Origin of the sequence: Pseudomonas sp. PDM22 (genome assembly GCF_014851965.1) — a bacterium.
In the GTDB taxonomy this organism is placed as follows: domain Bacteria; phylum Pseudomonadota; class Gammaproteobacteria; order Pseudomonadales; family Pseudomonadaceae; genus Pseudomonas.
The window spans coordinates 279,778-505,043 of the sequence record NZ_JACVAR010000001.1 but is presented as its reverse complement, the minus strand read 5'-3'; the positions used below and the strand labels follow the sequence as shown (position 1 = coordinate 505,043).

General features: G+C 66.2%; 201 protein-coding genes, 3 tRNA genes and 2 pseudogenes (2 of these 206 only partly in view). 117 read left to right on the top strand and 89 right to left on the bottom strand.

Annotated elements, in window-relative coordinates:
* The 4 genes from IB255_RS02380 to IB255_RS02365 form a co-directional block, all read right to left on the bottom strand.
* Positions 1–227 carry the start of a VacJ family lipoprotein gene (locus IB255_RS02380; RefSeq protein WP_192209764.1) on the bottom strand. Its footprint begins 586 nt before the window's first position, so 227 of the gene's 813 nt are visible here — the first part of the coding sequence; the start codon lies at positions 225–227; its stop codon lies beyond the left edge, outside the window.
* 4 nt (positions 228–231) lie between these two features.
* A complete protein-coding gene (locus IB255_RS02375; RefSeq protein WP_081520236.1) occupies positions 232–1,581 on the bottom strand; it encodes a serine/threonine protein kinase in 1,350 nt (449 codons plus the stop codon).
* Positions 1,582–1,666: 85 nt separating this feature from the next.
* Positions 1,667–2,149: a GNAT family N-acetyltransferase gene (locus IB255_RS02370; RefSeq protein WP_192209763.1), complete on the bottom strand. Its 483-nt coding sequence runs from the start codon at positions 2,147–2,149 to the stop codon at positions 1,667–1,669.
* Between the two features lie 69 nt (positions 2,150–2,218).
* Positions 2,219–2,785: a hypothetical protein gene (locus tag IB255_RS02365; protein ID WP_192209762.1), complete on the bottom strand. Its 567-nt coding sequence runs from the start codon at positions 2,783–2,785 to the stop codon at positions 2,219–2,221.
* 110 nt (positions 2,786–2,895) lie between these two features.
* On the opposite strand from IB255_RS02365, the gene IB255_RS02360 reads away from it, so the two are divergent.
* Complete coding sequence (locus IB255_RS02360; RefSeq protein WP_081520239.1) at positions 2,896–3,261, top strand: hypothetical protein; 366 nt, start codon at positions 2,896–2,898, stop codon at positions 3,259–3,261.
* Position 3,262: 1 nt separating this feature from the next.
* On the opposite strand, the gene IB255_RS02355 is transcribed toward IB255_RS02360, so the two are convergent.
* Both IB255_RS02355 and IB255_RS02350 read right to left on the bottom strand, forming a co-directional pair.
* On the bottom strand, positions 3,263–4,822 hold the full coding sequence (locus IB255_RS02355; RefSeq protein WP_081520240.1) for a beta (1-6) glucans synthase: 1,560 nt from the start codon (positions 4,820–4,822) through the stop codon (positions 3,263–3,265).
* A gap of 74 nt (positions 4,823–4,896) precedes the next feature.
* The gene (locus tag IB255_RS02350) at positions 4,897–5,118 is read right to left on the bottom strand and encodes a DUF2061 domain-containing protein (protein WP_081520241.1); all 222 of its coding nucleotides are present in this window, start codon (positions 5,116–5,118) and stop codon (positions 4,897–4,899) included.
* Positions 5,119–5,401: 283 nt separating this feature from the next.
* Between IB255_RS02350 and IB255_RS02345 the strand changes: the two genes are divergently transcribed.
* From IB255_RS02345 to IB255_RS02295, 11 genes are all read left to right on the top strand, one after another.
* Complete coding sequence (locus IB255_RS02345) at positions 5,402–6,256, top strand: glycine betaine ABC transporter substrate-binding protein (RefSeq protein WP_081520242.1); 855 nt, start codon at positions 5,402–5,404, stop codon at positions 6,254–6,256.
* Positions 6,257–6,536: 280 nt separating this feature from the next.
* Positions 6,537–7,478 carry a hypothetical protein gene (locus IB255_RS02340; RefSeq protein ID WP_192209761.1) on the top strand — a complete coding sequence of 314 codons (942 nt, stop codon included), beginning with the start codon at positions 6,537–6,539 and terminating at the stop codon, positions 7,476–7,478.
* Between the two features lie 213 nt (positions 7,479–7,691).
* Positions 7,692–8,003 carry a DUF485 domain-containing protein gene (locus tag IB255_RS02335; RefSeq protein WP_081520244.1) on the top strand — a complete coding sequence of 104 codons (312 nt, stop codon included), beginning with the start codon at positions 7,692–7,694 and terminating at the stop codon, positions 8,001–8,003.
* Positions 8,000–9,655, top strand: coding sequence for a cation acetate symporter (locus IB255_RS02330; RefSeq protein ID WP_081520245.1), 1,656 nt, complete (start codon positions 8,000–8,002; stop codon positions 9,653–9,655). Before IB255_RS02335 ends, IB255_RS02330 begins: the two co-directional genes overlap by 4 nt.
* 75 nt (positions 9,656–9,730) lie before the next feature.
* Positions 9,731–11,521 carry a DUF294 nucleotidyltransferase-like domain-containing protein gene (locus tag IB255_RS02325; RefSeq protein WP_192209760.1) on the top strand — a complete coding sequence of 597 codons (1,791 nt, stop codon included), beginning with the start codon at positions 9,731–9,733 and terminating at the stop codon, positions 11,519–11,521.
* Positions 11,518–12,144, top strand: a complete 627-nt coding sequence (locus IB255_RS02320; RefSeq protein WP_192209759.1) for a 3'-5' exonuclease — start codon at positions 11,518–11,520, stop codon at positions 12,142–12,144. The genes IB255_RS02325 and IB255_RS02320 overlap by 4 nt, the downstream gene beginning before the upstream one ends.
* Before the next feature lie 135 nt (positions 12,145–12,279).
* Positions 12,280–12,438 carry a DUF3309 family protein gene (locus tag IB255_RS02315; RefSeq protein ID WP_081520248.1) on the top strand — a complete coding sequence of 53 codons (159 nt, stop codon included), beginning with the start codon at positions 12,280–12,282 and terminating at the stop codon, positions 12,436–12,438.
* A 204-nt stretch (positions 12,439–12,642) separates the two neighbouring features.
* A complete protein-coding gene (locus IB255_RS02310; RefSeq protein ID WP_081520249.1) occupies positions 12,643–12,942 on the top strand; it encodes a hypothetical protein in 300 nt (99 codons plus the stop codon).
* 167 nt (positions 12,943–13,109) lie between these two features.
* Entirely contained in the window at positions 13,110–13,922 is an 813-nt protein-coding gene (locus IB255_RS02305) for an SDR family oxidoreductase (protein ID WP_045210280.1), read from the top strand.
* A 241-nt stretch (positions 13,923–14,163) separates the two neighbouring features.
* Entirely contained in the window at positions 14,164–14,589 is a 426-nt protein-coding gene (locus tag IB255_RS02300) for a hypothetical protein (protein WP_024766159.1), read from the top strand.
* 31 nt (positions 14,590–14,620) lie between these two features.
* Entirely contained in the window at positions 14,621–14,950 is a 330-nt protein-coding gene (locus IB255_RS02295) for a YnfA family protein (RefSeq protein ID WP_138215220.1), read from the top strand.
* A 185-nt stretch (positions 14,951–15,135) separates the two neighbouring features.
* On the opposite strand, the gene IB255_RS02290 is transcribed toward IB255_RS02295, so the two are convergent.
* The 4 genes from IB255_RS02290 to IB255_RS02275 all read right to left on the bottom strand — a co-directional run bounded on the left by IB255_RS02290 (position 15,136) and on the right by IB255_RS02275 (position 20,568).
* On the bottom strand, positions 15,136–15,366 hold the full coding sequence (locus IB255_RS02290; RefSeq protein ID WP_081520251.1) for a YheU family protein: 231 nt from the start codon (positions 15,364–15,366) through the stop codon (positions 15,136–15,138).
* A gap of 73 nt (positions 15,367–15,439) precedes the next feature.
* A complete protein-coding gene (locus IB255_RS02285; protein ID WP_081520252.1) occupies positions 15,440–16,663 on the bottom strand; it encodes an osmoprotectant NAGGN system M42 family peptidase in 1,224 nt (407 codons plus the stop codon).
* Positions 16,660–18,459 carry an N-acetylglutaminylglutamine synthetase gene (gene ngg / locus IB255_RS02280; RefSeq protein ID WP_081520253.1) on the bottom strand — a complete coding sequence of 600 codons (1,800 nt, stop codon included), beginning with the start codon at positions 18,457–18,459 and terminating at the stop codon, positions 16,660–16,662. The genes IB255_RS02285 and ngg overlap by 4 nt, the downstream gene beginning before the upstream one ends.
* A 339-nt stretch (positions 18,460–18,798) precedes the next feature.
* Positions 18,799–20,568, bottom strand: coding sequence for an N-acetylglutaminylglutamine amidotransferase (locus tag IB255_RS02275; RefSeq protein WP_081520254.1), 1,770 nt, complete (start codon positions 20,566–20,568; stop codon positions 18,799–18,801).
* 132 nt (positions 20,569–20,700) lie between these two features.
* Between IB255_RS02275 and IB255_RS02270 the strand changes: the two genes are divergently transcribed.
* Positions 20,701–21,180: a MarR family winged helix-turn-helix transcriptional regulator gene (locus IB255_RS02270; protein ID WP_081520255.1), complete on the top strand. Its 480-nt coding sequence runs from the start codon at positions 20,701–20,703 to the stop codon at positions 21,178–21,180.
* Between the two features lie 16 nt (positions 21,181–21,196).
* On the opposite strand, the gene IB255_RS02265 is transcribed toward IB255_RS02270, so the two are convergent.
* Positions 21,197–21,946, bottom strand: coding sequence for a sulfite exporter TauE/SafE family protein (locus IB255_RS02265; protein ID WP_081520256.1), 750 nt, complete (start codon positions 21,944–21,946; stop codon positions 21,197–21,199).
* A gap of 55 nt (positions 21,947–22,001) precedes the next feature.
* On the bottom strand, positions 22,002–23,969 hold the full coding sequence (gene mnmC / locus IB255_RS02260) for a bifunctional tRNA (5-methylaminomethyl-2-thiouridine)(34)-methyltransferase MnmD/FAD-dependent 5-carboxymethylaminomethyl-2-thiouridine(34) oxidoreductase MnmC (protein WP_192209758.1): 1,968 nt from the start codon (positions 23,967–23,969) through the stop codon (positions 22,002–22,004).
* Positions 23,970–24,076: 107 nt separating this feature from the next.
* Here mnmC and pap point away from each other — a divergent pair, with 107 nt between their 5' ends.
* Positions 24,077–25,582 carry a polyphosphate:AMP phosphotransferase gene (gene pap / locus IB255_RS02255; protein ID WP_192209757.1) on the top strand — a complete coding sequence of 502 codons (1,506 nt, stop codon included), beginning with the start codon at positions 24,077–24,079 and terminating at the stop codon, positions 25,580–25,582.
* 108 nt (positions 25,583–25,690) lie between these two features.
* Here the strand turns inward: pap and lapD are convergent, their stop codons facing one another.
* Both lapD and lapG read right to left on the bottom strand, forming a co-directional pair.
* Positions 25,691–27,646, bottom strand: a complete 1,956-nt coding sequence (gene lapD, locus IB255_RS02250) for a cyclic di-GMP receptor LapD (protein ID WP_192209756.1) — start codon at positions 27,644–27,646, stop codon at positions 25,691–25,693.
* Between the two features lie 12 nt (positions 27,647–27,658).
* A complete protein-coding gene (gene lapG, locus IB255_RS02245; RefSeq protein WP_081520260.1) occupies positions 27,659–28,360 on the bottom strand; it encodes a cysteine protease LapG in 702 nt (233 codons plus the stop codon).
* Positions 28,361–28,568: 208 nt separating this feature from the next.
* Here lapG and IB255_RS02240 point away from each other — a divergent pair, with 208 nt between their 5' ends.
* The 4 genes from IB255_RS02240 to IB255_RS02225 are packed head-to-tail and all read left to right on the top strand — an operon-like array spanning position 28,569 to position 34,996.
* On the top strand, positions 28,569–29,714 hold the full coding sequence (locus tag IB255_RS02240) for an efflux RND transporter periplasmic adaptor subunit (protein ID WP_218189956.1): 1,146 nt from the start codon (positions 28,569–28,571) through the stop codon (positions 29,712–29,714).
* Positions 29,711–32,821, top strand: coding sequence for a multidrug efflux RND transporter permease subunit (locus IB255_RS02235; protein WP_192209755.1), 3,111 nt, complete (start codon positions 29,711–29,713; stop codon positions 32,819–32,821). The genes IB255_RS02240 and IB255_RS02235 overlap by 4 nt, the downstream gene beginning before the upstream one ends.
* A 52-nt stretch (positions 32,822–32,873) precedes the next feature.
* Complete coding sequence (locus IB255_RS02230; RefSeq protein ID WP_151187940.1) at positions 32,874–33,566, top strand: heavy metal response regulator transcription factor; 693 nt, start codon at positions 32,874–32,876, stop codon at positions 33,564–33,566.
* Complete coding sequence (locus IB255_RS02225; protein WP_192209754.1) at positions 33,563–34,996, top strand: heavy metal sensor histidine kinase; 1,434 nt, start codon at positions 33,563–33,565, stop codon at positions 34,994–34,996. Before IB255_RS02230 ends, IB255_RS02225 begins: the two co-directional genes overlap by 4 nt.
* Here IB255_RS02225 and IB255_RS02220 read toward each other — a convergent pair.
* A complete protein-coding gene (locus tag IB255_RS02220; RefSeq protein WP_081520264.1) occupies positions 34,988–35,386 on the bottom strand; it encodes a YbaN family protein in 399 nt (132 codons plus the stop codon). The genes IB255_RS02225 and IB255_RS02220 overlap by 9 nt on opposite strands.
* A 51-nt stretch (positions 35,387–35,437) precedes the next feature.
* Complete coding sequence (locus tag IB255_RS02215; protein WP_192209753.1) at positions 35,438–36,025, bottom strand: YecA family protein; 588 nt, start codon at positions 36,023–36,025, stop codon at positions 35,438–35,440.
* 196 nt (positions 36,026–36,221) lie between these two features.
* On the opposite strand from IB255_RS02215, the gene recQ reads away from it, so the two are divergent.
* The 6 genes from recQ (at position 36,222) to IB255_RS02185 (ending at position 44,224) form a co-directional block, all read left to right on the top strand.
* Positions 36,222–38,366 (top strand): DNA helicase RecQ, encoded by a 2,145-nt coding sequence (gene recQ, locus IB255_RS02210; RefSeq protein WP_192209752.1) that lies wholly within the window; start codon positions 36,222–36,224, stop codon positions 38,364–38,366.
* Between the two features lie 103 nt (positions 38,367–38,469).
* A complete protein-coding gene (locus tag IB255_RS02205) occupies positions 38,470–38,742 on the top strand; it encodes a hypothetical protein (protein WP_081520266.1) in 273 nt (90 codons plus the stop codon).
* 67 nt (positions 38,743–38,809) lie between these two features.
* Positions 38,810–40,006: a sensor domain-containing diguanylate cyclase gene (locus IB255_RS02200; protein WP_081520267.1), complete on the top strand. Its 1,197-nt coding sequence runs from the start codon at positions 38,810–38,812 to the stop codon at positions 40,004–40,006.
* A 97-nt stretch (positions 40,007–40,103) separates the two neighbouring features.
* Positions 40,104–41,120 carry a DUF2804 domain-containing protein gene (locus IB255_RS02195; protein WP_192209751.1) on the top strand — a complete coding sequence of 339 codons (1,017 nt, stop codon included), beginning with the start codon at positions 40,104–40,106 and terminating at the stop codon, positions 41,118–41,120.
* 107 nt (positions 41,121–41,227) lie between these two features.
* A complete protein-coding gene (gene slyA / locus IB255_RS02190; RefSeq protein WP_081520269.1) occupies positions 41,228–41,662 on the top strand; it encodes a transcriptional regulator SlyA in 435 nt (144 codons plus the stop codon).
* Positions 41,663–41,956: 294 nt separating this feature from the next.
* Entirely contained in the window at positions 41,957–44,224 is a 2,268-nt protein-coding gene (locus IB255_RS02185; RefSeq protein ID WP_192209750.1) for a FimV/HubP family polar landmark protein, read from the top strand.
* Between the two features lie 145 nt (positions 44,225–44,369).
* On the opposite strand, the gene IB255_RS02180 is transcribed toward IB255_RS02185, so the two are convergent.
* Positions 44,370–46,574, bottom strand: a complete 2,205-nt coding sequence (locus IB255_RS02180; RefSeq protein WP_192209749.1) for a patatin-like phospholipase family protein — start codon at positions 46,572–46,574, stop codon at positions 44,370–44,372.
* Positions 46,575–46,644: 70 nt separating this feature from the next.
* Between IB255_RS02180 and IB255_RS02175 the strand changes: the two genes are divergently transcribed.
* From IB255_RS02175 to IB255_RS02165, 3 genes are all read left to right on the top strand, one after another.
* Positions 46,645–46,929, top strand: coding sequence for a SelT/SelW/SelH family protein (locus IB255_RS02175; protein ID WP_081520272.1), 285 nt, complete (start codon positions 46,645–46,647; stop codon positions 46,927–46,929).
* A gap of 124 nt (positions 46,930–47,053) precedes the next feature.
* Complete coding sequence (gene rfaD / locus IB255_RS02170) at positions 47,054–48,046, top strand: ADP-glyceromanno-heptose 6-epimerase (RefSeq protein WP_192209748.1); 993 nt, start codon at positions 47,054–47,056, stop codon at positions 48,044–48,046.
* A 121-nt stretch (positions 48,047–48,167) separates the two neighbouring features.
* On the top strand, positions 48,168–48,662 hold the full coding sequence (locus tag IB255_RS02165) for a hypothetical protein (RefSeq protein ID WP_192209747.1): 495 nt from the start codon (positions 48,168–48,170) through the stop codon (positions 48,660–48,662).
* A 219-nt stretch (positions 48,663–48,881) separates the two neighbouring features.
* Here IB255_RS02165 and IB255_RS02160 read toward each other — a convergent pair whose 3' ends face one another.
* The 3 genes from IB255_RS02160 to IB255_RS02150 form a co-directional block, all read right to left on the bottom strand.
* Entirely contained in the window at positions 48,882–49,748 is an 867-nt protein-coding gene (locus IB255_RS02160; RefSeq protein ID WP_192209746.1) for a DMT family transporter, read from the bottom strand.
* A gap of 89 nt (positions 49,749–49,837) precedes the next feature.
* Positions 49,838–50,179 (bottom strand): tRNA-binding protein, encoded by a 342-nt coding sequence (locus IB255_RS02155; protein ID WP_151187927.1) that lies wholly within the window; start codon positions 50,177–50,179, stop codon positions 49,838–49,840.
* A 69-nt stretch (positions 50,180–50,248) separates the two neighbouring features.
* Positions 50,249–51,013 (bottom strand): helix-turn-helix transcriptional regulator, encoded by a 765-nt coding sequence (locus IB255_RS02150; protein ID WP_151187926.1) that lies wholly within the window; start codon positions 51,011–51,013, stop codon positions 50,249–50,251.
* Positions 51,014–51,150: 137 nt separating this feature from the next.
* Between IB255_RS02150 and IB255_RS02145 the strand changes: the two genes are divergently transcribed.
* Entirely contained in the window at positions 51,151–51,960 is an 810-nt protein-coding gene (locus tag IB255_RS02145) for a UDP-2,3-diacylglucosamine diphosphatase (protein WP_081520278.1), read from the top strand.
* Positions 51,957–53,000, top strand: a pseudogene (locus IB255_RS02140) (glycosyltransferase family 4 protein); the annotation flags it as partial. The gene IB255_RS02145 and the pseudogene IB255_RS02140, both read left to right, overlap by 4 nt.
* Here the strand turns inward: IB255_RS02140 and IB255_RS30740 are convergent.
* Complete coding sequence (locus tag IB255_RS30740) at positions 52,989–53,237, bottom strand: hypothetical protein (RefSeq protein ID WP_081520280.1); 249 nt, start codon at positions 53,235–53,237, stop codon at positions 52,989–52,991. The pseudogene IB255_RS02140 and the gene IB255_RS30740 sit on opposite strands and share 12 nt — an antisense overlap.
* 214 nt (positions 53,238–53,451) lie before the next feature.
* Between IB255_RS30740 and IB255_RS02135 the strand changes: the two genes are divergently transcribed.
* The gene (locus tag IB255_RS02135; RefSeq protein WP_081520353.1) at positions 53,452–54,576 is read left to right on the top strand and encodes a GNAT family N-acetyltransferase; all 1,125 of its coding nucleotides are present in this window, start codon (positions 53,452–53,454) and stop codon (positions 54,574–54,576) included.
* A 106-nt stretch (positions 54,577–54,682) separates the two neighbouring features.
* Here the strand turns inward: IB255_RS02135 and IB255_RS02130 are convergent, their stop codons facing one another.
* The 6 genes from IB255_RS02130 to IB255_RS02105 form a co-directional block, all read right to left on the bottom strand.
* Complete coding sequence (locus IB255_RS02130) at positions 54,683–55,246, bottom strand: cytochrome b (protein WP_081520281.1); 564 nt, start codon at positions 55,244–55,246, stop codon at positions 54,683–54,685.
* A gap of 140 nt (positions 55,247–55,386) precedes the next feature.
* On the bottom strand, positions 55,387–56,661 hold the full coding sequence (locus IB255_RS02125) for a virulence factor family protein (RefSeq protein WP_192209745.1): 1,275 nt from the start codon (positions 56,659–56,661) through the stop codon (positions 55,387–55,389).
* A 1-nt stretch (position 56,662) separates the two neighbouring features.
* Positions 56,663–59,296 (bottom strand): bifunctional lysylphosphatidylglycerol flippase/synthetase MprF, encoded by a 2,634-nt coding sequence (gene mprF / locus IB255_RS02120; protein ID WP_081520283.1) that lies wholly within the window; start codon positions 59,294–59,296, stop codon positions 56,663–56,665.
* Positions 59,297–59,459: 163 nt separating this feature from the next.
* Positions 59,460–59,536 (bottom strand) — tRNA-Met (locus IB255_RS02115).
* 116 nt (positions 59,537–59,652) lie between these two features.
* Positions 59,653–59,729: transfer RNA gene (locus IB255_RS02110), tRNA-Met, on the bottom strand.
* Between the two features lie 117 nt (positions 59,730–59,846).
* Positions 59,847–59,923, bottom strand: a tRNA-Met gene (locus tag IB255_RS02105).
* A 279-nt stretch (positions 59,924–60,202) separates the two neighbouring features.
* Between IB255_RS02105 and dinB the strand changes: the two genes are divergently transcribed.
* Positions 60,203–61,201 carry a DNA polymerase IV gene (gene dinB / locus IB255_RS02100; protein WP_225610183.1) on the top strand — a complete coding sequence of 333 codons (999 nt, stop codon included), beginning with the start codon at positions 60,203–60,205 and terminating at the stop codon, positions 61,199–61,201.
* Positions 61,202–61,218: 17 nt separating this feature from the next.
* On the opposite strand, the gene IB255_RS02095 is transcribed toward dinB, so the two are convergent.
* The 4 genes from IB255_RS02095 to IB255_RS02080 form a co-directional block, all read right to left on the bottom strand.
* Positions 61,219–61,617 carry an META domain-containing protein gene (locus IB255_RS02095; protein ID WP_081520285.1) on the bottom strand — a complete coding sequence of 133 codons (399 nt, stop codon included), beginning with the start codon at positions 61,615–61,617 and terminating at the stop codon, positions 61,219–61,221.
* On the bottom strand, positions 61,614–62,054 hold the full coding sequence (locus IB255_RS02090; RefSeq protein ID WP_081520286.1) for a hypothetical protein: 441 nt from the start codon (positions 62,052–62,054) through the stop codon (positions 61,614–61,616). Before IB255_RS02090 ends, IB255_RS02095 begins: the two co-directional genes overlap by 4 nt.
* Before the next feature lie 62 nt (positions 62,055–62,116).
* A complete protein-coding gene (locus IB255_RS02085) occupies positions 62,117–63,106 on the bottom strand; it encodes a 2-hydroxyacid dehydrogenase (RefSeq protein ID WP_081520287.1) in 990 nt (329 codons plus the stop codon).
* 16 nt (positions 63,107–63,122) lie between these two features.
* Positions 63,123–65,894 carry an ATP-binding protein gene (locus tag IB255_RS02080; protein ID WP_081520288.1) on the bottom strand — a complete coding sequence of 924 codons (2,772 nt, stop codon included), beginning with the start codon at positions 65,892–65,894 and terminating at the stop codon, positions 63,123–63,125.
* Between the two features lie 127 nt (positions 65,895–66,021).
* On the opposite strand from IB255_RS02080, the gene IB255_RS02075 reads away from it, so the two are divergent.
* The 6 genes from IB255_RS02075 to mazG all read left to right on the top strand — a co-directional run bounded on the left by IB255_RS02075 (position 66,022) and on the right by mazG (position 73,637).
* Positions 66,022–66,738 (top strand): response regulator transcription factor, encoded by a 717-nt coding sequence (locus tag IB255_RS02075; RefSeq protein WP_081520289.1) that lies wholly within the window; start codon positions 66,022–66,024, stop codon positions 66,736–66,738.
* 1 nt (position 66,739) lies between these two features.
* Positions 66,740–68,086, top strand: a complete 1,347-nt coding sequence (locus IB255_RS02070) for a sensor histidine kinase (protein ID WP_081520290.1) — start codon at positions 66,740–66,742, stop codon at positions 68,084–68,086.
* Between the two features lie 102 nt (positions 68,087–68,188).
* A complete protein-coding gene (gene cysM / locus IB255_RS02065; RefSeq protein WP_081520291.1) occupies positions 68,189–69,088 on the top strand; it encodes a cysteine synthase CysM in 900 nt (299 codons plus the stop codon).
* Between the two features lies 1 nt (position 69,089).
* Positions 69,090–70,460, top strand: a complete 1,371-nt coding sequence (rlmD, locus tag IB255_RS02060) for a 23S rRNA (uracil(1939)-C(5))-methyltransferase RlmD (RefSeq protein WP_081520292.1) — start codon at positions 69,090–69,092, stop codon at positions 70,458–70,460.
* Between the two features lie 89 nt (positions 70,461–70,549).
* Positions 70,550–72,811, top strand: coding sequence for a GTP diphosphokinase (gene relA, locus IB255_RS02055; RefSeq protein WP_081520293.1), 2,262 nt, complete (start codon positions 70,550–70,552; stop codon positions 72,809–72,811).
* Complete coding sequence (gene mazG, locus IB255_RS02050; protein WP_081520294.1) at positions 72,804–73,637, top strand: nucleoside triphosphate pyrophosphohydrolase; 834 nt, start codon at positions 72,804–72,806, stop codon at positions 73,635–73,637. The genes relA and mazG overlap by 8 nt, the downstream gene beginning before the upstream one ends.
* Positions 73,638–73,810: 173 nt before the next feature.
* On the opposite strand, the gene IB255_RS02045 is transcribed toward mazG, so the two are convergent.
* Positions 73,811–74,743, bottom strand: coding sequence for an aspartyl/asparaginyl beta-hydroxylase domain-containing protein (locus IB255_RS02045; RefSeq protein ID WP_081520295.1), 933 nt, complete (start codon positions 74,741–74,743; stop codon positions 73,811–73,813).
* A 162-nt stretch (positions 74,744–74,905) separates the two neighbouring features.
* Between IB255_RS02045 and IB255_RS02040 the strand changes: the two genes are divergently transcribed.
* A complete protein-coding gene (locus IB255_RS02040) occupies positions 74,906–75,445 on the top strand; it encodes a DUF2058 domain-containing protein (RefSeq protein WP_081520296.1) in 540 nt (179 codons plus the stop codon).
* A gap of 15 nt (positions 75,446–75,460) precedes the next feature.
* Here IB255_RS02040 and IB255_RS02035 read toward each other — a convergent pair whose 3' ends face one another.
* Together IB255_RS02035 and IB255_RS02030 are read right to left on the bottom strand one after the other, a co-directional pair.
* On the bottom strand, positions 75,461–75,742 hold the full coding sequence (locus tag IB255_RS02035; RefSeq protein ID WP_081520297.1) for a Rho-binding antiterminator: 282 nt from the start codon (positions 75,740–75,742) through the stop codon (positions 75,461–75,463).
* Between the two features lie 11 nt (positions 75,743–75,753).
* Positions 75,754–75,978: a thioredoxin family protein gene (locus IB255_RS02030; RefSeq protein WP_081520298.1), complete on the bottom strand. Its 225-nt coding sequence runs from the start codon at positions 75,976–75,978 to the stop codon at positions 75,754–75,756.
* 114 nt (positions 75,979–76,092) lie between these two features.
* On the opposite strand from IB255_RS02030, the gene IB255_RS02025 reads away from it, so the two are divergent.
* The gene (locus IB255_RS02025) at positions 76,093–76,662 is read left to right on the top strand and encodes a MarR family winged helix-turn-helix transcriptional regulator (RefSeq protein WP_081520299.1); all 570 of its coding nucleotides are present in this window, start codon (positions 76,093–76,095) and stop codon (positions 76,660–76,662) included.
* 74 nt (positions 76,663–76,736) lie between these two features.
* Here IB255_RS02025 and IB255_RS02020 read toward each other — a convergent pair whose 3' ends face one another.
* The 4 genes from IB255_RS02020 to IB255_RS02005 all read right to left on the bottom strand — a co-directional run bounded on the left by IB255_RS02020 (position 76,737) and on the right by IB255_RS02005 (position 80,497).
* Positions 76,737–78,026 carry an outer membrane protein transport protein gene (locus tag IB255_RS02020; RefSeq protein ID WP_081520300.1) on the bottom strand — a complete coding sequence of 430 codons (1,290 nt, stop codon included), beginning with the start codon at positions 78,024–78,026 and terminating at the stop codon, positions 76,737–76,739.
* A 185-nt stretch (positions 78,027–78,211) separates the two neighbouring features.
* Positions 78,212–78,691 carry a hypothetical protein gene (locus tag IB255_RS02015; protein WP_045212402.1) on the bottom strand — a complete coding sequence of 160 codons (480 nt, stop codon included), beginning with the start codon at positions 78,689–78,691 and terminating at the stop codon, positions 78,212–78,214.
* A 182-nt stretch (positions 78,692–78,873) separates the two neighbouring features.
* Positions 78,874–79,527 (bottom strand): tetratricopeptide repeat protein, encoded by a 654-nt coding sequence (locus IB255_RS02010; protein WP_192209744.1) that lies wholly within the window; start codon positions 79,525–79,527, stop codon positions 78,874–78,876.
* Between the two features lie 115 nt (positions 79,528–79,642).
* Positions 79,643–80,497, bottom strand: coding sequence for a sulfurtransferase (locus IB255_RS02005; protein ID WP_192209743.1), 855 nt, complete (start codon positions 80,495–80,497; stop codon positions 79,643–79,645).
* Positions 80,498–80,576: 79 nt separating this feature from the next.
* On the opposite strand from IB255_RS02005, the gene IB255_RS02000 reads away from it, so the two are divergent.
* Positions 80,577–81,371, top strand: coding sequence for a lysophospholipid acyltransferase family protein (locus IB255_RS02000; protein WP_192209742.1), 795 nt, complete (start codon positions 80,577–80,579; stop codon positions 81,369–81,371).
* A 23-nt stretch (positions 81,372–81,394) separates the two neighbouring features.
* Here IB255_RS02000 and IB255_RS01995 read toward each other — a convergent pair whose 3' ends face one another.
* Positions 81,395–82,456, bottom strand: a complete 1,062-nt coding sequence (locus IB255_RS01995) for an SMP-30/gluconolactonase/LRE family protein (RefSeq protein ID WP_192209741.1) — start codon at positions 82,454–82,456, stop codon at positions 81,395–81,397.
* A gap of 134 nt (positions 82,457–82,590) precedes the next feature.
* On the opposite strand from IB255_RS01995, the gene rnd reads away from it, so the two are divergent.
* The 3 genes from rnd (at position 82,591) to IB255_RS01980 (ending at position 85,222) form a co-directional block, all read left to right on the top strand.
* The gene (gene rnd, locus IB255_RS01990) at positions 82,591–83,730 is read left to right on the top strand and encodes a ribonuclease D (RefSeq protein WP_081520305.1); all 1,140 of its coding nucleotides are present in this window, start codon (positions 82,591–82,593) and stop codon (positions 83,728–83,730) included.
* A gap of 16 nt (positions 83,731–83,746) precedes the next feature.
* Positions 83,747–84,040, top strand: coding sequence for a YcgL domain-containing protein (locus IB255_RS01985; protein WP_045212389.1), 294 nt, complete (start codon positions 83,747–83,749; stop codon positions 84,038–84,040).
* Between the two features lie 249 nt (positions 84,041–84,289).
* Positions 84,290–85,222: a D-2-hydroxyacid dehydrogenase gene (locus IB255_RS01980; RefSeq protein ID WP_081520306.1), complete on the top strand. Its 933-nt coding sequence runs from the start codon at positions 84,290–84,292 to the stop codon at positions 85,220–85,222.
* Positions 85,223–85,382: 160 nt separating this feature from the next.
* On the opposite strand, the gene IB255_RS01975 is transcribed toward IB255_RS01980, so the two are convergent.
* Positions 85,383–85,976 carry a nitroreductase family protein gene (locus tag IB255_RS01975; protein WP_081520307.1) on the bottom strand — a complete coding sequence of 198 codons (594 nt, stop codon included), beginning with the start codon at positions 85,974–85,976 and terminating at the stop codon, positions 85,383–85,385.
* 247 nt (positions 85,977–86,223) lie between these two features.
* Between IB255_RS01975 and IB255_RS01970 the strand changes: the two genes are divergently transcribed.
* The gene (locus IB255_RS01970; RefSeq protein ID WP_081520308.1) at positions 86,224–86,673 is read left to right on the top strand and encodes a YcgN family cysteine cluster protein; all 450 of its coding nucleotides are present in this window, start codon (positions 86,224–86,226) and stop codon (positions 86,671–86,673) included.
* 60 nt (positions 86,674–86,733) lie between these two features.
* The gene (locus IB255_RS01965) at positions 86,734–87,363 is read left to right on the top strand and encodes a LysE family translocator (protein WP_081520309.1); all 630 of its coding nucleotides are present in this window, start codon (positions 86,734–86,736) and stop codon (positions 87,361–87,363) included.
* 7 nt (positions 87,364–87,370) lie between these two features.
* On the opposite strand, the gene IB255_RS30900 is transcribed toward IB255_RS01965, so the two are convergent.
* Together IB255_RS30900 and IB255_RS01955 are read right to left on the bottom strand one after the other, a co-directional pair.
* Positions 87,371–87,712 (bottom strand): CPCC family cysteine-rich protein, encoded by a 342-nt coding sequence (locus tag IB255_RS30900; protein ID WP_081520310.1) that lies wholly within the window; start codon positions 87,710–87,712, stop codon positions 87,371–87,373.
* The gene (locus IB255_RS01955) at positions 87,712–89,772 is read right to left on the bottom strand and encodes a S9 family peptidase (RefSeq protein WP_081520311.1); all 2,061 of its coding nucleotides are present in this window, start codon (positions 89,770–89,772) and stop codon (positions 87,712–87,714) included. The genes IB255_RS30900 and IB255_RS01955 overlap by 1 nt, the downstream gene beginning before the upstream one ends.
* Before the next feature lie 103 nt (positions 89,773–89,875).
* On the opposite strand from IB255_RS01955, the gene IB255_RS01950 reads away from it, so the two are divergent.
* From IB255_RS01950 to IB255_RS01935, 4 genes are all read left to right on the top strand, one after another.
* The gene (locus IB255_RS01950; protein WP_081520312.1) at positions 89,876–90,346 is read left to right on the top strand and encodes an MFS transporter; all 471 of its coding nucleotides are present in this window, start codon (positions 89,876–89,878) and stop codon (positions 90,344–90,346) included.
* 64 nt (positions 90,347–90,410) lie between these two features.
* Positions 90,411–90,857, top strand: a complete 447-nt coding sequence (locus tag IB255_RS01945) for an HIT family protein (RefSeq protein ID WP_081520313.1) — start codon at positions 90,411–90,413, stop codon at positions 90,855–90,857.
* Positions 90,858–90,860: 3 nt separating this feature from the next.
* On the top strand, positions 90,861–91,634 hold the full coding sequence (locus IB255_RS01940; RefSeq protein WP_045212370.1) for a class II glutamine amidotransferase: 774 nt from the start codon (positions 90,861–90,863) through the stop codon (positions 91,632–91,634).
* 90 nt (positions 91,635–91,724) lie between these two features.
* Positions 91,725–92,249: a DUF2937 family protein gene (locus tag IB255_RS01935; protein WP_081520314.1), complete on the top strand. Its 525-nt coding sequence runs from the start codon at positions 91,725–91,727 to the stop codon at positions 92,247–92,249.
* A gap of 47 nt (positions 92,250–92,296) precedes the next feature.
* On the opposite strand, the gene aceK is transcribed toward IB255_RS01935, so the two are convergent.
* The gene (gene aceK / locus IB255_RS01930; protein ID WP_081520315.1) at positions 92,297–94,033 is read right to left on the bottom strand and encodes a bifunctional isocitrate dehydrogenase kinase/phosphatase; all 1,737 of its coding nucleotides are present in this window, start codon (positions 94,031–94,033) and stop codon (positions 92,297–92,299) included.
* Positions 94,034–94,197: 164 nt separating this feature from the next.
* Here aceK and IB255_RS01925 point away from each other — a divergent pair, with 164 nt between their 5' ends.
* Together IB255_RS01925 and IB255_RS01920 are read left to right on the top strand one after the other, a co-directional pair.
* Positions 94,198–94,695 (top strand): GNAT family N-acetyltransferase, encoded by a 498-nt coding sequence (locus IB255_RS01925; RefSeq protein WP_081520316.1) that lies wholly within the window; start codon positions 94,198–94,200, stop codon positions 94,693–94,695.
* 85 nt (positions 94,696–94,780) lie between these two features.
* Positions 94,781–95,686, top strand: a complete 906-nt coding sequence (locus IB255_RS01920) for a DMT family transporter (RefSeq protein WP_081520317.1) — start codon at positions 94,781–94,783, stop codon at positions 95,684–95,686.
* A 48-nt stretch (positions 95,687–95,734) separates the two neighbouring features.
* Here IB255_RS01920 and IB255_RS01915 read toward each other — a convergent pair whose 3' ends face one another.
* From IB255_RS01915 to IB255_RS01895, 5 genes are all read right to left on the bottom strand, one after another.
* Positions 95,735–96,640, bottom strand: coding sequence for a DMT family transporter (locus IB255_RS01915; protein WP_081520318.1), 906 nt, complete (start codon positions 96,638–96,640; stop codon positions 95,735–95,737).
* Positions 96,641–97,081: 441 nt separating this feature from the next.
* Positions 97,082–98,176, bottom strand: coding sequence for a polyamine ABC transporter substrate-binding protein (locus IB255_RS01910; protein ID WP_081520319.1), 1,095 nt, complete (start codon positions 98,174–98,176; stop codon positions 97,082–97,084).
* A gap of 211 nt (positions 98,177–98,387) precedes the next feature.
* Complete coding sequence (gene cysK, locus IB255_RS01905) at positions 98,388–99,362, bottom strand: cysteine synthase A (protein ID WP_081520320.1); 975 nt, start codon at positions 99,360–99,362, stop codon at positions 98,388–98,390.
* 81 nt (positions 99,363–99,443) lie between these two features.
* The gene (locus IB255_RS01900; RefSeq protein ID WP_081520321.1) at positions 99,444–99,644 is read right to left on the bottom strand and encodes a helix-turn-helix transcriptional regulator; all 201 of its coding nucleotides are present in this window, start codon (positions 99,642–99,644) and stop codon (positions 99,444–99,446) included.
* 22 nt (positions 99,645–99,666) lie between these two features.
* Positions 99,667–100,056: a hypothetical protein gene (locus tag IB255_RS01895; protein ID WP_081520322.1), complete on the bottom strand. Its 390-nt coding sequence runs from the start codon at positions 100,054–100,056 to the stop codon at positions 99,667–99,669.
* Positions 100,057–100,286: 230 nt separating this feature from the next.
* Between IB255_RS01895 and IB255_RS01890 the strand changes: the two genes are divergently transcribed.
* The 4 genes from IB255_RS01890 to IB255_RS01875 all read left to right on the top strand — a co-directional run bounded on the left by IB255_RS01890 (position 100,287) and on the right by IB255_RS01875 (position 103,994).
* Positions 100,287–101,132, top strand: coding sequence for an AAA family ATPase (locus tag IB255_RS01890; RefSeq protein WP_081520323.1), 846 nt, complete (start codon positions 100,287–100,289; stop codon positions 101,130–101,132).
* A 115-nt stretch (positions 101,133–101,247) separates the two neighbouring features.
* The gene (locus IB255_RS01885; protein WP_081520324.1) at positions 101,248–102,429 is read left to right on the top strand and encodes a vWA domain-containing protein; all 1,182 of its coding nucleotides are present in this window, start codon (positions 101,248–101,250) and stop codon (positions 102,427–102,429) included.
* Positions 102,430–102,653: 224 nt separating this feature from the next.
* Positions 102,654–103,673, top strand: a complete 1,020-nt coding sequence (locus tag IB255_RS01880; RefSeq protein ID WP_081520325.1) for an AraC family transcriptional regulator — start codon at positions 102,654–102,656, stop codon at positions 103,671–103,673.
* 105 nt (positions 103,674–103,778) lie between these two features.
* Complete coding sequence (locus IB255_RS01875) at positions 103,779–103,994, top strand: DUF3079 domain-containing protein (RefSeq protein WP_081520326.1); 216 nt, start codon at positions 103,779–103,781, stop codon at positions 103,992–103,994.
* Positions 103,995–104,069: 75 nt separating this feature from the next.
* Here the strand turns inward: IB255_RS01875 and IB255_RS01870 are convergent, their stop codons facing one another.
* The 3 genes from IB255_RS01870 to IB255_RS01860 all read right to left on the bottom strand — a co-directional run bounded on the left by IB255_RS01870 (position 104,070) and on the right by IB255_RS01860 (position 108,477).
* On the bottom strand, positions 104,070–104,639 hold the full coding sequence (locus IB255_RS01870; protein ID WP_081520327.1) for a hypothetical protein: 570 nt from the start codon (positions 104,637–104,639) through the stop codon (positions 104,070–104,072).
* A gap of 132 nt (positions 104,640–104,771) precedes the next feature.
* Positions 104,772–105,818 (bottom strand): class I SAM-dependent methyltransferase, encoded by a 1,047-nt coding sequence (locus IB255_RS01865; protein WP_081520328.1) that lies wholly within the window; start codon positions 105,816–105,818, stop codon positions 104,772–104,774.
* A gap of 199 nt (positions 105,819–106,017) precedes the next feature.
* A complete protein-coding gene (locus tag IB255_RS01860; protein WP_081520329.1) occupies positions 106,018–108,477 on the bottom strand; it encodes a DUF3772 domain-containing protein in 2,460 nt (819 codons plus the stop codon).
* 251 nt (positions 108,478–108,728) lie between these two features.
* On the opposite strand from IB255_RS01860, the gene IB255_RS01855 reads away from it, so the two are divergent.
* From IB255_RS01855 to IB255_RS30895, 4 genes are all read left to right on the top strand, one after another.
* Positions 108,729–109,769, top strand: coding sequence for a histone deacetylase family protein (locus IB255_RS01855; protein WP_081520330.1), 1,041 nt, complete (start codon positions 108,729–108,731; stop codon positions 109,767–109,769).
* 87 nt (positions 109,770–109,856) lie between these two features.
* Complete coding sequence (locus IB255_RS01850; RefSeq protein ID WP_081520354.1) at positions 109,857–110,954, top strand: extracellular solute-binding protein; 1,098 nt, start codon at positions 109,857–109,859, stop codon at positions 110,952–110,954.
* Between the two features lie 155 nt (positions 110,955–111,109).
* A complete protein-coding gene (locus tag IB255_RS01845) occupies positions 111,110–112,048 on the top strand; it encodes a DMT family transporter (RefSeq protein WP_081520331.1) in 939 nt (312 codons plus the stop codon).
* A 175-nt stretch (positions 112,049–112,223) separates the two neighbouring features.
* Positions 112,224–112,358 (top strand): PA1414 family protein, encoded by a 135-nt coding sequence (locus tag IB255_RS30895; RefSeq protein ID WP_263866012.1) that lies wholly within the window; start codon positions 112,224–112,226, stop codon positions 112,356–112,358.
* 75 nt (positions 112,359–112,433) lie between these two features.
* On the opposite strand, the gene IB255_RS01840 is transcribed toward IB255_RS30895, so the two are convergent.
* The 6 genes from IB255_RS01840 to speB all read right to left on the bottom strand — a co-directional run bounded on the left by IB255_RS01840 (position 112,434) and on the right by speB (position 119,524).
* Positions 112,434–113,159 carry an MBL fold metallo-hydrolase gene (locus IB255_RS01840; protein WP_081520332.1) on the bottom strand — a complete coding sequence of 242 codons (726 nt, stop codon included), beginning with the start codon at positions 113,157–113,159 and terminating at the stop codon, positions 112,434–112,436.
* Between the two features lie 234 nt (positions 113,160–113,393).
* Positions 113,394–114,995, bottom strand: a complete 1,602-nt coding sequence (locus IB255_RS01835) for a 5-guanidino-2-oxopentanoate decarboxylase (RefSeq protein WP_192209740.1) — start codon at positions 114,993–114,995, stop codon at positions 113,394–113,396.
* Positions 114,996–115,085: 90 nt separating this feature from the next.
* A complete protein-coding gene (locus IB255_RS01830) occupies positions 115,086–116,465 on the bottom strand; it encodes a sodium:solute symporter (protein WP_081520334.1) in 1,380 nt (459 codons plus the stop codon).
* A 132-nt stretch (positions 116,466–116,597) separates the two neighbouring features.
* A complete protein-coding gene (locus IB255_RS01825) occupies positions 116,598–118,112 on the bottom strand; it encodes a purine-cytosine permease family protein (protein WP_081520335.1) in 1,515 nt (504 codons plus the stop codon).
* Between the two features lie 25 nt (positions 118,113–118,137).
* Entirely contained in the window at positions 118,138–118,548 is a 411-nt protein-coding gene (locus IB255_RS01820; RefSeq protein ID WP_081520336.1) for a YybH family protein, read from the bottom strand.
* Between the two features lie 16 nt (positions 118,549–118,564).
* Positions 118,565–119,524, bottom strand: a complete 960-nt coding sequence (gene speB / locus IB255_RS01815; protein ID WP_081520337.1) for an agmatinase — start codon at positions 119,522–119,524, stop codon at positions 118,565–118,567.
* Between the two features lie 289 nt (positions 119,525–119,813).
* Here speB and IB255_RS01810 point away from each other — a divergent pair, with 289 nt between their 5' ends.
* Positions 119,814–120,710: a LysR family transcriptional regulator gene (locus IB255_RS01810; RefSeq protein ID WP_024765259.1), complete on the top strand. Its 897-nt coding sequence runs from the start codon at positions 119,814–119,816 to the stop codon at positions 120,708–120,710.
* Entirely contained in the window at positions 120,707–121,303 is a 597-nt protein-coding gene (locus IB255_RS01805; protein WP_081520338.1) for a tRNA-uridine aminocarboxypropyltransferase, read from the top strand. The genes IB255_RS01810 and IB255_RS01805 overlap by 4 nt, the downstream gene beginning before the upstream one ends.
* 103 nt (positions 121,304–121,406) lie before the next feature.
* On the opposite strand, the gene IB255_RS01800 is transcribed toward IB255_RS01805, so the two are convergent.
* A complete protein-coding gene (locus tag IB255_RS01800) occupies positions 121,407–121,730 on the bottom strand; it encodes a hypothetical protein (RefSeq protein WP_192209739.1) in 324 nt (107 codons plus the stop codon).
* 264 nt (positions 121,731–121,994) lie between these two features.
* On the opposite strand from IB255_RS01800, the gene IB255_RS01795 reads away from it, so the two are divergent.
* Positions 121,995–123,605 (top strand): ATP-binding cassette domain-containing protein, encoded by a 1,611-nt coding sequence (locus tag IB255_RS01795; RefSeq protein WP_192209738.1) that lies wholly within the window; start codon positions 121,995–121,997, stop codon positions 123,603–123,605.
* A 178-nt stretch (positions 123,606–123,783) separates the two neighbouring features.
* Entirely contained in the window at positions 123,784–124,227 is a 444-nt protein-coding gene (locus IB255_RS01790; RefSeq protein WP_081520341.1) for an acetyltransferase, read from the top strand.
* A 164-nt stretch (positions 124,228–124,391) separates the two neighbouring features.
* Here IB255_RS01790 and IB255_RS01785 read toward each other — a convergent pair whose 3' ends face one another.
* Positions 124,392–124,739: an antibiotic biosynthesis monooxygenase gene (locus tag IB255_RS01785; RefSeq protein ID WP_081520342.1), complete on the bottom strand. Its 348-nt coding sequence runs from the start codon at positions 124,737–124,739 to the stop codon at positions 124,392–124,394.
* A gap of 74 nt (positions 124,740–124,813) precedes the next feature.
* Between IB255_RS01785 and soxR the strand changes: the two genes are divergently transcribed.
* Positions 124,814–125,278, top strand: coding sequence for a redox-sensitive transcriptional activator SoxR (soxR, locus tag IB255_RS01780; RefSeq protein WP_192209737.1), 465 nt, complete (start codon positions 124,814–124,816; stop codon positions 125,276–125,278).
* Between the two features lie 63 nt (positions 125,279–125,341).
* On the opposite strand, the gene IB255_RS01775 is transcribed toward soxR, so the two are convergent.
* The 3 genes from IB255_RS01775 to IB255_RS01765 form a co-directional block, all read right to left on the bottom strand.
* Positions 125,342–126,694, bottom strand: a complete 1,353-nt coding sequence (locus IB255_RS01775; RefSeq protein ID WP_081519489.1) for an HlyD family type I secretion periplasmic adaptor subunit — start codon at positions 126,692–126,694, stop codon at positions 125,342–125,344.
* A gap of 5 nt (positions 126,695–126,699) precedes the next feature.
* Positions 126,700–128,862 carry a type I secretion system permease/ATPase gene (locus IB255_RS01770; protein WP_081519193.1) on the bottom strand — a complete coding sequence of 721 codons (2,163 nt, stop codon included), beginning with the start codon at positions 128,860–128,862 and terminating at the stop codon, positions 126,700–126,702.
* A gap of 178 nt (positions 128,863–129,040) precedes the next feature.
* Entirely contained in the window at positions 129,041–130,330 is a 1,290-nt protein-coding gene (locus IB255_RS01765; RefSeq protein ID WP_412548105.1) for a TolC family outer membrane protein, read from the bottom strand.
* Between the two features lie 550 nt (positions 130,331–130,880).
* On the opposite strand from IB255_RS01765, the gene IB255_RS01760 reads away from it, so the two are divergent.
* Together IB255_RS01760 and IB255_RS01755 are read left to right on the top strand one after the other, a co-directional pair.
* Positions 130,881–140,024, top strand: coding sequence for a retention module-containing protein (locus IB255_RS01760; RefSeq protein ID WP_139791613.1), 9,144 nt, complete (start codon positions 130,881–130,883; stop codon positions 140,022–140,024).
* Between the two features lie 179 nt (positions 140,025–140,203).
* Positions 140,204–141,388: a thiolase family protein gene (locus tag IB255_RS01755; protein WP_081519196.1), complete on the top strand. Its 1,185-nt coding sequence runs from the start codon at positions 140,204–140,206 to the stop codon at positions 141,386–141,388.
* A gap of 159 nt (positions 141,389–141,547) precedes the next feature.
* Here the strand turns inward: IB255_RS01755 and IB255_RS01750 are convergent, their stop codons facing one another.
* Entirely contained in the window at positions 141,548–141,757 is a 210-nt protein-coding gene (locus tag IB255_RS01750) for a DUF6316 family protein (RefSeq protein WP_081519197.1), read from the bottom strand.
* A 292-nt stretch (positions 141,758–142,049) separates the two neighbouring features.
* Between IB255_RS01750 and IB255_RS01745 the strand changes: the two genes are divergently transcribed.
* The 15 genes from IB255_RS01745 to IB255_RS01675 all read left to right on the top strand — a co-directional run bounded on the left by IB255_RS01745 (position 142,050) and on the right by IB255_RS01675 (position 157,359).
* Positions 142,050–142,688, top strand: a complete 639-nt coding sequence (locus IB255_RS01745; protein WP_045212297.1) for a peroxiredoxin — start codon at positions 142,050–142,052, stop codon at positions 142,686–142,688.
* A 297-nt stretch (positions 142,689–142,985) separates the two neighbouring features.
* Positions 142,986–143,999, top strand: a complete 1,014-nt coding sequence (locus IB255_RS01740; RefSeq protein ID WP_139791614.1) for an aliphatic sulfonate ABC transporter substrate-binding protein — start codon at positions 142,986–142,988, stop codon at positions 143,997–143,999.
* 3 nt (positions 144,000–144,002) lie between these two features.
* On the top strand, positions 144,003–144,827 hold the full coding sequence (locus tag IB255_RS01735; RefSeq protein ID WP_151187888.1) for an ABC transporter permease: 825 nt from the start codon (positions 144,003–144,005) through the stop codon (positions 144,825–144,827).
* Positions 144,824–145,576: an ABC transporter ATP-binding protein gene (locus IB255_RS01730; RefSeq protein WP_192209736.1), complete on the top strand. Its 753-nt coding sequence runs from the start codon at positions 144,824–144,826 to the stop codon at positions 145,574–145,576. Before IB255_RS01735 ends, IB255_RS01730 begins: the two co-directional genes overlap by 4 nt.
* A 332-nt stretch (positions 145,577–145,908) precedes the next feature.
* On the top strand, positions 145,909–146,502 hold the full coding sequence (gene ssuE, locus IB255_RS01725) for an NADPH-dependent FMN reductase (protein WP_081519200.1): 594 nt from the start codon (positions 145,909–145,911) through the stop codon (positions 146,500–146,502).
* 133 nt (positions 146,503–146,635) lie between these two features.
* Positions 146,636–147,601, top strand: coding sequence for a sulfonate ABC transporter substrate-binding protein (locus tag IB255_RS01720; RefSeq protein ID WP_081519201.1), 966 nt, complete (start codon positions 146,636–146,638; stop codon positions 147,599–147,601).
* Between the two features lie 157 nt (positions 147,602–147,758).
* On the top strand, positions 147,759–148,922 hold the full coding sequence (gene ssuD, locus IB255_RS01715) for an FMNH2-dependent alkanesulfonate monooxygenase (RefSeq protein ID WP_081519202.1): 1,164 nt from the start codon (positions 147,759–147,761) through the stop codon (positions 148,920–148,922).
* 107 nt (positions 148,923–149,029) lie between these two features.
* Positions 149,030–149,818: an aliphatic sulfonate ABC transporter permease SsuC gene (gene ssuC, locus IB255_RS01710; protein WP_081519203.1), complete on the top strand. Its 789-nt coding sequence runs from the start codon at positions 149,030–149,032 to the stop codon at positions 149,816–149,818.
* Entirely contained in the window at positions 149,815–150,642 is an 828-nt protein-coding gene (ssuB, locus tag IB255_RS01705; RefSeq protein WP_081519204.1) for an aliphatic sulfonates ABC transporter ATP-binding protein, read from the top strand. The genes ssuC and ssuB overlap by 4 nt, the downstream gene beginning before the upstream one ends.
* 39 nt (positions 150,643–150,681) lie before the next feature.
* On the top strand, positions 150,682–150,897 hold the full coding sequence (locus IB255_RS01700) for a TOBE domain-containing protein (RefSeq protein ID WP_017517652.1): 216 nt from the start codon (positions 150,682–150,684) through the stop codon (positions 150,895–150,897).
* A gap of 395 nt (positions 150,898–151,292) precedes the next feature.
* Positions 151,293–151,712, top strand: coding sequence for an MAPEG family protein (locus IB255_RS01695; protein WP_081519205.1), 420 nt, complete (start codon positions 151,293–151,295; stop codon positions 151,710–151,712).
* Between the two features lie 93 nt (positions 151,713–151,805).
* Positions 151,806–152,765: a DMT family transporter gene (locus IB255_RS01690; protein WP_081519206.1), complete on the top strand. Its 960-nt coding sequence runs from the start codon at positions 151,806–151,808 to the stop codon at positions 152,763–152,765.
* A gap of 204 nt (positions 152,766–152,969) precedes the next feature.
* The gene (locus IB255_RS01685; protein WP_081519207.1) at positions 152,970–153,491 is read left to right on the top strand and encodes a sigma-70 family RNA polymerase sigma factor; all 522 of its coding nucleotides are present in this window, start codon (positions 152,970–152,972) and stop codon (positions 153,489–153,491) included.
* Positions 153,488–154,438: a FecR family protein gene (locus tag IB255_RS01680; RefSeq protein ID WP_081519208.1), complete on the top strand. Its 951-nt coding sequence runs from the start codon at positions 153,488–153,490 to the stop codon at positions 154,436–154,438. The genes IB255_RS01685 and IB255_RS01680 overlap by 4 nt, the downstream gene beginning before the upstream one ends.
* A gap of 362 nt (positions 154,439–154,800) precedes the next feature.
* Complete coding sequence (locus IB255_RS01675; RefSeq protein ID WP_192209735.1) at positions 154,801–157,359, top strand: TonB-dependent receptor; 2,559 nt, start codon at positions 154,801–154,803, stop codon at positions 157,357–157,359.
* Positions 157,360–157,591: 232 nt separating this feature from the next.
* On the opposite strand, the gene aqpZ is transcribed toward IB255_RS01675, so the two are convergent.
* The 4 genes from aqpZ to IB255_RS01655 form a co-directional block, all read right to left on the bottom strand.
* On the bottom strand, positions 157,592–158,275 hold the full coding sequence (aqpZ, locus tag IB255_RS01670; protein WP_081519210.1) for an aquaporin Z: 684 nt from the start codon (positions 158,273–158,275) through the stop codon (positions 157,592–157,594).
* A 160-nt stretch (positions 158,276–158,435) separates the two neighbouring features.
* Positions 158,436–159,059, bottom strand: coding sequence for an NAD(P)H-dependent oxidoreductase (locus IB255_RS01665; protein ID WP_081519211.1), 624 nt, complete (start codon positions 159,057–159,059; stop codon positions 158,436–158,438).
* A complete protein-coding gene (locus IB255_RS01660) occupies positions 159,052–160,446 on the bottom strand; it encodes a class II fumarate hydratase (RefSeq protein WP_081519212.1) in 1,395 nt (464 codons plus the stop codon). The genes IB255_RS01665 and IB255_RS01660 overlap by 8 nt, the downstream gene beginning before the upstream one ends.
* Before the next feature lie 135 nt (positions 160,447–160,581).
* On the bottom strand, positions 160,582–161,595 hold the full coding sequence (locus IB255_RS01655) for a DUF2804 domain-containing protein (RefSeq protein ID WP_081519213.1): 1,014 nt from the start codon (positions 161,593–161,595) through the stop codon (positions 160,582–160,584).
* Positions 161,596–161,716: 121 nt separating this feature from the next.
* Here IB255_RS01655 and IB255_RS01650 point away from each other — a divergent pair.
* The 5 genes and pseudogenes from IB255_RS01650 to IB255_RS01630 all read left to right on the top strand — a co-directional run bounded on the left by IB255_RS01650 (position 161,717) and on the right by IB255_RS01630 (position 166,167).
* A pseudogene (locus IB255_RS01650) lies at positions 161,717–162,275 on the top strand (DUF2059 domain-containing protein).
* Between the two features lie 60 nt (positions 162,276–162,335).
* Positions 162,336–162,644, top strand: a complete 309-nt coding sequence (locus IB255_RS01645; protein WP_081519214.1) for a BolA family protein — start codon at positions 162,336–162,338, stop codon at positions 162,642–162,644.
* 162 nt (positions 162,645–162,806) lie between these two features.
* Entirely contained in the window at positions 162,807–163,742 is a 936-nt protein-coding gene (locus tag IB255_RS01640; protein WP_081519215.1) for a rhodanese-related sulfurtransferase, read from the top strand.
* Between the two features lie 36 nt (positions 163,743–163,778).
* On the top strand, positions 163,779–164,381 hold the full coding sequence (locus tag IB255_RS01635) for a DsbA family protein (RefSeq protein WP_174824625.1): 603 nt from the start codon (positions 163,779–163,781) through the stop codon (positions 164,379–164,381).
* Positions 164,374–166,167, top strand: coding sequence for an ABC transporter ATP-binding protein (locus tag IB255_RS01630; protein WP_081519217.1), 1,794 nt, complete (start codon positions 164,374–164,376; stop codon positions 166,165–166,167). Before IB255_RS01635 ends, IB255_RS01630 begins: the two co-directional genes overlap by 8 nt.
* Here the strand turns inward: IB255_RS01630 and IB255_RS01625 are convergent, their stop codons facing one another.
* Both IB255_RS01625 and IB255_RS01620 read right to left on the bottom strand, forming a co-directional pair.
* On the bottom strand, positions 166,168–167,055 hold the full coding sequence (locus IB255_RS01625; protein ID WP_081519218.1) for a class I SAM-dependent methyltransferase: 888 nt from the start codon (positions 167,053–167,055) through the stop codon (positions 166,168–166,170).
* A 124-nt stretch (positions 167,056–167,179) separates the two neighbouring features.
* Positions 167,180–168,283 (bottom strand): helix-turn-helix transcriptional regulator, encoded by a 1,104-nt coding sequence (locus IB255_RS01620; protein WP_225594637.1) that lies wholly within the window; start codon positions 168,281–168,283, stop codon positions 167,180–167,182.
* Positions 168,284–168,664: 381 nt separating this feature from the next.
* Here IB255_RS01620 and IB255_RS01615 point away from each other — a divergent pair, with 381 nt between their 5' ends.
* Together IB255_RS01615 and IB255_RS01610 are read left to right on the top strand one after the other, a co-directional pair.
* Positions 168,665–171,115, top strand: coding sequence for an EAL domain-containing protein (locus IB255_RS01615; protein WP_081519220.1), 2,451 nt, complete (start codon positions 168,665–168,667; stop codon positions 171,113–171,115).
* A 76-nt stretch (positions 171,116–171,191) separates the two neighbouring features.
* A complete protein-coding gene (locus IB255_RS01610; protein WP_081519221.1) occupies positions 171,192–171,980 on the top strand; it encodes a TenA family transcriptional regulator in 789 nt (262 codons plus the stop codon).
* A 28-nt stretch (positions 171,981–172,008) separates the two neighbouring features.
* Here the strand turns inward: IB255_RS01610 and IB255_RS01605 are convergent, their stop codons facing one another.
* The 3 genes from IB255_RS01605 to IB255_RS01595 all read right to left on the bottom strand — a co-directional run bounded on the left by IB255_RS01605 (position 172,009) and on the right by IB255_RS01595 (position 174,694).
* On the bottom strand, positions 172,009–172,965 hold the full coding sequence (locus tag IB255_RS01605) for a quinone oxidoreductase family protein (protein WP_081519222.1): 957 nt from the start codon (positions 172,963–172,965) through the stop codon (positions 172,009–172,011).
* Positions 172,966–172,998: 33 nt separating this feature from the next.
* Positions 172,999–173,160, bottom strand: a complete 162-nt coding sequence (locus IB255_RS01600; RefSeq protein ID WP_081519223.1) for a DUF1427 family protein — start codon at positions 173,158–173,160, stop codon at positions 172,999–173,001.
* Positions 173,161–173,926: 766 nt separating this feature from the next.
* The gene (locus tag IB255_RS01595; protein WP_081519225.1) at positions 173,927–174,694 is read right to left on the bottom strand and encodes an AraC family transcriptional regulator; all 768 of its coding nucleotides are present in this window, start codon (positions 174,692–174,694) and stop codon (positions 173,927–173,929) included.
* A gap of 314 nt (positions 174,695–175,008) precedes the next feature.
* On the opposite strand from IB255_RS01595, the gene hppD reads away from it, so the two are divergent.
* The 3 genes from hppD to IB255_RS01580 all read left to right on the top strand — a co-directional run bounded on the left by hppD (position 175,009) and on the right by IB255_RS01580 (position 177,280).
* Entirely contained in the window at positions 175,009–176,091 is a 1,083-nt protein-coding gene (hppD, locus tag IB255_RS01590) for a 4-hydroxyphenylpyruvate dioxygenase (protein WP_081519226.1), read from the top strand.
* Positions 176,092–176,143: 52 nt separating this feature from the next.
* The gene (gene maiA, locus IB255_RS01585) at positions 176,144–176,785 is read left to right on the top strand and encodes a maleylacetoacetate isomerase (protein ID WP_081519227.1); all 642 of its coding nucleotides are present in this window, start codon (positions 176,144–176,146) and stop codon (positions 176,783–176,785) included.
* A gap of 117 nt (positions 176,786–176,902) precedes the next feature.
* Positions 176,903–177,280 carry an MliC family protein gene (locus IB255_RS01580; protein ID WP_015476418.1) on the top strand — a complete coding sequence of 126 codons (378 nt, stop codon included), beginning with the start codon at positions 176,903–176,905 and terminating at the stop codon, positions 177,278–177,280.
* Between the two features lie 210 nt (positions 177,281–177,490).
* Here the strand turns inward: IB255_RS01580 and IB255_RS01575 are convergent, their stop codons facing one another.
* Positions 177,491–178,288 carry a nucleoside-binding protein gene (locus IB255_RS01575; RefSeq protein ID WP_225594677.1) on the bottom strand — a complete coding sequence of 266 codons (798 nt, stop codon included), beginning with the start codon at positions 178,286–178,288 and terminating at the stop codon, positions 177,491–177,493.
* A gap of 369 nt (positions 178,289–178,657) precedes the next feature.
* Between IB255_RS01575 and arfB the strand changes: the two genes are divergently transcribed.
* Positions 178,658–179,071 carry an alternative ribosome rescue aminoacyl-tRNA hydrolase ArfB gene (gene arfB, locus IB255_RS01570; protein WP_081519491.1) on the top strand — a complete coding sequence of 138 codons (414 nt, stop codon included), beginning with the start codon at positions 178,658–178,660 and terminating at the stop codon, positions 179,069–179,071.
* Positions 179,072–179,352: 281 nt separating this feature from the next.
* On the opposite strand, the gene IB255_RS01565 is transcribed toward arfB, so the two are convergent.
* From IB255_RS01565 to glcD, 5 genes are all read right to left on the bottom strand, one after another.
* Entirely contained in the window at positions 179,353–181,047 is a 1,695-nt protein-coding gene (locus IB255_RS01565) for a lactate permease LctP family transporter (RefSeq protein WP_192209734.1), read from the bottom strand.
* A gap of 244 nt (positions 181,048–181,291) precedes the next feature.
* Entirely contained in the window at positions 181,292–181,690 is a 399-nt protein-coding gene (locus tag IB255_RS01560; protein WP_081519230.1) for a heme-binding protein, read from the bottom strand.
* Positions 181,669–182,943 carry a glycolate oxidase subunit GlcF gene (glcF, locus tag IB255_RS01555; RefSeq protein WP_192209733.1) on the bottom strand — a complete coding sequence of 425 codons (1,275 nt, stop codon included), beginning with the start codon at positions 182,941–182,943 and terminating at the stop codon, positions 181,669–181,671. The genes IB255_RS01560 and glcF overlap by 22 nt, the downstream gene beginning before the upstream one ends.
* Positions 182,943–183,983: a glycolate oxidase subunit GlcE gene (gene glcE / locus IB255_RS01550; RefSeq protein WP_192209732.1), complete on the bottom strand. Its 1,041-nt coding sequence runs from the start codon at positions 183,981–183,983 to the stop codon at positions 182,943–182,945. Before glcE ends, glcF begins: the two co-directional genes overlap by 1 nt.
* Positions 183,983–185,482, bottom strand: a complete 1,500-nt coding sequence (gene glcD, locus IB255_RS01545) for a glycolate oxidase subunit GlcD (RefSeq protein WP_192209731.1) — start codon at positions 185,480–185,482, stop codon at positions 183,983–183,985. The genes glcE and glcD overlap by 1 nt, the downstream gene beginning before the upstream one ends.
* Before the next feature lie 231 nt (positions 185,483–185,713).
* On the opposite strand from glcD, the gene glcC reads away from it, so the two are divergent.
* The gene (gene glcC, locus IB255_RS01540; protein WP_192209730.1) at positions 185,714–186,484 is read left to right on the top strand and encodes a transcriptional regulator GlcC; all 771 of its coding nucleotides are present in this window, start codon (positions 185,714–185,716) and stop codon (positions 186,482–186,484) included.
* A 188-nt stretch (positions 186,485–186,672) separates the two neighbouring features.
* Here the strand turns inward: glcC and IB255_RS01535 are convergent, their stop codons facing one another.
* Positions 186,673–187,182: a MerR family transcriptional regulator gene (locus IB255_RS01535; protein ID WP_151187866.1), complete on the bottom strand. Its 510-nt coding sequence runs from the start codon at positions 187,180–187,182 to the stop codon at positions 186,673–186,675.
* A gap of 79 nt (positions 187,183–187,261) precedes the next feature.
* Between IB255_RS01535 and IB255_RS01530 the strand changes: the two genes are divergently transcribed.
* The gene (locus IB255_RS01530; RefSeq protein ID WP_192209729.1) at positions 187,262–188,494 is read left to right on the top strand and encodes an NADH:flavin oxidoreductase/NADH oxidase family protein; all 1,233 of its coding nucleotides are present in this window, start codon (positions 187,262–187,264) and stop codon (positions 188,492–188,494) included.
* Between the two features lie 164 nt (positions 188,495–188,658).
* Here the strand turns inward: IB255_RS01530 and IB255_RS01525 are convergent, their stop codons facing one another.
* Positions 188,659–189,384: an SDR family oxidoreductase gene (locus tag IB255_RS01525; RefSeq protein ID WP_081519237.1), complete on the bottom strand. Its 726-nt coding sequence runs from the start codon at positions 189,382–189,384 to the stop codon at positions 188,659–188,661.
* Between the two features lie 112 nt (positions 189,385–189,496).
* Between IB255_RS01525 and IB255_RS01520 the strand changes: the two genes are divergently transcribed.
* Positions 189,497–190,282 (top strand): LysR family transcriptional regulator, encoded by a 786-nt coding sequence (locus tag IB255_RS01520; RefSeq protein WP_081519238.1) that lies wholly within the window; start codon positions 189,497–189,499, stop codon positions 190,280–190,282.
* Position 190,283: 1 nt separating this feature from the next.
* On the opposite strand, the gene IB255_RS01515 is transcribed toward IB255_RS01520, so the two are convergent.
* Positions 190,284–191,489: an MFS transporter gene (locus IB255_RS01515; RefSeq protein WP_318652744.1), complete on the bottom strand. Its 1,206-nt coding sequence runs from the start codon at positions 191,487–191,489 to the stop codon at positions 190,284–190,286.
* Positions 191,490–191,577: 88 nt separating this feature from the next.
* Here IB255_RS01515 and IB255_RS01510 point away from each other — a divergent pair, with 88 nt between their 5' ends.
* Positions 191,578–192,132 carry a TetR/AcrR family transcriptional regulator gene (locus tag IB255_RS01510; RefSeq protein WP_081519239.1) on the top strand — a complete coding sequence of 185 codons (555 nt, stop codon included), beginning with the start codon at positions 191,578–191,580 and terminating at the stop codon, positions 192,130–192,132.
* A 193-nt stretch (positions 192,133–192,325) separates the two neighbouring features.
* On the opposite strand, the gene IB255_RS01505 is transcribed toward IB255_RS01510, so the two are convergent.
* Together IB255_RS01505 and IB255_RS01500 are read right to left on the bottom strand one after the other, a co-directional pair.
* Complete coding sequence (locus IB255_RS01505; protein WP_081519240.1) at positions 192,326–193,564, bottom strand: flavin monoamine oxidase family protein; 1,239 nt, start codon at positions 193,562–193,564, stop codon at positions 192,326–192,328.
* 262 nt (positions 193,565–193,826) lie between these two features.
* Entirely contained in the window at positions 193,827–194,897 is a 1,071-nt protein-coding gene (locus IB255_RS01500; RefSeq protein WP_081519241.1) for an AbrB family transcriptional regulator, read from the bottom strand.
* A gap of 106 nt (positions 194,898–195,003) precedes the next feature.
* Here IB255_RS01500 and IB255_RS01495 point away from each other — a divergent pair, with 106 nt between their 5' ends.
* The gene (locus IB255_RS01495; RefSeq protein ID WP_081519242.1) at positions 195,004–195,906 is read left to right on the top strand and encodes a LysR family transcriptional regulator; all 903 of its coding nucleotides are present in this window, start codon (positions 195,004–195,006) and stop codon (positions 195,904–195,906) included.
* Positions 195,907–196,029: 123 nt separating this feature from the next.
* Here IB255_RS01495 and IB255_RS01490 read toward each other — a convergent pair whose 3' ends face one another.
* A complete protein-coding gene (locus tag IB255_RS01490) occupies positions 196,030–196,923 on the bottom strand; it encodes a TauD/TfdA dioxygenase family protein (RefSeq protein WP_081519243.1) in 894 nt (297 codons plus the stop codon).
* A gap of 128 nt (positions 196,924–197,051) precedes the next feature.
* Here IB255_RS01490 and IB255_RS01485 point away from each other — a divergent pair, with 128 nt between their 5' ends.
* The 6 genes from IB255_RS01485 (at position 197,052) to IB255_RS01460 (ending at position 207,003) form a co-directional block, all read left to right on the top strand.
* Positions 197,052–198,083, top strand: a complete 1,032-nt coding sequence (locus IB255_RS01485; RefSeq protein ID WP_081519244.1) for an AraC family transcriptional regulator — start codon at positions 197,052–197,054, stop codon at positions 198,081–198,083.
* A 345-nt stretch (positions 198,084–198,428) separates the two neighbouring features.
* Positions 198,429–200,708 (top strand): acylase, encoded by a 2,280-nt coding sequence (locus tag IB255_RS01480; protein ID WP_192209728.1) that lies wholly within the window; start codon positions 198,429–198,431, stop codon positions 200,706–200,708.
* Positions 200,709–200,883: 175 nt separating this feature from the next.
* The gene (gene ppk2, locus IB255_RS01475; RefSeq protein ID WP_081519246.1) at positions 200,884–201,801 is read left to right on the top strand and encodes a polyphosphate kinase 2; all 918 of its coding nucleotides are present in this window, start codon (positions 200,884–200,886) and stop codon (positions 201,799–201,801) included.
* Between the two features lie 319 nt (positions 201,802–202,120).
* Complete coding sequence (locus IB255_RS01470; RefSeq protein WP_192209727.1) at positions 202,121–203,725, top strand: inorganic phosphate transporter; 1,605 nt, start codon at positions 202,121–202,123, stop codon at positions 203,723–203,725.
* Positions 203,726–204,141: 416 nt separating this feature from the next.
* Entirely contained in the window at positions 204,142–205,380 is a 1,239-nt protein-coding gene (locus tag IB255_RS01465; protein ID WP_192209865.1) for a glutamine synthetase family protein, read from the top strand.
* Between the two features lie 270 nt (positions 205,381–205,650).
* Entirely contained in the window at positions 205,651–207,003 is a 1,353-nt protein-coding gene (locus tag IB255_RS01460; protein ID WP_081519249.1) for an MFS transporter, read from the top strand.
* Positions 207,004–207,045: 42 nt separating this feature from the next.
* On the opposite strand, the gene IB255_RS01455 is transcribed toward IB255_RS01460, so the two are convergent.
* From IB255_RS01455 to flgA, 4 genes are all read right to left on the bottom strand, one after another.
* Positions 207,046–207,795 (bottom strand): flagellar brake protein, encoded by a 750-nt coding sequence (locus tag IB255_RS01455; RefSeq protein ID WP_081519250.1) that lies wholly within the window; start codon positions 207,793–207,795, stop codon positions 207,046–207,048.
* Positions 207,796–207,892: 97 nt separating this feature from the next.
* Entirely contained in the window at positions 207,893–208,354 is a 462-nt protein-coding gene (locus tag IB255_RS01450) for a flagella synthesis protein FlgN (RefSeq protein ID WP_081519251.1), read from the bottom strand.
* A 43-nt stretch (positions 208,355–208,397) separates the two neighbouring features.
* Positions 208,398–208,712, bottom strand: a complete 315-nt coding sequence (gene flgM / locus IB255_RS01445; RefSeq protein WP_045212162.1) for a flagellar biosynthesis anti-sigma factor FlgM — start codon at positions 208,710–208,712, stop codon at positions 208,398–208,400.
* A gap of 141 nt (positions 208,713–208,853) precedes the next feature.
* The gene (gene flgA, locus IB255_RS01440; RefSeq protein WP_139791622.1) at positions 208,854–209,543 is read right to left on the bottom strand and encodes a flagellar basal body P-ring formation chaperone FlgA; all 690 of its coding nucleotides are present in this window, start codon (positions 209,541–209,543) and stop codon (positions 208,854–208,856) included.
* A gap of 136 nt (positions 209,544–209,679) precedes the next feature.
* On the opposite strand from flgA, the gene IB255_RS01435 reads away from it, so the two are divergent.
* The 14 genes from IB255_RS01435 to IB255_RS01370 all read left to right on the top strand — a co-directional run bounded on the left by IB255_RS01435 (position 209,680) and on the right by IB255_RS01370 (position 224,272).
* Positions 209,680–210,618 carry a chemotaxis protein CheV gene (locus tag IB255_RS01435; RefSeq protein ID WP_151187854.1) on the top strand — a complete coding sequence of 313 codons (939 nt, stop codon included), beginning with the start codon at positions 209,680–209,682 and terminating at the stop codon, positions 210,616–210,618.
* Positions 210,619–210,740: 122 nt separating this feature from the next.
* Entirely contained in the window at positions 210,741–211,562 is an 822-nt protein-coding gene (gene cheR, locus IB255_RS01430) for a protein-glutamate O-methyltransferase CheR (RefSeq protein ID WP_138212790.1), read from the top strand.
* 544 nt (positions 211,563–212,106) lie between these two features.
* On the top strand, positions 212,107–212,514 hold the full coding sequence (gene flgB / locus IB255_RS01425) for a flagellar basal body rod protein FlgB (protein WP_081519255.1): 408 nt from the start codon (positions 212,107–212,109) through the stop codon (positions 212,512–212,514).
* Positions 212,515–212,519: 5 nt separating this feature from the next.
* Positions 212,520–212,963 carry a flagellar basal body rod protein FlgC gene (flgC, locus tag IB255_RS01420; protein ID WP_045212156.1) on the top strand — a complete coding sequence of 148 codons (444 nt, stop codon included), beginning with the start codon at positions 212,520–212,522 and terminating at the stop codon, positions 212,961–212,963.
* A 22-nt stretch (positions 212,964–212,985) separates the two neighbouring features.
* Positions 212,986–213,681 (top strand): flagellar hook assembly protein FlgD, encoded by a 696-nt coding sequence (gene flgD / locus IB255_RS01415; protein ID WP_412548079.1) that lies wholly within the window; start codon positions 212,986–212,988, stop codon positions 213,679–213,681.
* A gap of 27 nt (positions 213,682–213,708) precedes the next feature.
* Positions 213,709–215,016 (top strand): flagellar hook protein FlgE, encoded by a 1,308-nt coding sequence (gene flgE, locus IB255_RS01410; protein WP_081519257.1) that lies wholly within the window; start codon positions 213,709–213,711, stop codon positions 215,014–215,016.
* A gap of 188 nt (positions 215,017–215,204) precedes the next feature.
* A complete protein-coding gene (gene flgF, locus IB255_RS01405; RefSeq protein WP_045212145.1) occupies positions 215,205–215,948 on the top strand; it encodes a flagellar basal-body rod protein FlgF in 744 nt (247 codons plus the stop codon).
* A 56-nt stretch (positions 215,949–216,004) separates the two neighbouring features.
* Complete coding sequence (gene flgG, locus IB255_RS01400) at positions 216,005–216,790, top strand: flagellar basal-body rod protein FlgG (protein WP_081519258.1); 786 nt, start codon at positions 216,005–216,007, stop codon at positions 216,788–216,790.
* Between the two features lie 41 nt (positions 216,791–216,831).
* Positions 216,832–217,524 carry a flagellar basal body L-ring protein FlgH gene (gene flgH / locus IB255_RS01395; protein ID WP_081519259.1) on the top strand — a complete coding sequence of 231 codons (693 nt, stop codon included), beginning with the start codon at positions 216,832–216,834 and terminating at the stop codon, positions 217,522–217,524.
* 11 nt (positions 217,525–217,535) lie between these two features.
* Positions 217,536–218,681: a flagellar basal body P-ring protein FlgI gene (locus IB255_RS01390; protein WP_081519260.1), complete on the top strand. Its 1,146-nt coding sequence runs from the start codon at positions 217,536–217,538 to the stop codon at positions 218,679–218,681.
* A 10-nt stretch (positions 218,682–218,691) separates the two neighbouring features.
* Positions 218,692–219,933: a flagellar assembly peptidoglycan hydrolase FlgJ gene (gene flgJ, locus IB255_RS01385; RefSeq protein WP_192209726.1), complete on the top strand. Its 1,242-nt coding sequence runs from the start codon at positions 218,692–218,694 to the stop codon at positions 219,931–219,933.
* 34 nt (positions 219,934–219,967) lie between these two features.
* Positions 219,968–221,965, top strand: a complete 1,998-nt coding sequence (flgK, locus tag IB255_RS01380; RefSeq protein WP_081519262.1) for a flagellar hook-associated protein FlgK — start codon at positions 219,968–219,970, stop codon at positions 221,963–221,965.
* Between the two features lie 10 nt (positions 221,966–221,975).
* Positions 221,976–223,571 carry a flagellar hook-associated protein 3 gene (locus IB255_RS01375; RefSeq protein WP_225594636.1) on the top strand — a complete coding sequence of 532 codons (1,596 nt, stop codon included), beginning with the start codon at positions 221,976–221,978 and terminating at the stop codon, positions 223,569–223,571.
* Between the two features lie 50 nt (positions 223,572–223,621).
* Positions 223,622–224,272: a hypothetical protein gene (locus IB255_RS01370; protein WP_081519263.1), complete on the top strand. Its 651-nt coding sequence runs from the start codon at positions 223,622–223,624 to the stop codon at positions 224,270–224,272.
* A gap of 295 nt (positions 224,273–224,567) precedes the next feature.
* Here IB255_RS01370 and IB255_RS01365 read toward each other — a convergent pair whose 3' ends face one another.
* Positions 224,568–225,266, bottom strand: the end of a protein-coding gene (locus IB255_RS01365) for a methyltransferase domain-containing protein (protein ID WP_081519264.1). Its footprint extends 888 nt past the window's final position; the window shows 699 of its 1,587 coding nt (coding positions 889–1,587); its start codon lies beyond the right edge, outside the window — the gene reads right to left on this strand; the stop codon is at positions 224,568–224,570.

The window sequence follows — 225,266 nt, the reverse complement described above, 5'->3', positions numbered from 1 at the left end:
TCCCAGGGGTCGTAGACGTTGAGGGCGTCGAAGGTGGCGCGCTCGAACTCGCGCTGGTCGAGGCCGGGGTTGAACTTCAGCGCGTCCAGCGGGTGCTTGAAGCCGTCCTCGTCCGGCACCATGTCGAAGGCGGTGGACGTCGGGGTCTTTATGGGTTGCGGCGTCTCGGCCTGGGCGAGGCCGCAGGCCAGCAGCAGGGCGAGAGTCCAGGAATGGCGAAGTGGCATGGAGTCAGTTCCCTGTCTGCGCGGTGGCGATGCCGGTGGCCGTGGCATCCTGTCCCTTGAAGAAGTCGAGCATGTCCTGGGCGTTCACGCGGTAGTTGAGGTTGCCGCAATGGCCGCCGCGCGGATAGAGCGTCAGGCGGTCGCCGAAGGTGCGACGCAGGAAGCCGATGTCGCCCGGACCGAGGATGACGTCGTCGGCGTTGTGCATGACGGCGATCTTCGGGCTCTCCTTCAGGTAATCCTGAACGCCGTACAGGCTGACCTGGTCAACCAGCTGCGGCAGGCTGCCGCCGTCGTACTTGGCGCGCCACAGCGGCATCAGCTGGTCGGTCATGTAGCACTCGAAGTCGCACTGCATGGCGCGCTTGAAGAAGGGCGTCAGGCTGGTGCCTTCGGTGATCGGGTACTTGGGCGGGGTGATCAGGCCGCGGCGGTTGATCAGGTCCGAGGTGAAGGCGATGTCGGCGGAGGAGAAGCGGAACACCGCGCCGATCAGCATGGCCATCTCTTCGTTGGAGAGGTGCTGCTTGGACTGTTGCAGGTCGAAGAGGAAGGCGTCGTTGAGGTCGACATAGCCCTTCTGCTCGAAGTAGCGCGTCAGCTTGGCCAGCACCACCTGGTAGAAGGTGTTGGTGTCGTTGATGCCCTTGACGTGAGTCTGCACCAGCTTGTCGAGGTTGCTCACCGAGGTGTAGAGGTTCACCGGCGGGTTGAGCAGCAGCACGCGCTTGAAGTTGAAGCTGCGGCGGGTTTCGTCGAGCTTGCTGACGAAGGCCGCGTGCAGCGCGCCGAGGCTGTAGCCGGTCAGGTAGTAGTCGCTGACGGGCAGGTCCGGATGCTGCGCGCGCACGGCCTGCATGACCCGGTACAGGTCATCGGCGTCGTCGGGCGTGTAGCCGGGCGTGGCGACGCGGGAGGCGCCGACCATGAAGTCCCAGCTGGTCGGCGAGGACAGTTGCACCACGTGGTAGCCGGCGTTGTAGAACAGGCGCTTGAGGTACTCCGGCGTGGTGCTGGAGTAGTGGGCGCCAGTGCCGGCGATGATGAACACCAGCGGTGCTTCGTGGTTCTGCCAGGCCAGGCGGTAGTGCAGCTTCTTCACCGGCCAGAAGTTGCTCGGCAGCTCATGCTCGCGCTCCGGGCGCAGCTTGAGCGCGTAGTCCGACTGGCGGATGTCGTCGTCCGTTGGCAACTGCGGGCGCAGCTCCGGCGGGGTAGTGGCGATGGTCGCCTCGAACGGGTTGAGCAACGGATAGCCGTAGCTGGCCTGATCCACATCGCGGGCGAAAGCGGGCCCGGCGAGCCCCAGTGCGAGGCCGCCGATCAGGGCGGCCACGCGGCGAAGAAATGTCATGGTTCGGAGTCCTTTCAAGAGGAGGCCAACTCTAGGGTGACCGGGCATTAAGACCAGCACATTTCCTACAAGTGCGATATGCGTTTCAGCCCTTGCGCGCCAGGTCACGCAAGGCGTCGCCGGTTAGACGATAGACGGTCCATTCGTCCTGTGGGCGCGCGCCCAGGCTGCGGTAGAAACCGATGGCGGGTTCGTTCCAGTCCAGTACCGACCATTCCAGGCGTCCGCAATCGCGCTCCACCGCCAGCCGCGCCAACTCGGTCAGCAATGCCTTGCCCAGGCCGGCACCACGGGCGGCGGGGCGCACGTAGAGGTCTTCGAGGTAGATCCCCGGCTGGCTCAGCCAGGTGGAATAGTGGAAGAACAGCGCGAAGCCCTGGGGCTCGCCGTCCACTTCACCGATCAGCACTTCGGCATAGGGGCGCGGGCCGAACAGGTGGTCGTGCATGCGCTGGGCGTCGGCCTTCACTTCGTGGACCAGCTTTTCGTAGTCGGCCAGTTCGCGGATCAGCTCGAGGATCAGTGGAATGTCGCCGGGGGCGGCAGGACGCAGGGTGGCGCGAGGCATGAAGGTGTCCTTGTGCTGCGAATGCTCCGGAGCATGCCCAAAGCCCCGCGCCGCTGGCAACAGGACGCTTCAGAAACGCTCCAGGCTTTCCAGCCAGATCAGCTCGCAGGCGCCAGCGCCGGTGTCCTCGCGGGTCAGCGAGCTGACCCAGCGCCAGCCGTCGTCGCCTTCCACGCGCACCAGCTTGCCGGACAGGCGCACATGCTCCCCGGCGCTGACCTGGGCCAGGGCGCGCGCCACGTCGTCATTGGCCGGGATCATGTGCATGTTGGCGGCGTGGGTTTCCAGTTCGCGGCGAGGGATCGGCAGCTTGTCGGCGTGCCAGTAGAACCAGCGGTTGCCCTGGCTGATGCGGATATCGGCCAGCACCTTCGGATCATCCATCGGTCCCCAGCCCAGCGCCAGGTCGGTGGGCGAGAGTTCAGCCTCGCGGCCCAGGCGGTAATCCTCGCGGCCGAGCACGCGGGCCTCGATGCTGAAGTCCTGTAGCGGATAGATGGAATAGCGCTCGACGCGGAAGCCGCCAGCGGACAGGGCCTGGCTGTGCTGCTGCGGTGCGTGGGGGCGTTCGGTCGGCCACAGCCACCAGAAGCTGGAAGCCGCGCAGACCAGCAGGAACAGGGTCGATCGCTTCATCGAAGGCTCCGTGGGTGAAGGAAGTTTAAGCAGGCTTTGGCCCCACTTGCATCGGCCCCGGCGCTGGTTATGCTGGGCGCCGATTTCCCGCCTCCCGGAGTAGTGGCGCCATGTCCCGTCGTTTGCCCCTGATCCTCCTGCTGCTCGCCCTGGCGCTCTGGCTGGCCGCCAGCTATGGCTTGCGTTTCGGCCTGATGGAGGACAGTCGCTGGGTGGGCATCTGCGCCGATGAAGCCATGCGCTGGGAGTGCAGCACGCGCTCGCAACTGGGCTGGGCGATTCATTTCGGCGTGTTCGGCAAGCTGGCGCTGGGGCTTTCGCTGCTGGCCTTCTTCGTGCCGCGCCAGGCGGGCTGGTGGCTGGCGGTGCTGGCCATGCTGGTCACGCTGCCGGCGCTGGTGCTTTACAACGCCGGGCTTGCCGTCTTCGCCGTGGTGCTGGCCGGGCTGCGCCTGGTGCGCGCACCGGCCCGCTGACTCAGGCCTTTCGTTCCGCCGGGCGTAGCCCGCGCCACAGCGCGCCCAGCAGGATCAGGCTTACCGCCGCCCAGCCCAGTGCCTGAAGATTGCCCAGGCCTTCCATGGCCAGCTGTGCAGGAATCCCGACGGCGATGATCAGTGCCAGCAGCAGCGCTTCGCGGCGCGGGGCGGCAACCGGCCGGCACAGGTAGACCAGCGCCGGGAACAGCAGGGCCGCGCTGGGGAAGCTGCGGTAGCGCGCATCGAAGACCATCCCGAGCATCAGCACCGCGCCGGCGAAACCGGCGGTCGCCAGCCACAGTCCGGCGCGGCGCTGCAGGACGTCGAACGCCTGCGAGCGCCAACCCGCGCGGGCCGACAGCGCCAGGCTGATGTGCAGCAGTACCAGCAGGTTGAGGCCGGCCAGCGCCGCCGCCCAGAGCCATTCGCCCCAGAAGCGGCTGGTGATCACCGACAGCTCCAGCCACAGGCCGACGCAGCCGGCACCCAGCGCGCCGGCCAGCGGCAGCAGGAAAGCACTGCGGGCAGAGGCCGGGCGGCCGCCCACCAGCAGGGCGCCGAGCAGGATCACGGCGGAAAGCCCCAGCCATTGCGGCCAGCCCGGTAGGTTGCTGACCGGCCCGGCGAGCACGCCTTTTTCCTCGCGGTCGGCGCTGAACAGCCCCCAGTAGCCGCCCACCGCGCCTTCGCTCTGGCGCTTCCAGGGTTGGTCGAAGGCTTCGATCAGGTTGTAGTGCCAGCCTTTCTCTTCGGCCATGTGCACGAAGCCACGGATGAACCGTGCCTCGTTGACCCGGCTGGGCAGGGCGGTCTCGCGCTGGCGGCCTTCGCTGGGCCAGCCGGTCTCGCCGATGAGGATGTCCTTGGGAGCGAACTCGCGGCCGAAGTCCTCGCGGATCTTCGCCACATGGGCGAGGGCATCGTCAATGCCGCTGGGGTTGTCTTCCCAGTAGGGCAGCAGGTGGATGGTGACGAAGTCCACCGCCGGGGCGATTTCCGGGTGCTGGTGCCAGAATTCCCAGACATCGGCGTAGGTCACCGGCTGGCGCACCTGGGCCTTCACCTTGTGGATAAGTCCGGCCAGGTAGCGCCCGGTGACTTCCTTGCGCAGCAGGGTCTCGTTGCCGACGATCACCGCCTGAACCACGTCCGGGTACTGGTTGGCGGCCTTGATCAGCGCCTCGACTTCACGCTCGGTGTCCACCGGGTTGGCGTTGACCCAGGCGCCGAGCATCAGCTTCAGGCCGTGCTTGCGGGCCAGCGCCGGGATGCCTTCCAGGCCGGTCATGGAATAGGTGCGCACGCAGTCGAAGCGCGTCGCCAGCAGGGCCAGGTCGGCGTCCATCTGCTCCGGGCGCAGCACGAAAGGCTGGTCGAAGGGCGACTGGTCCTTGGCGAACGGACTGTAGGACGCGCACTGCAGCTTGTGCGTGGGCGTGGCCGCGTCGGGCAGGACCACCGGTTTGCCCAGGCCGTACCAGAGCCCGCAGAGGGCGATCAGGGCAAGCAGCAGGGCGAGGCAATAGGGGAGGAGCGGAAAGCGCGAGGACTGTGGCATGGGAGCACGCGAACCGTGGCGAGGCGCGCATCTTAGCAACGCCGTCGGCCGCCGTCAGTGCCTGCGCGGGGCACTCACGCGTGGCGGTGAATCCAGTGGTGCGTCGGTGCCGAATCGCCTGCGGCGCTGCCCTCGATGCGCTTCCAGAACTTCTCGTGGAAGTGGAAGCCCACCGCGTTGCACAGCGGCTCGACCACCGCGACCAGCCCGCCCACGGTGATGCTGCCGGTCAGCGCGTAGGCGACGCTGAAGGCGATCATGAAGTGCATCAGGGTGAAGGTGACGGTCTTGAGCATGGTGGCGATCCTCCAGTCGAGAATGATTCTCCGTTGCTGAAAGACTACTGCGGGGGAACCCCGCCGGGTAATCGAGCCTCTGTATGGAGGCGATAGGCCGGCAGCGGGGTCGTGGTTGGAATGGCGCGGTCGTGGATGGACGGGTTCTGTCGCGGATCGGACCGTTTGGCGTCGCTCTCAGAGCAGTTCGCCATCAGGGTGCGCCGATCATGAAGGGGCGGCCAAGACCGCGAAATGCGCCGGGTTCGCCCAGGCGCGCCGATAAAATCACGGGGAGAAAACCATGCGAATGATGCGACGCCTGTTGGGCCTGGGCGCAGGGCTGGTGCTGTCGGCGGCTGCCGGGCTGGCCGGTGCGGCGGCCAAGCCGGAAATCACCATCGGTTACGTGGACGGCTGGTCGGACAGCGTGGCGACCACGCACGTCGCCGCCGAGATCATGCGCGAGAAGCTCGGCTATCAGGTCAAGCTGATGCCGGTCGCCGCCGGGATCATGTGGCAGGGCGTGGCGCGCGGCAAGCTCGACGCCATGCTCTCGGCCTGGCTGCCGGTCACCCACGGCGCCTACTACGAGAAGATGAAGGACAAGGTGGTCAACCTGGGTGTGAACTACCCGGGCGCGAAGATCGGCCTGATCGTGCCGGAGTACGTGAAAGCCAACAGCATCGAAGACCTCAATGCACAGAAGGAAGATTTCGGCGGCCGCATCGTCGGCATCGACGCCGGCGCCGGGGTGATGCTCAAGACCGACCAGGCGATCAAGGACTACGGCCTGGACTACAAGCTGGTGGCCAGTTCCGGCAGCGGCATGATCTCCGAGCTGACCCGCGCGGAGAACGACAAGAAGGCCGTTGCGGTGACCGGCTGGATTCCGCACTGGATGTTCGCCAAGTGGAAACTGAAGTTCCTCGAAGACCCGAAGAAGGTCTATGGCGACGAGGAGCACGTGGATAGCGTGGCGAACCCGGCACTGGAGAAGAAGGCACCGGAAGTCTGGGCCTTCCTGAAGAAGTTCCAGTGGAAGGACGGCCAGGAGATCGGCGAAGTCATGCTGGCCGTGCAGAACGGCGAGAAGCCGGACGTGGCCGCCAAGAAATGGGTCGAGGCGCACCCGGATCGCGTGAAGGAATGGCTGTGATCGCCTAGGTCGCACCCTCGCGCTATACAGGACAATCCCCCGCAGCCATTGCGACTGCGGGGGATTTTCTTTGTGCGCGTCCTTCGCGGTGGCCATGCAGGGGCGGGCGACGCCCGGTTTCCACGGCTGTGGTTCCTGGGGGATAATCGACCTCTTCCATTGACTGGCTCGCGTCGAGCCTCGATCGCTGGTGCAAGTGGTCGGCATCCCGTTGGGCTGTCGGTTCGATGTTGCCCTGCGTCGCTTTCCACGGGTATTGCAGTGCGTGTGTTCTGATCGAGTGAAAATCTTCTTCCTGGGCTGGAAGGCCGAGTACGAGCGGGCGATGATCGAGTCGCTGAAGGACAACTTCGACGTCCGTATCGTCCAGGTGCCCGGCTACGTTCGGCGCATCTATCGGTTGTTCCGATCACTGGGCAAGCGCCTACCGGTGCCGATGCCGCTGGAATGGCTGGGCCGGAGAGTCAACGCGCGCCATGGTGAACGCCCCGGAGACATCCTCGTCTGCAACGAGGGAGAGCTGCTGCACGGTATCAACGCCGGCATCGCAAGTACCTTCAATGGCCACAAGGTGTTGCTGGTTCGCGACCTGGTGGACCGCAAGTTCATCGATTCGGTGCGCGGCCTCTTCGACCGCGTCTACAGCTTCGATCCCGAGCAGTGTTCTCTGCTGGACGTCGAACGGCTTGACCAGTTCTTCCCCTTCAGTGAGGCGGCGGCGAGGCAGCTGGCAAGCAGTTCGAGCAGCACTGGCACCGGCCGTACCTGCACGTTCCTCGGCCGCGACAAGGGGCGTTCGGCCACCGTGCTGGCCATCGCCGAGGCTCTGCGCAAGCAGGGCTGCGAGCTTGATTTCCACATCGTGCGCGACAAGTCCACCCAGGTTGCTTCGCCGTATCACGTCAGCGCCATCTACCCCTACCGCGAAAGCCTGCGGATGACCCTGGGCGCCGACGTGCTGGTGGAGGTCAACCAGACCGGCCAGGCTGGCTACACCCTGCGGGTGCTGGAGACCCTGTTCTTCGGCAAGAAGCTGTTGACCACCAACGCGCGGGTGAAGCAGGAGTCGTTCTACGACCCGGGCCGTTTCTTCATCTGGGGCGTCGATTCGCCGGACGACCTGCCGCGCTTCCTTGAGGCCCGTCCCACACCGGTGAGCGCCGAAACCCTGTACCGCTACACCCCTGCCGCGATGATGGAGCGTCTGGTGGCCGAGCGCTGACGCCAGCCCCGAATCGCCTGTTCCGATGTAGAAAAATCCCCCGCGAACCTCCGGGTTCGCGAGGGATTTTTTTATTTCACAGCGTCTATTCCGGGCTTGTCCGCGAAGTCTGGCTAAACGCTACGACTAAAGTCGTCTGGAGCCCTTGCAGCGCTCAAATAAATTAGGGATCGACGACATCCGCGTCATCCCCGCTGTGAGGACAAGAACAAAATGAACGACAGCATCTACCAGCGGATTGATACCAATCCGCGCTTCAAAGAGCTGGTGGCCAAGCGCGAGCGCTTCGCCTGGCTGCTCTCCCTGATCATGTTGAGCCTGTACGTGCTCTTCATCCTGCTCATCGCCTTCCAGCCGCAGCTGCTCGGCGCGAAGATCAGTGCCGATTCGTCCGTCACCTGGGGCATCCCCATGGGCGTCGGGCTGATCCTCTCGGCCTTCGTGCTCACCGGCATCTACGTGCGCCGCGCGAACGGCGAATTCGACCGCATGAATCAGGAAATCCTCAAGGAGGCCCAGCAATGAAAGGCCGAATTTCTGCGGCCCTCGCTCTGGCCGCGTTCGCACCTGCACTCTGGGCTGACGCCCTCACCGGCGAGGTACAGCGCCAGCCGCTGAACGTCTCCGCCATCGTCATGTTCGTCGCCTTCGTTGGCCTGACCCTGTGCATCACCTACTGGGCCTCCAAGCGCAGCAAATCCGCCGCCGACTTCTACACCGCCGGCGGCAGCATCACCGGCTTCCAGAACGGTTTGGCAATCGCCGGCGACTACATGTCCGCCGCGTCCTTCCTCGGCATTTCCGCGCTGGTGTTCACCTCCGGCTACGACGGCCTGATCTACTCCATCGGATTCCTCGTCGGCTGGCCGATCATCCTCTTCCTGATCGCCGAGCGCCTGCGCAACCTGGGCAAGTACACCTTCGCCGACGTGGCGTCCTACCGCCTCAAGCAGAAGGACATCCGCACCCTGTCCGCCTGCGGTTCGCTGGTGGTCGTGGCCTTCTACCTGATCGCGCAGATGGTCGGCGCCGGCAAGCTGATCGAACTGCTGTTCGGCCTGAACTACCACGTCGCGGTGGTGCTGGTCGGTATCCTGATGGTGCTCTACGTGCTGTTCGGCGGCATGCTCGCCACCACCTGGGTACAGATCATCAAGGCCGTGCTGCTGCTTTCGGGCGCCACCTTCATGGCGATCATGGTGCTCAAGCACGTCAACTTCGACATCAGCACCCTGTTCTCCGAAGCCATCAAGGTCCATCCCAAAGGCGAGTCCATCATGAGTCCCGGCGGCCTGGTGAAGGACCCGATCTCCGCGTTCTCCCTGGGCTTCGCGCTGATGTTCGGCACCGCTGGCCTGCCGCACATCCTGATGCGCTTCTTCACCGTCAGTGACGCCAAGGAAGCCCGCAAGTCGGTGTTCTTCGCCACTGGCTTCATCGGCTACTTCTACATCCTGACCTTCATCATCGGCTTCGGCGCGATCCTGCTGGTCAGCACCAACCCGGACTTCAAGGACGCCACCGGTGCCCTGCTGGGTGGCAACAACATGGCGGCCGTGCACCTGGCCGATGCCGTCGGCGGCAGCCTGTTCCTGGGCTTCATCTCCGCCGTGGCCTTCGCCACCATCCTCGCGGTGGTTGCCGGCCTGACCCTGGCCGGCGCTTCGGCCGTGTCCCACGACCTGTACGCCAGCGTGCTGAAGGGCGGCAAGGCCAACGAGAAGGATGAACTGCGCGTCTCGAAGATCACCACCGTGTGCCTGGGTGTCGTCGCGATCGTGCTCGGCATCCTGTTCGAGAAGCAGAACATTGCCTTCATGGTCGGCCTGGCCTTCTCCATCGCCGCCAGCTGCAACTTCCCGGTGCTGCTGCTCTCCATGTACTGGAAGAAGCTGACCACCCGCGGCGCGAAGATCGGCGGCTGGATGGGCCTGATCACCGCGGTGGTACTGATGATCCTCGGCCCGACCATCTGGGTGCAGATCCTCGGCCACGAGAAACCCATCTACCCGTTCGAGTACCCGGCGCTGTTCTCCATGGCCGTGGCCTTCATCGGTATCTGGTTCTTCTCCATCACCGACAAGTCGACCGCTGCCGACGAAGAGCGCGCGCGCTTCTTCCCGCAGTTCATCCGTTCGCAGACCGGTCTGGGTGCCAGTGGCGCAGCCGCCCACTGATAGCCTGAGCTAACCTGCCGGGGCCGGGGGTGGAAACACCCCCGGCCCCGCTTTTTTGACAGGGATGGATGACGGATGTCCGACGATTTCAACTTCGCCTCGCCACCCTTCGACCAGCTTCGCCCGCTGGAGCGCGAGCAACTGCGCGACGCGCTGAGCGTGGGCTACTACACGGTCGACGAAGTGCTGCTCGAAGCCGGTGCGCCGGTGCCTTGCCTGTTCGTGCTGATGAAGGGCGTGATCGAGGAGCGCGGCGAAGACGGCAAGCTGTTCGCCCAGTATGGCGCCGAGGACCTGTTCGACGTGCGCGGGCTGTTCTCCGGCAGCAGCAAGCACCGCTACCAGGCGGTGGAAGAGAGCATCGTCTACGAACTGCCGGCGGCGGTGTTCCACCAGTTGTGCACGGACAACCCGCAGTTCGCCCGCTTCTTCCGTGCGGACCTGGCCAGCAAGCGCCAGCTGGAGCGCCGTGATGGGCAGAACCTGGCCGAATTCATCCTCACCCGCATCGCCCCAGAACACCTGTTGCCCGCCATCGAAGTCGAGCCCGGCCTGCCGCTGGGCGATGCAGCGCGCCTGCAACTCAGCCGTGGCGCGGACGCGCTGCTGGTGCGCGAGGATGGCGCGCTGGGCATCGTCACCCGCACCGACCTGATGACCGCGCACTTTCGCGACGGCTTCAGCGAGGCACAACCCATCGGCCCGCTGGCGCACCGTCCGCTGAGCCATGTCGAGCTGGGCGATTTCCTCTTCGACGCGATGATCCTCATGACTCGCCAGCGCATCGAACGCGTGGCGGTGTGCGAGGAGGGCAGGGTGGTCGGTTTGCTGCACCTGACCCAGGTGCTCAGCCTGTTCTCCACCCATTCCCACGTGCTGGCGCTGCGCATCGCCCGCGCTGAAAGCGAGGCCGAGCTGCGCGCCGCCGCCGAGACCCTGCACACCCTGATTGCGACCCTGGCGGGCAATGGCATCCGCCTGCGCTTCATCATGCAACTGGTCAGCGCGCTCAACGAACAACTGCTTGAGCGCCTGTTCGAACTGCAGGTGCCGCCGGTGCTGCGCGGCCGTTGCTGCCTGCTGGTGATGGGCAGCGAAGGACGCGCGGAACAGCTGCTGAAGACCGACCAGGACAACGCGCTGATTCTCGATGACGGCCTGCCGGTGGAGCAGGGCCTGCTGCTGATGCAGCGCTTCTCCGCCGCGTTGCTGGAGTTCGGTTATCCACCGTGCCCCGGTGGTGTGATGGCCAGTCGGCCGGAGTGGTGCAAGCCGCTATCGGAGTGGCAACGCGAGTTGCGCGAGCTGCCGTTGCAAGGTCGCCCCGAACAACTGATGCGCCTGTCGATCCTCGCCGATGCCTGGCCGGTGGCAGGCAACCGGAGGCTGTTCGACAGCCTGCGCGACTGCCTGTACGAGATGGCCGGCGACAGCAGCCGCTGGATGAGCGACCTGGCCCTCCCCGCGCTGCAATTCGATACGCCGCTGACTTTCCTCGGCCAGCTCAAGACCCAGGACGCGCAGCTGGACGTCAAGCGTGGCGGCATCTTCCCCATCGTCCACGGCGCACGCGTGTTGGCCGTACGCGAAGGGCTGGACGAGCGCGGCACCCTCGGCCGCCTCGCCGCGCTGAAGGCGCTCGGCGTGCTGGATGAGTCGCTGGTCGACAACCTGAGCGAAGCCTTCGAGCTGTTCCTCCAGTTGCGCCTGCGCCAGCAACTGGACGGTCAGCGCGACGGCCGCGAACAGGAGCTCGATGTTTCCCGTCTCAGCCGCCACGAGCGCGACCTGCTGCGTTTCGGGCTGCACACGGTGAAGAAGTTCAAGCAGAGCCTGACCCGCCAATTCCACCTGGAGACCCGATGAACGTCTGCGTCGCTGCCCCCGATCCGCACTGGTCCGCCTGGCGCCGCCGCCTCTACTGGTGGCGGCACGATCCGGCGGAGGCGGAAGAGCTGGTATCGCTGGATCTGGAGACCACCAGTCTCGACCCGCGCAAGGCCGACATCCTCAGCATCGGCGCGGTGGTGATCCGGCGTGGCAAGCTGATCCTCGGCGAGCGCCTGGAGTTGCTGGTGGAGCCGCCGCCGTCGCTGGACGGCGAGTCGATTCGCATCCACAAACTGCGTCGTGCCGACCTCGAAGGCCAGTTGCCGCTGGTGGAGGCGTTGCGCCGGGTGCAGGCCTTCATCGGCGAACGGCCGCTGCTGGGCTACTACCTGTCGTTCGACGTCGCGGTGCTGCGCCGGCACCTGCATGAACAGTTCGGCGCGCGGCTGGACAACCCCCGCGTGGAGGTCTCGGAGATCTACCACCGCAAGATGAGCCGGCGCTTTCCCGACCTGCACCTGGACCTGCGCTTCGATACCCTGGCGCGCAATCTGGATATCCCCATCGAAGGACGCCATACCGCCATCGGCGATGCGCGCACCGCCGCGCTGATGTTCCTGCGCCTGCGCAAGGGCTCGCTGCCCCGCGACTTGAGCTGAGCTGACCTGAGCTGAGCCTGGCGCACGCAGATTCTTTGAATCTTCCGCGCACCCTCCCGGTCGGACATTACAAGCGCTGGCCAATCGCAACACCGCGAGCCATCGCCCCTCGTCGACTGAAAGAGGAGAGACGATATGGGACTCGGGACCATCCTGTTGATCATCCTGATCTTGATGCTGATCGGCGGCCTGCCGGTCTTCCCCCACTCGCGCAACTGGGGCTACGGCCCGTCCGGTGTGATCGGCGTGGTGCTGATCGTGCTGCTGGTGTTGTTGTTGCTCGGGCGGATCTGAGCCAGTTGCAACCCCTCACCCTGACCCTCTCCGCAAGGGAGAGGGCTGGGGCGAGGTGGGAAACCCTGGCGCCGAGGCGTGGAGAAAAACTGATTCCCTCGGCTTTCGTCACAGCGCCGATACGCCACAGGGTGATTCGTCGCACAGCCCTCGGGGGGCACCTGTACTAACATACTGGGCCTTTGCCATCAGGGAGTCGTAGGGATGCTGGGCGTTGTACTGGTTGTGCTCGGCGTGGTGTGGTTGCTCGTTCAGTGCGGACTGGGCCTGCCGCCGCTGGCCGAAGCCATGACCCTGGACCCGGTGGTCAATCCGGATCGTTATTGGCAGTTCGCCTTCCTCGGCCCGGCCCTTCCCGTGGCGCTGGGTGTCTTCATGTTGCGCTACCGCATCAGCGGCTTCGCCCAGTTCAAGCGCGAGCGCATCAACTGCGCCGCCCACCTTCTTGTCTCCGCCGGCATCGCCCTGGTGCTGGGCAAGCTCTGCGTGCTCCTCCAGGCCTGATCGCGCAACCCGCGAAGCGCTAGTGCGCCGGCGGTTTGCCAGGGGCATTCAGCGCCCTGATTTCGCCGCTGATAGCGGAAAGCCTTGGTTACACTTCGGGCCACAGTCGTCGACAGACCCTGTCGATCACCCGTCCCGAACAAGACAAGAAAAGGCAGACCTCCCCTATGCAAAATCGCATCATGATCACCGGCGCCGGTTCCGGCCTCGGACGCGAAATCGCCCTGCGCTGGGCCCGCGAGGGCTGGAAGCTGGCGCTGGCCGACGTCAACGAAGCAGGCCTGCAGGAAACCCTGAAGCTGGTGCGCGAGGCCGGCGGTGACGGCTTCACCCAGCGCTGCGACGTGCGTGACTACAGCCAGCTGACCCAGTTGGCGCAGTCCTGCGAAGAGAAATTCGGCGGCATCGATATCATCGTCAACAACGCCGGCGTCGCTTCCGGCGGCTTCTTCAGCGAACTCTCGCTGGAAGACTGGGACTGGCAGATCTCGATCAACCTGATGGGCGTGGTCAAGGGCTGCAAGGCCTTCCTGCCGCTGCTGGAGAAGAGCAAGGGGCGCATCGTCAACATCGCCTCCATGGCCGCCCTGATGCAGGGCCCGGCGATGAGCAACTACAACGTGGCCAAGGCCGGTGTGGTGGCGCTCTCGGAAAGCCTGCTGGCCGACCTCAGCCTGGTGGACGTGAAGGTCCACGTGGTCTGCCCGTCGTTCTTCCAGACCAACCTGCTGGACTCCTTCCGCGGCCCGAGCCCGGAGATGAAGACCCAGGTCGGCAAGCTGCTGGAAAGCTCGCCCATCAGCGCCGCCGACATCGCCGACTACATCCACCAGGAAGTGGCCCGCGACGTCTTCATGATCCTGCCCCACGAGCAGGGCCGCATGGCCTGGCAGATCAAGCAGCAGAACCCCCAGGCGATCTACGACGAGATGGCGAAAATGGCCGAGAAGATGCAGGCCAAGCGTCGCAGCCTGTCCTGATTTTCATCCCCGAATTGCCCCCTTTCGGTGCAATGAAAGAGAGGGCTTGCCCAGGCCGGTGCAAAGGGTTAGTTTTAGTCACCGGCCTGCCTGGCTGATGTACGTTGGACCCCGGTGAAAGCCCCGCTCATTTCGCGGGGCTTTTGCTTTTTCGGGCTACTGCGCAGCTGCGGGGATTCGCGCTTTGCGCGATGCCAGGCCTGTGTTAGAAGGCTTGCGTGTCATTGAAGGAAGAACCCGCTTGCACTGTGAATCCATCGTCTATGGCTGCATCCGCGACTGGCCCGGCGACTCGATGGAGCGCCGCCTGCGCCGCGCCGCCAACCGCAAGGTGCTCGACAGCCTGCCCATGGGCGAGGCCTGGCCGTTCCTTGGCCGCGAGATGTTCAGCCGCTGCGAGACCGAAGGCGCGGGCCTGTACCAGTCCCAGGTGATCCATTTCGGCGCCAGCTACCAGACCATCGAGTACGAGTGGAAACTCTGGGTCGAACAGTTCGAAGCCCTGCTGCGCCGCCTCTACTGGGCCAGCGCGGTGGTGCACCTGGAAACCGAAGTCAACGGCAGCCACACCTTCCGCTGGGAATCCGAGAACGGCTTCCACAGCCCGCGCGAAGGCGAGTTGAAAGTGCGCTGCGCCTGGGAACGCGAGGGCGGCCTGCGCGGCTGACCGGCGCACTTCCCGTCACGGAAAGAACCCCATGATCAACTACCTCTGGTTCGTCCTCGCCGCGTTCTGCGAGATCGCCGGCTGCTACGCCTTCTACCTCTGGCTGCGCCTGGACAAGAGCGCCCTGTGGATAATTCCCGGCCTGCTCAGCCTGACGGTCTTCGCCCTGCTGCTCACCCGCGTCGAGGCGAACTACGCCGGGCGCGCCTATGCCGCGTACGGCGGCATCTATGTCGCCGCGTCGCTGTTCTGGCTGGCCTTCGTCGAGAAGAGTCGCCCGCTGTGGAGCGACTGGGTGGGCGTGGCGCTGTGCGTGATCGGCGCCAGCGTGGTGCTCCTCGGGCCGCGTCTGGCCCCCTGAGCCGTTAAGCATCCGGCGGATAACGCCCTTGGCGTTATGCGCCCTACGTCGTGCTCCCATCTTGCCGCTGAGCTTCATCGTAGGATGGGTGGAGCTTGCGATACCCATGCTGTGGGTGCGCGCAATCGATGGGTATCGCTGCGCTCCACGCCATCCTGCGTGTGAGGTGTTCCTGGGCGCGTGCTTCAGTCCTCCAGCCACTCCTTTGGCACTTCGCTTTTCAGCATCAGCTGGCACTGCTGGCTTTCCGGATCGAAGACGATCACCGCCTCGCCGCGCTTGAGTGCATGGCGCGCGCGTTCGACGCGTACGTCCAGCGGCGTGTCGTCGCCGTTGTCGGTGCCTTCGCGGGTGACGAAGTCTTCCAGCAGGTTGTTCAGGGTGTCGGCTTCGATCAGCTCGAAGGGAATCAGCATGGCGGGCTACTCGTGAATCGTGCTCGTGAATCGCAGCGCGGGATTGTAGTCCCGCGCTGCGCTCAGCGCAGCTTCACTTCCTGCTCTTGTCCGAGTCCTTGCCCTTGTCGGACGACCCATCGCCGCTGTCGATCAGGTCGTCCACCGGCGGCACGTGGGTGGTGCTTTCCATGTGCACCGGATGCTCCAGCTGCTTGCTGAAACGCTCCAGCGTGCCTTCGCTGGGTTCCGCATCGCTGTCGAACACCGGTGGGCTGAGCATGTACGCCGTCAGCAGTTTCGCCAGGGCGGCAAGGCTGTCGATGTGGGTGCGCTCGTAGCCGTGGGTGGCGTCGCAACCGAAGGCCAGCAGGGCGGTGCGGATGTCATGGCCGGCGGTGATCGCCGACTGCGCATCGCTGTGGTAGTAGCGGAACAGGTCCCGCCGTACGGCGACCTCATGGCGTTCGCCGAGGCGCAGCAGGTGACGGGAAAGATGGAAGTCGTAGGGCCCGCCGGAGTCCTGCAGGGCCACGCTCACCGCGTGCTCGCTGGAGTTCTGTCCCTCGGCCACCGGGGCGATGTCGATGCCGACGAACTCGCTCACGTCCCAGGGTAGCGCGCCGGCCGCGCCGGAGCCGATTTCCTCGGTGATGGTGAACAGCGGGTGGCAGTCGATGGGCGGCACCTGGCCGCTTTCCACGATGGCCTTGAGCGAAGCCAGCAGCGCGGCGACGCCGGCCTTGTCGTCGAGGTGGCGGGCGCTGATGTGGCCGCTTTCGGTGAATTCCGGCAACGGGTCGAAGGCGACGAAATCACCGATGGCCACGCCCAGCGATTCGCTGTCGGCACGGCTGGCGGTGTAGGTATCCAGGCGCAGCTCGACGTGGTCCCAGCTGATCGGCAGGGTGTCCACGGCGGTATTGAAGGCGTGCCCGGAGGCCATCAGCGGCAGCACGCTGCCACGGAATACGCCGTTCTCGCAGAACACCGTGACGCGGCTGCCCTCGGCGAAGCGGCTCGACCAGCAACCCACCGGCGCCAGTGCCAGGCGGCCGTTGGGCTTGATCTCGCGGACGATCGCGCCAATGGTGTCCAGGTGTGCCGAGACCGCGCGGTCCGGGCTCTTGCGCCGCCCCAGCAGGGTGGCGCGGATGGTCCCACGGCGGGTCATCTCGAAGGGTACGCCGATCTCCTCCAGCCGCTCGGCGACGTAGCGCACGATGGTGTCGGTGAAACCGGTAGGGCTGGGGATGGCGAGCATTTCCAGCAGCACGCGCTGCAGGTAGTTCAGGTCCGGTTGTGGCAGTTGGGTCATGCCGGGGCCTCCACGTTGGGGTGTGGCTGGTCACGGTTGTCGCGGTGCAGCAGTTCGCGGCTCAGCGGGAAGAGCAGGTCGACGAAGCGCTCGGCGACGGGTTGTGGCTCATGGTTGGCCAGGCCGGGGCGTTCGTTGGCTTCGATGATCACGTACTCCGCCTGGTCGGCCTCGGTGACCAGCAGGTCGAGGCCGGTGACCGGAATCTCCAGCGCCCGCGCCGCGCGGATGGCGGCGTCGGCGAGCGCCGGGTGCAGGCGCTCGGTGACGTCTTCCAGGGTGCCGCCGGTGTGCAGGTTGGCGGTGCGCCGCACAGCCAGGCGCTGGCCGCTGGGCAGCACGTCGTCGTAGGTGAAGCCGGCCGCGCCCAGCGTGCGCTCGGTTTCGCCGTCCAGCGGGATGCGGCTTTCGCCACCGGTGGCGGCCTGGCGACGGCGGCTCTGCGCCTCGATCAGCTTGCGGATGCTGTGCCGGCCATCGCCGATCACCTCGGCGGGACGGCGGATGGCGGCGGCCACCACTTCGTAGCCGATCACCACGATGCGCAGGTCCTGTCCGGGGTGGTAGCTCTCGAGGATGACGCGGGTGTCGAACTGCTTGGCATGGGCGATGGCTTCCTCGACCTCTTCCGGCGAGCGCAGGTCCACGGCGACGCCCTGGCCCTGTTCGCCGTCCACCGGCTTGACCACCAGCGCGCCGTGCTCCTCGAGGAAGGCGGCATTCTCCTGCACGCTGCTCGCCAGCCGCTGCTGCGGCTGGCGCAGGCCGGCGCGGTCGAGGGCGCGGTGGGTGAGGGTCTTGTCCTGGCACAGGCTCATGCTCACGGCGCTGGTGAGGTCGCACAGCGACTCGCGGCAGCGAATGCGCCGGCCGCCCTGGGTGAGGGTGAAGAGGCCGGCGTCGGCGTCCTGCACCTGTACTTCGATGCCGCGCCGATGGGACTCGTCGACGATGATCCTGGCGTAGGGGTTGAGCCCTTCCTCCGGGCCGGGGCCGAGGAACAGCGACTGGTTGATGCCGTTCTTGCACTTCACCGCGAAGGTCGGCAGCTCGCGGAAGCGCAGCTTGCGGTACAGCGACTTGGCCTGTTGGTTGCCGTGCAGCACCGACAGGTCCAGGTACGCAAGACCCCGGCTCATGAAGTGCTCGATCAGGTGGCGCACCAGCGCTTCGCCGACGCCAGGCCGGCTGGACTGTGGGTCCACTGCCAGGCACCAGAGGCTGGAGCCGCCTTCCGGATCGCGGAAGGCCTTGGCGTGGTTGATGCCCATGACCGTGCCGATCACCGTGCCGGTCTCGGCGTCCTCCGCCAGCCAGTAGGCCGGGCCACCCTGGTGGCGCGGGGTGACGTTGGACGGATCGACCGGCAGCATGCCGCGCGACAGGTACAGGCGGTTGATCGCCGCCCAGTCGTCATCGCTGTGTACGCGGCGGATGCGGAAGCCGCGGAAGGGGCGGCGCGCCGGGCGGTAGTCGGTGAACCACAGGCGCAGCGCATCGGAAGGGTCGAGGAAGAGTTGCTGCGGGGCATGGGCCAGCACCTGCTGCGGCGCGGCCACGTAAAGGGCGATGTCGCGTTCGCCGGGTTGTTCGTTGAGCAGCTCGGCGGCGAGCTTGTCGGGGCTGGAGAAGGTGTGGCCGATCAGCAGGCGACCCCAGCCGCACTGCAGGATCAGCGGGCCGTGGCTTTCCGCGTGATCACCGGCGAAACGCGCCTGCAGCCGCTCGTAGGTCGGTGTCTGGCCGCGCAGCAACCTCTGGTTGTGAGGATGGGGCAGATTGGAATGGGGTTTCATCTTGCGCTCCCTGATAAGGCTTCTGTCCTGGGCTGAAAGAAAAGGCAACGCCGCATGAGGCGGCATTGCCGAGCCGAGGGACTGTTGTTGCTTTGCTGCGAGCCGCGTTGCTGCGCCAAATCGCGCCAGGCTAGACGCGGGACGCCGGCAATGGTCATTCCCTTGCCTAGTCCCGCAACGACGCATGGCGCGATTTGCCGCGCAACCCGAAGGGCCAGCCCGTCTATTGCGCAGCAAGACGTGATGCGTTGGCTGCTGGAACCACCGCACTTCCGCTTCGTGCCGGGCGCTGCGTAATGGGCGGCGCTGGCGTGGCCGCAGCGAAGCATCAACAGTCCCTCATAGGCCTTGTTCCGTCAGCCAGAGGTTGAGGGCCGCCAACTGCCACAACTTGGAACCACGCAGCGGGGTGAGGTCGCTTGCCGGGTCGCTGAGCAGGCGGTCGAACATCGCCGTCTCGAACAGCCCACGGTCCTGGCTCGGGTCCAGCAGCAACTCGCTGACCCAGGCGCGGGTATTGCCTTGCAGGTGCTTGAGGCCCGGCACCGGGAAGTACCCCTTGGGCCGGTCGATCACTTCGCTGGGGATGACCTTGCGTGCGGCCGCCTTGAGCACCTGCTTGCCGCCGTCGCCGAGCTTGAAGCGGGACGGGATGCGCGCCGACAGCTCGGCCACGCGGTAGTCGAGGAACGGCACGCGTGCCTCCAGGCCCCAGGCCATGGTCATGTTGTCCACGCGCTTGACCGGGTCGTCGACCAGCATGATGGTGCTGTCCAGGCGCAGGGCCTTGTCCACCGGGTCATCCGCGCCGGCCTGGGCGAAGTGCTCGCGGACGAACTCGCTGGCCACGTCCTCCACCCGCAGGGCTTCGCGCACGGTGTCCAGGTACTCGCCGTGAGTGCGGTCGAAGAAGGCCGCGCGGTAGGCCTGCAGCGGGTCCTTGGCGCCGGCCACCTTCGGGTACCAGTGGTAGCCGGCGAACAGCTCGTCGGCGCCCTGGCCGCTCTGAACCACCTTGCAGTGCCTGGAAACTTCCCGCGAGAGCAGGTAGAAGGCGATGCAGTCGTGGCTGACCATCGGCTCGCTCATGGCGCGGAAGGCTGCCGGCAATTGCGAAATCACTTCGTTCTCGTCGATGCGCAACTGGTGGTGGCGCGTGCCGTAGCGCTTGGCGATCAAGTCGGAGTACTGGAATTCGTCGCCGCGCTCGCCGCCGGCATCCTCGAAACCGATGGAGAAGGTCAGCAGGTCCTCGACGCCGGCCTCGTGCAGCAGGCCGACCAGCAGGCTGGAATCCACCCCGCCGGAGAGCAGCACGCCGACTTCGCGGGCGGCACGCTGACGCACGCTCACGGCATCGCGCAGGCTGCTCAGCAGGCGGTCTTCCCAGTCGTCAAGGGTCAGCTCGCGCTCGTCCGGCAGCGGGCCGTAGTCCAGGGTCCACCAGCGCTGGCGCTCGGTGTGGCCTTCGGCGTCGATGGTCATCCAGGTGGCCGGCGGCAGTTTCTGCACCTCGGCCAGCAGGGTACGCGGCGCGGGGACCACGGCGTGGAAGTTGAGGTAGTGGTTGAGCGCCACCGGGTCCAGCGCCGGGTCGATGTCGCCGCCCTTGAGCAGCGCCGGCAGGCTGGAGGCGAAGCGCAGGCGCTTGCCAGTCTGCGACAGGTACAGCGGCTTGATGCCGAGGCGGTCGCGGGCGATGAACAGGCGCCGTTTGTCGCGTTCCCAGATGGCGAAGGCGAACATGCCATTGAGGCGTGGCAATAGTTGTTCACCCCAGGCGTGGTATCCCTTGAGGAGTACTTCGGTGTCGCCTCCGGAAAAGAAGCGGTACCCAAGGGCTTCCAGCTCGCCGCGCAGTTCGGGGTAGTTGTAGATTGCCCCGTTGAACACCAGCGACAGGCCCAGCGAGGTGTCGATCATCGGCTGACCGGATGCTTCGGCCAGGTCCATGATCTTCAGCCGCCGGTGCCCCAGGGCCACCGGCCCTTCGCTGTGGAAGCCCCAGGCATCGGGGCCTCGCGGGGCGAGGTGATGGGTGATGCGTTCGACCGCGGCAAGGTCCGCAGCCTGTTTGTCGAAACGTAACTCTCCTGCTAGTCCGCACATTTCCTTACCGGTTCTCCGTTGGGGATCAAGTGGGTGGCGCCTCATGGACGCCTTAGGGGATGACCCGTCGATCTGGCGAGAGTTCTATCTGATTTCATTGAGAAAAAATGACGGAGCAGCAGGTGGACTGAGATGGCCGAGAGCAAGACTGCGATGCGTAACGCCCACGCACTCTCCATGTTGCAGGCCCTGAGACGGCTGCAGCAGGCGGCGGAAGTGCACTCCAAGAGCCTGGGCCGCGACGGTGAACTGACGCCGCTGCAGCTGCTGATCCTGCAGGTGGTCGAACTGGAGGGGGAGATAACCGCTGGTCAGTTGGCGCGGCAGGTGGCGCTGTCGCAGTCGTCCATTTCCAGCGCGCTGACCCGCCTGGAAAGCAAGGGCCTGCTGACCCGCCGGCGCGACGACGATGACCGCCGCAAGCAGTGGCTGAGCCTGGAAGCGGTCGGGCGCCGAGCGCTCAGGAATGGGCCGACGCTGTTGCCCGAGCACGCACTGGAGCGTTTCGCCGGGCTGCCGGAATGGGAGCAGCACGCGATCCTCGCCGGGCTGCTGCGGGCGGCCGAGCTGTTCGAGACGCCGGGGGCCGGCGCCGAGGAAGAAGAGTTCTAATCGCTCTTGAAGGCTGTCAGCTCATCAGTTTCTGCGCGGCCAGCGACAGGCTGACGGCCACTAGCATCAGCGCGAACAGGCGCTGCAGCGTCGCGCCACCCAGGCGCACCGCCAGGCGGTTGCCGAACAGCACGCCGAGCGCACCGCCGGCCGCCAGGCACGCCAGCAAGGGCAGCGGCGGCTGGGCGTGGGTGAGGTAGAGCAGGAAACCGCCACCGGATACCAGCGCGATCACCGCCATGGAGGTGGCTGTCGCCGCCATCATCGACAGCGGTGTGAACCAAAGCAGCCCCGGCACGATCAGGAAGCCGCCGCCCACGCCCATCAGGCCGGACAACAAGCCCACCGCCAGGCCGACGCCCAGCAGCGGCCCGTTGCGCATGGGTTTGTCGCAGTTGCGTGGCTGGCTGGAGCCCTGCCACATGCGCCAGGCCGACCACAGCACCAGCAGGCAGAAGCCGACGATCAGCCAGGCGTCGGGCACGTACTTGCCCAGCCACTGGCCGACGGCGTTGCCCGGCCAGCCGGTGATCACCAGCCAGAACAGCGGCTTCCATGCCACCTGGCCCTGCCGTGCGCGCGGCACCGCACCGATGGCGGCAGACAGTGCGACAGCACCGAGGCTGACGCCGATGGCATCGTGCAGTGGCAGGTGCAGGCTGAGCAGCAGGGGCAGCGCCACCAGCGAACCGCCGGCGCCGGTCAGGCCCAGCAGCAGCCCGAGGATCAGGCCGATGGCGGAAGATTCAAGCAGCAGTGCATCCATGTCGGTGGTCCGCTCTGGAAGCTGGTCGCGGCCCTGTCGATGGACCGCGAGGTGTTCAGGAGTTCTTCTGGCCGCGCACGACGTCGCGCAGGAAGAATCGGTTCGGGTGGCAGGCCTCGGCCACGGCGCGCGGCAGGGGCAGCGGTTCGCCGTCGATCCAGGCCGCCAGCAGTTCGCCGGCCAGCGGCGCGGTAACCAGTCCGCGCGAGCCGTGGGCGCTGTTCAGGTACAGGCCGTCGAGCCAGGGGCACGGCGTCTCCGGTACCTGGCGTGCATCCTTGCCGAGCACCGCGTAAGACTGGGCGAAGGCTTCGCGATCCGCCAGCGGGCCCACCAGCGGCAGGTAGTCCGGGGTGGTGCAGCGGAAGGCGGCGCGGCCCTGCAGCGTGGTTGGGTCGAGCTGGGCAATGTGCATCCGAGCGCTCAGGTCTGTGGATATCTCCGCCAGCAGGTCGAGGTTGCCCAGGTGTTCTTCCAATGATGGCTCAGTGTCGTCTCGCTTGAATTCGAAACTGGCGCCCAGGGTGTGCTCGCCGTGACGCGGCGGGGCAACGTAGCCTTCGGCGCAGACCACGGTACTCAGCGCGGCGCTCTCGGCGGTGGCCGGCACGCGGGTGATCTGCCCGCGAATGCGCTTCATCGGCAGCGATTCGGCGCCCGCGAAACGGCGCACTTCGGCGGCGGTGGCGAGGATGGCGATGGGCGCGCTGGCGAGTTCTTCCTCGCCGCTCCAGGCACTCCAGCCTTCGGCTTCGCGTTGCAGGCGGACTTCCTCACCGGTCAGCACGCGGATGTTCGGATGCTGCGCAAGGTGCCGGCACAGCGCAGGTGGGTGCACCCAGCCGCCTTCGGGGTAGAACAGCCCGCCGGCCGGCAGGCCGATGCCGGCGATGGATTCCGCCTCGGCCTTGTCCAGCAGGTGCAGCAGGGTCGCCGGGAAGGCCTCGGTCAGCTTGGCCTGGCGCTGTGTCTCGGCGTCATCGAAGCCCAGTTGCAGCACACCGCAATCGGACCATTCCTCGCCTTTCTGCAGACGCTGGATCAGCCGTCGCGTGTGGCCGAAGCCGCTGACGATCAACCGCGACAGCGCAGTCCCGTGGGCGGACAGCTTGAGGTAGAGCACGCCTTGCGGGTTGCCCGAGGCTTCTTCGGCGAGGCCCGCGTGACGCTCGATCAGCGTCACCTTCCAGCCCCGCGCGGCCAGGCTGGCGGCGCTGGCGCAACCGGCCATGCCGCCGCCGATCACCAGTGCTTCCCGAGGGCCTTTGGGGTGAACGGGTCGGCTGTACCAGGGCTTGCCGGCCGGCTGTTCGACACCGAGGAATTCGCCCTGGGACATCTCCCATTTCTTGCCGAAGCCCAGGGTGCGGCGGATCTTGAAGCCGGCCGCGCCCAGCCCGCGGCGGACGAAGCCGGCGCTGGTGAAGGTGGCGATGGTGGTGCCCGGCCCCGAGAGGCGGGCGAGCTGGGCGTAGAGCGCGTCGTTCCACATCTCCGGGTTCTTCGCCGGGGAGAAGCCGTCGAGGAACCAGGCGTCGATGCGTGCGTCCAGTTCGGGCAGGGTGTCCAGCACATCGCCCACCAGCAGGGTCAGCACCACGCGGCCCCCGGCGAAGACCAGGCGCTGGAAACCGGGGTTGATCGCCACGTACTGTTCCAGCAACTGCCCCGACAGGTGCGCCAGCTCCGGCCAGAGGGCGAAGGCGCGGCGCAGGTCGTCCAGCGCCACCGGGTACTTCTCGGTGCTGACGAAGTGCAGCCGCGCATCGCTCGGCGCCTGCTCTTCGAACAGCTGCCAGGCGCAGAGGAAGTTCAGCCCGGTGCCGAAGCCGGTTTCGCCGATGCACAGGCGCCCGCCAGCAGGCAGTGCGGCGAAGCGCTCGGGCAGGCGGTTGCCGTCGATGAACACGTGGTGCGTTTCGGCGATCCCGGAGACGGGAGAGAAATACACGTCGCCGTAGACGCGGGAGGTCGGCTGGCCGTTCTCGTTCCAGTCGATCTGGGCGCTGCTGATGTCTGGCATGTGGGGGCAGGGTTGTGAAACGAAGCCGGCAGTTTAGCCGATCCGCCGCGCAGACAGCCTGCGTCACTTCCGCTACCTTTTACTCACTTCGAGACAAGGAGAGGTGCATGTTCGAATCCGCCGAGATCGGTCATTCCATCGACAAGGAAACCTACGAGAAGGAAGTCGCGGTGCTGCGCGAAGCCCTGCTCGAGGCGCAGTACGAGCTCAAGCAGCAGGCGCGCTTCCCGGTGATCATCCTGATCAACGGCATCGAGGGCGCCGGCAAGGGCGAGACGGTGAAGCTGCTCAACGAGTGGATGGACCCGCGCCTGATCCGGGTGGAAAGCTTCCTCCTGCCCACCGACGAGGAACTCTCGCGGCCGCCGCAGTGGCGCTTCTGGCGCCGCCTGCCGCCCAAGGGCACGACCGGCATCTTCTTCGGCAACTGGTACAGCCAGATGCTTTATGCGCGGGTCACCGGCGAGATCAAGGACAGCCAGCTCGATGGCCTGATCAGCGATGCCGAACGCTTCGAGCGGATGTATTCCGACGAAGGCGCGCTGATCTTCAAGTTCTGGTTCCACCTTTCCAAGAAGCAGCTCAAGGAACGCCTCAAGGCGCTGGAGAACGACCCGACCCGCAGCTGGCAATTGAGCGAGATCGACTGGAAGCAGAACGAGGTCTACGACAAGTTCGTGCGCTACGGCGAGCGCGTGCTGCGCCGCACCAGCCGCGACTATGCGCCCTGGTACGTGGTGGAGGGCTCCGATGAGCGCTACCGCAGCCTGACGGTCGGCCGCACCATCCTCGAAAGCCTGCAGGCCGCGCTCAAGCGCAAGGACCGCCCGACCCCGCAGCCCCATGCCGCGCCGCTGGTTTCCAGCCTGGACAACAAGGGGCTGCTGGATGCACTGGACCTGAGCCTTTCGCTGGACAAGGACCAGTACAAGGAGCAACTGGCCAAGGAACAGGCGCGCCTGGCCACGCTGATGCGCGACAAGCGTTTCCGCAGCCACTCGCTGATCGCCGTGTTCGAAGGCAACGACGCCGCCGGCAAGGGCGGCGCGATCCGCCGCGTGACCGATGCGCTGGACCCACGCCAGTACCGCATCGTGCCCATCGCCGCGCCGACCGAGGAGGAGCGCGCGCAGCCGTATCTGTGGCGCTTCTGGCGGCATATCCCGGCACGCCGGCAGTTCACCATCTTCGATCGTTCCTGGTATGGCCGCGTGCTGGTGGAGCGGGTCGAGGGCTTCGCCTCCGATGCTGACTGGCTGCGTGCCTATGCGGAGATCAACGACTTCGAGGAGCAACTGGCGAACTACAACATCGTGCTGGTGAAGTTCTGGCTGTCCATCGACCAGGAAACCCAGCTGGAGCGCTTCAAGGAGCGCGAGTCGATCCCCTTCAAGCGTTTCAAGATCACCGAGGAAGACTGGCGCAACCGCGACAAGTGGGACCTCTACGTGGATGCGGTGGGCGACATGGTCGACCGCACCAGCACCGAGATCGCGCCCTGGACGCTGGTGGAGGCCAATGACAAGCGCTATGCGCGGGTGAAGGTGCTCAAGACCATCAACGACGCGCTGGAGGCGGCTTACGCCAGTGCGAAGAAGGGCAAGAAGGACTGACGTTTCAGGAGCTTTTTTGTAGAAGCGAGCTTGCTCGCGAACCAGCCCCGCTCAGTGCTTCCCTGCAGGAGCGGGCCCTACCCGTGAGCCGCCGGCTGGGCCGGCGGTCTACCCGCCGTTCTTCTGCGAAGGCTTCGGCGCCCCGACCAGTCGCCCCATCGCGCCGGCAATCCCCATCTCCCGCAGCACCTGCAGCTCGCCCTCGGTCTCGACCATCTCCGCGATCAGCGGCAGGTCGATGCTGTTGGAGGCGCGGTACATGGCTTCGATGAACAGGCGCTTGTCGTTGTCCTGGTCGATGGCGCGGATGTAGCTGCCGTCGATCTTCAGGTACGCAAGGCCCAGGCGGGTCAGGTTGCCGATCAGGCTGAAGCGTCCGCCGAAGTGCTGCAGGCCCAGCTTGGCGCCGACGTCCTGCACCGACTGGGCGAGCTTCTCGAGCTCGGCCGGCGGCGGCAGGTAGCGTTCGTCCACTTCCAAGGTCATCAGTTGCGCTTCCTGCGGGTGGGCGCGGAGGATTTCGAACAGCTGGCGCAGGGGCTCGGCGCTGCGCACGGTTTCTGCCGACAGTGACAAGGCCAGTGGCGCCGGTTGCTGGGCGAGGTGGGCGAGGGCGTGTTCGAGCATGGCCAGGTCGAACCGCGCGGACCAGCCGAAGCGTTCGATCCACGGCAGGAACTGCCCGGCGGCGACGGCCTCGCCCTTGGGATCGAGCAGCCGCGCGAGGACTTTCTGGTGCAGCAGTTCGCCTTTCTCGGCGCAGGCGCGCACAGGCTGGAACCACAGCTGCAACTTGCCTTTCTGCAGGGCGTCGTCGAGCCACTCGCGCCAGGCGCGGGAGTCCTGCGCGGGCTGGCCGCCGGAGCTGTCCAGGCGCTGCCAGGGATGGTCCGGGGTGGCCTGTGACTGCGCCAGGGCCTGGTCCGCGCGGGACATTACGCTTGCCGCGGATTCGCCGGGGCGGAAGGCCGCGAGCCCAAGGTGCGCCACCGGCTTGCAGTCGCTGGCGCCGGTGCCGCGCAGGTTCTCCAGGGCGGCGCTGAGCTGGTCGGCCAGCAGTTCGGCGCTGGCGCTGTCGACGCCGGGGGCGAGCAGGGTGAACTCGCCGCCACGGCTGCGCGCGGCGAGCCAGTCCGGGGTGCCGTGGGTCTCGCGCTCACGCTCCAGCAACTCGGCGACGTCGCGGATCAGCGCGTCGGTGCGTTGCCCGCCCAGGCGCTGGTTGAGCCCGGCCAGGTCGTTCAGGCGCAGCAGCAGCAGATAGCCGGCGGCGTTCTGTTCGCTGGGGGACAATTGCGCATCCAGCCGCGCGTCGAACAGGCGGCGGTTGGCCAGGCCAGAGAGGCTGTCCTGGTAGGCCTCTTCGCGCAGTTTCTCGCTGCGGGTGGCTTCCTCGGCGAACAGCGCCTTGAGCTTGTCGACCATCTGGTTCATCGCCTGCACCACACGCTTGAGCTCGGGAGTGCGCGGCTCCTTGGGCAGGGTGAGGAATTCGCGGCGGGTGATGGCGTGGGCCTGCTGCACCATCTGGTCCAGCGGCTTGAGCTGGGTGCGCAGCAGCCAGCCGCCAAGGATGGCGCTGACCAGCCCGCAGGCCAGCAGCCAGGCGAGGCTGCCCAGCGCGCCGTCCCACAGCTTGGCCAGGGCGAACTGCGGATGGCTGACCACCTCGACCCGCGCGGCCTGTTCCCAGCCGCGCATGATCAGCGCATCGCCGCCCTGGGCCTTGAGGTTGACCAGCTTGGCGAACCAGCCCGGCACCTGCTGGTTCTGCGTGTCGCTGTCGCGCTCGACTATCACCTTGCCCTCGGGAATGCTCACCACGCGGATGGTGGCGAAGTAGCCGGAATCGAAGATCGAGCTGACCATCAGCTCGATCATCGCCGGGTCGTCCACATGTGGGGTGAGCGACAGCCCCAGTGCGGTGGCGGCATCTTGGGCGTGGGAGCGCAACTGGCTGATCATCTGCTCGCGAGAGCTTTCCAGGCTGGCGGCGAAGCTGCCGGCGAAGGCCACCACGAGGAACAGGCAGATCGCCAGGAACAGTTGCTTGAGCAATGACATGCCGGGTTTCTCCTATCGCGTCTCGTCGAGGTCCAGGCCCTCGGCGCGCATCTTGGTCAACAGGTCCTGCCAGCGCGACAGTTTCTTGCTGTCGCCGGTGCGCTTGCCGCCGCCGGGGCCGGGCAGCCACAGCCCCTCGGCGTTGAAGGCGTAGACGGGCAGGAGGTCCTTGCGCTGGGAGGCGGGCTTGATCTGCGGGATCAGGTTGTCCAGCACCAGCGGTTCGGCAGTGGGGGAGGCGTAGTAGGTGAGCACCATGTGCGCCTGGTTCTGCTGCAGCGCCTTGACGTAGGTGATGCGCAGCTTGTCGCTGGCGACCCCGAGGCGGCGCAGGGTGACGAACTTGGCGATAGAGTAGTCCTCGCAGTCGCCGGCGCCCTTGTAGAGGGATTCCACCGGCGTCGCCCAGTAGTCCTCCTGGCGCCAGACGGTGCGGTCGTCGGTGAATACCAGGGCGCCGTTGAAGAAGGCGTTGACGGCCTTGAGCTTGGCGCTCTCGTCGAGGTTCTCGCTGTCCTGGATCAGCCGTCCCCAGGATTCGATGCGGGTCTTGGCGGTGCCGAGGTTGCCGTAGCGCTGCTCGGCGTTCTTCAGGATGGTGTCGAAGTTCCAGGCGGCGCCGGCGGTCAGCGCGAGGAGCGCGAGCAGCAGCACGCCGGCCCGCAGACGCAGCGGGCTGGCGAACAGCCAGAGGGCTCCTCGGGGTGGCTGCATCGCCAGCGCTCCATGTGGGATGTGTGGAGTCTAGGCGCTCTTCGAAAACTTGCGCTGGCGCATCGCCATTGGGCGAAAAGCCCCGTCGTACGGGCCTTGCCGGCGAATCTGACAGGATTGTCATTTAAGGGTCAGCGTGCGGTCCCGGGTTCTGGCTTATAACCCCAGGATGCGGCCGCTGTGGCCGAACCAGACGCAGGAGAGCGGGATGCAGGGGCAACGGCGGGTTTGGCTGGCGGCAGGGTTGCTGGGGGTGACGGCGCTGGGAGCGGGCATCTGGGGCTTTGCCGGCCGGCACGAGGCGCCGCAGGCGGCGGCCCAGCCAGCCGGCGTGCCGGTGACCCTGGCGCGCGTGGCCCGCGAGGACCTGACGCAGAACCTCGATGGCGTCGGTACAGTCACCTCGCTGCACAGCGTGCTGGTGCGCCCGCAGGTCGAAGGCCAGCTCACCGCGTTGCTGGTGGAAGAGGGGCAGATGGTCAAGGAAGGCGAACTGCTGGCGACCATCGACGACCGCGCCATCAACGCCGCGCTGGAGCAGGCCGAGGCGACCAGGCAAAGCAATCAGGCGCAGCTGCGCATCGTCGAGCAGGACCTGGCGCGCTACCAGACGCTGAGCCAGCGCGGCTCGATTTCCCGCCAGACCTTGGAGCAGACCGAAGCCGAGGCAGCGCGCCTGCGTGCGACCCTGCGCGGCAACCAGGCCACCATCGACGCCGAGCGCGTGCGCCTGTCCTACACCCGCATCACCTCGCCGGTCGCCGGCCGCGTCGGCATCCGCAACGTCGACGTCGGCAACCTGCTGCGCACCAATGACAGCAGCGGCCTGTTCACCGTCACCCAGATGTCGCCGATCTCGGTGGTCTTCGCCCTGCCGCAGGAAAGCCTGCCGCAGCTGCAACCGCTGATGAAGGGTGACTCCCCGGTGGTCGCGCGCAGCCGCGACGGCGGCCAGCTGCTCGGCGAGGGCCACCTGCGCAGCATCGACAACCAGGTCGCCAGCAGCACCGGGACCATCCGCGTGCGCGCGGTCTTCGACAACAAGGACGGCCAGCTCTGGCCGGGGCAGTTCGTCGCCATCGACCTGCAGTCCGGCGTGCTGCGCAACGGCCTGGTGCTGGACAGCCGTGCCGTGCGCCGTGGTCTGGACGGTGCCTTCGTGTTCCGCATCGAGGACGGCAAGGCGCAGAAGGTGCCGGTGCGCATCGTCCAGGAAGTGGATGGCCGCACGCTGGTCGAAGGCCTCGCGGCGGACGATGAAGTGGTGCTCGACGGCCACTCGCGCCTGACCCCCGGCGCCCGCGTGGACGTGCAGGGCGACGTGCAGACCCTGGCCCGCCGGAGCGAGCCATGAGCGTGCGCGCCGGCATGTCCGGCTGGTGCGTGCGCCACCCCATTGCCACCTGCCTGCTGACCATCGCCTCGCTGCTGCTCGGCCTGCTGGCGTTCTTCCGCCTCGGCGTGGCGCCACTGCCGCAGGTGGATTTCCCCACCATCCAGGTGCAGGCGCTGCTGCCCGGCGGCAGCCCGGAGACCATGGCGTCCTCGGTGGCGACCCCGCTGGAGGTGCAGTTCAGCGCCATCCCCGGCATCACCCAGATGCTCTCCACCAGCGCCCTGGGCTCGACCACCCTGACGCTGCAGTTCGACCTGGAAAAGAACATCGACGTCGCCGCCCAGGAGGTCACCGCCGCGATCAACGCCGCCGCCGGGCGTCTGCCGGCGGACATGCCGAACCTGCCGACCTGGCGCAAGATCAACCCGGCGGACAGCCCGATCATGATCGTCCGGGTGAATTCCGAGCTGATGCCGCTGATCGAGCTCAGTGACCTTGCCGAAGTGCTGCTGTCACGCCAGCTCAGCCAGATCAGCGGGGTCGGGCAGATCTTCGTGGTCGGCCAGCAGCGTCCGGCGATCCGCATCCAGGCGCAGCCGGAGAAGCTCGCCGCCTACCGCCTGACCCTGGCCGACCTGCGCCAGTCGCTGCAGTCGGCGAGCATCAACCAGGCCAAGGGTGCGCTGTTCGGCGACGGCCGCGTGTCCACCCTGGCGGCCAATGACCAGCTGTTCAGCCCCGGCGAGTACGGCGACCTCGTGGTTGCCTACCGCGCCGGCGCACCGGTGTTCCTGCGCGATCTGGCGAAGGTGGTGAAGGCGCCGGAAGACGATTACGTGCAGGCCTGGCCGGATGGCCGCCCCGGCGTGGCGCTGGTGATCCTGCGCCAGCCCGGCGCGAACATCGTCGAGACCTCCGATGCCATCCAGGCCGAGCTGCCACGCCTGCGCGAAATGCTGCCGGCGGGCGTCGAAGTGGAAGTGCTCAACGACCGCACCCGCACCATCCGCGCCTCGCTGCATGAAGTGGAGTTGACCCTGCTGCTGACCATGGGGTTGGTGGTGCTGGTGATGGGGCTGTTCCTGCGCCAGCTGTCGGCCACCCTGATCGTCGCCACCGTGCTGGCGGTGTCGCTCAGCGCCAGCTTCGCGGCCATGTACCTGCTGGGCTTCACCCTGAACAACCTGACATTGGTGGCGCTGATCATCGCCGTGGGCTTCATCGTCGACGACGCCATCGTGGTGGTGGAGAACATCCACCGCCACCTGGAGCAGGGCAAGGACCGGGTGCAGGCGGCACTGGCCGGCGCCTCGGAGATCAGCTTCACGGTGGTCTCCATCAGCTTCTCGCTGATCGCCGCGTTCATCCCGCTGCTGTTCATGGGCGGCATCGTCGGGCGGCTGTTCCGCGAGTTCGCTGTCAGCGTCACGGCGGCCATCCTGATTTCGGTGCTGGCCTCGCTGACCATCGCGCCGATGCTCGCCTCGCGCTTCATGGGGGCGCCCCATCACCATAAAAGCGGGCACGGGCACGACGACGGAGGCATCGCCGGTTGGTTGCTGGCACGCTACGCCAAGGGGCTGGACTGGTCGCTGCATCACCAGCGCACGGTGCTGGCCGGCTTCGTGGTCTGCGTGGCCATCGCGGTGGGCGGCTACGTCGGCATTCCCAAGGGCTTCTTCCCGTCCCAGGACACCGCCTTCGTCTTCGGCACCACCCAGGCCGCCGAAGACATCTCCTATGCCGACATGGCCGAGAAGCACAAGCAGCTCGCCGAGATCGTTGCCGCCGACCCGGCGGTACAGAGCTATAACCACGCCATCGGCATCACCGGCGGCAGCCAGAGCCTGGCAAACGGGCGTTTCTGGATCGTGCTCAAGGACCGTGGCGACCGCGACGTCTCGGTGGACGAGTTCATCAACCGCATCCGGCCCAAGCTGGCCAAGGTGCCGGGTATCGTCCTCTACCTGCGTTCGGCGCAGGACATCAACCTCGCCACCGGGCCGGTGCGCACCCAGTACCAGTACGCCCTGCGCAGCAATGACAGCGCGGCGCTGGCGCAGTGGGCGGATCGCCTGACCCAGCGGTTGAAGGAGGAGGGCGGCCTGCAGGATGTGTCCAACGACCTGCAGATGGGCGCCAGCGTCACCTCGCTTGCGATCGACCGGGTGGCGGCGGCGCGCTTCGGGCTGTCCGCCGAGGACGTCAGCCAGACCCTCTATGACGCCTTCGGTCAGCGCCAGGTCGGCGAATTCCAGACCGAGGTCAACCAGTACAAGGTGATCCTCGAACTGGATTCGCGCCAGCGCGGCCGCGCGGAAAGCCTGGCCTGGTTCCACCTGCGTTCGCCGCTGACCGGCGAGATGGTGCCGCTGGCAGCCCTGGCGCGGGTCACACCGGCCAAGTCCGGGCCGCTGCAGATCAACCACAACGGCATGTTCCCGGCCGTCACGCTGTCCTTCAACCTGTCACCGGGCGTGGCCCTGGGCGACGCCGTGAACCTGGTGCAGCGGGCGCAGGCGGAGATCGGCATGCCGTCGAGCATCAGCGGCGAGTTCCAGGGCGCCGCAGCAGCCTTCCAGAGTTCACTGGCGAGCCAGCCGCTGCTGATCCTTGCGGCGCTGTTTGCGGTCTACGTGATCCTGGGCGTGCTCTACGAGAGCTTCGTGCACCCGCTGACCATTCTTTCCACCTTGCCCTCGGCCGGCATCGGCGCGGTGTTCCTGCTCTGGGGCTGGGGCCTGGAGTTCTCGGTGATGGCGCTGATCGGCCTGGTGCTGCTGATCGGCATCGTCAAGAAGAACGGCATCCTGATGGTCGACTTCGCCCTGGCCGCGCAACGCCAGCGTGGGCTGTCGCCCTACGACGCGATCCGCGAGGCGTGCCTGGCGCGCTTCCGGCCGATCATGATGACCACGCTGGCCGCGCTGCTGGGGGCGATCCCCCTGATGATCGGCTTCGGCACCGGCTCGGAACTGCGTCAGCCGCTGGGCGTGGCGGTGGTCGGCGGGCTGGTCTTCAGCCAGGCGCTGACCCTGTTCAGCACACCGGTGGTGTACCTGGCGCTGGACCGGCTGTTCCATCGCCAGCAACCGACATCAGCCGCGCTGGGAGGTGCGGTATGAGGAGCGGCTGGGTAGCATGCCGGACTGCGGGCGTCACGAACGGAGGGCTGGCATGCGCGTACTGATTGTCGAAGACGAGAGCAAGACCGCCGACTACCTGCAACGCGGGCTGAGCGAGCAGGGCTTCACCGTGGACGTCGCCAGCAACGGCATCGACGGCCGGCACCTGGCGCTCAATGGCGAATACGACGTCATCGTCCTCGACGTGATGCTCCCCGGCATCGACGGCTACGGCGTGCTGCGCGCCCTGCGCGAGCAGCGGCAGACGCCGGTGATCATGCTCACCGCCCGCGAGCGGGTGGAAGACCGCGTGCGCGGCCTGCGCGAGGGCGCCGACGATTACCTGATCAAGCCGTTCTCCTTCCTTGAACTGGTGGCGCGCCTGCAGGCCCTGACCCGCCGTGGCGCACACCTGGAAAGCGCGACGCAGATGCGCATTGCCGACCTCGCCATCGACCTCGTCAGCCGCCGTGTGCAGCGCGGCGGCACGCGCCTGGAGCTGACCGCCAAGGAGTATTCGCTGCTCTGCGTGCTGGCCCAGCGCAGTGGTGAAATCCTTTCCAAGACGGCCATCGCCGAGCTGGTCTGGGACATCAATTTCGACACCGACACCAACGTCGTCGAGGTCGCCATCAAGCGCCTGCGCGCCAAGCTCGACGGCCCCTTCGACACCAAGCTGCTGCATACCATCCGGGGCATGGGCTACGTGCTGGAAAGCCGCACCACCCAGGAGCGCGAGGCATGAGGGGGCTGTCGCTGTCCACGCGCCTGGCCGGCATGTTCGCCGGCGCCGCGCTGGGCATCTTCCTGCTGATCGGCTCGGCCCTCTACTGCGTGCTGGACGGGCAGATCGAGCGTCTGCAGCGCTCGGAGCTGGATACCCGCTTCAACATGGTCGCGCGCATGCTCGACAAGCCCGACCTGGCCGAACGCTGGCCGCACATGCAGCTCAAGCTCAATACCCTGAGCCAGGAGTACCAGCTGATCCGCTTCTGGATCGACAGCGACGATTCGCGCTTCCGCTACGGCCAGCCCAACGACGCGGTACGGCGGATGCTCGGGAGCGGCAACGGCTACGCCGAACTGGAACTGCCCGGCCACGATTCGCCGCTCAGCGCCCGCGTCGGCGTGCTGCCGGCCAGCGGCTCGCGCCCGGCGCTGGTGCTGCTCGCGGCGATCGACAGCGTGGCCTTCCAGCACGCCCGCCACGCCACGCTAATCACCCTGTTCGTGCTGTCCGCCCTGGGCATCGCCCTGGCGACGCTGTGCGGGCACTGGATTGCCCGGGTCGGCCTGCGGCCGGTGCGCGAACTCTCCGCCGAGGCGCGGCAGATCAGCCCGAAGCAATTGTCCCAGCGCCTGCGCCTGGAGGGCCTGCCGACGGAGTTGTCAGCGCTGGCGGGCGCCTTCAACGAGGCGCTGGATCGGCTGGAGCAGGCCTACCTGCGCCTGGAGTCGTTCAACGCCGACGTTGCCCACGAACTGCGCACGCCGCTGGCCAACCTGATCGGCCAGAGCCAGGTGGCGTTGTCTCGCGAGCGCAGCGCGCAGGATTACGAAGAGGTGCTGCAGTCCAACCTGGAGGAACTGGAGCGCCTGCGCGCCATCGTCAACGACATGCTGTTCCTCGCTCGCGTCGATCAGGGTGGGCTGGCGGCCGAGCGGGTAGAAACCTCGCTGGCGGCTGAGGTGGCGACGACCGTGGATTTCCTCGAGGTGATCTTCGACGAGCAGGGCGTGCAGGTGAACCTTCGTGGCGATGCCCGTGCCTGTGTCGAGCGGGCGCTGTTCCAGCGTGCGGTGACCAACCTGCTGTACAACGCAGCCCAGCACACCGCACCGGGCGGTCGTATCGAGGTGCGCCTGAGTGGCGAGCGCGGCGCCGCGCTGGTGGAAGTCAGCAACCCCGGCGAGCCGATCAACGCCGAACAGCGCGCGCGCCTGTTCGAGCGCTTCTACCGCGCCGACCTGGCCCGCGCCAACAGCCAGAGCAGCCACGGGCTGGGGCTGTCCATCGTCAAGGCGGTGGCGAGCATGCATGGTGGTTCGGTGTTCGTGCGCAGCGAGGGGGGCATCAACACCTTTGGCTTTACCGTGGATGCGGTGGGGCCGGTGGTGGCGCCCGTGCAGGAAGAGGGCGGCCAGGTGCTGCAGCTGACTCCGCGATCAGTCTAGGCGCCGGGTCTTGGTGCGGATCAGGTAGATGCTCACCAGCGTCGCACTGGTCAGCATGAACGCCCAGGCCCAGGGGCGTTGCACCACGAAGCCGGAGATCAGGATGCTGCACCACATCAGGCCGATGGCGTAGACCTTGCCCTTGAGCGGGATGCCTTCACCGTCCAGGTAGTCGCGAATCCACGGGCCGAGCTTGGGGTGGTTCACCAGCCAGTCGTAGAAGCGCTGGGAGCTGCGCATGAAGCAGGCGGCGGCGAGCAGGAGGAAGGGTGTGGTGGGCAGGACCGGCAGGAAGATGCCGATCACGCCCAGGGCCACGCTGAGCCAGCCGACGCCGAGCAGGCAGTAGCGAACCCAGGCGTGGCGGCTCTGGCGGATTTCTCGAGGCATCGACTGGCGCGAAACGAGTCCGGAGCCGCGCGGCGCAGCTCCGGTGGCGGATCAGTGAGTGCGCGGCTTCAGCAGCGCCGGCTTCTCTTCCGGCGCCTGGCACAGCAGGAACAGGTTGGTCAGCAGCTCGGGGATCTGCGCGACCATGTCGTCCACCAGCCCGCGATCACTGGCGATCTCGTCGAACTCGGCCTGTTCGTCGAACAGGCCGGAACCGACCATGATCGGCAGCAGCAGCTCGCTGACTTCTTCCTCGGCCTGTTCGAACCAGATGGCCTCGCGCAGGAACACACCTTCCATGAAGCCGATGCACCAGCCGCGGATGTCGGAGTCGTCCGGCTCGTCGCCCAGGTAGGGCTCGCACGGCAGCTCCAGCTCCTCGTCACCGGCCATCTGGCGGATGATGTGCGCCTTCAGCTGGACCAGGGTGGATTCGATCTCGCTGCGCTCTTCCTCGCTGCGGTAGTGCGGCGGCTCGGCGAACAGGGCGTCGATCCACTCGCGCTCCGGCACTTCCTCCGGGCAGATCGCCAGGGCGGTCAGGTAGCCGTGTGCCGCCACGTAGTCCAAGGCTTCCTCGTGCAGGTCATCGGCATCGAGAAAGGCTTGCAGGCGGGACAATTGGTCGGCGAAGGACATCGGGTACTACCTCGGAGGTGATCGGTCCCGAATTGTAGTCTTTCCGCAGGCCCGCGGCAAAAGCCAAATGCCCGTGCAGCCCGCGCCGACGCAGGGCTCGGACGCATGTGACGGATTTTTCCGCAGTTTCCCGGACAAGGTGCCGGCCGCAGCGGGATCGCTTGCGTATAATGCGCGGCTTCATTCGGAGTCCCCCATGCTCGATCAGGCCCTGCGCATCCTCAAAGACGTTTTCGGTTACGACGCCTTCCGCGGCAATCAGGCGCGGATCATCGAGCGCGTGGCCGGCGGCGGCGATGCCCTGGTGCTGATGCCCACCGGCGGCGGCAAGTCGCTGTGCTTCCAGGTTCCGGCGCTGCTGCGCGAGGGCCTGACGGTGGTGGTTTCGCCGCTGATCGCGCTGATGGAGGACCAGGTCGCCACGCTGGACGAACTGGGTGTGCCGGTGGCGGCGCTGAACTCCTCGCTGAGCCCCGAGGCCCAGCGCGAGATCGCCGACCGCCTGCAGCGCGGCGAGATCAAGCTGCTCTACCTCGCCCCGGAACGCCTGGTGCAGTCGCGCATGCTGGCCTTCCTGCAGCGCCTGGAAATCGGCCTGTTCGCCATCGACGAGGCCCACTGCGTGTCGCAGTGGGGCCACGACTTCCGTCCCGAATACCTGCAACTGGGCCAGCTCGCCGAGCTGTTCCCGCACGTGCCGCGCATCGCCCTGACCGCCACGGCGGACATGCGTACCCGCGAGGAGATGATCCAGCGCCTGCACCTGCAGGACGCCGAGCAGTTCCTCTCCAGCTTCGACCGGCCGAACATCTTCTACCGCATCGTGCCCAAGGAGCAGCCGCGCAAGCAGCTGCTGGGTTTCCTCAGCGAGCGGCGCGGCGACGCGGGCATCGTCTACTGCATGTCGCGCAAGAAGGTCGAGGAGGTCGCCGAGTTCCTCTCCAACCAGGGCTTCCCGGCGCTGCCTTACCACGCCGGCCTGTCCAACGACCTGCGCGCATATCACCAGAAGCGCTTCCTCAACGAGGAAGGGCTGATCATGGTCGCCACCGTCGCCTTCGGCATGGGCATCGACAAGCCCAACGTGCGCTTCGTCGCGCACCTGGACCTGCCCAAGAGCCTGGAGGCGTACTACCAGGAAACCGGCCGCGCCGGCCGCGACAGCCTGCCCGCCGACGCCTGGATGGCCTACGGCCTGCAGGACGTGTTGCTGCTGCGGCAGATGATGCAGAACTCCGAGGGCGACGAGCGCCACAAGCGAGTCGAACGGCACAAGCTCGAAGCCATGCTGGCGCTGTGCGAGGAAACCCGCTGCCGCCGCCAGGCGCTGCTGGCCTACTTCGACGAAGTGATGCCCAACCCCTGCGGCCACTGCGACATCTGCGTCGATGGCGTGGAAACCTGGGACGCCACCGAGCCCGCGCGCCAGGCCCTGTCGGCCATCTACCGCAGCGGCCAGCGCTACGGCGTCGGCCACCTGGTGGACGTGCTGCTGGGCAAGGACACCGAAAAAGTGCGCAGCGTCGGGCACCAGCACCTGGCGGTGTTCGGTATCGGTAAATCCCGTGGCGAGGACGAGTGGCGCACGCTGTTCCGCCAACTGGTCGCCCGTGGTTTCGCCGACGTGGATGTCGACGGCTTCAACGGCCTGCGCCTGACCGAGGCCTGCCGTCCGCTGCTGCGCGGCGAGGAGACGTTGGCCCTGCGCCGCGATCCGAAGCCGCAGCGCAGCAAGTCCTCCTCCTCCGGTGGCGCCAGCCCGGCCAGCCAGCTGGTGCGCCAGGAGGAGCGCGAGATGTGGGAAGCCTTGCGCACCCTGCGGCGCAAGCTGGCGGAGGAGCACTCGGTGCCGCCCTACGTCATCTTCCCCGACGCCACCCTGCTGGAAATGCTCCGCAGCCAGCCCACCACGCTGTCCGCCATGGCCCAGGTCAGCGGCGTCGGCGCGCGCAAGCTGGAGCGCTACGGCCAGGCCTTCCTCGATGTCCTCACCGAGTCGGACAAGGCGCCGGATACCCCCGCACCGGTCACCGACCTGCGCCACGAACTGGTGACCCTGGCCCGCGCCGGCATGACCCCCGCGCAGATCGCCCGCCAGCTCGATTGCAGCGAGAAGAACGTCTACAGCCTGCTGGCCGAGGCCATCGGCCGCCAGCAGTTGACCCTGGAACAGGCACTGGACCTGCCCGAGGAACTGCTCGGCGAAGTCCAGGATGCCTTCCTCGACGAGGACGGCGAACTGCCGCCGGTGAGCGCCATCGCCGAGCTGTTCGAAGGCCGCGTGCCTCTGGGTGTCCTGCACTGCGTGCGTGCCGCCCTGCAGGCCGAGCTGGAAGTCTGATCGCGCCGACACACGGCGTTACAGATGAAATATCAATGTGCCAGCAACGGCGCCTTTTTCCACCAGTCCAACCGGTCAGTACGGATCACTGTCGGAGTGACAGATGGCGAGCTGGGTGCGGGTAGTGGCGGGGCTGCTGGTCGTTGGGCAACTCAGTGGATGCGCCAGTGGCGGCGGGCTGACCGAGGGCGGGAAGAACGCCTTGATCGGCGTTGCGGCAGTCGCCCTGGTGGCGGGTCTGGTCATCATGTCCAAGGACGATGACGACGACGACCGTGATTGCCGCAAGCGCCATGGGCATTCTGATCGCCGTTACTGCAACGACTCCTACTACGGCCACGACCGTTACCGGAACTCCCGGGACGATCGCTGGTGAGTGGGCTGCCCCGTCAGTTTCGTGACGGGGCAAAACGACAAACTTGTGACGCACGTCCCGAACGGCTATGGTGGCACTTAGACCTCCACCAGAAGAGGTGAGCGTGCCACAACAACAAAGCTGGCTGGACGACGTCCGCTCCAATGCCTATGCCGAACAGCTCTCCCGGGGCTTTCGCCGCCTGCGTTTCGAACCCGACCTCGAGACCCAGTACCGCCATTACCTGCTCGAAGACAGCTTCGATCTCAAGCGCACCGCGCTGACCATCGGTGTGCTGATCTGGCTGGCGCTGGCGGCCATCGACTTTCTCCTGATCCGGACTGCAGAACACTGGGACATGCTCGCCGTGCGCATCGGCGTGCTGGTGCTGCTGAGCGTCTGCGGCGGGCTGATCCTGCAGCGCCGGCACACCCAGCTGCTGGTGCCGCTGAGCCTGGCCTGCATCCTCAGTGTCGGCATCGGCGCGGCGGCCGTGGCCGGCATCGCTCACACCGTGGACCAGAGCTATCCCTACGAGGGCCTATTGCTGGTCAGCATGGCGGCCTACTTCCTGATCGGCCTGCGCTTCGCCGAGGCGGTGGGCAGCGCTTCGGTGATCCTGCTGGCCTACGTGGGCTTCGAGCTCTATGCGGGGTTGCCGCTGCCCAAGCTGATCAGCAACGTGGTGTTCCTGCTGCTGGCCAACCTGGTCGGCGCAGTGGGCTGCTACCTGCTGGACTACAAGTCCCGCCAGCACTTCCTCATCAGCCGCCTGCTGAAGGTCATGGCCGAGCACGACGCCCTGACCGGCCTGCACAACCGCCGCAGTTTCAATCGCCAGCTGGAGCGCCTGTGGCGCCAGGCTCAGCGCGAGAGCGTGGGGCTGGCGCTGCTGCTCTGCGATGTCGATCATTTCAAGGCCTACAACGACCGCTATGGTCACCAGGCCGGCGACGGCGTGCTGCAGCGCATCGGCGAGGTGCTGACGGCCAGCGCACGGCGGCCGCTGGACATGGCTGTGCGCCTGGGGGGCGAGGAATTCGCCGTGCTGCTCTACGGCGCCAGTGAGCGCGAGGCCAGGGAGCGCGCCGAAGTCGTGCGGGAGTCGGTGCAGGCGCTGGGCATCGCTCACGAAGGGTCGCTGACGGCGGACGAGGTGACGCTGTCCATCGGCGTGTCCTGCCTGTGGCCGGAGACCGGCCACCCGCTGCGCAGCATCTACGAGCATGCCGACCGTGCCCTGTACGAAGCCAAGGCGTTCGGACGCAACCAGGTCGTCGCCTGATGGCCCATTCGGTCCCCCGAGCTGGCGCCGTGCGTGACTGCGGCGCGTGCAGGCGCGGTGCTAGCATGCGCCGCACCCCGTCACCGAGCCCGCGCCCATGCAGCAGCTGATCCAGCCCAACGGCCAACCGCACTACGGCATCTTTCCCGGCACCCCGGCGACCATCAATTACCGCGATTTCGACTTCCGCTCGCCGATGGGCCGCCGCCTTGGTGCATTGAGCAAGTGGCGCAGCTTCCACCAGTTCCAGTACTTCGGCCTGATCAGCCCGACGCTGATCGGCGGTTGCGCGCTGGCGGATGTCAGCCTGCTCACCATCGGTTTCGTCTACCTCTACCACCCCGAGAGCGGGCGGATGATCGAGCGCCAGTTCAAGTGCCCGCTGGGCATGGGGACGAACTTCTCGCAGGCGCCCAACGACGGCGTCTGTGAACTGCGCCAGGGGCGCAACCTGCTGCGCCTGGAGAACAGCTCCGCGCCTTTCGAGAAGCGCCTGCTGGTCGAGTTGGACGACGGCACCCGCATCGACGCGCGCTTCAGCGAGGAGCAGCCGGCGTTCCAGCCCATGAGCCTCTGCACGCCAACGGCGGTGAACGGCTGGGTCTACGCGCGCAAGGTGGCCGGCGTGCAGTGCCACGGCGAGGTGCGCAGCGCGCTGGGCGACTATGACCTGCGCGAGCTGGATGCCTACGCGCACCACGACTGGTCCGCCGGTTACATGCGCCGCGAGACGTTCTGGAACTGGGCCTGTCTGTCCGGTGAGACGCAAGGGCGGCGCGTCGGGCTGAACCTGTCGTGCGGGGTCAACGAGACCAGCTTCACCGAGAACTGCTACTGGCTCGACGGCCAGTTGGTGAAGGTCGACACCGTGCGCTTCGAATTCGACCGCGACCATCCGCTGCAACCCTGGGCCATCCGTTCCTACGATGGCCAGGTCGAACTGCGTTTCGAGGCCCATGGGCTGCACCAGGAACGCCTCAATCTCGGCGTGCTGGCCAGCAACTTCAAGCAGATCTTCGGGCGCTTCAGCGGCGTACTGCGACCGGCGGGACAGGCCGAGGTGCGCATCGACGACCTGTGGGGGTTCGTCGAAGACCAGTACGCGAAATGGTGAGAGAGCGATTTACACCCTGCGACAATCTGTCATTGTACGGGCTTGATTAGCTGGCTAATAATTAGTCAAATCAATTAGCCGTCCAACCTCCTACCGTACGCAGCACAATGTCAGACAACGATAAGCACTATTTCGGTACCCAACTGGCCCAGGCTTCGCGTGCATGGCGAGCCGAACTCGACCGCCGTCTCAGCCACCTCGGCCTGTCCCAGGCTCGCTGGCTGGTGTTGCTGCACCTGGCCCGTCACGCCGCCGCCCCCACCCAGCGCGAGCTGGCCCAGTCGGTCGGTGTCGAAGGTCCGACCCTGGCGCGCCTGCTCGATGGTCTCGAAGCCCAGGGGCTGGTCCGTCGCCAGGCCGTCGCCGAAGACCGCCGCGCCAAACGCATCGCCCTCACCCCCAAGGCAGACGTTCTGATCACCGATATCGAGAACATCGCCGCCGCCGTCCGCAACGAAGTGCTGGCGGGGATTTCGGAAGAAGAAATCGCGCTGTGTCAGAAAACGCTCAGTCGAATTCTCGGCAACCTCGAGCGAAACTGAGCAATTCATCACGTTATTCGGGTAAAGTAGCCATTTTTCTGGCGGTCCTTTGCAGGGCCGCTGGCCATTCGCTATCCACCCCTTAACCATTCGCCGGTTTTTCGACGATTTATCTTGACCAAACCCTGAGCACCACCTAATCCGTGATATCAGACGGCCTGTACCCTGCAAGGTACAGAGGAGTGGTGCGTTGCGGTCTGCAGTCCGGCATGGTTCCAGTGTGTGGACAGGTTCAACCTGCCGCTTTAGAGCGGTCAGGGAATGGCGTGCAGACCCGGACAATGGGATGGGGTTATGGCTCGAATAAATAGAATTCCGCTGACGCTTGCCGCACTTTCGGTTTTTGTCTCCGCTCACGCGAATGCCCTCGGGCTCGGCGATATCACGCTGCACTCCGGGCTGAACCAGCCGCTGGATGCCGAGATCGCCCTGCTCGAAACCGGCGACATGACCTCCGACGAACTCATAGCGAAGCTCGCGAGTCCCGCCGACTACGAGAACGCTGGCGTCGACCGCTTCGTGTTCCTGCAGAACCTGCGCTTCACCCCGGTGATCCGCAATGGTCGTGGCTACATCAAGGTGGTGTCCACGCAGCCGGTGCACGAGCCTTACCTGAATTTCCTGATTGCCGTGGAGCGCCCCAACGGTCGCATGCTGCGCGAGTACACCGTGTTGATCGATCCGCCGGAGTACAGCGCCAACCGCAGCGTGGCCGCCAATGTCGCGGCGCGCGACGTCGCGCCTTCGCGCTCTTCCGGTTACCGCCCGGACGCCTACCGCCCGGAGCCCGTGCGCCACGCGCCGGCACAACCGCCGCTGCCGGCGGGTGATGGCCGCTACACCACGGTGCGCAATGACACCCTGTGGAAGATCAGTTCGCGCCTGACGGGCAGCGGCGCTTCCCGCGCGCAACTGATGGACAGCATCGTCGCGCTGAACCCGCAGGCCTTCGTCAATGGTGACCCGCACCGCCTGAAGGTCGGCCAGACGCTGATCCTGCCGCAGGGCCAGGAGCACGCCGGCAGCGCCAGCACGGCCTCGGCGCCGCAGCCCGCTTCCGCCGCTCCAGCGCCGGCCGCCGAGCAGCCCGGCGGCGCAGCCACTGCTGTGGCCAGCGCTCCGGCTCAGGCCCAGGGCAATGCTGCCGCACCGGCAGTGCCGGCCGCTGATGCCAGCGTCGCCAAGGTGGAAGCTGACCTGCTGCTGGCCAACGCCCAGCGCGACCAGATGAACCAGCGCATGGACGACCTGCAGAAGCAGCTGGTATCCCTCCAGCAGGCCCTGCAGAGCCGCGACCAGCAGGTGCAGTCGCTGCAGGCCGAACTGGATCGCCGCCAGGGCGCGGAAGCCTCCGGCAATGCCCCGGCAGCCAATGCTCCTGCAGCAGATGCACCGACCAGCAATGCCCCGACCAATGCCGTGCCCGCCGCTCCCAATGCCGTGGCGCCGGCGCAGCAGAACACCCCCGCTCCGGGCGGCGCACAGCCGGCAACCCCGGCGCAGGATGCCCAGGGCTCCGGCTTCAACTACTGGCCCTGGCTGGGCGCCGGCGCCCTTGGCGCGCTGCTGGTCGGGCTGCTGTTCGCCCGTCGCAGGCGCGAGGAAAAGCCGGTCGAGATGCCGCCCCTGCGCTCGGCTGCGCCCGAGCCGGTGAAGTCACTTCCGCAGGCCAAGCCACTGGCAGCTGCCGCGGTGGCGGCGGCTCCTGTGCCGGTGTCGCATCCGGTGGTGGTCGCCACGCCGGAACCGGGCGTCGCCCGTCTGCCTGCCGCCAGCTCGGACAGCCTGGAAGGTGCGGATATCTACATCGCCTACGGCCGCTTCACCCAGGCCCGCGACATGCTGCGCAAGGCCGTCAACGCCGAGCCGAACCGCCGCGAACTGCGCATGAAGCTGCTGCTGGTACTGGCCGAGCTGGGTGACGTGGCCGGCTTCCATGAGGAAGAGCACGCCCTGGTGGCTGCCGGTGGTGACCAGAAGCAGATCGACCAGCTCAAGTCGCGCTACCCGGCAATGCTGATTCGCCCGGAAGACACCCTGCAACCGCCCACCGGCGAGACGCTCACTGACTGGGACGACCTCGAACTGGGCGAGCCCGCAGCCACTCCCGTGGAGCAATCCAGGGCTGCGCAGGACCAACCGGACTTCGCGATGAACCTCAGCGATCTGTCGCTGGACCTGGATTGGGACAAGCTCGACAACCCCTTCGACTCCACCAAACAAGGCAAGGCTGCTGCACCCAAGGTCGCACAGGAAGTGCCGTCGGATTTCCGCAGCAATCTGCACGAGCTGCCGGAAATCACCGAGCTGGACCTGGGCGAGCACGGCGAGATGTTCGGCCATGGCAGCAAGACCATGGGCGTGGAGGAGGAGCTGACCTTCGACCTGCCGGACGATATCGGCCACGAGCACGACGAGCTGCTGGCCAGCCTAGATCGCGCCCGCCAGTGCATCGACCAGGGCAACCTGGAAGAGGCCTACGGCATCCTCAAGCAGGTGATCGCCAGCGGTGACTCCAAGGCCAAGGCCGAAGCGCGCGAGCTGCTGGCGCTGATTGCCTGAGCTTCATCGCGTATGAAAAAGCCCGGCACTTGCCGGGCTTTTTCATACCTGCAGGATATCGCTCCCGCCATACCCTGTAGGGGCGCGTCAGCATCAGGGCATAACACTGCAAACGGTTGTGCGCCGTTCCCGGCGCGGCGCCGCCTCAGAAATTACGCCCCAGGTTGATGTACACCGCGTGCTCGCTCGCATCGTTCAGGCCGTAGCTGAAGGACAGCGGCCCCAGCGGCGTCTCGAAGCCCATCAGGATGCTGCCGGCGTTGACGTAACCGGTGTCGTAGCTGTTGTCGTTGTTCCAGACTCGTCCGCGCTCCAGGCTGCCGCCCAGGTAGAAGGGGAAGTCCAGCGGCAGGAAGGAGCGTTCGGTCATGCGCCGGTAGTAGATGACCCGGCCGAGGCTGTAGTTCTGCCCGGCCAGCGCGTCCTGGCGATAGCCGGAGAGCTGCCGCGCGCCGCCGAGCAGGAAGCTAGACACCACCACGTCAGCGTCGTCGATGGTGCGCCCGTAGCCGCCGCCCAGCACCCAGGTGTTCGGGCCGCTGCTCAGCGCCTTGTCCAGGTGGAATTCCCACTGCCGGTAGCGGTCGTCGTCACCCAGGGATGGCGTGTGCTCGCGGAAGGAGGTCTGGATGTTCTCGCCCTCGCGGGGGAAGTCCACGTTGTCCATGGTGTCGAAGGAGTATTGCAGCTGGGCGTACCCCTCGGTGAAGTGGAAGTCCGGCAGGTCCTGCTCGCCCACCCGCACATCGGCCTTGCCGAAGGCCTGGGCCACGCCGAGGCGGAATTCACCGTTGTTGGCGATCTGCCGGCCCAGGTTGAGGCCGTAGCCGTAGCGCTCGAGCCGGTACTCGGCAATCGGGTCGTCGTTGTCCGTGGCCTCGACGTTCTGGGCCTCATTGAACACGTACGGAGCCACGAAGTAGCGCGAGCCCACGTCCAGCGGCTGGTAGAACTCGCTGTAGAGCTCCTGGCGGTCGCCGATCTGCAGGCGCGTCAGCCATTCCGCGCCGAGGCGGTTGATGCCGTTCATGCGGTAGCTGCCGCCGACGTTGAAGGTGCTGTCGCCGCGCAGGTCGTCGGAGAGGTTCAGGCCCAGGCGCAGGTAGTCGGTGCCGCTGCGCTTTCCGTACGCGTGGATCACCAGCACATTGTCGGACTTGCCGTCCGCGCCCGGCTTGTTGTGCACCACGCGGTACTGCACCTGGTCGAAGTAGTCCAGGCCGTAGAGGGTGCTCATGTCACGCTGCAGGCGCTCCAGGTCCAGGTGCTCGCCCAGCGGCTGGCGGATGTAATGGAGGATGACGTCGTTGCTGACCTTGGAGTTGTTCTCCACCTCGATCCGGTCGATCACCGGTTGCCGCTCGCCCGGCGCGCGCGCTTCGCTGAGCGCAACCGCCTCGGCATCGGCGGGCTTGCGCAGTGTTGCCAGGCGCGGGGCGAGGATGCTGGTGGCGCGGTAGCCGGCGTCGATCAGTTGCGGCACGCGCCCGAAGTCGGTGGAGCTGTAGCCGCTCAGGGGCGGCTGCACGAGGATGTCGCTGGACTTCAGGGTGGCCAGCTGCGCCTCGGAGTTCTTGCGGGTCATCAGGGTGACGGACTGGTTGAGCATGTCCACCACGGTGGTCAGTTGCTTGCGGTCCAGCAGCGGGTTGCCGATGTCGACCACGATGACCACGTCGACGCCCATCTGCCGCGCCACGTCCACCGGGATGTTGTCGACCATGCCGCCGTCCACCAGCAGCTTGCCGTTGACGTCCACCGGGGCGAACACCGCCGGGATCGACATGCTGGCGCGGATCGCCTGGGGCAGGTGGCCCTTGCTGAACACCACTTTCTCGCCGGTGGAGATATCGGTGGCCACCGCGCGGAAAGGGATCGCCAGTTGGTCGAAGTTGCGCGTATCGCTGGTGTGGACCAGCAGGCTCTCCAGCAGCATCGACAGGTTCTGCCCCTGGATCGCGCCCAGCGGCAGGCCGAGGGTGCCGTCGTCGCGGAAGCTGAGCTTCTGCTTCACCAGGAAGTCGCGGTCGTCCTGCTTGCGGCGGAAGGGCACGTCGACCCGTGGCGGCGAGTCGGACAGCGCCTGCTTCCAGTCCAGCCCCAGAGCCAGCTGTTCCAGCTCCCTGGGTGTATAGCCCGCGGCGTACAGGCCGCCGATGACCGCGCCCATGCTGGTGCCGGCGATGGCGTCGACGTGGATGCCCTGTTCATCCAACGCCTTGAGCACGCCGATGTGGGCCAGACCGCGCGCGGCGCCGCCGGAGAGAACCAGGCCGATCTTCGGTGGGGTATTCGCCGCCAGGGCGCCGAGGGGAAGGAGCAGGAGGAGGGCGAACAGCAGTCGGCGCATGAAGAGAAGAGTCCGGTAGGGCGTTTCAGACCGGTATTATAGGTTCGCGTCCTACAGCAGAGTCTGATTCATGTCCGAAGCCAAAGCCGAAATCGTCATCACCTATTGCACCCAGTGCCAGTGGCTGCTGCGCGCCGCCTGGCTGGCCCAGGAACTGCTGAGCACCTTCGGCGACGACCTGGGCAAGGTCAGCCTGGTACCGGGCACCGGCGGGGTTTTCCAGATTACCTGCGACGGCGAGCAGATCTGGGAGCGCAAGGCCGACGGCGGCTTCCCCGAGGCCAAGGTGCTCAAGCAGCGGGTGCGCGACCGCATCGATCCGCAGCGCGATCTGGGCCACAACGACCGCTCCTGAATCCGAGCTGTACCGCCCGGCAGATTAATTCGATAGCTGGCTAACTTCTTTGCTTCACATCAAAAGGAGACTTGCGTCTCGCTTTTAGGCTGGTGGCATCCATTCTCCGCAAAGGATGCCCGCCATGAGCATCATCGTCACAGGCGCTGCCGGGTTCATCGGCAGCAACCTCGTCAAGGCGCTGAACCAGCGCGGCGAGACCGACATCATCGCGGTCGACGACCTGACCGAAGGCGACAAGTTCGCCAACCTCGCCGATTGCGACATCAGCGATTACCTCGACAAGCGCGACTTCATCGAGCGCTACGCGCGCGGTGACTTCGGCGTGGTGCGCGCGCTGCTGCACCAGGGCGCCTGCTCCAGCACCATGGAGCGCGACGGGCGCTACATGATGGACAACAACTACCGCTACAGCTGCGAGTTGCTGGACGCCAGCCTGTCGCTGGGCGTGCCGTTCCTCTATGCCTCGTCGGCAGCGGTATACGGCGGTGGCCATGAGTTCCGCGAGATGCGCTCCTGCGAGAAGCCGCTGAACGTCTACGGCTATTCGAAGTTCCTCTTCGACCAGCGTGTGCGCAAGGTACTGCCCACTGCTCGCACCCAGGTTGCCGGCTTCCGCTACTTCAACGTCTATGGCCCGCGCGAGCAGCACAAGGGCCGCATGGCCTCGGTGGCCTTCCACTGCTTCAACCAGTTCCGCGAGACCGGCAAGGTCAGGCTGTTCGGCGAATACGGTGACTATCCGGCCGGTGGCCACCTGCGCGACTTCGTTTCGGTGGAGGACGTGGCGAAGGTCAACCTGCACTTCCTCGACAACCCCGAGCGCAGCGGCATCTTCAACCTCGGCAGCGGCCGTGCCCAGCCGTTCAACGACGTGGCCCTGGCGGTGATCAACACCCTGCGTGAACAGCAGGACCTGCAGCCGCTGACCCTGGACGCGGCGATCCGCGCCGGATTGCTGGAGTACACCGAGTTCCCGGACGAGCTGCGTGGCAAGTACCAGTGCTACACCTGCGCCGATATCGCCTTCCTCCGCGAGGCGGGCTACCGCGCGCCGATGATGGGCGTGGAAGAGGGCGTGCAGCGCTATTGCCGGTGGTTGCTGCAACAGGACTGATACCGCGTGTATCGGGCTTTTTACCCAGTCTTTACCGACTGCTGACACTGCGCAGGGGGCGGGCGCGAGACAATTCTCACCACGAACGGCGGGCGGTGGATCGCCCGTGACTGGAGGTGAAATGAAGCTGTCCTCGCGCATCGCGCTCAAATCCGTCGCCACCTTGCTGGCCCTGAGCCTCTCGGCTGCGGCCGTGGCAGGGCCCCATGGTGGGCCGGGCGGCCCGGGACCGGGTCCGTACCATGGCTGGGGCCCGGGGCATGGCTATGGCCTGCCGGATTACGCGCGGGAAGTCTGGATCGGCAGCATGCTCTACTTCGTCGCCGCCGGGACCTACTACCTGTGGAACGCCGACCGCCGCCAGTACGTCGCGGTGGAGACGCCGCCAGCCGTGCAGGCTGCCCCGACCACCAGCTACGAAGTGATCGCCTATCCCGCCAGCGGCCAGTCACCGGAGCAGCAGAGCCGTGACCGCTACGAGTGCCACAGCTGGGCCGTCGGCCAGAGCGGTTTCGATCCCGCCGCCGCCACCCAGGCGCCGCCGGCGGGCCAATCCGACACCTACCGTCGCGCGCTGGGCGCCTGCCTGAGCGGGCGCGGCTACAGCATCAACTGATTTCCCGGCGCCTTGTCCACAGGCGCCACACCAAACAGGCCGCCGTGCAGGCTGTCGTGCGATGAATCCTTGGCATTCCCTCCCCGGGGCAAGGTTCGAGTTTCGCATGCTGCGCGGCGGCCTTCTTTTTGCCCAGGACTTCCTGGGAACCATGCATCAACCTGCAGGAGCGCGCCATGCGCGCGAATCGCGGGCATGGCCCGCTCTTACAAGTGAAACCTAGTGCGATCCGCGTGCGCTGAGGAAGGTCGCGAAGATGATCAGCACGCCGCCCGCCAGCATGCGCAGGCTCGGTTCTTCGCCGAACAGTACGGTGGCGAAGGCGATGCCGTAGACCGGCTCCAGGGCGAAGATCACCGCCGCCGTACGCGCCTTGATCAGCCGCAGGCTGGCGACGAAAAGGCTGTGGGCGACGCCGGTGCAGAGTAAGCCCAGGGCGACCAGCCAGAGCCAGTCCATGCCGCGCACCGAGGGCAGGTCGAGCAGTACCAGCGGCAGCAGGCAGGCGATGATCGTCAGGTTCTGGCACAGCGCCGCCTGGATCGGGTCGATGCCGCGCACGCTCACCCGGTTGGCCAGCGACAGCAGGGCGAACAGCAGGCCGGAGAGGGTGCCCCAGAGCAGGCCGGCGGTAGCGCCGTCGCGCAGGTCCAGGGTCGGCGTGACCATCACCAGGCCAATGCACACCAATGCCACTACCAGGTACTCGCCCCTGCGGATGCGCTCGCGGAACAGCAGGCCCTCCAGCAGCACGGTGAAGGCCGGGAAGCTGGCGAAGCCGAGGGTGGCCACCGCCACGTTGCCCACCTTCACCGCGAGGAAGAAGGTCAGCCAGTGCGTACACAGCAACACGCCGCCGCCCAGCAGCATGGCGGCCTGTTTCAGCGTGGGGCGCTTCTGTTCACGCAGATGTCCGGCGAATACCGCCGCCAGTGACAGCGAGCCGAACAGCGCGCGGCCGAAGACGATGACCAGGGGGCCGGCGAGGATGAGTTTGCCGAAGATGCCGGACAGCCCGAACATCAGGGCGCCGATGTGCAGGCCGATCAGGGCGCCGCGGGGAGTGAGTTCAGTAACGCGCTTCATGCCTGAGCTCCCGCCGACTGTCGTGGCGGGGCCTTGTCTGGAAAAAGAGGAAGGCGCGCCAGGCCAGCCGGCGCGCGGTGAAACGAGGCTCAGGCGAGCCGCGCACCATTGGGCAGCGGCTTGTCGAAACCGGCCAGTACCACTTTCTCGTCGCTGTCGTAGGCGCCGGTGACCAGCACTTCCGAGCGCACGCCGGCGATGGATTTTGGCTCGAAATTGCACACGCACAGCACCTGGCGGCCAATCAGCTCGTTGGCGTCATAGTGTGCGGTGATCTGCGCGCTGGAGGTCTTGATCCCCAGCGGGCCGAGGTCAACCTGGAGGATGTAGGCGGGCTTGCGCGCCTTCACGTTGGGTTCGGCCTGGATGATGGTGCCCACGCGCAGTTCGACGCGCTCGAAATCCCGCCACTCGATGGTGTCTGCCGACATCGCAGCTCCTGCTGGTTTGCTTGATTGCCGGCAGTCTAGGTTGCTGGCGCGCGGTTGTCTGTCGCGCGGCTAGCGGGAATTGTCGCGCGACTGCTGACGCAGTTGGCGCGGGGTGGTGCCGAACTGGCGGACGAGGGCGGCGGTGAAGGCGCTCTGCGAGGCGTAGCCGACCTGCGCAGCGATCTCGCCGACCGACTGGTGTGAGCCGCGTAGCAGGTCGCGGCCCAGGTGCAGGCGGCGCTGGCGCACGTAGTCCATGGGCGTCTGCCCGGTTTCGGCGAGGAAGCGCGCATGGAAGCGCGCCGCGGACAATCCGGCGAGCCGCGCCAGGTCCGCCACCTGCAGCGGGTGCGCGGCATGCCGGTCGATGTAGCTGTCGAGGCTGGCCAGCGGCAGTTGCGCCGGTTCGTCGAGGCGCTGCTGGCCGGCGGCGAGGCTGGCGAGCAGCAGGATGGCGCCCTGGCGCGCTAGCACCGGATCATGCAGCGAGCTGCCGGCGAGCCAGTGCACCAGCTGCGCCTGGTCGTTGCTGAGCAGGCGCTGGCCGGGGGTTTCCAGCAGGCGGCGGCCGGCATCGCTGTGCAGGCCGAGGCCGCCGAGCAGGTCTTCCTCGTCCTCCAGGTCCACCACCAGGCAGCGGCTGCCATCGGGGCTGGCGCAGGCATGGTGCTCGTCACGCGGCACCACGGCGAAGGTCTGCCGGGTCACCAGGCTGCCGCGACCGCCCACTTCGAAATCCAGGCTGCCGGACAGCCCCAGCACCAGCTGCGCATGGCTGTGGCTGTGGGCGAGGTGGTCATGGCTGTAGTGGCGCAGGGAGAGAATCTGGCTCATGCAAGGCTGCTTTCATGCTGGCGGGCAGGCTGACAGTCTAGCGCGCCGAGGGCTGTAACGGGACTGTCGCGAGTCGGTCACCTTCGCTTCACCGCGCGGGTCGACACTCGGAGAAACCCCACCGGAGGTCGCCGACGATGAGCAGCGCGCAACGCATGACGCCGACGAAGAAACAACGGGTACGCACCCTGTGGATATCCGATGTCCACCTGGGCACCCGCGATTGCCAGGCCGAGCACCTGGCCGGCTTCCTCAAGCGCTACCACGCCGACCGCATCTACCTGGTGGGCGACATCATCGATGGCTGGAAGCTGCGCGGCGGCATCTACTGGCCGCAGGCGCACACCAACGTGATCCGCCGCCTGCTGACCATGAGCAAGCGCGGCACCGAGGTGATCTACGTCACCGGCAACCACGACGAATTCCTGCGCCGCTATTCCTCGCTGCTGCTGGGCAACATCCGCCTGGTCGACGAGATCGTCCACACCACCGCTGACGGTCGTCAGTTGCTGGTGATCCACGGCGACCAGTTCGACGTGATCACCCGCTACCACAAGTGGCTGGCCTTCCTCGGCGACTCCGCCTATGAGTTCACCCTGACCCTCAACCGCTGGCTCAACCATTGGCGCAGCCGCTATGGCTACGGCTATTGGTCGCTGTCGGCGTACCTCAAGCACAAGGTGAAGACGGCGGTGAACTTCATCAGCGACTTCGAGGAAGCCATCGCCCACGAGGTGCACAGGCGCGGCCTCAACGGCGTGGTCTGCGGGCACATCCACCATGCGGAAATCCGCCAGATTGGCGAGGTGGAGTACCTCAACTGCGGCGACTGGGTGGAGTCCTGCTCGGCGCTGATCGAGCACTGGGATGGTAGCATCCAGCTCTACCGACTGGCCGAGGAGCAGGCGCGCGCCGAGGAGCCCGTGGTGGTCGAGTCGGCAGCATGAGGCTGCTGATCGTCACCGATGCCTGGCTACCGCAGGTCAACGGCGTGGTCACCAGCCTGAAGGCGCTGGTGGCCGAGCTGGAAGGGCAGGGCCACGTGGTCGGCCTGCTCTCCCCGCAGGACTTTCGCCACCGTCCGTGCCCGAGCTACCCGGAGATCCCGCTGGCGTGGGACCTGTGGAAGGTAGGCGAGAAGATCAGCGGCTTCGCTCCCGATTGCGTCCACCTCGCCACCGAGGGCCCGCTGGGTTGGGCCGCGCGGCGATGGCTGGTACGCCGGGGCCTGAGATTCAGCAGCGCCATCCACACGCGCTTTCCCGAATACGTGAACACCCGTTGGCCCTGGCTGCCGCTGGGCTGGGGCTATGCCTTCCTGCGCCGCTTCCATGCACCCAGCGCAGCCGTGCTGGTCAGCAGCGAGCGCATGCGTAGCACGTTCGCCGATCACGCCTTCGACAACCTCGCGCTCTGGCGCAAGGGTGTGGATATCCTGCGTTTCCAGCCGGGGGCGGGCGCACCGCTGGACGAGCCGGTGTTCCTCTATGTCGGCCGGCTGGCGCAGGAAAAGAACCTCGAAGCCTTTCTCGCCCTCGACCTGCCGGGGCGCAAGCGCGTGGTAGGCGACGGCCCGCAGCGGGCCGCGCTGGAAGCGGTTTATCCACAGGTGGAATTCCTTGGCTATCGCCACGGCGACGAACTCGCCGAGGCCTACCGCAGCGCCAGCGTGCTGGTCTTCCCCTCGCTGACCGACACCCTCGGGCTGGTGATGTATGAGGCGCTGGCGTGCGGCACGCCAGTGGCGGCGTTCCCGGTGGCAGGGCCGCTGGATGTGCTGGAGCAGGGTGTCACCGGAGTGATGGACACCGACCTGCGCAGCGCCTGCCTGCGGGCACTGGAACTGGATCGCCAGGTCTGCGCGCAGTGGGCACGGGGGCAGACCTGGCAGGCATCGGCGCAGGAGTTCCTGGCGCTTCAGGTACGCCTGTCGGAGATGCCGGTCAGTGATGAACCGGGCTATGCAGGCAGCTGGTCAGAACAGCTGGCGGTCGTGGTCCAGGCTCTGGTCCACCAGCCACTTTCCGTGGGCGATGGACGCGTGCTGGGCCTTTTCCAGGTCCGACATGAAGGCGTATTCAACCGGCAGGGTCTTGCGCCTGGTGGTCTGCCCGTCCGGGGCGGTGATGTGGCAGCCGGCGGCCCAGGGAGTTGGCAGGCCGGGGTGTTCGACGACATCGGCGGTGATGGTGTACTTGCGGTACTCGCATTGCATCAGGCTCATGGGGCGTCCTCCTGGCTATTCACCAACGGCCCACGCAGGGCGGCTGGCGAGCGGAACGGTGCCGGCGTCATGCGCGGGCAAGCCTCGTTAACCCCCAACATAGACCACCAGGACAAGCCTTTCGCCGGATACCGACGAACGCGAATGTCATCTTCGCCGGAGATTTTCCGCCCGAATCTTCCCAATGCCGATGCACCGCGCCAGACTGTCGGCCATGCCAATCCAGACCCTTTCCCGTCTCGCCGAAGTCGATGCCCGCCAGTGGGACGCCCTGTTGCCGGACGACCAGCCGTTCTTGCGCTACGCCTTTCTCTCCGCGCTGGAGGAAAGCGGCAGCGTCGGCGGCCGTACCGGTTGGAAGCCGTCCCATCGCGTGCTGCTGGGTGACGATGGCCGCTTGCTGGCCGCTGCGCCGGCCTATCTGAAAAGCCATTCCTACGGCGAGTACGTGTTCGACTGGAGCTGGGCGGATGCCTGCCTGCGCGCCGGCATCCCCTACTACCCCAAGCTGCTGGTGGGCATTCCCTTCACGCCGGTCGGCGGCGCCCGCCTGCTGGGCGCGCCCGAGGCGGCGCTGAGCCTTGTTGGCGCGCTGGCGGGCGAAGTGGACGAGGGGCATTGCTCCGGCGTGCACGTGAACTTCACCGATACCGCCGCCGATGCATTGCTGCGCGATGCCGATGGCTGGCTGGAGCGCCTGGGCTGCCAGTACCACTGGAGCAACCGCGGCTACCGCGATTTCCAGGACTTCCTCGACGCGCTCAGCTCGCGCAAGCGCAAGCAGTTGCGCAAGGAGCGCGAGCAGGTCGCCGGGCTCGGGCTGGACTTCGTCTGGATGGAGGGGCGCGAGCTGTCCGAGGCGCACTGGGACTTCGTCTACGCCTGCTACAGCAGTACCTATGAGGTACGCGGGCAGGCGCCTTACCTGAGCCGCGCGTTCTTCAGCCTGATCGGCGAGCGCATGCCCGAGGCGATCCGCGTGGTCTTCGCCCACCAGAATGGCCGGCCCGTGGCCATGGCCTTCAGCCTGCTGGGCGGCGACACGCTGTACGGCCGCTACTGGGGCTGCCTGGCGGAGTTCGACCGGCTGCACTTCGAAACCTGCTTCTACCAGGGGCTGGACTTCGCCATCGGCCATGGCCTGAAGCGCTTCGACGCCGGAGCGCAGGGCGAGCACAAGCTGATCCGTGGCTTCGAGCCGGTGATCACGCGCTCCTGGCATCGACTGGGGCATCCGGGGCTGCGTGACGCGGTGGAGGAGTTCCTGGTGGGGGAGAGGGCGGGCATCCTGGCTTACGCCGAAGAGGCCCGCGCGGCGCTGCCGTATCGGCAGGATTGACGCCTGTAATTCCCTGTAGGGGCGGGCCATGCCCGCGACCGCGCGCATGGCCCGCCCCTACAGGTCAGTTGCGTAGCTTGCCGGCAACTGTGGATAAGGTTCGCGGTTATTCCGGCTTCGCCTCACCCTTGCCCGGCAGCATGCGCACCAGGGTGTTGTCGCGGCTGATGTAGTGGTGGAACAGCGCGGCCAGCGCGTGAATGCCGATCAGCCAGTAGCCGAGCACGGCGATGGTCTCGTGCCAGTACTTCACCTGCTTGGCCAGGTCCGGGTTCTTGGCCACCAGGTGCGGCAGCTCCAGGCCCCAGAACGGCACCGGCTTGTCGGCGGCGCTGAGGATGATCCAGCCGGCCAGCGGCAGGCCGATCATCAGGCCGTAGAGCGCCAGGTGCGCGAGCTTCGCCAGCACCATCTGCCAGGCCGGCGGCGCCGGGACGATCGGCGGGGTGGGGTAGATGAAGCGGCCGATGATACGCAGCCAGACCAGCACGAAGACGCTCAGGCCGAACATGAAGTGAAACTGGGAAAACAGCGCACGGGTGTCGCTGCCTTTGGGGAAGTTGGTGCGGTACTCCATGCAGAAGTACGTGGCGGCGATCAGCACCAGCATGATCCAGTGCAGGGCAATGGACAGGCTGCCGTAGCGTGACGGGGACTTGGAAAGGCTCATGACGGTTCCTTGTGTGGCTCTTTTTCGTGCGCCGCGTTCTGACGACGGGGCTGTCAGTCTGAGCATAGAGCCTTAAGCGTGCCTGAAAAACCGTGAAGCCAAAGTGAAAGGGCCGCAATGTGCGGCCCTTTTGATGTCGGTCAGCCTTCGTCGTCGGCTGACTGGCGGGAGCGGATGGCGTTCACCAGCCGCTTGGCCAGGGCTGGATAGTCTTCGTCGAAGTGGTGGCCGCCGGGCAGTTGCAGGTTCTCACCCACCGACTGCGGCTGAGTACAGCCGCTTTCGTCCTTCTCTTCGATGCCGTACACGCAGAGCACTTTCGGCCCCGGCAGACGAGCCATTTCCGGGCCGGTGGAGGCTTCCTGGCCGGCCTTGCCGAGCCAGCCCTGCACCTCGATCTCGAAGCTGCCGCTGCGGGCGAAGGCCAGCAGGATCACCGAGCTGACGTCCTTCTTGGCGTCCGCCGGCAGGCGGTTGTAGATCGCCGGCAGCACGTCGGCGCCGAACGAGTAACCGGCCAGCACGAAGTGCTTGGCGCCCCATTTCTCGCGGTAGTGCTGCATCAGCAGGGCGAGGTCGGCGGCGCTCTGTTCCGGGGTCTTGTGCTCCCAGAAGTAGCGCAGGGCATCGACGCCCACCACCGGATAGCCCAGCTCGGCCATCTGCGCCGCGACGTCGCGGTCCAGGTCGCGCCAGCCGCCGTCGCCCGAGTAGAACAGGGTGACGGTCTCCGAGGGCTTGGCGGCCGGGACTTCCACCACCGGCACGTTGTCGCCACCGCCTTGTAGCTGCTGTCGCAACTGGTCGGCGAGGACCTTGGGCAGCGGGGTGTCGTAGTCGGTGATCACCGTCTCGGCATTCTTCAGGCCGCGGGCGAAGCGCGCGCTGGCGTCGTCCGGGTTGTCGTTCCAGGCGGCCAGCCAGTGGCCGTGGGCGGCAGTCGTCGGCAGCGGGGTGGCGGCGCAGTCGGGCTTCTCCAGGGAGAAACCGACCGACAGGGCCTTGGCCTTGTCGTCAGTCTGCCCGGCGAGCCAGCGGAAGGCCCAGGCGCTGCCCGGACCGATGCCGGCGACCAGGGTCGGCTGGCCGTCGAGCAGCTCGCCGGCAGCCTTGATGCGGGCCTGCTGGGTGGCGCAGTCCTTTTCCGGGAAGACGAACTGCACCACGCGGGCGCCGCTGTCGTGGGCCAGGGCCAGCAATTGGCCGTCGTCGAGTTTCTGGTCGGCCTGCACGGCCAGCAGTACACGGGCGTTCGGTTGCTTGCCGGGGATGGCCAGGGCGACGGCACTGCCGTCGGCGAGCTGGCGGTGTTCGAGGGAAGCCTGGGAAGCCGGCCGGCTCCACAGCAGCAGACCCACGGCGATGATGACCAGCAGGAGGAGGGCGAGCAGGTGTCGCCAGCGTCGTTTCAACATATCAGCGTTTTACCAATCCACTCAGGCCGCCTGCGATGAGGGCGGCCGTATCGGCCAGGGCCACCAGCGGATCCAGTCCGGCGGGCACGGCCAGGTAACGGGGTTCCCAGTCGGGCTGGAACTTGTCCTTGAAGCGCCGCAGCCCCTGGAAATTGTAGAACTGCTCACCCCGGCGGAAAACCAGCGCGCCGAGACGTTGGGTCAGCGGGGCGCCACGGCGCGGCTGCAAGCCGGCCAGGGGCACCATGCCGAGGCTGAAGCGGGTGTGCCCGCTCTCCTTGTAATGCAGGATCAGGCCGAGCATGAGGAATTCCATGGTCAGCTTGGGTGCGTCGGGGGCCACGCGCATCAGGTCGATGCTCGCCAGCTCCTTGCCGGAGGTTTCCAGCAGGTTGGCGAAGGCCACGGCGCGGCCCTGGAAGCGGACCACGACGACGCGGAAATAACGCAGGTATTCAGGGGTGAAGCGGCCGAGGGAGAAGCCCTTCTCGCGGACGTTCTTGCCACCCAGCCAGGCATCGGAGATGGCGCGCAGCTCGTCCATCGGCGCGTTGCCGGCGTCATGGAATTCCAGGCTCAGGCCGTCGCGCTGGCCACGGTTCCAGGTGTAGCGCAGGTCCTTCATCTCCTTGCCCTTGCTCTCCAGGTCGAAGCGGCGCAGATCGACCCGCGCCTCCTCGCCGAGCTTGAGCGCGGTGAGACCGATGTCCATGTACAGCGGCAGGTTCTCCGCGCGCACCTGGTAGAACACCGGGCGCGCGTGGTGCAGGTCGCAGAGGTCGCGGAACTGCCAGATCAGTTCGGCGCGGGCCTGGGCCGGGCCGACCGGATCGAACAGCGCCACCAGGCTGCGGCCACGGCGGGCGTACATCAGGAAGGCGTCGTTGCCCTCGTGGAACAGCAGCGCCTTGTCGCCGGACAGGGCCAGGCCGCCGTCGGGCTGCGCGGAGCTGGCCAGGATGCCGGCGGCGGTGTCCAGGTCCTCGCGGGTCGGCGCGTGGATGGCCGGCGGCGCGGTGCGCAGCAGCCAGTACAGCGCCAGCGCGGCCAGCAGCAGGCAACTGCCCAGCGCGGCACGCAGGCCACGCGGGGCGTCGGCATCCAGGGCGAACTGCCACCAGAGTTCGTGGCTGTAGGGCACATCCTGGTAGGCGAACAGCAGCAGCCAGATAGACGCGGCGATAACGCAGGCAGCGGCGCCCAGATACAGCGGCGAGAAGGGCAGGTCCATCAGGCGGCTGCGGCGGTAGAATGCGCTGCGGAAGATCACCAGCAGGGCGGCGGTGAAGCTGAGGATCAGCGCTTCTTCCCAGTCGAAGCCCTTGAGCAGCGACAGTGCGGCGCCGGCGATCAGCAGGCCGATGGTCAGTGCCCAGGCGGCGGAGAGGCGGCGGCGCAGGCCGTAGGCGAGCAGCAGGCAAAGTACGCCGATCAGGCTGGCGGCCAGGTGCGAGGCATCGATCAGGCGGTGCGGCACGAGGAAGCCGACTTCGTCCAGGCGGGTGTCGATGGATGGCGTGGCGCCGGAGAACAGCAGCACGATGCCGGAGATGAACACCAGCAGGGAGAGAATCTGCGCGGCGAAGCCGGAGGTGATGCGCACCGCCTGTTTGGCCACCAGCACGCGGCGGGCCTCGAGGAACAGCAGCAGCAGACAGGCGACGATCAGCGGCAGGACCACGTAGATCAGGCGATACAGCAGCAGTGCGGCAGCCAGCGGCGCGGCGCCCAGCTGGTTGGCGAAGGCCGCCAGCAGCACGGCTTCGAACACGCCGACGCCGCCCGGCACGTGGCTGAGCACGCCAGCGGCCAGGGCAATCAGGTAGACCAGCAGGAAAGCGCCGAAGGGCGGGGCTTCGGGCAGCAGCAGATAGAGCACGGTGGCGGCAGCGGCCACGTCCAGCGCGGTGATCAGCAGTTGCAGCAGCGACAGGCGCAGGCCCGGCAGGCGCAGGGTGCGGCGGCCGAAGCGGACCAGGTGGCTGTCGGGCGAAGGCTGTTCCGGCAGGCGACGGCGTTCGACGGCAACCACCAGCAACAGGCAGAGGGCGATGATGCCCAGCGCCAGCACTGCCACCAGCCATTCCGGCAGATGCAGGGCCAAGGAGGCGTCGGAGAGGTCGCTCAGCGCGGCGAGCGCGGCCAGCACCGGCAGCGCGCAACCCAGCGACAGGCTGGCGAACAGCGTCATCAAGGCGACGTCGCCAGCCCCCAGTCCCTGGCGGGCATAGAGGCGATAGCGCACCGAGCCGCCGGAGAGCATCGAAAGGCCCACGGCGTTGCCGATGGCGAAGGCGGAGAAACCGCCGGTCAGCAGCGCCGGGACGGGCAGCTTCACGCCGGCGAAGCGGCTGGCCGACCATTCATAGCCGAGCAGGAAGATGAAACCGACCACGGTGGCGGCGAAGGCGCCGAGCAGCGAGGTAGTGGGTACGTCGAGCAGGGCGTCGTGCAGGGAGTAGGCGTCGATGTCGCGCAGCAGGTGATAGCAGGCGATCAGTGCGAGGCTGAACAGCACCAGGGTCACGCCCAGGCCGAGTGCCTGGCGGTTGGCGTTCACCCAGTTGAGCCAGGTCGCTCGGGCAGGAGCTTCCTCGGCGGCAGGGGTATCGGGTGTGGTGGGGTTGGCGCTCATCGGGCACCTCAATCGATTTAGCGCGACAGAGTAGGGGCACTGACGCGAATTCCCAAGTCCCCGGAAGAGTATTTTCCTGATCCGTGAGACGCCACCCGTGGGCGATCCTTTTTTGCGCACAACGAAAAAAGCCACTCCTAAGAGTGGCTTTCTTCTTGATGTCTGGTTGCGGGAGCAGGATTTGAACCTACGACCTTCGGGTTATGAGCCCGACGAGCTACCAGACTGCTCCATCCCGCGGCGGCAATTCTACGGATATGAAGCCTTGTGTCAAACGATATTTCGTTTTCGATCAATAATTTAAACGCGCACAAACGAAAAAGGGCCACTCCGAAGAGTGACCCTTTTTCTGTGTCTGGTTGCGGGAGCAGGATTTGAACCTACGACCTTCGGGTTATGAGCCCGACGAGCTACCAGACTGCTCCATCCCGCGGCGGCCATTCTACGGATGTGAAAGGTCTTGTCAATCGATATTTCGCTTTCGATCAATAATTTAAATCGCGCGCAAACGAAAAAGGGTCACTCCGAAGAGTGACCCTTTTTCTGTGTCTGGTTGCGGGAGCAGGATTTGAACCTACGACCTTCGGGTTATGAGCCCGACGAGCTACCAGACTGCTCCATCCCGCGTCAGCCATTCTACGCCGATGGGCCTGTGTGTCAACGAAAAATAGGGAAAAGTGATTTTCTATCAGATATTTAGCTGCGGCGAACGGCAGCGGGGAAGTTGTCCGCCGGCGGAGTTTTCCTGGCTGTGGATAACCGAAGCGGCGACGTTTTGCATTACCATGGCCGGGTTTTCCGCTGCCTTTTGGGGCGGCTTCCGATGGTGATGCAGGCGTCTTCTTCGTGACTCGGCAACGAAAGATCATCCACATCGATTGCGACTGCTTCTATGCCGCCATCGAGATGCGCGACGACCCCAGCCTGGCGGGCAAGCCGCTGGCGGTGGGTGGGTCGCCGGACAAGCGTGGCGTGGTCGCGACCTGCAACTACGAGGCGCGCGCCTATGGGCTGCATTCGGCCATGGCCATGCGCACGGCGGTGAAGCTGTGCCCGGACCTCACCATCGTGCGGCCGCGCATGGATGTCTATCGCGAGACTTCGCGGGAAATCCACGCGATCTTCCGCGACTACACCGACCAGATCGAACCGCTCTCCCTGGACGAGGCCTATCTCGACGTCAGCGACAGCGAGCGCTGCGGCGGCAGCGCCACGCGCATTGCCCGGGAGATTCGCCAGCGAGTCTGGGAAACCCTGCACATCACGGTGTCCGCCGGGGTGGCGCCGAACAAGTTCATCGCCAAGATCGCCAGTGACTGGCGCAAGCCCAACGGGCTGTTCGTGGTCACGCCCGATGAGGTGGACGGTTTCGTCGCCGAACTGCCGGTAAAAAAGCTGCATGGCGTAGGCAAGGTCACCGCCGAGAAGCTGGCGCGTCTGGGTATCCGTACCTGCGCGGACCTGCGCGACTGGTCGCGTATCCAGCTGGCCAAGGAATTCGGCAGTTTCGGTGAACGGCTCTGGGGCTTGTCGCGGGGCGTCGATGACCGTCCGGTGCAGGTGGACAGCCGCCGCCAGTCGATCAGCGTGGAGAACACCTTCGACCAGGACCTGCCGGACCTGGCGGCCTGCCAGGAGGAATTGCCGTCGCTGCTGGGTGAGCTGGAGCGGCGCATGACGCGCCTGGACACCAGCTACCGGCCGGGCAAGCCGTTCATCAAGCTGAAGTTCCACGACTTCACCCAGACCACCCTGGAACAGGCAGGCGCCGCGCGGGACCTGGAAAGCTATCGGCTATTGCTGGGGCAGGCGTTCCAACGCGGCAACAAGGCGGTGCGGCTGATCGGCGTGGGCGTGCGCCTGGTCGATCTGCGCGGCGCCCACGAGCAGCTCACGCTCTTCTAGCTCGGGCGAAAAACGCCTCAGCCTTCGGGCCACATGCGCATGGCGCGGCCGGAGACCGGCCACAGGCGCAGCTCGCCTTCTTCGGTGATATCCCAGCGCTGCACTTCGCCAAGCATCTTGAGGAACTGCTGTTCCTGCTCCATCACCAGGTCGGCGCACAGCTTGCGAGTGGCGCCGGGCTGGCCGAAGGTCAGCTGGTCGCCCTCGAGCTTGTAGCTGGCGAACCAGTGGTTGCAGCCGGCGCTGCCGTAGGCGCGGCCATTGCCGTCCAGGGTCAGGCTGATGTGCGTGTAGTCGATCAGCGGGTGCTCACCGACCCACTCCACGCGGTAGGTCTGCTCTGCTTCGGGAACCGGCTTGCTGGCGCAACCGGCCAGGGCCAGCGCGGTGCAGGCGCTGGCGATCAGGGCTTTCATGCAGTCTCCTTGCTCTGGCAATCCGGGCAGAGGTGGCGGTTGTCGACCTTGGCCCATCCCAGTTCGGCGATGCGCTGCTCGGCGGCGGGCTGCTGGGCAGCCTTGCCGAGGGTGGCATCGACGGCGAATTCGAAGTCCAGTGTAGCCTCGCAGCCGTCGCAGTTGACCTTCCACTCGTGGATACCCAGTTCACGGAACACCGGCCCCTTGGCCACGGCCATCCACTGCCCCGGCGGGTTGATCAGGTGGCGGACCTTTTCCACTTCCAGCGTCATGCTCAGGCTTTTGCTGCCCTTGAGGCTGACCAGCATGGTGTCGCCGGCCTTGATCGAGCCACCGATGCCGGTGACCTGGTAGCGGCCCGGAGTCAGCGCGCGGCACTCGTTGAGGGTGAATTGCGGGTTGAGCAGGGTGTAGCGGAAATCGTGCTGGGCCATGGGTCCTCCGGGAAAGCGCGGCATTCTAGGGCGCGTGGCGTGCGGATGCGAGCGCCTTCTGCTCAGTTTTTCACCAGGTTGACCGGATTGCCGGCCCGCCAGGCGGCGATGTTGGCCAGCGTGGTCTGGGCGATCCCGGCCAGCGCCTCGCGGGTCAGGAAGGCCTGGTGCGCGGTGATGATCACATTGGGGAAGGTCAGCAGGCGCGCCAGTACGTCGTCCTGCAGCGGCTGGTCGGAGCGGTCGGCGAAGAAGATGTCGGCTTCCTCTTCATAGACGTCCAGGCCCAGGTAGCCGAGCTGGCCGCTTTTCAGCGCCTCGATCAGCGCCGGTGTATCGACCAGCGCGCCGCGGCCGGTGTTGATCAGCATGGCGCCGCGCTTCATGCGTTCCAGGCTGTCGGCGTTGATCAGGTGCCGGGTGGCCTCGTTGAGCGGGCAGTGCAGGCTGATGATGTCGGACTGCGCGAGCAGCTCATCCAGCTCGACGAAGCGGCCGCCCAGGGCCTCGATGGCGCGATTGGGATAAGGGTCGTAGGCCAGGATGTGGCAGCCGAAACCGCTCATGATGCGGGCGAAGACTTCGCCGATCTGCCCGCTGCCGATGATCCCGACAGTGCGCCCGTACAGGTCGAAGCCGGTCAGGCCGTGCAGGGAAAAATCACCTTCGCGGGTGCGGTTGTAGGCGCGGTGCAGGTGCCGGCACAGCGCCAGGACCAGCCCTGCGCCATGTTCGGCCACCGCGTGGGGCGAATAGGCCGGTACGCGGACCACGGCCAGCCCCAGCGCCTGGGCGGCAGCCAGGTCGACGTGGTTGTAGCCGGCCGAGCGCAGGGCGATCAGTTTCGTGCCGCCAGCTGCCAGGTGCTCCAGCACCGGGCGCGACAGGTCGTCGTTGACGAAGGGGCAGACCACTTCGAAGCCCATGGCCAGGGCGACCGTGTCCTCGCGCAGCTGCGCCTGCTGGAAATGCAGCTCGAAGCCGAGGCCATGGTTGGCGGCGAGGAAGCTGTCGCGGTCGTAGGTCTGGTTGCTGAACAGGATGATGCGCATCGATTGAATTCCGTCTTCAGTGCGTCTGGCCGGCTTCGATTTCCAGCCGGCCCTCGGTCGCCTGTGCCAGCTCGGCCATGGCCTTGTCCAGTTCGTCCAGCGCGGCGGGGCCGTCCGGATCGTTCTGCTTGAGCAGCGTCTCGGCGCGCTGGCAGGCCGCGCGCAGCATCGGTACGCCGCAGTAGCGGGTGGCACCGTGCAGGCGGTGGATACGTTCGAGCAGGGTGTTGCGATCGTTGCGCTCGCGGGCCTGGCGGATCACCTGGCGGTCGGCGGACAGCGAGGCGAGCAGCATGCCGAGCATGTCGGCAGCCAGCTCCGGTTTGCCGGCGGCCAGCCGCAAGCCTTCCTCTGGGTCCAGCACGCTGAGGCCTTCCAGGGATGATTGGGCCTGGCGCGGACGCTCGTCGCGCGGCTCGCCCAGCGCCAGGCCGGTCCACTTGAGGATCACCTGGACCAGTTGGCGCTCGTCGATCGGCTTGGTCAGGTAGTCGTCCATGCCGCCCTGCAGCAGGGCGCGCTTCTCGTTGGCCAGGGCATGGGCGGTGAGGGCAATGATCGGCACCGGGCTTACCTCGCGGTCGCCTTCCCAGAGGCGGATCGCCTCGGTGGCCTGGCGGCCGTCCATGATCGGCATCTGCACGTCCATGAAGACCAGGTCGAAGCGCTCGCGCTGCACCGCTTCGACGGCGGCGAGGCCGCTGTCGACGGCTGTCACCTCGGCGCCCATGTCGGTCAGCAGGGTCTTCACCAGCAACAGGTTGGCCGGGTTGTCGTCGACGCAGAGCAGGCGTGGAATGCGCTCGAGCTTGCCGTTGACGTTCTTGTCCTTGCGGGTCGGCCGCAGGTGCAGCAGTTCATTCAGTGCCTGCTGCAGCTTGCGCGTGCAGGCGGGTTTGCTCTGCACCTGGGCGTCTGGCAGTACGTCGTTGTAGTGCGCCTGTTCGATGGTCGGGCACAGCACCAGGCTCTTGCAGCCGTGCTGTTCGAGTTCGCGGATGGACTGGCGCAGCGCCTCGGGCGGGTGGTCGGCGGCGGTCACGCCGAGCAGCGCCAGGGTGATCGGCGCCTTGTCCGACGGCCCGGCCAGCAGGGTCTTCTCCAGCGTGACGAGGTCAGGGAACTCGGTGACTTCCAGGCCGCAGTCCTCCAGCTGGTGGTGCAGCGCGGTGCGCGTCAGTTCGTGGGGCTCGTACAGCGCCACGCGCAGGCCGCCGGCCAGGGCGTGCGGCAGGTCGTCGCCGTCGTCGCGGGCCTTGGGCAGGTTGAGGCTGATCCAGAACTCCGAGCCATCGCCGGCGCTGCTTTCCACGCCGATCTCGCCGCCCATCTGCTCGATCAGGCGCTTGGAAATGACCAGCCCCAGGCCGGTGCCGCCGGCCTGGCGTGAGAGGGAGTTGTCCGCCTGGCTGAAGGCCTGGAACAGCGCGCGCAGGTCGGCGTCGGTCAGGCCCACGCCGGTGTCCTGCACGCTGATGCGCAGCTGCGCGCGGTCGTCGCTCTCGTCTTCGAGCATGGCGCGTACGGCGATGCTGCCGTCGTGGGTGAACTTGATGGCGTTGCTCACCAGGTTGGTCAGCACCTGCTTCAGCCGCTGCGGGTCGCCCACCAGCTGCAGCGGAGTGTCGCGGTAGATCAGGCTGACCAGTTCCAGGTGCTTCTCGTGGGCGGCGGGGGCGAGGATGGTCAGGGTGTCCTGGATCAGCTCGCGCAGGTTGAACGGGATGTTCTCCAGTACCAGCTTGCCGGCTTCGATCTTCGAGAAGTCGAGGATCTCGTTGATGATCCCCAGCAGGCTCTCGGCGGACTTGTGGATGGTGCCCAGGTAGTCCTGCTGGCGGCTGGTCATCTCGCTCTTCTGCAGCAGGTTGGTGAAGCCGAGGATGCCGTTGAGCGGGGTGCGGATCTCGTGGCTCATGTTGGCGAGGAACTCGGATTTGATCCGGCTCGCCTCCAGGGCCTCCTTGCGTGCAAGGTCCAGTTCGATGTTCTGGATCTCGATGGTCTCCAGGTTCTGCCGCACGTCCTCGGTGGCCTGGTCGATGTTGTGCTGCATCTCTTCCTGGGCGCTCTGCAACGCCTCGGCCATGCGGTTGATGCCGCCGGCCAGCTCGTCCAGCTCGTGGCTGCCCAGCGCCGGCAGGCGGGTTTCAAGGCGGCCTTCCTTGAGCTGGGCGACGCCCTGGGCGATCTGCCCCAGCGGCGCGTTGATCGCGCGGCTCATGCGCAGGGCGAGGAGGGCGGTGACAGCGAGGCCCGCGCCGATCAGCAGCAGGCTGGTGAACAGGCTGCGGTAGCCGCGCAGCAGGGTGCCGTGGTGCGACAGTTCCAGTTCGACCCAGCCCAGCAGCTTCTCGGCGTCGTCGTCGGGGTCGCCGGACAGGCTGCGGTGCTTGCCCAGCACCGGCAGGAGGAAATGGGTGGTGTCCAGGTTGCTCGCCATGCTCAGGTGCGAGCCGTCTCCACTGGGCATTGGCGTCAGTATGCTGGGGCCGGCGTGGACGAGTTTTTCCCGGTCCGGGTCGAGGAAGGTCACGGCGCGCACGTCGGGTTGGTCCAGCGCTTCGTTGGCGATGCGCTCGAGCAGCTCGTTGTTGTGGTTGGCCATGGCCGGGGCGGACAGCGGCGCCAGTTGCTCGGCGATCAGTTGCCCGCGCTCGATCAACTGGGCGTGCATGTCCGATAGCTGCACCCAGGTGAAATAGCCGCCCAGCACCAGCGCCAGCAGGCTGGTGGGCAGCAGGGTGAGCAGCAGTACCCGTCCCTTGATGCCGAGATCCTTGAACACTCGCTTCCTCCGATGCGTTTATCCCCGGCAGTGTAGCGGTTCAGACCTTCGTCGGAAGCCCTTTGCCTTGCCGGGAGCGCGTGGAATCGTGAATACTTCACGCAATTGCTAATCACTCTTATTTGATATGAATGCCATAGCTTCGTCCGGCCTGCGCCTGCTGACCATCGAGGACGACCCGACCCTGGGCGCCCACCTGTCTTCCCATTTGAGCGAACGCGGCTTCGCGGTCACCTGGTGCCAGGACGGCGACGAAGGCCTGGCCCAGGCGCGCGGCGGCGATTACGACCTGGTGCTGATGGATATCATGCTGCCCGGCACCGGCGGACTGGACATCCTCCGCACCCTGCGCCGTGAGCGCGCGGTGCCGGTCATCCTGATGTCCGCCCTGGGCGCCGAGCAGGACCGTATCGCCGGCTTCTCCCAGGGCGCCGACGATTACCTGCCCAAGCCTTTCAGCCTTGCCGAACTCAGCGTGCGCGTGGACGCCGTGCTGCGCCGGGTGGCGCTGGAGCGCGGCAGCCAGTCGCTGAACAGCACGCCTGCGCCGACCGGGCTGCAGATGGACCCGCAGAAGGACGACGTCGGCCTCGATGGCCAATGGGCCGGCCTGACCGGCACCGAGTACCGCCTGCTGGAAACCTTCCTCGGCAGCCAGGGCGAGACCCTGAGCAAGCCCTTCCTTTACCAGCACGTGCTGCATCGCGCCTTCACCGCCCACGACCGCAGCCTGGACATGCACGTCAGCCACCTGCGCCGCAAGCTGCAGGCCATCGGCTATATCCGTCACACGCTGCATACCGTGTGGGGCAAGGGCTACGTCTTCGCCGAGGCCGAGGACTGACATGCCCGGCCGCCACTCGCTGTTCTGGAAGCTCGCCGTCGCCCTCGTGGTGCTGTGCCTGTCGGTGATCTGGCTGTCCTGGAACTGGGGCAAGCAGATGGAGCGCGACAGCTACTTCCTGTCCGAGGCGGCTCGGCAGGTGCTCGCCGGCTACGCCGACGAGGCCCAGCAAGCCTGGCGTTCCGGCGGGGCGGCGGGCGTCGATGCGTGGCTGGCGCAGATGAAACAGCGCGAGCCGGTATGGATGGTCGTGGTCGATGCTCGTCTGCAGTCGCTGGGCACGCAGCCGCTGCCCATGGAGGACGTGGCGCACCTGACATTCCAGCGCGGGCTGGACTGGCCGGTAAGCTCGCGCTCGGTGAACCTGCCGTATATCGGTATTCCCTTCCCGGACGAACCGGGCGCTGGCCGGCTGGTGGTGCAACTGCCGCAGCGCTACCTGCCGGGCGGCCTGAGCTTCCTGCGCCAATCCATCAGTCATGCGCTGGTGCCGACGATCCTTGCCCTGATGCTCTGCGGGCTGATCTATCGCCGGCTGGTACGCCCGCTCGGGCGGCTGCGCGAACACGCCAACGCCTTGCAGGCGGATGACCTCGGTTCGGTCGCCGGCCCGGAACTGATCGCCCGCCGCGACGAACTCGGCGAACTCGGCCGCGCGCTGGATCACATGGCCGAGCGCCTGCGCGGCCACGTCGGCCTGCAGCGCCAGTTATTGCGCGACCTGTCCCACGAACTGCGCACGCCGCTCAGCCGCCTGCGGGTGGCCGGCGACAGCCCGATCAGCGAAGCTGCGCTGCGCCAGCGGGTCGAGCGGGAAGTGGAGGTGATGCAGCGCCTGGTCGCCGACACCCTGGAACTGGCCTGGCTGGACACCGAGCGCCCGCGCGTGGAACTGGAAGAAATCGACCTGCGCTCGCTGTGGGACCTGCTGGTGGACGACGCGCGCTTCGAGGCAGGCTGGAGTACCGAGCGCTTCCTTTATCAGGTACCGGCGGACTGCCGCGTGCGCGGCCATCTCAACGGCCTGGCCCAGGCGCTGGAAAACCCGCTGCGCAACGCCATCCGTCATTCGCCGGAAAACGGTCGCATTCGCCTGAGCGGCCGGCGCGAGTCCGGTGGCTGGCACCTGTGGCTGGAAGACGATGGTCCCGGCGTGGCGGAAAGTGACCTGGAGCGCATCTTCCTGCCTTTCACCCGGCTCTCCGATGCGCGTACCGGCGAAGGCTTCGGCCTGGGCCTGAGTATCGCCCGCAGCTCGCTGCGCATGCAGGGCGGTGAACTCTGGGCGGACTGCGCCGAGGCGGGGCTGCGCGTGCACCTGCGCTTGCCCGACGCGGCGGCGGCCTGAGGCCGACGCCGGCCCCTGTACACGGCTTGTTAGGAAGTTTCGTATGGCGGGGCGGCTTTTGCCGGTATCATAGAGCGCCCTGTTCCAGATCCGAGTGCTTCCATGACCGTGCAGTACCCGACTATCGCCGATTGCGTCGGCCATACCCCGCTGGTGCGCCTGCAGCGCCTGGCCGGGGAAACTTCCAACACCCTGCTGGTGAAACTCGAGGGTAACAACCCCGCGGGTTCGGTGAAGGATCGCCCGGCGCTGTCGATGATCACCCGTGCCGAACTGCGCGGCGACATCAAGCCCGGCGACACGCTGATCGAAGCCACTTCCGGCAACACTGGCATCGCCCTGGCGATGGCGGCGGCGATCAAGGGTTACCGCATGATCCTGATCATGCCCGACAACTCCACCGCCGAGCGCAAGGCCGCCATGACCGCCTACGGCGCCGAGCTGATCCTGGTGACCAAGGAGCAGGGCATGGAAGGTGCCCGTGACCTCGCCGACCAGATGGCGCGCGAAGGCCAGGGCAAGGTGCTCGACCAGTTCGCCAATGGCGACAACCCGATCGCCCACTACCATTCCACCGGCCCGGAAATCTGGCAGCAGACCGGCGGTGAGATCACCCATTTCGTCAGCTCCATGGGCACCACCGGCACCATCATGGGCGTGTCGCGCTACCTCAAGGAGCAAAATCCCAACGTGCAGATCGTCGGCCTGCAGCCGATGGAAGGCTCGGCCATCCCCGGCATCCGCCGCTGGCCGCAGGAATACCTGCCGAAGATCTTCGATGCCACCCGCGTCGACCGCGTCGTCGACATGCAGCAGAACGAAGCCGAGGACGTGATGCGCCGCCTGGCCCGCGAAGAGGGCATCTTCTGCGGCGTGTCTTCCGGTGGTGCGGTGGCGGCCATGCTGCGTCTGTCGCGCGAACTGGAAAACGCGACCCTGGTGGCGATCATCTGCGACCGTGGCGACCGTTACCTGTCCTCGGGCGTGTTCGACTCCAACTGACATGGCCAAGCAGAGATCCGGCCTGCGCTTCCAGCCCAGCGGCGGAGCGCGCAGCCCTGCGGTACCGGTGGGCAAGAAACAGCGCCTGAACATCGAGCGCCTGGCCCACGACGGTCGCGGCATCGCCCACATCGACGGGCGCACCTGGTTCGTCGACAACGCCCTGCCGGGCGAGTCGGTGGAAGCCCGCGTGCTGTCCGCCCGCGCTCAAATCGTCGACGCCCGTAGCGAACGTATCTTCACCGCTGCCGCCAACCGCCGCGCCGAGCCTTGCCCGGTGGCCGGCACCTGTGGCGGCTGCAGCCTGCAGCACCTGTCCCATGCCGATCAGCTGGCGCTCAAGCAGCGCACCCTGGCGGAGCAGCTGGAGCGCTTCTCCGGCCTGGTCCCGCAAGAGTGGGCCGCACCGCTGATCGGGCCGGAGTTCGGCTACCGCCGCCGCGCACGCCTCGCCGTGCGCTGGGACGTCAAGGCCAAGCGCCTGGAGGTCGGCTTCCGCGCTGCTGCCAGCCAGGCCATCGTCGCCTTCGACGACTGCCTGGTGCTGGTGCCCGAACTGCAAGGTCTCGCCCGCGAGCTGCCGGAGCTGCTGCGCGGCTTCGCCAAGCCACAGTCTCTTGGCCATGTCGAACTGTTCCACGGTACTTCCAGCGCGCTGCTGCTGCGGCATATCGAACCTTTGTCCGATAGCGACCGCGCGCGACTGCTGGAATTCTGTTCGGCACGGGATGTGCAGCTGTGGTTGCAGGGTGACGGCGAACCGACGCTTTGCTCCGATGCTGCAGAAAACAGTGGGAACCGCGACCTCGGCTTCCGGCTCGAAGCCTGGAATCTGACCCTGGCCTACCGCCCCGGCGACTTCGTTCAGGTGAACGAGCCGGTGAACGAGGCGATGGTCGCCCAGGCGCTGGACTGGCTGAAGCCGGGCAGCGACGAGCGTGTTCTGGACTTGTTCTGTGGCCTGGGAAACTTCGCCCTGCCGCTGGCGCGCCAGGTGCGCGAGGTGGTGGGCGTGGAAGGTGTGCAGACCATGGTCGAGCGCGCCGCCGCCAACGCCCGGGCCAACGGCCTGGTCAATACCCGGTTCCATCAGGCGGACCTGACGAAACCGCTTGCCGACGCCCCCTGGGCGGCGGAGGATTTCACCGCCGTGCTGCTCGACCCTCCGCGTGACGGAGCCTTCGAGCCGGCACGGCAGATGCGTTCACTGGGCGCGGAGCGGGTACTCTATGTGTCCTGCAACCCGGCGACCCTGGCGCGTGACGCTGGCGAGCTGGCCCGACAGGGCTATCGTCTGAAGCGCGCCGGCATTCTCGACATGTTCCCGCAGACGGCCCATGTCGAGGCCATGGCTTTGTTCGAGGCGAGCTAGGAAGGCTCGCGCAATCCGACCGGCTCAAGCAAGAAAGGCCGGCGCAGTGAGCGGTGTGTTGTGGCGCACCGTGGGGAAGGGTAGACACGATGGTACAGGTGAGAGCGCACCAGCCGGTCAACACCGACGGCAGCATCAATCTCGAGGCCTGGCTGGACCATGTCCAGACCCTGGTCCCGGGCCTGGATCGCAAGGTCCTGCTGGAAGCCTGCGAGTTCGCTCGCGAGGTGGAAGACAGGGCTGTCAGCACGGCTGACAACTCCTGGGCGGACGGCACCTCCAGCTTCCAGACGGGCCTGGAGATCGCCGAGATCCTGGCGGACCTCAAGCTCGACCAGGAATCGCTGGTCGCCGCGGTGATCTACCGTGGCGTGCGCGAGGGCAAGGTCAAGCTCGAGGACGTGGCGCAGCGCTTCGGCCCTGTCGTCGCCAAGCTGATCGAAGGCGTGCTGCGCATGGCGGCGATCAGCACCAGCCTCAGCCCGCGGCAGTCCCTGGTGCTCGGCACCCAGGCGCAGATCGAGAACCTGCGCAAGATGCTGGTGGCCATGGTCGACGACGTGCGCGTCGCGCTGATCAAGCTGGCTGAGCGCACCTGCGCGATCCGCGCGGTGAAGAACGCCGACGAAGAAAAGCGCATGCGTGTCGCCCGCGAGGTGTTCGACATCTACGCACCGCTCGCCCACCGTCTGGGGATCGGCCACATCAAGTGGGAGCTGGAGGACCTGTCCTTCCGCTACCTCGAACCCGACCAGTACAAGCAGATCGCCAAGCTGCTGCACGAGCGCCGGCTGGACCGCGAGCAGTACATCGCCACCGTGATGCAGCAGCTCAAGGACGCCCTGGCCGCCACCGGCATCAAGGCCGACCTCTCCGGCCGCGCGAAACACATCTATTCCATCTGGCGGAAGATGCAGCGCAAGGGCCTGGACTTCAGCCAGATCTACGACGTGCGCGCCGTGCGCGTGCTGGTGCCGGAAATGCGCGACTGCTACACCGCGCTGGGCATCGTGCACACGCTGTGGCGGCACATCCCCAAGGAATTCGACGACTACATCGCCAACCCCAAGGAAAACGGCTACCGCTCGCTGCACACCGCAGTGATCGGCCCCGAGGGCAAGGTGCTGGAAGTGCAGATCCGCACCCACGCCATGCACGAGGAAGCCGAGCTGGGCGTCTGCGCGCACTGGCGCTACAAGGGCACCGACGTCAAGGCCAGCTCCAATCACTACGAAGAGAAGATTTCCTGGCTGCGCCAGGTGCTCGAGTGGCACGAGGAGCTGGGCGACATCGGCGGCCTGGCCGAACAATTGCGGGTGGATATCGAGCCCGACCGGGTCTACGTCTTCACCCCCGACGGCCATGCCATCGACCTGCCCAAGGGCTCCACGCCGCTGGACTTCGCCTATCGCGTGCATACCGAGGTCGGGCACAACTGCCGGGGCGCCAAGATCAACGGCCGCATCGTGCCGCTGAACTACAGCCTGCAGACCGGCGAGCAGGTGGAAATCATCACCGGCAAGCAAAGCGGGCCGAGCCGTGACTGGCTGAACCAGAACCTGGGCTACGTCTCCACCTCGCGAGCGCGGGCGAAGATCGTCCACTGGTTCAAGCTGCAGGCGCGCGACCAGAACGTCGCCGCCGGCAAGGCCATGCTCGAACGCGAGCTGGGCCGCCTGGCGCTGCCGCCGGTGGACTTCGAGAAGCTCGCCGAGAAGGCCAACTACAAGACCGGCGAAGACCTGTTCGCCGCCCTGGGCGCCGGCGACCTGCGCCTGGCCCACGTGGTCAATTACGCGCAGCAGCTGGTCGAGCCCGAGCGCGGCACCGAGCAGCTTGAACTCATCCCGCGCAAGCCGAGCAAGATCGGCCACGGCAAGCGCGGCGACATCCAGATCCAGGGCGTCGGCAACCTGCTCACGCAGATGGCCGGCTGCTGCCAGCCGCTGCCGGGCGATCCGATTGTCGGCTACATCACCCTCGGCCGCGGCGTCACCATCCACCGTCAGGACTGCGCCACCGCGCTGCAACTGGCCGGGCGCGAGCCGGAGCGGATCATCCAGGTCAGCTGGGGGCCGGTGCCGGTCAGCACCTACCCGGTGGATATCGTCATCCGTGCCTACGACCGCTCCGGCCTGCTGCGCGACGTCTCGCAGATGCTGCTCAACGAGCGCATCAACGTGCTGGCGGTGAACACCCGTTCGGACAAGGAAGACAACACCGCGATCATGCGTCTGACCATCGAGATCCCCGGTCTCGATTCGCTGGGACGCCTGCTGGCGCGCATCTCGCAGCTGCCCAACATCATCGAGGCGCGGCGCGACCGCGGCGCGGGTGCCAAGGATGCATAAGCTCGACGACCTGCTGTACCTGATGGCCCGGCTGCGTGACCCGCAGCATGGCTGCCCCTGGGACCTGAAGCAGAGCTACGCGACGATCGTTCCGTACACCCTCGAGGAAGCCTACGAGGTGGCCGATGCCATCGAGCGCGGCGACTTCGACCACCTGCGCGAGGAGCTGGGCGACCTGCTCTTCCAGGTCGTCTACTACGCACAGCTGGCGCGGGAAGAGGGGCGCTTCGAGTTCGACGCGGTGGTGGATGGCATCACCACCAAGCTGATCCGCCGCCACCCCCATGTGTTCCCCGACGGCGACCTGTATGGCGAGTCCGACCCGGCGAAGCTGGCGGAAGCGGCGGTCAAGCAGCGTTGGGAGGAGCTCAAGGCCGAGGAGCGCGCCGCCAAGGCCGCCGAGCCGGTGCAACTGTCCCTGCTGGACGACGTACCCAACGCCCTGCCGGCGCTGAGTCGCGCCGCCAAGCTGCAGAAGCGCGCTTCCCAGGTCGGTTTCGACTGGGTCGACGCCTTGCCGGTGGTGGATAAGGTCCGCGAGGAACTGGACGAGGTGCTCGAGGCCATGGCCGGCGGCGATACCGAGGGCCAGGCCGAGGAAGTGGGCGACCTGCTGTTCGTGGTGGTCAACCTGGCGCGCAAGCTCAAGATCGACCCGGAAACCGCCCTGCGCGCCGCCAACGCCAAGTTCGAGCGCCGCTTCCGCTATATCGAGACAGCCCTGCGCGACCAGGGCCGCACCCTGGAAGACAGCAACCTGGAAGAGATGGACGAGCTGTGGGGCGCTGCCAAACGTGACGAGAAGAACCCGCTCAGCTGTGGATAAGTGCTGCCACCGTTGAATTGGCGCCCATGAAAAAGCCCCGCGATTGCGGGGCTTTTTCATGGTTTCTTGTAAATGCGCGAACTTCGGCGCCGAAGTTCAATTGCAGGAGCGGGCCATGCCCGCGATCGCGCGCATGGGCTGGGCGCCCCCGCGCGTCCTACAGTGGCTGGTGATCAACCGAACAGCCAACGCAGGATCAGCACCAGCAGAACGACCGCGAGTACAGGACGGCCGATGCGGTAGGCCTTGGGATAGGCACGTTTGAACACCTTCACCTTGCTGCCCACGGCATCGCCCAGGCGAATCAGCACCGAGTAGGCCTGGTTGATCCCGCCGACGCGCTCGCCCTCGACGTTCTGCGGCGCCGTGGCGCGCCCGAGGAAAGCGCTGACGCGGCGGTTGATGCGGGTCAGCAGCGGCGACTTGAGCGGCCGTTCGATATCGCAGAAGAGGATCAGGCGCGATTCGTCCGTCTCGTTCTTCACCCAGTGGACGAAGGTCTCGTCGAACATCACATCCTGGCCGTCGCGCCAGGCATAGGGCTGGCCATCGACGAAGATGCGGCACTCGTCGGAGTTCGGCGTGGCCAGGCCGAGGTGATAGCGCAGCGAGCCGCCGTAGGGGTCGCGGTGCTTGTTCAGGTGGCTGCGCGGCGGCAGGCGGGTGAACATCGCGCCCTTGACGTTGGGGATGCTGCTCACCAGTTCCACGGTCTTGGGGCACAACTGCTGCGCCGAGGGCAGGGGGCCGTCGTACCAGGTCAGGTAGAAGCGGGTCCAGCCCTTCTTGAAGAAGGAGCCGAAGCCGGCCTCGTTGTTGTTCAGGGCGTCGCGGATGTAGCCCTCGTCGAACAGCTGCTCGGCTTCCTCGCGGATCATCTGCCAGTTGTCGCGCAGCTTGTCGAGTTCGGGGAAGCGCTCGCGGTCCAGGTAGGGCTTGGACGGCACGCTGGAGTTCAGGTACATCAGCGAGTTGTAGGGCGCGAACCAGGCGGAGTGGTTCACGACCTGGCGCAGGAAGGGCAGCCGCACCTTGCCGCGCAGGTGCACGTAGAGAATGGCGACGAGGAAGATGGCCAGTACCGCGAGAACGATGAGCTTCAGCATGGAGGTTACGAGTCCGCTCCAGATGAGTGATTTCGAGCCAGGCACTTGCGCTGCGCTGGCACAGGCCCGAGGATTATACCCCCTGAGGACGATCCCGCCGCACCTATGCGTTGGTCTGGGATTTGTCCTGCATCACTATGGGCTGTTGGAGAGCCTTGATTCATGAGCATGTCATTGCGTGATCAGTTGCTGAAAGCCGGGCTGGTCAACGAGAAGCAGGCCAAGCAGGCCGGCAAGCAGAAACAGAAGCAGCAGCGCCTGGAGCACAAGAACCAGGTTGCCAAGGACGACAGCCAGCGTCAGGCGGCCCTGCAGGCCCAGGCCGAGAAGCAGGCCCGCGACGCCGAGCTGAACCGTCAGCAGCAGGAAAAGGCCGACAAGAAGGCCAAGACCGCACAGATCAAGCAACTGATCGAAGGCACGCGCCTGCCGAAACTGGAGTCGGACGACTACTACAACTTCGTCGACAACAAGAAGGTCAAGCGCATCGCGGTCAACGACATGGTCCGCGACAAGCTCAGCCGCGGCAGGCTGGCCATCGTCAGCTACGACGGCCGCTACGAGATCGTGCCGCGCGATGCCGCGCTGCGCATCCAGGAGCGCGACGAGCGTCGCATCATCGTCCTCAGCGAACCCAGCGGCGAGCCGGACGAGGACGATCCGTACAAGGATTACGTGGTGCCCGACGACCTCATGTGGTGAGGGCGTGGCGGCTGCTCAGCCGGCCGCCTGCAGCTCCACCCTTCCGAACAGCGCCTGCGCCGACAAAGGCGTAATGGCGTGCAGACGGTCCAGCCGGAACTCCCGGCTGGCATCGTCCACCCGCACCTCGAGAAACTCCTCCAGCACTCCGCCCGCGGTCCTTCGCGTGTGCGTGGTGAAGGCCTGGGCGTCGAACGCCAGGCCGTCACGCAGCTCGATACGCAGCCAGTAGCGGTAGAGGCAGGCGATCTCCAGATAGTCATGGAGATCGCAGTGCAACGGCTGGTAGTCGCTCATACCGCCCGGCCTTATTTCAGGTCGGCCAGGGAGGCGCCGAAGTTCAGGTGCAGCACCTGCCCATCGACCACCAGCGCCGGTACGGATTTCACCCCGGCAGCCTCGGCTTCGGCCACGCGCGGCGACTGCTCGCCCAGGTGCACCACTTCGACCTCGCGGTTCAGCAACGGCAGCAGTGCGCGCTCGGCTTCGACGCAGACGGGGCAACCGGCATGGTAGTAAACAGCTTTGCTCATGATCCTTCTCCTGATTGATTATGTATCGATTCGATACCAGTTCAGTCTGCGTGCGAAAAGAACCTTCTGTCAAACTGGTTTTTGATCGATACTATCTATCGGAGGGATCAGCCCATGACCGATACGACCCTGTACGACTACCTCGAACGCATCGCCAGCCTGATGCGTGCCTGGGCCCGCGAGCAGCCGCTGATGGCTGATCTGCAGCCGATCCAGCTGAGCGCACTGAACTACCTGGCGCGCTGTAACCGCTATTCGAATACGCCGCTGGGGGTGACGGACTTCCTTGGGCTGACCAAGGGCACGGTGTCCCAGTCGTTGAAGGCACTGGAGGCCAAGGGGCTGATCGCGAAGCGTCCGGATGCGCAGGACCGTCGCAGTGTGCACCTGGAGCTGACGCCGGAGGGCAGGGGGCTGATCGATGCGCTGGTGCCGCCTGCTTTCCTGCGCCGCGCCGAAGAGTCGCTGGGGGAGCGCAGTGAGTTGCTGGTCGAGTTGCTGCGCGAACTGCTGGCGACCGTGCAGCGCCAGGAGAACGTGCCGGGGTTCGGTCTGTGCCGTACCTGTCGCTTCCACCAGAAGCTGGATGACGGCGCGCTTTGCGGGCTGACGGGGGAAAGACTGGAAGCGCGTGAGGGCGAACTGATCTGCCGCGAGCACGCAGCGCCTGACGAGGCGGCCTGAGCGGCCTTCTCCGGAAAATTCACGGGCATGAAAAAGCCGGGCATCTGCCCGGCTTTTTCATGGCACAGAAGTTATCAGAAGCGATAGGTCATCTGCGCGGTCAGGCCGTGGGCGCTGTTGTCGTACTTGGCGCTGTAGGCCGGCTGCAGTTGCATACCTGCCAGTTCCTGACCGTCCGGCTGGTTTACGCCGGCGGTGGATTCCCACAGGTAGGCGTAGGCCACGTCGAAGGTCATGTCGGCGTTAGGCGAGTAGCCGGCGCCCAGGGTGAAGATCTTGCGATCGCCCACCGGGATACGCACGGTACGGTGCTCGTTGGTGGTCGGCGACGGATCGTAGGCGAAGCCGGTACGCAGGACCCACTGGTCGTTGAACTGATAGGAGGTACCGATCGCGGCGGACCAGGTGTCGTGCCAGCTCAGGTCTTCGCCGATGGTGTCGAACGCGGCCAGCGGGGCGCCGGTGTTCTGTACCTCGATGGACTTCAGACGGCTCCAGCGCGTCCAGGTGGTGCCACCGTAGACGGTCCAGCGGTCATCCAGCTTCTGGGTGATGGACAGGTCCAGGGACTCGGGCAGGGTGATGTCCAGGCTGGCGTCCATGCGCGAGTCGAACAGGCCGGCAGGCGAGTTGGACACGGTGGTGTGGCCTTCGAGCTCGTACTTCACCTTGGAGTGGTAGGTGGCGCCGATGGAGGTGCTGTCGGTCGGGGTGATCAGCAGGCCGACGTTGAAACCGGTGGCAGTGTCGTCGCCCTTGATGCTGATCTTGGTGTCGCCGCCGTTGCCACCCAGGGCGCCGTTCAGCGCGCCGGTGTTCAGGTAGTTCTCCAGCTTGCCGTCGATGCGGTTGATGGTCGGACCGAAGCCGACCGCCACCACGTCGTTGAACTTGTAGCTGATGGTCGGCTGGACGGTGATCACCTGGACCTTGCTGTAGGAACCGTGGGAACGGCCCTGGAAGCCACTTTCGTAGTCGTTGATGATGCCGTAGGGCACATAGACGCCCAGGCCGATGCTGACCTTGTCGTCCAGCGGGGTGGAGAAGTAGCCGAAGGGAACGGCAGCAACCGGGACGGAGTCACCCTTGTTGGAGCCCGAGGCAGAGCTGTGGGCGTCGCTGATGTCGTCCTTGGCGGACACCACGGCCAGACCGCCGCTGACTTCAGTTCGCTTGAGCTTGGAAATGCCGGCAGGGTTGCCGTAGATGGTGCTGGCGTCCAATGCCGAGGAAGCGCGGCCCGCGTAGGCGGTACCGGCGCCGCTGGCGCTCTGCTCGTTGATGGCGATGCCGTTGGCAAGCACCTGAGCGGAGGCAGCGCTAATGGTCAGTGCGAGGGTGGTCTTGAGCCATGTTGTTTTCATTGTAAGAGCAACTCCTGTGTTTATCGGCGCGCAAGCTACCAAGATTCCCGGGTCTTGGGTAGTGGTCGGCAGGCGCTCTACCTTGGGCTTCGGGGCTCAAACGAGCGTTCCATCTGAATGATGTCCGTTCGTCGCTGTATGTAAATAATTTCTGACCGATCGGTCACCATCTGGATGAGGGATGTTCAGGCGACCCGACTGAAATTTCCGACGTAGCTGTGCCAGGCGTCGACGAAGTCGTGGAGGCGTCCGTGAGGGTGGAAAACCTGGCGCCACACGCGTGCCAGCTCCATGGGGTCGTCCGTCAGCGGCAGGGGCAGGTGCTCCGCCTCAACCAGCATCCAGGCGATGGCGGTGCTGTAGCGCAGGTTGACCGTGAGTTCGAGGTGCGGTGCGTCGAGGAAGGCATGCTGGCTGGCCAGCCCTCGCACGCGGCTGGCCAGCTCGGGGTCCAGCGCCAGGAATCCATCCCAGAGCGTCTGGTGCCGTTGTTCACCAATGCGATACAGCCCGTGGCCATGGCTGTCATCGAGGGCGCTCCCCAGCGCCGACTGACAGGCCGCTGCCCCCAGCAGCAGCGATTCGGCCGCGACACTGTGACGCCCCAGATAATGCAGGGTGGGGCGAATCACATACTGGCAAAGATCGTTCGCGGCGATTCCCATGACATCCTCGTCATCAATGACCGGCGGGGCTGGGCGTCTTGGCAGCTTCTGATGATTATCCTCGGCCCCGCCGGAAGCGGACTTAGCCGCTCGAATTGAAGTGTAGTGCGATGAAGATGATGTAAAGGCCTGTTTTTAAACTGTTTGGTCGGCGCAGCTTTCCTTCATATTCCTTCTGGCGATTAGATGCTCGGTGGTAACTCCGGCATCGCAGAGAGCTTTTCCTCGGCCTCTTCGTGGCCCTGGTCCGCCGCCTTCTGGTACCAGGCGCGGGCCTGTGCGGGGTTCTTCGCCACGCCGCGACCCTTGGCGTAGCTTTCGCCCACCTCGTACTCGGCGTCCACGTCGCCCTGTTCGGCGGACAGCAGATAGAGGGCGAAGGCCTTCTTGTAGCTGCGGGTCACGCCGGTGCCGTTCTCGTACATGATCGCGAGGTTGTACTGGGCATCCTTGTCGCCCTGGTCGACGGCCTTCTGGTACCAGTACACCGCCTTGGTCGAGTCCTGCTCCACGCCATCGCCATTGTCGTAGGCGTTGCCGAGGTTGTACTGGGCGCAGGCGTGGCCCTGCCTGGCGGCTTTTTCGTACCAGTAGGCGGCTTTCTCGTAGTCCTGGTCGTACTCGTCACTGCCGGAGTCGTACTCCAGACCCAGGGTGTACTGGGCGCTGGCGTGGCCGGCCTTGGCCGCTTTCACCAGGTCCTCGCCGTAGAGGTCGGACCACTGGTCCTGGATGGCGCAGGGCGTTGCTTCCAGCGCGACGGCATAGAGCGGGGCGGTGCTGCACAGGCCCAGCAGCAGGCTGGCGAGCAGGGTTTGGCGGATGCGCGAAGGCATGGGATCACTCCTTTGAAGAATGGGCACGAGTCTGACCGATGCCCTGACACCTATCCATAGGAACGGGAGGCGCCGGTGTGAAGCGCCTTCCGTTTTTTCCGCCAGAGCGGGGAGGTCAGTCGCCTTTTGCCACCGGGTGGCGGGCATCGGTGATCCATTCGCTCCAGGAACCGGCATACAGGCGACCCAGCGGGTAGCCTGCCAGGCTCAGGGCGAACAGGTTGTGGCAGGCGGTGACGCCGGAGCCGCAGTAGGCCACCAGGTCTTCGGCCGGGCGTCCGCGCAGCAGGCCGGCGAAGCGCTGGTGCAGGTGTTCCGGGCGCAGGAAGCGGCCGTCGTTGCCGAGGTTGTCGGTGAAGGCGGCGCACTGGGCGCCGGGAATGTGCCCGGCGACCGGGTCGATGGGTTCGACCTCGCCACGGAAACGCGGCAGGCCGCGGGCATCGATCAGCGGCAGTTCGGCCCCGCCGAGTTTCGCGGCCAGTTCGCCGGCGCTGATCAGCAGGCTGTTGTCCGGCTCACCCTTGAAGTCGCCGGGGCGCAGCGGTGTTTCGGCGGTCGTCAGGCGCAGGCCGGCGTTGCGCCAGGCGGTCAGGCCGCCGTCGAGCAGGTACACGCCCTCGCTCTTGCCCAGCCACAGCAGCAGCCACCAGGCGCGGGCGGCGAAGGCGCCGGGGCCGTCGTCATACAGCACCACTTCACTGTCGGCGTTCAGGCCCCAGGCACGCAGGTGTTCCTGCAGATGCTGCGGATCGGGCAGCGGATGGCGCCCCGTGACGCCCGGAATCACCGGGGAGGAAAGGTCCCGGTTGAGGTCGGCGAAGTGCGCGCCGGGGATGTGGTTCTCCAGGTAGCTGCGAGCGCCGTAGGCCGGGTCTTCGAGGGCGAAACGGCAGTCGAGCAGGACGAGATTCGGGTCATCGAGGCGGGCGGCCAGTTGCTCGGGCGTGAGCAGGCGGGCTTGGGTCATGGGCGCGTTCCTGTGTCGTGACGGGGCTTGGGCGCATCATAAGGCTTGTACGATGAAAAGTTGGTGGGAGTTGGCGAACATGCACGACCAGCAATCGGCACCGCGCAAGGCGGGCCCGCTGCGCGTCGCCCTGGTGGGACTGGCGACCGTTCTGATTACCCTGGGCTACAGCGTCCGGGTCCTGACACTGGGAGCCATCGGCCGGTTGCGCCGCGCCAAGGTCGACGGTTTTACCCGCGACTGGTCCGGTAGCCTGCTGCGCCTGACCGGCGCGCGCATGAGTCGCCATGGGGAGGTGCCGGACTTCGGCGACGGCCGTCGCTACATGATCCTCTGCACCCATTCCAGCTTCTACGACATCCCGGCGATCTTCGTGACCATGCCCGGATCGATCCGCATGCTCGCCAAGCGCGAGCTGTTCGCCGTGCCGGTCTGGGGCGCGGCGATGCGCGCGGCGGAGTTCCCGTCCATCGACCGGCACAACCGCCACCAGGCCATGGCTGACCTGGCGAAGGCGCGGGAAATGATGGAGAGCGGCATCGTCCTCTGGGCCGCGCCCGAGGGCACGCGCTCCAAGGATGGCAAGCTGCAGCCGTTCAAGAAGGGCTGCTTCCGCCTGGCTCAGCAGACCGACGCGATCATCGTCCCGGTGGCTATTCGTGGCATCCAGCAACTGCTGCCGGCGGGCGGCCTCAAGCTGAACCTCGGCATGCCGGTAGAGGTGCATGTCGGTGCGCCGATCGATTCCACCCAGTTCACCGAGCGCGGCGTCGATGCGCTGATGGGCGAGGTGCGCGAGCGCATGCTGGAGCTGCTGGAACCCGCCGCCGTGCCCGCACCGGCGCCTGCCCTGAAGGAGCAGACGCCGGCCTGAAGCGTCCTGGGAGCCGGCGCCTTTCAGTGGATCGGCAGCCGGCCGATGCGGTCGTTCTCCAGGCTGCCCAGGTAGAGCACGCCGTTCACCGGCTTGGCCGAAGTCACCATGCGCAGGTGCTGGCCGCTGGTGTCATGCAGGCTGCGCACGATCTCGCCTTTCTCGTTCACCTGGATCACCAGGCCGTAGGGCACCGGCTTGGGTAGCACGGCGCGCGGCAGCTTGGTGAGCTGGCGTTTCAGCCAGGGCATCTGCTGGATCATGTCGGCGTCGGCCTTGCGCGGCGAGGGCAGGGCAACCCAGAAGGTGCCGCTGCGGTCGCTGGCAAGGTTGTCCGGCAGGCCGGGCAGGTTGTCGATGAAGACATCGTGCTGCCCGGCCTTCTCGCCCTTGAGCCAGTAACGGGTGATGCGGTAGCGGTAGGTCTCGTTGACCAGCACGAAGTCCTCGTTCTGCGACAGCGCCACGCCATTGGCGAAGTACAGGTCCTTGAGCAGCGTTTCGGTCTTGCCGGTGGCCGGGTCGTAACGCAGCAGGCGACCGTGAGGGCGGGCTTCGAGCAGGTCGAGGATGTAGTCGGGCTGGTGGAAGCGGCTGGACGCGTCGCTGAAATAGATGCGGCCATCGCTGGCGATGTCCAGGTCGTCGGTGAAGGCGAAGGGAACGCCGTCGGCCGAATCGGTCAGCACGCGGATCTTGCCCTGCGGGTCGATCTCCAGCAGGCCCTTCCAGGCGTCGGCGACGATCAGCTTGCCGCTCTTGTCGAACGCCAGGCCCAGGGGGCGGCCGCCGGTCTCGACGAAGGTCTCGGCCTTGCCGTCGGCGCCGATGCGCACGATGCGCCCGTCATCCAGCCCGGCGAAAACCCGGCCCTGGCTATCCACGGCGGTGTCCTCCGGGCCGACGATCTGGCCCTGGGCGAGCAGTTCGGCTTTCATCAGGGTGTCGTTGGGTTCCATCACGCCGGTCATCGGTGGCGCCTTGGGCGGCGTCCAGGCCAGCGGGTCGATGGGGCTGGGCGTGAGCGCCAGGTAGACCGCGACGGCTACGGCCAGCAGGACGACCAGTCCGAGAAGCTTTTTCATGCGCAAGCTGCCTTCTTGTTGTTGTGGGCGGGGCAAAGCGTAGAGATTGCCATGCAGTTGTCACAGACCGATGGCCGAGTGGAATGCTCGCACATCATGCATCTCTATATACTGCGCGCACCGAAACGAAGGAGATGTTCGTGACTGTCCTCGACATTCAGTGGATTCGCGACGATGCCACCCTGGAGCGCAAGTGCCAGGACTGGAAAGAACTGCCTTACCTCGCGCTCGATACCGAGTTCATGCGTGTCGATACCTTCTACCCGGCTGCCGGGCTGGTGCAGGTGGGCGACGGCAGCGGCGTGTGGCTGATCGACCCGCTGCTGATCCGCGACTGGTCGCCGTTCGCTGCCGTGCTGGAGTCGCCGGTGGTGGTCAAGGTGTTCCATGCCTGCGGCGAGGACCTGGAAGTCTTCCAGCGCCTGACCGGCAGCCTGCCGCAGCCGCTGTTCGACACCCAGCTGGCCGCCGCCTACCTGGGCATGCCGCATTCCATGGGGTATTCCAAGCTGGTGCTGGAAATCCTCGGCCTCGACCTGCCCAAGGACGAAACCCGCTCCGACTGGCTGCAGCGTCCGCTGACCGACATGCAGGTGCGCTATGCGGCCGAGGACGTGCAGCACCTGGCCGAGGTCTACGTGAAGCTCGCCCCGCGCCTGAGCGACGAGAAGCTGCAGTGGCTGCTGGCCGACGGCACCGACCTGACCAGCAACCAGAGCCGCGTCAGTGACCCGCAGGAGGCCTACCTCGACGTCAAGCTGGCGTGGAAGCTGGGTCGCCAGCAACTGGCCGTCCTGCGCGAGCTGTGCGTCTGGCGCGAGGAGCAGGCGCGGTTGCGCAACAAGCCGCGCAACCACATTCTGCGCGAGCACACGCTGTGGCCATTGGCGCGCTTCCAGCCGGCCGACAAGGTCGCCCTGGCGCGTATCGACGACATGCACCCGCGCACTGTGCGCCAGGACGGCGACACCCTGATCGCACTGATGGCCCACGCGGCGAAGCTGCCCGAAGCCGTCTGGCCGCAGACCCTGCCCGAGCCGCTGCCGCGGGAGATCACCCCGGTGCTGAAGAAGCTGCGCGAAGTCGGCCAGAAGGAAGCCGAGCGCCTGGAGATGGCGCCCGAGCTGATGCTGCGCAAGAAAATTCTCGAAGCCCTGCTCAAGACCGGTTGGCCCAACGGCCCCTACCAACTGCCCGATTCGCTGCAAGGCTGGCGCCGCGAGCTGATGGGGCAGGCCCTACTGGACAGCCTGGCTGCCCCTACTGCCGAATAACGCGGAAAGCACCGATATGAAACGCATCTGCTCCATCTACAAGAGTCCGCGCAAGAACGAGATGTACCTGTACGTCGACAAGCGCGAAGCCCTCAGCCGCGTGCCCGAGGCGCTGCTGGTCGCCTTCGGCGCGCCGCAGCACGCCTTCGATCTGGTGCTGAGCCCCGAGCGCCAGCTGGCCCGGGAAGACATCAACGTGGTGCTGGAAAACATCGAGAAACAAGGTTTCCACCTGCAGATGCCGCCGGCGGAGGAGGAGTACATCCAGCACCTCCCTGAGGAATTGCTGCGCCGGAACGACCCGGTCTGATCCGGACCGCATCGTCACTCCCTTCAGGCCGCGTATTCGCCCAGTGCTGGCACTGTGCAAATATGCGGCCTGAGCGCATTATGCAGGGGTAAAAAGGGTTCAACGGAGCGGAACGCTTGGTCTCTGGCTGTGTCTATAGCCGCCTGACTTCCCTAGAACTGACGACGATTTCCCCAGGGAAGCTCCCTTGAAGCGAGTCCAGATGCGCCAGCCGGAAATACTCCACCGTTCGAAGCGAAAGGCCTGACCATGCGCCTGCTCGTACTCGATCGCGAACACGCCCTCTACGCCGCCCTGCTGATGGCGGCCGAGCCCCGGTTGACGGTGATCTCCGGCAACAACCCCGACACCCTGGTGGAAGCGGCGGCCGAATGCCCCGTGTGGCTCGGCGAGCCCACCCTGGCGGCGCAACTGTTGCGCCAGGGCGTGCACCCGGTCTGGATCCAGTCCAGCTGGGCCGGTATCACCCCGCTGCTGGCCGACGACCTCCCCAAGGATTACGCCCTGACCCGCGCCGTCGGCATCTTCGGCCAGGTCATGACCGAATACCTGCTCACCTACATGCTCGCCCACGAACGCCAGTTCCTCGGCCGCCTGGCCAGCCAGGTCGGCGTGCAGTGGGACGACCGCGCGCCCGGCAGCCTGAGTGGCCGGCAGATCCTCATCGTCGGCACCGGCGAGATCGGCCAGGCCGTGGCGCACATGCTGGCGCCCTTCGGCGTGGAACTGGTTGGCGTGGCGAAGAACCCGCGTTCGCTGGTGCCGTTCGGGCGCATGGGCGGGCTGGATGACCTGCCGCGCCTGGCCGAGACCGCCGACTACGTGATCAACCTGCTGCCCGACACGCCGGAAACCGCGGATATCTTCAACCTCGCGCTGTTCCAGCGGATGAAGCCCACCGCGCTGTTCCTCAACGCCGGGCGTGGCACTTCGGTGGTGGATGAGGACCTGGTAGCAGCGCTGGAAGCCAACCAGCTGGCCGGTGCGGTGATCGATGTCTGCCGCCAGGAGCCGCTGCCGACTTCGCACCCGTTCTGGCACACGCCGCGCCTGCTGCTGACCGGCCATACCGCCGCGCCGACGCTGCCGAGCCTGCTGATCGACCTGTTCCGCGACAACCTCACGCGCTTCTGGGCGGGGCAGGCCATGCGCGGCGAGGTGGATTTCTCCCGCGGTTACTGACCGCTGCGGACATGAAAAAGGCCCCATTCGGGGCCTTTTTCTTTTGGCTTTTCTGTTGGAGCGAGGGGGACGCCTAGTTACTGCTCGCGAACCGGGGCACTCCGCAGTCAACCTGTAGGAGCGGGCCATGCCCGCGATCGCGCGCATGGCGTATTGCCCGTCAGAGCGAGAAATCACCCTCGGCCACGATTTCCGCCAGCGGGCGGCGGGCATTGGGCACTTCGCGGGCCTGCAGGCTCTCGGCGAGGATCGACTTGTCGCCCAGCTTGCCGATGGCGATCACCGCGTGGATTTCATGGTCCGCCGGGACCTTCAGCTCGGTGCGCGCCAGTTCGCGGTCGAAGCCGGCCATGCCGTGGGTGTGCCAGCCCGCCAGGCTCGCCTGCAGGGCGAGGAAGCCCCAGGCCGAGCCCGTGTCGAAGCTGTGCCACAGGGCGGGCTTCTCCTCGCTGGAGCCGGGCGGGGCGAAGGTGGTCTTGGACAGCACCACCACCAGCGCCGAGGCGTGCTGCGCCCAGCCGCGATTGAACTCGCCCAGCAGGTTCAGGTAACGCTGCCAGTTCGGCGTGTCACGCAGGGCGAAGAGAAAGCGCCAGGGCTGCGAGTTGAAGGAGGACGGCGCCCAGCGCGCGGCCTCGATGAAGCTCAGCAGGGTCGCTTCGGGAATGGCTTCGCCGCTGAAGGCGCGGGGCGACCAGCGATTGATGAACTGCGGGTCGATCGGGTGCTCGGAAACGCGAGGGTTGGCGCTCATGGTGGCTCCTTGAAGGGCGTGGAATCTGCCGATGGTGCCGTGGTCGGCCGGGCATCGCGGTGGGATCGGGCGGTTAGCGGGTCTCGCGGCGCTGGCAGAAGGCAGTCGGAGCGGGCCCGTGGGGCGATCAAACTAACCAGCGCGGCCCGCTCTGGCAAGCGCTGCGCGGTCAATGGTCGCCTGCGCTTGGCCTGCGCGCACGACGGGCTTAGACTTTGCGCCCCGTGAAATTGCCCCTGACTAAAAAATGGCCGCCAAAGTCGAACCCTTCTGGAAACGCAAGACCCTCGACCAGCTCGATCAGGAAGAGTGGGAGTCGCTGTGCGACGGCTGCGGCCTGTGCTGTCTGCAGAAGCTGGAAGACGAGGACGATGGCACCGTCTACTACACGCGCATCGCCTGCAAGCTGCTGGACCTGAAGACCTGCCGCTGCACCGACTACGCCAACCGCCGCGCCAGCGTCCCGGACTGCATCCAGCTCACCCCGGCCCAGGCCGACGAGTTCCAGTGGCTGCCGCCGACCTGCGGCTACCGCCTGGTGTCCGAGGGCAAGGACCTGCCGCTGTGGCACCACCTCGTCTGCGGCGATCCGGACGCGGTGCATCACGAGCGCATTTCCCAATCCGGGCGCATGCTCGCCGAAGGTTCGGTGCCCGAGGACGACTGGGAAGAGCACCTGATCTTCCGCGCTGGCTGATCCTTCCGTCAGCAGCGGCCCCCGTGGCATGCTGCGCGTCTGCCGTCCCGGAGCCGCGCCATGCCCAGCCTCGAAAGCCTCAGCCTGTTCTTCATCGCCACCCTCGCGCTCAACCTCACGCCCGGGCCGGACATGCTCTATGTCGCCTCGCGTTCGGCTGCACAAGGCACGGCGGCGGGCCTGATGTCGACCCTCGGGATCGGTGCCGGCTGCGTGGTGCACATGCTGGCCGCGGCGTTCGGCCTTTCGGCGCTGCTGATGATGTCCAGCGTGGCTTTCGGTGTGCTCAAGTGGCTGGGCGCGCTCTACCTGGTCTGGCTCGGCGTGCAGCTGGTCCGTGGCGCCTGGCGCGAGCAGAAACGCACCGAGCTCGAGCCCGCGCGCCTGAGCCGGGTGTTCCTGCAGGGCATGCTGGTCAACGTGTTCAACCCCAAGGTGGCGCTGTTCTTCCTCGCCTTCCTGCCGCAGTTCGTGCCCGCAGGCAGCCCGAACTTCGTGCTGCAGATTCTCTGCCTCGGTCTGCTGTTCAACCTCGGTGGTTGCCTGGTGAACGCCGTGGTCTCGGTGGTCGCCGGACGGGTCGGTCATCGCGTGGGCAGCAACCCGACCTGGCGGCGCTGGCAGCAGACGGCCTCGGGCGGGCTGATCGTCGCCATGGGCGTCGGCCTGGCTGTCAGTAGCCGACGCTGAGGGGTATTCAGGCCGGCGTGCGTAGCCAGTAGCAGGCTTCCTCGCCGGTCAGCGGAGCTTCTTCGTCCGGTAGCTCCACGCGTTTTTCCCACAGCGGGAACCAGCGGTCGTCCTTCACGTCATCGATAGTGGCCGGGCGCACCTTGGCGCGGAAGCGCCTTTCGCAGGCGCCCCACTGCACGTAGTTGACCTGCGCCTCGATCAGGCTCACGGCGTTGGCGCCACCGCGCGCGTCGGGGAAGCAGAGCTGCAGGTGGTCGTCTTCCCAGAAGCAGATCTCGCAGATTTCGTACGACCCCGGAGGGTCGCCGAAACTGAAGTAGCCGCAGCAGGGGCAGGTGTAGAGCATCAGGCGTTGCCTTCGATGCCCAGCACCTTGAACAGGAAGGCGTATTCCAGCGCCACGTCCTTCAGGCCCTGGTAGCGGCCACTCATGCCGCCGTGGCCGGCGCCCAGGTCGGTCTTGAGCAGCAGCAGGTGCTCGTCGGTCTTGCTGACGCGCAACTTGGCAACCCACTTGGCGGCTTCCCAGTACTGCACGCGGCTGTCGTTGTAGCCGGCGACCACCAGCAGGGCGGGGTAGTCCTGCGCGCTGACGTTCTCGTAGGGTGCATAGGCGCGGATGCGGGCGTAGACCTCCGGCTCCTGCGGGTTGCCCCACTCGTCGTACTCGGTGACGGTCAGCGGCAGGTCGGGGTTGAGCATGCTGTTGAGTACATCGACGAAGGGCACTTCGGCGATGGCCGCGGCGAACAGCTGCGGGCGCTGGTTGAGCACCGCGCCGATCAGTAGGCCGCCGGCGCTGCCGCCGCTGATCGCCAGCTGCGCCGGGGTACTGTAGCCGTGGTGGAGCAGGTGTTCGGCACAGGCGATGAAGTCGCTGAAGGTGTTCTGCTTGTGCTCCAGCTTGCCGGCGCGGTACCAGGCTTCGCCCAGTTCGCCGCCGCCACGCACGTGGGCGATGGCGAAGACGAAGCCGCGCTCCAGCAGGCTCAGGCGGGCGTGGGAGAACCAGGGGTCGAGGCTCTCGCCATAGGCGCCGTAGCCATAGAGGTAGAGCGGCGCCGGCTTGCCGCGGGCGATGTCTTCCAGCACCTCGCGGCGGCCGACCAGGCTGATCGGCACCTGCACGCCGTCGGCGGTGTCGGCCCAGAGGCGGCGGCTTTCGTAGGCGTCGGCGTCGAACGGACCTTCCACCGGGGTCTGCTTGAGGACTTTCTGTTCGCCGCTGGCGAGGTCCAGCTGGCGGATCTGCGCCGGGCGGTTGAGCGCCTCGTAGCGCAGGCGGATCACCGCGCTGTCGAACTCCAGGCTGTCCTGCACGTAGAGGTTGTAGGCGGCGTCCGGCAAATCGACGCGGTGCGCTGGCCGGCCGTGTGGGTGGACTTCGACGATCGGCAGGCCGCCTTCGCGCAGGCTCAGGGTGAGCGCGCTGGCGCTCAGGGTCAGGCCTTCGAGCATCACGTCGTCGCGGTGCGCCACCAGCTCGATCCAGTGCGCGCGGGTCGGCTGCGCTTCGCTGGCGTGGTAAAGGGCGAAGTTGATGCCGGTCTGGTTGCTGCGGATCAGCCAGGCCCAGTCATCCTCAAGACGGCCGTGGTCCGGGTAGTACTCGTGGCCTTCCTCGCGCGGCGCCAGGCAGACGAACTCGCCCTCGGGCGTACTGGCGTCCAGCACCCAGGCTTCGCTAGTGGTCTTGCTGTTCAGCAGCAGAATCAGCTGGCGCTCGGAGCTGGCGCGGTAGCAGTTGAGGAAGAAGCGCCCGTCGGGCTCCTCGAAGATCAGCTGTGCGCCGCTCTCGCCCAGGCAGTGGCGATAGAGCTTGTGCGGGCGGTGGGTATCGTCCAGCTCGCCGAAGAACAGGGTGCGGTTGTCGTTGGCCCAGGTGAGGCTGCCATCGCAGTCGTCGAAGGGCAGGGTGGTGACGCTGCCGTCAGCCAGATCCTTCACATAGAGGGTGTATATCTCGTCGCCGCTGGTATCCAGGCTGTAGGCCAGCTTCGAATGATCGGGGCTGATGCTGAAAGCGCCGACCGACAGGAAGCCGTCGCCGGCCAGCTCGTTCGGGTCGAGCAGCAACTGCTCGGCGCTCTCCTCGACGGTCAGCGAACCATCGGCCGGGCGCGGGCTGCGGTAGTGGCGCGGGTACTCGTCGCCGGCGGTGGTGCGCTGGTAGTAGAGCCAGGGGCCCCAGGGCGTGGGCAGCGACAGGTCGGTCTCGCGGATGCGGCCCTTGATCTCCTGGAACAGGGTTTCGCGCAATTTCGTCTGAGGAAGAAGTCGATCTTCCAGGTAGGCATTTTCTGCTTTCAGGTAGTCGAGGACGTCCTCGGCATCGCGGTTTTCCAGCCAGGCATAGGGATCGGCGGCGGCTTCGCGGCGGGCGATGGGGGGCTGACGGTCGGTCATGGCGGCTCCTCGGGGACGGCATGGATGACGCCCGGCTGCGCACCCATGGGGAAAAGCAGCTATCATACGCACCCCTCTGTCGACACCGCACGTACGCACGCGCATGAACGAACACGATTACACGCTTGCCTGGGGCGCTTATATTGCCGCCGGCCTTGGCCTGACCCTGGTCTGGTTCCTGATGACCGGCTGGATGTGGCGCTGGCTGCGCGAACCCCTGCGGGTGATCGTCATCGTCCTGCTGTTCACCCCGACCCCGGTGGACCCGGCGAACAACCTGTACGCCCCGGCGATCGCCATTACCGCGCTGGACGTGGTGTTCAAGGTTGGCAACAACGCTTGGCGCGCCGTCTCCGACCTCGCCCTGGTGCTGCTCGCCGCGTTCGGCCTGTACCTGCTGTTCGTGCTGATCCGCTGGCCACTGGAGCGTTCGCTGAAGAAGCGCCGCCAGGACAAGGAAGCGGAAGACGAGCCGACCCTGCGCCAGCTGATGCAGCCTGAACTGGTGGAAGGCGTGAACTCCCACCCCAGTGAGCGGCACGACAATCGTGCGCGGATCGAACCGCGCCTGTAGACCGACCTTGCGTCCTGCCCCGCACGCGTCCAGCATGAACTGAACGGCCTTTCGAGGAGTTCCCATGGACTGCGTGTTCTGCGCCATCGCGGCCGGTCGCGTGCCGGCCCGTATCCTCTACGAAGACGACCATTTCATCGTGCTGCTGGACATCTACCCGCTGCGCCCCGCGCACCTGCTGCTGGTGGCCCGCGAGCACGCGACCTTCCTGCACCAGCTATCCGAAGCGGCGCAGCAGGACCTGATCCCGCTGGCCGAGCGCATGGAGCGCGTGCTGCGTCGTGCCGGCTACGGGCGGGTCGGCATCAATCTGCTGGTGAACGATGGCCCCGCGGCCAACCAGCACGTCGAACATTTTCATCTGCACCTTATCCCGCGTGAGCTGAACGACCTGCCGGCCCTGCTGCTGCGCGTGCTCACGCGGTTCCTGCCGCTGGGGCGGAAAAGGATGCAGAATCGCCTGGAACGCGAGCTGCATCAGCTGCGCGAGGCACTGATGGAGGAGAACTGATTCATGTGCGAGTTGCTCGGCATGAGCGCCAACGTCCCGACGGACATCGTCTTCAGCTTCACCGGGCTGATGCAGCGCGGCGGCGGCACCGGCCCGCACCGCGACGGCTGGGGCATCGCCTTCTATGAAGGGCGCGGTGTGCGGCTGTTCCAGGACCCGTCCGCCAGCGTCGATTCGGAAGTCGCGCGGCTGGTGCAGCGCTACCCGATCAAGAGCGAGGCGGTGATCGGCCATATCCGCCAGGCCAACGTCGGCAAGGTCTGCCTGTCCAACACCCACCCGTTCGTGCGCGAAATGGGCGGGCGCTACTGGACCTTCGCCCACAACGGCCAGCTCGCCGACTTCCATCCCGAGCCCGGTCTCTACCGCGCGGTGGGCGACACCGACAGCGAAGCAGCCTTCTGCGATCTGCTCAACCGCGTGCGCCGTGCCTTCCCCGAGCCAGTGCCGGTGGAGGTGTTGCTGCCCACCCTGGTCACCGCCTGCGCCTCCTACCGCGAGAAGGGCGTGTTCAACTGCCTGCTCAGTGACGGCGACTGGCTGTTTACCTTCTGCAGCACCAAGCTGGCCTGGATCACCCGCCGCGCGCCATTCGGGCCGGCACGCCTGCGCGATGCCGACGTCACGGTGGACTTCCAGTCGGAAACCACACCCAACGATGTGGTCACGGTGATCGCCACCGAACCGTTGACTGACAACGAAAACTGGACCCTGATGCAGGGCGGCGAATGGATGCTCTGGTGGCGTGGCGAGATCGTCACCCAGGGCCGCATCTGATCGGGACGTGAAGCATTCCCGGAATGCCGGTGCGGCAAGCGGGAGAATCCGGCGTCGCCTTGCACATCCATAAGAACGAAGGGGGAAAGAATGCTGCGCAGCTACGTACGCATGGTGCTGTTTGCACTGGGGCTGATGGTCGCGGTCCAGGTGCCGGGCTTCATCAAGGATTACGCGCAACGCGTCGACGCCCATCGCATCGAGGCGACTCAGGCGCTGCAGGGCTTCAAGGACACATCGGGGCAGTTCTTCAAGGGTGACCTGAGTGCCCTGGTGGCGCATTACCGCGGGAGTGCCGACCCGGTCTTCCAGCGTGACGCCGACAACATCGAGCGCCTGATGCGCCGTGCCCAGCTGTTCGAGAATGAATGGCAGGCCCTGCAGGGCCCCTGGTACCAGCGCGCCCTGCACATGGTGACGGCGCCAAACCATGAATTGCTGCAGGAAACCTACGAGAACTACCGCTACCAGGTGGTGCTGGAGCCCGAGGCCATTGGCTGGGCGCTGGCCGGCGGGCTGCTGCTGGCGTGGATCGCCGAGGTGCTGATGGCTTCTCTGGCAGCCCTGGTTGGTCTGGGGGATAACCGTCGCGCCTCGCGGCGGCACTGGAACTGACGGTTATTCATAAGGGCGCGCTCCAGCAGGAGCGCGCCTGACTTGGCCTAGCGCGCCAGCGCTTCCTCCGGCGATTCGTGGCGGCGGTAGGGGAACACGTCGATCACTTTCCCCGCGCGAATCTGCTCCTGCAGTCCCTTCCAGTAATCCGCGTCGAACAGGTTGCCGTGCAGCTTGGCGAATTGCCGGCGCAGCTTCAGGTCGACGAACAGGAAGCGCGGGAACTCTTCCGGGAACACATCCATCGGCCCCACCGAGTACCAGGGCTCGGAGGACATCTCGTCTTCCTCGTAGCGCGCTGGCGGGATGTGGCGGAAATGGACTTCGGTGAGGTAGCAGATTTCGTCGTAGTCGTAGAACACCACGCGGCCATGGCGGGTGACGCCGAAGTTCTTCAGCAGCATGTCGCCGGGGAAGATGTTCGCCGCCGCCAGTTGCTTGATCGCCAGGCCGTAGTCTTTCAGCGCTTCTTCCACCTGCGCCGGCGTGGCGTGCTCCAGGTAGATGTTCAGCGGGGTCATGCGGCGCTCGGTCCAGCAGTGACGGATCAGCACCACGTCGCCTTCGAGCATCACGGTGGAGGGCGCGACGTCCAGCAGTTCGGCGAGGCAGTCGGGGTCGAACTTGCGTACCGGGAAGCGGAAGTCGGCGAACTGCTGGGTATCGGCCAGGCGCCCGACGCGGTCATGGTTCTTCACCAGCTGGTACTTCTGGATCACTGTGGCGTGGTCCACGGTCTTGGCCGGGTTGAAGTTGTCCTTGATGATCTTGAACACGGTGTTGAAGCCCGGCAGGGTGAACACGCTCATCACCATGCCGCGCACGCCGGGGGCCATGACGAAGCGGTCGTCGGTGGTCGCCAGGTGGTTGATCAGTGCGCGGTAGAACTCGCTCTTGCCCTGCTTGTAGAAGCCGATGGAGGTGTACAGCTCGGCGATGTGCTTGCCCGGCAGCAGGCGCTTGAGGAAGGCGACCATCTCGGCCGGCACCGGCGCGTCGACCATGAAGTAGGAGCGGGTGAAGGAGAAGATGATCGAGACTTCCGCCTCGTCGGTGATCACCGTGTCGAACTGGATGCCGCGCCCTTCGTGGTGCACCAGCGGGAACACCAGCGGCCACTGCTCTTCCGGGGTGAACAGGCGGCCGACGAGGTAGGCACCCTTGTTGCGGTAGAACACCGAGCCGATCAGTTCGATGGTCAGAGTCGGGTCCTTGCACACCCAGTCCGGCAGGTTGGCGTGCAGCAGGCTGTCCAGGCGCTGCAGGTCGCGTTCGCGGTCATCGTAGTCCACGGCGAAACGGTAGTCGTCGAAGATGCTTTCCAGCGCCTGGCGCAGCTGGCCGCCGGGGCGGTAGATACGGGTGTGCGGATCACGCGAATGGGCGCGCAGCGAGGGTCGGGTCGTGTGCACGAACATCGTGCCGTCGCTGATGTTGTCGTGGCTGAACAGGCCGCAGAAGATCGAGTTGAACCAGGTTTCCGCCAACTCATCGTCCAGCCGCGGGTCGATCAGGGTGATGTAGGCACTCTTGGCGATGGGCCAGCGCTCCACGTCCACCAGGTCGATGCCGGCCATGGCGCGGGTCAGTCTGCCCACGGTCTCGGCGACCATTTCCTCGTACAGTTCGATGCGTTCGGCGGAGGCGCGCTGGGCTTCCTGCCACTGTGCCTGCTCGAAACGCGCGGGCGCCCCGGCGGTGATCTGGTGGAACTTCGCGCGGTAGTCGTCGAAGCCTTCGAGGATCAGGGTCGCGATCTCGGTCGCCGGCCAGTGCTGAGCCATGGGAGCGCCTCTGCTGGGTTCTGGTGCAGCGAGCTTAGCCATGAGGAATCGGTTGGGAAAGGGCGGATTCGTCGGCATTTGACGCCGCTTTCCTGCAGATTTCGCGCGTATGCTGGTCAGCCCGTTCCCTCGAGCAATCGTTTTCGGCAAGGAGCTGATACCCGATGAGTGAGATTCACATCGAGCGCTGTACCGAACAGCACATCGACGCGTTGACTGCCCTTTACAACGACCCCGCCGTGGCTCGCCAGGTGCTGCAGATGCCGTATCAGGCTCCCGCCCTGTGGCGCAAGCGCATGTGCCTGGATGACGAGAGTCTGGTGACACTGGCGGCTGTGCATCAGGGTGAATTGGTAGGAACTGCCACCTTGGACAAGTGTTCGCGCGTGCGTCGTGGCCATTGCGGCAGCATCGGCATGGGCGTCGCGGTGGCTTGGCAGGGACGCGGCATTGGCACGCGGCTGCTGGCTGAACTGATGGACGTCGCCGACAACTGGATGGGCCTGCGTCGCGTCGAGCTGACCGTCTACACCGACAATGCGCCGGCCATCGCGCTGTACCGCAAGTTCGGTTTCGAGGTGGAAGGAACGCTGCGCGAATTCGCCCTGCGCGACGGCGTTTACGCCGACGTGCTGAGCATGGCTCGCCTGCGTCGTATCTGACAGTGGACTTTGAAAGTCAGCTATGGATGGATGGTGTCTGCCGCCGGCGTAGGCTGGTGGCTTACCTGCCCTGGAGCTTTTCGCGATGAATCCCGCTGCTCTGCTGAATATGTTCGGGCTGGCCGCCATCTGGGGCGCCAGCTTCCTGTTCATGCGCCAACTGGTGCCTGCCATCGGCGTGATGCCGACGGCGTTCTTCCGTGTGCTGCTGTCGGCCATCGGGCTGGTGGTGATCATGCTGGCCCTGCGCACGCGCTGGGATTTCCGCGGCAAGCTGGTGCGTCTTCTGCTGATCGGCGTGATCGCCTCTGGCATCCCGGTGCTGATGTACAGCCTGGCGGCGCAGTTCCTGCCGGCGGGGTATTCGGCGATCTTCAACGCCACCACGCCGCTGATGGGCGTGCTGATCGGTTCGCTGTTCTTCGGTGAGGCGCTCACCGGCGGCAAGGCGCTCGGCGTGCTGCTGGGGTTGGCGGGCGTAGCGGTGCTGACCCGCGCCGGCCCGGTCCCCTTCGATGCCCAGGTGCTCTGGGGCGCCGCCGCCTGCCTGGTGGCGACGACCTGCTACGGCTTCGCCGGGTATTTCACCAAGCGCTGGATCAACGACCAGGGCGGACTGGACTTCGCCGTCTCTGCCCTGGGCAGCCAGACGGGCGCAACCCTGTGCCTGCTGCCGTTCTTCCTCGGTACCAGCCTCGACATGCCGCTGGCGCCGTTGGCCGACCCGAAGATCCTGCTGGCGCTGGCCGGGCTGGGCTTCCTCTGCACGTCCTTCGCCTACGTCCTGTACTTCCGCCTGCTGGCCAGCATCGGCCCGCTGAAGACCATGACGGTGACCTTCCTGATTCCGCCGTTCGGTGTGTTCTGGGGCGTGCTGCTGCTGGATGAGTCGCTTTCCTGGGCGCACCTGCAGGGTGGTGTGCTGATTGCCCTGGCGCTGTGGCTGGTACTGCGCCCGGCGCCGCAGCCGAAGGCCGAGGCAGCCAACTGAGCGAAGCGCAGGCGAGGAACGATCCTCGCCTGCGTCCATCGGGGTTGGCTAGCGGTTATCCACAGCCTGTGTCGACTTGGATTCACGTGCCGGGGCTGCCGGGCGGAAGACCAGCATCAGGCCCAGCACGATCAGTCCCATACCTAGCAGGCCAAGCGCAGACAGGCGATTGCCGAACACCGCATAGTCCATCAGTGCCGTGACCGCCGGCACCAGGTAGAACAGGCTGGTGACGTTGACCAGGTTGCCCGCTGCGATCATCCGGTAGAGCAGCACGGTGGCCAGTACCGAGACCATCAGGCCCATCCACAGCGCACTGAGGATGAACGCGGCGTTCCACTCCACGTGCAGCGGCTGGAAGGGCGCGATGCCAATGCACAGCGCGAGCCCGGCCATGTACTGCAGGGGCAGTGTGCCCAGCGGGTTCTCGCGGATGTTCTTCTGCAGGATCGAGCCGCCGGTGATCGACAGTAGCGCCAGCAGGCAGCAGGCCAGGCCGGCGAAGGTCAGGCCTGACAGTCCGATGCTCTGGTAGACCACCATCACCAGCCCGATCAGACCCAGCGCGAGGCCGCCCAGTCGCGGGGCCGAATGCCGGCGTTCGAGCAGAAAGCTGGTCAGCATCGGCTGCACGCCCAGAACGGTGGCGATGACGCCGGGGGTGACGTGCAGGTCCAGCGCCATCAGGTAGAAGATCGGGTAGATGCCCAGCATCACCAGGCCGGTGAGCACGGCGTGGCGCACCTGCTTGCGCTCGCGCGGCCAGCGCAGGCCGATCAGCGGCGAGAGGATCAGCAGCGCCACCAGCGCGGTGCCGAAGCGGGCGATGAGGAAGACCATCGGCGAAGCATGGGCCAGGCCCCACTTGCTGATGATGGCGGCGCTGCTCCACAGCAGCACGAACAGGGAGGTGCTGGCCAGGGCGGCCAGGGAGGAACGGTTGAGCGAAATCATGCAATGCACCTGTCGTCAGGCAGATCACGACCGGCCATCAATAGGCCGGACACAGACCGGGCGCCGCGTCAGTTGAGCGCGGAAAACCAGGCGATGGAAAACGCGTGTGGCGTCAGAAGCTCACGCCGGGTGGCGGGTAGGCCGCACCGGGAGGCGGAGGCGACGCAACAGCGACGACAGGGGGCGGGGGAGGGCAGGCCGCGCCCGCACCCGCGCCGCAGGCCGGGGAGGCTGCAACGGTGATTGCCGGATCGGGCAATGGGTATCGGGACATGGAAGGCGAACCTGTTCAGTGGGGCAGCATCTGTGCTGCGTGGGCTGACTATAGCGGCCCGGATCGCCGCTGGCGAGCCCTGTGCGAGTTGCGCGGCAAAGCGCGACTTGCGCGACGAAAACGACAACGCGCGGCCGGGGCCGCGCGTTGTCAGGCAAGGGTGACGCTTACTTGCCGGTCTTGATGGTGTTCCAGGTGCGGGTACGCACGCGGTCGATCTTCATTGGCATGGATTCGAGGGCGAACAGCTTGGCCATCTTGTCCTGCGGCGGGTAGATCGCAGGGTCTGCCTTGATCGCCTTGTCCACCAGCGGGTCGGCAGCCAGGTTGCCGTTGGCGTAGTGCACGTAGTTGCTCACGCCAGCCATTACTTCGGGGCGCAGCAGGTAGTTCATGAAGGCGTAGGCAGCCTTCTCATCCGGTGCGTCGTTGGGCATGGCGACCATGTCGAACCACAGCGGCGAGCCTTCCTTCGGCGTGGAGTACTGGATTTCCACGCCGTTCTTGGCTTCCTTGGCGCGGGTGGCGGCCTGCAGGATGTCGCCGGAGAAGCCGACGGCTACGCAGATCTCGCCGTTGGCCAGGTCGCTGACGTACTTGGAGGAGTGGAAGTAGCGGATGTACGGACGCACCTTGAGCAGCGCTTCCTCGGCCTTCTTGTAGTCATCCAGTTTCTGGCTGTGATGCGGCAGGCCCAGGTAGTTCAGCGTGATCGGCAGCAGCTCCGGGCCGTTGTCCAGCACCGCTACGCCGCACTTGGCCAGCTTCTCCATGTACTCGGGCTTGAAGAAGATGTCCCAGGAGTCGATCGGCGCGTTGTCGCCCAGCACTTCCTTGATCTTGGCCGGGTTGTAGCCGATGCCGGTGGTGCCCCACAGGTAGGGGAAGCCGTGCTCGTTGCCCGGATCGTTCACTTCCAGTGCCTTCATCAGCACCGGGTTGAGGTTCTTCCAGTTCGGCAGCTGGCTCTTGTCCAGCTTCTTCAGCGCGCCGGCCTGGATCTGCTTGGCCATGAAGTGGTTCGACGGCACCACGATGTCGTAACCGGATTTGCCGGTCATCAGCTTGCCATCGAGGGTCTCGTTGCTGTCGTAGACGTCGTAGGTCGCCTGGATGCCGGTTTCCTTGGTGAAGGTCGGCACGGTGTCCGGGGCGATGTAGTCGGACCAGTTGTAGATCTTCACGTTATCGGCCTGGGCGGCGCCGGCGGCAACGGAGAGGGAGAGTGCAAGGGTGGAGAGCAACGGGGCGGAAATTTTCATTCTTGTGTTCCTGACAACGGTGCGGAAAGCCCGGGCCATCCGCGAAAGATGGGCGACGCTTCGTCGCGGGCTGCGCAAGAATTAACCATTTTGCCGGAACATGGCGAGGGGCCATGGCTGCCTGCGGGTCCGCAGACAGCGCATGTGACCCGAGCCGCACCGATTCGGAACGGCAGGTAGGAATCCGCCCCGCAGAGGGGCGGAATAGAGCTTACTGGACCAGTTCCTGGTCCTCGAACAGGCCGTCGAAGAGCATGGTGGAGAGGTAGCGCTCGCCCGAGTCCGGCAGCACCACGACAATGGTCTTGCCCTGCATGTTCGGCTCTTCGGCGAGCTTCACCGCGGCGGCCATGGCGGCGCCACTGGAGATGCCGCAGAGGATGCCTTCTTCCTGCATCAGGCGCAGGGCCATGTTCTTGGCGTCTTCGTCGGCGATGGTGGCGACGCGGTCGACCAGCGACAGGTCGAGGTTCTTCGGCACGAAGCCGGCGCCGATGCCCTGGATCTTGTGCGGGCTGGGCTTGATCTCTTCGCCGGCCAGGGCCTGGCTGATCACCGGCGAGGTGACCGGCTCGACAGCCACCGAGAGGATCGGCTTGCCCTTGGTGTTCTTGATGAAGCGCGACACACCGGTGAGGGTGCCGCCGGTGCCGACGCCGGCCACCAGCACGTCGACCGCGCCATCGGTGTCGTTCCAGATTTCCGGGCCGGTGGTCTTTTCGTGGATCGCCGGGTTGGCCGGGTTGTCGAACTGCGCCGGCATGAAGTACTTCGCCGGGTCGCTGGCGAGGATTTCCTCGGCCTTGGCGATCGCGCCCTTCATGCCCTTGGCCGGCTCGGTCAGGACGATCTCGGCGCCCAGGGCCTTGAGCACCTTGCGGCGTTCCAAGCTCATGGAGGAGGGCATGGTGAGGATCAGCTTGTAGCCACGGGCGGCGGCGACGAAGGCGAGGCCGATGCCGGTGTTGCCGGAGGTCGGCTCGACGATGGTCATGCCCGACTTCAGGCGGCCGCCGGACTCGGCATCCCAGATCATGTTGGCGCCGATCCGGCACTTCACCGAGTAGCCCGGGTTGCGCCCTTCGATCTTGGCCAGGATGGTGACGCCGCGCGGGGCGATGCGGTTGATCTGGACCAGCGGCGTGTTGCCGATGGACTGCGCGTTGTCGGCGAAAATGCGGCTCATGATGCGTTCCTTAGGTTCGGAGCTGTGCAGACCCAGCAGCCTATGCCCGGCGGGCTTCGTAGTCCAGTCGGCGGACCCGCCTCACTCGGGCTGCGCGTCGCTGAAGATGGCCTCGATGGGCAGGCCGAAGACCCGGGCTATACGAAAGGCCAGCGGCAGGCTGGGGTCGAACTTGCCACTCTCGATGGCGATCACGCTCTGCCGCGAAACCTGCAGTTGCAGGGCCAGGTCCTGCTGGCTCCAGCCGCGTTCGGCGCGCAGTGCCTTGAGGCGATTGTGCATGGTTGCTCCTTTCTCGGATCGGTCAGGCGAAGCGCCGGCGCAGCAGCACCACGGCCACGCCGTAGGCGGCCCAGAACAACGGGAAGGCGAGGATCACCGGGAAACGCGGCCAGGCGGCGTACTGCTCCAGGAAGCCCCAGGCGCTGAACAGCCCGACCACCACGCCGCCGGCCAGCATGGCGGCGCGGGACAGCAGGAAACGCAGGAATTCGTCCGGCTCGCTGCGCAGGTAGCGGTCGAATACATAGAGCATCGCCAGCAGTGGCAGCGCCGGAGAAGCGGCGGCCAGGACGCGCAGGGCATAAGGCAGCTTCTGCAGGTCCAGCCCCCAGCTGATCAGTGCGACCAGGGCGGAGTAAATGAACATGAGGGCGGCGCAGGACAGGGTGTAGCGGCGCAGGGCGGGATTCATCGCGGTCTCCTTGTGATGTAAAGCGAACTTAACATCGGGGTTTCTTCGATGTAAAGTAAACTTGTCATCGACAGGCCATTTGCGATCAGTCATCCCCTGACCCGCCATTCAATGACTGAATGCCGCGTCTGCGTTCACACTCGCCTTGGCTGCGCGGTATAGTCGCAGCTTGTCCGACCATTCGCCCGGCCCGGCAGAGCGCCCGGCCCGCATCGTTCGAGGATTCACCGATGAAGTTCGAAGGCACCCAGTCCTACGTCGCCACCGACGACCTCAAGCTGGCGGTCAACGCCGCCATCACCCTGCAGCGCCCGCTGCTGGTGAAAGGCGAGCCGGGCACCGGCAAGACCATGCTCGCCGAACAGCTGGCGGAGTCCTTCGGCGCCAAGCTGATCACCTGGCACGTCAAGTCCACCACCAAGGCCCACCAGGGGCTCTACGAGTACGACGCGGTCAGCCGCCTGCGCGACTCGCAGTTGGGCGTGGACAAGGTCCACGACGTGCGCAACTACATCAAGAAGGGCAAGCTCTGGGAGGCCTTCGAGGCCGAAGAGCGCGTGATCCTGCTGATCGACGAGATCGACAAGGCCGACATCGAGTTCCCCAACGACCTGTTGCAGGAACTCGACAAGATGGAGTTCTACGTTTACGAGACCAACGAGACGATCAAGGCGAAACAGCGCCCGATCATCATCATCACCTCGAACAACGAGAAGGAACTGCCGGACGCCTTCCTGCGCCGCTGCTTCTTCCACTACATCGCCTTCCCCGACCGCGAGACCCTGCAGAAGATCGTCGATGTGCACTACCCGAAGATCAGCGGCACGCTGGTCAGCGAGGCACTGGACATCTTCTTCGACGTGCGCAAGGTGCCAGGCCTGAAGAAGAAGCCCTCCACCTCCGAACTGGTGGACTGGCTGAAGCTGCTGATGGCCGACAACATCGGCGAAGCCGTGCTGCGCGAGCGCGATCCCACCAAGGCCATCCCGCCGCTGGCTGGCGCCCTGGTGAAGAACGAGCAGGACGTGCAGCTGCTGGAACGCCTTGCCTTCATGAGCCGTCGCGCTTCGCGCTGATCAACGGATTTGCTCTTCGTAGGAGCGAGCTTGCTCGCGAAGCTCTTTCCGGCTTCGCCGGGTTCGCGAGCAAGCTCGCTCCTACAGGGCATGTGCTCCACGAGAGGACGCAGCCATGCTGCTCAACCTGTTCAACGAAATGCGCGCGGCCAAGGTGCCGGTGTCGGTACGCGAGCTGCTCGACCTGATCAATGCGCTCAAGCACCGCGTCGTGTTCGCCGACATGGACGAGTTCTACTACCTCGCCCGCACCATCATGGTGAAGGACGAGCGCCATTTCGATAAGTTCGACCGAGCCTTCGGCGCCTACTTCAAGGGCCTGGAAAAGCTCGACGACCACCTCAAGGCGCTGATCCCCGAAGAGTGGCTGCGCAAGGAGTTCGAGCGCCTGCTCACCGACGAGGAGCGCGCGCAGATCCAGTCCCTGGGTGGCCTGGACAAGCTCATCGAGGAGTTCAAGAAGCGCCTGGAAGAGCAGAAGGAACGCCACGCCGGCGGCAACAAGTGGATCGGCACCGGCGGCACCAGCCCGTTCGGTTCCGGCGGCTTCAACCCCGAGGGCATCCGCGTCGGCGACGCCGGCAAGCGCCAGGGCAAGGCCGCCAAGGTGTGGGACCAGCGCGAGTACAAGAACCTCGACGACCAGGTCGAGCTGGGTACGCGCAACATCAAGATCGCCCTGCGCCGCCTGCGCAAGTTCGCCCGCGAGGGCGCGGCGGAAGAGCTGGATATCGACGGCACCATCGACCACACCGCCAAGGATGCCGGGCTGCTCAACATCCAGATGCGTCCCGAGCGCCGCAATACCGTGAAGCTCCTGCTGCTGCTGGATATCGGCGGCTCCATGGATGCCCACGTGAAGGTCTGCGAGGAGCTGTTCTCGGCCTGCAAGACCGAGTTCAAGCACCTGGAGTACTTCTACTTCCACAACTTCATCTACGAATCGGTGTGGAAGAACAACCTGCGCCGCTCCAGCGAACGCACCGCCACCTTCGACCTGCTGCATAAATACGGGCCGGACTACAAGGTGGTGTTCGTCGGCGACGCCGCCATGGCGCCCTATGAGATCACCCAGGCCGGCGGCAGCGTCGAGCACTGGAACGAGGAAGCCGGCTACGTGTGGATGCAGCGCTTCATGGAGAAATACAAGAAGCTCATCTGGATCAACCCGTACCCGAAGGACACCTGGAACTACACCGCCTCCACCGGTCTGGTGCGCGAGCTGGTGAAGGAACAGATGTTCCCGCTGACCCTGAGCGGTCTGGAAGAGGGCATGCGCTTCCTCTCGCGCGGTTGAGTTCCTCCACGTTTGAGCGCCAGGGCGGTGCACCCGCACCGTCCCGGTGTCCGCAAAGGTAACCCTGCAGTCGGGCGGGAATTGTCCCGCCCGGCGTCGAAACCCCGCCCCGTGGGGATCGATACGGCCACGCTGGGTGGCCGGCACGCAACTTGCCTCACCCTGACCTGCGCCGGCCACGGTAACATCCGCTGGCGCGCCGTAGCGCCTACGATGGGCATCGAATGAATCCTCTGACCTTCTCCCGCTCCACCTGGCTCAACTCCCTGCACATGACCTCGCTGACCGTCGCGCTGATGGAGTCCGAGGGGCACAGCCGCGAGTCCATCCTCGAGGGCAGCGGCATCACCGGCGACGACCTGCTCGACCTGCGCCGGCTGGTCAGCCCCTGGCAGGAGCAGCAGGTCTTTGGCAATGTGCAGAGCCTCGCTGGCGAGCCGGCCCTTGGCCTGCGCCTGGGCGTGCGCACGCGGATCACCGCCTACGGGCTGCTGGGGTATGCGCTGATCTCCGCGCCGACCCTGGGCGAAGCATTGCGCATCGGCCTGAGCTACCCGGTGCTGCTGGGCACCTACTTCCACCTCGCGCTGGAAGTGGACGGCGACATGGCCTGGTTGGTCGCCACCGGCTACGGCGAAGAAGAAGAGCTGCGCCCGTTCAACACCGAGCTGTGCCTGGGCTCGCTGAAGGTGGCCTGCGCCGACCTGCTCGGCCAGCCGTTGCCGCTGGTGCGCGCTGAATTCGATTACGCCGGCCCGGCCGATCGCCGCGCGGCCTACGCCACGCTGTTCGGCTGCCAGCTGGAATTCGATTGCGCGCGCAGCGCCATCGGCTTCCCGGCAAGCTGGCTGGACATGCGCCTGCCGCTGGCCGACGCAGTGACCCACCGCGAGATGCTCGAACAGTGCCGCCGGCAGAACATCGACCTGGCGGCGCGCCGCGCCTGGCTCGACAAGGTCCGCGCGATCCTCGGCGAACGCCTGCAGGAACCGCCGGGCCTGGAAGAACTGGCGCGCCGCCTGAACTGCTCCTCGCGCAGCCTGCGTCGCCACCTGCAACAGCAGCAGACCAGCTACCAGCAATTGCTCGACGAACTGCGTTTCGCCCGCGCCAAGGAACTGCTGCAGGACGGCGACATGCCGATCTACCGCATCGCCGAGGAGCTGGGCTTCAGCGAGACCGCCAGCCTGCGCCACGCCTTCCAGCGCTGGAGCGGCCAGCCGCCTAGCCACTTCCGTGCGTAAAGATGCGCATGAATTCCGCGCGAAATTGTCGCAGATCAAGGATCAGGTCGGTCTGACAGGCATAGCCTTCAGGGATCCCACAAGGAAACCCTCGAGGGCCTGATCATGGCCAAGAAATTCCCGCTCAATCCTCCACATCCCGAGCGCATCTGCTGGGGCTGCGACCGCTATTGCCCGGCGACCAACCTGGCCTGCGGCAACGGCGCGGATCGCACCATGCACCCGGCCGAGATGCTCGGCGATGACTGGTACCAGTTCGGTGACTGGGGCATAGAAGCGCCCAACACGATTCCCACTGTGCAGCTGGAGCCCGCCAGCTAGCACGCTCCCGCGCCGTTGCGGCGCCGGAATGAAGTAAGCGCGCACTCCCTCCCCGGAGCACGCGCTTTCGCGTCATCAGCCCTTGGCGGGAGTGATGCCGTAGATCTTCTGGAAGCGGGCGATCAGGCCGACCGGCTTCTTCTCTTCCTTCTGCATCAGGTAGACCACACGCTCGCCGTTGGGGCCGCTGGCGATTTCGGTGTGGCGGAAGATCGGTTCACCCAGGCCGTTCATGTCGACCATGTCGCCGTAGCGCTGGGCCACGTAGATCACGCCTTCCTGGCGAATTTCGCCGTAGAAGCCGGCCGACGGCGGCAGGCTCTGCTTGTAGAACTGGTAGGAGGCGATCTTCTTCGCGTCCTTGTCCTTGTCTTCGGCACGCACGACCAGCACGACGTTCTGGCCGAACTTGTCCTTCTCGCCGACTTCCTTGGTGTAGGTGGTCTTGCCGGTCACGATGTAGTCCCGGTAGACGGTGGCGTCATCGAACAGGTAGAGGGTCTCGTCGGTGCGGACCAGGTACCAGTCGTCGTTGTTGGGGGTGGCTTCCTTGCTGGCGACCGGAGCCTGAGCGGCGCAGCCGGCGAGGGCGGCGACGAGCAGGGCTAGAGATGCAGCTTTGTTGGCAGTCTTTTTATTGAACATCTTGGGGGCTTCCCTGGGTTGAAAGCCTGCGAGTTTCAACGGGCCACATAACGGATTGATGACGGCAAAATGACGAATTGTTTCCGTGCTACAGCGCCCGTATTCCGGGCGCTGTAGCTGATCGGGGAGGTGTTACGGGCGGGCTTCGAGGATCAGGTTGAACGGCGTTTGCGCCGCGCGGCGGAAGCGGCTGAAACCGGCTTCCTCGAACACCTTGCGCAGGCGTGCTTCGCCGGCCTGAGCACCCAGCCCCAGCCCGACTTCCTGGGACAGCGAATTGGGTGTGCAGATGAAGGTCGAGGCGGCATAGAACAGCCGGCCGACCGGGTTCTGGTTGTCATCCAGGTGGTCATTGGCGAAGGGTTCCACCAGCAGCACCGTGCCGTCCGCCTTCAGCGCCTGGCGTGCGTGCTGCGCGGCGCCCACCGGGTCACCCATGTCGTGCAGGCAGTCGAAGAAGCAGATCAGGTCGTAGTCGTTGCCGGGGTAATCCTTGGCGCTGGCGCGCTGGAAACTGGTGCGTTCGGCGACTTCGGCCTGCCCGGCGCGCTGGTTGGCCACGTCGATGGAAGGCTGGTGGTAGTCGAAGCCGACGAAAGTCGACGCCGGGAAGGACTGCGCCATGACGATGGTGGAGGCGCCGTGGCCGCAACCGACGTCGGCCACCCGCGCGCCGCCTTCGAGCTTGCCGACCACTTCGTCCAGGGCCGGCAGCCACTCTGCAACAAGGTGCGCGCGATAGCCGGGACGGAAGAACTTCTCGGTGCCGGAGAACATGCAGGGGTGGTGATCGCCCCAGGCCAGGCCGCCGTCCCCGCGCATGGCGGCGACCAGCTTGTCCTTGTCGTGGTAGAGCGCCGCAACCACGGAGGCACCACCGGCGACGTACACCGGCGAGTCCTCGATGGCCAGCGCCATGGCCTGTTCCTCGGGCAGGCGGAAGTTGCCGTCCTGGTGCTCCATGTAGCCGGAGGCGGCATGGGCGCTGAGCCATTCGCGCAGCAGGCGGGCATTGCAGCCGCTGCGTTCGGCCAGTTGTGCCGGGCTCAGCCACTGGCCGTCGGCCATGGCTTTGTAGAGGCCCAGTTCCTCGCCCAGGATGATGTTGGCGAGCATCGCCGCGCCACCCATGTCGGTGACCAGCTTGCCCATGAATTCGTTGAGTCTGGCTTCGTCCATCGCGCGATCTCCCGTGCGTAGCCGCGGGGAGGCCCGGCGGCAACCGAGGAAGGAAGGCGGCAGGCGGCGGTGCCGGATGCCGCGACGGGCGCCGGCCAACGGCGGGCACGGGACGCTGCAGGCGCAACGACGGCTCCCGCGCGGGACTGTTGCGCAAAGACCGGCGAGGTGGCCGCCCCGCCGGCGTAACCCCTTCATTCTACGGCGGCGGATTCGGCCCGGTATCGTCGCCGACTTGCGGTGTTGCCGCTTCGTCGGCAGGCTCCGGGCGCGCCAGTTGCGGCCGCTGCAGAATCAGGTTCTGCGGTGTGCTCAGGCTGATGCCGGCCTCGCGCAGGCCGCTGAAAATGGTGAACAGCAGGTCGCTCTTGGTCGAGTACACCGCTCGCGGGCTGCTGACGTTGCCCGAGGCAGCCAGGGTCAGGCCGGTGGCGCTCAGGTCCTTGAAAGTCACCGAAGGGGCCGGCGTCTCGACGATGTTCTCGTGTTCGCTGTAGGCCTTGAGCATCAATTCGCGGACCTTCTGCACGTCGGTATCCAGCGGCAGGGTGAGGTTGATGCCGACCACGCCCAGCGCGCTGCCCATGGTCACGTTGCGCACGTTCTGCGAGATGAACTGGGAATTCGGCACGATCACCGTGGACTGGTCGGACATCTGGATTTCCGTGGCGCGCACGTTGATCCGCCGGATGTCGCCCTCCACGCCACCGGTCAGGCTGACCCAGTCGCCGACCTTCACCGGGCGCTCGGTGAGCAGGATCAGGCCGGAGATGAAGTTCTGCACGATGGCCTGCAGGCCGAAACCGATACCCACCGACAGGGCGCTGACCACCCAGGTCAGGCTGGTGAGGTTGATGCGCAGCGCCGAGAGCACCAGCAACACCAGGATGACCATGCCGATATAGCCCACCAGTGTCACCAGCGAGGCGCGCATGCCTGCGTCCATGCGCGTTTCCGGCAGCAGCTCGTCGGCCAGCCAGCGCTTGAGCAGGCGCAGGCCGAACAGGCCGGCGGCCAGAGTGCCGAGGGCCAGCAGGATGTCCTGCGGGACGATGTTCAGGCGCCCCAGCGACTGGCCGCTTTCCACCAGTTGCACCAGGCCCTGGAGCAGTTCGCCGGGGCTGGTGCCGGAGGTAGAGAAGGCGATCAGCAGAGTGGACAGCACCAGCAACGTGCGCCCCGCGCCGGTCAGCAGGGTGGCGAATTGCGCCTGGTGGCGCGGATCGACGCCGAGGTTTTCCGCCAGCCGCTCGCCGATCGGCTGGCGCGGCGACAGCAGTACTTCGCAAAGGTCGACGAACAGGCTCGTCAGCAGGTAGCCGGTGGCGCACACCACGCTGGCCCAGAGCAGCTTGCCGGCAAAAAAGTACGCCAGTGACAGATAGCCGGTGGCCAGTGCCAGCACGATCAGCAGCACCGTGACCAGCATTGCGAACACCAGGATGCCGGCCAGCGGCGAGGTTTCGTGGCCTTCGGCTTCGCGGCGCGCAACGCGATAGCGATACAGCGCAATGCCGTAGAGCAAGGCCGTCGCCAGGGCGGTGAGGCCGTTGACCGCCACGGTCAACGCGAGGCTGGCGCCGCTGGAGCTGTTGATGCGATCCAGCGTGCCCAGCACCAGCAGCATCCAGGCCATCAGCCAGGGGAAGGGCGAAAGGGCGGTGGCCACTGGGTCGGGCAGGTCGGGCAGTCGCCAGGACGGCCTCTGCACGGCCAGCAGCGCGCGGCCCAGGCCGGCGGTGAAGGTGCAGAAGATCACCAGCGAGAGCATCTGGTTGCCGAGGTTGTCCATGTTGCCGCTGAGCTGGCCGTGCCAGTTCATGCCTTCGTGGATCACCGTGGCGCCGCCACCGAGGGTGAGGATGGTGGCCAGGCCGACCGCCACCGCCAGGGCGCTGCGGCGCAGGCGGCCCACCGGAATCCAGCGGATCATCGCCTTGGTCAGCAACTGCTCCAGCAGGCGCCGGCCGGGAATCCACAACAGCAGGGCGACGAGCAGGCTGGCGATGAAGGGCGAGCGGTGCTCGGGCCGCCAGACCGTGGCGAAGGCGTCGCCGATCTGCGCGCGCATGGATTGCAGGCGCGTCAGGTCGTCGTCGGTGGGGCGGATCAGGTTCGACCAGAAGCTGGGGCTCAGCGGCGGCGGGTAGCGCGTGGCGATCTGCGAGTTGAACTGGCTGCGGCGCAGGTTGACGATCTGCGCGGCGAGGTCCTGGGCGTTCTTGTCCAGCTGGTTGGCGCGCTCCAGCTGTTTCTGCAGGTCCTTCTGGGCATCCGTCAGGTCGTTACGCTGCCGGGTCAGGCTTTCGGCCTCGTTGGGCGTGACCGGGCCGAGCACCTTGAGCTGGTCTTCGGTGCGCGACAGCGCGGTGCCGATATCGGTGGCGTTCTGCTCCGCGCGGGCCTGAACGGCCAGAGCGGACTGCCGCAGGTTCGACAGCAGGCCATCGTCGCTGTCGGCGGAGACGCGCTGGCGGATCAGTTCGAGGCGAGCGCCCAACTGCTCGACGCCAGCATCCTCGGGCAGCTCCGGCAGCTGGATGGAATCGCCGGCCTGGACATCGGTCGGCTCGTCTGCCAGCACGGCGCCAACGCCCGCCAGCAACAAGGTCAGCATCAGCAGCGCACGGCTGCAGGCGCGTACGAAGGTTTCCCGCATCTTCCCCCATCCTGTGGTCAAAACGCTTGATGATGTTCGACCGGTTCAGCCCCCGGACAATTCCCTGAGCATAGCGCCGCTGCGGTGGGTCTTTGCCGGGCCAAAGCGGATAATCACTGCATGCAGATGGTTAAGGGTCATAAATTCTGGCCACATCGATCCCCTTTTGGCCGCTTCCGCTGTTCTGCGCGAGACGGTCGCTGGGCAGAATTCCGTCACCGGACAACAAGAATCCTTCAGAGGGTACTCCCATGCTTACCGTGTACAGCGATGATCACCGCCTGCATTTCGGCCAGTCCGAACTGGTCGACGGCAAACTCCAGCCCTGCTTCGAGATGCCCAGCCGCGCGGACACCGTGCTGGCCCGCGTGAAGTCGCAGAACCTGGGCGAAATCATCGAGCCCAAGGACTTCGGCATGGAGCCGATCCTGCGCGCGCACAACACCCGCTACGTCGAATTCCTCAAGGGCGCCTGGGCCCGCTGGGCGGCCGAAGGCCACACTGGCGACCTGGTCTCCACCACCTTCCCGGGGCGCCGCCTGCTGCGCGACGGTCCGATCCCGACTGCGCTGATGGGCGAAGTGGGCCACTACAGCTTCGACACCGAGGCACCGATCACCGCCGGCACCTGGCAGGCCGTGTACAGCTCGGCCCAGGTCGCGCTGACCGCCCAGGACCACATGCGCCAGGGCGCCAGCACCGCCTTCGCCCTGTGCCGTCCGCCGGGCCACCACGCCGGCAGCGACTTCATGGGCGGCTACTGCTTCCTGAACAACGCCGCCATCGTCAGCCAGGCGTTCCTCGACCAGGGCGCCAAGCGCGTGGCCATCCTCGACGTGGATTACCACCACGGCAACGGCACCCAGGACATCTTCTACCGCCGCAACGACGTGCTGTTCGCCTCGATCCACGGCGACCCGCTGGTGGAGTATCCGTACTTCCTCGGTCACGCCAACGAGCACGGCGAAGGCGCCGGAGAGGGCTACAACCACAACTACCCGCTGCCCCATGGCACCGGCTGGGACGGCTGGTTCGCCGCGCTGGAAGACGCTTGCCGGAAGATCGCGGACTACGCGCCTGACGCGGTGGTTGTATCGCTGGGCGTGGATACGTATAAGGACGACCCGATTTCCGAGTTCAAGCTGGACAGCCCGGACTACCTGAAGATGGGCGAGCGCATCGCCGCACTGGGTATTCCGACCCTGTTCATCATGGAAGGCGGTTACGCGGTGGAGGCCATCGGCGTCAACGCGGTGAACGTGCTGCAGGGCTACGAAGGCGCTGCACGCTGATAAGACGAATCGGGCGGATGAGAATCCGCCCGTTTGCTTTTCATTGCTCGCAACCTTTTGCGCGAGCGCATCCTGCTGGGGAAGGACATGAACAAGAATACCGCGCTGCGCGGCCTGCTCGCCGCCGCCACCCTCGTCACGGCCAGCGCCGCCAGCGCTGCACCGGAAGTGCGCATCTACAACTGGTTCGACTACATCGGCCCGGACACCCTCAAGGGTTTCCAGGGCGAGACCGGCATCAAGCCGCAATACGACGTCTACGACAGCAACGAAGTGCTGGAAGCCAAGCTGCTTTCCGGGCATTCGGGCTATGACGTGGTCGTGCCCAGCGACAGCTTCCTCCCCAACTACCTCAAGGCCGGCGTGTTCCAGCCACTGGACAAGAGCAAGCTGCCGAACTGGAAGAATCTCAATCCCGCACTGCTCAAGGTGCTGGAGAGCAAGGACCCGGGCAACCAGTACGTGATGCCCTACATGTGGGGCACCAACGGCATCGCCTACAACGTCGACAAGGTCAAGGCCGTGCTCGGCGACAACGCGCCGCTGGACTCCTGGGACCTGGTGTTCAAACCGGAAAACCTCGCCAAGCTGAAATCCTGTGGCGTGGCCTTCCTCGACTCGCCCACCGAGGTGATCCCGCAGGTCCTGCATTACCTGGGCCTGTCGCCCAACAGCCACAACCCGGACGACTACAAGAAGGCCGAGGCACTGCTGGCGAAGCTGCGCCCGAACATCACCTACTTCAGTTCCTCGAAGTTCGTCACTGACCTCGCCAACGGCGACGTCTGCGTGGCCCTGGCCTGGTCCGGCGGCGCGATGCAGGCGGCCAATCGCGCCAAGGAAGCCGGCAACGGCATCCACATCGAGTACCGCATTCCCAAGGAAGGCGCCGCCGCCTGGTTCGACGTGCTGGCGATTCCGAAGGATTCGAAGAACGTCGAGCAGGCCCACGCCTTCCTCAACTACCTGCTGCGCCCGGAAGTGGTCGCGCCGATCTCCGACTACGTGGCCTACGCCAACCCCAACCAGGCGGCGGACGGACTGATCTCCAGGGAGCTGCACGACAACCCCAACGTCTACCCGCCGGCGGACGTGCAGGCCAAGCTGTTCTCGGTGGAAATGCTGCCGCCGAAACTGGAGCGCATCCGCACCCGTACCTGGACCCAGGTGAAATCCGGGAAATAATGTCGTCTGCAGCTTCCTGAACAGCGGATTTCCGTTGGCGGCCGGCTGGCGCGAACTGGCATGATCGGCGGACTTTCTTCGAGGAAGTCCGCCGATCGTCCTTTTGGCTTCCCGCTTTTCTTCAATTGCCGTGCCTCTTGCTGCCGAGCCTTGCCATGAACTCCCAAGCCAATATCGTCGAACGCAAGGGCGCCGACGCCTTCGCCATCCAGGTCATGACTGGCCTGTGCGTGATCTGGGGTATCCAGGCAGTGATGGTGAAACTGGCCGCGCCGGACATCGCGCCGATCATGCAGGCCTTCGGGCGCAACCTGGTGGCTGCCGTGGCGGTGGGCCTGATCATGTGCTGGCGCGGCGGCTGGGACGGCTTCCTGCGCCAGGGCACGCTCAAGGGCGGGCTGCTGGCCGGGGTGCTGTTCGCCGCCGAGTTCTTCTTCATCGCCCAGGGGCTGGTCTATACGTCGGCCTCGCACATGGCGGTGTTCATCTACACGGCGCCGATCTTCTCGGCGCTGGCGCTGCATTTCCTGCTGCCCAGCGAGCGTCTGCGGCCGCTGCAATGGCTGGGGATCGGCGTGTGCTTCGGCGGCATCGCGATGTGCTTCGGCGGTGGCTTCGACTTCGCCAACCTGGACAGCCGCATGCTGCTGGGCGATGCCTTCGGCGTACTTGCCGGGTTCGCCTGGGGCATGACCACGGTGGCGGTGCGCACCACGCGGCTGTCCGAGGCCAAACCGATCCTGACGCTGTTCTACCAGTTGCTGATAGCCGCACTGCTGCTGCCTTTCGCCGCACTGGCGCTGGGCAAGACCCATGACGTCAGCTTCACCGCCATCGGCGTGGGTAGTGTGCTGTTCCAAGGGCTGGTGGTGTCGTTCTTCAGCTACTTCACCTGGTTCTGGCTGCTGCGCCGCTACCTGGCGTCGAACCTGGCGGTGTTTTCCTTCATGACGCCGATGTTCGGCATCGCTTTCGGCGTGCTGATTCTTGGCGAGCCGCTGACCCTGAATTTCATCGCGGGCGCCGTGCTGGTACTGGCGGGAATCACGCTGGTAAGCAGCGAGCAGTGGATTCGCCGGATGCTTCGCCGCTGAGTTGGGAAATGTCGTGCTCTTGATTCAGGTCAGGCGCTGCGGCGGGGGAAGACGATAGTCTTTGTTGCAAGGAGTGAGTGGCACGGGCGGAGAGTGGGACGCCGGGCTATTCTTCCTAGGGCGGCCCATGGTGGTAACGGGCCGCCCGACCTGAATTCGTACAAGGAGGCATTCCATGAAAGTCTGGCTGCAAAGCATTGCGTGGAAACTCGGTGTCGCGCTCGGCCTGATCGAGCCTCCACGTCTGCAACCCATCCCTGTCCGCCGCGACGAGCAACGTCGCCTGATGGAGCAGCGCCGGCGCTACTGATCGCGCCCCGCCCATCGCAAAAGGAAAACCCGCCAGCTGGCGGGTTTTTTGTTTTGGCTCTTCTCGGATGGCCCGTTATTCGTGGGCGTTGAACCAGTCGTCGATCATCACCTTCAGCCGCTCCCCGGAGAAGCTGTCGAAGTGCCCGCCATGCACGGTACGCACCGGCAGCTCGCGCAGGCGCGCCAGGCTCGCGGCGTAGTCGTCGAGGTTGGAGTGGTAGGCGTCCTCGATGAGCGGGCCGTCGTAGATGATGTCGCCGGAGAACAGCGTCTGCGTCTTCTCCTCCCATAGGCTGATGCCGCCCGGCGAGTGCCCGGGGGTGTGCAGCACCTGCAGTGTGCGGTCACCAAGGTCGAGCACGTCGCCTTCCTCGATGGTGCGGGTCGCCGGTGCGGCCTTGACGCGGTATTCGGCGTAGCACAGCGGGCAGTCCGGGTGCGCGTCGAACATCTCGTCGTCGACGAAGGCGGTGGCCAGGGTGCGTTCGCCGTCGGGGCTGGCCAGGATGTCCGCTTCGGCCGGGTGCACCAGGCGCTCGTCGAACTCGTGGTGGCCGGCGATGTGGTCGAAGTGGGTGTGGCTGGCCACGGCCAGCAGCGGGCGGTCGGTGAGCCAGGGCAGTTGTTCGCGCAGGCTGACCAGGCCGGAGCCACTGTCCACCAGCACGTCGCGCTCGCGTCCCTGGATGTGCCACATGTTGCAGCGATAGAAGGGGCGGACGTAAGGCTCGTGGATCAGGCTGACGCCGTCGTAGCAGTGACGGACCTCGAACCAGCGGTCACGGGTGACGATCTTCATGAGTCGGATTCCGGGTGGGATGCGCGACGCGTCCAGCGCGCGGATCGCGGGTGACTGTGCATTCACCCTAACCTCTCCCAGAGGGAGAGGGAACCGTTCGGAACCTGGGGGGGAGTGGCCGGCGCCGGTAGCTGCGCCAGACACCCGGCTCCGCGCGTTTCCCGCTCCCTCTGGGAGAGGGCAGGGCGGCGGGGCGGGTTGTGGATAACCCGCCCCGCCTGCGTGGACTTACGCTCAGGGCGCGAAGGGCGCCGCTTCCATCACTTCCACGATCAGCGGGCGATCGCTCGGCGCGGTGCGCAGCAGCTCCTGCAGGTGGTCGTGGTCGCGGGCGCGCTCGGCGGCGCAGCCGAAGCCCCTGGCGATGGCGAGGAAGTCCGGGGTGTAGATGTCCACGCCCAGCGGGGTGATGTCGCGGCGTTCCATGTAGCGCTTGATCTCGCCGTAGCCGTGGTTGTTCCACAGCAGCACAACGATGCCCACCTTCGCTTCCACGGCGCTGGCCAGTTCGGTCATGGTGAACTGCAGGCCACCGTCGCCCATCAGGCTGATCACCGGGCGGCCCGGCTCGCCGAGCTTGGCGCCGATGGCGGCCGGCAGGCCGTAGCCCAGGGTGCCGTAGCCGGTGGAGGCGTTGAACCAGCGGCGGCCGCCGTCCAGTTCCACCAGGTGGTTGCCGCTGTAGACGGTCTGGGTCGAGTCGCCGACGAAGCGCGCGTCGGGCAGCACTTCGAGGATCTTGTCGAACAGGGTGCGGTAGTGCGCCCAGCCGCTGAAGTCCTCGGCCAGTTGCGCGCGCACCTTGGCCGCGCGCTGGGCGCCGGGGCTGGCGGTGTCGGCCTCGCGGGCCGGCAGCAGTTCCAGCAGGGCGCGCATGGCGGTGCGGGCGTCGGCCTGGATGGCGATCTGCGGCGCGAAGTTGCGCATCAGCTGCTGCGGGTCGATGTCGATGCGGATCAGCTCGCCGCCGATCTTGAAGTTGCCGTCGAACACCACGTCGTAGTCGGTCTCGCCCAGCTCGGTGCCGATAGCCAGCACCACGTCGGCCTCCAGCGCCAGTTCACGGACCGGAATCAGCGACTGGTTGCTGCCGATCAGCAGCGGGTGGTCCGGCTGCAGCAGGCCCTTGGCGTTGATGGTCTGCGCGGTCGGCGCGTCCAGGGCTATAGCCAGTGCGCGGGCTTCGGCCTGGGCGGCGACGCAGCCGCCACCGAGCAGCAGCAGCGGCTTCTGTGCCTTGGCCAGCTTGGCGGCGGCCTCGTGCAGCGGCGAGCGTGCCGGAGCCGGGCGCGCCAGTTGCACACGCGGCAGCACCTGCATGTGGTCGGCCGGGGCGGTGATGATGTCCTGCGGCAGCTCGATGTGTACCGGGCGCGGGCGCTCGCTGTCGAATACGGCGAAGGCGCGGGCCAGCACGGCGGGCAGCTCGTCGACGCTCATCAGGGTGTGGCTGAAGGCGCTGACGCCGGCAACCATGGCGCGCTGGTTCGGCAGCTCGTGCAGGTAGCCGTTGCCGTGGGCCAGGCGCGCGCGCTCGTTGACGCTCGAGATCACCAGCATGGGGATAGAGTCGGCGTAGGCCTGGCCCATGGCGGTGAGGATGTTGGTCATGCCCGGGCCGGTGATGATGAAGCAGGTGCCCGGCTTGCCGGTGACGCGCGCGTAGCCGTCGGCCATGAAGCCGGCGCCCTGTTCGTGGCGCGGGGTGATGTGGCGGATGCCGCTATGGGGCAGGCCGCGGTACAGCTCGACGGTGTGAACGCCGGGGATACCGAAGACGGTATCGACGCCCCAGGCTTCGAGTTGCTTGACGAGGAATTCGCCGCAGGTGGTCATGGCAGTTCCTTACTATTCGTGGGTGAGGTCATCATGCAAAAGGGCGCGGAGATCAGCTCGCCGCGCCCTCTTGCCTAGCGCAAGTGCTTATCAGGCCGCGTCGGCTACCGGCGCCGGGCGGGGCGATAGCAGGCTGACGACGATGAAGCTGACCAGGCCGATGGCCAGGCTGTAGTAGATCGGGGTGTTGGCGTCGAGGCCATCCTTGAACATGAACACCAGGGCGGTGATGAAGCCCAGGGCCATGCTGGTGATGGCGCCGGCGGTGGTGGCGCGCTTCCAGTAGATCGCACCGATCAGCGGGATCAGCATGCCGCCCACCAGCAGGTTGTACGCCAGGGTCAGGGCGTTGAGCACGTCGTTCACCACCAGGGCGATGCCCAGTACCACGATACCGGTGAGCAGGGTGCAGATGCGGTTCAGGCTCAGGCGGGTGGAACGCTGGCCGGTGAAGATCGGCAGCAGGTCTTCGGTGATGGTGGTGGAAGCGGCGAGCAGGCCGGCGCTGGCGGTGGACATCATCGCGGCCAGGGCTGCGGCGATCACCAGGCCACGGATACCGTCCGGCAGGGCGGCGCTGACGATGGCGGCGAAGGCGTTGTTGACGTTGTCCAGGTCAGGCAGCAGGACCTTGGCGCACATGCCGATCAGCGCGCCGACCAGGCCGTAGATCACGCAGTACACGCCAGCGGCGGTGCCGGCGTACTTGGTGACCTTGTCGTCGCGGGCGGTGAACACGCGCTGCCAGATGTCCTGGCCGATCAGGATGCCGAAGAAGTAGATCAGGAAGTAGGTGATGATCGTGTCGTAGCCGATGGTGTGGAAGCTGAAGGCAGTCGCCGGCAGCTTGGCCACCAGCTCGTCCCAACCGCCCACGCGGTACAGGCAGATCGGCAGCAGGATGAACATCAGGCCGACGGTCTTGATGATGAACTGCACGATGTCGGTGAGGGTCAGCGACCACATGCCGCCGATGGTGGAGTAGATCACCACGACGCCGCCGCCGAGCAGCACGGACACCCAGAACGGCAGGCCGAACAGGACCTGCATCACGGTGCCGATGGCCAGGGTGGAGACCACGCCGATCATCAGTGCGTAGGCGAACATGATCACCGCCGACGCCTGGCGAGCCATCGGGTTGTAGCGACGCTCCAGGACCTGGGTGACGGTGAAGATGCGCAGCTTGAGCAGCGGTTTGGCGAGGAACAGGTTCAGCGCGATGATGCCGGCGCCCAGGGCGGCGCACAGCCAGAAGCCGGAGATGCCATGGACGTAGCCCAGGCGCACGGTGCCCACGGTGGAGGCGCCGCCCAGTACGGTAGCGGCCATGGTGCCCATGTAGAACGCCGGGCCGAGGTTGCGGCCGGCCACGAGGTAGTCTTCGTGGGTCTTGGCGCGGCGCATGCCGTACCAGCCCAGCCACAACATGCCAGCGGCATATATCAGTACGACGATCAGATCTAACGCCATGGTCGGCTCCTCACACTTGCATTGTCATTGTTGCCGCGCGCTTGTGGCGTGCGGTAGGGCATCGGACCGGCGGCAACCGGTCCGATGGGGGCTTTCAGGTAGAGCGTTTCGCGTCAGGCCACGAAGCCTGGATCAGGCCGTCGGCTCGCTGATGCTGCGCACCGGGCGGTCATGGCTGCCGACCCAGCGCGGGCCCTTTGGGCCATAGACGCCAGCGGGTTCGGGGAAGGTGCGCAGCAGGGCGACGTAGAGCAGGGCGGCCATGCCGAGGGTCACCGGCAGGCTGATGTCGATACCGCCGGCCAGGTTGCCCAGCGGGCCGACGAACTGGCCCGGCAGGTTGACGAAGCACAGGCCCATGACCGCGCTCGGGATCCACGCACCCATGCCACGCCAGTTCCAGCCGTTGTGGAACCAGTAGGCGCCGCCTTCCTGGCCACGGGTGAACACCTGCAGGTCATCGGCGTGGTAGAAGCCACGGCGGATCACCAGGCCGAGGATCATGATCACCATCCAGGGGCTGGTACAGGTGATGATCAGCACGGCGAAGGTGGACACGCTCTGCACCAGGTTCGCGGCGAAGCGACCGATGAAGATGAAGGCGATGGACAGCAGGCCGATCAGCAGAGTGGCCTGCACGCGGTTGAGCAGGCGCGGGAACACGCTGGACATGTCCAGGCCGGTGCCATACAGCGAGGTGGTGCCGGTGGACATGCCGCCGATCACCGCGATCAGGCACACCGGCAGGAAGAACCAGCTCGGCGAAACGGCCAGCAGGCCGCCGACGTAGTTGTTCTGCGCGATGTAGTCCGGCGCGTTGACCGCAACGATGGTGGCGGTGGCCAGGCCGAACAGGAACGGGATCAGGGTCGCCAGCTGGGCGCAGATCACCGCCAGCATGATGCGCTTCTGCGAGGTCTGGCGCGGGATGTAACGGGCCCAGTCACCGAGGAACGCGCCGAAGGATACCGGGTTGCTCATGGCCAGCAGGGCGGCGCCGATGAAGGCGGCCCAGAAACCTTCGCTGCCCATCTGCACGGTGCCGGCGTAGCCAGCGTCGAAGGGACCTGCGAAGGCGAACAGGCCGAGCAGGAACAGCAGGCTCGCGGCCCACACGGCGATCTTGTTGACCATCAGCATGAAGCGGAAGCCGTAGATGCAGACGATCAGCACCAGCACGGCGAACAGGCCGTAGGCCAGGCCCAGGGTCAGGTCGGTTTCCGGCAGGTCGAACAGGCGCTTGGCGCCGCCGATCAGCGCATCGCCCGAGCTCCATACGGAGAGGGAGAAGAAGGCCACGGCGGTGAGCAGCGACAGGAACGAGCCGACGATCCGCCCGTGCACGCCGAAGTGGGCGCCCGAGGAGACCGCGTTGTTGGTGCCGTTGAGCGGGCCGAACAGGCCCATGGGCGCGAGGATGATCGAACCGACCAGCACGCCGAGGACGATGGCCCAGACGCCGGCCTGGAACGACAGCCCGAAGAGCACCGGGAAGCTGCCGAGCACGGCGGTGGCGAAGGTGTTGGCGCCACCGAAGATCATGCGGAACAGGTCGGTGGGCGTGGCGTTGCGTTCGCTATCCGGGATCTGTTCGACCCCGAATGTCTCGATCGTTGTGATTGCGTGTGCTTTGTTCTTGTTATCCATGACTTCCTCCCGGGGAGCCCTGTCTTTATGGCGTCGGAGACGGTGACAGGTGCTCGTGTGTGGCCAGCCAGCGGCCCTGTTTCGGATCACGGCGGAAGATGATGGTCTCCCGTTCGTGGTTCAGGCTTTCCTCTCCCTGGATGCGCAGCCGCGTGGCGACGTCGTGGCAGAACACGGCCACGTCTTCGCCCTGCAGGCTCACAAAGGTGTTGCTCGAAAGGCAGTCAAGGACCTCGAAACCATCGTCACGCAGCCAGCTTTCCCACACCTCGCGGTAAGCCGCGCGCGAGAGCAGCGGCTGCGGCCAGGTGTGGAAGATGAAACTGGCGTCTTCGCTGAAGGCGGCGAAGTAGGCTTCGGTGTCGGTGCGCGCGAAGGCTGCCACGAGAACGCGGGCAGCCTCCAGCACCTGTGCTACGCAGGCGTCGTTATTCATGTGTGTGCTCGTGCGCTCAGCGGCGCTCTACGCCCGGGAGGATGCAGAGCATTTCGTACAGCAGGTTGGCGCCGAGCAACGAGGTGTTGCCGGTGGTGTCGTAGGGCGGGGAGACCTCGACCAGGTCGCAGCCGATGATGTCCAGGCCCTGGCAGCCACGGACGATCTCGATCGCCTGGATGGTGGTCAGGCCGCCGATTTCCGGGGTGCCGGTACCGGGCGCCCAGGCCGGGTCGATGCCGTCGATATCGAAGGACAGGTAGACCGGGCCGCCGCCGACTTTCTCGCGGACTTCGGCCATCAGCGGTTCCAGCGACTTGTGCCAGCACTCTTCGGCCTGCACCACGCGGAAGCCCTGCTTGCGGCTCCAGTTGAAGTCTTCGGCGGTGTAGCCCTGCGCACGCAGGCCGATCTGCACCACGCGGTCGCAGTCCAGCAGGCCTTCTTCCACCGCGCGGCGGAAGGTGGTGCCGTGGGCGATCTTCTCGCCGAACATGTGGTCGTTCACATCGGCGTGGGCGTCGATGTGAACCAGGCCGACCTTGCCGTGCTTCTTGTGGATGGCACGCAGGATCGGCAGGGTGATGGTGTGGTCGCCGCCCAGGGTCAGGGGCAGGATGCCGTGGTCGAGGATCTTGTCGTAGGACTCCTCGATGATGCGCACCGCTTCCATCAGGTTGAAGGTGTTGATCGCCACGTCACCGATGTCGGCGATGTTCAGCGAGTCGAACGGCGCGGCGCCGGTGGCCATGTTGTACGGACGGATCATCACCGACTCGGCGCGGATTTCGCGCGGCCCGAAACGAGTACCGGAGCGCAGGGAGGTGCCGATGTCCAGGGGTACGCCGACGAAGGCGGCGTCCAGCTCGTTGAGCTCTTCGGGGGACTGGATATGCGGCAGGCGCATCATGGTGGCGATGCCGCCGAAACGCGGCATTTCGTTACCGCCCAGGGGCTGGTGAAGTTTCTTGTCCATGGGGAGGGCCTCAGGCTGATCGCTGTCTTCTTGGAAACAGGCTTGTTGAATACGTCAGGGCCGATTCTGGTCACGGGCGGTAGTGAAAAAAATCGCTGGCTACAAATAATCACTTCAGAGTTTTCTAAACTAATGGCGGTCGCTAGACTGCGCCACCTTGCCGCAGTAGACGGCCCCCCGGGCTTGTGGCCTGCGGTTCCTGAATAGATAGCTGGCTTGCTATCATCTGTTTTTCAGGTACAGAAAGTACTGAACTAGAGCGGCCCGGCCGCGGTTTTGCGGAGTCTTCATGAGCGCGAGCGCACTGCCCGACGTCAAACTGCTGCGGATTTTCGCCTGCGTGGTGCGCAGCCAGGGCTTCGCCGCCGCCCAGCAGGAGCTGAACCTGTCGACCTCGGCAATCAGCACCTACATGAGCCAGCTGGAGAACCAGCTGGGCATCGTGCTCTGCCACCGTGGCCGGGGCGGCTTCGGGCTGACCAGCAAGGGCGAGCTGTTCCACCAGGAAACCCTGCGCATCCTCGGCGAGCTGGAAGGCTTCGAGCGCTACGCGGCGACGCTCAAGGGCGAGCTGCGCGGCACCCTGAACCTCGGCGTGCTGGATTCCACCGTGAGCGACCCGGCGCTGCCGCTGGCCGATGTGATCGGCTCCTTCAGCAGCCTGCACCCGGCGGTGCACCTGCATCTGCAGGTACAGAGCCCGTACGAGCTGCAACTGGCGGTACTGGACAACCGTCTCGACCTGGCCATCGGCTCGTTCTTCAGCCGGATGAACGGCCTGGTCTACCAGCCTTTATATAGAGAGCAGCACTGGCTGTACTGCAGCGACCGCCACCCGCTGTTCGACGGTCGGCGCATCCCCGCCGAGCTGATCACCCAGCAGCGCATGGTCGGCCGTGGCTACTGGAGCCAGGCGGAGCTGGCGCGGCATGGCTTCAAGCACAGCGCCGGCACTGTGGAGAGTATGGAGGCGCAGCTGATCCTGATCCTCTCCGGCGGCTACATCGGCTACCTGCCCGAGCACTACGCACACCCCTGGGTGGAGCAGGGGCGCCTGCGCGCGCTGCTGCCGGCGACCTTTGGCTACCAGGCTCCGTTCTCGCTGATCCTGCGCCGTGGCCGCTCCCGCGAGCCACTGATCCAGAACTTCCGCGACCTGCTGCGCACCCAGCCGAGCCAGTCATGAGCCGCGCCCGCTGCCCGCGCTGCGAGCGCCCACTGAACCACTGCCTGTGCGCGCTGATCCCGCACCTGGACAACCGCACCCGCGTGCTGCTGCTGCAGCACCCGAGCGAGGTTGGGCATGCGTTGAACACCGCGCGCCTGGCAGCGCTGGGCCTGGCCAATGCAGAGCTGCGGGTCGGCGAGGATTTCAGTGGCCTCGATCTGTCCGCCTGGGATGCCTGGCTGCTGTTCCCCGGTGAATCCGCCGTGGCGCTGGCCGAGCTGGCCGCGCAGCCTGTGGATAAACCACGCCTGCTGGTGGTGCCCGACGGCACCTGGCGCAAGGCGCGCAAGCTGCTGCACCTCAACCCGAATCTCGCGGCGCTGCCGAGAGTCGTGCTGCCGGAAGGGCTGACCTCGCGTTACCGCCTGCGCAAGGCGCCGGCCGAGGGTGCGCTGTCAACCATCGAGGCGGTAGTCCATGCACTTGATGCGCTGGATGCGCCGCAGTCCCACGCGGACCTGCTGCGTCCGTTCGATGCACTGATCGAAGGGCAGATCGCGGCGATGGGGGAGGAAACCTTCTTGCGCAACCACGGGCCGCGTAGCTCATAGCGATCCGCTGGACGGGCCGGTGGATGCCCTGCGGTCCGCGCGCGGAATCGATGGGTATCGCTGCGCTCCACACCATCCTGCGTCGTGATTGTCCTGTGGATACCTACGCTTGCGGGGACAAGGTGCGGTAGCGCTCCACCAGCAGGGGAATGGCTCGCTCGCGCCAGAAAGTGCTGCTGACCATCCCGCTGGACATGCCGCCGTGGGCATGTCGCGGCAGGTGCACGTGGCTGGGATGATCCAGGCCGATGCCGGCCAGTTGCTCGAAAAGCCGCGTGAGCAGCTGCGTCAGCTCCGTCTCGCTGGCCGGCCAGGGCGTGGCGGCGAGGTGCTCGGCCATTTCCCGCCACAGGTACGGGTCGCCGCGCAGGCCCCACTGGATGGGTTCTTCGTGGAAGAGGTCGGCCACTGAGGTGAGACGGGACATGGGGGACTTCCTTGTGGAGTGTTGCTGGGGCCGCGTTGGCGGGGAGTGCAGTGTCACCGCTCTCGAGGGAGTCTGGAAAGGTCGTCCGCGCATCGATTTCTGCCCGACGGGCATCCCCGTGCCAGCACCGCCGTTATACTGCGCCCCTCATTCCCCTTCGCGAGGTGTTCGTCCGATGCGCAATTGATGCCGCCGTGGTTTCACGGCCCGTTTCCTTCCCTGGCCCGTTCCCGGGGGATTTCCGGCATCAATCTGGTATTGCGCATGACGAGCCCGTTCACCCTGGCGCTGCAAGGCGTCTCTTTCCAATTGCCCAGCGGCGAGCCGCTGCTGAGCGACCTCAATGAAACCTTCGACGAGCGCCGCACCGCGCTGGTCGGGCGCAATGGCGTGGGCAAGTCCGTGCTGGCGCGGATCATGGCCGGCGAGCTGCCTGCCAGCGCTGGCCGCTGCCAGGCGTCCGGGCCGGTGCATTACCTGCCGCAGCGTATCGAGCCGCAGGCGTTCCGCAGCGTTGCCGAGCTGGCCGGTGTGCAACCCCTGCTGGATGCGCTGACGCGAGTCGAGGCCGGTGGAGTCGATCCCGCTGACTTCGAACGTCTCGACGGCCACTGGGATGTCCGCGCGCGCCTGGAGGCCGAGCTGGCTGCTGCCGGGCTCGCCCATCTGCTGCCGGACACGCCCGCCTCGCGTCTCAGCGGCGGCGAATGCACGCGGGTGGCGCTGCTTGGCGCGTGGCTCAGCGGGGCGGACTGGCTGCTCCTCGACGAGCCGAGCAATCACCTCGACCGCGCCGGCCGCGAGGCCCTGCGTGAGCAACTGCAACGCTGGCGCGGCGGCCTGATCCTGATCAGCCATGATCCTCTGCTGCTGGACGACATGCAGCGCATCGTCGAGTTGTCGCCCTCGGGCCTGCGCAGTTATTCCGGCGGCCATGCCTTCTACCGCGAGGTACGCCAGCAGGAGCAGGACAGCGCCCAGCGCGAGTTGCAGCGGCGCAAGCTGGAGCGCGATCGCCAGCACCACGCCATGCAGGAACAGCGCGAGCGCCAGGAACACCGGCAGGCGAAGGGGCGCAAGGAGGCGAAGCAAGCCAACCAGGCGAAGATCCTCGTCGACCGGCAGAAGGAGCGCAGCCAGACCAGCATTGCGCGTCTGGCCACACAACAGGAAGAGCGTCGGGAGCGGCTGGCGCGGGACGTTCACGAGGCTTTCGGGCAGTTGCGCGAAGACGCCATGGTGGTCCTGAACGCACCGGACTGCGAGCTGCCCGAGTCCCGTGGCGTGTTGCTGCTGGAGGCACTGCGCCTGCCGTTCGGCAATGCCGCGCCACTGGACTTGCAGTTGAGCGGCCCGCGCCGCGTAGCGGTCAGCGGGCGCAACGGCAGCGGCAAGTCGACCCTGCTCAAGGTGCTCGCGGGCGTGCTCGACCCTGCGGCGGGCTCGTGCGAAGTGAGGGTGCGCAGTGCCTATCTGGATCAGCATCTGGCCGCGCTCTCGCCCGAGCGCTCGGTACTGGACCTGCTGCAGGAGCGCAATCGCGTGGCGGACCCTTCGGTGTTGCGCACCCGGCTGGCGCAACTGGGATTGCCGGCGGCACGGGTCGAGCTGCCCAGTGGCCTGCTCAGCGGCGGTGAGCGGCTGAAGGCGGCGCTGGCCTGCGAGCTCTATGCCGAGCATCCGGCGCAGCTGCTGCTCCTGGATGAGCCGGACAACCACCTCGACCTGCCATCGCGCGAAGCGCTGGAAAACCTGCTGCGGCAATACCGCGGCGCGCTGCTGGTGGTGTCGCACGACGAGGCATTGCTTGCCCGGCTGGAGCTGGAGGCGCGGCTGGAATGTGCGGAGGACGGTTGGCGCTGGCTGGTCGGCTGAGGCTTTACCGGCCGGGAAGAGCTGGGTAGGATCGACCTCCCTCTCTTTCCGGCTGCCTCTGCCGTGTTCCGCCCAGGCGTTGATTCGCGAAGCGGGCATTCATGCTGCCGACGCTCCAACGGCCGTTACCTTGCGTGGCGCGCTATCCCTTTGTGATCTGCTGAATCAGGATGCATTCATGCTCATTCGCCAACGCATCGCTGCGGATAATCCGCGGCTGCTCGATATCTGGCTGGGCGCCGTGCGCGCGACCCACCACTTCCTCCAGGCGTCGGACATCGACGCACTGCTGCCCCAGGTCCGTGACCTCTACCTGCCCGCCGTCGAGGTCTGGGTGGCGGTGGACGACGATGACCGTCCGCTGGGTTTCATCGGGCTCAACGACAGCCATGTGGAAATGCTCTTCATCGACCCGGAACGACGTGGCCAGGGCATCGGCCGCGCACTGCTCGATTTCACCCGCGAGTTGCGCGGCACGCTGAGTGTCGATGTCAATGAACAGAATCCTCAGGCAGTCGGGTTCTACCTGCACTATGGCTTCGTCCAGACCGGGCGCTCGCCCCTTGATGGCGAAGGCCGGCCCTTCCCGTTGCTGCACATGAGCCTGCCGGCCGGGGCGTAAACGACCCGCTTTTGTAGGATGGCGTGGAGCGAAGCGATACCCATCACAAGGCTGTCAAGCAAAGCTGATGGGTATCGCAAGCTCCACCCATCCTACTGCCTGCTTACTGGCTGCCTGGAAAGAGCCTCGCAATGTCGCCGTACAGCCTCAGACGGTTGCGCGGCTTACGCCGTCTCGCCGCTGCCGAAGCGAATGCTCCGCGCGCCGAGCTTGAGCAGGCTGTCGGCGAACAGGTCGCTGGCGGTCTGGCGGCAATCCCAGGCGGCTTCCCAGTCTTCCTGGCGGCGCCAGTGCAGGCGGCCGACCAGGCGCTGCGGTTCGCCTTCGGCGTGCAGTTCGCTGGCGAGATAGCCGGGGCGCAGGTAGAACAGCTCCTGCAGGTGCGACAGGTAATCGCACAGGCGCGCGGCGATGTGCGGGCGTTGCTGGGGTGTTACGTCGATCTCGATCTGCAGGATGAAATGCGGATTGTCCACGCAGGCATGGGCGGTGATCGGGGCGGGTTGCGTCATGTTCCTGGGCTCCCTGGCTTGAACCGAATGCCTGGCGAGGGTAAAACCTCAACTTAAGTTGAGGTCAATAGCCCATGAAAAATACTTCTTCCTGCTCCAAGCAACGCGAGCTGAGTGTCGGCGAGCTGGCCAAACGCGCTGGCGTGGCCGTTTCCGCACTGCACTTCTACGAGGCCCGGGGCCTGATCAGCAGTTCGCGCAATGCCGGCAACCAGCGCCGCTATTCACGCGACACGCTGCGCCGGGTGGCGGTGATCAAGGTCGCGCAACGGGTGGGCATTCCCCTGGGGGAGATCGCCGAGGCGCTGGGTTCGCTACCGAGCGGGCACAACCCGACGGCGGCGGACTGGGCGCGATTGTCGGCACGCTGGCGGGATGACCTGAACGAGCGGATCGAGAAGTTGCTGCTGCTGCGCGATCAGCTCGATGGCTGCATCGGTTGCGGCTGCCTGTCGATGGAGGCCTGTCCGCTGCGCAATCCGGGGGACCGGTTGGCGGAGGAGGGGCCGGGGGCGCATTGGCGGGGGGAGCTGGAGTGAATGAGGGGGGCTGAGAGCTGGGGAGAGGGTGGTAATCCTCAGCTCCGAAGCCCGCCGAAAAACTCACCGCTCCCGCAAAGCCTCCCACCGCGCCTTGAGCACTGGCTTCAAGATGTAGTCCAGCACGCTCTTCTCGCCGGTGATGATATCCACCGTCGCCACCATGCCGGGGATGATCAGCAGGGGCTTGGCATCGGTGCCCAGGTGGTTCTTGTCGGTGCGCACCTGGATCATGTAGAAGCTGTTGCCCTTGTCGTCGGTGATGGTGTCGGCGCTGATCACTTCCAGCTTGGCCTTGAGTCCGCCGTAGATGGTGTAGTCGTAGGCGGTGAACTTCACCGTGGCCGGCTGGCCGGGATGGAGGAAGGCGATGTCCTGCGGGCGCACCCTCGCTTCCACCAGCAGGTTGTCCTCCAGCGGGACGATTTCCACCATGTCGTTGCCCGGCTGTACCACACCGCCGATGGTGTTGACCTTGAGCTGCTTGACGATGCCGCGCAGGGGGGCGACCACCAGGGTGCGGTTGACCTTGTCGTCGATGGCGCGGCTGGTAGCGGTCAGCTTGTTGAGGTCGGTGCGGACGTCGTTGAGCTCCTTCAGCGCGTCGCTGCGAAAGCCCAGTTTCGACTCTTCCACCTTGCGCTGGATCTCGTTCACCGCCGCCTCGGCGCGGGGGATGGCGAGGTTGGTAGCGTTCAGGTCGCCGCTGATTTCCACCGCACTGCGACGCAGGCGCAGCAGTTCCACCGGGGACACCGCGCCGGCCTTCACCAGCGGCTCGGACATGTTGATCTCCTGCTGCACCAGCCCGAGGCTCGAGCGGTACTGCTGGGTCTTGGCGCGGAATTCCTGAAGTTCCTGAGCCTTTTGCCGCAGCTGTTCCTGGAGGATGTTCAGCTCGCTGTTCTGCCGCTGCATGCGCGTCTGATAAAGCGCCAGCTGGTCTTCCACCACTTGCGGCGCATCTTTCTTTAGGGCGTCGGTGAAGGCCGGTTCGCGCCCTTCGGCTTCCGCGCTCAGGCGTTCGACGCGGGCTTCGAGGGAGTTGCGGTCGGCCTCAGTCTCGCCCTTGTTGGAGGAGAAACGGGTGTCGTCCAGGCGCAGCAGCGGCTGGCCCTTGTTCACCACCTGCCCCTCGCGGACGAAGATTTCCGAGACGATGCCGCCCTCCAGGTTCTGGATGGTCTGCACCTTGGAGGAGGGGATGGCCTTGCCTTCGCCCTTGGTCACTTCCTCGATATCGGCGAAGTAGGCCCAGGTGATGGCTGCCACCAGCAGCCCGAGCGCCGCCCAGAGGGTGATGCGGGTGGCGTTGGGCGAGTCTTCCAGCAGGGTGCCCTGCACCTCGGGCATGAATTCGGTGTCGCGGGCGCCATTGCCGCCCAGGTAACCGCGGATCGATTGCGAAAAGTGCATGGCCATTACCCCGCTGCCGGGCCGACGTGGCCCTTGCGCAATGCTTCGATGACCGCGTCTTTCGGGCCGTCGGCGACGATGCGGCCGCTGTCGAGCACCAGCAGGCGGTCGACCAGGCTGAGCATCGAGGTGCGGTGGGTGACCAGCAGCAGGGTCTTGTCGCGGCAGGCCTCGTGCAGGCGCTTGCGCAGGATTTCCTCGCTGCTGTTGTCCATGGCGCTGGTGGGTTCGTCGAGCAGCAGGATCGGCGGGTCGAGCAGCATCGCGCGGGCCATCAGCACGGCCTGGCGCTGGCCGCCGGAGAGCAGCTGGCCGCGTTCGCCCACCGGGCGGTCGAAGCCGGCCGGGTGTTGCCGGGCCAGTTCGCTGACGCCGGTCAGTTCGGCCACTTCGAGCATCCGCGCATCGCTGACGTAGCGCGCGCCGAGGGTCAGGTTGTCGCGCAGGCTGCCGGCCAGCAGCGGCAGGTCGTGGGCCACGTAGCCGATCTGCTGGCGCAGGTCGGAGACATCGAGCTGGCGCAGGTCCAGGCCGTCGAGCAGGATCTGCCCTTCGTCCGGGTGATAGAAGCCCATCAGCAGACGGCCGAAGGTGCTCTTGCCCGAACCGCTCTTGCCGATGATGCCGATCTTCTCGCCGGGGGCCATGCGCAGGCTGACGTGGTTCAGCGCCGGGGTGGTCTGCTCCGGGTAGCTGAAGCTCAGCTGGCGGACTTCCAGCGCTCCGTGCAGCTGGGTGCGCTCCAGCGGACGCTGGCGGGCCTGACGCTCCTGCGGCAGCTCCATCAGCGCGTCGGTGCTCTTCATGGTCAGGCGCGCCTGCTGGTAGCGGGTGATCAGCCCGGCGATCTGTCCCAGCGGGGCGAGTACGCGGCTGTTGAGCATGTAGCTGGCGACCAGTGCGCCGACGCTGAGGTTGCCGTCGAGAATGCTGTAGACCCCGGCGCAGATCATCGCAAGGCCGGCGAACTGCTGGAGGAACAGGGTGCCGTTGGTGGCCAGCGCACTGAGGAAGCGCGCGTGGTTGTCCAGCCGCGCCAGGGCGCCGTGGGTGGACTCCCAGCGGTACTGCCGCTCGCTTTCGGCGCCGCAGGCCTTGAGGGTTTCCAGGCCGCCGAGGGTCTCGATCAGCAGGGCCTGGCGTTCGGCGCCCAGGGTCAGGCTCTTCTGCACGGTATCGCGCAGGCGGCTCTGGATGATCAGGGCGAACACGATGGTGATCGGGAAGGCCAGCAGCGGCACGGCCACCAGCCAGCCGCCGAGCAGGCCGATGACCAGGATCATCAGGAGTGAGAAGGGCAGGTCGATCAGGCTGGTCAGGGTCAGCGCGGTGAGGAATTCGCGCAGGCCCTGGAAGTCATGGATGCTCTGCGCGAAGCCGCCGACGGTCTCGGGCTTGGCCTTGAGCGACATGCCGGTGATGCGTTCGAACAGGGTGGCGGAGAGGACCACGTCGGTCTTCTTGCCGGCCATGTCCAGCAGGTTGGAGCGCAGCACCCGCAGCAACAGTTCGAACAGCGTGCCGATCAGCAGGCCGGCGGCGAGCACCCAGAGGGTCGACAGCGCCTGGTTGGGCACCACGCGGTCGTAGGTCTGCATGACGAACAACGGCACCAGCATGCCCAGCAGGTTGATCAGCAGGCTGGCGACCAGCGCGTCCGTATAGAGCCAGCGCGACAGCCGCAGGGTGTCGCGGAACCAGGCTTCGACGCGCGGTACCAGCGGTTTGCGCGCCGCTTCCAGTTCGTGACGCGGGCGGGCGAAGAGGGCCTGGCCGCTGTACTGGGCGGCCAGCTCGTCGGCGCCGACGGCCTGTTCGCCGCCTTCGGTCTCGCAAGGCAGGATCAGCGCCTGGCCGTCTTCGCGCCACTGGCGCAGCACGGCGCTGCGGCCGTCGTTGAGCAGCAGCAGGACCGGCAGGTTCAGGTTGGAGATGCTGCGCAGTTCGCGGCGCAGCAAGCGGCCCTGCAGGCCGGCACGGGCTGCGGCCCGCGGCAGCAGGGCGGCGGAGAGCCGCTGGTCGCGCAGCGGCAGGCCGGCGGACAGGCTGTTGCGGCTCACTGCGCAGCCATGCAGGCGGCAGAGGATCAGCAGTCCGTCGAGCAGGGGATCGTCATGGCTCAGGCGCGGATCGCCCGGTGCGGGTGTGCCGCGCTCCTGGATGATCATGGTCACGCTACTTCCTCCCGGGCCGGGACGACCCGCGCCAGCGGCACCCGGCGAACACTTGCAGGTGTTCGCCGGGTGTGGCCGGTCGCCGGGTTTTCCGTGCCCCTTCGTATCGCTTCACGGCCGTCGCCCCGACGCCGGGCGGCGCGGGGCAGAGTGACGAGCGCGTGCGATTTTCTTATTTCAGATCAGGCAGGCGTGCCTCGTTCTTCACATCCGACAGGGCCACGGCCTCGTGCGGCGCGACGACATGCTGCGAGCGCAGCAGGGCGCCCATGCTGCCGAGCACGCGGTACATCGAGTATTCCTCGGTGTAGCGCACGTCGACGTAACGGCGATTGGCGGTGAACAGTTCGTTCTCGCTGTCCAGCAGGTCGAGCAGGGTGCGCTGGCCAAGGGTGAACTGCTGCTGGTATGCCTCGCGCACCTTGCGGGTGTAGTCGGCGTATTCGCGGGCGGGCTGGGTCTGCTTCTTGGAGTTCTCCATCGCGTCCCAGGCCAGCGAGAGGTTTTCGTTGAGCAGCCGCAGCGCGTTGTTGCGGATGTCCTGGGCCTCGTTGATCTGGTGCGAGGTGGCGTTCAGGTGGGCCTTGTCGCGCATCCCGTTGAACAGGTTGTAGCGCATCACCACCTGGGCTTCCCAGCTGTTGTAGTGGCCTTCGTCGCCGTCGACGTTGTTGTTGGCGGCCTTGGCCAGCTCGGCGTCGAAGCGCGGGTAGAAGGGCGCCTTGGCGGCCTCGTACTGGGCTTCGGCGGCGTTGACGTCGGCCTGGGCCGATTTCAGCAGCGGGTTTTCATTGAGCATGCCCTGACGCGCGGCGAGCAGGTCCGCCGGGACTTCCGCCTTCACGGTGGAGGGGGCTTCGAGCTGGTCCGGCATGCGGCCGGTGGCGCTATAGAAGCTGGCCTCGGCATCGGCCAGGTTCACCTCTTCGGTGTAGAGGTTGTTCTGCGCCAGGGCCAGACGGGCGATGGCCTGGTCGTTGTCGGCGGTACTGCCGACACCACGCTCGCTGCGCAGGCGGATCTGGTCGCCGATGCGTTCGTGGGCCTGCAGGTTGTTCTTGGCCAGCGTCACCATCTCGCGGCGCTTGAGCACATCGAGGTAGACCTCGACGGTGCGCAGGGCGGCGGTTTCCGAGGTGCCGAGGATGCGGAAGGCCTTGGCGTTGACGTTGGACTCGTTGCGCTTGACCTCGTTGGGGGTGCCGAAGCCGTCGAACAGCATCTGCCGCAGACGGATTTCCGCATCGCCGCGGGTCAGGGTCTCGTCGTTGTGGTTACCCGCTGCGCGGGTGCTGGGGCTGTCGGTGTTCTCGCGGCCATAGCCCGCGACAAGATCGACGGTTGGCAGGTAGCCGCCCCTGGCGAATTTGAGCTCTTCATCCGCGGTGAGGCGGCTGTTTACGCTCTGGCTGATTTCCGGGTGGTATTGCAGCGTGCTTTGTATAGCTTCGGTCAGCGTCATGGCTTGCCCATGAGTCCCCGACACCGCCAAAAATACACCGCTCCATAGTGCCGCGTTACGACTGCGCATGGCTTTGCTCCTGGTGTTCTTGTACTTCGATGCTCTTTGGTCGCCAATTTATTGGCTTTTTTCTCTTATCAAGCGTTTCACGCCTGTAACATCAGAGCTAAGAACAACTTTTCGAAAACCTCAGAAGAATTTTTCACAAGGGTTATTCGGAAAAAATCTTATGAGTCATGTGAAAAACCGCACATTGTTTGAACGTGCAAGCCCTCGTGTTTCCTGGGTATGGGCTGGAGCAGGCGCTTGCAAAAGAAGCCAGGTACGGTTTGTAGCAGTTAGGGCGGGGACCACCGCAGAAGGACAAGAAAACGCGTGGCCAGCATGACAAAAAATTGTCGCTGGCTTTTTGATGCAAAAGCGCTAGCAGTCCTTTTCGCACCCTTCGCAACTTTCTTCGCAGCATCCGGATACAAGCGTGCCATGGCCTGTTTCGGTCAATCGTGCGTCGGTGGAACCGGCCACGGGATGTGCAGCGGAGGAAGGACTCATGGCTACTTTGATGGGTGTCGTCAGCAAGGTAATCGGCGAAGTGTTTGCGGTAGCCGCCGATGGATCGCGTCGTCCTTTGGAACAGGGAGACAAGGTTTTTGTCGGTGAGCAGCTGGTCACCGGCGCCAATGGCGCAGTCGCGCTGAAGGTCGCCGGCGGCGGCGAGATCACGTTGGGCCGCGACAGCGCCCTGCCGCTGACCTCGCAGATGCTCTCCGCCGCGCACCAGTCGGAGCAGGGTGACCAGGCGGTTGCCCAGCAGCAGCCGGCGACGCCGACCCAGCAGGACGTCACCGACGTCAAGGCCCTGCAGGCCGCAATCGCCGCAGGCGTGGACCCGACCCAGGCTGCCGAAGCCACCGCCGCCGGCCCGAGCGCCGCGGGCGCCGCCAACGGCAAACCCGGCGGCGGGCACTCCTTCGTGCTGCTGACCGAAGTGGGCGGGCATATCGACCCGACCATCGGCTTCCCGACCGGGCCCATCGGCTCCGGGCCCCTGCCCCTACGTGAGTTCGACGGCACCCCGGATGTACGCCTCGAGGCCGAACCGCCTGTGGTCCCGCCGGATGGCGTGCCGAGCGCCGGCCCCAGTGGCCCTGGTGGCGCCAATGTGTTCGAGGCCGGCCTGCCCGGCGGTATTCCCGATGGTGTGGGGGAGGGGGCGACCCACTCCGGCACCCTGGGCTACAGCTTCGGGCCAGATGGCGTTGGCAGCTTCTCCTGGGGCACCGCAGGGCTGCCCAGCCTGACCTCCGGTGGCGTCGCCATCACCTATAGCGTCAGCCCCGATGGTCATGTGCTTACCGGCAGCGCCAATGGCACGCCGGTCTTCACCGTGACCCTCACCGATATCAACACCGGTGCCTTCGAGGTCACCCTGCTGCAGCCGGTGGATCACCCGGTCAAGGGTTCCGAAGACACCCTGAACTTCGATATCCCCTACACCATCACCGACGGCAACGGCACCCCGGCCAACGGCACGCTGACCGTGGGCATCGTCGACGATGCGCCGCAGGCCAGCCTGTCCGCCGACATTGGCGTGGACGTCCTGCTGCAGACCCATGACGCCAACACCGCAGGCGCTGCCTTCGACACCTCCAGCGCTGATTACAGCTCGGCCTTCCAGGTGACCGCCAACTACGGCGGCGACGGCGCCGGCACCACCCAGCTCAGCTACAACCTGAACCTGGTGAGCGGCAACGGCAGCGACTCGGGCCTGACCAGCGGCGGCGCGACCATCTACCTGTACAGCGTGGGCGGCGCCATCGTCGCTTCCACCTCCGCCAGCGCTGCTGGCATCACCGGCGAGAACACCATCTTCAGCCTGTCGGTGAACGGCGATACCGGTGTGGTCACCCTGACCCAGTTCAGCGCCGTGGACCACGGGCTGCCGGGCAGCGACGGCAACTACGCCAGCCAGAATGCCGTGCTCGATTCCGGCCTGGTGCAACTGCAGGGCAACCTGACGGTAACCGACCGTGATGGCGACAGCGTTTCCTCCAGCAGCTCGCTGGACCTCGGCGGTCGTGTCAGCTTCACCGACGACGGCCCGAGCATTGCCGTGGGCAACACCGAAGGCCTGCACCTGACGGTGGACGAGTCCGCCCTGGGGACCGACGCCACCAGCAGCGTGGCGGCAGGCGACCTGTTCAATGCGCAGTTCGGCGCGGACGGCGCCGGCTCGATCACCTACAAGGTCGAGACCCAGGACAACACTGACAGCGGCCTGAAAGACACCGCCACCGGCAGCCAGATCTTCCTGTTCAACACCGCCAGCGGCGTGGAAGGCCGCGTGGGCGGCGTGAACGGTGAAGTTGCGTTCCGCGTGACCCTCGGGCAGGACGGCAAGATCACCCTCGACCAGGTCCGTGCCCTGGTGCACCCGGACAACACCGACTCCAACGACCCGCTCAGCATCGGTGCCGGCAAGATCAGCCTGACCGCCACCGTGACCGACGCCGATGGCGACCATCAGAGCGCCGGGCTCGACCTGGGCAGCAAGCTGACCTTCCTCGACGACGGCCCGAGCATTTCCGTGGGTAGCACCGAAGGCCTGCACCTGACGGTGGACGAGTCCGACCTCGGTCAGAACGCCACCAGCACCGGTTCGGTGGCCGATCTGTTCAACGCCCAGTTCGGCGCGGACGGCGCCGGCTCGGTCACCTACAAGGTCGAGACCCAGGACAACACCGACAGCGGCCTGAAAGACACCGCCACTGGCAGCCAGATCTTCCTGTTCAACACCGCCACCGGTGTCGAAGGCCGCGTGGGTGGCGTGAATGGCGAAGTCGCCTTCCGCGTGACCCTCGGGCAGGACGGCAAGATCACCCTGGACCAGGTCCGTGCGCTGGTGCACCCGGACAACACCGACTCCAACGACCCGCTCAGCATCGGTGCCGGCAAGATCAGCCTGACCGCCACCGTGACCGACGCCGATGGTGACCATCAGAGCGCCGGGCTCGACCTGGGCAGCAAGCTGACCTTCCTCGACGACGGCCCGCGCATCGCGCCCATCGAAGGCGGCGACCTGCACCTGAGCGTGGACGAAACCACCCTGGGCCAACCGGCGACCAGCACTGGCTCGGTGGCCGAGCTGTTCAACGGCCAGTTCGGCGCCGATGGCGAAGGGTCGATCACCTACAAGATCGAAGCCGCCAACAACACTGACAGCGGCCTGACCGATACCGCCAGTGGCCAGCGGGTAATCCTCTTCAACACCGCCAATGGAGTGGAAGGGCGCCTGGAAACCAGCGGCGAAACCGCCTTCCGCGTGACCCTCGGCCCGGACGGCAAGGTCACACTGGAGCAACTGCGCGCGCTGGTGCATTCCGACACCAGTGATCCCAATGATTCGCTGAACCTGGCCGGCAAGATCGCCCTCAGCGCGATCATCACCGACAAGGACGGCGACAGCGCGACCACCTCGATCGACCTGGGCGGCAAGCTGACCTTCCTCGACGATGGTCCGAGCATCACGCCGAACACTGCTCATGACCTCCAGCTGAGCGTGGATGAATCCACCCTGAACCTGGATGCCACCAGCACCGCCAGTGTTTCCGACCTGTTCACCGCGCACTTCGGTGCCGATGGTCCGGGGCAGATCACCTACAAGATCGAGACCGAGGACAACACCGATAGCGGCCTGAAGGACACGGCCAGCGGTGACCAGATCTTCCTGTTCAACACCGCCAGCGGTGTAGAAGGCCGGGTCGGCGGCGAGAACGGCGCGGTCGCCTTCCGCGTGACCCTGGGCCAGGACGGCAAGATCACCCTCGACCAGGTGCGCGCCGTCGTGCATCCGACTCCGGGTGACAACAACGAAGGGGTCAGCCTCGATGCGAACACCCTGACCCTGACCGCCACCATCACCGACAAGGACGGCGACAGCTCCTCGGCGAAAATCGACCTGGGCAGCAAGCTGACCTTCCTCGACGACGGTCCGAGCATCGCGCCGTGCGAGGACGTGGATATCAAGCTGACGGTGGATGAGACCCACCTGAACGTCGATGCCACCAGTTCGGCCACGGTGTCCGACCTGTTCACCGCGCACTTCGGCAACGATGGCGCGGGCGCGATCAGCTACAAGGTCGCGACCAACGACAACACCGACAGCGGCCTGAAGGACACGGCGACCGGCAGCAAGATATTCCTGTTCAACACCGCCAACGGTGTGGAAGGTCGCGTGGGTGGGGAAGACGGCACCGTCGCCTTCCGCGTGACCCTGGGGCAGGACGGCAAGATCACCCTCGATCAGGTGCGCGCTATCGTGCACCCGACTCCTGGCGACAATAACGAAGGCGTCAGCCTCGCCACTGGCAGCGTGACCCTCACCGCGACCATCACCGACAAGGACGGCGACAGCGCCCAGGCTCACATCGACCTGAGCGGCAAACTGACCTTCCTTGATGACGGCCCGAGCATCGAGCCCTGCAACGATGCAGACATCAAGCTGACCGTGGACGAGACCCACCTCGGCGTGCCCGACACCAGCAGCGCTTCGGTGGCCGATCTGTTCACCACCCACTTCGGTGCCGATGGCGCCGGTACCATCACCTACAAGCTGGCCGGGGCCGACAATAGCGACAGCGGGTTCAAGGACACCGAGACCGGGCAGAAGATCTATCTGTACAACACCGCCAACGGCATCGAAGGCCGCCTGCAGGGCACCGATACCGTGGCCTTCCGCGTATCCGTGGATGGCGACGGCAAGGTCACCCTGGAACAGCTGCGCGCGATGGTGCATCCGGATACCAGCGATGCCGATGATGCACTGAGCCTGAGCGGCCAGGTCACCCTCACCGCCACCATTACCGACAAGGATGGCGATAGCGCCAGCGCCCATATCGATCTGGGCAGCAGCCTGACCTTCCTCGACGACGGCCCCAGCATCGCCCCGTCGAGCATCTACGACATCAGCCTGGAAGTGGACGAGTCCAACCTCGACAACGACGCACGCGTCGAGTCCAGCCTGGTTTCGCTGCTGTTCGAGTCGCACTTCGGCGCCGACGGCGCTGGTGGCATCACCTACAAGATCAGCACTGTGGATGGAACTGACAGTGGCCTGAAGACCACTCAGGGCGATGCCATTCTGCTTTACAACGTCAACGGCACCGTGGAAGGCCGCGTACAGGGCAGTGGTGCGGTCGCCTTCGTGGTCAGCGAGGACAACGGCGCGCTCATGCTCGACCAGCGCCTGGCGCTCAAGCACCCCGACACCAGCGACTCCGATGATCCGTTGCGCCTGGATAGCGGCAAGATCACCCTCACCGCCACGATCGTCGATGGCGACGGCGACAAGGCCTCGGCCCAGGTCGACCTGGGTAGCAAGATGGTGTTCTACGACGATGGCCCGCACATCGAACCGTGCACCGACGCGGATATCCGCCTGACGGTGGATGAGACGAAACTGGCGGTCGACGACAAGGCTTCGGCGAACGACGTCGCGGCGCTGTTCACCAGCCACTTCGGCAATGACGGTGCCGGCGCGATCACCTACAAGATCACCACCACCGACGGCACCGACAGCGGCCTGAAGGACACTGCTACCGGTAACAAGATCTTCCTCTTCAACACCGCCAACGGCGTCGAAGGCCGCGTGGACGGCAGCGGTCAGGTGGCGTTCAGCGTGACCGTCAACAACGGCGCAATCACCCTCGATCAGCAACGCGCGCTGGTGCATCCGGTGACCAGCGATGCCAATGATCCGCTGGGTATCGGTACCGGCAAGATCGCCCTCACCGCGACCATCACCGATGGCGACGGCGACCACGAGTCGGCCAGCGTGGACCTGGGCAGCAAGCTGACCTTCCTCGACGACGGCCCGCACATCGAGCCGTGCACCGACGCCGATATCCGCCTGGAAGTGGACGAGTCCAATCTCGCCAGCGACGCGCGCGTCGAAGCGCCCCTGGTGGCCAACCTGTTCACCGCGGACTTCGGCGCTGACGGGGCCGGCTCGATCACCTATAAGGTCACCACCGTGGACGGTACCGACAGCGGTCTGCGCGAAACCGCCAGCGGCGCGCGCATCCTGCTGTTCAATGACGGCAATGGCGTGGTCGGCAAGGTCGAAGGCAGCGGCGCCATCGCCTTCGTGGTTCGTCCCGATGGGGGGGCGCTGACCCTCGATCAGCGCATGGCGTTCGTCCATCCTGACAGCAGCAACGACGATGAAACGCTGAGCATCGCCAGCGGCAAGATCAGCCTGACCGGCACCATCACCGACAAGGACGGTGACAGCCAGAGCGCCTCCATCGACCTGGGCAGCAAACTGGTATTCCACGACGATGCCCCGAGCATCAGCGCCAATGTCGGCAAAGCGCCGACGCTGACGGTGGATGAAACGGCGCTGGCCACCGACGTCACCGGCAACTTCAGCGGTGCCTTCACCTCCAGTACAGGCGCCGACGGCGGCAGCGTCAGCTACAAGCTCTCCGCCACCACCGGTACTGTCAGTGGGCTGCAGACCACCGGCGGGCAGAGCATCGTGCTGGTCAAGGTCAGCGACACCGTGGTCGAGGGGCGCGTGGGCAACAGTGGCGGCGCGGTCGCCTTCAGCCTGACCCTCGACAGCGCTACCGGCGAACTCAAGCTCGACCAGCAAATGGCGCTCAAGCATGCCGACACCACCAACCCCGATGACCCGGTGAGCCTGTCGGGCAACAAGATATCCCTGGTGGCGACCATCACCGATGGCGACGGCGACCATAAGTCCGCCAGCATCGACCTGGGCGGCAAGCTGGTGTTCAAGGACGACGGCCCCGCGCTCATCGCCGGTGGCAACGTGACCGGCCAGGTCATGGAGGATGCGCTGCCCGGCGGCAACCCCGATGGCGCCAGCGACACCACGACTGCCAAGGGCTCGCTGACCAGCCTGGTGAACTTCGGTGCGGACGGCCCCGGCGCCTTCTCGCTGACCGGCGACTACTCCTCGCTGACCTCGCAGCACCTGACCTCCGGCGGCGTGGCACTGGTCTACAGCGTGGTCGGCAACCTGCTGACCGCCATGGCCGGCGCCAAGACCATCTTCACCCTGTCGGTGGATACGGCGGGCAACTACGAGTTCAAGCTCGTCGGGCCGCTGGATCATCCGCTGCACAATGGCAGTGATGCGGAGCAGCTGGCGCTCAACCTCGGCGGCCTGATCAAGGCCACCGACGGTGACGGCGATCCGGTCAGCCTGGGCAGCGGTTCGCTGGTGATCAACGTGCAGGACGACCTGCCGGTGGTGCACAGCGAACCGCCGTGCCAGGACGTTTCCGAAACCCCCGGCTTCGTGCTCAACGGCACGCTCGATGTGAGCTTCGGCGGCGACGGCCGGGGTGCCTTCGACCTCAGCGGCAATACCGCGCCGGATGGGCTGACCTACGTGGTCACCCAGCTGCCGGGCGGCGGCTCGCAACTGACAGCCTATGACGGCTCCAACGAGGCGTTCTTCGTCCTCAAGGTCAATGCCGACGGCACCTACAGCTTCGAAGTGCTCAACTCGCGGCCGATCTCGACCGTGGAATATGACCTGACCCAGGTCTCCGCTGGTGGCCCGCGGCCTTCCGTCACCCTGTCCGCCGATGGCCTTTCGGTGGTCTTCACCAGCCCCAACGGCAACGTGAACCCCTCCGACAACGGCATGGGTGTGGGCGGCAACAACCTCATCACCCCGGGCGAGAACCTCAACATCGCCTTCAGCGAGAAGATCTACGACGTCAGCTTCGACGTGCAGAAACTCTCCACCAGCGATGTGCTCAGCTGGAAGGTGCTCGGCGAAGGTGGTGTGGTGCTGGCGACCGGCACCTACTCGCCGCCGGCCGGCAATGGTGAGAACAGCTCGGTCTCCTTCAACCTGCTGACCGATGGCCACTTCACCAGCGGTTCGGCCTTCCAGCTGTCCGAAGGCGGCTTCAACTCGGTGGTGCTGAGCAGCAGCAGCGGCGACTATCGTCTGGTCACCGTGTCTGCCGGGCAGTCGGTCCTGCCGGAGAACCTGGACCTCAACTTCCACGTCGGCCTTACCGATGGCGACGGCGACAGCGCCGGGCTGAACCTGTGCCTGGACCTCAGCTCCCCGCAGTCGGTCCTGGTGGTGGGCAGCAACAGCAGCGACCTCGACGGGTCCAGCACCCAGCACACCCTGCCCAACCCGCAGGATGTGGATAAGTCCGGGACCATCAGTGGCGGTGCTGGCAACGATGTGCTGGTGGGCGATCCGGGTGGGGTGTCGGTCTATACCCAGCCGGGCAAGAACTACAACATCTCGCTGATCGTCGACACCTCCGGCAGCATGAAGGACCCCTCCGGTACCGGCAGCCTGTCGCGCATGGACCTGGCGAAGAACGCGCTGGTGAACCTGGTCAACGCCATCAAGGGCCACGACGGGGTCATCAACGTCAGCCTGGTGTCGTTCGGTGACAGCGCCACCCGCGTCAGCTACAACGGCCTGACGGCAGCCAACGTGGCCTTGCTGATCTCCGCGATCAACGCGCTCAGCGCCAACGGTGCGACCAACTATGACGATGCCATGCAGAAGGCTTCGGCATGGTTCAACACTCAGGTCGGCACCAACCACGCCGATGCGGCCCACGGCTACGTCAACCTGGCGTTCTTCCTCACCGACGGCAACCCGACCGTCTACAACGGCAACTCCGGCAGTGGGAACAGCACCAGCTACAACGACATGAACGTCGCGATCACCTCGGGCAACGACATGCTGCACCATGCCGGCACCCTCGTCGGCGACAACTCGGTGGCGGTCAATGCCATCGGTATCGGCAACGGCATCAACAGCGACTACCTGCGCTACTTCGACAACACCAACACCACCGGCACCGTGGTGACCAATGTCGACGGCACCAATCTCTCCAACACGGTCGGCCAGCCGCAGATCATCAACACCGCCGAGCAGTTGCAGGCGGCGCTGCAGGAAGGCTTCAGCACTAGCACACCGGTGAGCGTGGGCAACGACCACCTGGTCGGCGGCGCGGGTAATGACATCCTGTTCGGCGATGTCATCAACACCGACCAGCTGGCCTGGGCCGGGCATGCCGCCGGCACGCACAACGGCCAGGGCTTCCAGGGACTGGTGGACTACCTGACCGCCACCAATGGCACCGCGCCGACGGCGGCCACGATCAGCAACTACATCATCCAGCACGCGGATCAGCTCAACGTCGCCGGTGACATGCGCGGTGGCGACGACACCCTCGAAGGCGGCGCCGGCAATGACCTGATGTTCGGCCAGGGCGGCAACGACAAGCTGATCGGTGGGCCCGGCGACGACATCATGTACGGCGGCACCGGCGCGGATGAGTTCATCTGGAAGTCCGGCGATACCGGCCACGATGTGATCAAGGACTTCAACATCGCCGAGCACGACGTGCTGAACTTCGCCGACCTGCTGCAAGGGGAGGCCGCCACGGCTTCGTCGCTGGCGCATTACCTGACCTTCTCGGTCAACGCCGGCACCACCACCATTGGCGTCAGCCCGATCAGCAATGGCACCGTCACCCAGACCGTCGACCTGGCCAACGTCGACCTCGCCGCCAAGTACGCGGGCCATGCCGGCAACGGCGTGCTCTCGGCGGGGGATACCCAGACCGTGCTCAACGGCCTGCTGGGCGATCACGCGATCAAGACCGACACCGTCTGACCCGTGTGGAACCCCTCGAAACCGCCGCCTCCGGGCGGCGGTTTGTTTTCCACCCCGCTCAACGAGGGTGGGGGCAGGCTTATACGGCTGGTGAATGATCGTCGCCCTGTGTCCTCACTGGCGCCTATGCTCGGGGCCACACCATCCTCCCCAACGAACAACAAGCAACGAGGTTTCCCATGCGCGAAGTGGTGATCGTCGACAGCGTCCGTACCGGCCTGGCCAAGTCCTTCCGTGGCAAATTCAACATGACCCGTCCGGACGACATGGTCGCCCATTGCATCGACGCGCTGCTGGCGCGCAACAACCTCGACCCGCTGCTGGTGGACGACTGCGTGGTCGGCGCGGGCTCCAACGAAGGCGCCCAGGGCCACAACATCGGCCGCAACGCCGCCGTACTGTCGCGCCTGGGCACCCATGTCGCCGGCATGACCCTGAACCGCTACTGCTCCTCGGGTCTGCAGGCCATCGCCATTGCTGCCAACCAGGTAGCCTCGGGCTGCAGCGACATCCTCGTGGCCGGCGGCGTCGAGTCCATCACCCTGACCATGGGCAAGCAGAACCTCGACAACTTCGTGAACCCGCGCCTGAAGGACGAGTTCCCCGGCATCTACTACCCCATGGGGCAGACCGCCGAGATCGTCGCTCGCCGCTACAACGTCACCCGCGAGCAGCAGGACCTGTACTCCCTGCAGAGCCAGCAGCGCACCGCCCGCGCGCAGGCCGAAGGCCTGTTCGACGATGAAATCGTACCGATGAGCGTGAAGTACCTGGTGGAAGACAAGGCCACCGGCGAGAAGAAAGTGCTCGACGGCGTGGTCGACCGTGACGACTGCAACCGCCCGGAAACCACCCTCGAAGGCCTGAACTCCCTCAAGCCGGTGTTCGCCGAGGACGGCTCGGTCACCGCCGGCAACGCCTCGCAGCTCTCCGACGGCGCCTCGATGACCCTGATCATGAGCCTGGAGAAAGCCCTGGAACTGGGTCTCAAGCCCAAGGCCTTCTTCCGCGGCTTCACCGTCGCCGGCTGTGAGCCGGACGAGATGGGCATCGGCCCGGTGTTCTCGGTGCCCAAGCTGCTCAAGGCCAAGGGCCTGCAGATCGCCGACATCGACCTCTGGGAGCTCAACGAAGCCTTCGCCTCGCAATGCCTGTACGCCCGCGATCACCTGGGCATCGACAACGAGAAGTACAACGTCAACGGCGGCTCCATCTCCATCGGTCACCCCTTCGGCATGACCGGCTCGCGCCAGGTCGGCCACCTGGTGCGCGAACTGCAGCGCCGCAACCTGCGCTACGGCATCGTCACCATGTGCGTAGGCGGCGGCATGGGCGCCACCGGCCTGTTCGAGGCTGTTCGCTGAGGCACCCGGCTCTTCCCACGCAGGAGAGCCGAACGCAAAAAGCCCCGGCAGCGATGCCGGGGCTTTTTCTTTGCCCAGTGTTGGAGCCGGGGGTATCTGCAGGCAAAAGAAAACCCCGGCTGGCATGCCGGGGTTCGTGTGGCCAGGAGCTGAAGGAGATCAGCGTCCGACGCGGGCGAACAGGTCGGAGGCCTGCTGCATGCGGGTGATGTACAGCATCACCTCGCGCTCAGCATCGAAGCGCGTGAAGTAAGGGCCTTCCAGCGTTCCCTCGCGGGTGGAGAAAAAGTACTGACCGTTGACCGCGCTGATGCGGTCGCTGCGGTAATGGGTGGCCGCCTGGCCGTCGCCGACGCGTTGTCCCAACATGGGCTGACCTCCCGAACTAAAGGATTAATTGAATCGAGTGTATGTCGCAAAGCCCCGCCGTGCCTGGGCTACGCAGGAATGGCGACGAACGGCAGGCAATCGTTTCAGCGATGAAACACTCACCGGCATGGGCTTCACGTTCCCTTGACTATGCTCAGTGTCCGGCGACGGTCGTCGTCGGGCAGGGTCGAGAAAAGTAGATTGTTTTGGTTATAAGAAAATCAAAATATATTCTTTTTAATGCGAAAAGACCTTGTGCATAGTGGTGACCAACACGAACAAGGAGAGACCCATGAGCTTGCGACTCGGCGACATCGCCCCCGACTTCGAACAGGAATCCAGCGAAGGCCGCATCCGTTTCCATGAATGGCTCGGCAACAGCTGGGGCGTGCTGTTCTCCCACCCGGCCGACTTCACCCCGGTATGCACCACCGAGCTGGGTCTGACCGCCAAGCTCAAGGACCAGTTTGCCGCCAAGGGCGTTAAGGTGATCGCCCTGTCCGTCGACCCGGTGGACTCCCACGTGAAGTGGATCGAAGACATCAACGAGACCCAGAACACCGTGGTCAACTTCCCGATCATCGCCGACGCCGACCGCAAGGTCTCCGAGCTGTACGACCTGATCCACCCGAACGCCAACGACACCCTCACCGTGCGTTCGCTGTTCGTCATCGACCCGAACAAGAAGGTGCGCCTGACCATCACCTACCCGGCGAGCACCGGGCGCAACTTCAACGAGATCCTGCGCGTCATCGACTCGCTGCAGCTCACCGACAACCACAAGGTCGCAACGCCCGGCAACTGGCAGGACGGCGACGACGTGGTGATCGTGCCCTCGCTCAAGGACGAGGAAGAGATCAAGCAGCGCTTCCCCAAGGGCTACCGCGCCATCAAGCCGTACCTGCGCCTGACGCCGCAACCGAACAAGTGATCCGAAGCGGCGGCGCGTCGGCCAGCCTGCGTCGCCAGCGACAGCGAGATGCTCATGTGCTCTGGCACACTCCGCTCTCACTGCCGCTGGTGCCTTGCCTGACTCTGGCTCGCGTGCTCCGGAGGCCGAAGTCTCAACCTCGAGCGGAAATCGGGCCGGTTCGCCGGCCCATTTTTTATCCTTCATGCGCGGACCACGCCGCGCTTTTTTATTCAAGCTCTGCTTTCTGTTCGATCTATTCGATCTGACTTGCCCGCCAAACGGGAAGAAGACGCAAGCCACGCCAAGGAGAAGACCATGGGTCATTCCACCTGGCGCCGCAGCCTGGCCGTCGCTCTTCTCGCGAGCCTGCCGATCGGCGCCTACAACAGCCCCGCCCAAGCCGCCGACGCCCCGAAAGAGGTGCGCCTGGACTACGCCTACTACGCGCCCACCAGCCTGGTGCTCAAGCACTTCGGCTGGCTGGAGAAATCCCTCAAGCCGCAAGGCACCGAGGTGCGCTGGGTGTTCAGCCAGGGCAGCAACCGTTCGCTGGAGTACCTCAACGCCGGCAGCACCGACTTCGCCTCCACGGCGGGGTTGGCTGCCGTCCTCAGCCGCGCCAACGGCAGCCCGCTGAAGACCGTCTACATTGCCAGCCGTCCGGAGTGGACCGCACTGGTGGTGCCCAAGGATTCGCCGCTCAAGTCGGTGGCCGATCTCCGGGGCAAGAAGATCGCCGCCACCAAGGGCACCGACCCCTACCTGTTCCTGTTGCGCAGCCTGCAGCAGGCCGGGCTGGACAAGAACGACGTGGAGATCGTCCACCTGCAGCACCCGGACGGCCGCGCCGCGCTGGAGCAGGGCAGGGTGGACGCCTGGGCCGGCCTCGATCCGCACATGGCCGCCAGCGAGCTGCAGGCCGGGTCACGACTGCTGTACCGCAACGTCGACTTCAACAGCTACGGCGTGCTCAGCGTCACCGAGAAATTCGAGAAGGAGCAGCCGGAGCTGATCAAGCAGGTCATCGCTGCCTATGAAGAAGCGCGTCAGTGGGCCGTGGCGCACCCGGAAGAGACCGCGAAGCTGCTCGCCGAGGAAGCCAAGCTGCCGCTGGAAGTGGCGAAGCTGCAACTCTCTCGCACCGATTTCAGCAAGCCGCTGCCGGGTGCTGAACAGGTGGCCGCGCTGAAGGCCGCCGCACCGATCCTGCTGGACGAGCAACTGGTGCGTCCGGGGACCGACGTCACTGCCGTGGTGGATCAACTGATCGCGCCGCAACTGGCCGGTGAAGTGATCGGCAAGCCCGCCGTCGCCAGGGCGGAGCAGTAAGCCATGCCGTCCCAGAGCCTGCCCCTGGCCCGCCAGCGTCGCGCACTGAAACTGCGTTGGCCGCGTCTGAGCTGGCGCGCCTGGCTGGTGCCACTGCTGCTGTGTGCGGCGCTGGAGCTGTCGGTGCGCATCGGCTGGCTGGCCGAGCACCAGATGCCGGCGCCCAGCAGCGTTGCGCTGACGCTCTGGCAACTGGCCCAGGGCGAACTCTGGAAGCATGTCGCGGCCAGCCTGGCGCGGGTCGCGGCCGGTTTCTTCATCGGCGCGGCGGCGGCCGTGCTGATCGGTACCTGGGTAGGGCTCAGCCAGCGCGCCGAGGCCTACCTGGAGCCCACCTTCCAGGCGCTGCGGGCCATCCCCAGCTTGGCCTGGGTGCCCTTGCTGCTGCTCTGGCTGGGCATCGACGAAACCCCGAAGATCGTGCTGATCGCCCTCGGCGCCTTCTTCCCCGTCTATCTCTCGCTGGTGGCCGGCGTGCGCAACGTCGACCGCAAGTGGGTGGAACTGGGCCGGCTTTATCACCTGTCGCCCTTCGCCCTGGTGCGGCGCATCCTCCTGCCGGCGGCGCTGCCGAGCCTGTTCACCGGACTGCGTGGCGCGCTGAGCCTGAGCTGGATGTTCCTCGTCGCCGCCGAACTGATTGCCGCCACCCGCGGCCTGGGCTACCTGCTCAGCGACGGCCGGGAAACCTCGCGGCCGGACATCGTCATCGCCGCCATTCTGGTGCTGGCGGTGCTCGGCAAGCTCAGCGACAGCCTGCTCAAGGCGCTGGAACAGCGTGCGCTGGCCTGGCGCGATACCTTCCTTGGCAATGGAGTGAGCGGATGAGCGCGCTGCTGGAACTGCGGGACATCCGCAAGAGCTTCTCCGACGTGCGGGTGCTGGACGATGTCAGCCTGAGCCTGGCGCCGGGCGAAGTGGTCAGCCTGCTCGGCCCCAGCGGTTGTGGAAAAAGTACGCTGCTGCGCATCGCCGCTGGGCTGGACGACGAGTTCGCCGGCTCGCTGGTGCGCAACCCGCTGCTGGGCTTCGGCCCGGATGGCGGTAGCGGTCGTGGCGGTGGCGGCGTCGGTGTGGTGTTCCAGGAGCCGCGCCTGCTGCCCTGGCTCACGGTGGCGCAGAACATCGGCTTCGCCGACGGCTGGCTGGCCGATGCTCAGCGCATCGAGCATCTGCTGCGCGACGTGGGGCTGGAAGGCAAGGGCGAGCTGTTGCCCAAGCAGCTCTCCGGTGGCATGGCGCAGCGCGCGGCCATCGCCCGTGGTCTCTATGGGCGGCCGCAAGTGCTGCTGCTGGACGAGCCTTTCAGCGCGGTGGACGCCTTCACCCGCATTCGCCTGCAGGACCTGATCCAGCAGTTGGCGCTGGAGTACGACATCAGCATCCTGCTGGTCACCCACGACCTCGATGAGGCCTTCTACCTCAGTGACCGCGTCCTGCTGCTGGGCGGTACGCCCAGTCGCCTGCGCCGCGAATTCCCCGTGCCGCTGCCGCGTCCGCGCGATCGTCGCGCCGTGGAACTGGCCTTCCTGCGCGGCGAAGCGCTGACCGAGCTGCACCTGTCCCACGTCATCTGACGTTCCGCCCCTACGGGATGCTGCTGTGCTCGGATCGGCCCTCACCCTAGCCCTCTCCCGGAGGGAGAGGGGACCGTTCGGTGCAGGATGAAACCACAGCATCAGCCGGCACGGCCTGCCCCCTCTCCCTAAGGGAGAGGGTTGGGGTGAGGGGGAAATGCAGGCGCGGAATTATCCAGGAGAAGACAATTGCTCCTGCGTATAAATCGAAATCGCATAACTAAATGAATAAATACCATTTATTGGAATATGAGAAGGACTGTTAAGGTCTATGCACATTGGTTAGCAGGGCGGCATTTGTACCGCTCTGATCGTTATAAGGAAGCGTGCAGATGTATGTAGTCACCCTTGCCGGCAGCCCCAGCCAGCGTTCCCGATCCGGTGTCCTCCTGGACATCGCGCGGAACTGGCTGCACGCCCACGGCGCCGAGGTGCGCTCCTACAGCGTGCGCGACTTCCCGGCCGAGGACCTGCTGCATGCACGCTTCGACAGCCCACGGGTGGTCGAGCTGATCGAACAGGTGCTGCGCGCCGACGGCCTGGTCATTTCCACCCCGGTGTACAAGGCGTCCATCGCCGGTGCGCTGAAGGTGATTCTCGACCTGCTGCCGGAGCGGGCGCTGGCACACAAGGTGGTGCTGCCCCTGGCTACTGGCGGCAGCAATGCCCACATGCTGGCGGTGGACTACGCGCTCAAGCCGGTCCTCGCCGCGTTGAAGGCCCAGGAAACCCTGCACGGCGTGTTCGCCGAGGAGAGCCAGGTGCAATACCCCGAGGGCAATACCCCGGCGCGCCTGGAATCGACCCTGGAACATCGACTGCTGGAATCCCTGGAACAGTTCCACGGCGCCCTGGCGCGCCGGCCGAAACCCATCGACCCGAACCTGCTCAACGAACGGCTGATCAACGCCCGCTGGAGCATCTGACCGACCCATTCAACGCAGGCGAACGCCCAGCCCCAACCCGGCAAGCGTCTCCGCGTCAAATAAGAAAAGGCCCTCACCGTCCCGACAACGGGACCGCAGGTCCGGCAAGCACACTCGATAAAGGAGCACTCCCATGCGGACCCTCACTTTGCGTAGTGGACTGGCGGCCCTGCTGATCGCAGCCCTGTCCTACAACGCCCAGGCAGACGAACAACCCGGTACCGTGCGTATCGGTTACCAGAAGTACGGCACCCTGGTGCTGCTCAAGGCCCGTGGCACGCTGGAGAAGCGCCTGGCCGAGCAGGGCGTCAAGGTGCAATGGACCGAATTCCCCGGTGGCCCGCAGCTGCTGGAAGGGCTGAACGTGGGCAGCATCGACTTCGGCGTCACCGGCGAAACCCCGCCGGTGTTCGCCCAGGCTGCTGGTGCCGATCTCGTCTACGTCGCCCATGAGCCGCCGGCGCCGACCAGCGAAGCGATCCTGCTGCCCAAGGATTCGCCGATCAAATCCGTCGCCGAACTCAAGGGCAAGAAGGTCGCCCTGAACAAGGGCTCCAACGTGCACTACCTGCTGGTGCGCGCCCTGGAAAAGGCCGGCCTGAAGTACAGCGACATCCAGCCCGTGTACCTGCCGCCGGCAGACGCCCGCGCCGCCTTCGAGCGCGGCAGCGTGGATGCCTGGGTGATCTGGGACCCGTACCAGGCCGCCGCCGAGAAGCAGCTCTCCGCCCGCACCCTGGTGGACGGCACCGGCCTTGTGGATAACCACCAGTTCTACCTGGCGACCCGCCCCTACGCGAACAACCACCCGCAGGTCATCACCACCCTGATCGACGAAGTGCGTTCGGTCGGCGAGTGGTCGCAGCAGAACCCGCAGCAGGTCACCGACCAGGTCGCGCCGCTGCTCGGCCTGCCGGCGGACATCACCTTCACCGCGGTGAAACGCCAGGGCTACGGCGCCCAGCCGATCACCCCGGAAGTCACCGCCGCGCAACAGAAGATCGCCGACACCTTCACCCAGCTGAAGCTGATCCCGAAGGCGCTGAGCATCAAGGACGTGGTCTGGACGGCGCCGGCCAAGGTGGCCGCCGCCCAGTGACACACCTGTAGGAGCGGGCCATGCCCGCGACCGGCCTGACGCCAGGCGCGACGCGGTTTGCGGGCATGGCCCGCTCCTGCACAAAGCAACACGAAATACCCCAATCCCATCATCGCGCGGCTACGCCACGCCGGCGCGCTTATCTGGAGTTACTGCGATGAGTCTCAACATCTTCTGGTTCCTGCCGACCCACGGCGACGGCCACTACCTGGGCACCGCCGAAGGGGCCCGCGCCGTGGACCATGGTTATCTGCAACAGGTCGCCCAGGCCGCCGACCGCCTCGGTTTCGGCGGCGTGCTGATCCCCACCGGCCGCTCCTGCGAGGACTCCTGGCTGGTCGCCGCCTCGCTGATCCCGGTGACCCAGCGCCTGAAATTCCTGGTCGCCCTGCGCCCGGGCATCATTTCCCCGACCGTGGCCGCCCGCCAGGCCGCAACCCTCGACCGGCTCTCCGGCGGGCGCGCGCTGTTCAACCTGGTCACCGGCGGCGACCCGGACGAACTGGCCGGTGACGGCCTGCACCTGAGCCACGCCGAACGCTACGAAGCCTCGGTCGAGTTCACCCGCATCTGGCGCCGCGTGCTGGAAGGCGAGACCGTCGACTACGACGGCAAGCACCTGCAGGTGAAGGGCGCCAAGCTGCTCTATCCGCCGATCCAGCAGCCGCGTCCGCCGCTGTATTTCGGTGGCTCTTCCGATGCCGCCCAGGACCTCGCCGCTGAGCAGGTCGAGCTGTACCTGACCTGGGGTGAGCCGCCCGCCGCCGTCGCCGAGAAGATCGCCCAGGTGCGCGAGAAGGCCGCCAGGCAAGGCCGCAGCGTGCGCTTCGGCATCCGCCTGCACGTGATCGTCCGCGAGACCAACGAGGAAGCCTGGCAGGCCGCCGATCGCCTGATCTCCCACCTGGACGACGAGACCATCGCCCGCGCTCAGGCCTCGCTGGCGCGCTTCGATTCCGTCGGCCAGCAGCGCATGGCTGCCCTGCACGGCGGCAACAGGGACAACCTGGAAGTCAGCCCCAACCTCTGGGCCGGTGTCGGCCTGGTACGTGGCGGCGCCGGCACCGCGCTGGTCGGCGACGGCCCGACGGTCGCGGCGCGCGTGAAGGAATACGCGGAGCTGGGCATCGACACCTTCATCTTCTCCGGCTACCCGCACCTGGAAGAGTCCTACCGGGTCGCCGAACTGCTCTTCCCGCATCTGGAACTGGCTCAGGCACAGGCACCGCAGGCGCGTGGCTACGTCAGCCCGTTCGGCGAGATGGTGGCAAACGATTCTCTACCTCCTAGAAAGCTGCCCAAGGCGGCTGCAGCGAGCTGAGCAAACGTAGGGCGAATAACGCGCAGCGTTATCCGCCGTCGATCCCGAACGGCGGATGAAGCGTTCCGCTTCATGCGCCCTACGATCGAAGAATCCGGAGAGATGAGATGAGCGTTACCAACAACCTTGCCCAGCGCCTCGCGCCCTGGGCCCTGCCGGTGGGCCTGGTGGTCATCTGGCAGCTGGCGGTGGAATTCGGCTGGCTGTCCAGCCGCATCCTCCCCGCGCCCAGCGCCGTGGCCGAGGCCGGCTACCACCTGGTGGTCAGCGGCGAGCTCTGGCAGCACCTGGCGATCAGCACCTGGCGCGCCGCCGTCGGCTTCGTCATCGGCGGCAGCATCGGTCTGGTGCTGGGGCTGATCACCGGCCTGTCGCAATGGGGCGAGCGCTTCCTCGACAGCTCGGTGCAGATGATCCGCAACGTGCCGCACCTGGCGCTGATCCCGCTGGTGATCCTGTGGTTCGGCATCGACGAGTCGGCGAAGATCTTCCTGGTCGCCCTGGGCACGCTGTTCCCGATCTACCTCAACACCTACCACGGCATCCGCAACATCGATCCGGGGCTGCTGGAAATGTCGCGCAGCTACGGGCTGTCCGGCTTCGCGCTGTTCCGCCAGGTGATCCTGCCGGGCGCGCTGCCCTCGATCCTGGTGGGCGTGCGCTTCGCCCTGGGCTTCATGTGGCTGACGCTGATCGTCGCCGAAACCATCTCCGCCAACTCCGGTATCGGCTACCTGGCGATGAACGCCCGGGAGTTCCTGCAGACCGACGTGGTGGTGCTGGCGATCCTGCTCTATGCCGTGCTCGGCAAGCTCGCCGACCTCGCCGCCCGCGGCCTGGAACGCGTCTGGTTGCGCTGGCACCCGGCCTATCAGGTCAAGGGAGGTGCGGCATGAACGCAGTCAACCCTTTGTCTCAAAAGCAGCTGCCGCAGCAACTCAAGAAAGGCATCCCGCTGGCGCTGGAGAACGTGCGCAAGCGCTTCGGCGACCGCGAGGTGCTCAAGGGCATCGACCTGCGGATTCCGGCTGGCCAGTTCGTCGCCATCGTCGGCCGCAGCGGCTGCGGCAAGAGCACCCTGCTGCGCCTGCTGGCCGGGCTCGATGAGGCCAGTGACGGCCAGTTGCTGGCCGGCTCCGCGCCGCTGGAAAGCGCCCGCGAAGAGACTCGCCTGATGTTCCAGGACTCGCGCCTGCTGCCCTGGAAGCGGGTGATCGACAACGTCGGCCTGGGCCTGAAGGGCGACTGGCGTCCGAAGGCGCTGGATGCGCTGGCGGCGGTGGGGCTGTCCGACCGCGCCAACGAGTGGCCGGCGGGCTTGTCCGGCGGCCAGAAGCAACGCGTGGCCCTGGCCCGCGCGCTGATCCACCAGCCGCGCCTGCTGCTGCTCGATGAGCCGCTGGGTGCGCTGGATGCCCTGACCCGCATCGAGATGCAGCAGCTGATCGAGAACCTCTGGCAGCAGCATGGCTTCACCGTGCTGCTGGTCACCCACGACGTCAGCGAGGCCGTGGCCATCGCCGACCGGGTGATCCTCATCGAGGACGGCGAGATTGGCCTGGACCTCAACGTCGAGCTGCACCGGCCGCGTGCCCGTGGCTCGGCGAGGCTCGCCGCGCTGGAAGCCGAAGTGCTCGAACGCGTGCTGTCGCTGCCGGCCCAGCCGCCCGAACCGGAACCCGTTTCCCCACTGCCCACGCAACTGCGCTGGGCGCTTTGAACCCACAGTGAAATCCCTATTCTCCCAAGGAGCTACGCCATGACCATCAAAGCCATCAACGTCCGCAACCAGTTCAAGGGCACCATCAAGGAAATCGTCGAAGGCGATGTGCTGTCGGAAATCGACGTGCAGACCGCTGCCGGCATCGTCACTTCGGTGATCACCACGCGTTCCGTGAAGGAGCTGGAACTGGCCATCGGCAGCGAAGTGATCGCCTTCGTGAAATCCACCGAGGTCTCCATCGCCAAGCTGTGAGTGCGGCGCTGGAAGAGGCGGGCAGTCCGGCGACGGGCTGCCCGTTTTCTTTTGTGCCGACCGACGATCTGTCCGGCGTGCGTAGGAGCGGACTCCGTCCGCGATCGATTCGCGGCAGCTCCGAGCCGGCCGGTGGCATTTGCCCTCTCCCTAACCCTCTCCCTGAAGGGAGAGGGGACCGTTCGGTGCAGGATGAAACTGCAGCTCCAGCCGGCACGATCTACCCCCTCTCCCTCAGGGAGAGGGCTGGGGTGAGGGGGAATGCACTTGCACGGATTTTCCGGCGAAACACGGTTGCTCCTGCAAGACCCTGCGCGGCGCGGCGGCAAACATATAGAGCAATTACTCTACTTCCCTTAGACTCCGCTCAAACCAACAAGAGAAAGGAGTCCCGCATGTCCCTGAGTCCCTCTGCCTTCGCGTTGCTCGGCCTGGTTGCCTGGACCGTGCTGCTGGTCCTGTTGCTGGTTAACCAGCGCGGCCTGCTGGTGATGTCCGGCCGCATGAAGGTCAACGTCTTCGCCGCCGACGGCAGCAACACTCCCGGCACCTTCGGCCAGCGCCTGGTGCGCGCACACGCCAACTGCGTGGAAAACGTGCCGCTGTTCTGCGCCGTGCTGCTCTACGCCATGGTCACCCAGCAGACAGTGATCACCGACCCGCTGGCGCCGGCCCTGCTGGTGGCGCGCATCGTCCAGTCGGTGGTGCATCTGCTCAGCACCTCGGTGCTGGCGGTATGGGTGCGCTTTGCCGCGTTCCTCGTCCAGCTGATCATCCTCATCTGGTGGCTGCTGCGCCTCTCGACCCTGATCTGACCGGCGACCGGAACAGTTGCACCACGCAACTGTTCCTATGGGGCGATACCGCCATGACTTAGCATGGCGGACCGCATACGCGTCGAGGCACTCATGCACGTTTCATCCGGCCGCTGGCAGTTCGGCCTGTTCCTGGCCCTGGTCACCGCCGTCCTCTGGGGCATCCTGCCGATCAAGCTCAAGGAAGTCCTGAAGGTCATGGACCCGATCACCGTCACCTGGTTTCGCCTGGTGGTGTCCGGTGGCCTGCTGCTCATCTACCTGGGCTTCACCCGCCAGTTGCCGCGCTTCTCGCCGCTGGGCAAGCGCGGCAAGGGGCTGGTGCTGATCGCCATCCTCGGCCTGACCGGCAACTACGTCTGTTACCTGATCGGCCTGCGCCTGCTCACGCCGGGGACCACGCAGCTGGTGATTCAGATCGCGCCGATCCTCCTGCTGCTGGGCAGCCTGTTCGTCTTCAAGGAGAGCTTCAGCGTCGGCCAGGCGCTCGGTCTGGCAGTGCTGATCTTCGGCTTCGGGCTGTTCTTCAACCAGCGCCTGGCCGAGCTGTTCGGTTCGCTCGGCGAGTACACCACCGGCGTGCTGATCGTGGTCTTCGCCGCCTTCATCTGGACCTTCTATGGCCTCGCGCAGAAACAGCTGCTGACCCAGTGGACCTCGGTTCAGGTGATGATGGTGATCTACCTGGGCTGCGGCGCGCTGCTCACGCCCTGGGCGCATCCGCTGGAGGCCCTGGACCTGTCCCCGCTGCAGGGCTGGCTGCTGCTGGCCTGCTGCCTGAACACCCTGGTGGCCTACGGCGCCTTCGCCGAGGCGCTGGCGCACTGGGAAGCCTCGCGGGTCAGTGCGACCCTGGCGATCACGCCGCTGGTGACCTTCGCCTCGGTGGCGCTGGCTGCTTCGCTGTGGCCGGAGTTCGTGCGGCCCGAGGACCTCAACGGCCTGGCCTATGTCGGTGCGCTGCTGGTGGTCAGTGGCTCGGCGCTCACCGCGCTGGCGCCTTCGCTGCTGCGCAGCTACCGGGCGCGAAAGGCGCGCATCGCCAACGTCTGAGTTCCCGAAGGGCCGCCGTGAGGCGGCCTTTTGCTTTCCATCGTTTTCGCCCGATCGTTCTCGTCCGGCTTCAATTCTGCAAATGATATGTATTATCATTTGTGTAATTCGATAGTTGCCGGTGGCCAAGCGCCCCGGTTCTGGGGGGCGACGTGGTAGCGGGCAAGTGTGGGGCAGGGCGGCGACGCCGGGAGGCGTGCGTCGATGGATGAGCGTTTCTCCCGTTCGGTGTCCCAGGCCTATCGCTCCTTCCACGGCGAGTTGCTGCGCTTCCTGCGCAAGCAGCTGGGCAGCTCGGCGGACGCCGCCGACCTTGCCCAGGACGCCTTCGCCCAATGGCTCAAGTCTTCCTCGCGGCATCAGGTAGAGCAGCCGCGCGCCTTCCTGTTCCAGGTGGCGCGCAACCTGCTGCGTGATCACTGGCAGCGCTCCCGGCGCTTTGCCTGCGAGCCGGAAGAGGCCACGGATACTGACCAGCAACCGGCCGCCGAAGGGGGCGAACCCGTGGTGCAGTTCGAGCGACAACGTTATCTGCGGCAGCTTTCCCAGGCACTGGACAGCCTGCCGCCCCGCCGACGTGAGGCCTTCATCCTGCACAAGTTCGACGGCCTGTCGCAGCCCGAGGTGGCGCGGCGCATGGGGATTTCACTGAGCATGGTGGAGAAGCACGTCGCCAGTGCGCTGTTGCACTGCAAGCGGCACGTTCAGGGAGAGGGCGAAGCATGACGCCGCAAGAGGAGCGCCAGCAGGTGATCGACGAACTGGCCGCCAAGTGGTTCAGTCACCAGCGCTCGGGCGCCTGTGATGCCCGCGAGCGCCAGGCCTTCGCCGACTGGCTGGCGGAAGACCCGGCCCATGCATCGGCCTACCGCGAGATCGAGCAGCTGTGGAGTGATCTCGACCAGCTTCGCCGGCCCGCCATCGCGCCGCGTCGCGGCTCCAGCCTGCCCTGGCGCGGGCTGGCCGCTGCCAGCGTGTTCTGCGCGGCGTTGCTGCTGGCCAATGACTTCAGTGGCGGCCGCCTGGCCGATCCGCAGCAGGTGCAGTCCACCGCGCCGGGCGAGCAGCGCGAGGTCACGCTGGTCGATGGCACGCGGGTGTTCCTGGCGGCGGATTCCACACTGCGGGTGGACTACTCCGAGGGCTGGCGCGATGTGCGATTGCTGCGCGGCGAAGCCTATTTCGAAGTGACCCATGACGCCGACCGGCCCTTCCGCGTGACCGCCGGCGAAAGCCGGGTGCGGGTGCTCGGCACCGGCTTCGATGTCCACCGCGAGGGCGATGGCCTGACCGTCGCCGTGCGTCACGGCAAAGTGGCGTTGCAGGCGCAGCTCGCTGCGCCGGGCGAGCAGACGCTGACCGCGGGTGATCGTGCCCGGTTGTCGAGTGGAGCAGAGGAGGCGCAGGTCGACCGCGTGCCGGTTGCCGCCATCGCTGCGTGGCGCGACGGCATGCTCGCCTTCCGTAACCAGCCGCTGGGTGCGCTGGTGGATGAGCTGTCGCAATACCGTGCCGCGCCAATCCGCCTGGGTGACCAGCGCCTGGCGGACAAGCCCATTTCCGGCAACGTGCGCCTGGCCCGTCCGGACGATTTTCTCGCGGCCTTGCCGGTGCTGCTGGATGTGCGCGTACAGCGCAAGGCCGACGGCAGCGCGGTCATCCTGCCGCGCTGATTTCCCCGCTCCCGCGCCCGGTCTGAAGGTAGGGCGCATAACGCGCCAGCGTTATCCGCCGCAAAGGGAACGGCGGATAACCTGTTCCAGGTTATTCGCCCTACCGCTCTGATGGTCCGCCGGCCAGCGTCTCTAGTAGAAGCGAGCTTGCTCGCGAACCCGCCCAGCTCCGCTGCTGCCGGGGAGCCCGTTCGCGAGCAAGAGCTAGGCGCCCCTCGCTCCTGCAAAAATGCCAACGACCCAGATTCGATTCTTTTTGAGAAATATTTTTATTTGCAGGTGTGGGTTTTTCTCGAATGAGGGTCTTCCCCGTCATTCGCTGCGAAACGCGCAGCGCTTTTCGACCCTGGGGAGGGCCTTGCATGCAGTCTCGTTTCAACTTCCCGTTCGCGCGCCCGCTGGGCTGCGCCGTGCTGCTCGGCAGCCTGATGATGGCCGAGTACAGCCGCGCCGCCGACTGGCAGGTCGACCTGCCGGCACAGGCGCTGAGCGAATCCATCGGCAGCCTGTCGCAGCAGGCCGGCGTACAGGTGCTCTACGACGCCTCCCAGCTGGACGGCCTCAAGGCGCCGGCGGTAAGTGGTCGCTACAGCATGCGCGAGGCGCTCGAGCAGTTGCTCAAGGGCTCGTCGCTGGAACTGGTGGAGGCCGGCGACGGCTTCGTCGTGCGCCGCGCGGGCAAGGTCGACAAGTTCAGCGACAACGCCATCGAACTGGACTCGCAGACCATCGTCGGCAGCGGCCTGTCGGTGGACTCCAGCAGCGTCGGTCGCTCGACCCTGACCCGCAAGGACATCGAGCGCATCCAGGCCGACAACATTCCCACCCTGCTGCAGACCCTGCCCGGCGTGACCATGGGCGGCTCGCCCAAGCCGGGCGGGCAGACCGTCAATATCTGGGGCCTGGGCGATGCCGAGGACGTGCCCTTCACCCTCGACGGCGCGACCAAGAGCGGCTTCGAGCGCTACCAGCAAGGCACCGTGTTCATCGAACCGGAACTGATCAAGCGCATCGAGGTGGAGAAGGGCCCGCACTCGGTCTACAACGGCAACGGCGGCTTCGGCGGCACCGTACACATGGAGACCAAGGACGCGCCGGACATGCTGCGTGACGACCAGAACGTCGGCGCCATGCTCAAGTACGGCTACCACTCCAACGACCAGCAGAAAATCTACAGCGGCGCCGTCTATGGCCGAACCGAGGACCGCAAGGTCGATGCCCTGGCCTACCTGACCGCCCGTGACGGCCGCGACATCAAGCTCGCCGGGCACATCCCCGACCCGAACAACAACTACCCGATCAACCCCAGCCGCCTGCCCAACAGCGCCCAGGACCTGGACGCCGGGTTGTTCAAGCTGAACCTGCACCCCAACCTCGACAACGACATCAGCCTCGCCTACAGCCGCTCGCATAGCACCCGCTGGACGCCGTTCTCCTCGGCGTCCTATCCGACACCGCCGACCCAGTCGAGCATCGACCGCTACGGCTACGAAGATGCGCTCAAGCGTCTGCTGGCGCACCGCGACACCACCGACACCACCTGGTCCGGCAAGTACGAATACCACCCCATCGACAACCCGCTGATCGACCTGATGGTGCAGTACTCCGAGTCGCACATCGACCAGACCGACGAGCGCAACCCGGACGCCTTCTTCCAGGTCTCCACCGGTGGCCGCAAGATGGACACCGACTACAAGGACAAGGTGCTTGAGCTGCGCAACACCAGCCTGTTCGCCACCGGCCCGGTGCAGCACGCGTTCACCATCGGCACGCAGTTCCACCGCCACACCCGCACCACCGACATGTACATCCCCGGCTCCACCTACGATACCGCGCGCTACAACTACGGCCACTTCCAGCCGACCTTCATGCCCAGCGGCAAGCAGAACACCAACAGCGCCTACATCCAGGACGCGCTGACCCTGGGCAGCGTGACCATCACCCCGTCGCTGCGCTTCGACCACGTGCGCAACCAGGGCAAGGACAACGACGCGCCGCTCTACAACAACGCCGCGCAGGGCCATGACTACAGCTCGCAGACCTACAGCGGCTGGTCGCCGCGCCTGTCGCTGTTCTGGACCGCCACCGAGCGCCTGGGCTTCTTCGCCGACTACAGCCGCACCTGGCGCGCGCCGGTGATCGACGAAATGTACGAGGTGCAGAACAGCAGCACGGTCAGCGCCACCAGCCGTGACCTGGACCCCGAGCGCATCCACGCGCTGCGCTTCGGTTCGCTGGTCAACCTGCCGGACCTGTTCATCAACGGCGACAACCTGCAGGTGCGCACCACGCTGTTCCAGAACAAGATCAAGGACGAGATCTTCCGCACCCGCAGCGTCGGCTGCGAGCAGCAGGCCATCGACAACGGCACCATCTCCGGCAGCTGCGGCGACTACCTGCCGTTGTCCAACTACCGCAACCTGCCGGGCGTGACCTACAAGGGCTTCGAGGTCGAGAGCTTCTACGACAGCCCCTGGCTGTTCGGCGGGCTGTCGTATTCGTGGGTGACCGGCAAGCACGACGGCGCCTACAGCAACCCCTGGGGCCCCAACGTGTGGGCGCGCGACGTGCCGCCGGCCAAGTGGGTCGCTACCCTGGGCACCAAGATCCCGGCGTGGGATGCGCAGGTCGGCTGGCAGGGTGAGTTCGTCCGCAAGACCGACCGCCTGCCCAGCGACAAGTATTCCGGCGGCATGGGCACCAGCGTCGGCGACATCTTCTGGGACCAGACAGTGAATGACAGTTACGACACCCACCGCGTGTTCGCCAGTTGGAAGCCGCGCCGTCTGGGCCTGGAGAACACCGAGCTGAACTTCACCGTGGACAACCTGTTCAACCGCGATTACCACCCCGCGCTGGCCGGCGACAGCGTGTACAGCCAGGGCCGCAACGCCAAGTTCAGCCTCACCCAGTACTTCTGAAGTCTCCCTCGCGGGACACCTGTAGGAGCGAGCCATGCTCGCGATCGCGGGCATGGCCCGCTCCTACAGAGATACTCGATGCCCGATACCTGTAGGGCGCATAAAACGGAACGCTTTCTACACCGGCTGCGACGATGGCGGATAACGCTGGGGGGCGTTATGCGCCCTACCTGCATACCAACGAAAACGGGCGCCCGAAGGCGCCCGTTTCGTAACGGCAATGCAGGGTGAATCAGGCAGAGGTCGGACGCACCACGCGATAGACCAGTGCACCGATCACACCGCCCACCAGCGGGCCGACCCAGAACAGCCACAGCTGCTTCATGAACAGCGGGTCGGCAAACAGCGCCACGCCAAGGCTGCGCGCCGGGTTCACCGAGGTGTTGTCGATCGGGATGCTGATCAGGTGGATCAGGGTCAGCGTCAGGCCGATGGCGATCGGCGCGAAACCGGCCGGGGCCAGCTTGCTGTCGGTGGCGCCCATGATCACGAACAGGAAGAACGCGGTCAGCAGCACTTCGATGGCCAGCGCGGACTGCATGCTGTAGCCGGTGGGCGAGCCTTCACCGAAGCCGTTGGCGGCAAAGCCCGCCAGTGCGTCGAAGCCCGGCTTGCCGGAAGCGATGTAGAACAGCACGGCACCGGCGAGCACGCCGCCAATGACCTGGGCGACGATGTACGGCACGACGTCCAGGGTACGGACGCGGCCGCCGGCCCACAGGCCGAGGGTGACGGCAGGGTTGAGGTGGCAGCCGGAGATCGGGCCGATGGCATAGGCCATGGTCACGACCGTCAGGCCGAAGGCCAGGGCAACACCCAGTACGCCAATGGCGTGGGCCGCGAAGATGGCGCTGCCGCAACCACCGAACACCAGCCAGAAAGTGCCGATCATTTCGGCGGAAAGTTTGCGAAGCATGCTGCCTCCAGAGGCAAAGAGAAGCCCGGAATTCGGGCTTGCGCATGCTAGGGAAATGGGAGGTTGGCGCGGTGTAGGGGATTTCCCAAGGTGTAGGGAATACCTTCTGAAGGGGGCAGCGGTGGGGCGGATAGCGCGCCATCCGCCCTCCGCCGGCCGTTCAGACCTGCGTGCCCAGCTGTTCCGCCCGGCGCAGCCAGCCTTGCCGCTGCTCCTCGCCGGAGCCGCGCACCGGGCTGAATTCCTCCAGGTGGTGCAGGGTGATGCCACAGGGCGCGAGGATGCAGCGGGTCATCTGCCGGTGGGCCGGGGCGCCCTGGCGCAGGCGGTAGTGCCAGTGGGTCTGGTCGTGGCTGACCAGCAGGTCGGCGCTGCGCCCGCCCAGCAGCGGCTCGAACTCGCGGGATTCCAGCGAGCGGTAGCGGAAGGCGAAGCCCGGCTGCAGCACGCGGTCGAAGAAGCCCTGCAGGAGCGCCGGCAGGCCGCCCCACCAGATCGGGTAGACGAAGGCGATGTGCTGCGCCCAGTGAATCTGCCGCTGGGCTTCGAGCACGTCCGGCTCCAGGTTCTGGCTCTGTTCGTAGCCGCCGCGCAGCACCGGGTCGAAGTTCAGCTCGCCGAGCCTGAGCGTGTGCACCACATGGCCCTTGGCGCGGGCGCCGTGGGCGTAGGCGTCGGCCACCGCGTGGCAGAAGCCGCCGGGCTTGGGCGAACCCAGCACCAGCAGCACGCGCTTGCCGTCGCCCTCGATCGGGGTGGCGCCGGAGCGGGTCGGTTCAACCATTCTGCCCGGCCTCCAGCATGGTCTCCGGGCGCACCCACTGGTCGAACTCGGCGTCGGTCAGGTAGCCCAGTTCCAGTGCGGCTTCGCGCAGGGTCTTGCCTTCGGCGTAGGCCTTCTTGGCGATCTCGGCGGCCTTGTCGTAGCCGATGTGCGGGTTCAGCGCGGTCACCAGCATCAGGCCGCGGTCGAGGTGCTCGCGCATCTTCGCCGCGTCCGGCTCCATGCCGGCGACGCAGTGGGTGTTGAAGTTGCGGCAACCGTCGGCCAGCAGGCGCGCGGATTCGAGCAGGTTGTGGATGATCACCGGCTTGTAGACGTTGAGCTGCAGGTGGCCCTGGCTGGCGGCGAAGGTGATCGCGGCGTCGTTGCCGAACACCTGACAGGCGAGCATCGACAGTGCCTCGCACTGGGTCGGGTTGACCTTGCCGGGCATGATCGAGGAGCCCGGCTCGTTGGCTGGCAACTTCACCTCGGCAAACCCCGCGCGCGGGCCGGAGCCGAGCAGACGCAGGTCGTTGGCGATCTTCATCAGCGCCACGGCGAGGGTCTTCATGGCGCCGGCTAGGGTCACCAGCGGCTCATGGCCGGCGAGGGCGGCGAACTTGTTCGGCGCGGAGACGAAGGGCAGGCCGGAGAGGTCGGCCAGCTCGGCGGCGATGGCGTCGGCGAACTCCTTGGGCGCGTTCAGCCCGGTGCCGACGGCGGTGCCGCCCTGGGCCAGTTCGTAGACCGCCGGCAGCGCCGCGCGCAGGGCGCGTTCGGCGTAGTCCAGCTGGGCGACGAAGGCGGAAAGCTCCTGGCCGAAGGTGACTGGTGTTGCGTCCATCAGGTGGGTGCGCCCGGTCTTCACCAGGTTGGCGTGGCGCGCGGCCTGTTGGGCGAGGCCGCCACTGAGTTCGGCGATGGCCGGCAGCAGGTCGTTCTGCACCGCTTGCGCGGCGGCGATGTGCATGGCGGTGGGGAAGCTGTCGTTGGAGCTCTGTGCGCGGTTCACGTGGTCGTTGGGGTGCACCGGCTTCTTGCCGCCGCGGCCGTTGCCGGCGATCTCGTTGGCACGCCCGGCGATGACCTCGTTGACGTTCATGTTGCTCTGGGTGCCGCTACCGGTCTGCCAGACGACGAGGGGGAACTGGTCATCGTGCTCGCCCGCCAGCACTTCGTCGGCGGCTTCCTCGATCAGGCTGGTGATGTTCTCCGGCAATTCGCCCAGTTGCGCATTCACGCGGGCGGCGGCCTTCTTGATCAGCGCCAGGGCGTGCACCACGGCCAGCGGCATGCGCTGCCCGCCGATGGCGAAGTTCTGCAGCGAGCGCTGGGTCTGCGCACCCCAGTAGGCATCGTCGGGGACCTCGATGGGACCGAGGCTGTCGGTTTCGGTGCGGCTCATGGTGCTTCTCCGGAAAAGGGTCTCGGCCAGTTTAGGCCGCTGTGGGGCTTCCGGGTTCCACTCCGGCTCAATGGCCGTGATAGAGCGGTTTGGCTGGCGTGCGAGACTCGGCGACAGGCAGGCGCCAGCAGGCAGTCACCAACGGGCGTGCGTGGAGCCGACCCAGCCCAGCGCGCCATTGACCGGCACCAGGTCGCCCTCGTCGCTGCGCAGCGAGCCGTCGAAGCGGCCGAACCACTGGCAGGTCTCGGCGAACAGCGGGCCCAGGCGCGGGCAGGCACGGTGCAGCTTGCGCGGGGTAAAAGTGAGGTCGACGCGCTCATCGCTGCCGCGCAGCTGCCAGGGCGACAGCGGGTCGTGCGGCACCTGGCGGATATCCACAGGGCCGTCCAGCGCTTGCAGCTCGCCGCCGAACCACAGGGCGTTCTCGCTCAGGTGGCTGTTCTCCGTCCAGCCGGCGCCGAAGTTGCCGGCGATGCCGCCGGGCGCGGCGAAGGCGGCGCGGGTCCATTGGGTATTGAACGGCCAGACGCCCCGGCCGAAATCCAGCGCAGCGAAGCTCTGGCCGTCAGTGCAGCGATAGGTCTTGTGGCCGAGGGTGAGGCTGCCGCTGATCGGCAGGCCCATCTGCCGGCTGCAGGCATGGAAGCACTTGCCGCCCATGGGCACCACCAGGTTGACCGACTCCAGGTGCGCCGGGCGCTGCACTTCCAGCGAGAGGTTCAGGGGCTGGCCGCCCAGATTCGGCGCGCAGGCGGTGATGCGCAGCTGGCCGGGCTGTTCGTCGAAGCCCAGGCACAGCTGGCCGTGCTCGAAGCGATGGCTCTGGTTGGGCGTGTCCGGCAGGTGGCAGCCCAGGCCGAAGGGGCTGAACTGGGTGCGGTGCACCGACTGTCCGGTTTCCAGGTCGAGGAAGTACACGGCGCCGTAGCCCAGGTAGTCGAGGTCGGCGATGGTGATCGAGAGCATCCAGCCCGGCGCGTTGATGCACCAGTGGTTCCAGCGCTTGCGCCGGCCGGCGTTGCCGGACAGCTGGCAGAGCGTCTGTGGCCGCGACGACCAGCCCACGGCCGCGCTGTTCAGGCGGCCGCGCGCATCGCACAGGGGCGGCGCGGCGACGAGCGTCGGCGGGTGGGTGAGGGTGTTCATCGGTCACATCCATGTGGCAACGCGCCGCAGCATGCCGTTTCGGGAACTGTACGACAAGAGAAGCCGGTCACTTCCAGGGCATTTGGCACTCTCTTGAGCACATTCCGAACTTAGGCGCAGAATGGCGGGTCCCACCCGGACACCCTTCAGACTCACAGGACTGCCCCATGACCGTTCTTCGTTCCCTCTGCACCGCAGCACTTCTGGTTGGCTTCAGTTCCGTGGCACTGGCTGACGCCAACGCCGAGGCGGAGAAGTTTCTCAAGCAGGTCCATGCCGACAAGCTGACCGTGCCGGTCTACGCGCAAGTCCAGCAGATGCTCGCCCAGCGCTTCGCCCAGGCCAAGGCGCCGGACAGCAAGAAGGCGGTGCTCGACCGCTACCAGGCCAAGGCCAACGCCGAACTGGACCGCGCGGTGGGTTGGGACAAGCTCAAGCCCGAACTGGTCAAGCTCTACACCAGCAACTTCAGCGAATCCGAGCTCAAGCAGCTGAACGACTTCTACGCCTCGCCCCTGGGCCGCAAGGTGCTGGAGAAGATGCCGCGCCTGACCGCCGAATCCGCCCAGCTGACCCAGGCCAAACTGCAGACCGCCGTAGAGCCGGTGAACAAGCTGATGGCCGACATGGACAAGGAGCTGGGCGTGAAGGCCCCGGCCGCTCCGGCCAAGAAGCCCTGATCCAGAGCCTGTATCATTGCCCCAACCGTATTGACTGCCTGATTGCCAGCGAGACCCGACATGAGCATGCGTGACCGTATCCAGACTGCCCTGAGCGCCCTCGAACCCCAGCACCTCGAGGTGCTCGACGAGAGCCACATGCACAGCCGCGGACAGGAAACGCACTACAAGGCCGTGATCGTCAGCCCGGCGTTCGCCGGGCTGAACGCGGTGAAGCGGCATCAGAAGGTCTACGCCACGCTCGGCGAGCTGATGAGCCAGTTCCACGCCCTGGCGATGCACACCTACACCCCCGAGGAGTGGGCGCAGCAGGGCGCGGCACCGGATTCGCCGACCTGCCGTGGCGGCAGCAAGCACGATCATCACTGATTGGCGAGCTGACCAAGCGCGTGCGGGCCTGGCCCCGCTCCGTGTAGAATGCGACACCCAGCGCCGGCCTTTGGCCGGCGCTGTCATTTTCAGCTGTCGATCAGCTTTAGATTCCAAAGAAGCCCGGTCCGCCCTTTACGCGGGCGACCACTGGAGTGATGCATGACCACCGAAAGAATCGTCGTCGCGGCGTTGTACAAGTTCGTCTCCCTGCCCGACTACGTCGCCCTGCGCGAACCGCTGCTGCAGACCCTGCTGGACAACGGCGTGAAGGGCACCCTGCTGCTCGCCGAGGAAGGCATCAACGGCACCGTTTCCGGCACCCGCGCCGGCATCGACGGCCTGCTCGCCTGGCTGCGCACCGATGCGCGCCTGGCCGATGTCGACCACAAGGAGTCCTACTGCGACGAGCAGCCGTTCTACCGCACCAAGGTCAAGCTGAAGAAGGAAATCGTCACCCTCGGCGTGCCCGGCGTGGACCCGAACACCAAGGTCGGCACCTACGTCGAACCCCAGGACTGGAACGCGCTGATCTCCGACCCGGAAGTGCTGCTGATCGACACCCGCAACGACTACGAAGTGGCCATCGGCACCTTCGAGGGCGCCATCGACCCGAAGACCAAGTCGTTCCGCGAATTCCCCGACTACATCCGCGAGCATTACGACCCGGCGAAACACAAGAAGGTCGCGATGTTCTGCACCGGCGGCATCCGTTGCGAGAAGGCGTCGAGCTACATGCTCAGCGAAGGTTTCGAAGAGGTGTTCCATCTCAAGGGCGGCATCCTCAAGTACCTGGAGGAAGTACCCGAGGCCGAGACCCTCTGGCGTGGTGACTGCTTCGTGTTCGACAACCGCGTGACCGTGCGCCATGACCTGACCGAAGGTGACTACGACCAGTGCCATGCCTGCCGCAACCCGATCTCGGCCCTCGATCGTGCCTCCGAGCACTACGCTCCCGGCATCAGCTGCCCGCACTGCTGGGACACGCTGTCGGAGAAAACCCGAGCCAGCGCCCGCGAGCGGCAGAAGCAGATCGAACTGGCACGCGAGCGCAACCAGCCGCACCCCATTGGCCGTGATCCCCGCGCGGAGACCTGATCCATGACCAGCCGCCTGCTCTACGTGATGGACCCGATGTGCTCCTGGTGCTGGGGCTTCGCCCCGGTGGCCGGGCAGTTGGTGGAGCAGGCGCGCGCCGCGGGTGTGCCGCTGGCGCTGGTGATGGGTGGGCTGCGCACGGGGCAGGGCGCCGCGCTGGAGCCGACCACCAAGCGCTACATCCTCGAACACTGGCACGCGGTGCATGAAGCCACCGGCCAGCCGTTCCGCTTCGAAGATGCCTTGCCCGACGGCTTCGTCTACGACACCGAGCCCGCCTGCCGCGCGGTGGTCACCGCGCGCCGCCTGGACGAGGACTGCGCCTGGGCGCTGGTCGGCGAAATCCAAAAGGCGTTCTACGCCGAAGGCCGCGATGTCACCCAGGCCGGCGTGCTCGCCGAACTGGCCGAGCAGGTCGGCCTGCCGCGCATCGAGTTCGCCGAAGCCTTCGACAGCCAGGACAACCACCTGGCCACCCTGGCCGACTTTTCCTGGGCCCGCGACCTGGGCATCGCCGGCTTCCCCACGCTGCTGGCCGAGCGCGACGGCCAGCTGGCCCTGCTGACCAACGGCTACCAGCCGTTGGGCGAGCTCGCTCCGCTGCTGGAGCGCTGGCTGGAGCGCGGGCGGCATGCCTGAGCTGTCCGCTGACCGCCTGAGCTGGGCGGAGATTCGCCGGCTCGCTTTCCGTCATCGCAAGGCCCTGCTGCTGGCCAACCTGGTCGCCGTGCTGGCCACCGCCTGCAGCGTGCCGATCCCGCTGCTGTTGCCGCTGCTGGTGGACGAAGTGCTGCTGGGCAAGGGCGACGCCGCCCTGCAGGTGATGAACCACTGGCTGCCCGCGGGCTGGCACAAGCCGGTCGGCTACATCGGCCTGATGCTGCTGGTGACCCTGGTGCTGCGCAGCTGCGCGCTGGTGTTCAACGTGCTGCAGGCCAAGTTGTTCGCGCGGTTGTCCAAGGACGTGGTGTACCGCATCCGTCTGCGCCTGATCGAACGCCTGAAACGCATCGCCCTGGGCGAGTACGAGACCCTCGGCGGCGGCTCGGTCAGCGCGCACCTGGTGACCGATCTCGACACCCTCGACAAGTTCGTCGGCGACACCCTGAGCCGCTTCCTGGTTGCACTGCTGACGCTCTGCGGCACCGCCGGCATCCTGATCTGGATGCACTGGAAGCTGGCGCTGCTGATCCTGCTGTTCAACCCGCTGGTGATCTTCGCCACGGTGCAGTTGGGCAAGCGCGTTAAGCACCTGAAGAAGCTGGAGAACGACAGCACCTCGCGCTTCACCCAGGCGCTGACCGAAACCCTCGAAGCCATCCAGGAAGTGCGCGCCGGCAATCGCCAGGGCTTCTTCCTCGGACGTCTCGGCGTGCGCGCTCGCGAAGTGCGCGACTACGCCGTTGCCTCGCAGTGGAGGAGCGACGCCGCCGGGCGCGCCAGCGGGCTGCTGTTCCAGTTCGGCATCGACCTGTTCCGCGCCGCGGCCATGCTCACCGTGCTGTTCTCCGACCTGTCCATCGGCCAGATGCTCGCGGTGTTCAGCTACCTCTGGTTCATGATCGGCCCGGTGGAACAGCTGCTCAGCCTGCAGTACGCCTACTACGCCGCCGGGGGCGCGCTGACCCGCATCAACGAGCTGCTGGCGCGCTCCGATGAGCCGCATTACCAGCACCGCCGCGATCCGTTTGCCGGGCAGACCAGCGTCGGCATCCAGGTGCGCGACCTGAGCTTCGCCTACCGCGACGAACTGGTGCTGGACGGCCTCGACCTGGATATCGCTCCCGGCGAGAAAGTCGCCATCGTCGGTGCCAGTGGCGGCGGCAAGAGCACCCTGGTGCAACTGTTGCTGGGCCTCTACCAGCCGCAGTCCGGCAGCATCCGCTACGGCGGTGCGGCGCTGGAGGAGATCGGTCTGGATTGCGTGCGCGAACATGTCGCGGTCGTGCTGCAACATCCCGCGCTGTTCAACGACACCGTGCGCGCCAACCTGACCATGGGCCGCGAGCGCGGTGACGAAGCCTGCTGGCGCGCGCTGGAAGTAGCGCAGTTGGCGGACACCATCCGCGCCCTGCCGCAGGGCCTGGACAGCGTGGTCGGGCGCTCCGGCGTGCGTCTCTCCGGTGGCCAGCGGCAACGCCTGGCAATTGCCCGCATGGTGCTCGCCGAACCGAGGGTGGTGATACTCGACGAGGCCACTTCCGCCCTGGACGCCGCCACCGAGTACGCCCTGCACCAGGCGCTGGAGCGCTTCCTCGAAGGGCGCACCACGCTGATCATCGCCCACCGCCTGTCCGCGGTGAAACAGGCCGACCGCGTGCTGGTGTTCGACGGCGGGCGCATCGCCGAAGACGGCGACCACCAGCAACTCATCGCTGAAGGCGGGCTCTATGCGCGCCTGTACGGACACCTGCAGCAGGGCTGATCAGCCGTAGCGGGTGACTTCGAGGAAGGCCACGCAGTTACCCATGTCGTGGAAGACCCGCGCGCTGCCGATGTCGTTGTAGGGAATGCCCAGCAGCAGGTCGAGCAGGCAGGCATCGCTGCGGTAGTGCGGGCGCCAGTCCAGCAGGCCTTCGAGGTAGGCGATGTCCGGCACGCCGGGGAGGAAGTTGCCCATCAGCAGGCGCCCGCCGGGCAGTAGGCGGGCGAACAGGTTGCGGGTCAGGTCGCGGGCGTCGTTGTCGTCCAGCACCTCGTAGAGGCCCGGCGAGTAGATCAGGTCGAAATGGCAGAGGTCCTGGCGCCCGTAGAACAGGTCGTCCAGGTTGCATTGCTGCGTCTGCACGCCGAGCGCGGCATAGCTGGCCTCCACCGTCTGCAGGGACAGCGCCTGCGCATCCAGCGCGGTGAACTGGCGGAACTGGCCATGGCGCAGCGAGCGCGCCAACTCGGCCTCGCGCAGGTGTCCGCAGCCCACACAGAGAATGCGCGCCTGGCCGCTGAGCTGTTGGCAGCAGCGGTCGATCTCGCGCGCCAGCAACTGGCGGCGCGAGCGCAGTGCGCGGGAGGCGGGAGCGGAACTGGCGTAGCGGAACAACTCTTCGGTCGGCCCATCGGGCAGCAGCGAACGCAGGGTGCTGTCGATACCGTAGAGGTAGTCCATCAGCACCGCGTTGCCGGCGCCTTCACCCATCGGCCGTTCGCGGCGCCGGGGGAAGGGCACCACGCGCGGGGCCACGGCCGGCGGCGCGCTGCCGGTGGCGAGCGCCAGCAGGTCGGTCTCGTCGTCCCTGAGGTGACGCAGCTGCTGTTCGAGTTGCTCGATAGCTTCGGTTAGCGAGTTCGGATTCTGCTGGGTGCCGTTGTCCATGCCGTCCACCTGGGATACCGCTCAGTGATGAGAAAGCGCCACCGGCCTTGCCGGTGATCCGTCCAACACCTTAGGGGGCACTTGGCCCCGGGCCATCATCTGAATGAATGACGGCCGCGAAAATTCAGCGCTGCCCGAGCCGCACCAGCAGGCTGACCAGTTCGGCCTGGCGGCTGGTGTGGGTCTTGCGGAACAACGCACGCAGTTGGCTGCGCACCGTATTGATCGAAGTGCCGAGTTGGTCGGCGCACTGTTCGGGCGTCAGCCCGCGGACCAGCAGGTCGCCCAGGCGCTGCTCGGCCGGGGTGAGGCCGAACAGTTCGCCCAGCAGGCGGCTCTGGCGGTGTGCGTCGAGCAGCGCCAACAGCACCAGGGGGCGCTGGAAGGGCTGGTTGAAGCTGGCCTCGGCGGGCACCGGGGTGACCAGCAGTTCCTGCCCGCTGCCATCGCCCAGCGGCAGCCAGCCGGCGTTGCCCTTGTCGGCGCGGGGCGCGGCCTGGCGTACCAGGGCCTGGAGTTTCGCGTCGTGCTGGCGGCAGTGCAGGCGGCCGAATACCTCATGGAACAGCCCGCCGCGCAGACCGAGTCGCTGCTGAGCGGCCTGGTTGGCGTACAGCACGCGGGCGTTGCCTTCGAGCAGCCACAGCGGCGTGGGGTGCTGGTCCAGCAGCAGGTCGCGGTGGGCCAGTTGCTGGCGCATCTCGTCGATACGCCCGAACATCCGCGCGGCGCGGGTCAGGTGCTCGCTCAGGCGGGTCAGCAGGGTCTGTTCCTGCGGGGTGGGGTAGCGCGCGCCGAGGCTGGTCAGCACCGACAGGTAGACGCCGGAGTTGGCCTGCTCGTTGAGTTTCAGGCACGACACGTTGTGCATGCCGTTGGGGCGCTGGAATTCCTGGTAGTACGGGTCGCGGGCCATGCGCTGCGGGCCGTATTCCTCGCGGTCGTGGTACCACTGGCCGACCGGGCGGTGGAGCATGAAGCCCTTGGACGGATCGATGGTGCAGAACTCGCGGTTGTAGGTCTCGATGGCGCCGGGGTCGCAGAGGTTGATCTCGCTGGCCAGCGCGCCGCTCTCGGTCTGGTCCCAGAACAACAGGGCACCCTGCTGGCGGCCGCTGGCTGAGATCAGCTCGGTGAGCAGCGGCAGCCAGTTGGCTTCGTCGAGTACGCACTCGTAGGTCAGCCCCACCAGCCGGTCGTACCGCCTGTCCATATCCCGCCGTGGCATGGCCGCTCCATCCGTTGCTTGCGGATCGCACTGTTCGCCGTGCGCTTTCAACGTGCTCGCTCACCGTGCAGATTGCACTTTGCAGATTGCACGATCGAGGTATGGCACATGGCCTTGAGTGTCGCAAGGCCACTAATCGGCCTGCTTCGGATGAATCGTGGGATGGCGACGGAAGGCATTTCACACAACGAATTGGCACTTTTCCGCCGGACGGCTGGAATCCGGACCGCCAAGCTCATGCAGACAGTTTGAGGATTTCCCGCGATCGGCTAGAAGTTAAGAAAAGGGGCGGCCTGACAGAAAAGTCCCGGGGTGAGCCGTCACTACCCCTGCGGCCTGCCAGGAATTGAAAGAAGGAAGTCGAAACTGGTTATGGATGCAATGGGACTGTTGCCGACCCGGCGTACGACGCGTCTGCTCAAGCTGGTCTGGCCGTTCATGGTCGTGGTCCTGCTACAGACGCTGATCGGCAGCGGCAGCTTCTTTATCCTTTCGGGGGTGCGCGCCTATGTGGGTGGCGAGAGTCTCTGGTCCAAGGGCCAGAAGGACGCCATCCATTACCTGCAACTCTACGGCCAGAGCCGTGACACGATGGATTACGAGCGCTACCGCACCGCCATCGCGATTCCCCAGGGTGACCGCACCTTCCGCGCCGCCCTCGACCTCAGCCAACCCGACCTCGAACTGGCCCGCGCCGGCGCGCTGCAGGGCGGCATCCATCCCGACGATGTCGGCGCGCTGATCTGGCTGTACCGCTATTTCCACGAGTACAGCTATTTCGACCAGGCCGTGAAGATGTGGATCATCGGCGACGCCTACCTTGACCAGCTGGAGCAGCTGTCTGACGAGATGAGCGCGAAGATCCGTGCCAATGACGTCCGCCCCGGCGACCTGAGCTACTGGAACAGCCGTATCCAGGCGATCAACGACGGCGTCACGCCGGCAGCCATGGCCTTCTCCGCCGCACTGGGGCAGGGCTCGCGGATGATCATGTGGGTGCTGCTGGGGGTCAACGGGCTGACCGGTCTGGCGCTGATCCTCCTGGCGGTCTGGCGCACCCGCAAGCTGCTGGACCAGCAGCGTGCCTTCGAAAGCGCCCTGGATACCGAGCGGGAACGCGCGCAGACCACCCTGGCGGCCATCGGCGACGGCGTGGTCAGCCTCGACGAACACGAGTGCATTGCCTACTTCAACCCGGCGGCGGAACGCCTGATCGGCTGGGACAATTCCATGGCCGTCGGCCTGCCGCTGCGTTCGCTGCTGCGGGTGCTCGACGAGAACTCCCAGGCCGAGGGCCTGCCGCTGGTGGGGCAGATCCTGCGCGGCGAGGTGGACGGCGGCAGCGAGACCAGCAAGCTGATCCAGCGCCTGGACGGCACCAGTGTGGCGGTGACCCTGGTGGCCACGCCCATCCATGCGGACGGCCGGGTGGTCGGCGTGGTGCTGGTGCTGCACGACATGACCCGCGAACGCCAGTACATGGCCAGCCTATCCTGGCAGGCGACCCACGATGCGCTGACCGGCCTGACCAACCGCCGCGAGTTCGAGTTCCGCCTCAAGCAGGCCCTGGAAAGCTCGGCGGACTCCCATGACCAGCATTCGCTCATGTACCTGGACCTGGACCAGTTCAAGCTGGTCAACGACACCTGCGGCCACGCCGCTGGCGACGAACTGCTGCGCCAGGTCTGCTCCGTGCTGCAGCAGTGCCTGCGCGATGGCGACACCCTGGCGCGCCTGGGGGGCGATGAGTTCGGTATCCTTCTGGAAAACTGCCCACCGGACATGGCGGTGCAGATATCCGAGCGCATCCGCCTGACCGTGCAGGCGTTGCACTTCATGTGGGAAGGCCGTGGCTTCAACATCACCGTGAGCATCGGTGTGGTGCACATCTCCGCCATGCTGGTGTCGGTGGAGGAGGCGCTGCGCTGCGCCGACATGGCCTGCTACATGGCCAAGGAAAAGGGCCGCAACCGCGCCCAGGTGTTTCGCCCGGACGATACCGAACTGTCCAACCGCGTCGGCGAGATGGCCTGGGTACAGCGCATCCGCCTGGGGCTGGAGGAGGAGCGCTTTTGCCTCTATGCGCAGTCGATCTTCCCGGTCGATGACCGCGTGATGGAAGGTGCGCACGTCGAATTGCTGCTGCGCCTGAACGACGAGTGCGGCCGGCTGGTCGCGCCGATCAACTTCATCCCTGCCGCCGAACGTTACGGGCTGATGCCGGACATCGACCGCTGGGTGGTCGAGAATGCCTTCCGGACCCTGGCCGAGCGCAACGCCGAGGGCGGTTACGAACCGATCCATACCTGCGCCATCAACCTCTCCGGCGCCACCATCGGTGACGAAACCTTCCTCGATTTTCTTCGCGACGTGCAGCCGCGCTACGGCATCGAGCCTGCCAGCGTGTGCTTCGAGATCACCGAGACCAGCGCCATCGCCAACCTGGTCAACGCCACGCGTTTCATCCAGGAGCTCAAGGCCCTGGGCTACCGCTTCTCGCTGGACGACTTCTGTGCCGGGATGTCCTCCTTCGTCTACCTCAAGCACCTGCCGGTGGACTACCTGAAGATCGACGGCAGCTTCATCAAGGACATGCTCGAAGACCCCATCGACCGCGCCATGGTCCAGGTGATCAACCAGATCGGCCACGTGATGGGCAAACGCACGGTGGCGGAGTTCGTCGAAACCCAGGAAATCCTCGAGGTCCTGCGGGAAATCGGCATCGATTACGCACAGGGTTACGGGCTGGCGCGCCCGCAACCCTTCAACCGGAGCTTCCTGCGTGAGACCCATGTCGCAGCTGTAGCATCCGACACAACCTCCGGACGGTGACGTGCAGCCAGGAGAGGACTAACCTGAGGCCTGAATTACCGGTGCTTGCATGGATCGACCAGCAACGGAGCCTTGGATGAACGACACCTTTGTTCGCAGTGGGCCGCTCAAGGAGCTTTCCAGCTATCCGCACTGGGCCCAGCGCCTGGTGCAGGAATGTGAAACCAGCCGTCTGTCGGTGGTCGAGCACCCCCTCTACACGCGCATGCGTGACGGCCAGCTGAGCCGGCAGACCATGCGCGCCTTCCTGATCGGCGGCTGGCAGGTGGTGGAGCAGTTCCCCCTGTACATGTCCCACAACCTGCTCAAGACCCGATTCGGCCGTAGCCCCGGCGAAGACATGGCGCGCCGCTGGTTGATGCGCAATATCCGCGTCGAGCTGAACCACGCCGACTACTGGGTACGCTGGGCCGAGGCCTATGGCGTCACCCTGGCCGAGCTCAAGGCCCAACTGGTACCCGCCGAACTCCACGCCCTCGGCCACTGGTGCTGGCACAGCTGCGCCACCGAGGAGCTGGCGCTGGCCATGGCCGCCACCAACTACGCCATCGAAGGCGCGACCGGCGACTGGTCGGCCCTGGTCTGCTCCACCGATACCTACGAGCGCACCCTGCCGGCCGGCACCCGCAAGGACGCCATGCGCTGGCTGAAGATGCACGCCCGCTACGATGACGATCATCCCTGGGAAGCCCTGGAGATCATCTGCACTCTCTGCGGCCCGCAGCTCCCCATGCCGCGCTGCCTGGCGCTGCGTGAAGCGATCTGCAAGAGCTACGGCTACATGCGCATGTTCCTCGACCAGTGCCTGGCGCTGGAGCAGGTGCAGGGCGATGTGCGGCGGGGGCCGATGCAGATAGCCGGCTGAGAGGCAAACCTCCCAGCCGTGTCCGGACTCAGGGCACGAGAATGATCTTCTCGCTGCTGCCTTCGTTGATCTCGTGATAACGCTGCACGCCCTCGCTCAGCGGCACTTCGCGCAGGCCGGTGGGCAGCGGCAGCCTGCCGTCGTCGAACCACTGGCCGAACTGGCGCAGCATCGCGGCGCAGGCGACCGTGTCATACAGCAGCGAATTCACCCCCACCACCGAACCTCCCCGGCGATACAGCGCCAGGGCCGGCAGCTGCACGTGGCCGTCCACCGGCGCGGCGATGATGGCGATACGGCCGAAGGTGGCCAGGGCGGAGACCGCCGCCGGCAGCCAGAAGCCGGTGGTGTCGAAGATCACCTCGGCGCCGCCGGGGAAGTGTTCTTCCACCTGCGCCGCCAGGGTGTCCGCCGAGCCCAGCAGGATGCTCGGTACGTCCTGAGCCTTCAGCTCCACCTGCGATTCGGCGCGACGCACCGCGCCCAGTACCTGGGCGCCGCGGGCCTTGGCCAGGGAAATGGCCGCCGCGCCGACGGCGCCGGAACCGATCACCAGCAGGCGGGTACCGGTGCCGACCTGGCTGCGCTCCAGCGCGTCCCAGGCGGTGGTGAAGGGCACGCCGCAGCTGGCGGCCTGGGCGAAGCTCATGCGCTCGGGCATCAGCGCCACGCCGCCGACCGGCACGCTCATCAGCTGGGCGTGGCTGCCGTTGCGGCTGAAGCCCAGCCCCCTGCCGGTGCCCCAGACGGATTTGCCCAGCAGCTCGTCCGGGCCTTTCACCACGGTGCCGGCGAAGTCACGGCCGGGCACGCGGGGCAGGGTGGTGTAGGGGAAGCGGCCGAGGACGTTCTTCACATCGCTGGGGTTCAGGCCGGCGGCGTGGATTTCCACCAGCACTTCATCGGCGGCGGGAACCGGGTCGGCGATCTCGGTGAAGCTCAGGGCGGTGAGGTCGCCGGTGCGGTCGAATTGCAGGGCTTTCATGGCACGGGTCCTTGGCAATCAGGGGAGAAGGGATCAGGGGAACCAGCGGGTCAACAGCGGCAGGGCGTTCTCGCCGATCTGCATGCCCAGCAGGCCGACCAGCGCCACCAGCGGCGGCGCCGGTGAACGGAAGTCGAGGAAGTGGTAGGCGAGGCCGACGCAGATGCCGATGGCCAGGGATATCAGGTAGTTCATCTTGTACTCCGCGGGTGTTTCCGGCGGCTGGCGGGAATGGGGCCAGTCTAGGAGCCGCGCCGAAGCGCCGCCGGTCATTGGCTTCGGAATATCGGACAGATATGGGTGGGGAGTATTGGATGACTGTCTCAGATGCCGGCCGGCAGCGCTCCCTGTAGGAGCGGGCCATGCCCTCAATCCGCCGGCAGCGCGGGCGCTTGCTCTGATGCCAATGGTGCAGGATCGTAGGGCGCATAACGCGCCAGCGTTATCCGCCGCGACCTAATCGGCGGATAACCCGTTCCGGGTTATGCGCCCTACGGCCCCTCGCGAACTAGTACCTCTTCTGCGGGGCACACGATTCCTCGGTCTGGCTTTGCTTTTTCAGATTTCCAGAGAAACGTCCAAGCGCTCCGGAGTGCCCCTTTCAGGAGGCCGAAGGTGATCGGAGTTTCAGGGGTAGAGCGGCATGGATGCCGCGGAAGCCGCGACTGGCCAGGGATGGCCCTTCGCGGCGGGCCCCTGAAACTCCGAAGAACCGAGGGTACTTTTCGCGAAGCGAAAAGCCGGATGTAGGGGCGAGACTTTTTGGTTCCTTTTGGGAGGGCGGCTATCCGACGTTTGCCAAAAGGGACTCGCCCGAGGGGGCGAAACACGAAGCTCATGCGCACGCCGAAGCGGCGCAGAAATATCCAAGCCGAAGCAGCAGGCCCGTAACACCGAAGTCGCGGCTGGCGCCGTCGTTGCCGGCGGATCGCGGGCATGGCCCGCTCCTACAGGGGACGCTTCACCTGGCGCAATACTCCGAAGGCACCACGCCCAGCTCACGGCGGAACATCTCGCTGAAGCTCCCCGGCTGATACCCCAGCCCATGGGCGATCTGGCTCACCGCGAGGCCTTCGTTGAGCTGCGCCACTGCGGTGGCCAGTTGCACCTGCCGGCGCCACTGGGCGAAGCCCATGCCCAGGCTGCGTGTGAACAGGCGGGCAAGGGTACGCACGCTGGCGCCGGCGTCGGCGGCGTGCTGCTCGAAGGATATCTCCTGGGTCGGTTCGGCCATCACCGCCAGGCACAGGTTCAGCAGGCGACGGTCGGAGTCGTCCGGCAATGGCACGCGCAACAGCAGGCTGCGGGCGCGTTGCAGCTCCAGCACCGCCAGTTGCGACAACGCCTGGTAGTAGTCGGTATCCGGCTCGCTTTCGTGCTCCACCAGCCGGACGATCAGTTCGCGCAGCAGCCCGCCCACTTCGAATGCCTGCACCTGCTCGCCGAGGGAATCCGCCGTGCCCGGCCGCAGGTAGATGTTGCGCATCTGCAGTTCGCTGACCACGCGGATGCCGTGGGGCACCTGCGGCGGCAGCCAGACGGCACGGTTGGGCGGCACCAGCAGCGCTTCGGAAGGCGTCTCCAGCCACATCACACCGGACATGGCGTAGAGCACCTGCCCCCAGTCGTGGGAGTGCGGCTCGATGTGCAGGCCGCGCGGGTAGCTGCGGGCCAGGGCACGCAGGGTCGCCGGCGTGGCTTCGAAATCAGGGGGAGCGGCGCGGGCCATAGTGCGGGCCAATGTCCGATTCGGGCAGGGGATATGGGCCGCATGGTAGCCGCCACACGGCGCCCTGACGAGAGCGCGGCACTCGCACTGGCAGGCTGGCGCACCACCTTGTCACGAATTCTTTACGGTGCGGCAGCATGCCGCACGGGGCCTTGGGCGGTGTAAGGATTTCTTGCCGGGACAAGCGCACCGCCAGGGCGCAAACCGGCGGTACCCGGCTTGTTCCAGAGCCCCGCGACGGTTGAGATGGAGGCATTCCAGACGCCTGGGCGGCCGCGCGCCGAGCCAGCCGATAACGACAACGAGGAGGCCGGATGAACGCCGTGACCAAGATCGAACAACACAATCCCATCGGCACCGACGGCTTCGAGTTCGTCGAATTCACCGCCCCCGACGCCCAGGGCATCCAGCAGCTGCGCCAGCTGTTCACCGGCATGGGCTTCACCGAGACTGCCAAGCACCGTTCCAAGGAAGTCTTCCTGTTCCAGCAGAACGACATCAACATCGTGCTCAACGGCAGCCCCACCGGCCACGTCCACGAGTTCGCCAAGAAGCACGGGCCGAGTGCCTGCGCCATGGCCTTTCGGGTGAAGAACGCAGCGCAGGCCGCCGCCTACGTCGAATCCCAGGGCGCGAAACTGGTGGGCAGCCACGCCAACTTCGGCGAGCTGAACATCCCCTGCGTCGAGGGCATCGGCGGTTCGCTGCTATATCTCGTCGACCGTTATGGCGACAAGAGCATCTATGACGTCGACTTCGAGTTCATCGAAGGCCGCACCGCCAACGACAACGCCGTCGGCCTGCTGTGCATCGACCACCTGACCCACAACGTCAAGCGCGGCCAGATGGACGTCTGGTCCGGCTTCTACGAGCGCATCGCCAACTTCCGCGAAATCCGCTACTTCGACATCGAAGGCAAGCTCACCGGCCTGCTGTCCCGCGCCATGACCGCGCCTTGCGGCAAGATCCGCATCCCGATCAACGAGTCGGCGGACGACAAGTCGCAGATCGAGGAATTCATCCGCGAATACCACGGCGAAGGCATCCAGCACATCGCCCTGACCACCGAGGACATCTACGCCACCGTGCGCCAGCTGCGCGCCAACGGCGTGGATTTCATGAGCACCCCGGACACCTACTACGCCAAGGTCGACACCCGCGTCGCCGGCCACGGCGAGCCGCTGGAGCAACTGCGCGAGCTGAACATCCTCATCGACGGCGCGCCGGGCGATGACGGCATCCTGCTGCAGATATTCACCAACACGGTGATCGGCCCGATCTTCTTCGAGATCATCCAGCGCAAGGGCAACCAGGGCTTCGGCGAGGGCAACTTCAAGGCCTTGTTCGAATCCATCGAGGAAGACCAGATTCGTCGTGGCGTGATCTCCGACCAGTAACTCGCTTGCCCGGCGGCCGCGCGGATAGCGTGGCCGCCCACGGAGAACCGCCATGCTCACCTTGTATTCCTACTGGCGCTCCAGCGCTGCCTATCGCGTGCGCATCGCCCTCGGGCTCAAGGGCCTGGCCTACCGCCAGGTCGCGGTGCACCTGGTGAAGGACGGCGGGCAACAGCACGCCGCCGACTACCAGTCGCTCAACCCGCAGGAGCTGGTGCCGCTGCTGGTGGACGGCGACGCGCGCATTGCCCAATCTCTGGCCATCCTCGAATACCTCGACGAAACCCATCCGCAACCCGGCCTGCTGCCGCGCGATGCGCTGCAACGTGCGCAGGTCCGCGCGCTGTCCCTGCACATCGCCTGCGACATCCATCCGCTGAACAACCTGCGGGTGCTGCAGTACCTCAGCGGCCCGCTGGGTGTGGCGGACGAGGCGAAAAGTGCCTGGATTCGCCACTGGGTCGAGACCGGCCTGCACGCGGTGGAAAAGGGCGTCGCCCACTGGACCGGCCCGCTGTCCCTGGGCGAGCGCCCCGGCTACTTCGAGGCCTGCCTGATTCCCCAGTTGTACAACGCCCGCCGCTTCGACTGCGACCTCTCCGGTTGCCCGCGCCTGCTCGCCATCGCCGCGCGCTGCGAATCCCTCGAAGCCTTCCAGCAGGCCGCCCCGGAGGTGCAGCCCGACGCCCAGTGAAGTTGCCAGTCGAGATCACAGCGCCACTGCCCGACTTTGAGTCGGGCCGCCCGCGATTGACCGTGCGGCCCGACCTTTCCTAGAGTGTCCGGGCCATTTTTCGTCAGAGGGATACTCATGAAAAAAGCACTTTGGCTGCTCGCGGCCGCCGTGCCGGTCCTCCTCGTCGCCTGCGGCGGTGAAGAGAAGAAAGCACCCCAGGTCGACGCGCTGGTCCTGCCCGGCGACGCCAAGCTGGATTCGCGCAGCGTTTCGTACAAGTGCGAGGACGGCCGCAAGATCAGCGTGCAGTACCTGAACAAGGGCGACAACAGCCTGGCCGTGGTGCCGGTGACCGACGCCTCCAGCCTGGTCTTCGCCAACGTCATCTCCGCCTCCGGCGCCAAGTACGCCGCCGGCCAGTACATCTGGTGGACCAAGGGTGAAGACGCCACCCTGTACAAGGACTGGAAAGGCGGCGAGCCCGCCGACGGCGTAGCCTGCAAGGAGAGCTGATTCCTCTTGTGGCGCCCGAACGGAAAAGCCCGGCAGATGCCGGGCTTTTTCATGTCAGCGCGCCATGGGCGGATGAGCTTTTGTAGGGCGAATAACGCGCCAGCGTTATCCGCCCTACGACCGAACATAGGCCGAGACGCGGATTACACCTGTAGGAGCGGGCCATGCCCGCGATCGCGCGCATGGCGCGCTCCTACAATTCGCACCCTGTCAGAAGGTGAATTCGACGTTCACCGTCGGCGTCGAGGTGCGGGTGCCGCGTCCGCCGTCCACGCCGAACTTGTTGTGCCAGTACTCGTAGCCCACGCCCAGCCACAGGTTCGGCTGACGCTTGGTGCCGGGCAGGGTGGCGAACATCAGCGAGGTGCGCACCAGCGTTTCCGGCGCGGTGTCGTTGTCGTTGTAGTCCTCGCCCTTTTCCCCGGTGTAGTTCAGGAAGCCCTGGAACTTTGCCCCGTGGTCACCCAGCTGGAACGGCCGCAGCCAGGTCAGGTTGACCATGTAGGTGGTGTCGAAGGTGTGGTCCGGGTGCTTCACGTTGGGGATGCCGGAGTGGTTCTTCTCGCGGTAGTAGAACAGCGAGAGGTCCAGCACGCCGGGCCCGTTGAACTTGATGGTGGGGCCGAACACCAGTGCGCGCTTTTTCGCCGAGCCGAGGTTGTTGTTGCGGCTGGCGTCGAAGCCGAAGGTGAAGGCGTGGTCCTTCACCAGACCCTTGCCCTGCGGCAGGTCGAACACCCGCGAGGCGTACAGCTGGCTGCGGAATACCCCATAGACCTCGCTGCTGCCGCTGTCGGTGCCCTTGCGCGGGTCATCGCTGTCGGACTGCAGCACGTCGAGGTGGAAGAAGTTGCTGCCGTAGCGGTAACCGTCGGCGTGGCTGAAGCTGAAGATGCGCTTGCTGATGTCGTGCGGGTTGTTCGGGTTGGTGAAGCCCTTGCCGTAGCGGAAGCCCAGCGTGTTGCTGGTCCACTCGAAGAAGCGATCATCGTCATCGGCCTGCGCCATGCCCAGCGGGGCGAGCACCAGCGCGGTACCGAGGGCGAACCGGCGGCCGGTGCTCAGGCGGCGGCTGGAACGCAGTTGGGGGCGGGCGGCGCCAAGGGCCGTCATCGCGGAAGAAACCATGCTGCACCTCTGTGTTGTTCTTATTTTTTGTGGCTTCGGGGCCGGCGTCCCGCAGGGTGAACTGCGGTCGGTGACAGGCTGGGTTCTAATGGTGAATTGATGACATTGCAAGAAAAACTTGTACACAAATACGTATACAAAAATTGACGCAGAAGTCAGGAATGGGCCTTGCGCGGCGCTGTACTGCGGCTTGGCGACAGACTGGTCGCCAGCCGTTATGCTGCTGACTTTCCGACTCTTCCGACAGCCATGCTGCAAATTTCCAACACCGTGCAGATCCCCGACGCCGAGATCGAGCTGAACGCCATCCGCGCCCAGGGCGCTGGCGGACAGAACGTCAACAAGGTATCCAGCGCCGTGCACCTGCGCTTCGATGTGCGCGCCTCATCCCTGCCTGAGTTCTACAAGGAACGCCTGCTGGCCCTGAGCGACCAGCGCATCACCAGCGACGGCGTGGTGGTGATCAAGGCGCAGCAGTACCGCACCCAGGAGCAGAACCGCGAGGACGCGCTGAACCGCCTGGCAGAGCTGATCCGCAGCGTCGCGAAAGTGGAGAAGAAGCGCCGCCCGACCAAGCCGACGCTGGGCTCGAAGACGCGCCGGCTGGAAGGCAAGAGCAAGCGCGGGGCGATCAAGGCGGGGCGGGGGAAGGTGGATTTCTGAGTTGTTGGTTTGGCTGAACATCGGCGTTGGGGCGCTTCCCTCTCCCCAGCCCTCTCCCTGAAGGGAGAGGGGGCCGATTGTGCCGGCTGACAGCGTGATTTCATCCTGCGCCGAACAGTCCCCTCTCCCGCTTGCGGGAGAGGGTTAGGGTGAGGGGCATTTGCTCCTACAGGAGACTTTAGTCCTGCAGGGCGGATAACCTGGCGCAGGTTATCCGCCGCCCTCCGCACGGCGGATAACGCTGGCGCGATATGCGCCCTACGTAAAGCTCCTTTGATGAATCAGTGCACCAGCATCCCCGTGAACACATAGGCCTGCGCCAGGGTAATCAGGCCGATGAACGCGGCGAAGATCAGGCTGTGCTTGACCGTGAAGCGGAACAGGTCCGACTCGCGCCCGACCATCCCGGTGGCCGCGCAGGCCACGGCGATGGACTGCGGCGAGATCATCTTGCCGGTCACCCCGCCGGTGGTGTTGGCCGCCACCAGCAGTGTGTCGCTGACCCCGAGCTGGTGCGCGGTGGTGGCCTGCAGTGAGCCGAACAGGGCGTTGGACGAAGTGTCCGAGCCGGTCAGGAACACCCCCAGCCAGCCGAGGAAAGGCGAGAAGAACGGGAAGGCCGCACCGGTGCCCGCCAGCACCAGCGCCAGGGTCGTGGACATCCCCGAGTAGTTGGTGACGAAGGCGAAGGCCAGCACCATGCCGATGGTCAGCACGGGCCACTTCAGCTCCTTCAGCGTCTCGCCGAAGGTCGCCGCGCCGCTCTTCACGCCGATGCGCAGGATCGCCATGGATATCAGCGCGGCGAGGAATATCGCCGTGCCGCTGGCCGACACCAGGTCGAACTTGTAGATCGCCGGCATCGGCGTCGGGTTGGCCACAATAGGCGCAGCCTTCAGGACAAGCTGGTCGAGGTAGGGCACGGCGATCACCGCCACCCAGTTCTCCAGCGCGCCGCCGGGCAGGAACATCGCCTTGAAGGGCTTCATGGTCCAGATGGTCACCAGCACGGTGAGGATCAGGAACGGCGACCAGGCCTTGAATATCTGCCCGAAGCTGTACTGCGATTCCCGGCGCTGCAGACCGCTGCCGCCACCGACTGCGCCCAGCGTCGCCGTGCCGTCGGCATTGATGCTGGAGAACTCCGTCTCACGCACGTTCGCCGGCTGCCACACGCGCAGGAACAGGGTCAGGCAGACCATGCTCAGCAGCGCCGAGGTGATGTCCGGCAGCTCCGGGCCGATGAAGTTGGAGGTGAGGAACTGGCTGATGGCGAAGGTGCCGCCGGCCACCAGCAGCGCCGGCCAGGTCTCGCGGATGCCGCGCCAGCCGTCCATCATCGCCACCAGCCAGAAGGGCACGATCACCGACAGGATCGGCAGTTGCCGACCGGCCATGGCGCCGATCTTGAAGGCATCCACGCCCGACACCTGCCCGGCGACGATGATCGGGATGCCCAGCGCGCCGAAGGCCACCGGCGCCGTGTTGGCGATCAGGCACAGGCCGGCCGCATACAGCGGGTTGAAGCCCAGGCCGACCAGCAGCGCCGCGGTGATCGCCACCGGCGCACCGAAGCCCGCCGCGCCTTCGAGGAAGGCGCCGAAGGAGAAGCCGATCAGCACCACCTGCAGGCGCTGGTCGACGGTGATCGACAGCACCGAGCTGCGGATGATCTCGAACTGCCCGCTCTTCACCGTCAGCTTGTAGAGGAACACCGCCGCCACGATGATCCAGGCGATCGGCCAGAGTCCGTAGAAGAAACCGTAGACCGCCGAGGCCAGCGCCTTGTCCACCGGCATCTGGTAGACGCTGATGGCGATCAGCAGCGAGAGCACCAGGGTGATGGCGCCGGCGACGTGGCCCTTGAGGCGGAACACCGCCAGGGCGAGGAAGAAGAAAATGATCGGCACGAGGGCCGCCAGGGCCGAGAGGCCGAGGCTGCCGAGCGGGGTATAGAGCTGCTGCCAGGTTTGCATGGGGATTGTCCCTTGTTGTTGTCGGAGGCAAAGCGTCAGCGGTGGATAACTCTTTCAGGTGGCGCCTGCCCGGGCGGCGCGCGAGCCGGCAGGCATTGAAAAAGCCCCGCAACGCGGCGCGCAGCGGGGCTTCTGAAAGCGGGTTCGGGCAAGCTTTTCGGGGTGTCGCCGCCGGTTCGCTTGAGGCCGGCGGCGACCACAACTCGGCCGGTGGCTGTCTGTCGCCAGGGCCGTGTGAGCGCTTTCAAAGCGCGGCCACTCCGGCGCTGGCGACCTGTGCGTCCTCGCCGGCCTTCACCCCGGAAACGCCCACCGCGCCGATCACCTGGCCGTCCAGCACGACCGGTACGCCGCCTTCGAGGGAGGTGATCAGCGGCGCGGTGACGAAGGCGGTGCGGCCGCCGTTGACCATGTCCTCGTAGCCCTTGGTTTCGCGCCGGCCCAGTGCCGCGCTGCGGGCCTTCTCGGTGGCGATGTAGGCGCTGGCCGGGGCACAGCCGTCGAGGCGCTCCAGCGCCAGCGGGTGGCCGCCGTCATCGACCACCACGATGGACACCGCCCAGTGGTTGCGCTGCGCTTCGGCGCGCGCGGCGGCGAGGATGCGGCCGACTTCCTGCTGGGTCAGAACGGCTTTGCTGAGCATGCTTGCACCTCGCCTTGAAGGGATTCCAATGGCGCATCGGCGAGCGCCTCTTCCACCAGTTCGATCCAGTGCCGCACCGGCGTGCGACCTGCGCCGCCCAGGTGCGTCTGGCAGCCGATGTTGGCGGTGACTATGACTTCCGGGCCGCCGCTCTCCAGCGCCTTCAGGCGGTTGTCGCGCAGGCGCCGGGACAGCTCCGGCTGTGTCAGCGAATAGGTGCCGGCCGAGCCACAGCACAGGTGGCTGTCCGGCACGCTGGTGAGGCTGAAGCCCAGGCGCGTGAGCACGCCTTCCACCGCGCCGCCGAGCTTCAGCGCGTGCTGCAGCGTGCAGGGGCAGTGGAAGGCCAGGCGACGGTCGCCGTGCAGATGCAGTGCTTCCAGCGGTTCATCGCGCAAAACCTCGGACAGGTCGCGGGTCAGTTCGCTGACCCGCCGGGCCTTGTCCGCATACTGCGCATCGCGCTCCAGCAGATGGCCGTAGTCGCGGACGAAGGCGCCGCAGCCGCTGGCCGTCTGCACGATGGCTTCGGCGCCGGCCTGGATCGACGGCCACCAGGCGTCGATGTTCCTCCGCGCCCGATCCAGTCCCTGTTCCTGGGCATTCAGGTGATAGTCCACGGCACCGCAGCAACCGGCATCCGCCGCCGGGATCACGCTGATGCCGAGGCGATCCAGCACCCGCGCGGCAGCGGCATTGGTGTTGGGTGACAGCGCCGGTTGGACGCAGCCTTCGAGCATCAGCATGCGCCGCGTGTGGCGCGGTTTCGGGCGCTCCACGGGGGGATGCGGATGGCGCGGCAGCTTGCTTTGCAGGCCCTCCGGCAGCAGCGGGTGGAAGGTGCGCCCGGCCCTGGCCAGCGCGCCGAACAGCGCAGCATTCGGCACCACGGCGCGCAGGCCCTGGCGCATCAGGCGCTCGCCGAAGGTACGCGGCACCTGCTGCTCGACCACCGCGCGGCCGATGTCCAGCAGGTTGTGGTAGTCCACGCCGGAAGGACAGGTGGTTTCGCAGTTGCGGCAGCTCAGGCAGCGGTCCAGGTGCTCGCGGGTGCTGGCGCTGGGCGCGGCACCTTCGAGCACCTGCTTGATCAGGTAGATGCGTCCGCGCGGGCCGTCCAGTTCGTCGCCCAGCAACTGGTAGGTCGGGCAGGTGGCCGTGCAGAAGCCGCAGTGCACGCAGGAGCGCAGGATGCGCTCGGCTTCCTCGGCGCGCGGCAGGTGCCTGGCCTGTTCGCTCAGGTTGGTTTGCATCAGAGCTCCCTGTACATCCGGCCGGGGTTGAAGAGGCCTTGCGGGTCGAGCTGCTGCTTGAGGCTGCGGTGGTAGCGCAGCAGCGCGGCGGGCAGCGGGTGGAAGCCATCGTCACCCGGTGTGTAGCGCAGGGCATGGCCGCCGACTTCGGCGACGCTGTGGCGGATCAGCTCGGCGTCCGCCTCGGACTTCAGCCAGCGCTGCGCGCCGCCCCAGTCGATCAGCTGTTCGCCCGGCAGGGACAGCGCCGGTGTCGCGTTGGGCAGCGACAGCCGCCAGAGCGTGCCGGGGCCGGCGAAGAACCCCAGGCGTTGTTCGCGCAGGTCCTGCCAGTAGCCGCTGTCGATCTCCTCGCCGCCCAGGCGCAGGCGCGCGGAGCACACCGAACCTTCGCCGCCTTCAAGGCGCAGGTGCAGCGCGGTGCCGTCATAGCAGGCGGCAGTGATCGGGATCGGCTGCGCGCCCCATTCGGCGAGCTCACCCAGCGCCTGGTGGACGCCCATTTCCAGGCGCAGGCTGGCGCACATCCGCGGCTTGGGCAGCACCTTCATCGAGACTTCGGTGATCACCCCCAGACAGCCGAAGCTGCCCGCCAGCAGGCGCGACAGGTCGTAGCCGGCGACGTTCTTCATCACCTCGCCGCCGAAGCGCAGCAGCTTGCCGTGGCCGGTGATCAGCCGCGTGCCCAGCACGTAGTCGCGCACCGAACCGGACCAGGGTCGGCGCGGGCCGGAGAGCCCGGCAGCCACCACGCCGCCGAAGGTCGCGCCTGAATGATCGGGTGGCTCGCACGGCAGCATCTGCCCGGCCGCCTCCAGCGCCGCTTCGATCTCCGCCAGCGGCGTGCCGGCGCGGGCGGTCAGCACCAGTTCGGTCGGGTCGTAGCTGACGATGCCGCTGTGCGGACGAGTGTCCAGTTCCACTCCGTTCACCGGGCGGCCGAGGAAGGCCTTGCTGTCGCCACCGCGAATGCGCAACGGCGTGCGCGCGGCGAGCGCCTGGTTCACCTGCTCGAGCAGTTCGCTGCTGGCATCGGGCATCAGAAGCGCTCCAGGTCGGGGAAGGGCAGTTGGCCGAGGTGCACGTGCATTGCACCGAACTCGGCGCAGCGGTGCAGGGTGGGGATGTTCTTGCCGGGGTTGAGCAGGCGGTCCGGGTCGAACGCCGCCTTCACCGCGTGGAACAGGGTCAGCTCGTCGCTGTTGAACTGCGCGCACATCTGGTTGATCTTCTCGCGCCCCACGCCGTGCTCGCCGGTGATGCTGCCGCCCACCGCCACGCAGAGTTCGAGGATTTTCCCGCCGATCGCCTCGGCGCGCTCGAGCTCGCCGGGCACATTGGCGTCGAAGAGGATCAGCGGGTGCATGTTGCCGTCGCCGGCATGGAACACGTTGGCCACGCGCAGGCCGAATTCCTCCGACAGCTCGGCAATGCCGTGCAGCACGCGCGGCAGCTCGCGACGCGGGATGGTGCCGTCCATGCAGTAGTAGTCCGGGGAGATGCGCCCCACCGCCGGGAAGGCATTCTTGCGCCCGGCCCAGAAGCGCACGCGCTCGGCTTCGTCGCAGGCCAGGCGCACGTCGGTGGCGCCGGCCGCGCGCAGCACGCCGTCGACGCGCTCGCAGTCGTCCTGCACGTCGGCTTCCACGCCGTCCAGCTCGCACAGCAGGATGGCCGCCGCGTCCACCGGGTAGCCGGCGTGGATGAAGTCCTCGGCGGCGCGGATCGACAGGTTGTCCATCATCTCCAGCCCGCCGGGAATGATGCCGGCGGCGATGATGTCGGCTACCGCGCGGCCGGCCTTTTCCACCGAATCGAAACTGGCCAGCAGCACCCGCGCCACCTGCGGGCGGGGCAGCAGCTTGACGGTGACTTCGGTGACGATGCCGAGCATGCCCTCGGAGCCGGTGAACAGCGCCAGCAGGTCGAGGCCGGGGCTGTCCAGGGCGTCGCTGCCCAGCGTCAGTTGCTCACCCTCGACGGTGAGGATGTCCACCTTGAGCAGGTTGTGCACGGTGAGGCCGTACTTGAGGCAATGCACGCCGCCGGCGTTCTCGGCGACATTGCCGCCGATGGAGCAGGCGATCTGCGAGGACGGGTCCGGCGCGTAATACAGCCCGTGCGGCGCGGCGGCCTGGGAGATCGCCAGGTTGCGCACGCCGGGCTGTACGCGGGCGAAGCGCCCCTGTGGATTCACTTCGAGAATGCGATTGAAGCGCGCCATCACCAGCAGGATGCCTTTCTCCAGCGGCAACGCGCCGCCGGACAGCCCGGTGCCCGCGCCGCGTGCCACCACCGGCACCTTGCGCGCATGGCAGAGTTTCAGCAGCGCCTGCACCTGCTCGATGCGCTCGGGCAGCGCCACCAGCATGGGCACAGTGCGGTAGGCGGAAAGGCCGTCGCATTCGTAGGGCTTGAGGTCTTCGGCGTGGTGCAGCAGTTCGAGATCGGGCAGGGCCGCGCGCAGCTCGGCCAGCAGGGCGGACTTGTCGACGGCAGGCAGCGCGCCATCGACGCGCTCGTCGTAGAGGATGTTCATAGGCTGACGGTGCTCTGATTTTGTTTTTTTGTTCGCGCCCGCCAGGCGGTCGCGTGGAGCCACGGCACGCTGAAAATGCGACCGCCGGTCAGGCGGCGTCCACCTGCATTGATACTGGTCCTACCAGTTCTTGCACGGGCGTCCACTGGAAAGGCCCTGTCCTGACAGCTAGGGTTCTTCGCAGCCATGCAGGCCAGTTTCAGCTGGTCCTACCAGTTCGGGAGAACCGCAATGACGACTTATGCACAGGGCAAGCAGCGCGTCGCCGACCAGGTGGCCGAGAAGATCGAGCGGCTGATCGTCGATGGAGTGCTCAAGGTCGGCCAGGCGCTGCCCTCGGAGCGACGCCTGGTGGAGAAGCTTGGCTGCTCGCGCTCGGCGTTGCGTGAAGGGCTGCGTGCGCTGCGCGGGCGCGGCATTGTCGATACCGAGCAGGGGCGCGGATCGTTCGTTGCCGACCTGACCGGTGCTGAGGACGTGTCGCCGCTGCTGCACCTGTTTCGTTCGCAGCCGCGCACGCTCTACGACCTGCTGGAAGTTCGCGCGCTGCTGGAAGGGGAGTCCGCGCGACTGGCCGCGTTGCGCGCCACCGAGGCCGACCTGGTGCTGATCGGCCGGCGCTTCGAGGAGATGCACGCCGCCTACGACGAACCGCAGCCGCTGGACCCGCGCGAGCACGCGCGGCGCGATCACGCCTTCCACCAGGCTATCAGCGAGGCCTCGCACAACCCGGTGCTGGTGCACACGCTGCAGTCGCTCAACGAGCTGATGCTCAGCACCGTGTTCGCCTCGGTGAACAACCTCTACAACCGCCCGCCGCAGAAGCGCCAGATCGACCGCCAGCATGCGCGGCTGCACCGCGCCATCAGCGAACGCCAGCCGGAACAGGCCCAGCGCGCCGCCCGCGAACATATCCACAGCGTGCGCGACAACCTGCGGGAGATCGAGCAGGAGGAACAGCGGCTGGTGCGGGCGACCTTGCGCCTGGAAGGCTGGAAATAGCGCTGGGGAAGGGGGCGCAACTGTAGGGCGCATAACGCGCCAGCGTTATCCGCCGTTCCAAAGGCGGGCGGCGGATAACCTACTGCAGGTTATGCGCCCTACGATCCTGCGTAGGTTGGGATTACCGGTGTAGGAGCGGGCCATGCCCGCGACCGCGTAACGGACCGGCCAGCGGCCGGAGCGCGGATTCAGGATTCCGTCGGGGCAGGGCGCTTCGTTGAAGCAACGGACTTTGTCCGCTCGTCGCGGGCGTGGCCCGCTCCTACAGGTTTGGCGGGGTGGCTTCTGGTTTTTCGCTCGCGCATCTCCGCCAGCATGCGCTCGGCATTGGCCTGGCAGCCCATGCCTTCGGGCTTGTTCTCGATGCCGTCGATCACCGCCAGCAGCCGCTCGCGGTTCTGCCGCAGCTGCTGCTCCATCACCTCGATCTCCGCGACCTTGCGGCGCAGGCCGGCGACCAGTTCACCGTGACCGTTCTCGATGGGGTTGGAGTGCGGCAGCAGGTTGCGGATTTCCTCCAGGCTGAAGCCGGTCTGCTGGGCGCTGCGGATGATCTCCAGCAGGTCGAGAGTTTCCGGCGGGTACGCGCGATAACCATTGGCCAGGCGGCGCGCCGGGGCGATCAGCCCGCTGGCTTCGTAGAAGCGGATGCGCGAGGGCGCGAGGCCGCTGAGGCTGGCCAGTTCACCGATTTTCATGCTGGGCTCCGAAAGGGGCTTGACCTTGAAGTGAACTTTAAACTTAACCTCGCCGGCACCACAACCTAGGAGCCGCACCATGTCGCCCTTCCAGCCCCTGCGCCTGCCCAACGGCGGCGAAGTCCCCAACCGCATTGCCAAGGCCGCCATGGAAGAAAACATGGCCGACGCCGACCAGGCGCCCTCGGCCGCGCTGCTGCGCCTGTACCAGGCCTGGGCGGACGGCGGCGTCGGCCTGATTCTCAGCGGCAACGTGATGATCGACGGCCGCGCCATGACCGGCCCCGGTGGCGTGGTGCTGGAAAACGACCGGCATCTTGAGCGCTTCCGCGAATGGGCGCGCATCGGCCGTTCCCGCGGTGCGCAGTTCTGGCTGCAGCTCAACCATCCCGGTCGCCAGGTGCAGACCAACCTCGGCCAGGGCGCCATCGCGCCGTCGGTGGTGCCGCTGGAAATGGGCAAGTTCTCCAAGCTGTTCGCCGTCGCCCGCGAGATGACCGAAGGCGATATCGCCGAGGTGATCCAGCGTTTCGTCCGCGCCGCCCAGCTTGCCGAGCAGGCCGGCTTCACCGGCGTGCAGATCCACGCGGCGCACGGCTACCTGCTCAGCCAGTTCCTCTCGCCGCTGGCCAACAAGCGCCAGGACCGCTGGGGTGGCTCGCTGGAAAACCGCGCGCGGCTGTTGCTGGAAGTGGTCCGCGCGGTGCGCGTCGAGGTGTCGCCGGAATTCTGCGTGGGGGTGAAGATCAACTCCGCCGACTTCCAGCGCGGCGGCTTCGACGCCAGCGACGCGCGCCAGGTGATCGAGTGGCTGAACGACGAGAAGGTCGACCTGGTCGAGCTGTCCGGCGGCAGCTACGAGGCACCGGCCATGCAGGGCGATGCCCGCGACGGCCGTACCCTGGCGCGGGAAGCCTACTTCCTCGAATTCGCCCGCGAGATGCGTGAAGCGGCGCGCATGCCGCTGATGGTTACCGGCGGCATCCGTCGCCTGCCGGTGGCGGAACAGGTGCTGGACAGCGGGCTGGAGATGGTCGGCATCGGCACTGCCCTGGCGCTGGAGCCGCAACTGGTGCTGCACTGGCAGCGCGGCAGCCAGACCCAGCCGGAGCTGCCGGCGATCCGCTGGCGTTCCAAGCCGCTGGCGGCGCTGGCCTACATGGCGCTGGTCAAGCTGCAGCTGCACCGCATCGGCGCCCGCCGCGCACCCAATCCGCAGGCCTCGCCGTGGCGCACGCTGGTGATGGAGCAATGGCGCACGCTGCGCCGGGCCAAGCAGTACCGCCGCTGGGCGGCGCGGCAGGCGGGGTGAGCCGCTTCAATGCTCTGCGTCGGATGGCGTGGAGCGAAGCGATACCCATCGATTCCTGTCGTATTGGCAGCATGGGTATCGCCTAGGCTCCACCCATCCTGCGGTGGCGTTTTTCCTGGGAGCTCGTGCGAGAGCTCCCACAAACACCCCGAACTTCCCGTCCGTTACGCCTGCTGCCGAGTCGCCGCCAGCACGATCTCGCGGATGCACACGCCCTGCGGCTGTTCGTAGGCATAGCGAATGGCGTTGGCCACGTCCTCGGCGCTGAGCACCTTGCCGCCCATCTCGCGCTTCCAGTCCTGGTAGCCGCTCTTGATCGCCTCGTCGGTGGTGTGGCTGAGCAGCTCGGTCTCCACCGCGCCGGGGGCGATGGTGACGACGCGGACATTGTGCGCCGCGACTTCCTCGCGCAGGTTTTCGGAGATCGCGTGTACCGCGAACTTGGTGCCGACGTAGGCGACGTGGTTGGGGAAAGTCTTGCGACCGGCCACCGAGCTGACGTTGATCAGCGTGCCGCGGTTGCGCTCCACCATGCCCTTGAGCACGGCGTGCACGCCGTTGAGCAGGCCCTTCACGTTGACGTCGAGCATGCGCTCCCACTCGGCCGGGTCCTGCTCGACCATGTTGCCCAGCAGCATCACGCCGGCGTTGTTGACCAGCGCGTCGGCCGGGCCGAAGCGTTTCTCGGCTTCCGCCACGGCAGCCAGCAGCGCCTCGCGGTCGGTCACGTCCACGGCGCGGCACAGCGCGTTGGGCAGTTGCAGCGCCTCCAGGCGCTCGATGCGGCGGGCGAGCAGCAGCAGCGGGTGGCCCTGCTGGGAGAAGAGGCGGGCGGTGGCTTCGCCGATACCGGAACTGGCGCCGGTGACGATGATCAGGGGCTTGCTCATGGGGATTCTCCTGCTATCGGAAATCTGGATGACTGAACGATGCAGTGAAGTATATTGAGCGGTATTCCGCCTGAAAAATGGCTTATTCCTGTGCCTGGTATCGGGTTTGCCTATGGATATCCGACAGTTGGCCGCCTTTGTCGCGGTCTTCGAAGAACGCAACATCACCGCCGCCGCCCAGCGCCTGTTCGTCAGCCAGCCGACGCTGTCGGTGACCATCCGCCAGCTTGAGGAGGCGCTGGGCACCGAGCTGTTCCTGCGCCAGGCGCGCGGGGTGGAGGTCAGCGAAGCGGCGCGTGCGCTGTATCCCCGCGCCCGCGCCTTGCTGGCCGAAGCCGACGGCCTGCGCAACATGTTCCGTCAGGCCTCGGCACATCAGCCGTTGCACCTGGGCGTGGAAGGCGATGTCAGCGCCGAGCAGGTCGAAAGTTTCGTCACCCTCGCACAGCAGGCTGTGCCCAATCTGCTGCTGCATCTGGAGGAGGGCTGCGTGGGCGATGCGCGGCTGGCGGTGGAGGAATTCTGCTGCGAGGACGAACTCTTCGTGCCGGTCTGGGAAGACCCGTACGTGCTGGCGTTGCCGCCGGGTGTGGAGGATGCGCAGAGCAGTGGCTGGATCACCTGCCCGACGCATCCTTCCCATCAGCGACTGATGACGGCTTACGGCGGCGCGCCGGTGGTCGCGCAGGCCAGCACCCTGAACCTGGCGCTGCGGCTGGTCAGTGCGGGGGTGGGCGCGGCGATCCTGCCGGCATCGCTGCTGAGCGGCGCGCCGGCGGTGCGCAGTGGCTCACTGAACCTGCCGTTGCCGATTCGCCGCATCGGCCTCTGCCACTCTGCCCAGGCGCTGGAGCACCCGGCGGTGCGCGGGCTCTACGACTTCCTGCGAACGGCCTGAGTCAGGCCTGCGCCTTCTGTGCGGAGGGTGCGCGCAAGGACAGCAGCAGGACCAGCGAGGCCGCGAGAATCTGCAGGCTGGCATAGCCGTTGGTGGTGGCGATCAGGCCGTAACGCTGGATCGCCAGCCCGGCGAGGATCGCCGGCACGCTGAAGGCCAGGTAGCTGAGCACATAGAAGCTCGCCATCAGCGCCCCGCGTTCATGTGCGTGGGCCAGCGGCACCACCGAGCGCAGCGCGCCGAGGAAGGCGCCGCCGAAGCCGAGCCCGGCCACTGCGGTGCCGAGGAAGAACAGCCAGAGGTTGCCGCTGTCCACGCCGAGCAGGGTGATCAGCAGGCCGATGATCAGCGCCAGGCCGCCACGGCGCAGGATCACCGCTGCCGGCTGATTGCGCAGGGCGAAGATCGCCAGCGCACCGCACAGGCACAGCAGCGACACCAGCCCGCCACCGATCATCGGCACCTGCAGACCAGTCACCTGCCGCGCCAGCGTCGGCCCCAGCGACAGGTAGAAGCCGCCCAGCGCCCAGAGGCTGGCGTTCAGCGGCGCCACGCTCCAGAACGCGCGGCGCGCCTGCGGCGGAATACGGATGCGCGGCTTCAGCGAGGCCAGCGCGCCCGGTTGCCGGCTGATGCTTTCCGGTAGCCAGCGCAGCAGCACTATGCCCAGGGCGAACACTGCCAGCAGCCACACATACACCTCATGCAGCGGATCGGAGCCGAACTGCACCAGCGTGCTGCTGCCCAGCGCGCCCATGGCCATGCCGAGCATGGGCGCCACGCTGTTGATCAGCGGGCCGCGCTCGCGGTCGATATCCAGCATCGCCGCGCCCAGCACACTGGTGGCGATGCCGGTGGCGAAGCCCTGCAGCAGGCGCGCAACGATCAGCAGCTCCACCGAGTTGGCGTAGAGGAATACCGCCATCGCCAGCAGTTCGAGGATCAGTGCGGCGCGGATCACCGGGCGCCGGCCGAGGTGGTCGGACAGCGAGCCGAACACCAGCAGCGCTACCATCAGGCCGCCGGCGTAGATGCTGAACACCAGGGTCAGCAGCGCCGGGGAGAACTGCCAGGACTCGCGGTACAGCGCATACAGCGGCGTGGGGGCGGCAGCGGCGGCGAGGAAGGCCATGAGGATGGCGGTCAGCAGCCAGGCCGAAGCCTGGGGTGAGAAGCCGGACGCGCTTTTCGATTGAGTGTGTGCCATGATTCAGCTCGCAAAGGCTAAGATTTTGCTTTTGCGAGATGCTGGACCCGTTTTCGGATAAAAGCAAATTCTTTGCTTTAAGGTGCTTATGGCAATCAATCAGGGTGTTCGACCGGGCGGCCGCAGTGCGCGGGTGCAGGCCTCGGTGCACAAGGCCGTGACGGAGCTGCTGGAAGAGCGCGACCGCTCGGAACTGACCGTGCCGATGATCGCTGCGCGCTCCGGCGTCACGCCGTCGACCATCTACCGGCGCTGGGGTGACCTGAGCGAACTGCTCGGCGACGTCGCCCTGCAGCGCATCCGCCCCGACGCCGAGCCGGCGGACACCGGCAGCCTGCGCGGCGACCTGCTGGCCTGGGGCGAGCAGTACATGGAGGAAACCGCCTCGGTGCCCGGCCGCGCCGTGGTGCTCGACCTGCTGGCCGCCGGTGGCGGTTCTTCGGGACGCTGCATGGCGATCGCCTGCGGCCAGTTCGACATCATCCTGCTGCGCGCCAGGGAGCGCGGTGAAAAGCTGCCGGAGCTGGACCGCATCGTCGACCGGCTGATGGCGCCGCTGGTGTACCGCATCCTGTTCTCCGGCGAGGAGCTGGAAGTGGCCTATGTCGAGCGCCTGGTCGATCTGACGCTGGAGGGGTTGTAGCGGATTCGCGGACAGGCTCCGTACCTGCCATGGACGTATGCGTAGGATGGCGTGGAGCGAAGCGATACCCATCACTCCCGGCACCGTCAGCATGGGTATCGCCTGGGCTCCACCCATCCTACGTTTTTGCGGCACAGTTCAGCACCAATCTGTAGGAGCAGGCCATGCCCGCGATCGCGCGCATGGCGCGCTCTTACAACTGCGCGCTCCGCACTGCATCTGCCCACGATTGAAGGGCGTCGCAGGCCGCGAGCGCAATCTCCTGGTCCGTGCGCCCGGCAAACACCCGCTCCAGCGCATCCGCCGCGATCAGCCCGGCAACGGTCGGCGTGCCCACGGCTTCGGTGAGATCCAGCCACTCGCCGAAGCTGGCTGGCGTGTCGTACCAGCGCAGGTAACCCGAGGGCGACACCGGCCACCAGCGCTCGTCGAACTGCAGCACGACCTTTTCCAGTTGCCCCATGCCCAGGTGCGCCAGCGCGTCCTGCTGGGCCGCCGGCAGGGGCGGGGTGAAGCGGATATCGCGCAATACACCGACAGGGACGGAGCAGACGCAGAAGTCGGCGCTTTCAGCACCCACCCGCACCTGCTCGCCGGACCAGTCGATGGCGGTCACCGGCTGGTTCAGGCGGATATCCAGCCCTTCGGCGAGATGCGCGGCCAGCTGTGAATAACCCTGCGGCAGGAAGCGGTCGCCGGCGCCGACGCCTTCTTCGTCGAGGGCATCGACCGACAGCGATTCGAGCGGCAGGCAGGCCTCCAGGATCAGGTTGGCGTCCAGGGCGAAACGATTGGCGCGGCGGGTCGGCTCGTCGCGTTCTTCGAGGTAGCGCGCGACACCATCCGCCAGTGGCAGGCTGCGGTCGATCCCGGCGCGCAGGGCTTCCCAGGCCGCATCGATATCGGGCACCGGGCCATCCGCCGCCGCAGCCAGGGGGTGCCCGAAATCGGTTTCCCGTAACGGCAGGCCGAGATGCTGGGCGTGGGCGGCCAGCGGGTTGTCGCCGAAGTGCTGCAGCCAGGCGGCGCCTTCGTCTACCCGTACCGGCCCGAGGGAAATGCTGTGGACGCGGCCGCCGATGCGCTCGCGGGCTTCCAGCACCACGCAGTCGATCCCGGCTTCGCGCAGTCGTCGTGCGGCGGCAATCCCGGCGAAGCCCGCGCCGATCACCAGTACCCGGCGGGCGCCGCTTTCGATGGCCGCTTCGGCCGCGCGCAGGCCGTCGTTCCAGGCGCCATGGGTCATGGCCGGCGCGATGGGATTGCAGGCCTCGCCGGCCAGCACCAGCTTGCCGCCCAGCACTTCGCCCAACCGGCGCCGATGCTCCGGCGTCGCACCGGGCAGCAGGGTGCTGTAGGCGCCACGGCTGAACGGATCGTCGCTCCAGTGGGTGACGTGGAAGGCGGTGGGGCGGTGGCGAAGGCTGTCCATATCGTGCTCGCTCGGTGAAAGAGCGACGACCTTAGAAGTCTGGCGGTAATCACTGCAAGAGGCAGACATGGGCAATCCGCCCGGCGATCTGTACTGGTTTTCGCCTTGCCACGAGCAGGGTCTCAGTCTCTGCCGACGCGGCAGCGAAACACCAACGTAGGATGGCGTGGAGCGAAGCGATACCCATCACTCCCGGCACCGTCAGCATGGGTATCGCCTGGGCTCCACCCATCCTACGGGTTAGCGCCAAGCCGAGGGGCTGTCAGGCGCGGCTCAGGCGGATCACCGTCCGTGCGACGGACACCCCGGTGAACAGCACCACGAACAGCCGCAGCGTCTGCATCGCCAGCACCAGGCCGACGTCGGAGTGGGTGTCCACCGCGATGATCGCCATGGCGTCCAGGCCACCGGGGCTGGTGGCGAGGTAGAGGGAGAGGAAATCCATCCCGGTGATGGCCGCCAGCACCCAGGCGAACAGCGCGCAGCTGGCGATCAGGGCCAGTGCGCTGACCAGCATGGCGGGCAGGTGGCGGCCGACGTAGGCGAGGCTTTCGCGGTCGAAGCGCAGGCCGATGTAGCAGCCGATCACCCCGTAGGCTGTGGCCAGCAACCAGTGCGGCAGGGTGATGTGCAGCACGCCGGTGAGCTGCAGCACGGCGCCGGCCACCAGCGGCACCAGCAGCGGGCCGGCTGGCAGCCTGGCGCCGGCGGTGGTGCAGACGAAGATCAGCAGCAGGCAGTTGATCAGGTCGGGCAGGGTGGCGGTGTCGACGATCGGCGTGCTGTGCGCTGCCGAGCCACCGCCTTCGATGCCCAGCAGGCGACCGACCAGGGCTCCGGCCATGACCACGCAGACCACCCGCACGTACTGCATGGTGGCGACCACGCGCGGGTCGGCGCCGTTGGCTTCGGCCATCGACACCATGGCCGCCGCGCCGCCCGGCGCGGTGCCCCAGGCGGCGGTGCTGCCGGGGATGCCGCCGAAGCGCACCATGGCGTAGCTGACCACGGCCGAGAGCAGCAGGGTGAGCAAGGTGGCGCTGAGCATCAGCGGCCAGGAAGCGACCATCGCCTGCAGCACCGACCAGCTCATGGCGTGGGCGACCAGCAGGCCGATGCAGCCCTGGCTCAGGCGGAAGGCCTGGCGCGGCAGGCGGATTTCCGCACCGCTGACGCCAAAGGCGATGGCCACCAGCATGGGGCCGAGAAACAAGGCGGCGGGGATGCCGAGCCAGGTCAGCAGTTGCCCGGCGCCTCCGGCTCCGAGCGCCAGGGCCAGCCATTGCAGACTGACGGGGATACGGGCGACGGGCAGGGCAGGGCGGCTGGACACGGACGGCTCCGGGCGGGGAAGACGTCGGAATTATCGGTAGCGGAATCGATCAAGTCTATTTTCTAATAGTCATGAATCCATTCCTGAAATTTATCGGTTGGCCGCCATGGACCTGCGCGATCTCGCCTACTTCGAAACCATTGCCGAACTCGGCCACCTGGGTCGCGCCGCCGAGCGCCTGGGGCGCAGCCAGCCGGCGCTGACCAAGAGCATCCAGCGCCTGGAAGAGTCCCTCGGCGCGCGGTTGTTCCAGCGCGACGGCCGCCGCATCCGCCTGACGCCAGCCGGCGAACTCATGCTGCAACGCGCCCGGCAGTTGCGTCAGGACATCGAGGAAACCCGCCGCGAGGTGCGCGATTTCGCCAGTGGCGTGGTGGGCAATATCCGCCTCGGCTGCGCCGCGACCATGGCCGAGTACTTGCTGCCGCGCCTGACCGAGGACCTGTTGGCGCGCGCGCCGGACGTCACCATGAGCCTGGTATTGGGCCAGGACGACGTGCTGCGCGAGGCGCTGCGCAGCGGGCGGCTGGACATGGCGATCTGCTCGCGGATCGTCGACGACCCGCAGCTGAGCAGCGAGCCGCTGTTGCAGGATCAGGTGGTGGTGGTCGCCAGCCGTGACCATCCGATCTTCGACGGCCCCGTCGCCATGGCCGACCTGTGTCGCTATCGCTGGGTGTTGCCGGCCACCGGCGTGTCGTCGCGGCGCTGGATGGATTCCACTTTCCAGGCCCACCAGCTGCCCATGCCGCAGGTGCAGATCGAGACCAACGCGATTCCCATGCTGCCCAACCTGATCGCCCGCACCCGCCTGCTCAGCTTCATCGCCCGCGAGGCGCTGGCCGGTGGGCATGGCATGGACCAGCTGCGCGAGGTGGAACTGGCCGAGACGACGCTGACGCGGACCATCGGCCTGGCGGTGCGCGAGGGCGCCTACCTTTCTCCCGCCGCGCAATTGCTGCGCGGCATGTTGCGCGAGCATGCGCAGCGGTTTGGCACAGAGCTGTAGCCAGAAGCGAAGCACCCTGTAGGCGTGGCTTCGTAGGGCGAATAACGCGCCAGCGTTATCCGCCGCACCGCATCTGGCGGATAACCTGTTCCAGGTTATGCGCCCTACGATCACACTGCGTGTTCAGCGGCTGGGCACTTCGCCCACCACAGTCGTGCGGTACATCTCCCGGCGCATGCCGTGGTAGTCCGACACCGGGTAGTGCCAGGTGCTGCGGTTGTCCCAGATCGCCAGGGTGCCCGCGCTCCAGCGCATGCGGCAGGTGAATGCCGGCTGCGTGGCGATGCTGAACAGGTAGTCCAGCAGCGGCTGCGACTCCGCCGGGCGCATGCCCTTGATGCCGCTGGTGTAGGCCGGGTTGATGTAGAGGATCTTCTTGCCGGTCTCCGGGTGCCGGGTCACCAGCGGATGCGAGCGCACCTCGCCCTCGTGGCTGCCATAGCGCACCGCCATGTTTTCCATCAGGTCGTTGTGCTTGGCCTCGGCTCCGTAGGCACGCTCGGGGCTGTGGATGGCGTCCAGGGTTTCCAGCTGCGCGCGCAGTTTCGGCGACAGCCATTCGTAGGCCAGCGCCAGGTTGGCGTAGAGGGTGTCGCCGCCAAACGGCGGGATGTCGTGGCCGTAGAGCAGGGTGAACGCCGGCGGGCGCTCCTGGAAGGACCAGTCGCTGTGCCAGGCGCCGCCGAACACCACCGGGGTCTTCTCGTTGGCTTCCTTCACCACCCGCACCACATGCGGATGATCGTCCATGCCGACCACATAGGGCTCGCGGCCGAACTCGCCGAAGCGCAGGGTCACGGCTTCGAGGTTCTCCACGCTGAGGTTCTGCCCGCGGATGAACAGCACCTTGTGCGCCAGCAGCGCCTGGCGCAGCTCGGTGTAGCCTTCCTCGCCCAGGGTGGTGAGGTCGAGGTCGCTGACATCCGCGCCGATCGCGCCGGTGGCGGGGACGATGCGGAAGTGGCGGTAGTCGGCCGCGCGGTTCTGGCTCGGCAGCGCGTAGAAGAACTCGAACATGGGGAAGCCTCTTGTGAGTGTTATTGGCATTTCCAGCATGGCCAGCGCTGGCGCTTTCTTCCATGATGAAGTCCGCCAAAAAATGATGATTCCCGCCACGGCGTACTTTGCCGCCACAGGAGCCCGCGATGGACTGGCGCCAGACCCGCGAGATCACCGGAGTGCGTTACCTGCTCGACAGCGCCCGCGACGAGGGCCTGGGCGCGGACGATTGCCTGGTGGGCAGCGCGATCTCGCTGGCCGACCTGCAGGCGCGCGCCGGCCGTATCCAGGCCTGGCAGGAACTGGCGGTGATCCGCAACCTGTTGCAGCACATCGACCGGCCCGGCCTGGGGTTGGCGACCGGGCGGCGCTACCACCTCACCTCGCTGGGCCTGCTGGGCTTCACCATGCTCGCCAGCCGCACGTTGCAGGAAGCCTTCGAGACTTTCGGGCGCTTCCAGAGCCTGGCGCTGACGCTCTGCCCGGTAAGTAGCGAAGTGGAGGCGCGGGGATTGTGGCTGGTGTTCGATGACCGCGTGCTGCCCGAGGATGCCCGTGCTTTCGTGGTGGAACGCGGCATCGCCGGTTGCTGGCAACTGTCCGGCGAACTGCTGCAGCGGCCGCTGCAACCCCTGGCGATTGAACTGCGCTGCCCGGCGCCGGGCGATGCCAGCGCGTTCCGCGAGACCTTCGGCATCGAGCCGGTGTTCGCGGCGCCACGCAACGCCATGCTCTTCGCCCTGGAGGACCTGCAGGCGCCGTTACCGCAGGCGCAGATCAGCGCGCGCGACAGCGGTGAGCAACTCTGCGAGCGCCTGTGTGGCGAACTGGCGCTGACCCTGGCCGCCACACCCACCGCGCGGCAGGTGCAGCAACTGCTGCTGCGCGACTCCGCCAGCCTGCTCGGCGCGGCGGCGGTGGCCGAACGCATGGGCCTTTCCGAACGCACGCTGCAACGGCGTCTGGCCGAGGAAGGGCAAAACCTGCAGGGGCTGAACGACGGCATCAAGCAGCGCCTCGCCGAACGCCTGCTGCGCGAATCGCGGATGGACCTGCAGGGCATAGCCCAGTGCCTGGGCTATGCCGAGGCGGCGAGTTTTTCCCGCGCCTTCCAGCGCTGGACGGGGCAGTCGCCCGGTCGTTGGAAACGTCAGTCCGGAACCCTCCCGGCGCACTGAAGTCGAACCGCCCGCGATGCTTCTGCAACGGGCGAAAGCCGCGAGATAGAGCCTTCTGGTGTGGCCGATTGCCATCGGTCGCGGGCTAATTTCGCGTGCTTCCCATCCGTTGCCCTCAAGAGGCGCATCGTCATTTTTCGTGAGGCGTCCAACAAGAAAAGGAGAATCCATGTCCTGTGCAACCTGCCTGCGCGCGTGCCTCGGAAGGCTCGGCGCGATGACCTTCAGCGCACTGCATTGGCGGGCTTGAGCCGCCATCCACTCCTTGCACCGGCACCGCGCGAGCGGCGCGGCCGCGTGCCCCTGGCCGGGCATCCGGCCGTCATCCGAGCATTGAGGGAATCAATGAGCAAGACCTTCCGACTGGCCGCCGTGGCCGGCAGCCTGCTGGCTACCGGACTGCCCGCGCTGGCCTATGGCGCCGAACTCGAGGCGCAGATCCGCTGGACCCGCTACGGCATCCCGCACATCCAGGCCAGGGACGAACTGGGACTGGGCTACGGCATCGGCTACGCCTATGCCCGCGACAACGCCTGCCTGCTCGCAGAAGAAGTGCTCACCGCGCGGGGCGAGCGTTCGCGCTACTTCGGCGAGGACGGCAAGACTTCTGCCGGCGTCGGCAACCTGCCCTCGGACTTCTTCTACACCTGGCTCAACGACAACGAATCCCTGCGCCGCCTGCGCAGCGCCCAGCCGCAGCCGATCCGCGACCTCCTCGATGGCTACGCCGCCGGCTACAACCGCTGGCTGTGGGACACCCAGGCCGCCGGCACGCAGTGCGCGGGCAAGGCCTGGCTGCGCCCGCTGGAGGCCGACGACCTGCTGCGCCTGACCCGCCGCCTGCTGGTGCAGGCCGGCGCCGGGCAGTTCGCCGAGGCCATGATGGCGGCCACGCCGCCGGGGCAGGCGAGCACTTCGGTAGTCAGTGACGGCGAGGTGCTGGCGGCGATGCAGCGTCGCGAAGACTTCCACCGGGACCACGGCAGCAACGCCGTCGCCGTGGGCAGCGACCGCTCGGCAGACGGCAACGGCCTGCTGCTGGCCAACCCGCACTTCCCCTGGTTCGGCGCGCTGCGCTTCTACCAGATGCACCTGACCATTCCCGGCCAGCTCGACGTGATGGGCGCCTCCCTGCCGGGCATGCCGCTGGTGAACATCGGCTTCAGCAGGGACGTGGCCTGGAGCCACACGGTGGACACCTCCAGCCACTTCACCCTGTACCGCCTCGACCTCGATCCGCAGGACCCGCACAGCTATCGCGTCGATGGACAGTCGCGGCCGCTGAAGGAAGTCACCCTGCGCGTTCGCGTGCTGGAGCCCAACGGCCGCGTCGGCACGCGCAGCCATACGCTGTACGAATCCGAGTACGGCCCGCTGCTCAGCGTGCCCGGCAAATTCCCCTGGAACGCCAGCGAAGCCTTTGCCGTGCGCGACGCCAACCTGGGCAACGACCGCGTGCTGCAGCAGTGGTACGCCATCGATCACGCGCGCAGCCTGGATGAGCTGCGTGACAGCATCGAGCACTTGCAGGGCATTCCCTGGGTCAACACCCTGGCGACCAACGCCGAGGGCAAGGTGCTCTACCTCAACCAGTCGGTGGTGCCGCACCTGAGCCAGCAGCAACTGGCCGACTGCGCCATCGCCGAGTACCAGAAGCAGGGCCTGCCGGTACTGCAGGGCGGACGTCGCGCCTGCAACTGGTCGAGCGCGCCGGGCACCCGTCATGCCGGGCTGACGCCGCCGGAGCAGATGCCGGCGCTGGAGCGCGAGGACTTCGTGCAGAACTCCAATGACAGCGCCTGGATGAGCAACCCCGCGCAGCCGCTGACCGGCTTCTCGCCGCTGGTGAGCCGCGACTCGGTCCCGGTCAGCGCCCGCGCGCGCTTCGCCCTCGACCGGCTGAAGGGCGACGGCAAGATCGGCCCGGACGACCTGCAGAAGATGGTCACCGACAACCGCGTCTATGTGGCCGACATGCTCCTCGACGACCTGCTGCAACTGTGCAAACCGGCCCCGGCGGGCACCGAGGCGGCCTGTGCCGCGCTGGGTTCGTGGGATCGCCACGTAAACCTCGACAGCAATCCGGGCTTCGCCTACTTCCAGGCCTTCGTCGCGCGCTTCCTGAAGATCGACGGCGGCTGGCGCCTGCCCTTCGATCCCAAGCTGCCGCTGGCCACGCCCTCGGGCATTGCCCTGGACAAGCCGGAGGTTCGCCAGCAGGTGCAGCAGGCGCTGGCCGCCGCCGCGCAGGAGATCGATGGCCGCCGCATCCGCGCCGACGAGAAGTGGGGCGAGCTGCAACTGACTGGCGATGTCGCCAGCCCGCTGGGCATCCCCGGTGGCACCGGCAACGAGGGCGTGTACAACGCCATCACCTCGGAGTGGCAGGGCGACCATTACCGCGTGCTCAGCGGCAGCAGCTACATCCAGCTGGTGGACTTCACCGCCGATGGCCCGAAGGCACGCGGGCTGCTGGCGTTTTCGCAGTCCAGCGAACCCGGCTCGCCGCATCACCGTGACCAGACCGAACTGTTCGCCCGGCAGCAGTGGCCGGAGTTGCCATTCACCGAGGAGCAGATCAAGGCCGATCCGGAGTTGAAGGTGATGGAGCTGCGCGAGCAGTAAGGGGAGGGCGCCCCTTGCGGGCGCTGGTCGCGGGCATGGCCTGCTCCTACAGGTAGTCGTGCTTTTGTAGGAGCGGGTCATGTCCGCGAACCCTGTGCGGCCGGGGTCGCTGTCACCAGCCTGACACCGAGCGCCCCTAGTCTGTCGGCAAAGCCCCGACGCGTAGGCCGCCGCCATGCCCCTGACCAATGAATCCGTGATCCGCCGCATCCACCGCGAACTGCTCGACCACAGCGACGAAGAGCTGGAGCTGGAGCTGCTGGAGGATGTGCGCAACCTCGACGAGCTGTTCGACGAGCACGCCGACGTCGACGAGGAAAAGCTCGCCCGCCGTCGCTACTTCAGCGAGCTGTTCCGCCTGCAGGGCGAACTGGTGAAGCTGCAGAGCTGGGTGGTGAAGACCGGCCACAAGGTGGTGATCCTCTTCGAAGGCCGTGATGCGGCGGGCAAGGGCGGCGTGATCAAGCGCATCACCCAGCGCCTCAATCCGCGCGTCTGCCGGGTCGCCGCGCTGCCTGCGCCGAACGACCGCGAGCAGACCCAGTGGTACTTCCAGCGCTACGTCTCGCACCTGCCGGCGGCGGGGGAAATCGTCCTGTTCGACCGCAGCTGGTACAACCGCGCCGGCGTCGAGCGGGTGATGGGCTTCTGCTCGGACGACCAGTACGAGGAGTTCTTCCGCAGCGTGCCGGAGTTCGAGCGCATGCTGGCGCGCTCGGGCATCCAGCTGATCAAGTACTGGTTCTCGATCTCCGACGACGAACAGCACCTGCGCTTCCTCAGTCGCATCCACGACCCGCTCAAGCAGTGGAAGCTCAGCCCCATGGACCTGGAGTCACGGCGTCGCTGGGAGGCCTACACCAAGGCCAAGGAAATCATGCTCGAGCGCACCCACATCCCCGAGGCGCCCTGGTGGGTGGTGCAGGCCGACGACAAGAAGCGCGCGCGGCTCAACTGCATCAGCCACCTGTTGAAGCTGATTCCCTACGAGGACGTCGAGCACCCGGCGGTGATCCTGCCGCAGCGCCAGCGCCACGAAGACTACGCGCGCACGCCGACGCCGCAGCAGATCGTGGTGCCGGAGGTTTACTGAGCAGGAACAGGATTACGTAGGAGCAGCTGTCTTGCTCTTGAGTTCCGCGCCTGCGCTTCCCCCTCACCCCAGCCCTCTCCCTCGGGGAGAGGGGGCCGACTGTGCCGGCTGACACTACGGCTTCATCCTGCGCCATACAGTCCCCTCTCCCTCCGGGAGAGGGTTAGGGTGAGGGGAGGCCCTGGCGCAAATACGCCAGAAGAAGGCCGTTGGCCCTACGTACAGCATCCCTTCGGTGCGGACAGTCATTTCCGCTGAGACACAACCTGTAACATTTCCTGCCGATCATGACCGGGACACCCCCAAGCGGACTCCCAGCATGACCACCGATACCCTGGCCGTTCCCGTCGTCGAAGGCCGGCCCCATCTGGAACACAGGCCCGGCCGCATCACCGCCTTCATCTTCTTCGCCGTGCTCGCCGTCGGCCTACTGTTCTCGGCCTGGAGCCTGGTGCGCGACGTCGACGAGGTCGCCACCACGGTCACCACCTGGACGCCGTTCCTGCTGCTCGGGGTAGCCCTGTTCATCGCCCTGGGCTTCGAGTTCGTCAACGGCTTCCACGACACCGCCAACGCGGTGGCCACCGTCATCTATACCCACTCGCTGCCGCCGCACTTCGCGGTGGTCTGGTCGGGCTGCTTCAACTTCCTCGGCGTGCTGCTCTCCAGCGGCGCGGTGGCTTTCGGCATCATCGCCCTGTTGCCGGTGGAGCTGATCCTGCAGGTCGGCTCCTCGGCCGGCTTCGCCATGGTCTTCGCCCTGCTGATCGCCGCCATCCTGTGGAACCTCGGCACCTGGTGGCTGGGCCTGCCGGCCTCGTCCTCGCACACGCTGATCGGCTCGATCATCGGCGTCGGCGTGGCCAACGCGCTGATGCACGGCCGCGATGGCACCAGCGGTGTGGACTGGGCGCAGGCGACCAAGGTCGGCTACTCGCTGCTGCTCTCGCCGCTGATCGGCTTCGTCTGCGCCGCGCTCCTGCTGCTGGCGCTGCGCCTGCTGGTGAGGAACCGTGCGTTGTACAAGGCGCCCAAGGGCAAGACGCCGCCGCCGTGGTGGATTCGCGGCCTGCTGATCCTCACCTGCACCGGCGTGTCCTTCGCCCACGGCTCCAACGACGGGCAGAAAGGCATGGGCCTGATCATGCTGATCCTGGTCGGCACCTTGCCGATGGCCTACGCGCTGAACCGCACCATGCCGGCGGACCAGACCGTGCAGTTCGTCGCCATCGCCGAAGTTACCCAGCAGGCGCTGGTCCGTGCCGCGCCACAGCCGGCCCCGGCCGACCCGCGCGCGGTGCTGTCGGAGTACGTGCGGACCAAGGACGCCAAGCCCGAACTCATTCCGTCCCTGGCGGCGCTGACCGGCGCCATCGGCGCGGAAGTGAAGGGTTACGGCAGCCTGGCACGCGTGCCGGCCGAAGCCATGGGCAACGTGCGTAACGACATGTACCTGACCAGCGAGGCGATCCGCCTGATGGACAAGGACAAGGTCGGCAACTTCGACGCGGACACCGCCAGCAAGCTGGCCGCGTTCAAGGGCAAGATCGACGAGTCGACCCGCTTCATCCCGCTGTGGGTGAAGATCGCCGTGGCCATCGCCCTCGGCCTGGGCACCATGGTCGGCTGGAAGCGCATCGTGGTGACCGTCGGCGAGAAGATCGGCAAGACCCACCTGACCTACGCCCAGGGCGCGTCGGCGGAGATGGTGGCGATGCTGACCATCGGCGCGGCGGACATGTACGGGTTGCCGGTGTCGACGACCCACGTGCTGTCCTCCGGCGTCGCTGGCACCATGGCGGCCAACGGCTCGGGCCTGCAGATGCGCACCATCCGCAACCTGCTGATGGCCTGGGTGTTGACCCTGCCGGCGGCCATCGTGCTCTCGGCGTCGCTGTACTGGCTGTTCACCCACCTGTTCTGACCTTGGCTGATGCAACGAAAACGCCGCTCCTACGAGCGGCGTTTTCTTTTGGCACCGATTCCCCCTGTAGGAGCGGGCCATGCCCGCGATCCGCCGGGAGGGCCGGCGTCTGTCTCTGCACCACGGTGCAGTATTCGTAGGATGGGTATCGCTGCGCTCCACGCCATCCTACGTCGTGTTCGTCCCGCAACTTGCTGCGATAGCTTCGTTCCATGCCCGCTTGAAATATCGAACGCGTGATGCGTATTTTGTACGGGCTCGCGCGCCTCGCGCGGCGTCCTGTGACAGGGACAAAAGAACAAGGATAAGAAGTCATGAGTAACGATCCTGGAATCCCACTCGCCGAGCGTCTGGCTGGAGTGGAAGAGATCGAGTGCGTCACCCCCGACCTCAACGGGGTGCCGCGTGGCAAGGTGATGACCGGCGAGGGCTTCCTCACCGGGCGCCGGCTGCAACTGGCGCGCGGCGTCCTGCTGCAGTGCATCATGGGCGGCTACCCGGCCGCGAAGTTCTACGGCAGCGACGACGGCGACCTCGCCCTGATCGCCGAGCCGACCCAGATCCACCGCCTGCCCTGGAGCGACGAACCCCGCGCCTTCGCCATCTGCGATGCGCTGGAGCTCGACGGCAAGCCCTCCGGCCTGTCCACCCGCGGCCTGCTCAAGCAGGTCGTCGCGCGCTACGCCGAACGCGGCTGGAGCCCGGTGGTGGCGACCGAGCTGGAGTTCTTCGTGTTCGCCCCCAACCCCGATCCGCTGGAAGCCTTCCAGGCGCCGGTCGGCCTCGACGGTCGCCGCGAGATCGGTCACTCGGCCTTCAGCGTGTCGTCCAACAACGGCCTGCGCCCCTTCTTCCAGGACGTCTACCGCTGCATGGAGGCGGTGGGACTGGAGCGCGACACCTTCATGCACGAGATGGGTACCACCCAGTTCGAGATCAACTTCCTCCACGGCGACCCGGTACTGCTGGCCGACCAGACCTTCCTGTTCAAGCACCTGCTCAAGGAGGTCGCGCTCAAGCACGGGCTGATCGTGGTATGCATGGCCAAGCCGCTGGCGCACACGCCGGGCAGTTCGATGCACATTCACCAGAGCATCGTCGACGGCGAGGGCCGCAATATCTTCAGCGACGCCCAGGGCGAGGCCACGCCGGAGTTCCGCCACTTCATCGGTGGCCTGCAGGCGTGCCTGTCGGACTTCACCCTGCTGTTCGCGCCGAACGTGAACTCCTTCCAGCGCCTGTGCCACCCGTACGCTTCGCCGAACAACGCCTGCTGGTCCCATGACAACCGCGCCGCCGGCCTGCGCATTCCGGCCAGTGCGCCGGTGGCTCGTCGCGTGGAGAACCGCCTGCCGGGCGCTGACGCCAACCCCTACCTGGCCATCGCCGCGAGCCTGGCTGCCGGTCTGCACGGCATCGAGCGCGCCCTGGAGCCCACCGCGCCGATCCAGGGTGAGTTCGAGGTGCCGCCGGAGTTGCTGCTGCCCTGCACGATGTACGACGCACTGCAGCGCCTGCAGCGCAGCGAGCTGGCCCGCGAGGTGTTCGGCAACGAGTTCATCGACGGCTACAGCGCGACCAAGTCCATGGAGCTGACCAGCTTCTTCGACGAAATCACCCCGTGGGAACGCCGCGTTCTCGCAGCGCAAGCCTGAGGCGCATGATCTGATTTGAAGTCGCTGACACAGCTGCGCCGAAACCCGGCGCAGCTGTGATCGGCAGCCATCTTCTGGCGATCTTCAGGCCATCCTCGTTCATCCCGCCGACATCCTTCGAAACGCCCCGCATGACCGTGCGCGACACGCGCTATTCCGGGCCCGGCAGCCCTCTCGACGCGCCGATTGGCAAGCTCTAAGGTGTGAGCGCAAGTCCCGCTTTCCGCTGCCCGGACGTTGTGCCGGGGTTGTCCTGGACCAGGAGGTCCAATGCTTCGGATCGTCACTGCCTTCCGCGCTCTGTACTTCGCCGCCGTCATGCTCCTGACCGGTTCCGGTCTGCTCAGTACCTACCTCGCGCTGCGCCTGGGCGCGGAGAAGGTCGATGGGCTGTGGATCGGCGCCATGATGGCCGCCTACTACCTCGGCCTGGTGCTGGGCGGCAAGATCGGCCACCGGCTGATCGCCCGCGTCGGTCATATCCGCGCCTACGTCGCCTGTGGCGGGTTGGTGACCGCTGCTGTGCTGGGCATCGGCCTGTTGCCCTGGCTGGGCTTCTGGCTGTTGCTGCGGGTCGCCATCGGCCTGGGGATGATGTGCCAGTACATGGTCATCGAGAGCTGGCTCAACGAGCAGGCCGAAGCGCGCCAGCGCGGTGCCGTGTTCGCCGGCTACATGGTCGCGTCCTACCTGGGCCTGGTACTCGGCCAGCTGGTGCTGGTGGTGCATCCGGGGCTGGGTCCGGAGCTGCCGATGATGATCGCGCTGTGCTTTGCGCTGTCGCTGATCCCGGTGGCGATCACCCACAAGGTCCACCCCGCGCCGCTGCGCCCGGCACCGCTGGAGCCGCGCTTCTTCATCCAGCGGGTGCCGCAGTCGTTGACCACGGTGCTGGTGTCCGGGCTGGTGGTCGGTTCGTTCTACGGCCTGGCGCCGCTCTATGCGGTGCGCCAGGGTCTGAGTAACGAGGAGATCGGTCTGTTCATGGGCGGCTGCATCTTTGCCGGCCTGCTGGTGCAGTGGCCGCTGGGCTGGCTGTCGGACCGCATTGACCGCGCCGTGCTGATCCGCAATGCTGCCATCCTGCTGTTGATAGTGGCCTTGCCGCTGGCGGCGCTGCCGTTGCTGCCGGTGCCGCCGATTTCGCTGGCGTGGCTGCTGCCGATGGGCTTCATCGTCTGCCTGGTGCAGTTCACCCTGTATCCGCTGGCCGTGGCCTTCTCCAACGACCACGTCGAAGGTGAGCGCCGCGTTTCGCTGACCGCGATGCTGCTGGTGACCTTCGGTGTCGGCGCCTGTATCGGCCCGCTGGCGGCCGGTGCGCTGATGAAGCTGTTCGGCGCCAACATGCTCTACGCCTTCGTCTGTGCCTGCTCGCTGATCCTCATCTGGCGCGTGCAGCCGGAGAAGGTCAGTGGTGTACACCGGGTCGACGAGGCACCGGTCAAGCACGTTGCCACGCCGGACAGCCTGGCGTCCTCGCCGCTGTCCGCCGCCCTCGACCCGCGGGTCGACGAAGCGGCCGTGGAGGAGCAGATGAAGGGCAACGACAACAGCACGCCGGCTGCCGAGCCGGAAGTGGAGGCAGAAGCAGAAGCCGAGGAAGAAAGCCGACCCGCGTGAGGCGGCAGGGAAGGGCGGCAAGCGCTTGCCGCCCGGGACGAACTAGAACAGTTCGTCCTTCTCGAAGCGCCGGGCTTCGCGTTGCAGCTGGTAGACGAAGCGCTCGATGTTGCGCTGCGCCAGGCCGCTCATCTGGTGGAAGCGCATGCCGGCGAAGCTGTAGCCGACCTTTTCCTCGAAGTGCACGTGGCGCAGCTCGACTTCCATGGTCAGGGCGCCGAAGGGCAGGCGCGCGGTGAATTCTTCATAGACCTGACCGGGCTGCAGGCGCTCGGCGGCGTTGCCTTCCAGGCGAATCTTGCAGCCCGTGGCGGAAATGTCGATCAGGCTGCCCTTGAGCGGCGACTTCAGTTTGCTGCCGCCAATTTCCACCGGCACCGGCTGGACCTGGCTCACAGGGGCGCGGAAGGCGTTGCGGCGCTGGTGGTAGAGCATTTCGGCCGGCACCGGCAGCCAGTAGCAGCGGGCGCTGTCGATCTCGGAGAAGAAAGCGTTCTGGGTGTTTTCCCAGGCGACGCGCACGCCTTCGTGGAAGGCTTCGATGCGGAACTGCTCGCCATTCTGCAGGAAGCGCTCGCCGTCGTTGGGGATGAGTTCATCGAGGGCGACGATGTTGCGCTCGCGGTTGATCTCGACGACGAAGCTCTGGAAGCGCTGGCTGCGCCCTTCGAAGGTGATTACCAGTGGATCGTGACTGTCCATCAGCATTTTCAGGCTGGCGTGGATCTCCACCGGAGCTTTCAACACCTTCGGTGGTTGAGGGCCATTTTCCTCGGCGAACAGATTGGACACGGTCCGCAGGTCTCCATTGTGTTTGTTATGAGTCGTGCACGGGGCAGGGCCGGATAGTGGCATTCTGCCCTAGGGCGGGCCTTCAGGCCAGAGGAGTTCAGGCCTGGCTGAGCGGGCGCTGGCGGTTGCTCTGGGTGGAGCCGCCGTAGCGATCATAGAGTCGCGGAGTTTCCTGGCCGCGCAGGATGTCGAGCGTGCGCTCGGTGCTGGTCTGGCCGGAACGGATGAGGCGGCCGTTGCGCTGGTTGGCTTCCTGGCAACGTTCGAGCAGGGCGCCGAGCTCCTGCGCACGCGCGGTGAGAGCGGCGTTGCCGGTAGCCTGGGCAATCTGCGCAAGCCCCTCGTTGTCAGCGCTGACCCCGGCCTGTTGCAGTGCCTGGGTGCGGATGCGACCGTTCTGCTCGAGCTGATGCAGCAGCGGCAGCTTGCTGTCGAGCAGCTTCTGCAACTGGTCCAGGTCGCGGGCTTGCAGCGCCTGGAACTCGTCGTCGATCAGCTGCAGCAGGCTGCTGGCTGCTTCGATGTCGCCGTTGATCAGAGAAAGCAGGGCATCGGACATCTTGGGCTCGGCGTACTAGCGGTTGACCAGGCGCTGAGTGAACTCAGCGCTGGGATTCGAAATCGAGCAGCTTGCTGGCGACTTTCTGGCTGTCGACCTGGTAGCTGCCGTCAGCGATGGCCGCTTTGATGCGGGCCACTTTCTCGTTGTCGACCACGGGCTGGTCCTTCAGTTGATCGCTTACTTTCTGCAGTTGCTGTGCGGTGTCGCTCAGCTGAACCGACTCGCCGCTCTTGGCCGGGGCGTTGACGGAGGCATTCTCTGCGGCGGCTTCGCTGCGACCGCTCTGGGCAGCACTGCTACGGCCAGTGCTGGCTGTCGTAGAGGCCGGGTTCAGCCGGTTGAAGTCGATGACCATGGTGGAAACCTCTGGAGGTATTGGACGCTTGCCAAGCTTTTCGGCCGTCTTGAGAGAAACTTTAGGCCGAATTTTCGTGCGCCTGAGCACATTTTGCAGAGGGCTGCGTCCATCATGCCAGAAAAAGTCCTGGGTCGAGCGCTACAGGCTGACTTCCACCGTCCCCGGCTCGACCACCCGAGCCCTGACGATACGCTGGGAGCGCAGGTTGCGCACGCGGATCTGTTCGCCGGTTACCCCATCGGACAGCGCTTCGCCGGGCATGAACACGTTGATCGCACTGGTCCTGGCGCGGATCACCACCTGGTCGCCCTTGCGCACGGCCGCCGCCTGTTCGAGGAAGACCGGCGCCAGCACCTGGTCGTTGACCGTGGGGCGCTTGAGCTTCATGCCGACCACCTGGTTGGGGTCGGTCAGGTAGCCTTGGCTCAGTTGGCCGACGTCCCGTTCGACGACGCTGATATCACCGGGCTCGACGACATGATTGCGCTGCAGGGGCAGGGTGGTGACGACAACCTGGCGGAACAGCCTGACCGTCGCCGGCACGAACACCGTCCAGGGTGAACTGCCTTCGCAGAGCACCCGCACGGTGACCCGACCAACGGGCTGCGCCGGGCTTTCCAGCTTCTGTGTCAGGTCCTTGTCGCACTCCGCCAGGCGCAGGCGGGGGTCGATGCGTGCGACTTCGATCTCGTAGCGTGCGTCTATGCCCGAGGTCTGCAGATAATCTTCCACCTTGAACTCAAGAAAGCCCTGGGTGGAGCCGATAAGGATCTCAGGCGCAGTGAAGCCTTCCGCCCCTGCCGGGGAGAGGGTCAGCGCACCCGTCATGCCGAGCAGCGCAGCCATCAGGGCGCGCGCGGGTCTCAGCTGTCGGAAAAATGTCGTTGCTCGTTTCATGCAACGATCCAAGCAATGGTCATGCCGCCTTCGTGAGTCGGGCGGCGTTGCGTGCACAGGAGGCTCAATGGCCGGAGTCATGGATTCGGTCAACCAGCGTACGCAGCTGGTTGGCCAGAATCGTCTCGAACTGCTGCTGTTCCGCTTGAACGGCAGCCAGCTGTACGGGATCAACGTGTTCAAGGTGAAGGAGGTGCTGCAGTGCCCCCGCCTGACCGTGATGCCCAAATCCAGCCAGGTGGTGCGCGGGGTGGCGAACATCCGTGGCGGCACCATTCCGATCCTCGACCTGGCGCTGGCCACGGGGCGTCACGCCCTGCGGGACATCGCCAACAGCTTCGTGATCATCACCGAGTACAACACCAAGGTGCAGGGCTTCCTGGTGCATTCGGTGGAGCGCATCGTCAACATGAACTGGGAGTCGATCCATCCGCCACCCAAGGGAACCGGCCGCGACCACTACCTGACGGCGGTGACGCGGGTCGACAACCAGCTGGTGGAAATCATCGACGTGGAGAAGATCCTCGCCGAAGTGGCGCCGACCTCGGAGGACATCTCCGAAGGCGTGCTGGATGCCGAGACCCAGGCCCGAGCGGTGAGCAAGCGCGTGCTGGTGGTGGACGACTCCTCCGTGGCGCGCAAGCAGCTGGTGCGTTGCCTGGAGACTGTCGGCGTGGAAGTGCTGGCGCTCAACGACGGCCGCCAGGCGCTGGATTACCTGCACCAGATGGTGGAGGCCGGCGGGCATCCGGGCAGCGATCTGCTGATGGTGATCTCGGATATCGAGATGCCGGAAATGGATGGCTACACGCTCACGGCGGAAATCCGTCACGACCCGCGCATGCAGGATCTGCACATTCTCCTGCATACTTCGTTGTCCGGGGTGTTCAACCAGGCGATGGTGAAGAAGGTCGGCGCTGACGACTTCCTCGCCAAGTTCCGTCCCGATGACCTGGCGGCTCGTGTGTCGGACCGCATCAAGGCAGTGGATGGCGCATCGGCCTGATGCCGGCGTGACGAGATGCGGGTGGCGCCGGTGCCGCCCGCATCGTCTATGGTTTTTTGAGCACCGGTCAGGCAGTTGCCGTCGCATTGCCGGCAGCCGTCCACGAGCAAAGAGGCTTATCTGTGACATCCACCAATTCTGAATTCGAGCTGTTCCGGGATTTCCTGGAGAAGACCTGCGGCATCCTCCTGGGCGCCAACAAGCAGTACCTGGTCTCCAGCCGCTTGAACAAGTTGATGGAGCAGCAGGGCATCAAGTCCCTGGGCGAGCTGGTTCAGAAGATCCAGATGCGCAGCCAGCTGCGCGAGCAGGTGGTCGATGCCATGACCACCAACGAGACCCTGTGGTTTCGCGATACCTACCCCTTCGAGGTGCTGAAGAACCGCGTGCTGCCGGAGATGATCAAGGCCTCGCCCGGCCAGCGCCTGCGCATCTGGTCGGCGGCCTGTTCCTCGGGGCAGGAACCGTATTCGCTGTCGATGTCCATCGACGAGTTCGAGCGCACCAACCTCGGCCAACTGAAGGCCGGCGTGCAGATCGTCGCCACCGACCTGTCCGGCTCCATGCTCACCGCCTGCAAGGCCGGCGAGTACGACAGCCTGGCCATTGGCCGTGGCCTGTCGCAGGAGCGCCTGGCGCGCTACTTCGACCAGAAGACGCCGGGGCGCTGGACAGTGAAGCCACCGATCAAGAGCCGTGTGGAGTTCCGCGCGCTGAACCTGCTGGACAGCTACGCCACGCTGGGCAAGTTCGACATGGTGTTCTGCCGCAACGTGCTGATCTATTTCTCGGCCGAGGTGAAGCGCGACATCCTCCTGCGCATCCATGCCACGCTCAAGCCTGGCGGCTACCTGTTCCTCGGCGCCTCCGAAGCGCTCAACGCGCTGCCGGACCACTACCAGATGGTCCAGTGCAGCCCGGGGATCATCTACAAGGCCAAGTGATCGGCCGACGCCCCGCCTGTTCGGGCGGGGATCTTGCTACGGCATTTATCTGATCGCGGACTTTGTCCGCGATCTGCATTTCTGCGTGCGTCGAATTCGCGGCGGAGCACGGCCGCAGGAGGGGGAGAGCTTGCGATACCCATGCTATCGGTGCCCCGGAATCGATGGGTATCGCTGTGCTCCACGCCATCCTGCGTATGCGTTCGCCGGGCAGGGTGCCGTTCGCGATCGGGTGGCAATGACTTTCCCCGTAGGAGCGGGCCATGCCCGCGATCCGTCGGCAGGGCCGACGTTTCCAATAGCTTCGCGGGCAAGCTGAACGCGGCAACGGCAACGGCAACGGCAGAAGAGGGCGGCAAAGCGCAGCGGCAAGCTTGCCGCCTTGCCCCAGGCGGCAAGGAAAGCGGTTGCCGCTTTGCCGCTGTTTGCCGCCCCTTGCCGCTGCTCGGATTCCCTCAAGCCCTTGATTATCCAAGGAATACAAATGTGGCACGCACCTTGCTGAAGTGTTGGCAAGCCCACACCGGCAAACAGGTTCGTGACCATGAGCATCAGCTTCGACAAAGCCCTCGGCATCCACCAGCAAGCGCTGAACTTCCGCTCCCAGCGCGCTGAAGTCCTGGCCAATAACCTGGCCAACGCCGACACGCCCAACTACAAGGCGCGCGACCTGGATTTCGCCTCGGTGCTGGCAGCCCAGTCGGACAAGCTGAAGAACGGCACCTTCAGCGCGACCCTGACCAACTCGCATCACATTGCCGCCGATGGTTTCGGCATGGGTGACGAGTCGGTGAAATACCGCATCCCGAACCAGCCTTCGGTTGACCAGAACACCGTCGACGAACAGATCGAGCAAGCCAACTACGCGGAAAACTCCGTGCAGTTCCAGGCCTCGTTCACCTTCCTCAACAGCAAATTCAAAGGGCTGATGAACGCCCTGCGCGGGGAGTAATCGCCATGTCGCTCGCCAGTGTCTTCAACATCGCCGGTACCGGCATGAGTGCCCAGACCACCCGTCTGAACACCACCGCGTCGAACATCGCCAACGCCGAGAGCGTCTCCTCGAGCATCGACCAGACCTACCGCGCCCGTCACCCGGTGTTCTCCACCATGCTGCAGAACGCCCAGGGCGGCGACCAGGGTTCGCTGTTCGGCGAGACCGACCAGGCCGGTTCCGGCGTGCAGGTGCTGGGCGTGGTCGAGGACCAGAGCCCGCTGGTGCCGCGCTACGAGCCGAACCATCCGGCCGCCGACAAGGACGGCTACGTCTACTACCCCAACGTCAACGTGGTGGAGGAGATGGCCGACATGATCTCCGCCAGTCGTTCTTTCCAGAGCAACGCGGAAATGATGAACACCGCCAAGCAGATGATGCAGAAGGTCCTGACCCTGGGTCAGTAAGCGCAGAGGACGCCCCATGAGCATCAATACCGATAACAGCACCACGAGTTCGATCCTGTCCTCGCTCAACTCCGGGTCGTCGAGTTCGTCGACCACCAGCGAGACCGGGACCAGCGCGCTGGGCAAGGATTCCTTCCTGCAGTTGCTGGTCACCCAGTTGAACAACCAGAACCCGCTGGACCCGCAGGACAACACCGAGTTCGTCTCCCAGCTGGCGCAGTTCAGCAGCTTGGAGAGCATGCAGAACCTGGATACCACCCTGGGCACCTTCTATTCGTCGTTCCAGTCGTCGCAGGCCCTGCAGGCTTCTTCGCTGGTCGGGCGCTCGGTGATCGTCAATTCCAGCAAGGTGCAGGTCGATGACCCGAGCGCTGGCGTCAACGGCACCCTGGTGATGCCGTCCGGCGGCGATGGTGTGACCCTGAAGATCTACGACGACTCGGGTGACCTGATCCGCACCGTCGACATGGGCAGCCAGAAGGCCGGCAACATCGACTTCAAGTGGGACGGCAAGGACGACAGCGGCGAACTGGTGGCCGCCGGCACCTACACCGTCAAGGCCAGCGCCAGCCTGGACGGTACCAGTACCGCCCTGACCACCTACCTGCCGGCCACGGTCAACAGCGTCACGCTGGGCCAGAACGGCGGGGAAATGTCCCTGAACCTGGCTGGCATCGGCGCCGTTTCCGCCTCCAGCATTCAGACCATCGGAAAATAACGCCGCGTTTCGGCACAGGAGCAACACATGTCTTTCAATACCGCCCTGAGTGGACTCAACGCCGCGTCGATGGACCTGAACGTCACCGGCAACAACATTGCCAACGTCGGCACCACCGGCTTCAAATCCTCGCGGACCGAGTTCGCCGACCTCTACGCCTCCTCGATGCTCGGCACCGGCCGCATCGCCGTGGGTAACGGCGTGGTCACCCAGGCCGTCTCGCAGCAGTTTACCCAGGGCAACCTGAGCACCACCGGTCGCAGCCTGGACCTGGCAGTGAGCGGCAACGGCTTCTTCATGACCAGCGACAACGGCAGCCGCGTCTACACCCGCAACGGTACCTTCAATACCGACGCCAGCGGCTACATCGTCGATGGTTCGGGCAATCGCCTGCAGGGTTATGGCGTCAATGGCAACGGCAACATCGTCAACGGCGTGATCACCGACCTTAAGGTCGACACCGCCAACCAGCCGCCGAGCCCGACCTCGAAGATCACTTCGACCCTGAGCCTGAACTCCAACGCCACCACGCCGACTACCACGCCGTTCGATGCCACCGACTCGGACAGCTACAACTGGTCGACCTCCGTGGACATCTATGACTCCCAGGGCAACTCGCACACCATGACGAACTACTTCGTCAAGGACAGCGCCAACAACTGGAGCATGTACACCCTGGTGGACGGGCGTAACCCGCAGACCCCGACCAGCACCACGCCGCTGAGCAGCGACATCACCTTCAACAGCGCCGGCCAGCTGACGGGCATCACTTCCACCGGCATGACCGTCAATGCCGACAACACCATGACCCTGACCGGCTGGACGCCGGCCGCCGTCACCGACTCCACCACCAACCCGGTGACCTGGGGTGCCAACGGCGCGGCAGGCACTACTGGCGGCATCAGCATCGACCTGACCAAGACCACCCAGACCAACGGCTCCTTCGCTGTGACGGCGGTGACCCAGGATGGCTACGCCACCGGCCAGATGTCCGGCCTGTCGTTCGCCGAAGACGGCCAGATGTACGCCACCTACACCAACGGCCAGTCCAAGGTGATCGGCCAGGTGATCCTGGCCAACTTCGCCAACACCCAGGGCCTGACCCCGGTGGGCAACACCGGCTGGAAGCAGTCGCTGGCCTCGGGCGAGGCGGTGATCGGCACGCCCACCTCCGGCACCCTCGGCTCGGTCGGCTCGGGAACCCTGGAAGACTCCAACGTCGACCTCACCGCGCAACTGGTGAACCTGATCGTGGCGCAGCGCAACTACCAGGCGAACGCCAAGACCGTCCAGACCGAAAGCACCATCTCCGACACCATCATCAACCTGCGTTGATGACGTCCCCTTGCCGCAGGCGGCAGTCCTTCGCCGCCTGACGGCCATCGAGGCTCCTTCGGGAGCCTTTATTTTTTGATATTCCCTTGAATATCAATATCTTGAGGTTTGTTCTGCGGTTCTGGCACAGCCTTTGCTGAAGTCACTCCAACACCGCCGGGAATCCGACTCGGCACTGGAGGAATGCCTTGGACAGAATGCTGTATGTCGCCATGAGCGGCGCGAGCCAGAACACCAAAGCCATGCAGGCTCACGCCAACAACCTGGCGAACATCTCCACGACCGGCTTCCGCCGCGACTTCGAGCAAGCTCGCGCCATGCCCGTGTTCGGTGACAGCTTTCCGGCGCGCGTCTTCGCCATGAGCGAGCGCCCGGCGACCGACTTCACCACCGGCTCCCTGCAGGAAACCGGCCGTGACCTCGACGTCGCCGCCAAGGGCGATGCCTGGATCGCCGTGCAGGCGCCGGACGGCGGCGAAGCCTACGTGCGCACCGGCAGCCTGGAAATCGACGCCCTCGGCCAGCTGCGCACCAGCGACGGTATGCCGGTGATGGGCAACGGCGGGCCGATCGCGATTCCGCCGGAAGAAAAGATCGACATCGGCGAGGACGGCACCATCACCATCCGTGGTCAGGGCAACAACCCCAATGCACTGGCTACCGTCGACCGCATCAAGCTCGTGACTCCCGACGCCAAGCAACTGGAGAAGGGCAGCGACGGCCTCATCCGCATGAAGTCGGGCCAGCCCGCTCCCCAGGTCGATGCCAATGCCAGCGTGCAGTCCGGCGTGCTGGAAGCCAGCAACGTCAATGCTGTCGACGAGATGACCTCGATCCTGGCGCTGTCTCGCCAGTTCGAGTTGCACGTGAAGATGATGAAAACCGCCGAAGAAGACTCCCAGTCGATGGCGCGTGTTTTGCAATTCAGCTGATAAGAACCTGATTAACCGTCCAAGGCGCCACGAATCCGGCGCCCGAGGAGAACGACATGCTTCCGGCACTTTGGGTCAGCAAGACCGGTCTGTCCGCCCAGGACATGAACCTGACCACCATCTCGAACAACCTGGCGAACGTGTCCACCACGGGCTTCAAGCGCGACCGCGCGGAGTTCCAGGACCTGCTCTACCAGATCAAGCGTCAGCCCGGCGCCAACTCGACCCAGGACACCCAGCTGCCCTCGGGCCTGCAACTGGGTACCGGTGTGCGCATCGTCGGCACCCAGAAGAACTTCACCGCCGGCAGCCTGCAGACCACCGACAACCCGCTGGACATGGCGGTCAACGGTCGTGGCTTCTTCCAGGTGCTGACCCCGGACGGCACTGTCGCCTACACCCGTGACGGCAGCTTCCACCTGAACTCCGACGGCCAGATCGTCACCTCCAACGGCAATGCCCTGGAGCCGGCCATCGTCGTCCCGGCTGAAACCCAGACCTTCACCGTCGGCAACGACGGCACTGTCTCGGTCACCGTCGCCGGCAACGCGACGCCGCAGATCATCGGCAACATCCAGACCGCCGACTTCATCAACCCGGCCGGCTTGCAGGCCACCGGCAACAACCTGTTCCTGGAAACCGCCGCCAGCGGCGCGCCCCAGGTCGGCACCCCTGGCCTGAACGGCCTGGGCACCGTGCTGCAGAACACCCTGGAGAACTCCAACGTCAGCGTGGTGGAAGAGATGGTGAACATGATCACCACCCAGCGCGCGTACGAGATGAACTCCAAGGTGATCTCCACCGCGGACCAAATGCTCTCCTTCGTCACCCAGAATCTGTAAGCCCTGATCCCGTAGTCGCTCTCCCCGAGAGGTAGCTGTAGATGAACCGTTCCCACCTCCTTCCGCTGCTGGCCATCGCCGCGTTGGCAGGGTGCGTGAGCCCTCCGCCCAAGCCGGACGATCCCTATTACGCTCCGGTGCTGCCGCGCACGCCTGCGCCGGCTGCCCAGAACAATGGGTCGATCTACCAGGCCGGGTTCGAGAACAACCTCTACGGCGACCGCAAGGCCTTCCGCGTGGGTGACATCATCACCATCACCCTCAACGAGAAGACCCAGGCGAGCAAGAAAGCCAACTCGGACATCTCCAAGGACAGCAGCAACAAGCTCGGCCTGACCTCGATGTTCGGCAGCAGCCTGACTACCAACAACCCGGTGGGCGGCGGCGACCTGAGCCTCTCCGCCGAGTACTCGGGCAACCGCGAAACCAAGGGCGACAGCGCGGCCGGGCAGAGCAACAGCCTGACGGGCTCGATCACCGTTACCGTGGCCGACGTCATGCCCAACGGCATCCTCGCCGTGCGCGGCGAGAAGTGGATGACCCTGAACACCGGCAACGAGCTGGTGCGCATTGCCGGTCTGATCCGCGCCGACGACATCGCCACCGACAACACCGTCGCCTCCACTCGTGTGGCCGATGCGCGCATCACCTACTCGGGCACCGGCGCGTTCGCCGATGCGAGCCAGCCGGGCTGGTTCGACCGCTTCTTCCTCAGCCCGCTGTTCCCGTTCTGAGGGTGATGACGATGACTGTCGTTCGCAAGGTATCCCTCGGCCTGACCCGCGCGCTCCGCCTCGGCGGCGCGCTGCTGGCCTGCGCGCTGTTCGCCGTGCCGGCCGCCCATGCCGAACGGCTCAAGGACATCGCCACCATCCAGGGTGTGCGCAATAACCAGCTGATCGGCTACGGCCTGGTCGTCGGCCTCAATGGCACCGGCGACCAGACCACGCAGACGCCGTTCACCCTGCAGACCTTCAACAACATGCTGGCGCAGTTCGGCATCAAGGTGCCGGCAGGCTCGGGCAACGTGCAGCTGAAGAACGTCGCGGCGGTGTCCATCCATGCCGACCTTCCGCCGTTCGCCAAGCCGGGCCAGGCCATCGACATCACCGTGTCGTCCATCGGCAACGCCAAGAGCCTGCGCGGCGGCAGCCTGCTGATGACCCAGCTCAAGGGTATCGACGGCCAGACCTACGCCGTGGCCCAGGGCAACCTGGTGGTCGGCGGCTTCGACGCCGAAGGCCGCGACGGTTCCAAGATCACCGTCAACGTGCCGTCGGCCGGCCGCATTCCGGCGGGCGCTACCGTCGAGCGCGCGGTACCGAGCGGCTTCGACCAGGGCAATACCCTGACCCTGAACCTCAATCGCCCTGACTTCACCACCGCCAAGCACATCGTCGACCGCATCAACGAACTGCTCGGCCCGGGCGTCGCCCAGGCTGTGGACGGTGGCTCGGTACGCGTCAGCGCGCCGCTGGACCCGAACCAGCGCGTGGACTACATGTCCGTGCTGGAGAACCTCGATGTGCAGGCCGGCGAAGCCGTGGCCAAGGTCATCATCAACTCGCGCACCGGCACCATCGTGATCGGCCAGAACGTGCGCGTGTCGCCGGCCGCCGTGACCCACGGCAGCCTGACCGTGACCATCACCGAAGACCCCATCGTCAGCCAGCCCGGTCCGTTCTCCAACGGCCAGACTGCCGTCGTCCCGCGCTCGAACGTGAGCGCCAACCAGGAAGCCAAGCCGATGTTCAAGTTCGGCCCCGGCACCACCCTGGACGAAATCGTACGCGCCGTTAACCAGGTGGGCGCTGCGCCCGGCGACCTGATGGCGATCCTCGAAGCCCTGAAACAGGCCGGCGCGCTGCAAGCCGACCTGATCGTGATCTGAGGACGCCGCCGTGGACGCCCGACTGCTTTCTGCTGGTACCTCCACTACCGACTCCGGTTCCTACTCCGACCTCAATCGCCTGTCGGCGATGAAGACCGGCGCGAACCGCGACAGCGCGGGGAACATCCGCAAGGTCGCCCAGGAGTTCGAATCGCTGTTCATGAACGAGATGCTGAAATCCATGCGCTCGGCCAACGAGGTGTTCGCCAAGGACAACCCGATGAACAGTGAAGCGGCCAAGCAGTACCAGGACATGTACGACCATCAGCTGTCCGTGTCTCTGGCCACCCAGGGGCATGGTATCGGCCTGGCCGACGTGCTGGTCAAGCAGATGGAAAAGATGCAGGGCGTCCGCCACACCGGCAACAACCCCTTCGCCCAGACCGGCACCCAGGCGGCCACCGACGGCACCCAGAGCGCTGCGGCCACCGCTGCTGCGTCCGACCGGCAGAAGACCCCGAGCGTGTTTGCCGCCAACGGCAAGGCCTTGCCGCAACCCGAAGCCGGCCGTGACGATCGCCAGGCGCTGAACGCCCGTCGCCTTGCCTTGCCGGGCAAGCTCGCCCAGCGTATCGCTGCAGGCCTGGTGCCGGGCGCCGACAGCTCCGTGGCTTCCACCGCCAACCAGCCGGCACAGCTGGCCAGCAACGATTGGCGCGGCAGCCAGGCCTACACCAAACAGATCGACACCACCGTGCCGGTGGCCGATATCGATACCTCGGCGATCTCCACCAGGCCGGGCAAGTCGATGTTCGCTTCGGCCGACGACTTCATCAGCACCATGCTGCCCATGGCCGAGCGCGCGGCCAAGCGCATCGGTGTCGACCCGCGTTACCTGGTGGCCCAGGCCGCGCTGGAAACCGGCTGGGGCAAGAAGATGATCGCCCAGCGCGACGGCAGCAGCAGCCACAACCTGTTCGGCATCAAGACCGGTTCCAGCTGGAAGGGCGATTCCGCCCGCGCCACCACCACCGAATTCGAGAAAGGCAAGGAAGTGAAGGAAGTGGCTTCGTTCCGTGCCTACAACTCCTTCGAGCAGAGCTTCCAGGACTACGTCAGCTTCCTGCAGAACAACGATCGCTACCAGGGCGCGCTGGACTCCGCGTCGCGTCCGGATCAGTTCATGAAGGAACTGCAGCGTGCCGGCTACGCCACCGACCCGCAGTACGCGCGCAAGGTGAACCAGATCGCCAAGCAGATGCAGGTCTACCAGACCGTCGCGATGGCCGACACCCCGACTCGCACACTGTGAAGCCCTGTACAAAGGACTGCGCTAAGGAAAGACCATGAGCCTCTTATCCATCGGACTGTCCGGCCTCAACGCCTCGCAAGCGGCGCTGAGCACCACCGGCAACAACATCACCAACGTCAACACGGCGGGCTACACGCGCCAGACGACGTCGCAGGTGACCTCCGCCGAGCAGTTCGCGGGGCAGTACTACGTTGGCACCGGTACCACGGTGCAGGACGTCCGCCGGATGTACAGCGAGTTCCTGGCCAACCAGTTGCGCGGCGCCACCTCGGTGGACAGCGATGCGCAGACCTACCTCTCCCAGGTCAACCAGATCGATTCGCTGCTGTCCGACAGCACTACCGGTCTGTCCAAGGTCATGCAGAACTTCTTCGCCTCGCTGCAGACCGCTGCGGCGACGCCGACCGACGCCGCCTCGCGTCAGCTGGTGCTGACCCAGGCCGCGAACCTGGCGCAGCGCTTCAACTCGATTTCCACCCAGCTGGGCACCCAGAACAGCTACGTCAACACCCAGATGGACAGCCTGGCCGGGCAGGTCACCGACCTGGCCAAGACCATCGCCCAGTACAACCAGGCGATCATCGCAGCCGAGGCTGGCGGCGCCAGCGCCAACGACCTGCAGGACAAGCGCGACCAGGCGGTATTGCAGCTTTCCGACATGATCGGCGTCAGCGTGGTCAAGCAGGGCAGCAGCCTCAACCTCTACCTGGGCTCCGGCCAGCCGCTGGTGGTGGGGGCCAATTCCTCCACCCTGACCGCCGGCCCGAGCGCCAACAACCCGTCGCAATTCAGCCTGAGCCTGAGCTCCGGCAGCTCGACCATGGACGTCACCTCGGTGGTCACCGGAGGCCAGATGGGCGGCCTGCTGCGCTACCGCAGCGACGTGCTGAACACGACCCAGAACGAACTGGGGCGCATGGCCATCGTCCTTGCCGACACCTTCAACAGCCAGCTCGCCCAGGGCCTGGACCTGAACGGCAACTTCGGCGCGCAGCTGTTCAAGGACATCAACGACGCCAGCGTCATCGGCAACCGCAGCCTGGCCAACACCCACAATACCGGCACCGGCAACCTCAACGTCAACATCACCGACAGCAGCGCACTGACCACCAGTGACTACGAGGTGACCTTCACCTCCGCCACCGGCTACACCATCAAGCGCTCCTCTGATGGCACGGTGCTGGGCAGCGGCGACCTGACCGACAACCCGCCGAAGGAATTCGACGGCTTCAGCATCAGCCAGCAGAGCGTCGGTACCGTGCAGGCGGGCGACCGTTTCACGGTAATCCCGACCCGCACCGCGGCCTCGGACATCTCGGTCACCATGACTGACTCCAACCGCCTGGCCTTCGCCTCGCCGGTGGTCGCCAGCAGCACCACTGGCAATGAAGGCAGCGGCACCATCAGCGGCACCACCCTGACCAGCAAGCTGGATGCCAGCAACGGCACCGCGCTGGGCGCCTCGATCAAGGCCGGCCTGCCGGTGAAGCTGGTGTTCGACGCAGCCAGCGGCGGCACCCAGGGCTACACCATCTACGATTCGGCAGGCAACTCGCTGGGCACCGGCAACATCGTGCCGGGCCAGAGCAATGACATCAGCATCACCGTACCGGGCTCGCCGTCGTTCAGCTTCCAGACCACCATCGCCGGTTATCCAGCGGACGGCGACAGCTTCGGCGTGGCCTTCAACAGCAATGGCGACGCCGACAACACCAACGCCCAGAAGCTCATCGACCTGCAGACCACCAAGACCGTCGGCAGCGGCACGGGCAGCGGCAGCGGCATGAGCCTGACCGGCGCGTACAGCAGCCTGACCGAGACCGTCGGCGCCACGGCCAACCAGGCCAAGCTCGACGCCACCGCCACCGAGGCGGTGCTGACCCAGGCGCAAGGCAGCCGCGACTCGCTGTCGGCGGTCAACCTCGATGAAGAGGCGGCCAACCTGGTGAAGTTCCAGCAGTACTACACGGCCTCCGCGCAGATCATCAAGACCGCGCAGACGCTCTTCGACACCCTGATCAACAACATCTGAGGAGGCTGAAATGGTTGTGCGAATTTCCACCCCGCAGATCTTCAATTCGAACATCGACAACTACAACCGCGGCTATGCCAGCCTGGCCAAGCTGCAGGAGCAGATCTCCAGCGGCACGCGTATCCAGACTCCGGCGGACGACCCCGTCGGCGCCGCGCGTCTGTTGCAGCTGGAGCAGCAGCAGGCGCTGCTGACCCAGTACAGCGGCAACATGACGTCCGCGACCAACAGCCTGAACCAGGAGCAGAGCGTCCTCGATTCCATCACCACCGCCCTGCAGCGCGCCCGCGAACTGACCCTGCGCGCCGGCGACGGCTCGATGACCGACGAGGACCGTGGCGCCATCAGCGATGAGCTGGGCGAAATCCAGAACCAGCTGCTGACCCTGATGAACAGCAAGGACGCCAGCGGCAACTACCTGTTCTCCGGCAGCAAGAGCACCGTGCAGCCCTTCGTGCAGAACGCCGACGGCAGCTTCAGCTACCAGGGCGATCAGAGCACCCTCAAACTGCAGATCTCCGACAATCTGACGCTGTCCACCAACGACAACGGCTGGAGCATCTTCGAGATGGCGGCCAACGCCAGCCGCACCATCAGCTCGGTGACCAGCAATCCGAGCGCCGATGGTGTGCAGCGTGTTTTCCTGTCCCAGGGCAATGTGACCAGCGACAGCAACTACAACGCCAGCTTCCGTGATGGCGCGCCCTACACGCTGAACGTGCTCAGCGGCACGCAGTACCAGATCCTCGATAAGGACGGCAACGACGTCACCAGCGATGCCACCACCAATGGCACCTACGACTCGACCTCCACCGACAGCAACGCCATCAACTTCCGTGGTGCGCAGTTCCAGCTGGACGTATCGCTGCCTTCCAGCGACGACGCCAGCACGGTGGACAGCCTGGTCAACGGCTACAGCTTCAGCTTCGGTACCGCGCCCGACACCCTGTCGGTCAAGCGCAGCGCCACCAACACCTCCACGGCGCAGATCACCTCCACCACGGTGAGCAACAACACCGCTTACACCACGCAGTTCCCCAGCAGCGGCGTGCAGCTCAAGTTCACCAGCGCCACCGACTTCGAGGTCTACGCGCTGCCCACCAGCCAGGGCGCCACACCGCTGTCCACCGGCACGCTGGGCGCGACTTTCCCGCAAACGGTGACCGTGGCCGGCGTGGACATGACCCTCAGCGCCGCCCCGGCGACCGGTGATCAGTTCTCCGTCACTGCCAGCTCTCCGGAGCGGCAGAACATCCTCAATACCATCGGCGATCTGCGGACCGCGCTGGATACCTCTACCAGTGGGAACCCGCAGGCGCAGCTGAATATCCGCAACATGGTCGCGACTGCGCTCACCAACCTCGACAAGGCCAGCGACCAGGTGCTGGCGACCCAGTCGTCCATTGGTGCGCGGCTCAACACCATCGATGTGCTGAACCAGGAAAACCAGAGCCTGGCCCTGACCAACACCACTACGCAGTCGTCGATCCGCGATACCGACATGGCCGCGGCGACCTCGCAGCTGGTGCTGCAGCAGACCATGCTCGAAGCGGCCCAGGCGGCGTTCGCGCGGATCAGCCAGCTCAGTCTGTTCAACAAACTCTGATCATTCCGGCCCGCCCGAAAGCGGCGGGCCCCACTCGGGAAGAACCACACATGGGTGATATCAACTTCAGCGCCAAGGGCCGCCAACTGATCGAGATGTACGGGCAGATGGCGCGCGAAGGCTACGATCGCAACGACGAGCAGCACGTCGACGTTGCCTTCAGCGACTTCGAGTTACGCCCGTTCCGTCCCCAGGTCCGCGAGATACTGCAGAACCATGCTATTCGCAACGTGCTGGACTACGGTTGCGGCGGCTCCGACTGGACCCAGCCCGGCTTCGATGACAATGGCCAGTCCGCCGTGCAGTACTTCAACCTCGAAGGGGCTTACCGCTACGAGCCTGCGCGTGGCATCGACGAACGCCGGAAAGTCGACTGCGTGGTGTCCTTCGACGTACTCGAGCACATCTTCGTTGCCGACGTGCCCAAGGTTCTGCGTGACATCTACTCCTGCGCTGAGCGCCTGGTGATCCTCAACGTCGCCTGCTATCCGGCCCAGGCGTTGCTGCCCAACGGTGAGAACGCCCACATCACCGTACGCCAGCCGCTGTGGTGGAAGGGCATGCTGGACTGCATCACACCGGAGTTCCCCGGCATCACGACCTGCCTGATCTGTTCCACCGCCTGGCGTCAGGCCACCGGTTTTCCGCAGTGGAGTGGCGACATGTGGCAGGCCAGCGAGACGTTCGTCATCGCCAACTGAGCCGCTTGCGCAGTCAACAGAAAAGCCTCCCGAGTGGAGGCTTTCTTGTTCGTGCGCAATGGGCGGGAGCAGACCTGCTCGGCTAACCCAAGTGCTCCCCCTGTAGGAGCGGGCCATGCCCGCGATCGCGCGCAAGGCGCGCTCCTACAGTGCAGCTTTCGTTGATGCGGACCTCGTCCGCGAAATCCTCCGAGGTGTACCCGCAGACCAACGCAAATCGACAGAGCGATTCGCTCCTGCCAAGTGTCCAAGAAAAAGCCCGGCAAACGCCGGGCTTTTTCGTTGCCGCGCTCTGTCAGTCCAGGCGCTTGAACACACAGAAGCCGCGATGGTGAACCTTGTCGTCGACCAGTTGGCCCTGGTACAGCAGGAAGAAACCCTGCTCGTAGAAGTGGCGCATGTTGACGAAGAACTTGGTGTCGTTCATCCGCAAGTCGTTGCTCTCTATGACCACGATGCCGCCGGGCTTGAGCAGGCTCTTGAGGTCGGCGACGTAGTCGGGCATCGGCTTGCCGATCCACACGTGCACGGCAAACGAGAAGATCACGTCGAACAGGCCCGGGTCGCTGGCGCGCAAGTCTTCATAGGTGCAGGTGCGGAACTCGCAGTTCTCCACCTTGTGATGCTGCGCCAGGCGGTCGGCGATGCGGATCAGCGAGTCGTTGTTGTCGAAGCCCAGGTAGCTGCCAACCTGTTGCGCCACTTCGATGCCGAAGCAGCCGATGTTGCAGCCGATGTCCAGCACGCGGTCGGTCGGCGAGAGCCATTTATCCAGCGCGTAGCGGTTCATCCGGAACAGGGTCGGGCGGGCGCCCGGCAGGTCCCAGCCCTCATGGCCCTGGTACAGCTCCTTGTTGGCGCCGAATACCTGGGACTGTGAGAAGAAGTTCTCGTGTACGTCCAGCTTGCAGTCGCGCCACTGGCTCTCTTCCGGCGCGGCGTCGGGGCTGCGCAGATAGCAGAGCACGTCGTTACCGTCGACCAGATTCAGTTG

What these genes read in the sequence shown, in the direction of transcription:
- IB255_RS01495 (WP_081519242.1), top strand. Translation starts at nt 195,004, where the DNA reads ATGGACCTGCGCGATCTCGCCTACTTCGAAACCATTGCCGAACTCGGC.
- IB255_RS02370 (WP_192209763.1), bottom strand. Translation starts at nt 2,149, where the DNA reads ATGCCTCGCGCCACCCTGCGTCCTGCCGCCCCCGGCGACATTCCACTG.
- IB255_RS02135 (WP_081520353.1), top strand. Translation starts at nt 53,452, where the DNA reads ATGCCAATCCAGACCCTTTCCCGTCTCGCCGAAGTCGATGCCCGCCAG.
- IB255_RS02285 (WP_081520252.1), bottom strand. Translation starts at nt 16,663, where the DNA reads ATGACCCAACTGCCACAACCGGACCTGAACTACCTGCAGCGCGTGCTG.
- flgE (WP_081519257.1), top strand. Translation starts at nt 213,709, where the DNA reads ATGTCTTTCAATACCGCCCTGAGTGGACTCAACGCCGCGTCGATGGAC.
- IB255_RS02130 (WP_081520281.1), bottom strand. Translation starts at nt 55,246, where the DNA reads ATGAGCCTTTCCAAGTCCCCGTCACGCTACGGCAGCCTGTCCATTGCC.
- flgH (WP_081519259.1), top strand. Translation starts at nt 216,832, where the DNA reads ATGAACCGTTCCCACCTCCTTCCGCTGCTGGCCATCGCCGCGTTGGCA.
- IB255_RS01890 (WP_081520323.1), top strand. Translation starts at nt 100,287, where the DNA reads ATGAAGTTCGAAGGCACCCAGTCCTACGTCGCCACCGACGACCTCAAG.
- IB255_RS02185 (WP_192209750.1), top strand. Translation starts at nt 41,957, where the DNA reads ATGGCTCGAATAAATAGAATTCCGCTGACGCTTGCCGCACTTTCGGTT.
- IB255_RS02145 (WP_081520278.1), top strand. Translation starts at nt 51,151, where the DNA reads ATGAGCAGCGCGCAACGCATGACGCCGACGAAGAAACAACGGGTACGC.
- maiA (WP_081519227.1), top strand. Translation starts at nt 176,144, where the DNA reads ATGCTCACCTTGTATTCCTACTGGCGCTCCAGCGCTGCCTATCGCGTG.
- IB255_RS01565 (WP_192209734.1), bottom strand. Translation starts at nt 181,047, where the DNA reads ATGCAAACCTGGCAGCAGCTCTATACCCCGCTCGGCAGCCTCGGCCTC.
- IB255_RS01750 (WP_081519197.1), bottom strand. Translation starts at nt 141,757, where the DNA reads ATGTTGGGACAACGCGTCGGCGACGGCCAGGCGGCCACCCATTACCGC.
- IB255_RS01835 (WP_192209740.1), bottom strand. Translation starts at nt 114,995, where the DNA reads ATGACCACCTGCGGCGAATTCCTCGTCAAGCAACTCGAAGCCTGGGGC.
- ssuC (WP_081519203.1), top strand. Translation starts at nt 149,030, where the DNA reads ATGAGCGTTACCAACAACCTTGCCCAGCGCCTCGCGCCCTGGGCCCTG.
- IB255_RS01460 (WP_081519249.1), top strand. Translation starts at nt 205,651, where the DNA reads ATGCTTCGGATCGTCACTGCCTTCCGCGCTCTGTACTTCGCCGCCGTC.
- IB255_RS02270 (WP_081520255.1), top strand. Translation starts at nt 20,701, where the DNA reads ATGGCCGAGAGCAAGACTGCGATGCGTAACGCCCACGCACTCTCCATG.
- IB255_RS01700 (WP_017517652.1), top strand. Translation starts at nt 150,682, where the DNA reads ATGACCATCAAAGCCATCAACGTCCGCAACCAGTTCAAGGGCACCATC.
- mnmC (WP_192209758.1), bottom strand. Translation starts at nt 23,969, where the DNA reads ATGCCAGACATCAGCAGCGCCCAGATCGACTGGAACGAGAACGGCCAG.
- IB255_RS02335 (WP_081520244.1), top strand. Translation starts at nt 7,692, where the DNA reads ATGAACGACAGCATCTACCAGCGGATTGATACCAATCCGCGCTTCAAA.
- IB255_RS02330 (WP_081520245.1), top strand. Translation starts at nt 8,000, where the DNA reads ATGAAAGGCCGAATTTCTGCGGCCCTCGCTCTGGCCGCGTTCGCACCT.
- IB255_RS01970 (WP_081520308.1), top strand. Translation starts at nt 86,224, where the DNA reads ATGGCCGCCAAAGTCGAACCCTTCTGGAAACGCAAGACCCTCGACCAG.
- IB255_RS02375 (WP_081520236.1), bottom strand. Translation starts at nt 1,581, where the DNA reads ATGACATTTCTTCGCCGCGTGGCCGCCCTGATCGGCGGCCTCGCACTG.
- ssuB (WP_081519204.1), top strand. Translation starts at nt 149,815, where the DNA reads ATGAACGCAGTCAACCCTTTGTCTCAAAAGCAGCTGCCGCAGCAACTC.
- IB255_RS02200 (WP_081520267.1), top strand. Translation starts at nt 38,810, where the DNA reads ATGGTGGCACTTAGACCTCCACCAGAAGAGGTGAGCGTGCCACAACAA.
- IB255_RS02265 (WP_081520256.1), bottom strand. Translation starts at nt 21,946, where the DNA reads ATGGATGCACTGCTGCTTGAATCTTCCGCCATCGGCCTGATCCTCGGG.
- IB255_RS30900 (WP_081520310.1), bottom strand. Translation starts at nt 87,712, where the DNA reads ATGCTCTACACCTGCCCCTGCTGCGGCTACTTCAGTTTCGGCGACCCT.
- IB255_RS01760 (WP_139791613.1), top strand. Translation starts at nt 130,881, where the DNA reads ATGGCTACTTTGATGGGTGTCGTCAGCAAGGTAATCGGCGAAGTGTTT.
- IB255_RS01610 (WP_081519221.1), top strand. Translation starts at nt 171,192, where the DNA reads ATGAACGACACCTTTGTTCGCAGTGGGCCGCTCAAGGAGCTTTCCAGC.
- IB255_RS01685 (WP_081519207.1), top strand. Translation starts at nt 152,970, where the DNA reads ATGGATGAGCGTTTCTCCCGTTCGGTGTCCCAGGCCTATCGCTCCTTC.
- IB255_RS01490 (WP_081519243.1), bottom strand. Translation starts at nt 196,923, where the DNA reads ATGTTCGAGTTCTTCTACGCGCTGCCGAGCCAGAACCGCGCGGCCGAC.
- ssuE (WP_081519200.1), top strand. Translation starts at nt 145,909, where the DNA reads ATGTATGTAGTCACCCTTGCCGGCAGCCCCAGCCAGCGTTCCCGATCC.
- IB255_RS01845 (WP_081520331.1), top strand. Translation starts at nt 111,110, where the DNA reads ATGAACTCCCAAGCCAATATCGTCGAACGCAAGGGCGCCGACGCCTTC.
- dinB (WP_225610183.1), top strand. Translation starts at nt 60,203, where the DNA reads ATGCGCGACGACCCCAGCCTGGCGGGCAAGCCGCTGGCGGTGGGTGGG.
- IB255_RS01695 (WP_081519205.1), top strand. Translation starts at nt 151,293, where the DNA reads ATGTCCCTGAGTCCCTCTGCCTTCGCGTTGCTCGGCCTGGTTGCCTGG.
- IB255_RS01520 (WP_081519238.1), top strand. Translation starts at nt 189,497, where the DNA reads ATGGATATCCGACAGTTGGCCGCCTTTGTCGCGGTCTTCGAAGAACGC.
- IB255_RS02240 (WP_218189956.1), top strand. Translation starts at nt 28,569, where the DNA reads ATGCAGGGGCAACGGCGGGTTTGGCTGGCGGCAGGGTTGCTGGGGGTG.
- IB255_RS01950 (WP_081520312.1), top strand. Translation starts at nt 89,876, where the DNA reads ATGAACGAACACGATTACACGCTTGCCTGGGGCGCTTATATTGCCGCC.
- IB255_RS02235 (WP_192209755.1), top strand. Translation starts at nt 29,711, where the DNA reads ATGAGCGTGCGCGCCGGCATGTCCGGCTGGTGCGTGCGCCACCCCATT.
- IB255_RS01980 (WP_081520306.1), top strand. Translation starts at nt 84,290, where the DNA reads ATGCGCCTGCTCGTACTCGATCGCGAACACGCCCTCTACGCCGCCCTG.
- IB255_RS01785 (WP_081520342.1), bottom strand. Translation starts at nt 124,739, where the DNA reads ATGACGCAACCCGCCCCGATCACCGCCCATGCCTGCGTGGACAATCCG.
- IB255_RS01830 (WP_081520334.1), bottom strand. Translation starts at nt 116,465, where the DNA reads ATGGCGTTAGATCTGATCGTCGTACTGATATATGCCGCTGGCATGTTG.
- flgK (WP_081519262.1), top strand. Translation starts at nt 219,968, where the DNA reads ATGAGCCTCTTATCCATCGGACTGTCCGGCCTCAACGCCTCGCAAGCG.
- IB255_RS01940 (WP_045212370.1), top strand. Translation starts at nt 90,861, where the DNA reads ATGTGCGAGTTGCTCGGCATGAGCGCCAACGTCCCGACGGACATCGTC.
- IB255_RS02155 (WP_151187927.1), bottom strand. Translation starts at nt 50,179, where the DNA reads ATGTCGGCAGACACCATCGAGTGGCGGGATTTCGAGCGCGTCGAACTG.
- IB255_RS02025 (WP_081520299.1), top strand. Translation starts at nt 76,093, where the DNA reads ATGACCGATACGACCCTGTACGACTACCTCGAACGCATCGCCAGCCTG.
- IB255_RS01690 (WP_081519206.1), top strand. Translation starts at nt 151,806, where the DNA reads ATGCACGTTTCATCCGGCCGCTGGCAGTTCGGCCTGTTCCTGGCCCTG.
- IB255_RS02305 (WP_045210280.1), top strand. Translation starts at nt 13,110, where the DNA reads ATGCAAAATCGCATCATGATCACCGGCGCCGGTTCCGGCCTCGGACGC.
- IB255_RS01470 (WP_192209727.1), top strand. Translation starts at nt 202,121, where the DNA reads ATGACCACCGATACCCTGGCCGTTCCCGTCGTCGAAGGCCGGCCCCAT.
- IB255_RS01840 (WP_081520332.1), bottom strand. Translation starts at nt 113,159, where the DNA reads ATGAAGATCGTCACCCGTGACCGCTGGTTCGAGGTCCGTCACTGCTAC.
- IB255_RS02290 (WP_081520251.1), bottom strand. Translation starts at nt 15,366, where the DNA reads ATGCTGATTCCCTTCGAGCTGATCGAAGCCGACACCCTGAACAACCTG.
- flgB (WP_081519255.1), top strand. Translation starts at nt 212,107, where the DNA reads ATGAGCATCAGCTTCGACAAAGCCCTCGGCATCCACCAGCAAGCGCTG.
- flgM (WP_045212162.1), bottom strand. Translation starts at nt 208,712, where the DNA reads ATGGTCATCGACTTCAACCGGCTGAACCCGGCCTCTACGACAGCCAGC.
- rfaD (WP_192209748.1), top strand. Translation starts at nt 47,054, where the DNA reads ATGAGCATCATCGTCACAGGCGCTGCCGGGTTCATCGGCAGCAACCTC.
- IB255_RS01645 (WP_081519214.1), top strand. Translation starts at nt 162,336, where the DNA reads ATGAGCATGCGTGACCGTATCCAGACTGCCCTGAGCGCCCTCGAACCC.
- IB255_RS01850 (WP_081520354.1), top strand. Translation starts at nt 109,857, where the DNA reads ATGAACAAGAATACCGCGCTGCGCGGCCTGCTCGCCGCCGCCACCCTC.
- glcF (WP_192209733.1), bottom strand. Translation starts at nt 182,943, where the DNA reads ATGCAAACCAACCTGAGCGAACAGGCCAGGCACCTGCCGCGCGCCGAG.
- IB255_RS01935 (WP_081520314.1), top strand. Translation starts at nt 91,725, where the DNA reads ATGCTGCGCAGCTACGTACGCATGGTGCTGTTTGCACTGGGGCTGATG.
- IB255_RS02345 (WP_081520242.1), top strand. Translation starts at nt 5,402, where the DNA reads ATGCGAATGATGCGACGCCTGTTGGGCCTGGGCGCAGGGCTGGTGCTG.
- lapG (WP_081520260.1), bottom strand. Translation starts at nt 28,360, where the DNA reads ATGCAGCCACCCCGAGGAGCCCTCTGGCTGTTCGCCAGCCCGCTGCGT.
- IB255_RS02085 (WP_081520287.1), bottom strand. Translation starts at nt 63,106, where the DNA reads ATGCGCATCATCCTGTTCAGCAACCAGACCTACGACCGCGACAGCTTC.
- IB255_RS01435 (WP_151187854.1), top strand. Translation starts at nt 209,680, where the DNA reads ATGGCCGGAGTCATGGATTCGGTCAACCAGCGTACGCAGCTGGTTGGC.
- IB255_RS01735 (WP_151187888.1), top strand. Translation starts at nt 144,003, where the DNA reads ATGCCGTCCCAGAGCCTGCCCCTGGCCCGCCAGCGTCGCGCACTGAAA.
- IB255_RS02220 (WP_081520264.1), bottom strand. Translation starts at nt 35,386, where the DNA reads ATGCCTCGAGAAATCCGCCAGAGCCGCCACGCCTGGGTTCGCTACTGC.
- rnd (WP_081520305.1), top strand. Translation starts at nt 82,591, where the DNA reads ATGTTCGTGACTGTCCTCGACATTCAGTGGATTCGCGACGATGCCACC.
- IB255_RS01805 (WP_081520338.1), top strand. Translation starts at nt 120,707, where the DNA reads ATGAGCCGCGCCCGCTGCCCGCGCTGCGAGCGCCCACTGAACCACTGC.
- IB255_RS01755 (WP_081519196.1), top strand. Translation starts at nt 140,204, where the DNA reads ATGCGCGAAGTGGTGATCGTCGACAGCGTCCGTACCGGCCTGGCCAAG.
- IB255_RS01995 (WP_192209741.1), bottom strand. Translation starts at nt 82,456, where the DNA reads ATGAAAAAGCTTCTCGGACTGGTCGTCCTGCTGGCCGTAGCCGTCGCG.
- glcE (WP_192209732.1), bottom strand. Translation starts at nt 183,983, where the DNA reads ATGCCCGATGCCAGCAGCGAACTGCTCGAGCAGGTGAACCAGGCGCTC.
- IB255_RS02360 (WP_081520239.1), top strand. Translation starts at nt 2,896, where the DNA reads ATGTCCCGTCGTTTGCCCCTGATCCTCCTGCTGCTCGCCCTGGCGCTC.
- mprF (WP_081520283.1), bottom strand. Translation starts at nt 59,296, where the DNA reads ATGAGCGCCAACCCCACCACACCCGATACCCCTGCCGCCGAGGAAGCT.
- IB255_RS01535 (WP_151187866.1), bottom strand. Translation starts at nt 187,182, where the DNA reads ATGAAAATCGGTGAACTGGCCAGCCTCAGCGGCCTCGCGCCCTCGCGC.
- IB255_RS01875 (WP_081520326.1), top strand. Translation starts at nt 103,779, where the DNA reads ATGGCCAAGAAATTCCCGCTCAATCCTCCACATCCCGAGCGCATCTGC.
- IB255_RS01620 (WP_225594637.1), bottom strand. Translation starts at nt 168,283, where the DNA reads ATGCCACGGCGGGATATGGACAGGCGGTACGACCGGCTGGTGGGGCTG.
- IB255_RS01865 (WP_081520328.1), bottom strand. Translation starts at nt 105,818, where the DNA reads ATGGACGAAGCCAGACTCAACGAATTCATGGGCAAGCTGGTCACCGAC.
- IB255_RS01880 (WP_081520325.1), top strand. Translation starts at nt 102,654, where the DNA reads ATGAATCCTCTGACCTTCTCCCGCTCCACCTGGCTCAACTCCCTGCAC.
- aqpZ (WP_081519210.1), bottom strand. Translation starts at nt 158,275, where the DNA reads ATGCTTCGCAAACTTTCCGCCGAAATGATCGGCACTTTCTGGCTGGTG.
- IB255_RS02295 (WP_138215220.1), top strand. Translation starts at nt 14,621, where the DNA reads ATGATCAACTACCTCTGGTTCGTCCTCGCCGCGTTCTGCGAGATCGCC.
- IB255_RS01720 (WP_081519201.1), top strand. Translation starts at nt 146,636, where the DNA reads ATGCGGACCCTCACTTTGCGTAGTGGACTGGCGGCCCTGCTGATCGCA.
- cysM (WP_081520291.1), top strand. Translation starts at nt 68,189, where the DNA reads ATGACCGTGCAGTACCCGACTATCGCCGATTGCGTCGGCCATACCCCG.
- IB255_RS01655 (WP_081519213.1), bottom strand. Translation starts at nt 161,595, where the DNA reads ATGAACACCCTCACCCACCCGCCGACGCTCGTCGCCGCGCCGCCCCTG.
- rlmD (WP_081520292.1), top strand. Translation starts at nt 69,090, where the DNA reads ATGGCCAAGCAGAGATCCGGCCTGCGCTTCCAGCCCAGCGGCGGAGCG.
- slyA (WP_081520269.1), top strand. Translation starts at nt 41,228, where the DNA reads ATGTCAGACAACGATAAGCACTATTTCGGTACCCAACTGGCCCAGGCT.
- IB255_RS01665 (WP_081519211.1), bottom strand. Translation starts at nt 159,059, where the DNA reads ATGGTTGAACCGACCCGCTCCGGCGCCACCCCGATCGAGGGCGACGGC.
- IB255_RS01910 (WP_081520319.1), bottom strand. Translation starts at nt 98,176, where the DNA reads ATGAAAATTTCCGCCCCGTTGCTCTCCACCCTTGCACTCTCCCTCTCC.
- IB255_RS01770 (WP_081519193.1), bottom strand. Translation starts at nt 128,862, where the DNA reads ATGATCATCCAGGAGCGCGGCACACCCGCACCGGGCGATCCGCGCCTG.
- IB255_RS01740 (WP_139791614.1), top strand. Translation starts at nt 142,986, where the DNA reads ATGGGTCATTCCACCTGGCGCCGCAGCCTGGCCGTCGCTCTTCTCGCG.
- IB255_RS01925 (WP_081520316.1), top strand. Translation starts at nt 94,198, where the DNA reads ATGAGTGAGATTCACATCGAGCGCTGTACCGAACAGCACATCGACGCG.
- IB255_RS01945 (WP_081520313.1), top strand. Translation starts at nt 90,411, where the DNA reads ATGGACTGCGTGTTCTGCGCCATCGCGGCCGGTCGCGTGCCGGCCCGT.
- IB255_RS02350 (WP_081520241.1), bottom strand. Translation starts at nt 5,118, where the DNA reads ATGCTCAAGACCGTCACCTTCACCCTGATGCACTTCATGATCGCCTTC.
- flgC (WP_045212156.1), top strand. Translation starts at nt 212,520, where the DNA reads ATGTCGCTCGCCAGTGTCTTCAACATCGCCGGTACCGGCATGAGTGCC.
- IB255_RS01730 (WP_192209736.1), top strand. Translation starts at nt 144,824, where the DNA reads ATGAGCGCGCTGCTGGAACTGCGGGACATCCGCAAGAGCTTCTCCGAC.
- relA (WP_081520293.1), top strand. Translation starts at nt 70,550, where the DNA reads ATGGTACAGGTGAGAGCGCACCAGCCGGTCAACACCGACGGCAGCATC.
- IB255_RS01485 (WP_081519244.1), top strand. Translation starts at nt 197,052, where the DNA reads ATGGACTGGCGCCAGACCCGCGAGATCACCGGAGTGCGTTACCTGCTC.
- IB255_RS01825 (WP_081520335.1), bottom strand. Translation starts at nt 118,112, where the DNA reads ATGGATAACAAGAACAAAGCACACGCAATCACAACGATCGAGACATTC.
- IB255_RS01575 (WP_225594677.1), bottom strand. Translation starts at nt 178,288, where the DNA reads ATGGCGCAGGCCGATGACGATGATCGCTTCTTCGAGTGGACCAGCAAC.
- IB255_RS01630 (WP_081519217.1), top strand. Translation starts at nt 164,374, where the DNA reads ATGCCTGAGCTGTCCGCTGACCGCCTGAGCTGGGCGGAGATTCGCCGG.
- IB255_RS01745 (WP_045212297.1), top strand. Translation starts at nt 142,050, where the DNA reads ATGAGCTTGCGACTCGGCGACATCGCCCCCGACTTCGAACAGGAATCC.
- IB255_RS01955 (WP_081520311.1), bottom strand. Translation starts at nt 89,772, where the DNA reads ATGACCGACCGTCAGCCCCCCATCGCCCGCCGCGAAGCCGCCGCCGAT.
- IB255_RS02125 (WP_192209745.1), bottom strand. Translation starts at nt 56,661, where the DNA reads ATGTTGAAACGACGCTGGCGACACCTGCTCGCCCTCCTCCTGCTGGTC.
- IB255_RS01580 (WP_015476418.1), top strand. Translation starts at nt 176,903, where the DNA reads ATGAAAAAAGCACTTTGGCTGCTCGCGGCCGCCGTGCCGGTCCTCCTC.
- hppD (WP_081519226.1), top strand. Translation starts at nt 175,009, where the DNA reads ATGAACGCCGTGACCAAGATCGAACAACACAATCCCATCGGCACCGAC.
- IB255_RS02175 (WP_081520272.1), top strand. Translation starts at nt 46,645, where the DNA reads ATGTCCGAAGCCAAAGCCGAAATCGTCATCACCTATTGCACCCAGTGC.
- IB255_RS30740 (WP_081520280.1), bottom strand. Translation starts at nt 53,237, where the DNA reads ATGAGCCTGATGCAATGCGAGTACCGCAAGTACACCATCACCGCCGAT.
- IB255_RS01675 (WP_192209735.1), top strand. Translation starts at nt 154,801, where the DNA reads ATGCAGTCTCGTTTCAACTTCCCGTTCGCGCGCCCGCTGGGCTGCGCC.
- IB255_RS02355 (WP_081520240.1), bottom strand. Translation starts at nt 4,822, where the DNA reads ATGCCACAGTCCTCGCGCTTTCCGCTCCTCCCCTATTGCCTCGCCCTG.
- soxR (WP_192209737.1), top strand. Translation starts at nt 124,814, where the DNA reads ATGAAAAATACTTCTTCCTGCTCCAAGCAACGCGAGCTGAGTGTCGGC.
- IB255_RS01885 (WP_081520324.1), top strand. Translation starts at nt 101,248, where the DNA reads ATGCTGCTCAACCTGTTCAACGAAATGCGCGCGGCCAAGGTGCCGGTG.
- IB255_RS01640 (WP_081519215.1), top strand. Translation starts at nt 162,807, where the DNA reads ATGACCACCGAAAGAATCGTCGTCGCGGCGTTGTACAAGTTCGTCTCC.
- IB255_RS01595 (WP_081519225.1), bottom strand. Translation starts at nt 174,694, where the DNA reads ATGGCCCGCGCCGCTCCCCCTGATTTCGAAGCCACGCCGGCGACCCTG.
- arfB (WP_081519491.1), top strand. Translation starts at nt 178,658, where the DNA reads ATGCTGCAAATTTCCAACACCGTGCAGATCCCCGACGCCGAGATCGAG.
- IB255_RS01600 (WP_081519223.1), bottom strand. Translation starts at nt 173,160, where the DNA reads ATGAACTACCTGATATCCCTGGCCATCGGCATCTGCGTCGGCCTCGCC.
- IB255_RS01855 (WP_081520330.1), top strand. Translation starts at nt 108,729, where the DNA reads ATGCTTACCGTGTACAGCGATGATCACCGCCTGCATTTCGGCCAGTCC.
- IB255_RS01450 (WP_081519251.1), bottom strand. Translation starts at nt 208,354, where the DNA reads ATGTCCGATGCCCTGCTTTCTCTGATCAACGGCGACATCGAAGCAGCC.
- IB255_RS02165 (WP_192209747.1), top strand. Translation starts at nt 48,168, where the DNA reads ATGAAGCTGTCCTCGCGCATCGCGCTCAAATCCGTCGCCACCTTGCTG.
- IB255_RS01820 (WP_081520336.1), bottom strand. Translation starts at nt 118,548, where the DNA reads ATGAATAACGACGCCTGCGTAGCACAGGTGCTGGAGGCTGCCCGCGTT.
- IB255_RS01870 (WP_081520327.1), bottom strand. Translation starts at nt 104,639, where the DNA reads ATGTTCAATAAAAAGACTGCCAACAAAGCTGCATCTCTAGCCCTGCTC.
- IB255_RS01765 (WP_412548105.1), bottom strand. Translation starts at nt 130,330, where the DNA reads ATGACGCTGACCGAAGCTATACAAAGCACGCTGCAATACCACCCGGAA.
- recQ (WP_192209752.1), top strand. Translation starts at nt 36,222, where the DNA reads ATGCTCGATCAGGCCCTGCGCATCCTCAAAGACGTTTTCGGTTACGAC.
- IB255_RS01795 (WP_192209738.1), top strand. Translation starts at nt 121,995, where the DNA reads ATGACGAGCCCGTTCACCCTGGCGCTGCAAGGCGTCTCTTTCCAATTG.
- flgA (WP_139791622.1), bottom strand. Translation starts at nt 209,543, where the DNA reads ATGACGGGTGCGCTGACCCTCTCCCCGGCAGGGGCGGAAGGCTTCACT.
- glcC (WP_192209730.1), top strand. Translation starts at nt 185,714, where the DNA reads ATGACGACTTATGCACAGGGCAAGCAGCGCGTCGCCGACCAGGTGGCC.
- IB255_RS02150 (WP_151187926.1), bottom strand. Translation starts at nt 51,013, where the DNA reads ATGAGCCAGATTCTCTCCCTGCGCCACTACAGCCATGACCACCTCGCC.
- IB255_RS01625 (WP_081519218.1), bottom strand. Translation starts at nt 167,055, where the DNA reads ATGGACAACGGCACCCAGCAGAATCCGAACTCGCTAACCGAAGCTATC.
- IB255_RS01525 (WP_081519237.1), bottom strand. Translation starts at nt 189,384, where the DNA reads ATGAGCAAGCCCCTGATCATCGTCACCGGCGCCAGTTCCGGTATCGGC.
- IB255_RS02180 (WP_192209749.1), bottom strand. Translation starts at nt 46,574, where the DNA reads ATGCGCCGACTGCTGTTCGCCCTCCTCCTGCTCCTTCCCCTCGGCGCC.
- IB255_RS30895 (WP_263866012.1), top strand. Translation starts at nt 112,224, where the DNA reads ATGAAAGTCTGGCTGCAAAGCATTGCGTGGAAACTCGGTGTCGCGCTC.
- IB255_RS01860 (WP_081520329.1), bottom strand. Translation starts at nt 108,477, where the DNA reads ATGCGGGAAACCTTCGTACGCGCCTGCAGCCGTGCGCTGCTGATGCTG.
- IB255_RS02020 (WP_081520300.1), bottom strand. Translation starts at nt 78,026, where the DNA reads ATGAAAACAACATGGCTCAAGACCACCCTCGCACTGACCATTAGCGCT.
- IB255_RS01810 (WP_024765259.1), top strand. Translation starts at nt 119,814, where the DNA reads ATGAGCGCGAGCGCACTGCCCGACGTCAAACTGCTGCGGATTTTCGCC.
- IB255_RS01530 (WP_192209729.1), top strand. Translation starts at nt 187,262, where the DNA reads ATGTCGCCCTTCCAGCCCCTGCGCCTGCCCAACGGCGGCGAAGTCCCC.
- IB255_RS01680 (WP_081519208.1), top strand. Translation starts at nt 153,488, where the DNA reads ATGACGCCGCAAGAGGAGCGCCAGCAGGTGATCGACGAACTGGCCGCC.
- IB255_RS02045 (WP_081520295.1), bottom strand. Translation starts at nt 74,743, where the DNA reads ATGCTGAAGCTCATCGTTCTCGCGGTACTGGCCATCTTCCTCGTCGCC.
- IB255_RS02035 (WP_081520297.1), bottom strand. Translation starts at nt 75,742, where the DNA reads ATGAGCGACTACCAGCCGTTGCACTGCGATCTCCATGACTATCTGGAG.
- IB255_RS02160 (WP_192209746.1), bottom strand. Translation starts at nt 49,748, where the DNA reads ATGAAGCGCGTTACTGAACTCACTCCCCGCGGCGCCCTGATCGGCCTG.
- ppk2 (WP_081519246.1), top strand. Translation starts at nt 200,884, where the DNA reads ATGCCCCTGACCAATGAATCCGTGATCCGCCGCATCCACCGCGAACTG.
- IB255_RS02090 (WP_081520286.1), bottom strand. Translation starts at nt 62,054, where the DNA reads ATGGCCCAGCACGATTTCCGCTACACCCTGCTCAACCCGCAATTCACC.
- IB255_RS02005 (WP_192209743.1), bottom strand. Translation starts at nt 80,497, where the DNA reads ATGACCCAAGCCCGCCTGCTCACGCCCGAGCAACTGGCCGCCCGCCTC.
- IB255_RS01790 (WP_081520341.1), top strand. Translation starts at nt 123,784, where the DNA reads ATGCTCATTCGCCAACGCATCGCTGCGGATAATCCGCGGCTGCTCGAT.
- IB255_RS01515 (WP_318652744.1), bottom strand. Translation starts at nt 191,489, where the DNA reads ATGGCACACACTCAATCGAAAAGCGCGTCCGGCTTCTCACCCCAGGCT.
- IB255_RS01560 (WP_081519230.1), bottom strand. Translation starts at nt 181,690, where the DNA reads ATGCTCAGCAAAGCCGTTCTGACCCAGCAGGAAGTCGGCCGCATCCTC.
- IB255_RS01660 (WP_081519212.1), bottom strand. Translation starts at nt 160,446, where the DNA reads ATGAGCCGCACCGAAACCGACAGCCTCGGTCCCATCGAGGTCCCCGAC.
- IB255_RS02015 (WP_045212402.1), bottom strand. Translation starts at nt 78,691, where the DNA reads ATGGGAATCGCCGCGAACGATCTTTGCCAGTATGTGATTCGCCCCACC.
- aceK (WP_081520315.1), bottom strand. Translation starts at nt 94,033, where the DNA reads ATGGCTCAGCACTGGCCGGCGACCGAGATCGCGACCCTGATCCTCGAA.
- IB255_RS01915 (WP_081520318.1), bottom strand. Translation starts at nt 96,640, where the DNA reads ATGATTTCGCTCAACCGTTCCTCCCTGGCCGCCCTGGCCAGCACCTCC.
- IB255_RS01615 (WP_081519220.1), top strand. Translation starts at nt 168,665, where the DNA reads ATGGGACTGTTGCCGACCCGGCGTACGACGCGTCTGCTCAAGCTGGTC.
- ngg (WP_081520253.1), bottom strand. Translation starts at nt 18,459, where the DNA reads ATGAAACCCCATTCCAATCTGCCCCATCCTCACAACCAGAGGTTGCTG.
- pap (WP_192209757.1), top strand. Translation starts at nt 24,077, where the DNA reads ATGTTCGAATCCGCCGAGATCGGTCATTCCATCGACAAGGAAACCTAC.
- IB255_RS02205 (WP_081520266.1), top strand. Translation starts at nt 38,470, where the DNA reads ATGGCGAGCTGGGTGCGGGTAGTGGCGGGGCTGCTGGTCGTTGGGCAA.
- IB255_RS02315 (WP_081520248.1), top strand. Translation starts at nt 12,280, where the DNA reads ATGGGACTCGGGACCATCCTGTTGATCATCCTGATCTTGATGCTGATC.
- IB255_RS02040 (WP_081520296.1), top strand. Translation starts at nt 74,906, where the DNA reads ATGAGCATGTCATTGCGTGATCAGTTGCTGAAAGCCGGGCTGGTCAAC.
- IB255_RS02225 (WP_192209754.1), top strand. Translation starts at nt 33,563, where the DNA reads ATGAGGGGGCTGTCGCTGTCCACGCGCCTGGCCGGCATGTTCGCCGGC.
- lapD (WP_192209756.1), bottom strand. Translation starts at nt 27,646, where the DNA reads ATGTCATTGCTCAAGCAACTGTTCCTGGCGATCTGCCTGTTCCTCGTG.
- cysK (WP_081520320.1), bottom strand. Translation starts at nt 99,362, where the DNA reads ATGAGCCGCATTTTCGCCGACAACGCGCAGTCCATCGGCAACACGCCG.
- IB255_RS01480 (WP_192209728.1), top strand. Translation starts at nt 198,429, where the DNA reads ATGAGCAAGACCTTCCGACTGGCCGCCGTGGCCGGCAGCCTGCTGGCT.
- IB255_RS01900 (WP_081520321.1), bottom strand. Translation starts at nt 99,644, where the DNA reads ATGCACAATCGCCTCAAGGCACTGCGCGCCGAACGCGGCTGGAGCCAG.
- IB255_RS02275 (WP_081520254.1), bottom strand. Translation starts at nt 20,568, where the DNA reads ATGTGCGGACTAGCAGGAGAGTTACGTTTCGACAAACAGGCTGCGGAC.
- IB255_RS02320 (WP_192209759.1), top strand. Translation starts at nt 11,518, where the DNA reads ATGAACGTCTGCGTCGCTGCCCCCGATCCGCACTGGTCCGCCTGGCGC.
- IB255_RS02365 (WP_192209762.1), bottom strand. Translation starts at nt 2,785, where the DNA reads ATGAAGCGATCGACCCTGTTCCTGCTGGTCTGCGCGGCTTCCAGCTTC.
- IB255_RS01605 (WP_081519222.1), bottom strand. Translation starts at nt 172,965, where the DNA reads ATGAAAGCCCTGCAATTCGACCGCACCGGCGACCTCACCGCCCTGAGC.
- IB255_RS01465 (WP_192209865.1), top strand. Translation starts at nt 204,142, where the DNA reads ATGACCGGCGAGGGCTTCCTCACCGGGCGCCGGCTGCAACTGGCGCGC.
- flgG (WP_081519258.1), top strand. Translation starts at nt 216,005, where the DNA reads ATGCTTCCGGCACTTTGGGTCAGCAAGACCGGTCTGTCCGCCCAGGAC.
- IB255_RS01390 (WP_081519260.1), top strand. Translation starts at nt 217,536, where the DNA reads ATGACTGTCGTTCGCAAGGTATCCCTCGGCCTGACCCGCGCGCTCCGC.
- IB255_RS02325 (WP_192209760.1), top strand. Translation starts at nt 9,731, where the DNA reads ATGTCCGACGATTTCAACTTCGCCTCGCCACCCTTCGACCAGCTTCGC.
- IB255_RS02000 (WP_192209742.1), top strand. Translation starts at nt 80,577, where the DNA reads ATGCACGACCAGCAATCGGCACCGCGCAAGGCGGGCCCGCTGCGCGTC.
- IB255_RS01370 (WP_081519263.1), top strand. Translation starts at nt 223,622, where the DNA reads ATGGGTGATATCAACTTCAGCGCCAAGGGCCGCCAACTGATCGAGATG.
- IB255_RS02195 (WP_192209751.1), top strand. Translation starts at nt 40,104, where the DNA reads ATGCAGCAGCTGATCCAGCCCAACGGCCAACCGCACTACGGCATCTTT.
- IB255_RS01920 (WP_081520317.1), top strand. Translation starts at nt 94,781, where the DNA reads ATGAATCCCGCTGCTCTGCTGAATATGTTCGGGCTGGCCGCCATCTGG.
- IB255_RS02310 (WP_081520249.1), top strand. Translation starts at nt 12,643, where the DNA reads ATGCTGGGCGTTGTACTGGTTGTGCTCGGCGTGGTGTGGTTGCTCGTT.
- IB255_RS02030 (WP_081520298.1), bottom strand. Translation starts at nt 75,978, where the DNA reads ATGAGCAAAGCTGTTTACTACCATGCCGGTTGCCCCGTCTGCGTCGAA.
- IB255_RS01895 (WP_081520322.1), bottom strand. Translation starts at nt 100,056, where the DNA reads ATGAATCCCGCCCTGCGCCGCTACACCCTGTCCTGCGCCGCCCTCATG.
- speB (WP_081520337.1), bottom strand. Translation starts at nt 119,524, where the DNA reads ATGGACAAGAAACTTCACCAGCCCCTGGGCGGTAACGAAATGCCGCGT.
- IB255_RS02010 (WP_192209744.1), bottom strand. Translation starts at nt 79,527, where the DNA reads ATGCCTTCGCGCATCCGCCAAACCCTGCTCGCCAGCCTGCTGCTGGGC.
- ssuD (WP_081519202.1), top strand. Translation starts at nt 147,759, where the DNA reads ATGAGTCTCAACATCTTCTGGTTCCTGCCGACCCACGGCGACGGCCAC.
- IB255_RS02070 (WP_081520290.1), top strand. Translation starts at nt 66,740, where the DNA reads ATGCCCGGCCGCCACTCGCTGTTCTGGAAGCTCGCCGTCGCCCTCGTG.
- IB255_RS02095 (WP_081520285.1), bottom strand. Translation starts at nt 61,617, where the DNA reads ATGAAAGCCCTGATCGCCAGCGCCTGCACCGCGCTGGCCCTGGCCGGT.
- IB255_RS01800 (WP_192209739.1), bottom strand. Translation starts at nt 121,730, where the DNA reads ATGTCCCGTCTCACCTCAGTGGCCGACCTCTTCCACGAAGAACCCATC.
- IB255_RS01775 (WP_081519489.1), bottom strand. Translation starts at nt 126,694, where the DNA reads ATGCACTTTTCGCAATCGATCCGCGGTTACCTGGGCGGCAATGGCGCC.
- IB255_RS02075 (WP_081520289.1), top strand. Translation starts at nt 66,022, where the DNA reads ATGAATGCCATAGCTTCGTCCGGCCTGCGCCTGCTGACCATCGAGGAC.
- IB255_RS02230 (WP_151187940.1), top strand. Translation starts at nt 32,874, where the DNA reads ATGCGCGTACTGATTGTCGAAGACGAGAGCAAGACCGCCGACTACCTG.
- mazG (WP_081520294.1), top strand. Translation starts at nt 72,804, where the DNA reads ATGCATAAGCTCGACGACCTGCTGTACCTGATGGCCCGGCTGCGTGAC.
- IB255_RS01985 (WP_045212389.1), top strand. Translation starts at nt 83,747, where the DNA reads ATGAAACGCATCTGCTCCATCTACAAGAGTCCGCGCAAGAACGAGATG.
- IB255_RS01505 (WP_081519240.1), bottom strand. Translation starts at nt 193,564, where the DNA reads ATGGACAGCCTTCGCCACCGCCCCACCGCCTTCCACGTCACCCACTGG.
- IB255_RS01965 (WP_081520309.1), top strand. Translation starts at nt 86,734, where the DNA reads ATGCCCAGCCTCGAAAGCCTCAGCCTGTTCTTCATCGCCACCCTCGCG.
- IB255_RS02215 (WP_192209753.1), bottom strand. Translation starts at nt 36,025, where the DNA reads ATGTCCTTCGCCGACCAATTGTCCCGCCTGCAAGCCTTTCTCGATGCC.
- IB255_RS01975 (WP_081520307.1), bottom strand. Translation starts at nt 85,976, where the DNA reads ATGAGCGCCAACCCTCGCGTTTCCGAGCACCCGATCGACCCGCAGTTC.
- IB255_RS01375 (WP_225594636.1), top strand. Translation starts at nt 221,976, where the DNA reads ATGGTTGTGCGAATTTCCACCCCGCAGATCTTCAATTCGAACATCGAC.
- IB255_RS01510 (WP_081519239.1), top strand. Translation starts at nt 191,578, where the DNA reads ATGGCAATCAATCAGGGTGTTCGACCGGGCGGCCGCAGTGCGCGGGTG.
- IB255_RS01635 (WP_174824625.1), top strand. Translation starts at nt 163,779, where the DNA reads ATGTGCTCCTGGTGCTGGGGCTTCGCCCCGGTGGCCGGGCAGTTGGTG.
- glcD (WP_192209731.1), bottom strand. Translation starts at nt 185,482, where the DNA reads ATGAACATCCTCTACGACGAGCGCGTCGATGGCGCGCTGCCTGCCGTC.